Annotated in this window: 196 protein-coding genes, 2 tRNA genes, 3 pseudogenes and 1 other annotated feature (1 of these 202 cut by a window edge); of the genes and pseudogenes, 23 read left to right on the forward strand and 178 right to left on the reverse strand. The window is 40.1% G+C overall.

What is annotated here, in order from left to right; translation table 11 throughout:
- Window positions 1-148: 148 nt before the first annotated feature.
- Window positions 149-1,048: pseudogene (locus DXB15_RS17195) on the reverse strand (Cas9 endonuclease PAM-interacting domain-containing protein).
- A gap of 145 nt (window positions 1,049-1,193) precedes the next feature.
- Window positions 1,194-2,405 (reverse strand): helix-turn-helix domain-containing protein, encoded by a 1,212-nt coding sequence (locus tag DXB15_RS03565; protein WP_118702052.1) that lies wholly within the window; start codon window positions 2,403-2,405, stop codon window positions 1,194-1,196.
- 60 nt (window positions 2,406-2,465) lie between these two features.
- Here DXB15_RS03565 and DXB15_RS03570 point away from each other — a divergent pair, with 60 nt between their 5' ends.
- Complete coding sequence (locus tag DXB15_RS03570; protein WP_187119641.1) at window positions 2,466-2,720, forward strand: hypothetical protein; 255 nt, start codon at window positions 2,466-2,468, stop codon at window positions 2,718-2,720.
- Between the two features lie 171 nt (window positions 2,721-2,891).
- On the opposite strand, the gene DXB15_RS16880 is transcribed toward DXB15_RS03570, so the two are convergent.
- A complete protein-coding gene (locus DXB15_RS16880; RefSeq protein WP_158582184.1) occupies window positions 2,892-3,053 on the reverse strand; it encodes a hypothetical protein in 162 nt (53 codons plus the stop codon).
- Between the two features lie 264 nt (window positions 3,054-3,317).
- On the opposite strand from DXB15_RS16880, the gene DXB15_RS03575 reads away from it, so the two are divergent.
- Entirely contained in the window at window positions 3,318-4,367 is a 1,050-nt protein-coding gene (locus DXB15_RS03575; protein ID WP_118702053.1) for a hypothetical protein, read from the forward strand.
- A 142-nt stretch (window positions 4,368-4,509) separates the two neighbouring features.
- Here the strand turns inward: DXB15_RS03575 and DXB15_RS03580 are convergent, their stop codons facing one another.
- The 32 genes from DXB15_RS03580 to DXB15_RS03735 all read right to left on the reverse strand — a co-directional run bounded on the left by DXB15_RS03580 (window position 4,510) and on the right by DXB15_RS03735 (window position 58,204).
- Entirely contained in the window at window positions 4,510-7,938 is a 3,429-nt protein-coding gene (locus tag DXB15_RS03580; RefSeq protein ID WP_147404756.1) for a hypothetical protein, read from the reverse strand.
- Window positions 7,939-8,007: 69 nt separating this feature from the next.
- The gene (locus DXB15_RS03585; protein ID WP_118702055.1) at window positions 8,008-21,480 is read right to left on the reverse strand and encodes an immunoglobulin domain-containing protein; all 13,473 of its coding nucleotides are present in this window, start codon (window positions 21,478-21,480) and stop codon (window positions 8,008-8,010) included.
- A gap of 18 nt (window positions 21,481-21,498) precedes the next feature.
- Window positions 21,499-22,575: a hypothetical protein gene (locus tag DXB15_RS03590; protein WP_118702056.1), complete on the reverse strand. Its 1,077-nt coding sequence runs from the start codon at window positions 22,573-22,575 to the stop codon at window positions 21,499-21,501.
- A 19-nt stretch (window positions 22,576-22,594) separates the two neighbouring features.
- Window positions 22,595-26,242, reverse strand: coding sequence for a bacterial Ig-like domain-containing protein (locus DXB15_RS03595; RefSeq protein ID WP_158582185.1), 3,648 nt, complete (start codon window positions 26,240-26,242; stop codon window positions 22,595-22,597).
- Between the two features lie 294 nt (window positions 26,243-26,536).
- Window positions 26,537-27,082 (reverse strand): hypothetical protein, encoded by a 546-nt coding sequence (locus DXB15_RS03600; RefSeq protein WP_118702058.1) that lies wholly within the window; start codon window positions 27,080-27,082, stop codon window positions 26,537-26,539.
- A gap of 33 nt (window positions 27,083-27,115) precedes the next feature.
- Window positions 27,116-33,142 carry a hypothetical protein gene (locus tag DXB15_RS03605; protein WP_118702059.1) on the reverse strand — a complete coding sequence of 2,009 codons (6,027 nt, stop codon included), beginning with the start codon at window positions 33,140-33,142 and terminating at the stop codon, window positions 27,116-27,118.
- Window positions 33,143-33,314: 172 nt separating this feature from the next.
- The gene (locus tag DXB15_RS03610) at window positions 33,315-33,515 is read right to left on the reverse strand and encodes a hypothetical protein (protein WP_118702060.1); all 201 of its coding nucleotides are present in this window, start codon (window positions 33,513-33,515) and stop codon (window positions 33,315-33,317) included.
- A 683-nt stretch (window positions 33,516-34,198) separates the two neighbouring features.
- The gene (locus DXB15_RS03615; RefSeq protein WP_118702061.1) at window positions 34,199-35,095 is read right to left on the reverse strand and encodes a hypothetical protein; all 897 of its coding nucleotides are present in this window, start codon (window positions 35,093-35,095) and stop codon (window positions 34,199-34,201) included.
- Window positions 35,096-35,110: 15 nt separating this feature from the next.
- Window positions 35,111-35,365: a hypothetical protein gene (locus tag DXB15_RS03620; RefSeq protein ID WP_118702062.1), complete on the reverse strand. Its 255-nt coding sequence runs from the start codon at window positions 35,363-35,365 to the stop codon at window positions 35,111-35,113.
- On the reverse strand, window positions 35,352-35,918 hold the full coding sequence (locus DXB15_RS03625) for a hypothetical protein (RefSeq protein ID WP_147404757.1): 567 nt from the start codon (window positions 35,916-35,918) through the stop codon (window positions 35,352-35,354). The genes DXB15_RS03620 and DXB15_RS03625 overlap by 14 nt, the downstream gene beginning before the upstream one ends.
- A gap of 146 nt (window positions 35,919-36,064) precedes the next feature.
- Entirely contained in the window at window positions 36,065-36,751 is a 687-nt protein-coding gene (locus DXB15_RS03630) for a hypothetical protein (protein WP_118702064.1), read from the reverse strand.
- A gap of 37 nt (window positions 36,752-36,788) precedes the next feature.
- Window positions 36,789-37,325 carry a hypothetical protein gene (locus tag DXB15_RS03635; protein WP_118702065.1) on the reverse strand — a complete coding sequence of 179 codons (537 nt, stop codon included), beginning with the start codon at window positions 37,323-37,325 and terminating at the stop codon, window positions 36,789-36,791.
- A 38-nt stretch (window positions 37,326-37,363) separates the two neighbouring features.
- On the reverse strand, window positions 37,364-37,876 hold the full coding sequence (locus tag DXB15_RS03640; RefSeq protein ID WP_118702066.1) for a hypothetical protein: 513 nt from the start codon (window positions 37,874-37,876) through the stop codon (window positions 37,364-37,366).
- Window positions 37,873-38,418 carry a hypothetical protein gene (locus DXB15_RS03645; RefSeq protein ID WP_118702067.1) on the reverse strand — a complete coding sequence of 182 codons (546 nt, stop codon included), beginning with the start codon at window positions 38,416-38,418 and terminating at the stop codon, window positions 37,873-37,875. The genes DXB15_RS03640 and DXB15_RS03645 overlap by 4 nt, the downstream gene beginning before the upstream one ends.
- Window positions 38,419-38,457: 39 nt before the next feature.
- Window positions 38,458-39,846 carry a hypothetical protein gene (locus tag DXB15_RS03650; RefSeq protein WP_118702068.1) on the reverse strand — a complete coding sequence of 463 codons (1,389 nt, stop codon included), beginning with the start codon at window positions 39,844-39,846 and terminating at the stop codon, window positions 38,458-38,460.
- Window positions 39,847-39,891: 45 nt separating this feature from the next.
- The gene (locus tag DXB15_RS03655) at window positions 39,892-41,016 is read right to left on the reverse strand and encodes a type IV pilus twitching motility protein PilT (protein ID WP_118702069.1); all 1,125 of its coding nucleotides are present in this window, start codon (window positions 41,014-41,016) and stop codon (window positions 39,892-39,894) included.
- Window positions 41,017-41,073: 57 nt separating this feature from the next.
- Complete coding sequence (locus DXB15_RS03660) at window positions 41,074-41,400, reverse strand: hypothetical protein (RefSeq protein WP_118702070.1); 327 nt, start codon at window positions 41,398-41,400, stop codon at window positions 41,074-41,076.
- A complete protein-coding gene (locus DXB15_RS03665) occupies window positions 41,397-42,659 on the reverse strand; it encodes a hypothetical protein (protein WP_147404758.1) in 1,263 nt (420 codons plus the stop codon). Before DXB15_RS03665 ends, DXB15_RS03660 begins: the two co-directional genes overlap by 4 nt.
- 242 nt (window positions 42,660-42,901) lie before the next feature.
- Window positions 42,902-43,330, reverse strand: coding sequence for a GtrA family protein (locus tag DXB15_RS03670; protein ID WP_118702072.1), 429 nt, complete (start codon window positions 43,328-43,330; stop codon window positions 42,902-42,904).
- On the reverse strand, window positions 43,309-43,794 hold the full coding sequence (locus DXB15_RS03675; protein WP_118702073.1) for a hypothetical protein: 486 nt from the start codon (window positions 43,792-43,794) through the stop codon (window positions 43,309-43,311). Before DXB15_RS03675 ends, DXB15_RS03670 begins: the two co-directional genes overlap by 22 nt.
- Before the next feature lie 432 nt (window positions 43,795-44,226).
- The gene (locus DXB15_RS03680; RefSeq protein ID WP_118702074.1) at window positions 44,227-44,994 is read right to left on the reverse strand and encodes a replication initiation protein; all 768 of its coding nucleotides are present in this window, start codon (window positions 44,992-44,994) and stop codon (window positions 44,227-44,229) included.
- Window positions 44,995-45,208: 214 nt separating this feature from the next.
- Complete coding sequence (locus DXB15_RS03685; protein WP_118702075.1) at window positions 45,209-46,156, reverse strand: glycosyltransferase family 2 protein; 948 nt, start codon at window positions 46,154-46,156, stop codon at window positions 45,209-45,211.
- Between the two features lie 288 nt (window positions 46,157-46,444).
- Window positions 46,445-46,960 (reverse strand): hypothetical protein, encoded by a 516-nt coding sequence (locus DXB15_RS03690; RefSeq protein ID WP_118702076.1) that lies wholly within the window; start codon window positions 46,958-46,960, stop codon window positions 46,445-46,447.
- A complete protein-coding gene (locus DXB15_RS03695; protein ID WP_118702077.1) occupies window positions 46,957-48,132 on the reverse strand; it encodes a hypothetical protein in 1,176 nt (391 codons plus the stop codon). Before DXB15_RS03695 ends, DXB15_RS03690 begins: the two co-directional genes overlap by 4 nt.
- Before the next feature lie 1,028 nt (window positions 48,133-49,160).
- Window positions 49,161-51,161 carry an ATP-dependent DNA helicase RecG gene (locus DXB15_RS03700; RefSeq protein WP_118702078.1) on the reverse strand — a complete coding sequence of 667 codons (2,001 nt, stop codon included), beginning with the start codon at window positions 51,159-51,161 and terminating at the stop codon, window positions 49,161-49,163.
- Between the two features lie 93 nt (window positions 51,162-51,254).
- The gene (locus DXB15_RS03705; protein WP_118702079.1) at window positions 51,255-52,160 is read right to left on the reverse strand and encodes a ParB/RepB/Spo0J family partition protein; all 906 of its coding nucleotides are present in this window, start codon (window positions 52,158-52,160) and stop codon (window positions 51,255-51,257) included.
- Window positions 52,150-52,935 (reverse strand): ParA family protein, encoded by a 786-nt coding sequence (locus tag DXB15_RS03710; protein WP_118702080.1) that lies wholly within the window; start codon window positions 52,933-52,935, stop codon window positions 52,150-52,152. Before DXB15_RS03710 ends, DXB15_RS03705 begins: the two co-directional genes overlap by 11 nt.
- Before the next feature lie 339 nt (window positions 52,936-53,274).
- Window positions 53,275-55,086 (reverse strand): ATP-dependent helicase, encoded by a 1,812-nt coding sequence (locus DXB15_RS03715; protein ID WP_118702081.1) that lies wholly within the window; start codon window positions 55,084-55,086, stop codon window positions 53,275-53,277.
- Window positions 55,087-55,208: 122 nt separating this feature from the next.
- Entirely contained in the window at window positions 55,209-55,907 is a 699-nt protein-coding gene (locus tag DXB15_RS03720; protein ID WP_147404759.1) for a DUF6100 family protein, read from the reverse strand.
- A gap of 68 nt (window positions 55,908-55,975) precedes the next feature.
- Window positions 55,976-56,515: a Cas9 inhibitor AcrIIA9 family protein gene (locus DXB15_RS03725; RefSeq protein ID WP_118702083.1), complete on the reverse strand. Its 540-nt coding sequence runs from the start codon at window positions 56,513-56,515 to the stop codon at window positions 55,976-55,978.
- Between the two features lie 59 nt (window positions 56,516-56,574).
- Window positions 56,575-57,609 (reverse strand): hypothetical protein, encoded by a 1,035-nt coding sequence (locus DXB15_RS03730; protein WP_118702084.1) that lies wholly within the window; start codon window positions 57,607-57,609, stop codon window positions 56,575-56,577.
- Window positions 57,610-57,775: 166 nt separating this feature from the next.
- Window positions 57,776-58,204, reverse strand: a complete 429-nt coding sequence (locus DXB15_RS03735) for a single-stranded DNA-binding protein (protein ID WP_118702085.1) — start codon at window positions 58,202-58,204, stop codon at window positions 57,776-57,778.
- A gap of 227 nt (window positions 58,205-58,431) precedes the next feature.
- Between DXB15_RS03735 and DXB15_RS03740 the strand changes: the two genes are divergently transcribed.
- Window positions 58,432-59,274, forward strand: a complete 843-nt coding sequence (locus DXB15_RS03740; protein WP_118702086.1) for a hypothetical protein — start codon at window positions 58,432-58,434, stop codon at window positions 59,272-59,274.
- Window positions 59,275-59,323: 49 nt separating this feature from the next.
- On the opposite strand, the gene DXB15_RS03745 is transcribed toward DXB15_RS03740, so the two are convergent.
- Entirely contained in the window at window positions 59,324-60,514 is a 1,191-nt protein-coding gene (locus DXB15_RS03745; protein WP_118702087.1) for a hypothetical protein, read from the reverse strand.
- Between the two features lie 310 nt (window positions 60,515-60,824).
- On the opposite strand from DXB15_RS03745, the gene DXB15_RS03750 reads away from it, so the two are divergent.
- Genes DXB15_RS03750 through DXB15_RS03765 form a run of 4 tightly spaced genes read left to right on the forward strand, consistent with a single transcriptional unit; the run spans window position 60,825 to window position 63,177 of the window.
- Window positions 60,825-61,685, forward strand: a complete 861-nt coding sequence (locus DXB15_RS03750; protein ID WP_330427459.1) for a ParM/StbA family protein — start codon at window positions 60,825-60,827, stop codon at window positions 61,683-61,685.
- Between the two features lie 20 nt (window positions 61,686-61,705).
- Complete coding sequence (locus DXB15_RS03755) at window positions 61,706-62,251, forward strand: hypothetical protein (RefSeq protein ID WP_118702089.1); 546 nt, start codon at window positions 61,706-61,708, stop codon at window positions 62,249-62,251.
- Window positions 62,252-62,254: 3 nt separating this feature from the next.
- Entirely contained in the window at window positions 62,255-62,899 is a 645-nt protein-coding gene (lepB, locus tag DXB15_RS03760) for a signal peptidase I (protein ID WP_118702090.1), read from the forward strand.
- On the forward strand, window positions 62,893-63,177 hold the full coding sequence (locus tag DXB15_RS03765; protein ID WP_118702091.1) for a hypothetical protein: 285 nt from the start codon (window positions 62,893-62,895) through the stop codon (window positions 63,175-63,177). Before lepB (DXB15_RS03760) ends, DXB15_RS03765 begins: the two co-directional genes overlap by 7 nt.
- Before the next feature lie 104 nt (window positions 63,178-63,281).
- Here the strand turns inward: DXB15_RS03765 and DXB15_RS03770 are convergent, their stop codons facing one another.
- From DXB15_RS03770 to DXB15_RS03780, 3 genes are read right to left on the reverse strand one after another with little or no spacing between them, the layout of a single operon-like run.
- Window positions 63,282-63,929, reverse strand: a complete 648-nt coding sequence (locus DXB15_RS03770; protein ID WP_118702092.1) for a hypothetical protein — start codon at window positions 63,927-63,929, stop codon at window positions 63,282-63,284.
- Between the two features lie 12 nt (window positions 63,930-63,941).
- Window positions 63,942-64,232, reverse strand: coding sequence for a hypothetical protein (locus DXB15_RS03775; protein WP_118702093.1), 291 nt, complete (start codon window positions 64,230-64,232; stop codon window positions 63,942-63,944).
- 24 nt (window positions 64,233-64,256) lie between these two features.
- Window positions 64,257-65,309: a tyrosine-type recombinase/integrase gene (locus DXB15_RS03780; protein ID WP_158582186.1), complete on the reverse strand. Its 1,053-nt coding sequence runs from the start codon at window positions 65,307-65,309 to the stop codon at window positions 64,257-64,259.
- Window positions 65,310-66,327: 1,018 nt separating this feature from the next.
- On the opposite strand from DXB15_RS03780, the gene DXB15_RS03785 reads away from it, so the two are divergent.
- Window positions 66,328-66,741, forward strand: coding sequence for a hypothetical protein (locus tag DXB15_RS03785; protein WP_118702095.1), 414 nt, complete (start codon window positions 66,328-66,330; stop codon window positions 66,739-66,741).
- A 92-nt stretch (window positions 66,742-66,833) separates the two neighbouring features.
- On the opposite strand, the gene DXB15_RS03790 is transcribed toward DXB15_RS03785, so the two are convergent.
- From DXB15_RS03790 to DXB15_RS04025, 49 genes are all read right to left on the reverse strand, one after another.
- Complete coding sequence (locus DXB15_RS03790; RefSeq protein ID WP_118702096.1) at window positions 66,834-67,769, reverse strand: 3'-5' exoribonuclease YhaM family protein; 936 nt, start codon at window positions 67,767-67,769, stop codon at window positions 66,834-66,836.
- A gap of 39 nt (window positions 67,770-67,808) precedes the next feature.
- Window positions 67,809-68,867 (reverse strand): YqaJ viral recombinase family nuclease, encoded by a 1,059-nt coding sequence (locus DXB15_RS03795; protein ID WP_118702097.1) that lies wholly within the window; start codon window positions 68,865-68,867, stop codon window positions 67,809-67,811.
- 140 nt (window positions 68,868-69,007) lie between these two features.
- Complete coding sequence (locus tag DXB15_RS03800; RefSeq protein WP_118702098.1) at window positions 69,008-69,352, reverse strand: hypothetical protein; 345 nt, start codon at window positions 69,350-69,352, stop codon at window positions 69,008-69,010.
- Window positions 69,342-70,070, reverse strand: coding sequence for a DUF5697 family protein (locus tag DXB15_RS03805; RefSeq protein ID WP_118702099.1), 729 nt, complete (start codon window positions 70,068-70,070; stop codon window positions 69,342-69,344). The genes DXB15_RS03800 and DXB15_RS03805 overlap by 11 nt, the downstream gene beginning before the upstream one ends.
- On the reverse strand, window positions 70,061-72,802 hold the full coding sequence (locus DXB15_RS03810) for a VirB4 family type IV secretion system protein (protein WP_118702100.1): 2,742 nt from the start codon (window positions 72,800-72,802) through the stop codon (window positions 70,061-70,063). The genes DXB15_RS03805 and DXB15_RS03810 overlap by 10 nt, the downstream gene beginning before the upstream one ends.
- On the reverse strand, window positions 72,768-73,214 hold the full coding sequence (locus tag DXB15_RS03815) for a hypothetical protein (protein WP_118702101.1): 447 nt from the start codon (window positions 73,212-73,214) through the stop codon (window positions 72,768-72,770). Before DXB15_RS03815 ends, DXB15_RS03810 begins: the two co-directional genes overlap by 35 nt.
- Before the next feature lie 138 nt (window positions 73,215-73,352).
- Entirely contained in the window at window positions 73,353-74,531 is a 1,179-nt protein-coding gene (locus DXB15_RS03820) for a hypothetical protein (RefSeq protein ID WP_118702102.1), read from the reverse strand.
- A 23-nt stretch (window positions 74,532-74,554) separates the two neighbouring features.
- The gene (locus tag DXB15_RS03825) at window positions 74,555-77,122 is read right to left on the reverse strand and encodes a phage tail tip lysozyme (RefSeq protein WP_118702103.1); all 2,568 of its coding nucleotides are present in this window, start codon (window positions 77,120-77,122) and stop codon (window positions 74,555-74,557) included.
- Between the two features lie 150 nt (window positions 77,123-77,272).
- Entirely contained in the window at window positions 77,273-80,230 is a 2,958-nt protein-coding gene (locus DXB15_RS03830; RefSeq protein WP_147404760.1) for a type IV secretion system protein, read from the reverse strand.
- Window positions 80,231-80,334: 104 nt separating this feature from the next.
- Window positions 80,335-80,733, reverse strand: coding sequence for a hypothetical protein (locus tag DXB15_RS03835; protein ID WP_118702105.1), 399 nt, complete (start codon window positions 80,731-80,733; stop codon window positions 80,335-80,337).
- A gap of 135 nt (window positions 80,734-80,868) precedes the next feature.
- A complete protein-coding gene (locus DXB15_RS03840) occupies window positions 80,869-81,822 on the reverse strand; it encodes a hypothetical protein (protein ID WP_118702106.1) in 954 nt (317 codons plus the stop codon).
- Window positions 81,823-82,088: 266 nt separating this feature from the next.
- Window positions 82,089-82,514, reverse strand: a complete 426-nt coding sequence (locus DXB15_RS03845) for a hypothetical protein (protein ID WP_118702107.1) — start codon at window positions 82,512-82,514, stop codon at window positions 82,089-82,091.
- A gap of 96 nt (window positions 82,515-82,610) precedes the next feature.
- The gene (locus tag DXB15_RS03850) at window positions 82,611-83,093 is read right to left on the reverse strand and encodes a JAB domain-containing protein (RefSeq protein ID WP_118702108.1); all 483 of its coding nucleotides are present in this window, start codon (window positions 83,091-83,093) and stop codon (window positions 82,611-82,613) included.
- A 15-nt stretch (window positions 83,094-83,108) separates the two neighbouring features.
- A complete protein-coding gene (locus DXB15_RS03855; protein ID WP_118702109.1) occupies window positions 83,109-83,600 on the reverse strand; it encodes a hypothetical protein in 492 nt (163 codons plus the stop codon).
- A gap of 42 nt (window positions 83,601-83,642) precedes the next feature.
- Complete coding sequence (locus DXB15_RS03860; protein ID WP_118702110.1) at window positions 83,643-83,870, reverse strand: hypothetical protein; 228 nt, start codon at window positions 83,868-83,870, stop codon at window positions 83,643-83,645.
- Window positions 83,871-83,938: 68 nt separating this feature from the next.
- Window positions 83,939-84,787 (reverse strand): hypothetical protein, encoded by an 849-nt coding sequence (locus tag DXB15_RS03865; RefSeq protein ID WP_118702111.1) that lies wholly within the window; start codon window positions 84,785-84,787, stop codon window positions 83,939-83,941.
- Between the two features lie 2 nt (window positions 84,788-84,789).
- Entirely contained in the window at window positions 84,790-86,973 is a 2,184-nt protein-coding gene (recD2, locus tag DXB15_RS03870; RefSeq protein ID WP_118702112.1) for an SF1B family DNA helicase RecD2, read from the reverse strand.
- Window positions 86,973-88,232 carry a hypothetical protein gene (locus DXB15_RS03875; protein WP_118702113.1) on the reverse strand — a complete coding sequence of 420 codons (1,260 nt, stop codon included), beginning with the start codon at window positions 88,230-88,232 and terminating at the stop codon, window positions 86,973-86,975. The genes recD2 and DXB15_RS03875 overlap by 1 nt, the downstream gene beginning before the upstream one ends.
- A 16-nt stretch (window positions 88,233-88,248) precedes the next feature.
- On the reverse strand, window positions 88,249-88,698 hold the full coding sequence (locus DXB15_RS03880; RefSeq protein ID WP_118702114.1) for a hypothetical protein: 450 nt from the start codon (window positions 88,696-88,698) through the stop codon (window positions 88,249-88,251).
- 3 nt (window positions 88,699-88,701) lie between these two features.
- Entirely contained in the window at window positions 88,702-89,745 is a 1,044-nt protein-coding gene (locus DXB15_RS03885; protein WP_158582187.1) for a DUF1351 domain-containing protein, read from the reverse strand.
- A 178-nt stretch (window positions 89,746-89,923) separates the two neighbouring features.
- Window positions 89,924-90,190 (reverse strand): hypothetical protein, encoded by a 267-nt coding sequence (locus tag DXB15_RS03890; protein WP_118702116.1) that lies wholly within the window; start codon window positions 90,188-90,190, stop codon window positions 89,924-89,926.
- A 175-nt stretch (window positions 90,191-90,365) separates the two neighbouring features.
- Window positions 90,366-90,557: a hypothetical protein gene (locus DXB15_RS03895; RefSeq protein WP_118702117.1), complete on the reverse strand. Its 192-nt coding sequence runs from the start codon at window positions 90,555-90,557 to the stop codon at window positions 90,366-90,368.
- A gap of 51 nt (window positions 90,558-90,608) precedes the next feature.
- Window positions 90,609-91,655 carry a hypothetical protein gene (locus DXB15_RS03900; RefSeq protein ID WP_147404761.1) on the reverse strand — a complete coding sequence of 349 codons (1,047 nt, stop codon included), beginning with the start codon at window positions 91,653-91,655 and terminating at the stop codon, window positions 90,609-90,611.
- 454 nt (window positions 91,656-92,109) lie between these two features.
- A complete protein-coding gene (locus DXB15_RS03905; protein ID WP_118702119.1) occupies window positions 92,110-93,063 on the reverse strand; it encodes a glycosyltransferase family 2 protein in 954 nt (317 codons plus the stop codon).
- A gap of 88 nt (window positions 93,064-93,151) precedes the next feature.
- Window positions 93,152-93,580, reverse strand: a complete 429-nt coding sequence (locus DXB15_RS17525; protein WP_158582188.1) for an HNH endonuclease domain-containing protein — start codon at window positions 93,578-93,580, stop codon at window positions 93,152-93,154.
- 430 nt (window positions 93,581-94,010) lie between these two features.
- On the reverse strand, window positions 94,011-94,592 hold the full coding sequence (locus DXB15_RS03915) for a hypothetical protein (protein ID WP_118702121.1): 582 nt from the start codon (window positions 94,590-94,592) through the stop codon (window positions 94,011-94,013).
- Window positions 94,593-94,612: 20 nt separating this feature from the next.
- The gene (locus DXB15_RS03920) at window positions 94,613-95,635 is read right to left on the reverse strand and encodes a ComEC/Rec2 family competence protein (RefSeq protein WP_118702122.1); all 1,023 of its coding nucleotides are present in this window, start codon (window positions 95,633-95,635) and stop codon (window positions 94,613-94,615) included.
- A complete protein-coding gene (locus DXB15_RS03925) occupies window positions 95,635-96,600 on the reverse strand; it encodes a hypothetical protein (RefSeq protein WP_147404762.1) in 966 nt (321 codons plus the stop codon). Before DXB15_RS03925 ends, DXB15_RS03920 begins: the two co-directional genes overlap by 1 nt.
- 44 nt (window positions 96,601-96,644) lie before the next feature.
- Window positions 96,645-98,576 (reverse strand): DNA topoisomerase, encoded by a 1,932-nt coding sequence (locus tag DXB15_RS03930; protein WP_118702124.1) that lies wholly within the window; start codon window positions 98,574-98,576, stop codon window positions 96,645-96,647.
- A 17-nt stretch (window positions 98,577-98,593) separates the two neighbouring features.
- Complete coding sequence (locus tag DXB15_RS03935; protein ID WP_118702125.1) at window positions 98,594-99,727, reverse strand: DUF4317 domain-containing protein; 1,134 nt, start codon at window positions 99,725-99,727, stop codon at window positions 98,594-98,596.
- Window positions 99,728-99,986: 259 nt separating this feature from the next.
- Window positions 99,987-101,189: an IS110 family transposase gene (locus DXB15_RS03940; protein WP_118702126.1), complete on the reverse strand. Its 1,203-nt coding sequence runs from the start codon at window positions 101,187-101,189 to the stop codon at window positions 99,987-99,989.
- Window positions 101,190-101,740: 551 nt separating this feature from the next.
- Complete coding sequence (locus DXB15_RS17670) at window positions 101,741-101,842, reverse strand: zinc ribbon domain-containing protein (protein WP_431733519.1); 102 nt, start codon at window positions 101,840-101,842, stop codon at window positions 101,741-101,743.
- Between the two features lie 417 nt (window positions 101,843-102,259).
- Window positions 102,260-103,558 (reverse strand): site-specific integrase, encoded by a 1,299-nt coding sequence (locus DXB15_RS03950; protein ID WP_118702127.1) that lies wholly within the window; start codon window positions 103,556-103,558, stop codon window positions 102,260-102,262.
- A 233-nt stretch (window positions 103,559-103,791) separates the two neighbouring features.
- Window positions 103,792-104,802, reverse strand: coding sequence for a GGGtGRT protein (locus tag DXB15_RS03955; protein WP_109215314.1), 1,011 nt, complete (start codon window positions 104,800-104,802; stop codon window positions 103,792-103,794).
- 6 nt (window positions 104,803-104,808) lie between these two features.
- Window positions 104,809-105,501 (reverse strand): iron-sulfur cluster assembly scaffold protein, encoded by a 693-nt coding sequence (locus DXB15_RS03960; RefSeq protein ID WP_109215315.1) that lies wholly within the window; start codon window positions 105,499-105,501, stop codon window positions 104,809-104,811.
- Between the two features lie 258 nt (window positions 105,502-105,759).
- Complete coding sequence (locus DXB15_RS03965) at window positions 105,760-106,425, reverse strand: UDP-N-acetylglucosamine pyrophosphorylase (RefSeq protein ID WP_109215316.1); 666 nt, start codon at window positions 106,423-106,425, stop codon at window positions 105,760-105,762.
- A gap of 399 nt (window positions 106,426-106,824) precedes the next feature.
- Window positions 106,825-108,843 (reverse strand): DNA topoisomerase, encoded by a 2,019-nt coding sequence (locus DXB15_RS03970; RefSeq protein ID WP_118702128.1) that lies wholly within the window; start codon window positions 108,841-108,843, stop codon window positions 106,825-106,827.
- A gap of 357 nt (window positions 108,844-109,200) precedes the next feature.
- Window positions 109,201-109,851: a YkgJ family cysteine cluster protein gene (locus DXB15_RS03975; protein WP_118702129.1), complete on the reverse strand. Its 651-nt coding sequence runs from the start codon at window positions 109,849-109,851 to the stop codon at window positions 109,201-109,203.
- A 208-nt stretch (window positions 109,852-110,059) separates the two neighbouring features.
- Window positions 110,060-110,413, reverse strand: a complete 354-nt coding sequence (locus DXB15_RS03980) for a DsrE family protein (RefSeq protein ID WP_109215318.1) — start codon at window positions 110,411-110,413, stop codon at window positions 110,060-110,062.
- Window positions 110,414-110,434: 21 nt separating this feature from the next.
- Window positions 110,435-112,672, reverse strand: a complete 2,238-nt coding sequence (locus DXB15_RS03985; RefSeq protein WP_118702130.1) for a beta-galactosidase — start codon at window positions 112,670-112,672, stop codon at window positions 110,435-110,437.
- A 688-nt stretch (window positions 112,673-113,360) separates the two neighbouring features.
- Complete coding sequence (locus DXB15_RS03990; protein ID WP_118702131.1) at window positions 113,361-114,368, reverse strand: response regulator transcription factor; 1,008 nt, start codon at window positions 114,366-114,368, stop codon at window positions 113,361-113,363.
- Between the two features lie 31 nt (window positions 114,369-114,399).
- Window positions 114,400-115,038, reverse strand: coding sequence for an NUDIX hydrolase N-terminal domain-containing protein (locus DXB15_RS03995; RefSeq protein WP_109215321.1), 639 nt, complete (start codon window positions 115,036-115,038; stop codon window positions 114,400-114,402).
- Between the two features lie 51 nt (window positions 115,039-115,089).
- Window positions 115,090-115,182 carry a DUF6219 family protein gene (locus tag DXB15_RS17200; RefSeq protein ID WP_022036558.1) on the reverse strand — a complete coding sequence of 31 codons (93 nt, stop codon included), beginning with the start codon at window positions 115,180-115,182 and terminating at the stop codon, window positions 115,090-115,092.
- 19 nt (window positions 115,183-115,201) lie between these two features.
- Entirely contained in the window at window positions 115,202-115,609 is a 408-nt protein-coding gene (locus DXB15_RS04000; protein ID WP_118702132.1) for an acyl-CoA thioesterase, read from the reverse strand.
- Window positions 115,609-116,136 (reverse strand): flavodoxin family protein, encoded by a 528-nt coding sequence (locus DXB15_RS04005; protein ID WP_109215323.1) that lies wholly within the window; start codon window positions 116,134-116,136, stop codon window positions 115,609-115,611. Before DXB15_RS04005 ends, DXB15_RS04000 begins: the two co-directional genes overlap by 1 nt.
- A 30-nt stretch (window positions 116,137-116,166) precedes the next feature.
- Complete coding sequence (locus DXB15_RS04010; RefSeq protein WP_118702133.1) at window positions 116,167-117,153, reverse strand: Gfo/Idh/MocA family protein; 987 nt, start codon at window positions 117,151-117,153, stop codon at window positions 116,167-116,169.
- A gap of 405 nt (window positions 117,154-117,558) precedes the next feature.
- Window positions 117,559-118,650 carry an aspartate-semialdehyde dehydrogenase gene (asd, locus tag DXB15_RS04015; RefSeq protein WP_118702134.1) on the reverse strand — a complete coding sequence of 364 codons (1,092 nt, stop codon included), beginning with the start codon at window positions 118,648-118,650 and terminating at the stop codon, window positions 117,559-117,561.
- Window positions 118,651-118,783: 133 nt separating this feature from the next.
- Window positions 118,784-120,199 carry an argininosuccinate lyase gene (gene argH, locus DXB15_RS04020; RefSeq protein ID WP_109216969.1) on the reverse strand — a complete coding sequence of 472 codons (1,416 nt, stop codon included), beginning with the start codon at window positions 120,197-120,199 and terminating at the stop codon, window positions 118,784-118,786.
- 101 nt (window positions 120,200-120,300) lie between these two features.
- Window positions 120,301-120,972, reverse strand: a complete 672-nt coding sequence (locus DXB15_RS04025) for an epoxyqueuosine reductase QueH (protein ID WP_109216968.1) — start codon at window positions 120,970-120,972, stop codon at window positions 120,301-120,303.
- Between the two features lie 461 nt (window positions 120,973-121,433).
- Between DXB15_RS04025 and DXB15_RS17840 the strand changes: the two are divergent.
- Window positions 121,434-121,890 (forward strand): annotated as a pseudogene (locus tag DXB15_RS17840) (ATP-binding cassette domain-containing protein); the annotation flags it as partial.
- 252 nt (window positions 121,891-122,142) lie between these two features.
- Window positions 122,143-122,940, forward strand: a complete 798-nt coding sequence (locus tag DXB15_RS04035) for an ABC transporter permease (protein WP_109216990.1) — start codon at window positions 122,143-122,145, stop codon at window positions 122,938-122,940.
- A 126-nt stretch (window positions 122,941-123,066) separates the two neighbouring features.
- On the opposite strand, the gene DXB15_RS04040 is transcribed toward DXB15_RS04035, so the two are convergent.
- From DXB15_RS04040 to DXB15_RS04065, 6 genes are all read right to left on the reverse strand, one after another.
- A complete protein-coding gene (locus tag DXB15_RS04040; protein WP_118702135.1) occupies window positions 123,067-124,152 on the reverse strand; it encodes a hypothetical protein in 1,086 nt (361 codons plus the stop codon).
- Entirely contained in the window at window positions 124,136-124,642 is a 507-nt protein-coding gene (locus DXB15_RS04045; protein WP_118702136.1) for an RNA polymerase sigma factor, read from the reverse strand. The genes DXB15_RS04040 and DXB15_RS04045 overlap by 17 nt, the downstream gene beginning before the upstream one ends.
- A gap of 147 nt (window positions 124,643-124,789) precedes the next feature.
- Window positions 124,790-125,716, reverse strand: a complete 927-nt coding sequence (locus tag DXB15_RS04050; RefSeq protein ID WP_118702137.1) for an acyltransferase domain-containing protein — start codon at window positions 125,714-125,716, stop codon at window positions 124,790-124,792.
- Window positions 125,688-126,140, reverse strand: a complete 453-nt coding sequence (locus tag DXB15_RS04055) for a phosphate-starvation-inducible PsiE family protein (RefSeq protein ID WP_109214284.1) — start codon at window positions 126,138-126,140, stop codon at window positions 125,688-125,690. Before DXB15_RS04055 ends, DXB15_RS04050 begins: the two co-directional genes overlap by 29 nt.
- A gap of 14 nt (window positions 126,141-126,154) precedes the next feature.
- Complete coding sequence (locus DXB15_RS04060) at window positions 126,155-126,598, reverse strand: VOC family protein (protein WP_118702138.1); 444 nt, start codon at window positions 126,596-126,598, stop codon at window positions 126,155-126,157.
- Between the two features lie 144 nt (window positions 126,599-126,742).
- Window positions 126,743-126,815 (reverse strand) — tRNA-Thr (locus DXB15_RS04065).
- Between the two features lie 333 nt (window positions 126,816-127,148).
- Between DXB15_RS04065 and DXB15_RS04070 the strand changes: the two genes are divergently transcribed.
- The gene (locus tag DXB15_RS04070; RefSeq protein WP_256385904.1) at window positions 127,149-128,048 is read left to right on the forward strand and encodes a DUF5688 family protein; all 900 of its coding nucleotides are present in this window, start codon (window positions 127,149-127,151) and stop codon (window positions 128,046-128,048) included.
- Window positions 128,049-128,702: 654 nt separating this feature from the next.
- Here DXB15_RS04070 and glgA read toward each other — a convergent pair.
- Window positions 128,703-130,136: pseudogene (gene glgA, locus DXB15_RS04075) on the reverse strand (glycogen synthase GlgA); the annotation flags it as partial.
- Window positions 130,137-130,241: 105 nt separating this feature from the next.
- A complete protein-coding gene (gene spo0A / locus DXB15_RS04080) occupies window positions 130,242-131,033 on the reverse strand; it encodes a sporulation transcription factor Spo0A (protein WP_109214288.1) in 792 nt (263 codons plus the stop codon).
- 260 nt (window positions 131,034-131,293) lie between these two features.
- Here spo0A and DXB15_RS04085 point away from each other — a divergent pair, with 260 nt between their 5' ends.
- The 4 genes from DXB15_RS04085 (at window position 131,294) to DXB15_RS04100 (ending at window position 135,872) form a co-directional block, all read left to right on the forward strand.
- Window positions 131,294-133,732, forward strand: coding sequence for a heavy metal translocating P-type ATPase (locus DXB15_RS04085; RefSeq protein ID WP_243115596.1), 2,439 nt, complete (start codon window positions 131,294-131,296; stop codon window positions 133,730-133,732).
- Between the two features lie 103 nt (window positions 133,733-133,835).
- Window positions 133,836-134,144, forward strand: coding sequence for an ArsR/SmtB family transcription factor (locus tag DXB15_RS04090; RefSeq protein ID WP_109214289.1), 309 nt, complete (start codon window positions 133,836-133,838; stop codon window positions 134,142-134,144).
- A 70-nt stretch (window positions 134,145-134,214) separates the two neighbouring features.
- The gene (locus DXB15_RS04095; protein WP_109214290.1) at window positions 134,215-135,156 is read left to right on the forward strand and encodes a DMT family transporter; all 942 of its coding nucleotides are present in this window, start codon (window positions 134,215-134,217) and stop codon (window positions 135,154-135,156) included.
- Window positions 135,157-135,296: 140 nt separating this feature from the next.
- Window positions 135,297-135,872: a sugar O-acetyltransferase gene (locus DXB15_RS04100; protein ID WP_330427460.1), complete on the forward strand. Its 576-nt coding sequence runs from the start codon at window positions 135,297-135,299 to the stop codon at window positions 135,870-135,872.
- A gap of 236 nt (window positions 135,873-136,108) precedes the next feature.
- Here the strand turns inward: DXB15_RS04100 and DXB15_RS04105 are convergent, their stop codons facing one another.
- The 3 genes from DXB15_RS04105 to selD all read right to left on the reverse strand — a co-directional run bounded on the left by DXB15_RS04105 (window position 136,109) and on the right by selD (window position 138,918).
- Window positions 136,109-137,026, reverse strand: coding sequence for an AEC family transporter (locus tag DXB15_RS04105; RefSeq protein WP_109214291.1), 918 nt, complete (start codon window positions 137,024-137,026; stop codon window positions 136,109-136,111).
- Window positions 137,027-137,115: 89 nt separating this feature from the next.
- Window positions 137,116-137,739: a sulfurtransferase-like selenium metabolism protein YedF gene (gene yedF / locus DXB15_RS04110; protein ID WP_109214292.1), complete on the reverse strand. Its 624-nt coding sequence runs from the start codon at window positions 137,737-137,739 to the stop codon at window positions 137,116-137,118.
- Window positions 137,740-137,889: 150 nt separating this feature from the next.
- Window positions 137,890-138,918 carry a selenide, water dikinase SelD gene (gene selD, locus DXB15_RS04115; protein ID WP_109214293.1) on the reverse strand — a complete coding sequence of 343 codons (1,029 nt, stop codon included), beginning with the start codon at window positions 138,916-138,918 and terminating at the stop codon, window positions 137,890-137,892.
- Window positions 138,919-139,193: 275 nt separating this feature from the next.
- On the opposite strand from selD, the gene DXB15_RS04120 reads away from it, so the two are divergent.
- Entirely contained in the window at window positions 139,194-140,555 is a 1,362-nt protein-coding gene (locus DXB15_RS04120; RefSeq protein ID WP_118702140.1) for an MATE family efflux transporter, read from the forward strand.
- Window positions 140,556-140,780: 225 nt separating this feature from the next.
- Here DXB15_RS04120 and spoIVB read toward each other — a convergent pair whose 3' ends face one another.
- From spoIVB to aroD, 31 genes are all read right to left on the reverse strand, one after another.
- A complete protein-coding gene (spoIVB, locus tag DXB15_RS04125) occupies window positions 140,781-142,010 on the reverse strand; it encodes a SpoIVB peptidase (RefSeq protein ID WP_118702141.1) in 1,230 nt (409 codons plus the stop codon).
- A gap of 189 nt (window positions 142,011-142,199) precedes the next feature.
- Window positions 142,200-143,876 (reverse strand): DNA repair protein RecN, encoded by a 1,677-nt coding sequence (gene recN / locus DXB15_RS04130; RefSeq protein WP_109214296.1) that lies wholly within the window; start codon window positions 143,874-143,876, stop codon window positions 142,200-142,202.
- A gap of 18 nt (window positions 143,877-143,894) precedes the next feature.
- Window positions 143,895-144,347 (reverse strand): arginine repressor, encoded by a 453-nt coding sequence (gene argR / locus DXB15_RS04135; protein WP_109214331.1) that lies wholly within the window; start codon window positions 144,345-144,347, stop codon window positions 143,895-143,897.
- 95 nt (window positions 144,348-144,442) lie between these two features.
- Window positions 144,443-145,303: an NAD(+)/NADH kinase gene (locus tag DXB15_RS04140; protein WP_118702216.1), complete on the reverse strand. Its 861-nt coding sequence runs from the start codon at window positions 145,301-145,303 to the stop codon at window positions 144,443-144,445.
- 4 nt (window positions 145,304-145,307) lie between these two features.
- Entirely contained in the window at window positions 145,308-146,111 is an 804-nt protein-coding gene (locus tag DXB15_RS04145) for a TlyA family RNA methyltransferase (protein WP_109214297.1), read from the reverse strand.
- A 37-nt stretch (window positions 146,112-146,148) separates the two neighbouring features.
- Window positions 146,149-148,014 (reverse strand): 1-deoxy-D-xylulose-5-phosphate synthase, encoded by a 1,866-nt coding sequence (dxs, locus tag DXB15_RS04150; protein WP_109214298.1) that lies wholly within the window; start codon window positions 148,012-148,014, stop codon window positions 146,149-146,151.
- Window positions 148,015-148,023: 9 nt separating this feature from the next.
- A complete protein-coding gene (locus tag DXB15_RS04155; RefSeq protein ID WP_109214299.1) occupies window positions 148,024-148,911 on the reverse strand; it encodes a polyprenyl synthetase family protein in 888 nt (295 codons plus the stop codon).
- A gap of 14 nt (window positions 148,912-148,925) precedes the next feature.
- Window positions 148,926-149,177 carry an exodeoxyribonuclease VII small subunit gene (gene xseB / locus DXB15_RS04160; protein WP_109214300.1) on the reverse strand — a complete coding sequence of 84 codons (252 nt, stop codon included), beginning with the start codon at window positions 149,175-149,177 and terminating at the stop codon, window positions 148,926-148,928.
- Between the two features lie 72 nt (window positions 149,178-149,249).
- Window positions 149,250-150,461: an exodeoxyribonuclease VII large subunit gene (gene xseA / locus DXB15_RS04165; RefSeq protein WP_109214301.1), complete on the reverse strand. Its 1,212-nt coding sequence runs from the start codon at window positions 150,459-150,461 to the stop codon at window positions 149,250-149,252.
- Entirely contained in the window at window positions 150,458-150,853 is a 396-nt protein-coding gene (gene nusB / locus DXB15_RS04170) for a transcription antitermination factor NusB (RefSeq protein WP_109214302.1), read from the reverse strand. Before nusB ends, xseA begins: the two co-directional genes overlap by 4 nt.
- 66 nt (window positions 150,854-150,919) lie before the next feature.
- On the reverse strand, window positions 150,920-151,303 hold the full coding sequence (locus tag DXB15_RS04175; protein ID WP_109214303.1) for an Asp23/Gls24 family envelope stress response protein: 384 nt from the start codon (window positions 151,301-151,303) through the stop codon (window positions 150,920-150,922).
- 82 nt (window positions 151,304-151,385) lie between these two features.
- Window positions 151,386-152,858 (reverse strand): chromate transporter, encoded by a 1,473-nt coding sequence (locus DXB15_RS04180; protein WP_118702142.1) that lies wholly within the window; start codon window positions 152,856-152,858, stop codon window positions 151,386-151,388.
- Between the two features lie 124 nt (window positions 152,859-152,982).
- On the reverse strand, window positions 152,983-154,995 hold the full coding sequence (gene ligA, locus DXB15_RS04185; protein WP_118702143.1) for an NAD-dependent DNA ligase LigA: 2,013 nt from the start codon (window positions 154,993-154,995) through the stop codon (window positions 152,983-152,985).
- A gap of 126 nt (window positions 154,996-155,121) precedes the next feature.
- Window positions 155,122-155,886: a pseudouridine synthase gene (locus DXB15_RS04190; protein ID WP_109214333.1), complete on the reverse strand. Its 765-nt coding sequence runs from the start codon at window positions 155,884-155,886 to the stop codon at window positions 155,122-155,124.
- A gap of 138 nt (window positions 155,887-156,024) precedes the next feature.
- Window positions 156,025-156,468, reverse strand: coding sequence for a hypothetical protein (locus DXB15_RS04195; RefSeq protein WP_109214306.1), 444 nt, complete (start codon window positions 156,466-156,468; stop codon window positions 156,025-156,027).
- A 184-nt stretch (window positions 156,469-156,652) separates the two neighbouring features.
- Entirely contained in the window at window positions 156,653-158,068 is a 1,416-nt protein-coding gene (locus tag DXB15_RS04200) for an SH3 domain-containing protein (protein ID WP_118702144.1), read from the reverse strand.
- A gap of 135 nt (window positions 158,069-158,203) precedes the next feature.
- A complete protein-coding gene (locus DXB15_RS04205; RefSeq protein WP_243115597.1) occupies window positions 158,204-159,274 on the reverse strand; it encodes a type IV pilus twitching motility protein PilT in 1,071 nt (356 codons plus the stop codon).
- A 114-nt stretch (window positions 159,275-159,388) separates the two neighbouring features.
- Complete coding sequence (locus tag DXB15_RS04210; RefSeq protein WP_330427461.1) at window positions 159,389-161,068, reverse strand: GspE/PulE family protein; 1,680 nt, start codon at window positions 161,066-161,068, stop codon at window positions 159,389-159,391.
- Window positions 161,069-161,839: a hypothetical protein gene (locus tag DXB15_RS04215; protein ID WP_118702146.1), complete on the reverse strand. Its 771-nt coding sequence runs from the start codon at window positions 161,837-161,839 to the stop codon at window positions 161,069-161,071.
- Window positions 161,839-163,263, reverse strand: a complete 1,425-nt coding sequence (locus tag DXB15_RS04220) for a hypothetical protein (RefSeq protein WP_118702147.1) — start codon at window positions 163,261-163,263, stop codon at window positions 161,839-161,841. The genes DXB15_RS04215 and DXB15_RS04220 overlap by 1 nt, the downstream gene beginning before the upstream one ends.
- 14 nt (window positions 163,264-163,277) lie before the next feature.
- Window positions 163,278-164,471: a type II secretion system F family protein gene (locus DXB15_RS04225; protein ID WP_118702148.1), complete on the reverse strand. Its 1,194-nt coding sequence runs from the start codon at window positions 164,469-164,471 to the stop codon at window positions 163,278-163,280.
- A gap of 41 nt (window positions 164,472-164,512) precedes the next feature.
- On the reverse strand, window positions 164,513-165,295 hold the full coding sequence (locus DXB15_RS04230; RefSeq protein WP_118702149.1) for a prepilin peptidase: 783 nt from the start codon (window positions 165,293-165,295) through the stop codon (window positions 164,513-164,515).
- Between the two features lies 1 nt (window position 165,296).
- The gene (locus DXB15_RS04235) at window positions 165,297-165,743 is read right to left on the reverse strand and encodes a hypothetical protein (RefSeq protein ID WP_118702150.1); all 447 of its coding nucleotides are present in this window, start codon (window positions 165,741-165,743) and stop codon (window positions 165,297-165,299) included.
- A gap of 21 nt (window positions 165,744-165,764) precedes the next feature.
- On the reverse strand, window positions 165,765-166,274 hold the full coding sequence (locus tag DXB15_RS04240; RefSeq protein WP_118702151.1) for a prepilin-type N-terminal cleavage/methylation domain-containing protein: 510 nt from the start codon (window positions 166,272-166,274) through the stop codon (window positions 165,765-165,767).
- 172 nt (window positions 166,275-166,446) lie between these two features.
- Window positions 166,447-167,178 (reverse strand): pilus assembly FimT family protein, encoded by a 732-nt coding sequence (locus tag DXB15_RS04245; RefSeq protein WP_118702152.1) that lies wholly within the window; start codon window positions 167,176-167,178, stop codon window positions 166,447-166,449.
- A complete protein-coding gene (locus DXB15_RS04250) occupies window positions 167,175-167,576 on the reverse strand; it encodes a PulJ/GspJ family protein (RefSeq protein ID WP_118702153.1) in 402 nt (133 codons plus the stop codon). The genes DXB15_RS04245 and DXB15_RS04250 overlap by 4 nt, the downstream gene beginning before the upstream one ends.
- Window positions 167,569-168,411, reverse strand: a complete 843-nt coding sequence (locus tag DXB15_RS04255; protein ID WP_109214317.1) for a hypothetical protein — start codon at window positions 168,409-168,411, stop codon at window positions 167,569-167,571. Before DXB15_RS04255 ends, DXB15_RS04250 begins: the two co-directional genes overlap by 8 nt.
- Before the next feature lie 30 nt (window positions 168,412-168,441).
- A complete protein-coding gene (locus DXB15_RS04260; RefSeq protein WP_118702154.1) occupies window positions 168,442-178,596 on the reverse strand; it encodes a type II secretion system protein in 10,155 nt (3,384 codons plus the stop codon).
- Between the two features lie 243 nt (window positions 178,597-178,839).
- Window positions 178,840-178,911: transfer RNA gene (locus DXB15_RS04265), tRNA-Arg, on the reverse strand.
- 279 nt (window positions 178,912-179,190) lie between these two features.
- Window positions 179,191-179,700 (reverse strand): shikimate kinase, encoded by a 510-nt coding sequence (locus tag DXB15_RS04270; protein WP_118702155.1) that lies wholly within the window; start codon window positions 179,698-179,700, stop codon window positions 179,191-179,193.
- A gap of 25 nt (window positions 179,701-179,725) precedes the next feature.
- A complete protein-coding gene (gene aroD / locus DXB15_RS04275; protein WP_158582189.1) occupies window positions 179,726-180,490 on the reverse strand; it encodes a type I 3-dehydroquinate dehydratase in 765 nt (254 codons plus the stop codon).
- A gap of 214 nt (window positions 180,491-180,704) precedes the next feature.
- Here aroD and aroE point away from each other — a divergent pair, with 214 nt between their 5' ends.
- Together aroE and DXB15_RS04285 are read left to right on the forward strand one after the other, a co-directional pair.
- Window positions 180,705-181,574 (forward strand): shikimate dehydrogenase, encoded by an 870-nt coding sequence (aroE, locus tag DXB15_RS04280; protein WP_118702157.1) that lies wholly within the window; start codon window positions 180,705-180,707, stop codon window positions 181,572-181,574.
- Between the two features lie 114 nt (window positions 181,575-181,688).
- On the forward strand, window positions 181,689-182,720 hold the full coding sequence (locus DXB15_RS04285; RefSeq protein WP_109214322.1) for a 3-deoxy-7-phosphoheptulonate synthase: 1,032 nt from the start codon (window positions 181,689-181,691) through the stop codon (window positions 182,718-182,720).
- 253 nt (window positions 182,721-182,973) lie between these two features.
- On the opposite strand, the gene DXB15_RS04290 is transcribed toward DXB15_RS04285, so the two are convergent.
- The 21 genes from DXB15_RS04290 to gpr form a co-directional block, all read right to left on the reverse strand.
- Window positions 182,974-183,600, reverse strand: a complete 627-nt coding sequence (locus DXB15_RS04290) for a hypothetical protein (protein ID WP_118702158.1) — start codon at window positions 183,598-183,600, stop codon at window positions 182,974-182,976.
- Between the two features lie 34 nt (window positions 183,601-183,634).
- A complete protein-coding gene (locus tag DXB15_RS04295) occupies window positions 183,635-184,174 on the reverse strand; it encodes an NUDIX hydrolase (RefSeq protein WP_109214324.1) in 540 nt (179 codons plus the stop codon).
- A 127-nt stretch (window positions 184,175-184,301) separates the two neighbouring features.
- Window positions 184,302-184,799 carry a preQ(1) synthase gene (queF, locus tag DXB15_RS04300; protein ID WP_109214325.1) on the reverse strand — a complete coding sequence of 166 codons (498 nt, stop codon included), beginning with the start codon at window positions 184,797-184,799 and terminating at the stop codon, window positions 184,302-184,304.
- Between the two features lie 125 nt (window positions 184,800-184,924).
- Window positions 184,925-185,611 (reverse strand): 7-cyano-7-deazaguanine synthase QueC, encoded by a 687-nt coding sequence (gene queC, locus DXB15_RS04305; RefSeq protein WP_118702159.1) that lies wholly within the window; start codon window positions 185,609-185,611, stop codon window positions 184,925-184,927.
- A gap of 86 nt (window positions 185,612-185,697) precedes the next feature.
- The gene (gene folE / locus DXB15_RS04310) at window positions 185,698-186,276 is read right to left on the reverse strand and encodes a GTP cyclohydrolase I FolE (RefSeq protein WP_109214327.1); all 579 of its coding nucleotides are present in this window, start codon (window positions 186,274-186,276) and stop codon (window positions 185,698-185,700) included.
- A gap of 42 nt (window positions 186,277-186,318) precedes the next feature.
- On the reverse strand, window positions 186,319-186,987 hold the full coding sequence (gene queE / locus DXB15_RS04315; protein WP_118702160.1) for a putative 7-carboxy-7-deazaguanine synthase QueE: 669 nt from the start codon (window positions 186,985-186,987) through the stop codon (window positions 186,319-186,321).
- Window positions 186,988-187,005: 18 nt separating this feature from the next.
- Window positions 187,006-187,428 (reverse strand): 6-pyruvoyl trahydropterin synthase family protein, encoded by a 423-nt coding sequence (locus tag DXB15_RS04320; RefSeq protein ID WP_118702161.1) that lies wholly within the window; start codon window positions 187,426-187,428, stop codon window positions 187,006-187,008.
- Between the two features lie 415 nt (window positions 187,429-187,843).
- Complete coding sequence (locus tag DXB15_RS04325; RefSeq protein ID WP_118702162.1) at window positions 187,844-188,845, reverse strand: SseB family protein; 1,002 nt, start codon at window positions 188,843-188,845, stop codon at window positions 187,844-187,846.
- A gap of 12 nt (window positions 188,846-188,857) precedes the next feature.
- Window positions 188,858-189,322, reverse strand: a complete 465-nt coding sequence (locus tag DXB15_RS04330; protein WP_109214336.1) for a hypothetical protein — start codon at window positions 189,320-189,322, stop codon at window positions 188,858-188,860.
- 122 nt (window positions 189,323-189,444) lie between these two features.
- Window positions 189,445-190,140, reverse strand: coding sequence for a S1 RNA-binding domain-containing protein (locus tag DXB15_RS04335; protein WP_109214337.1), 696 nt, complete (start codon window positions 190,138-190,140; stop codon window positions 189,445-189,447).
- Between the two features lie 38 nt (window positions 190,141-190,178).
- Window positions 190,179-190,808, reverse strand: a complete 630-nt coding sequence (gene lepB, locus DXB15_RS04340; RefSeq protein ID WP_109214338.1) for a signal peptidase I — start codon at window positions 190,806-190,808, stop codon at window positions 190,179-190,181.
- Window positions 190,809-190,817: 9 nt separating this feature from the next.
- Window positions 190,818-191,573, reverse strand: coding sequence for an exodeoxyribonuclease III (locus tag DXB15_RS04345; RefSeq protein WP_109214339.1), 756 nt, complete (start codon window positions 191,571-191,573; stop codon window positions 190,818-190,820).
- 276 nt (window positions 191,574-191,849) lie between these two features.
- On the reverse strand, window positions 191,850-193,046 hold the full coding sequence (locus DXB15_RS17530) for a GNAT family N-acetyltransferase (protein WP_330427462.1): 1,197 nt from the start codon (window positions 193,044-193,046) through the stop codon (window positions 191,850-191,852).
- An 81-nt stretch (window positions 193,047-193,127) separates the two neighbouring features.
- Window positions 193,128-193,781 (reverse strand): DUF1847 domain-containing protein, encoded by a 654-nt coding sequence (locus tag DXB15_RS04355; RefSeq protein WP_118702163.1) that lies wholly within the window; start codon window positions 193,779-193,781, stop codon window positions 193,128-193,130.
- 345 nt (window positions 193,782-194,126) lie between these two features.
- Window positions 194,127-195,200, reverse strand: a complete 1,074-nt coding sequence (prfA, locus tag DXB15_RS04360; RefSeq protein ID WP_109214341.1) for a peptide chain release factor 1 — start codon at window positions 195,198-195,200, stop codon at window positions 194,127-194,129.
- A gap of 3 nt (window positions 195,201-195,203) precedes the next feature.
- Window positions 195,204-196,040: a peptide chain release factor N(5)-glutamine methyltransferase gene (gene prmC, locus DXB15_RS04365; protein ID WP_118702164.1), complete on the reverse strand. Its 837-nt coding sequence runs from the start codon at window positions 196,038-196,040 to the stop codon at window positions 195,204-195,206.
- The gene (locus tag DXB15_RS04370; RefSeq protein WP_118702165.1) at window positions 196,037-197,035 is read right to left on the reverse strand and encodes a DUF1385 domain-containing protein; all 999 of its coding nucleotides are present in this window, start codon (window positions 197,033-197,035) and stop codon (window positions 196,037-196,039) included. Before DXB15_RS04370 ends, prmC begins: the two co-directional genes overlap by 4 nt.
- 107 nt (window positions 197,036-197,142) lie before the next feature.
- Window positions 197,143-197,343 (reverse strand): 50S ribosomal protein L31, encoded by a 201-nt coding sequence (gene rpmE / locus DXB15_RS04375; RefSeq protein ID WP_021739751.1) that lies wholly within the window; start codon window positions 197,341-197,343, stop codon window positions 197,143-197,145.
- Window positions 197,344-197,488: 145 nt separating this feature from the next.
- The gene (gene rho / locus DXB15_RS04380) at window positions 197,489-199,003 is read right to left on the reverse strand and encodes a transcription termination factor Rho (RefSeq protein ID WP_109214344.1); all 1,515 of its coding nucleotides are present in this window, start codon (window positions 199,001-199,003) and stop codon (window positions 197,489-197,491) included.
- Window positions 199,004-199,222: 219 nt separating this feature from the next.
- The gene (gene spoIIP, locus DXB15_RS04385) at window positions 199,223-200,425 is read right to left on the reverse strand and encodes a stage II sporulation protein P (protein WP_118702166.1); all 1,203 of its coding nucleotides are present in this window, start codon (window positions 200,423-200,425) and stop codon (window positions 199,223-199,225) included.
- Between the two features lie 60 nt (window positions 200,426-200,485).
- Entirely contained in the window at window positions 200,486-201,556 is a 1,071-nt protein-coding gene (gene gpr / locus DXB15_RS04390) for a GPR endopeptidase (protein ID WP_109214346.1), read from the reverse strand.
- Window positions 201,557-201,761: 205 nt separating this feature from the next.
- Here gpr and rpsT point away from each other — a divergent pair, with 205 nt between their 5' ends.
- Window positions 201,762-202,025 (forward strand): 30S ribosomal protein S20, encoded by a 264-nt coding sequence (rpsT, locus tag DXB15_RS04395; protein ID WP_109214347.1) that lies wholly within the window; start codon window positions 201,762-201,764, stop codon window positions 202,023-202,025.
- 136 nt (window positions 202,026-202,161) lie between these two features.
- Here rpsT and trpD read toward each other — a convergent pair whose 3' ends face one another.
- From trpD to DXB15_RS04480, 17 genes are all read right to left on the reverse strand, one after another.
- On the reverse strand, window positions 202,162-203,169 hold the full coding sequence (gene trpD, locus DXB15_RS04400; RefSeq protein ID WP_118702219.1) for an anthranilate phosphoribosyltransferase: 1,008 nt from the start codon (window positions 203,167-203,169) through the stop codon (window positions 202,162-202,164).
- A 149-nt stretch (window positions 203,170-203,318) separates the two neighbouring features.
- Window positions 203,319-204,107: a tryptophan synthase subunit alpha gene (gene trpA / locus DXB15_RS04405; protein ID WP_118702167.1), complete on the reverse strand. Its 789-nt coding sequence runs from the start codon at window positions 204,105-204,107 to the stop codon at window positions 203,319-203,321.
- 106 nt (window positions 204,108-204,213) lie between these two features.
- The gene (gene trpB, locus DXB15_RS04410) at window positions 204,214-205,404 is read right to left on the reverse strand and encodes a tryptophan synthase subunit beta (protein ID WP_118702168.1); all 1,191 of its coding nucleotides are present in this window, start codon (window positions 205,402-205,404) and stop codon (window positions 204,214-204,216) included.
- A 160-nt stretch (window positions 205,405-205,564) separates the two neighbouring features.
- Window positions 205,565-206,200 (reverse strand): phosphoribosylanthranilate isomerase, encoded by a 636-nt coding sequence (locus tag DXB15_RS04415; RefSeq protein WP_147404763.1) that lies wholly within the window; start codon window positions 206,198-206,200, stop codon window positions 205,565-205,567.
- A gap of 132 nt (window positions 206,201-206,332) precedes the next feature.
- Window positions 206,333-207,106 (reverse strand): indole-3-glycerol phosphate synthase TrpC, encoded by a 774-nt coding sequence (gene trpC / locus DXB15_RS04420; RefSeq protein ID WP_109217013.1) that lies wholly within the window; start codon window positions 207,104-207,106, stop codon window positions 206,333-206,335.
- 339 nt (window positions 207,107-207,445) lie between these two features.
- Complete coding sequence (locus DXB15_RS04425) at window positions 207,446-208,009, reverse strand: anthranilate synthase component II (protein WP_118702170.1); 564 nt, start codon at window positions 208,007-208,009, stop codon at window positions 207,446-207,448.
- Window positions 208,006-209,418, reverse strand: coding sequence for an anthranilate synthase component I (gene trpE, locus DXB15_RS04430; protein ID WP_187119643.1), 1,413 nt, complete (start codon window positions 209,416-209,418; stop codon window positions 208,006-208,008). Before trpE ends, DXB15_RS04425 begins: the two co-directional genes overlap by 4 nt.
- 335 nt (window positions 209,419-209,753) lie before the next feature.
- Window positions 209,754-210,031: a binding site (T-box leader), on the reverse strand.
- 195 nt (window positions 210,032-210,226) lie between these two features.
- A complete protein-coding gene (locus DXB15_RS04435; RefSeq protein WP_118702172.1) occupies window positions 210,227-211,570 on the reverse strand; it encodes a sodium:proton antiporter in 1,344 nt (447 codons plus the stop codon).
- A 115-nt stretch (window positions 211,571-211,685) separates the two neighbouring features.
- Window positions 211,686-212,321, reverse strand: a complete 636-nt coding sequence (locus DXB15_RS04440) for a hypothetical protein (RefSeq protein WP_147404764.1) — start codon at window positions 212,319-212,321, stop codon at window positions 211,686-211,688.
- 172 nt (window positions 212,322-212,493) lie between these two features.
- Complete coding sequence (locus DXB15_RS04445; protein WP_330427465.1) at window positions 212,494-213,261, reverse strand: ATP-binding cassette domain-containing protein; 768 nt, start codon at window positions 213,259-213,261, stop codon at window positions 212,494-212,496.
- Window positions 213,262-213,353: 92 nt separating this feature from the next.
- Complete coding sequence (locus DXB15_RS04450; protein ID WP_330427466.1) at window positions 213,354-213,596, reverse strand: hypothetical protein; 243 nt, start codon at window positions 213,594-213,596, stop codon at window positions 213,354-213,356.
- 154 nt (window positions 213,597-213,750) lie between these two features.
- Window positions 213,751-215,619: a hypothetical protein gene (locus DXB15_RS04455; RefSeq protein ID WP_118702175.1), complete on the reverse strand. Its 1,869-nt coding sequence runs from the start codon at window positions 215,617-215,619 to the stop codon at window positions 213,751-213,753.
- Between the two features lie 560 nt (window positions 215,620-216,179).
- Window positions 216,180-217,376: a site-specific integrase gene (locus tag DXB15_RS04460; RefSeq protein WP_158582190.1), complete on the reverse strand. Its 1,197-nt coding sequence runs from the start codon at window positions 217,374-217,376 to the stop codon at window positions 216,180-216,182.
- A gap of 89 nt (window positions 217,377-217,465) precedes the next feature.
- Window positions 217,466-217,654: an excisionase gene (locus tag DXB15_RS04465; RefSeq protein ID WP_109216538.1), complete on the reverse strand. Its 189-nt coding sequence runs from the start codon at window positions 217,652-217,654 to the stop codon at window positions 217,466-217,468.
- 71 nt (window positions 217,655-217,725) lie between these two features.
- Complete coding sequence (locus tag DXB15_RS04470) at window positions 217,726-218,382, reverse strand: hypothetical protein (protein WP_147404765.1); 657 nt, start codon at window positions 218,380-218,382, stop codon at window positions 217,726-217,728.
- A gap of 5 nt (window positions 218,383-218,387) precedes the next feature.
- Window positions 218,388-219,377 (reverse strand): RNA-binding protein, encoded by a 990-nt coding sequence (locus tag DXB15_RS04475; RefSeq protein ID WP_118702178.1) that lies wholly within the window; start codon window positions 219,375-219,377, stop codon window positions 218,388-218,390.
- Between the two features lie 80 nt (window positions 219,378-219,457).
- Entirely contained in the window at window positions 219,458-221,629 is a 2,172-nt protein-coding gene (locus tag DXB15_RS04480; protein WP_118702179.1) for a VirD4-like conjugal transfer protein, CD1115 family, read from the reverse strand.
- A 279-nt stretch (window positions 221,630-221,908) separates the two neighbouring features.
- Between DXB15_RS04480 and DXB15_RS04485 the strand changes: the two genes are divergently transcribed.
- The 3 genes from DXB15_RS04485 (at window position 221,909) to DXB15_RS04495 (ending at window position 223,983) form a co-directional block, all read left to right on the forward strand.
- Window positions 221,909-222,388 (forward strand): RNA polymerase sigma factor, encoded by a 480-nt coding sequence (locus DXB15_RS04485; protein ID WP_118702180.1) that lies wholly within the window; start codon window positions 221,909-221,911, stop codon window positions 222,386-222,388.
- Complete coding sequence (locus DXB15_RS04490) at window positions 222,378-223,238, forward strand: hypothetical protein (RefSeq protein ID WP_118702181.1); 861 nt, start codon at window positions 222,378-222,380, stop codon at window positions 223,236-223,238. Before DXB15_RS04485 ends, DXB15_RS04490 begins: the two co-directional genes overlap by 11 nt.
- Before the next feature lie 97 nt (window positions 223,239-223,335).
- Complete coding sequence (locus tag DXB15_RS04495) at window positions 223,336-223,983, forward strand: hypothetical protein (protein ID WP_021738858.1); 648 nt, start codon at window positions 223,336-223,338, stop codon at window positions 223,981-223,983.
- An 88-nt stretch (window positions 223,984-224,071) separates the two neighbouring features.
- On the opposite strand, the gene DXB15_RS04500 is transcribed toward DXB15_RS04495, so the two are convergent.
- From DXB15_RS04500 to DXB15_RS04515, 4 genes are all read right to left on the reverse strand, one after another.
- On the reverse strand, window positions 224,072-224,371 hold the full coding sequence (locus DXB15_RS04500) for a hypothetical protein (protein ID WP_109216533.1): 300 nt from the start codon (window positions 224,369-224,371) through the stop codon (window positions 224,072-224,074).
- A gap of 112 nt (window positions 224,372-224,483) precedes the next feature.
- Entirely contained in the window at window positions 224,484-224,702 is a 219-nt protein-coding gene (locus DXB15_RS04505) for a hypothetical protein (protein WP_109216532.1), read from the reverse strand.
- 94 nt (window positions 224,703-224,796) lie between these two features.
- Window positions 224,797-225,810 carry a hypothetical protein gene (locus DXB15_RS04510; RefSeq protein WP_118702183.1) on the reverse strand — a complete coding sequence of 338 codons (1,014 nt, stop codon included), beginning with the start codon at window positions 225,808-225,810 and terminating at the stop codon, window positions 224,797-224,799.
- A 236-nt stretch (window positions 225,811-226,046) separates the two neighbouring features.
- Window positions 226,047-226,727 (reverse strand): hypothetical protein, encoded by a 681-nt coding sequence (locus DXB15_RS04515; protein WP_118702184.1) that lies wholly within the window; start codon window positions 226,725-226,727, stop codon window positions 226,047-226,049.
- Between the two features lie 221 nt (window positions 226,728-226,948).
- Between DXB15_RS04515 and DXB15_RS04520 the strand changes: the two genes are divergently transcribed.
- Complete coding sequence (locus DXB15_RS04520) at window positions 226,949-227,266, forward strand: hypothetical protein (protein WP_109216529.1); 318 nt, start codon at window positions 226,949-226,951, stop codon at window positions 227,264-227,266.
- A 139-nt stretch (window positions 227,267-227,405) separates the two neighbouring features.
- Here the strand turns inward: DXB15_RS04520 and DXB15_RS04525 are convergent, their stop codons facing one another.
- The 6 genes from DXB15_RS04525 to lepB (DXB15_RS04550) all read right to left on the reverse strand — a co-directional run.
- Window positions 227,406-227,741 carry a nucleotidyltransferase domain-containing protein gene (locus tag DXB15_RS04525; protein ID WP_109216528.1) on the reverse strand — a complete coding sequence of 112 codons (336 nt, stop codon included), beginning with the start codon at window positions 227,739-227,741 and terminating at the stop codon, window positions 227,406-227,408.
- Window positions 227,742-227,818: 77 nt separating this feature from the next.
- On the reverse strand, window positions 227,819-228,097 hold the full coding sequence (locus DXB15_RS04530) for a hypothetical protein (RefSeq protein ID WP_118702185.1): 279 nt from the start codon (window positions 228,095-228,097) through the stop codon (window positions 227,819-227,821).
- The gene (locus DXB15_RS04535; protein ID WP_118702186.1) at window positions 228,075-228,977 is read right to left on the reverse strand and encodes a hypothetical protein; all 903 of its coding nucleotides are present in this window, start codon (window positions 228,975-228,977) and stop codon (window positions 228,075-228,077) included. Before DXB15_RS04535 ends, DXB15_RS04530 begins: the two co-directional genes overlap by 23 nt.
- 65 nt (window positions 228,978-229,042) lie before the next feature.
- Entirely contained in the window at window positions 229,043-229,726 is a 684-nt protein-coding gene (ssb, locus tag DXB15_RS04540; protein ID WP_118702187.1) for a single-stranded DNA-binding protein, read from the reverse strand.
- A gap of 211 nt (window positions 229,727-229,937) precedes the next feature.
- Window positions 229,938-230,255 carry a hypothetical protein gene (locus DXB15_RS04545; protein ID WP_147404766.1) on the reverse strand — a complete coding sequence of 106 codons (318 nt, stop codon included), beginning with the start codon at window positions 230,253-230,255 and terminating at the stop codon, window positions 229,938-229,940.
- A 3-nt stretch (window positions 230,256-230,258) separates the two neighbouring features.
- Window positions 230,259-230,686, reverse strand: the 3' portion of a protein-coding gene (lepB, locus tag DXB15_RS04550) for a signal peptidase I (RefSeq protein WP_118702189.1). 178 nt of this gene lie beyond the right edge of the window; the window shows 428 of its 606 coding nt (coding positions 179-606); the start codon falls outside the window, past its right edge; its stop codon occupies window positions 230,259-230,261.

The raw sequence follows: 230,686 nt of genomic DNA on the forward strand, positions 1-230,686 counted from the left end.
TAAAAGAAAAATGGTGCTGGATATAACACCCAACACCAAGTTTGTCTACAGTCTGAGAGTTCTCCAAAGGAGAACTTTCCTATAAAGTAAAAAATCCCTTTGTAATTCCAATGAACTACAAAGGGATCTATAATCCGATAGTATAAATTCAATTTACAGAAAAGATATCAAAGGTGTAGTATCTGATACAATAATCATACCACATCATCTTGTAAATACCGGTAACAGATTGCTCGATCAGTTCAAGTTCTTCTGCCGCATTAATTTTTTTACTCATCTTTATAATACCACTTCCGTTGCCCCCTCCGATCTTTGACAAATTTACTCCCGTACTTTTTCTAAAATCAAGAAAGATCTGCATCAATACAGCGCATTGAGCCTCTACCTCCAATTTTAAAAATCTGTCGCGTCCTTTAATAATACAACTTCCTATCGCACCGCCTTTTTTGCGGAAGATTGAATTTTCATATTTTGAAATGATCAGATTATACAGAGCTATATTTTTTTCTTTTGAAATAATCTGCACTCCATTCCTGTCCTTTTTCACCAAAATAATGGATGTCACATGCTTTTTCTATTTTTTTACATAATACATGTATTCGTCCGGTAAACATAATTGAACTGCGCTTCGCAAATAAATTGAATTTTCTGATTTTCCGCCAAGATAATAATAAAATCCATTATATTTGACCAAGGATCCGCTTGGAATCATCCGTCTGATGATCTTAAAATCGGATACTTCCTTTTTATTTTCAAGCTGAAGCCTTTTGGAAAAATATCCGATAATCTGTTCATCTGACAAAGTTTCACTCATACCAAGGTATACCGGCAATGCTTCCAGACTCTTTACCGTTTTTTCTCCTACTTTATATTCAAGCAATGTATATCCGGAAACAGCGATGGATGTGTATCCTCCATATCTGGTAACATCCAGTCTTTCATCATTCATCTTGACCGGAATATAAGACTCTGCTTTTCTCTTGGCAGCTTTTTGGGCACTACAAATAGTAACCTTGTTCATAATACTTGGGAATGTGGACGGACTCATCCAACTGGGCCAGCCTTCAGACTTCTCGACCTGTTATCCACAAATAATCTGAACGAAATGGATTTTGTTATTTCCAAATAAAGTTAAGCAAAGAAATAACCGCATCTCACAACTTGCCAATTGTGAGATGCGGTTATTCTTTTACTTATTTTACATCCTGATTATTATCATCAAAAATAGCTGCCAGCAGAATTGCTGCTTTTGCTTTTTCCATAGATTTTCTGATTAAGTTCACCTCATCATTAATCACACTATCTGGTGCGCCAATTTCTTCCAGTGCTTCAAATCTGGAAACTCTGCTTTCCAGATCCACAAAACATTCATCTTCGCCACACTGAGAAAAACGTCCTCTATTGATATAACTTACTGCCTGCTCATACAATTTTTTATATCCAGAAGATATATATGTTTTTCTTTCCCACAAGTCCCGATTCTCCCAGGCATCCCATTTCATTTGTTTCTCCCAGAGATCAGGAAACAGATTTAATCCTATGTCAGAAATTAATTCAGAGGACAATGGTGTGATATGGTAAGTGTTATCCTGAACCGATACAATGATTCTATTATCATAATCCTCATTAACTTCTGACATCCCAAAAGAAGTGCGATATGATTTATAATCATATACCTTAACATACTTTCCTTCTGCCAGCGACCAGCCAATGTAATTATTTGTCCCATCATATTTCATCAGGTGACTGATCAATACAATCGGTTTAGAAAAGTTACCACAATACATGTTTCTGATTTCATTCTGCAATTTTTCATTAATATCCATGAGTCTTTTGAACAAAGTCTCTGTGCTTTCCGGTTGATGTGTGAAAACAGGTATAAACCGTGTTAAGAACAGAAAATCACTTGCTTTTGGCTTGTACATGCCATAGTCTCTGATTCCGTACACTGTAAGGCTCATTGAATCAAATAAGATCAGATAACTATTGGATGTGCAAAATTCTTCATCTATCTGTTCTGTTTCCTCATATTTGATGCCTACAGCCTGATCCATCTCTTTGTTGAAATCATTCCATTCCTGTACCACTGCATCTAATCCAACAAACACCTCTGTTGGCGCAGCTTTTTCATCTTTTACATTCATGGCACTGAAAATTGCTTTTTTCGGATCTTTTACTGTCTCCATTGCCTTTACGTCTTCCCCAAGCAATGTGCTAATGTCAACATGTAATTCTCGTGATAATGCTTCCAACGCATCTGGTTTTGTAGGTCTTTTTCCTTTCTCCCATCTCTTCAATGTATCAATGCAAACATGAAGCTTCTCTGCCAGTGCTGCTCTGCTTAATCCCTGTTTTCTTCTAATACTCTGAATATTTTTTCCAATACGTTCGTCAATAGTGTTCATGGCTATTTTCTCCTCTCATTGATGATACCATAATCATACATTACTGAATTTATTTTTCCAATGAGCTATTTTGGCCCCCTAGCAGAAAAAATGCCGGTACCTGTTTCCTATAAAAGTAATGATGCTATTTTATGCCAGCTTGCAAGAAAAGGAAAGATTAATATAGATAATCTCGAAAATTATAGAAAAGATATACGGAGAATTACATATAGTAAAGAACAGGAAGATCATGCAACGATATTAGTTACAGAATTAGTTGATAATGAATTATTTGTAAAACTTGTTTCAGATAAAACTGTGCATATTATTTTTTAGATTAAGTGAGTGCTTGTAGAAATACAGGCGCTTTCTTATAAAATATCAGCAAGATACGACAGCTAATCATTTTTTGCAACAAAAAACATATTTCTTGCATAATTTTCTTTAAAATGATATATTATATAAAAAGAGGACACTACCGATAGACGTTATGCCCTTGTCAAATAGTTACTTACTTAAAAATAGCAGCCAACTTTGCAGGAGGCGTCTATTTTTTTGCACTTTTTTGTCTGCTTTAGAACCAATGTCTTTTCCAAGAACATATCCAGCTCTGAAACAGCCACAGCAAAGCGTCAGCAATGCAATGACTATTCCAAGCATTGTTTCCATGGGAATCCCCCCCCTCAATAAATAAGAGGAATCTTGCAAGCCCTCTTCTCTACATCAAGGGCAACCGCCTACCGTATGGTAGTATCCGTATTTACGGCATATCATATCTCATCAAAAATTGCATTCTTTTTCATTATTTTCCCCTGTATCAGCTCAATATATGATAAAATAAATATTTAAGAAAAATATTCCCTTTTTGTTACGAAATACACGCTTTAAGACGTATTAATAATAAGGAATATTTTTAGGGGAAAGGAGATTCTTATGAAAGCTAAATTTGTCAGACTTTTATTATTGATTACGATCACAGCAACAACCTTGTCAATGACATCCTGTGGGAAAAGATCACAGGAAATGACACCAGCAAGTTCCGTTTCTGCGGAAAAAGAAACGGTTAGCTATAATTTTACCAGTGAAGACGTAAAATCTCTTCTTGATGATCTTTCAGACGTATATACTCTGGTTGGCACTGTCCCGGATGCTTTTAATTTTCAGCAGTCCGTGGTACAGTCTGTTGTCTGGAAAGATACACCAGATGTATCAATAGAAGGTGATTTATCCGGCATGTTGACAGTAACGGTCGATCCAGTTGCTTTACAGGCCGTCTTAGATGGTAAAATGAATCTTTCAGATGAGACAAGCTATGTTTCTTCTGATGAAACATATACCATTGATTACCCGGTCACTCTGCATGTGGTAAATGAAGCAGATACCGAAGCTCTTTATGTTGCCGGCACTGCTGTATTCGGATATGTCCCGCCTACAGATACCGTAGAAGGTAATAATCCGTCCGATAACGTATCTTCTAATGACACACCAGCAACTGATGCATCAGGACAAAATAATGCCAATGAGGGTGCTTCTAACGTGCGGAATCAGCAGACTGTCTCTGGAACACAGAGCAACACACCTGCTCCATCTAAAAAGCCTGCCAACAATACAACGTCGGCACCAAGTAACAACAGTAATTCCGGTAATTCAAATTCTTCCGGATCTACTACCACTACGCCTCAACCGTCACAGCCGGCTCATACACACAACTGGGTAGCACATACAGCTACCAGAACCGTTGTCGACCAGGATGCTTATGATGAACCGATCAGAAAAGAGCAGTGGGTTTGTAATGGATGCGGTGCTAGTTTCGATTCTGCATCTGCAGGTGTAACACATTTATATGATGCACATCCAGATGCACAAGAATATGTATGTATACGCAATGATGTGGTGGTGGGTTATAAGCACCATGATGCCGTTACCCATACCGAATCATATACTGATTACTACTACTGTACTGGATGCAACGCCACAAAATAACATTCTTTCATCTCATTTCTTTTCAAACACACAAAACCCCAGAGTTTTTAAAATCTCTGGGGTTTTGTGCTGTATTATTTTGAATACATATTATCGTTTATGCCTTTTTCATTTTAGCAGATACGTTTTGTATTTGCAATCTTTATCTTCCGATACAGGTCGGACAGGAATCATAGTCTGGTGTCCGGTATGTCACGGTTATTATCTGGGCATTATCACTGTATGGGTTATCATGCAGTGTACTGTCTGTTTCAGCAAGTACATACTCCTGATACTTAAATGTGCTGGCAGCAGTGTTGTCATTTACTGCCACTCTCACCAGTGTAGGGCGAACTGAATTGGAACTGATCTCAAAATCCGGAATCTCAATTTCAGTAACTTCCCATGTACCATTTGCGATATTTATCGTCTGGTGATATACAGCATCCCATTTTGATGTCGTGTAATTCCATTTCTGGACACTGATTACCGGAGATAATACTTCATCCGGATCAGTATAATTACCTGCCATACTGGAAACAGTTACAGACAGTCCAAGGTCGGTTTTTCCCGTCACAGATTTTGTCGGCACATAAGAAACATCTTCTACTTTCAGATTGCTTTCTGCCTTAAAAGTCTGGCAGTATTCATCATTGCCATCCCGCTTGATATTGCTCAGGTTGGCATCATGTGCATCCACAATCCGTCCGCAAACGGTGATATTTCCGCTGTTTACCGTTACGTCATCCGATTTTACACGAACCTGTGGAACCATTCCCGTTGATGCATTATATCCACTGTACAAAATAGAATCTGCAACTCCTGTCAGGGTTTTTATGATCGCACTGTTACCTTCTGGTATCTGGTTATAAGAAGTGACCTTGGTTCCTGCCGGAAGCTTATCATTATCGATTACTTTGATATTCATGGTTGGATAAGGATTAAAAATACTTCCTCCAACAAACCAACTCTGCTCTTTTCCTACCCCATAATGTCCGATGGAGAATCCAAAGTTCAGGGTTTCTCCAATATGAGGAATAAAGGTACGTTCATTTCCTTTACTGTCATAGAGGCTGACAGATTTCTCTACCTGCATCTCTGCTACGGTACAGGATATGGTTGCTATATACGGCTTTTTGTTCTGAACCATATACCACCACGTATCATTGATGTCATTTTCCAAGTCTGTATAATGTCGGTCTGCTACTGCATACTCAATGTAGATTGCTTCGCATTGTGTAGACATGCTTTCAGAAGCATATACCGGGTTATAATCTGGCTTTTTATCATATTTCAGTGGAGTATCCGATGAAAGGGTTCCCTGTCTAATAATCACCGAGTTTCCATTTCCATCCAGGTATTTTGACACCGTACCATCTGCATTTCTCTGACCTCTGTATATGATCCTGTAAATAGTCGGTTTCGGGATATAGATATTCTCAAATACACTCTGTTCAATCTCATAACGGATCTCGAATGTTTTCTCCCGGTCATAATAGCCAACGGTATCATCGGAGTCTTTTTTATTTGAAGTAGAGGTAACATCAACTTTCAGTACATTTTCCATCCGGTCATAAAATGTTACTTTGTTAAGCTGCATATCTGCCGGACTTGCTTTGAAGTGGGCGGTAGCCGTATCATCCGCTGTGATCCAGTAGTTTTCTTTCGCCTGCGTATGTTTCTGGGAAATATTGGCGCTTACATTCAGATAATTGGTATTATCTAAGAATAATGTGCCACCCGGAAGAGATTTATCTTTCCAGGTTTCTTCGTATTTTACCACAACAGGCTGCCGGTATACTACAGGTGGCGAATTTACTGTCAGTGTCGTTCCAGTCGCAGTCAGCGTACCGGAATATACTTTATTACCACTCTTTACCTGTGAAGCAAGACTTGTGGAATATAAAGTTGTATCAATTGCCGGATCACTGATGCTGTCTTTTCCGGAAGACTGCTCATAAGCATAACAGATATAGAAAAGCTCATTTCTCTTATATTCTTTCAGTACATTTCCATTTGCATCTTCCATCCAGATACGGGTACTGTCCGCTGTATCGCCCTGTTTCCAAGGCTGTTTTTTCTCAGCATTATAATCAGTAAACTTCATATCCATTTGGTCTTCAATGTTAAAGTAAATCAACAACTCATCATCGCACAGCTCATAGTTATCACCATTTTCCTGATACAGATATGGTACTTGTAGACCTATTGCACCATAATCCTGTGCCTGTGAAATATCTATTAACAGTCTTCCTGCAAATTCTGTTGTTGTCCATTTATAAGCACTTAGATTACCCGAAGTAAATGCTTGATCAGCAGTTAAGTGTCTTGTATCACCATACACAGTAGATGTTGTTGTTGCTGATCTTGCAGATATGTTTGAATTACCATAATACATACTTGTGGTACATTGTTGTGATGTATCTCTGCAATAAGCTGAATTTGCTGGTGTAGCAGAAGTATATCCACTATTTTTTGTTGCATACTTAAAAGTATATTTTACATAATACTTCCGACCTCTGTACAAGGTAGCCTGTGGACTTCGAATTTCTGTATCTGCATACAGATAATTCCCGTTCTCAAGCTGAGTAGAGGCAACCAGTTCATCAGAGCCAAGATCATAAATGTAGATCTTATTTGCAATCACATTACTGTTCTGCTCCTGCGGAATGATATATGTTCGATAATAGCACCAGTTAGCCCATGTGAGTCGAAGCGATACACTACCATCATAGATATTTCCATCAATCTCAATATACTCATTCCAGTATTGCCATGCTGTCTCTCCGGTATATCCTTTCTGGATGGCATAATACCTATAGTTTGCTCCAACTGTAGTGGTATTAAACCAGGTATCAAAGGTTTTCTTTGCAATTTCTGCATTTAAGTTGTACTGCGTCTTATAACCATCCGTGACAACGCTATTGCCACCTACTCTATCCAGCCTGTCAATATTGGAAACTACCTGCGTACTGTCTCGGTCTGATGGGATTTTATATGTTTCCGGCATTTCTTTATGAGTTTTGATATCAATGAAATGATAGGTACTCATACCTTTCCCATTATAAGAACTTGCCTTGTGATTGTCCGAAAGGAAGAATGGGTTTGTTACTACATCGCCATAGGTCGTATATCCCAGATATCGGAACTCTACCATATTACCATCGGTCAGGATGAAATGTGCCTGCCATCTGGTGTTGATACTACTGTTACCGAATGCATCTTCGGAATGGTATTTGACAGAGTAAGGCGCAATACCTGATGTATTATAAAAGAAGCCTGCCGTACTCATGATATTACCAAGTTTCTGATTCCTGTTTGGGGCAAAATTAAACATCGCATTCTGCTTCTGCTCCGTGGATGCTGCACTGTTATACGGCAGCAGGACCGTAACCCTTTCATATGATCCTTTATAGTAAATATTTCCTTTAGAATCAGAGAATCTTGTACCGGCCGCATTTAATGACGTCATGGTTTCCGCATGAGCCACTTCTGTGTGAGTAAATAATGTAGCAGCGATCAGCAGCGACAGGATTACACACAGACGGATACAGTTCTTTATTAAATTTTCACTTTTTAATTTTACCATCATTTCTCCTCTCTCTTTCCTTTTGGAAAGACTTACGATGCAGTGCCCCTGCACCGTAAGCCTGCTATGCTGTTACTGAAGAATATGTGTATGGATGTCATTGTTTGCCAGAATGTTCAGTTCGAAGCTCATACATGCCTGTAAGGAACCATTGGAGCTTCCGCCTGTACTTCCATAGTGCTTGCTGGTGTAGCCTTTCACAAACTTGCCATAAGCATCTGTTCCAGCTTCCCAGTCATATCCATACCAGATTGGACTTGTGATTGTCACGATATAAGTATTCTCACCATTGGAATTGAACGCATTTTCTTTCGTGTAAACCTTTCTTTCCGGATTACCCTCATATACTTCACGTTCTCTCAGTTCAAACACTTTGGAAGAATTGTCCCAACGCTTCTCAAGAGTCATATCAGCAAGATCTTCATCTCCGCCATTTTCTTCTTTTGTGAGCAGACTGTTGGTTTTCTCCAGTGTGACAAACGTTTTATCTGTCGCATCAGAATCAAAGTTAACCTTTGCTCCTGTTGCTTTGTTTGTTGCTGTCAGATACAGGATATCCGGATTCTTGATCGGTGTTACAAGCGGATATACTGTACTGTAGGTATACTCAATCTCCCCTGTGGTATCATTTTTGTTCTCATGCTCCCAGATGTTGGAAGATAAGACGCTTTCAATATTACTTGCACGATTCGTGTAGTAATTTGTGTATACCTTCAGTTCGAATCCGTAACCTGCCTTGATGTCAACTTTCTTACGTTCATTTATGTTTTCGGTGACATCAACCCATCCATCCGTTTCCGGGGATGTATTTTCCGTATTGGTGGAACGGAAATAAAGTTTTTCAATCTTGTAAACTTCTTTGAAACTGATCCATCCATTATTGCCCGGATATTTGATCGTTACATTTTCGTCTACAGAGATTGGAACCTGTGCGCTGACCGTTACATCATTTTCCGTATATTCAACGGTTACAAATGTCTGGCCGCTTGTGATCGGTGAGCCTTTGATCACATAATCAGTTACAGTAGCCTCTTCACCGTTGTTATAAACCGCGGTTACTACCATTCCCTTTGTATCAAATACCTCTCCGATACCATATACCTTCTTATCTGGCTGTACATCAATTCTAAGAACTGCCAGTGTCGGTTTTGCTCCCGGTACCGTAAAGCCTGCACTCTTTCCTCTGTAGGTTGCTACAAAGTAATTGTCTGTAACAGAAGATGTTACTTTGGTGGAATCAACGCTTACTTCCGGATCATCTCCGGTGATTGTCTTTGTTGTTCCATTATTGTATGTCACATAGATACGGACATCGGAAACACTGTAATCAGATCCTTTCGGAACTGGTTTTCCAACATATTCTGCACTAATGGATGCAACCGATTTTTCGGTAACGGTAATCGTTTTTGTAATGGTCTCATGTGTCGTAGCACGTTCAGCTGTGATCACAATCTGTCCTGTATTTCCGTCAAAGGTTTCCAGTAACAGTTTGTTGTGCTCTGCATCAACGGTAAGCTTATTTTTCACTCCAGACGTTGTAAACTGTACATTTTTGCAGTCGTTGACATCCAGTGTAAGGGAATCACCCTCTGTTACGGTAGAACGTCCTGTGATGGCAAGTCCATCATAAACGACCAGTTTTATATCTGAACTGTAGACAGTTCCGGTATCATTCGTAACGGCGATCCGGTATTTGTTTCCATTCATCTTGGAGGAAACTTTACGCAGTGTTCCACGATAGCTGTGGGAACTTGTCTGGCTGCTGGCTGAAGCTCTGCTGCCCGGTGCAGCTGCCGATACATTATCTGTACCATACTCCACTTCATCCACAGTAACATCGTTCCAGTTTCCATTTACATTCTGTTGCAGTTTGTAAGTATAGGAATCTGCGTTGCCTGCTTCCGTAATTTCTGCCATAAATACGGCATCGCCACCATTTACAGCAGTTATTTCTGTATCTACAGACAGAACCGGCAAATATTTTACTGTCAATGTTCCGGTAGCACTCTCACTGGTTCCACCTGCATTGGTGATACGGCACTGGTACTGATAACCATCCATGTATTTGCTTACTTTTGCTGCTTTGTAATTCTTTGCCGTAGCACCATCAATGACACGCCATGGACTTCTTGCATTTACCCTGTAATACCACTGGTAGGAATATGTACCATCATCACCATCTAATGATAACTGGAATGTTGCATCATTTCCGGCCTTTACCGTTACATCATTAACAGTTCCTACTTTTGGAACAGTGTAAACGGTCATGGTACCAACTTTGGAGGTAACTTCACCTGCCCGGTTTGATACGACGCAATAGAAATTGCTTCCATTCATATCTTCCGTCACGTAATCAATCTCATACGTTTCGTTGGTTTCTCCTGAGAGGATCTTTCCGTCCCGATACCACTGATAAGAGTATGTCTGCGGATAGCCTTCTGATTTGATGCGTACTGTAAATTCTGCGCTGTCCCCTTCTTTTGCTGCTGTATTATAAGCACCTTCCAGCGTTGGAGTATGGTATACCACGATCCTTGCAGGAACGGAATATACGCTGCCGGCATCCGTACTAACTTCACACCGGTATTCTTTTAAATTATAGCTTCTGTCTACACCTTTCAGTGTCAGTTTGCTATAGGTTGCATCCTTTACAGCAGTCCAGGTTCCGTCATATCCATCTCTTTCATACCACTGATAACGGTATGATGATGGATTTCCATGTGTCACGATATCGACATTCATCTCAACCGTTGTACCACCTACCGGTATATCCTTTTCATACAGGTATACATCCCCACTTGATGTGATCACAGGTTTATAATCTACAGACACTTTTGCGGTCTTACTGTTTACAGTTCCCGCTTTATTTGTGACTGCCACGTAGAAGATTGCTTCGGCATAATCATTGGTTGCCGTAAACGTATAGGTATCACTGGTTGCGCCCTCGATCTTCTCCCAGGAAGAATATGCATTCTGCTTGATGAACCACTGGTAGGTATATTCAGCCGGATTACCGTCTTTTACGATAGCCGTCTTAAAGGTTGCCGTACCGTCTTTGTCAGCTTTTGCATCTTCCGGATCTTTGATCTCTGGCAGATAATACATGGACAGTTCTACTTCGTTAGATTTCACTGTTCCAGCTTTATTTGTTACCGTATAGTAATAGGTATCACCGATCATATCCCTTGTCGGATCTTCGATAACATATTCTGTTCCAGTTGCTCCTGAAATCGCTTTTCCATTTTTGTACCACTGATATGTGTACTCATCCGGATTTCCATCCTTTTTGATTGATACACTGAATGCATGTGATTCATGTTCAATCAGGGGTTCATTGACCAGTTTATCAAGTTCTGGCAGGTAATATACCGTAAGAGTTGCTTCATTTGTTGTTACGGAACCACTGTCATTTGATACTGTACAGGAATATTTGCTTCCATCATCAGATGCTTTTGCATTTGTTACCGTATAAGAATCAGACGTTGCACCAGAGATTGCTTCTCCATTTCTGTACCACTGATATGTATATTTTTCTGGTGATCCATGCTGTTTGATCTGTACTTTAAAGGTTGCATTTTCTCCCTGTTTCACTGTGATATCTTCCAGATCTTTCAAAACAGGTGTGGCATGTGCAACAAAAGTCGATGGATTTGTAACCACTGTACCTGCCTGGTTCGTTACCACACATCTGTACTGGTATCCGTTCATCTCTTTGGTTACCATATCAATATTTAAAGTTTTGGTAGTCATTCCGCTAATCTCTTCAAAATTAGCACCGCCATCCTTACTGATCTGCCACTGATACTGGTATTCTTTCGGATTACCCTCTTCTGTGATTTTTACATCCTCTTCAAACGGATAACCGATATGACCATCCATCTGTGCATTGAGTTGGGCACTCATTGGCCAGTATACATATAAGTATGCTTCATTCGTATAAGTGTCTCCTGCAAGGCTTGTTACACGGCAACGGTATCTGTTCTTATGCATTGTCCTGTCAACACCTGGCAGATACAGTACCGTTGAATCACTCTGAACATCTGTCACTTCATGCCATACATCCTGAGTTACTTCCTCTTCTGTCTGGTATAACCACTGATACAGATAGTGTTCTGGATTTCCTGGAACAGTTACTGCAGTTTCGAATATTGCACTCTCCCCTTCATATACATGCTGTATCGTGATCTCTTTGAGGCTAGGTACATAATATGCGGTAGCTGTTGCTATTCTTGAATCCACACTTCCGGCTGCATTGGTCACACGGCAGAAGAACTGATAACCGTGGATGTATTTTGTGATATTGTTTATGTCAAGGTTCTGTGTTGTTACACCTGTACTCTTCCATGACTCCTCTTCGTTTTCACGGTAGAACCATTCATAGGTGTACTCATTTGGGTTACCCGGTGTCATTACACTGCTTTCAATCGTCACGCTTGGGGCCTCTTTCTCCGGATCAATGGAAACATTGAAATCAGCCGGAAGGTTCGGATCTAATTCAGGCAGATAATACACGGTCAATGTCGCATGTCTGGATTCTACCGAACCTGCAGCATTTGTTACGATACAATAATAAGTGTACTGATCACGTTCTTTTGTGAGTTTTTCTATTGTATAGGAACTATTGGTTGCACCTTTGATTATTGCTCCTGTCTGTTCTCCCGCTTTCGCTTCGTACCACTGATAGCTGTACTCAGCCGGGTTTCCGGAAATACTAATGGATGTTTCAAAGGTTGCACTGTCTTTTCCGTCTACCAATTCTGTTGCAATGGCATCTTTTGGATAAGAGGAATCAAGAGTTGGCAGCCAGTGTACAGTAAGTTTTGCTTCTTTTGATCTTACAGATCCTACTTCATTACTTACTTTACAATAATAGTAACTCTCATGGTCCTCTCTGCTTACCTGATAAGTATATTCGGATGCTGTTGCCCCACTGATCTCTATCCAGTCATTGCTTCCGGAAGTTCTTCGATACCACTGGTATTCATACTTATCCGGATTTCCTTTTACAGAGATTGCCACATCAAAGACTGCTTTTTTGCCTTCGATCACAGTTGTATCCTGTGGTTTCGTGCTATCCAATACTGGAACATATTTTACGTCCAGCAATGCATGTCTGGATTCTACTGATCCACGTTTATTTGTCACTACACAATAGTAATATGTCTGGTCATCATCCTTGGTAACCGATTTCTTTGTGTAAGAACTGCTTTTTGCACCACTGATGGCAGTTCCTTTGGCTGTAGCATTTTCCGCTTTATACCACTGATAACTGTACTCGGCCGGATTTCCATGTTCGGAAATATGCACCTCATAGGTTGCATCATAACCTAAACGTAAGGTAACATCCATCGGATAGTCATCATGCAGGATTGGAACATAATCAACCGTCAGTGTTGCTTTTCTGGATGTAACGCTTCCTGCACCATTGCTTACTACACAATGGTATTTATACTGGTTCATTCCCGTCTTAACATCCTTGCCCGGAATAGTAAGGGTTGCATCGGTACTTCCACTCATGATTGCATCATTACAGTACCACTGGTAATTGTACTTCGCTGGATTTCCCGCTGTAGCAATATTTACCTTAAATGTTGCATCATTACCATCAAACACTTCAAGGTCTTTTGGATATGCAGTATCTAAAATTGGTTTATATTTTACGGTTAATGTTGCGGTTCTCGATATACTACTTCCTTCTCTGTTTGTTACCACACAGTAATACTGCGACTGATTTAATGCTGCATTCGTCTTTACTGAATAACTGCTTGCTGTTGCTTTATCAATCTTTCCTGCCATTGCAGAAGCACTTGCCTTTTTATACCACTGGTAAGTATAGCTTGCCGGATTTCCCGGGGAACTGATCTTTACAGTGAAAGTAGCAGTTTCCCCGTCAATTTTGGTAACATCCTGCGGATAAGACGCATCCAGTTCCGGACGGTAATATACCGTAAGTTTAGCAGCTCTTGATGTCACCTGATCCGAATATGATTTCGTTGCGACACCATTAAAGCCCTGTTTTGTGTAACCGACTACACAGTAATAATAAGTGTTATTCTGTGCTTTTTTCGCCGTAAATGTATAGGTTGCCTTTGTGGCTCCGTCAATCTTGGTTCCGTTTGTATTGGAATCATTCTTACTTGTGTACCACTGATACCAGTAATCTGCAGGGTTTCCTGCCGTACTGATAGATACATTGAAACTGATCTGTTTGTTCTGGTCCGTTGCCACATCCTGCGGATAATCTGCGTTCAGCACTGGGGTATAATATACCGTCAATTGTGCTTCACGGGATTTTACATCTCCGGCTACATTAGTAACGATACAGTAGTAACGGTAACCATTCATCGACCAATCTACATTTTCTTTTGTATATGAGCTTTGTACTGCTCCGGCAATGGCTTTTCCACCGCCTTCTGCAATTGTCTTCTCATACCACTGGTAGCTGTATTCAGCAGGGTTACCATTCTGACTTACAGAAATATCAAATTTTGCATTTTCTGTTTCACCAACAGAAACATCCTTCGGATAATCTGTATTCAGTTTTACTTTATACTGTACATTCAGTTTTGCAGCACGGCTGGTCGCTGAACCACCATTATTTGTTACAACACAGTAATAGTATGTGTTATTGATGCCTTCGGTAACCTGTTCTCCCGGAATTGTATAAGTAGCTTTCGTTGCTCCGGCAATGGCTGTTCCACTACTGTTTGCATTGGTAGTGTTCTTATACCACTGGTAAGTTGGGGTGGATGTACCTTCAATAAACAAAGTTACTTTAAATGTTGCATCATTTCCTGCAATTACCGTTACATCTTCTGGAGTATTCGGATCAATCTCTGCCGGATACAATACAGTAAGCACTGCATCTCTGGATGTAACAGAACCTGCGCTGTTTGTTACTACACAATGGTATCTGGAACCATCCAGTGTTTTTGTAGATGCATTAAATTTGTAGATTGCATTTGTTGCACCTGTTACAGCAATATCATCTTTATACCACTGGTACTGATAGCTGTTTGGATTACCTGCTGTAGAGATCTTCACTTCAAATGACGCTTCTTTTGTCACCTGTACTGTCAGATCCTTCGGATAGGTGCTGTCTAATACCGGTTTATAGTATACCGTAAGGGTTGCTTCCCTTGATGTAACCGTTCCTGCAATATTTGTTACTTCACATTTAAATTTTGCACTGTTCCATGCATTTCCAAGCTGTGCTGTAGTTGCAGATGCATTTGTCTGGCTGACCCATGTCGTCCAGTCTTTATCAGATGCTTTTTTGTAATACCACTGATAGCTGTATTCAGCCGGATTTCCTGCGGTGCTGATCTTTGTCTCAAAAGTAGCACTTTCTCCGGACTTAATGGTTACGTCTTTCGGATAATCCGTATTTAATGCCGGAACATACTGTACCGTTAATTTTGCTGCACGACTTGTTACCGTTCCTACAATATTTGTTACATTACAGTAATAATAAGTATTGTTCTGGTTCTTAGCTGCACTGCTGATCTTATAAGTAGCATCTGTTGCACCGGAAATTGCCGTACCATTACTGTTTGCATTTGTTGTGTTCTTATACCACTGATAGGTATATGATGCCGGGTTACCCGGTGAACTGATGGCAACTGTAAAGGATGCAGATGCATTTTCTTTTACAGTAACATCTTTTGGCATGGAATCATCCAATACCGGAGTACAGTTTACGGTCAGGAGTGCTTTTCTGGAAGCTACACTGCCTGCGCGGTTTGTAACTGTACAATAATAATATTTTGCATTATCTGTCTTTTCCAGAGTAGGTGTCACATAAGATGCACTGGTCTCTCCGGAAATTGCATTACCACCTGCTGTTGCAGATGATGTCTTATACCACTGATACTGGTAACTGTCTGGATTTCCGGCTGTTGTAATTTTTACATTAAAGGAAGCCTTATCTCCAACATTCTTTGTAACATCTGCCGGATTGCTACTATCTAAAGTCGGTTTCCAGTATACCGTGAGTTTTGCTGCTCTTGATGTCTTACTGCCGGCTTTATTTGTGATAATGCAATAATAATACGTATTATGACTGTCTCTTCGAACATTTGCCATTGAGTAGCTTGCACTCGTTGCACCGGAAACTGCTGATCCGCTTGTGTTATCATTTGCTGTATTCTTGTACCACTGGTAGGTATAGGTTGCCGGATTTCCTGCGGTACTGATACCAATCTCAAAAGAAGCATTCTGGCCCTCGTTGATCGCAACATCAGATGGTTTGGACGCATTTAAGACCGGTGTGTACAGTACCGTCAACTGTGCAGCTCTGGAACTTGTTATTCCTCCTGCATTTGTTACTTTACAGTAATAATAACTTCCATTCTGGAGAACGCTTGTCTGGTTAATTGTATAACTCTTTGCTGTTGCTCCATTAATAGCCACCCAGCTATCCGATGCACTGATCTTTGAATACCACTGATATGTATAAGTTGCTGGTACTCCATCTTTTGCAATCACGACATTGAACGTCGCACTCTGTCCCGCAACAACCGTTACATCGTTTGGTTTATTGCTATCCAGCACAGGTGGTATATATACGGTCAGTTTAGCAGATCGGCTTGTGACTGATCCGCCTGCATTTGTAACAGTACAGTAATAATACGAACCATTCATTGCCTCGGTGGTTGCGCCTGTCGTATATTTTGCACTATTGCTGTTGCTGATCGCACTTGCTGATGCAGATGCGTTTGCTTTGGAATACCACTGGTAAGAATAACTTGCCGGGTTACCTGCTGTTGAGATTTTCACCTCAAACATTGCTGTATTTCCAATTACTACAGAAGTATCCTGCGGATAAGTGGAATTTAATATTGCCGGGTACTGTACCGTAAGTGTTGCTGTACGGCTTGTTACTGTTCCACCTGCATTTGCAACGGTACAATAATAAGTATATCCGTTCATCACCTTTGTGGTTGCAGGTGTCGTATAGCTTGCAGATGTCGCACCATTTACTGCGGAGCCGTTCTGATACCACTGGTAAGAATAGCTTGCCGGATTTCCCGCTGTGGAAATTTTTACTTCAAATGTTGCTTTCTTGCCACTCACTACGGATGCATTTTTCGGATAATTGCCATCTAAAACTGCCGGGTACTGTACTGTCAACGTTGCAGTACGACTTGTCACTGTTCCACCTGCATTACTTACCGTACAATAATATTTATATCCATTCATGCCTTTCGTGGTTGCTGCTGTTGTATAGCTTGTAGATGTCGCACTACTGATTGTGGAACCGTTCTGATACCACTGGCATGTATAGCTTGCCGGGTAACCGGCTGCTGAAATACACACTTCGAAAGTCGCCGTCTTTCCAACCACAACAGTCTTATCCTGGGGGTAAGATGCATTCAACTGAGGTTTATAATTAACCGTCAGTTTTGCGGCACGGCTTGTCACCGTTCCTGCTGTATTTGTAACGGTACAATAAATATAGGTACCATTATCACTGCTTGCAGTTGTTCTGTTATATGTGGATGCCGTTGCACTGGAGATTGCACTACCGCCACTGTTTGCATTCTTGGAATTGATATACCACTGGTAAGTATAGCTTGCCGGATTTCCTGCGGTTGAGATACTTACTGCAAAAGATGCTGTTCCACCTGCTGATACGGTTACATCCTGTGGATATGCTGAATTTAATATCGGTTTATAGTACACGGTCAGTTTCGCTGCTCTGGAATATACTGATCCTGCCGCATTGCTAACCTGTGCATAATAATAAGTGTTATTGATATCCTTTGTTACGGAAGATCCTGCAATTGTATAAGTAGCTGAATTTGCAGAAGAAATTGCACTTCCTCCACTATTCGCATTTTTACTGTTCTTATACCACTGATAGGTATATGATGCCGGGTTGCCTGCCGTAGAGATATTTACGGAAAAGCTTGCTGCATTTCCAGAGATAGCATTTACATCTTTCGGGTATGCACTGTTCAATACTGGAACGTACTGTACTGTTAATTTAGCTGCACGACTGGTTCTTGAAAAATCTGCCAGACTTCCAACTTTATTTGTTCTAACAATACAATAATAGTATGTTCCATTTAAGGATTTTGTAACGGAAGATGCTGCAATCGTATAAGATGAACCTGTTGCACCTGAGATTGCTGAACCATCGCTGTTGGAATTACTTGTATTTTTATACCACTGATAAGAGTAGCTTGCCGGATTTCCTGCGGTTGAGATACTTACTGCAAAACTTGCGGACACCCCAACATTTACCGTTACATCTTTCGGGTAAGATGCATTCAGTGTCGGCGCATAATATACCGTCAACGTAGCCTCTCTTGAGGTAACGGAGTTCGTATATGTTCCTGATGTTTTAGATGCACTTTGTGATACCGTACATTTAAACTTACTTTTATTCCAGGATGCTGGCATAGCAGATGTTGTCGCAGACGCAGATGTTGCTCCACTCCATTTCGTCCATGATGCCCCTGGCTGTGCATAATACCACTGGTATGTATAATTTGCCGGGTTTCCTGCGATCGAGATACTTACTGCAAAAGTTGCTGTTGATCCTTCATTGACAGCTGTATCTTTCGGATATGCACTGTTTAAGACTGGTGCATAATAAACAGTCATCGTTGCCTGGTTCGATGTAACAGTAATCAGATCTGCTTCTGTACTGGATGTTACATATGGAGTAATTACGCAATATACCTGATGTCCGTTCATACCACTGCTTGCTGTCACGGAATAGGTCTGACTCGCTGCACTCTGACCTGTTTTCGTGGAAACAGCAGATCCATTTCTGTACCACGTAATATTATAATAAGGATAATTTCCTTTATTTGTAATATTTACAGTAAATGATGCCGTATCTCCTGCCCCAACAGCTATATTAGACGGGCCAGAAAGTGTCGGCGGATAATATACCGTAAGGGTTCCTGCAGATGATGTCGTAGTAAGGTTTTCTGAACTCTGTTTTACAACCACGCGGAATTTATAGCCGGTAATATTTTTTGTACAGTTTGATACATTGATTGTATATGCACTGCTTGTCGTTGTTTTTGTGATCGTGCTTGAACCAAGTGTACTTCCCAGTGTATTCCATGTGGAACCACCATTAGAAGAATACTGCCATTCATAACTGTCTGGTGCCGGAACGCCTGCTGTCGATACCGTAACGCTGAATGTAGCTGTCTTGCCGGATTTCACTGCCTGATTGGAAGGTCCAGTCAATACCGGTCTGGTAGCTTTTACAGTTAAAGTAGCAACTCTTGATGTTCTATAACCTGTATATGCAAATCTGTAATCATTACTATAAAGGCTAACGGCACACATATATTTTTTACCGTTGAAATTTTTTGCTAACAGGTTTGAAATACTCAGTCTTGATGTTGTGGCTCCTGTATAATTTGATCCACTCACTGCCCGGTAAATATTTTTATCACTTCCAAGAACGATTCTGACACGTCCAGAAGTAAAATGTTTTCCGCATTTCGAACATAATACATAGGTCTGTGAGCAATCAGAACATGTATATGTATAATCAGATGCACTCTGGCCACACCAAGGACAGGTATAGGTTCCTGTGCTTGTCGCACTGGAAGGGAAACTGGAATGAACAGAATTGTCTTTCACAAGCCACTGATATTTATAACTGGTCGGATTTCCTGCGGTGCTGACACTTACAGAAAACGCTGCTGTTCCTCCAGATGCTACGGATGTATCCTGCGGATAACTGCTATTTAATACTGGAAGATATTGTACATCCAATTTTGCACTGGCACTCTGCACAGATCCTGCCGCATTTGATACAACACAATAATATTGATTTCCGTTATTGGCTTTAGTTATACTTCCCGCAGAAAGTTCAAGATAACTTGTTGTTGAAGATGTACTTGAATCTGTTTTCAGGACAGTGGAACTACCGGTTTTATACCACTTATAAGTGTAACTTGCCGGTGAACCCGCTGTTGAAATTTTTGTATAAAAACGTACGGTTGAGGAACTACCTGTTGAGCTGCCGGAAGATGTTGTATAAGTAAAGTAGCCTGGATATGTATTACCCTCCTTAATGTAAGCATAACCAGTTTTTGGATAATTGCTATCCAGAGCCATCGCAATTCCAATTTTGTAAGTCTTATTTGCATTTGTAAGTGCTGCTTCTACTCCGGAAGACGTATACACATACGCCTGTGAATAGTAATTTCCTACGGTGTTGCCGTGGCTTGATGTATACACTGTAAAAGCATTACTGCTCTGTTTGCCAGAACGAACTGCTGTTGATGATCCTCTGGAAACTGCATAGGTACTCAGATCATAGTTTGCAATACCTGTCGTACTGCTTGGATTAACCGTTACCTTTGCTGATGTACCAGTAACATTGCTGATTGATAATGAACCAGACGGTATCGGATATACCTGTATTGCTGCATTTCCAAGGTCATATGCAGGATCACTATAAGTTCCTCCAGGTCCAATATTATAAGCTGTATAAGCAACCCTGTATTTATTGACACCGACTGTAGACGAGGACAATCCCGATAATGTCAATGTTTTAGAATTAGCGCCAGACACCGTACATCCCAATGCGCTAAAATATCCATTTGACAGGTTTCCTATATTAGACCATGGATTATTACCATATCTCCATTGTATCGTCTGTGTACATTTATCTGGAACAGAACCCAATACAGTGCTGAATACTGCGTTTTTACTATTCCATGTATAATAGTCCTGGATTTGGCTCGTAGTAGGTTTCCATGGTTTAATATTTATGTATCGTCTTGTAGACTCCGTATATACGCCATTCCCGTTTGAATTAAAATACCATACACAACAAGAAATAATCGTTCCATCACGATAATAGTATATATATGGATCTCCTGTAGTTACCGAAGATGATCCATAGCATACCGAACCTACACTTCCTGTTTGTTTGGATGTCCATTCCCACCAGTTTCCACCATAAAGGCTATTCTCCTTAATCCACCATCTATAATTAAGTCCACTTACTTTTCTATAATTAGATACAGAAGTAGTAAATGATGCTCTTGTTCCATTATCTACTGTCTGATCTCCTGTGATTGAAACGGAAGGAGCCTCTGTAGTTGTATACAAATCTTTATACGCAGTACCATCAATTTTATAATCTGAACCAGCAGTATATGTTTTACCATTATTACCTTTAAACGATTCCAATCGAAATCCATATAAACATTGTCTTTGTGCTGTGGTTCTTCCCCATACACGGTTTTTGGAACCGGAACTTCCACTATAATCAACCCAACTTTCTCCATTTCCTGTATATGATCCGGCAATCCAAACTCCAACCTTTGTATTACTACTTGCCCATACACTAACAGATCCAGTATCAACCCATACACATGCAGCTTTATTATTATGCTGGCCCCAGTCAAGATATGCTACACAAGAATTATTGTTGTAAACAAAAGCTTTTGCTTCCACCGAATTGAATTTCACTCCAATAAAAATGAAAAAAGCAAATCCACATAAGATTAACAGTTTTTTGTATTTGTAATATAATTTTAAAACATTTTCAACTTTCATTACTCATCACTCTCCCTGCTAATCTCGAATATCATATCCACTGCATACAGATTCCAAATCAAGCTCTCCATTGTATCCCATAATATCTAACACGACATATCCATGCCCTGTATCAATACTGGCCAAGGCATAATGCCTAATCAGATCCTTATCGGAATCCAGTGTCAGCGAAATATAATTTACTTTGTAACCGTCTTTATTCACAAATGAATCTTCTTTATAGTCGGAATACTCGTCTGTTATCCATGAAACGCGTTCCTTAATATCAATTTTTTCTTTTGAAGGAATGATATTTATTCCATACTGGTCATAGTAAATAGTCTCATATTCCCCCATATTCTGATAACCATTAATATTATAGACAACATCTTTAGAGATCGTACAGTCATAATCATTTATGGTAAACTGATACGAAGAATCGGATACTTTCTGAAAAAACTCTTCATTTTTGTATACACTATACGCTTTATCATTTAAGATAAGTGTGTCCAGAATATCCAGATAATCATCTGTTGTTTCTGCATCTTTCACGATCATTACGATATAGACCATATCCTTCTCTTTGTCAAAATGAAGAAATGTCTCAAAATCAAAATTCTGATCGAATTGTTTTGTTGAAACATCCTTGGTAATATACCGATACCATACTCCATTATCGTTTTCATATTCTGATTCCGAAGATGTATCAATATCGATTTCCTTATATTTAGACAAAGCAGCTATTACAGACTCTTTATCGGTACCCATATTTACATCTTCTGTCTTTCCTGCAATAAAGGAATACATACATAAGGCATCGTTATCCTGAACAAAATACTCTACATTATTTGTATTTGATGTAAACTGGTCAATCTGTAAAATATCATGTTTTGAATTGATCTCGATATAACCGCCATTTTGAAAATAACCTTTGTACTTATCATTAATGGTGAGGTTTTCATCATTAAATACAAAACCATTTTTCTCAACCTCGGAAACGGAGCTTCCATCGGATGATTTCTTCTCATTTTTTCCACAGCTACTACAGCCACATAATCCGATCATGCAACAGAGGAGCAGCATCAAATATAAAATTTTTCTAGTTTTTCTTTTCACAAATCTGCCCTTCCTTTCTTTATTTCTTTACAAACCGGAACTCAATACCTGTAATAACACTTCCGTTATATCCCGCTGTTGTTCCTTCGTCATACCATTTTGTACTTGCATATTTGTCTGAAAATACCCGGTATTGGATTTTCTTATCCGTTTTACCGGATAGCGAAAATCTTACCGTAGTAGGATTTTTCAATGTAGTTGCTGTAGTCAGGTTATTGTAGGTTACCCCATTAATAACTGCGTTCAGCTCAATACTGCTGTTTCCAATTAGTCCGACTTTCATCTGCGTAAATTCTTTTCCACCAATGGAAAGGATTTCATCACTATGGTACCAGGAAGACCATTCATCCATGCCACCACCGATTGCTTTGACCTGAACATCAAAATCCATTGCATCCGGTGATTCTGTACCTTTTCTAATATATCCGATCTTATATTCATCAACATAGTAGTAATCCTCTACGCTTCTTGTTTCCTTGATGGTAAAGAACTCTTTCCAGTCCGCATACGAATACAACGCATCCAGCGTTTCGTGTGGCTGGTTATCTCCACTGACTGCCATAGGAACACGCATAGTACAGGATAATCCTCTATAATTTACTGTTATCTGCTGATTGGTACTCGTGATGATCATTGTGGAATAAGTAACACCTTCTTTATTACCACTGATAATTTCTGTTTTCCCATCTGTATAGAGAAGTGTTATCTCAACCAGAGACGAATCAAATGCGGAACCTTTTTGTACTGCATCACCCAGATACAAAGCCGTCATACTATTTAAGTTAGCATCAGATACCGTAATTGGTGTAGAGGTTGTCCTGATCCTGCCATTTTCCGTATAACGGAAGGAAACACTTGTTTGTCCCAGTTTCAGGTTTGTTCCATTTTCAATGATACATTGATCTGTAACAACTGCTACTGAACCATCCGTATAGACTGCAGTTATGCTTAGACCAGTAGAATCAAAGTTTTCTCCCGGATAGTAAGCTGTTTTGTTTGGTTCCCTGCTGACCTCAATGTGATCTAACTGCCGTGGCCGGACTTTGATATCCACCACTGCCGTAACAGTTACATCTTTTTCTGTATAACTCAGTGTTACATTCGTCTGTCCGTCTTTTAGTGGATCACCACCTATGATTTTATAATCTGTCTCAGAAAGAGTTCTCTTTGCCCCAGAAGAATAAACTGCTTTGACGATCAATCCAGCCGGATCAAAAGTATCACCTGGATCGTAAATTTTTGTTTTCAGATCACCAGTTACTTCCAGTGCTTCCAATTGTCCTGCTTCTACAAATATCTCAACTTTTGTGGTGCAGGTAATATCATCCAGGGTATAAGAAATCGTTACATAATTCTGACCTGCTTTTAAATTTGTTCCGTCCAGTATCTCATACTGTCCATCCAAAAGCTGTCCTTCGGTATAATCCGAAAACGTTGCCATGATGATCATACCTTTCGGATCAAAATCATCGCCCTCGTTATAAAAGATGGTATCTGGCAGGCGCAATGGATAGATAGATGTTAATACTGCCTTGATACCCTCTACTTCAAAAGTATCCTGACACGACTGGACTTTTGCGGTATAGGTGTTTTTTCCAATTTTTGAAACGGTAAGTCCGGCATCCCCGGATTTTCCTGCTTCATTTATCAATGTTACATTATTGCTATATCCTTTCAGATATCCAACAGTGCCATTTTCATAATGTGCACTGATAATAACATTCGCTGGTGAATAAGTAAGTCCTTTTGTAACCTTTGGACCAACATATTCTGCTTCGATGGAAACGATTGGTGATTCATAAGCAGAAATAACAAACGTTGCATATACGGTCTTTCCATTTTCCGCAAAAGATATCAGCCATTCGTTATCTCCGATATAATAAACGCGATAATCATCAATCATACCATCCGCATAATCCAGATCTATGTTATCACTCTCATCATCTGCAAGCCGTTCGTGTGAATACATATGCATCTCATATCCATTAGAATATCCACTTATGATCACACCGGTTAAATCTTTTTTCGGATTATAAGAAGTAAGTCCTCCAGACAAAACAATCTTGGAACCGTTATCATATGAAACAACACAATCAACATCAGCCGGATCAAATTCCGTTCCGACCATTACGGTATTTGTGTCATTTTCTTTACTGTTATGATATTCAGCTTTCATGCTGACCGGAGTTTTTTTATAAACTTTCAGATATGTTTTGCATGATTTTGTCTGTTCATTACTTACAATCGCACCATTAGAATAAGATTCTCCGGTATAAGTAACACTTACATTAAGCTCCATCAATCTTGGATTATCAGGATTATTCGTTGGCAGGCTTCTCCATTCCGCAGTGATAAATGAGCTGTCATTTGTACTTGTTGACCTGTCTGTACCGTAAATCAGCGACGAAGTACTGTTCTTTACATATGCTTTCGGATTCGTTGTTTTCCGTTGGTTATTGCCAGCCGACATCCATGTTTCCGAAATAGCATCTGGATTATTTAGTGTAAATGCCTGAGACGTTCCATTCGTATATTTACAGGTAATCTGAATCACGCTGCTTGAAATAGATGTTACTTCATTCAATCCGGTTGAGGATGCTTTGATATTTCCACTGTCAATTACCTGTGCAGAAATGGATTCTAAAGCTCTGTGATATCCTGCCACGCTACAAGAACCAGAAAGTGTAATCGAAGACCTTCCTTCATAGGTAACACCTACCTGAACTGTGTTATGACTGGTGTTATATCCACACCATACACTGTCGTTTGTCAGTGACACCTTATATTTACTGTTCACTGTATTTGCGTAAATAATCTCTGATGTACTGTTTGCTACGTTTCCATAATCAAAATATACCTTGATCTGAATCTTATCCTTTGGAACTGTTGATCCTTCTACCAATGGCGTGCCTACATACTGAACCTCTATTTTTGTCATGTTCTTTTCCGCCCATGTAACAGACATCTGAGCCGACAAGCCATTGTATGTTACGGTAACATTCCTTGTTCCTACAGCTGTACTATAGCTGCCAAGCGTTCCAGAAACATTTTGTGCCGAATATTGCCAGGCCCCATAATTCGTTGTGATTTTACCACTGGCATAGGTTTTTACCGTTTTTGATCGGGATGGTGTCGTTAGCGTTGTTGTATAATTTGTAATTGTCTGCCCTTCTACCAATGTTCCACCGTTATGCGTGGCTGATAACGTCTTATTTCCATACTCGGTACTTGTATTCGTATTAATTACCGTATCGACAACCTTTACTGTAATATAGGAAGACTTAATGGTTTTAGAAATGAATGATTTCCCACTGGTCGGACTCGTGTTATATGATACTGTAATCGTCACACTACCAGTATGTGTTCCAACACTGGAAACCGAACATTTATAAGTCCATGAAATATCACATCCGGTACCATGTTTTGAGCCGGAAGCTGTTACTGTACTTTTGCTAGAACTATAAGTAACTGTTCCAAAATCATGTGACAGACTGACGCTTCCTCCTAAATGATTAGCAGAAGTAGTATATGAATTTCCAGAACCACCTCCAGAAACCATGCTATGTAAATCACCTACAATCTTTCCATCATCCCTGATAGAAATGTTCTCATAATAATATGTATTATTGGCTGCCAATGCATCTGTTGGTTTAAAAATGAGAAGCATAAAGAAACATCCTATAAATAATGTCAGGAATGTTATTATCTTTTTGATACTCGCCTCTTCTCTCATAATCTCCATCTTTCTCACTCCCTTGTGTCTAGTCATCCTGAATCTATATGTTCTGTGGAGATCACCAAAAATGTCCCAACAGAAATATCCTTATACATATCTACTAAAAACTTTAATAACTTCGCAATCCAAGATAATAAAAAAATTTTGAAGTAAAAAGGAAGCCTCTCCCTATTACTCTAATGAGTAATTGGGAAAGACTTCCTTTTATTTGCGCTTTCAGTTTTTCTAACGTCCGCTTCTCAGCATACAAAACAGTAATTCTGTCATTGATCTGCTTCTTGAACCGCAATGGCATGGTAAAACGATTTCCAGTTTCCAGTGTTTTGTACTATCTAATGGTGTCGGATTTTCAAATTCATCTACCGCCTTCTGATAATAAGGTACAGCAACCATGATGCCATAATGACTGGAAGATTCAGGGAAACATTCTTTCAAATGATTGACAAATTTCCCACCTCTTATATCCGGCAGAATTTCTTTATAACATTCCATTGTAGTGACCATATAATTTTTTTCACCAAGGAAATTCAGACCATTCCCGCTGTAAACATCTTCTTTGCAGCTTTTTATTTCGTAGCAGGTAAAGGTTCCTTTTTCAATGCCAGACACCGACGTCTGGTTTTCTGGCTCAAAAAGCATATAATCTACACGCTTTCCTCTATTGCTCCACGGATCAACACTCACCTCACTGGCCCAGTGTTTTCCAAAACCATTCAGGTACTGCCTCACAAGCAGATCACCCAGAAATTTTGTTGTTTCTGATCTTGTCATGTCCTGTTCGCCTCCCATCGTTCAGGCATGTCATTAATTCGTGTCATTGTGGCACAGATTTTTATTTGTCTTTCTTTTCTTTCCAGTGATGATAATCGCAGCACCGGATAATACAACACTTGCCCACGCCCATACCGGTACTTCCATATCATCCGTTTTTGGAGCAGGTGTAAAAGTCTGCTGTGAAGTTGTTATCATCTCTTCTACAGAAGGTGTCACATTATTTTTTGTATTTCCTGTTTTATCATCTGCTTTTGGAGCAGGTGTATCGTCTGGTTTCTTGTCATGGGTGTTTTCACTGTATTCTGCCTCTTTATAGGCAAATGCATAAGTTGAAAACTTGTCACTGTAGAAGGAAGCATATCCATCCTTGTTTTCCAACTTGATCAGTTCCACATCCCCATCATGGTAACGGATTACATAGAACGTTCTGCCCTCTTTTAAGTATTTCTTTGGAATCTTGAGGGAAAGTTTCAGCGGATTTTCCAACTCCGTCACATTTCCGATTGGTGTACCATTGACAGTAAGTAATACTGAAATATCCAGGAATGAGATACGTCCCATTTTTTCAGAATTAATCTTATCCTGTAATATTTTCAATGCATCTTCACTTAGATCCGTTGCTTTTACTTCAGTAGCTTTCACGACTGCCCGGATAGAGTCACCATTGTCCAATGCATCTTTTATCTTTGCCTGTGTGTCCTTAGAAACAGCATTTCCGCTATAGTTGCCTGCTGCCACCGCTTCGATAATGGATGTTATTTCATCATTCAACGCTTTTTCAGATTCGTTTTTCAGTTCATACATGTTCTGATCCTGTTTCTCTGTAATCTCTGATAAAGCCTGTTTTAACTCTTTACACCATGTATCAATGCTTTCCTGCTGCCGGATATCTAAATTGTGCTTGATATTACCAAGTACAGACTGTAAATGTTCGGTATTATCATAATTTGACAGATCCGCAGGAATCTTTTTCAGGACAGCATCCAGTTCTGTGTAATCTGCATCCAGATAGGTTAAGGACTGGATTGCATTGTCTAAAGCCAGTGTCCATGCATCTACTTCATCCTGTGCAATGATCTTTAAGGACCAGTCTACAGATGTCAGGATGTCCCTTACCTTTTTCACACTTTCATAGGTACATAAATTCAATACAGTTTCATCTGGGATCTGGCTGACGGTTTCCCGTAACGCTTTATAATCAGCATCCTTATATTCCAGTTTCGATACGGCCTCTTCCAGACGTTTTGCAAGGGAATCCACGATTTCCTGCTCCCTGATATTGAGCTTATGGTCTACTTCTTTCAGTAATTCTTCAATCTCTGCTGTATCTTTGTATAAAGTAAGATCTGCCGGGATTTTTCCCAATACCTGATCCAGTTTTGTATAATCTGCAGATTTCAGTGTAATCTTGTCCAGTGCAGTTTTGACTGCTTCTGTCATAGCGTCTACTTCATCCTGCTGGGTGATATTTTTATCACGTACAACCATCTGTAATGCTTTTTCCAACTCTTCTGTATTATCGTAATCTGACAGAGAGGACGGTACCAAGAGCATGATTTCATCCAGTTTACTGTAATCTGCATCCCTGTATTCCAGTTTGTTTACGGCATTTCTGATGTTTTCCGCAAGAGTGTCTACTTTTTCCTGTTCACGGATTGATAAGTTTCGATCCACTTCCTTCAGAAGTTTCTCTACCTCACGGGATTCTTTATAAACGGAAAAATCTTTCGGAACCGTCGTTAAGACTTCATCCAGTTTACTGTAGTCTGCCGGCTTAATACTGATTTTTGCAAGTCCGCTTCTTACTGCTGCCGCCATAGCATCTACTTCATCCTGCTGGGTAATGTTTTTGCCCCTTACAATACTGTCAATGGCTTTATACAGATCCTGCGTATTATCATAAAGGTTAAGATCCTTCGGCACTGCCTGCAAGATTTTATCCAGTTCACTGTAATCTGCATCTTTATACACCAGGGAACGGATTGCTTCATCCAGTTTTTCTGCATAGCCGTTTACTACTTCCTGAGAAAGAATATCAAGGTTTTCCGGTATACTATTGATCACATCCTGCACTGCTTTTACGGAATCTTCTGTATAGAGTTCATCCATATTAGCCGGAAGTGAATCAATCATATTCTTAATCATTCCATAATCTGCTTCTTTCAGTTCCAGTTCTGAAAGTGCTTTTTTAAGGTCTGCTGTCACAGCATCTACTTTTTCCTGATGTGTAATCTCAAGATTATATTCCACATTTTCCAAAGCCGCTTTTAATGCTGATACATCTTTGTAGATGCTAAGGTCAGACGGTACACTGGCGATGACTTTCTCAAGTTCGGAATAATCAGCAGGTTTGTATTGAAGGGAACGGATGGCAGCAGTCAGTTTTTCGACATAAACATCTATCTCTCCCTGTTTTGTAATATCAAGATCCCAGTTTATAGAAGCAAGTGTGTTTTTTACTTCACTGACCGTACTTTCTGTATACCAATCCTCATAATCTGTCGGGATAGTATCAATCACTTCCTGCAGTCTGGTGTAATCCGCAGCTTTTAAGGTCAATTTTTCCACTTCTGTACGAATATTATCTGTAAGTGCATCCACTTCACTTTGCTGAGTGATATTTTTATCATATGATACAGATGCCAGCAGTTCCTTCAAATGATCTGTATTCAAATAGATGGATAAATCAGCCGGTACGGTTTCAAGTACTTTTTTGAGTTCTGTATAGTCTGCGTCTTTATAAGACAGCTCTTTCAGCATCGTTTTGAGTTTGGCCGTTGATTCCGAAACCATATCCTGATTGAAAATATCCAGTGTATAGTCCATGGAATCCATGAGCTGTTTGATCTCATTTCCATTTTTGTAAAGGGATAAGTCATCCGGAACCTGTGTCACAAGCTGATTCCATTCACTATAATCAGCTTTCTTTACGGTAAGCTGATTCATTACTTCGCGAAGTTCTGCCGTAATCTGGTCAACCTGTTCCTGTTTATCCGCTCCAAGGGAATAATCAATCTTGGCAATCACATCTTTTACGGCATCTGCCCCATCATAATATTTTTCATATTCTTCTGGAAGTGTAGCCAGCAATTTCTTCATATCTGTGTAGTCAGCACCTTTCATAACAAGGTTTTGAATTGCACTTAAAAGACTTGCATTCCAATCATCAATCGTTGCCTGTTGTGTAATATTTAATCCATCTTCAATCTCAGACAGAATCTGTTTCAGCGCATTCACAGATTCTTCCGTATAAAGGTTTTCAAATCCTTCCGGAACAAGTGTCATGGTATGTTTCAATTCTGTATAGTCAGCCGGCAGATATTCTAACTGGTTGATACTGTCTAAAACAACGATTGTCATGGCATCAATTTCATCCTGTTGACTGATATCCAGTCCTCTGATGATAGAATTGATCGCCTCGTACACCTTCTGAATGGAATCAGCGGTATACCATCTTTCCATGTCATTTGGGACTCTGGCCAGGACATCATCAAGTCCGGAATAATCTCCGTCTTTATATTCCAGTTTTTGTAATTCCTGCGTCAACAGATCTGTCCAGTAATCGATCTTAGCCTGCTGTGATACATTCAGTCCATAATCAATTTCATCAAGGATCTTCTGGATTTCTTTCCCATTTTTATATAAATTAAGATTCTCCGGTACGTCTTCCAGGATTGCATTCAATGCATCATAATTTGCTTTCTGTACCTGCAATGCAGCAATCGCATCCTTTATGGCCTGCGCAGTATTGTCTACCTGTTCCTGATAGTCAATCGTAAGTCCATAGGTGATATTAGCAAGAAGATCCTGTAACTGGAATACACTTTCTTCGGAATATCCTGACAAGTCTTCCGGTACCATTGCAATCGCTTCCTGGATTCCTGAATAATCTGCCTGTTTCAAAACCAGTTTTTCTGTTGCGGTTCTGATCTTATCTGCAAGTGCATCTACCTCTGCCTGATGTGTAATATCCAGATTTCTGTCTATGGAAAGTAACAACTGCAGCAGTTCTTCGTTATTATCAAACCAGTCAAGATAACGTGGCGGAACATTTTCAAGAGCCTGATCCACAAGGGTAAAATCTGCTTTTCGATACTGTAATGCATCCAATTTTTCCTGTATGCCATCCACATAGGCATCAATTATATCCTGCTCCTCCGGTAAAAGGCTACGGTCAATATTCGCAATATAATCCATAAGGTCAAGTACAGATTCATCGGAATACATACTTAGATCAGCCGGAATACTGTTGATTTTCTCGTCAACTCTTGAGTAATCACCATATGAGATCTTTTCAATACAGTTTTTTACGATTTTGACATAATCCTGCATGACCGCTTCCTCTGTGACATCCTCATAATCACTTACACTGGAAAGAACATAGTCAATTTCCTCAATCATTGCATCAGATAAGATCTCTTTATAATTGGTTGGGATTTTTTTCAAAAGTTCATCCAGTTCCGTCGAATCTGCCCGAAGTAAAAGCTGGCTGATAAGATTTTTCAGGTTTTCTACATAACCGTCGATTTCCTCCTGCTGGTCGGAACGTAACTGATAGATGTCATTCAACGCATTCAATGCATCTTTCAGATTTTCCCTGGATGTTTTGGTATAATTTTCCAGGTCACTTGGTACGGTTGTTATTGTTTTATCCAACTCGGTAAAATCTGCATCGGTAACTTCTACCAGTTCATCCATGATTTTTTCTACATCAATTGCATAGGCATCAATCTGAGCCTGATTTTCACTTGTCAGATTCCACTTAATGGCTTCCATATAATTTCTCAGACGGTCAAATGATATGGATGTATAATTATTTGGATCAAGGCTCTCATACTGGCTTTTTAACTCATTTAAACGGGTATAATCCCCCATCGTGATACCTTCCGGAAGTTTTACCAGACGCTTTATGGCATCATTAAGTTCTCCTGCTAATGTATCAATTTCATCCTGCCGCCAATCTGGAAGATTGAGTGTGACCTGATCCAGATATTTTTTCACTTCCTCTCTGCTTTCAGCTGTATATTTATATTCAAGATCCGCCGGAACAAGATCCAAAGCTTTATATAATGCCTCATAATCTGCAAGCAGTCCAATCCCATAAGCATCTCCAATCTGGAAACGTACCTCATATTCCATGACTGCCATATAATCTTCATTGCAGACTGTACGATCCAGCCCATCCAGGTATATTCTCAGTGTCTGTGCTGTTTCCTCTGACATGAGAGAATAATCAATATGTGCAATAAGAGCATCAATATAACTGTAATCTGCTTTATGAGACAATGCTTCATTTACTGCTGCCTGCAATGCTTTCGCATACCCGTCTACCGTATCCTGGTCCTTAACTGTCAGATCCCATTGAATATTCCCCATCACCTGATAAATATTCATCTGATCTTCGTTACGGAATTTCTGCATACGGTCACTTGTCAGGTAATCTTTTAACTGCTCTAACTTGCTGTAATCTGCTTTTTCCAAAGCCACATCATAAGTAACAACAAGGTAAGATGGTAATGACTGTATCTCCATAGATGGATTATTTGCATTGATCGTAGAGATTTTATATCCATTCATCGGATCAAAAAATGCTACCTGAATGCTTTTACCCGCACTGGTATCATTCAAAGTCAATCTGGCATTTTTCATTTTTCCAATCAATGCCGGATCTTCCAATTTAAAAGCAGCAAAGTATTTATTATCTGGAATATTCAGATTTGATAAGATATTTTTTGCATCACTTTCTGATAATTCTCTAAAAATCTGTTCAAACTCTTCCTGTGTTCCTGTAAAATTTGCCGTTAAGGTGACAAATCCATAATCTATTGTCATCTCCGGTCCAACAGGTTCTTCCTCTACACTGCCTGGTCCATCTCCTGTTCCCGGTTCAATTTCACCAATATCACCATCCCCGGCTTCCTGTAACACGATACCATCATTACCAGCAGTTTCACTTTCAACTACTGATGCTGCATGTGCCGTTACAGCCGGTGCTGCTACGGTCGCTGTACCCAAAGTTGTCATCAACGCTATCAGCTTCAAACGTCTTGCTTTCATTTTTTGGCATTCCTCCTTAATTTCCTATATATTTAAGTACGAATTTTCACTGCTATTCCGCAACATATTTTTGAAAAATTCTTTTTCCTCCATAGATAATTTTTCAACGACAAAAAAGCTGTTTTCAGAAATGAGAACAGCTTTTTTGAAACACTTTTTAGGATTCACATACTTAGTTGTGAGCGCCCCAGTTACCCGGGTTAGCACCGTTGTTACCGATGTTGTTTGCAGCGTTGTTAATGAATGTAGAAATATTGTCACGAAGGATGAATAATGCTACAGCAATTACCAGAACAACTGCGATCCATACGATAATCTCCATGTTGGAAGAACCCTGCTCACCTTTTAATGCTTTTACGATTCTATTGTGCATTGGTTTGATCTCCTTTCTCTGTTTTATATTATAGTTATTGAAATTTGTAATCCGCTTGGTTTACATTTTTTTACTTTTTATAAAAAAATAAAAATCTGTGCCACCGTGACACAGATTTTTGCATATATTCTGTTTTTATATAAACTTTTTCAATGTCATATCTTTTACAAATGACAGCGAAATTACTACCGAATCACTTTTTCCAGTATGATTCTTATCCATCGGTGTTACGAGAATGTCCGTGTCCCATCTTCCATCTTTTTTTTATCAATAATGATATCATCGACTCTGCCATATATGATAGAATTGTCTTTTAGACATAACTCCACAAAACTGCCTCTTTTTACCCACATATCTGTTATTACCTTTCTTACTCCGCCACAAACTCATTAATATCTTTCTTCACAATGCAAGATACCCCGAGTGAAATTAACACATGACAGAATAAGCGATATTGCGCATACTATAAAGGCTATCCGGTACATCCTAGAAGGCACATATGGTCTACAGAACAAATGTAGCGCCGCAATAGCAATCATACTAAACAATGCACCAGTTACCCCAATAACCATTCTGTTATGGCTGTTACAAAAACTTGCAATCAACGATACAATACAATAAAGAAAAATTGATACAAAAATTGCCACAAAAATTTTTAACATATTTGATTCATCCTTTCTTTTTTATTCCTGTACCAGCTGTTCTGTCTGTGCTGGTTCTGTCTGCACGGGTTCTTCTGTCTGATCACTTGCTCCTGCCTCTGTTACAGGAGATTCCTGCGCCTGACCTTCCGTATTTTCTTCAATCTGGGCATCATTTGCAGTAGTATCCTCAGATGGTGTATCCATTGCACCGTCTGCATTGGAATTTTGGATATCTTCGAGGCTTTCCTGTCCCTCATAAAGCTGTGATGTAGAGAAAAGGTCAACCGGGAGTGGCCCCTTCTGAATACATATCAGGAAAAGATCTAACAGGTTTCCAAATCCGGCTGTATATAACTCATTTGAAATTACATCAATGACCTGTGTTTCATTTACCTGCTCTCCATTTAAACAATAGACAAGGACAGGATTCTCTTTTGATGTTGCTTCTGATAATCTGGCTGCTCCTGCTTCTTTGAATTTGAAATGAAGATATCCGGTATCCTGGTAATCATAAATTTCCACACTTTCTACGTCCTCCGGTGTAATCAGGACATTTCCATCCGTGTCTGTGATTTTAAAATCGTTTTTACAGAATGCGGACGGGAATAATGTCGTATCTGCTTTTTCTGTGAAAGTTACATGGATCATTTTTTCCTTATAATCCTTTTTCAGCTTTACATATCTATCCTGATCCAGTGCTTTTAAACGTTCTTCTATCATGTCGCACATCGCATTGTAATCTTTTTCTGAAAGATCATCTTTGTAAAAGAAATCATAAGATCCGCCTTTTGACTGTGTTTCCGGTTCAGTCTGTGCTTCTGCTGCCGCACTGCTGCTAAAGGATGCCTCGTTTTTTCCACATCCGGCAAAGGTACACACACTGGTACTAGATACCAGTGCAAGGATAAGTAATTTTGTGATAAGTTTTCTTTTCATATGCTTTTCCTCTCTTTATTCATTCCTGTTTGTTCCAAGGACACCCATGACCATTTTCGCAATCGGATCATCGGAAAGTGTCCTGCCGGCTGTTTCAGCCGAAATCATTTCTGTTTCACTGTTTGTTACTGTACCTGATTCCCCAACGGCAGCACAGAAGATCATCGGAATCTTATGTTCCATACATATCATCTTCAGTTCTATTATTTTGGGGAATATTTCTTTTTTATAAACATCTGATACGTCATAGGTATTTTCATTCTGTTGCATAATCATTTCCTCCATAAGCCAGATCCAGCATCTGGTCAAACTGCATTGTTGATGAGATTTCATTTGTAAACGCAAGTTTTACTGTGTGGTCTTCCACAAACAGAAAACACGGCATATATTTGATGTTTAATACTTTCTCCAGTTCTGACTTAATTGCCGGCTGTATTTTCACATCTTTTTCATTTTCTGCAAGCCATTGTTCGATATCCACCGGATCATCCTGAAAAGAATAGATTTCCACCGGATAACTGTTTTCCAGCTTGCTGTATTCTTCAATGTAATACATGCTCCTCTGACAATGTTCACAATCGATACTCATAAATTCCAGTATATATCGTCCATCAGGTTCTTCACGCTCTCCAATAGAAAAATCATTTAAATAAACATTTTTGCCGATCATTGAGATGTCATATTCTCTCATTTCAATATTTTCAATATAGTTTTCAAGAAAATATCGTATATCCTGACTGATTATATTCGGCTCTTTCCCAGATTCAGCATTACTGCTTTCAGCAATTTCACTTTCGCCTTGTTCTTCTGATATTCCTTTCATATCCTGCTGCACAATCTGGTCATTTTCTTTCCTGTTATCCAGGTCCTCTCTCCAAACATTCGTCCTCATAAAAATTAATAATATAGCCATGAGTATGGCAATCATAACAAATTTTATGATGATTGCTTTCCTGCCATTTTTATTTTTCAACTTTCAGCCTCTCTTTTCCGTACTTCCTTTTTAAACTCTGATTCAAATAAATAATAGTGATGTAAAAATTCATTCTTTTGGCTGTCGGCTAACGATTCATGCAAAAAATCAACCGAAAGCGTGAAATGATGATAACAAAGCGTATAAAGTTTGTACTTTTTTAAAAATGTATGTATTTTTTTCTTTGAAAACAGCTCATACAACTGATCGATGCTCTCATAACTCAACCGTGTCCGAATAAGATGGTTAAGGCATATACATACCCGTTCCCGCCCCGCTTGGCGGTCAAAATAGATATCCGGAAAATTCTGGTGTTTGCTCTCAAGTAATTTTTCATAATATTTGGCCACACATTCAGCAAAATCAAACGGATAGATTTCTGGATAGAAACAGTTCAACAGATAGGCCAGCTTTTTATCTTTTACTTCCGGCGGATAAGAAATCTTTTTCAGAAGTTTCGTTAATCTTAGTGCTTCCAGACGTTCTTCTGTTAATCCATCTTTCAATTCGTCCATTTTCAATCCACTGTATGTTCGTATCGCATACCGACAAATCTCAAATACATTTTCTTCCGTCTCTTTCTTATTCCGAAAATAAAAATATGATTCCTGCTTATTAAAAGACGATGCTTTCCCAATGATATATTCATCGAAAGCATAATGTAATAACTTTTTATCCTGCATTTCTTATTGTCGTTCCCCCTATTTTCCTGTAGTATCCTCAAACTGGATGCTTTCTGCCTTCCTTTGTCAGCATATATGGTGTAAATACTCTGCATATTCCGCCTTTGACCTTATCTGGAGCAACATACATCAAAAGCAGTGGTAATCCAAGATTCAAGTTCTCATGTCTTGCGCTAAACCATCCTTTCCACTCCTGCTGTTTTATTGACTCAAATATTACATTTGATACACCCGGGGTATCCATGTCAGCTTCAATTTTCTTGACATAGCCATCTAAAACCTGAAATTCACCGTTTTCAATTACTGTCACATCTTTGATAATCTGTTTCTCGTATCTGATAGCTGCAAAAGCACCAAGGAAACATACAACTCCTATCACCAATGCGAAAATACCGGCACTGCTGCTTGCCAGAATCATTACAATTCCAAAAATCCCCAAAAATACACTGCATTTTGTACAGGTTTTTTCCCGTAATCCATAATAATATTTCATGTATTCCGATATCTCACTGATTTCCTTTTCTGTTGGCTGGCGCAGTCCGGACATTTCCTCTATATTTCCTGTTTTTTTCATAAGCTTTCTGTAATTCCTCCTCCTTGATAGTCCTGCAGTTATATTGGGAAAAAAATATGTATATCCAGCAGCAGGACAAACATGATTGCCAGGCAGCAGCCTGTATGTATAGCATACTGTTTTTTCTTTTTCTGTATCTGAACATTCATTCTCTCGATTTCCTTTGCCTCATAGAAATCCCTACAGTCTACCGGATCTGTTTGCCTTACATATAAGCTATATGTTTTTCCAATGCTACATTTGGGTTGACGGATATCTTTTGTTCTTACAAATGTATACGTTTTTCCATTCACCTGTCCAATAAAATATGGTCTTGATACATCATGGCGTACCCACGTATTACCACCATATCCATCCGGTCCATTGCTGTAATTTTGGTTCATTACTTTCTGGTCTATATCAGTACATATTACCCGGATTGGAATGGTGTATTGTTTTGCAATCTTCCGACATAGTTTTGCTGTTTCACCATAGAGTAAAAAGTAACAGATCACACATGCAAGTAAAGAACATATATCTACAGCTAATAGTATGATAATAACACTTTTCATCCTTTCAACCTCTCTTTTACATCGTCGTTTTTCCGCATCAGTTCATACCACAGTTCGTCCCACAGGATATCGTAATTTTCAGCAAGGTCACCCACTGTGGCGTTTTTTTTATCACCTTCAAAAATGATCATCTGCGCATCATTTCCTCTTTCAATTTTGCTGATGGCATCTTTATTAATCCGCATTTTCACATGGAATGGACGGCAGATCACCATATCTTTGAAACTCACATCTATACGGCATCTTTTACAAAGCACTTCTGCAGTGAGTCCAATGCCACTAAAAACGATTGCAAATATGATATGTCCTATGGAAACGGTCGGATTATGCTGAATAAATGGAATCAGAAAAAAAATAAACAGGATCAGCCAGAAGACGAACACTATATTACACATGATATAAAACGCATGTGGAGGCTGCACGGTATAGGTTTCCTGCACCGTAAATTTACTTGTTTTTGTGCGGGATTTATTTGTCAATAACAGAATTACGATACTAACTGCACTCAGTACGATTATGTAGATTATGTATTTTCTTAACATGCAAGCATCACTCCTTTTCATGGATTATTTTGAGAAAATTTATTTGACCTGAATACTATCCGCTGTATCAGAAATGATCTGGTGTATATCTATGCAGGCTGGTAATCCCTGTGAAACTGCGTTCGTGATATTCTCATACAGGTAAATCCCGTCTTTTAACTCAATAAACGCATGTGCAACATGGTAGCTGGCACCGTCTGCTGCATAATGTACTACTACATAGTTTACTTCTTTCCCATCCTTGGAGGTAAAGGTAACCTTATCATCAGCAGTCACATCAAAAAATCCGGCATCATCTTTCATGGTATCTATGCTGTCCTGGATATTCTTCTGGATATATTGGTCAGCATCTTCTTTTCCCATTGTTTCTGAGTAATCATAGATTTCCATATACACATCTGCATATTCAGTGGTGTCAGTGCATGTTAAATTAATGCTTGATCCATAATAACGGTTAATATCTGGTGCAAGTCCCTGAATTTCATTGACAGTCACTTTATTTCCGTTTCCATCTTCAATGGAAAAAGGATACTCCAGTGTTTCATCCTCTCCCCCGATGTCACCTGTCGTATAATCGCTTTCAGAATAGGTATTTTCTATTCCTGTTGAAACTTCTTTCTCAACACTGTTATCCAGTACGTCTGCAGGTATGGATACATCAATCTTTTCGTATGAAAAATCAACCGTATAAGTGGCTGTAGTCAGGATGAGTGGGGATGCATCTTCTGCATGTTCCTCTGAAACATTATCCTTAAAATCCATTTGAAGGCTCACTGGGCGCATCTGCTTGTCATAATAGCTGTCCATGCTATATTCAGTGACGCCATATTCCGTGATGTAATCTGCTATATCAAGATCAGCGGTAAATATATTTGCCATCTTGGATGATATCTCTGAAGATACATGATATGTATATTCCTGACTGCTGCTGCCGTCATTTTTATTTTCTGAAGCATCCATATCGTTTTTGTCTGCATACTTGGCTAATTTTTCAATATAGTCATACATGTAAAACTCAGGATTCGACTTTTCCTGTTTTATCTTGAACCATTCTTCCTCTTCGCTGTTCCCAGATGTATACTCATAAGTTAAAAGGTTCCCGTCTTTATCTTTTTCGGAATCCCTGTACGATGTGGACTGATATCCATATGCGATCCCATCTAACTGGTAATCCACGTTTGACTCCGTAATCCCAATATCCTTTTTAGCATCATAGGTTGTTGTACGAACCACATGGATATCTACTGTCTGCTCATTTTGCACACCCTTAACCGTAAATTCTTCTTTTTTTGTTACATAATTTGCTTTTTCATATGCCTGTGATGCATTTGCCAGAAGAATCTTTTCGGAAATCGGAACATGGTTTTTACATCCACACAATCCTGCTGTCATTGCCAGTGTCAGAACCAAGGCTATTCTTTTTTTCATTGTATGTTCCTCCATTTTTCTCCAACTCTTTAAAGTTATTCCAATCTACGCCTGTCCGATTCTGTATTCATCAGCTTTTCCACTATTTCTCAACATATCAATGACTTTCATCTGTGTTTCAGACCAGCTTCTATATTCCGGATCGGCATATTCTGTCACAACCTCTCTGCTAAATTTTCCATCCCGATATGCATAGAGAAGTTTTGCTTCCATGGAGCAAGGCAGAAGATCCGGATTGGAATGCTGAACATTTTTAAGCTGTCTTATCTTCCGGTCACGTATCAGATTGCTGATTGCAGTAATATTTTCGACTGTTTCAAACACAACCGTTCCATGTTCCCCAATCCGATCTATTAATTTCTGATAGATGATCACCCTTAACGTATTTGCAAGCTGCATACTCACAGATTCTGCATGGTTTGCCGGAAAATTCTGAAGGATTCTGCTTAAAGTATCTGTTGCCCCCTTGGTATGCAGGGTTGCTATCACAAGCATTCCGGATTCTGCTGCCTTCAATGCAGCTTCGGTTGCCTTCTGTCCACGTAGTTCCCCGATAAAGATAATATTCGGACGTTCCCGCAGGCAGGATGCGATCGCTGTCTCATAATCCGCAACATCCGTATAAATATCACGCTGAGAAATCACGCATTTATCCGCTTTCATACGATACTCCACCGGATCTTCCAATGTGATGATATGTTTTTTGTGATTCCTGTTATTATGTTCCAACATGGCAGCAGCCGTTGTGGTCTTTCCAGATCCCGGACTTCCACTGATCAAGATCAATCCGCTGGATAATTCCGAATACTTGATGATTTTTTCCGGGATACTCTGGCTGATTGTCTCAAGCATGTTGTCCTGAACGCATCTTAAAACGGCAGCAGGATTGCCTAATGTGCGAAATGCATTTACCCTGAATCTCACTTTTTCATTCAGTTGTACAATAAAATCATCATCTTTTTTTCCACTCATCAGGTTTTCAACGTCTCTGCTGGCCTTGCGATATACTTCTTTTACCAACGCTGCCACTTCATCGTCTGGTATAAATTCGATATAGGTCCGTAAAAATCCGTTTACCTGAAAGGAAACCGGTGATCCTGGTACCAGCAGGATATCGGATGCATTACATTTTACGCATTCTTCCATAATTTCTTCTATGTTCATAAACATATCGGTACTTCTCTCCTTTTTTGTCTTGTATTAATCTGTGCCACAATGGCACGCATTTTATTTCTTTTGTATCAGATACCATCTGCGCAGCATGTTCTCCAATTTGCAGTAATAAAGCACATAGCAGGCAAATAAGATGGATAAGCCAAGAAATAGTGTTCCACATAACGGATGTGGAATCTGCCAGTATAGAATAATAGAAAGCACATATCCAATACCGGTACCGAATGTCACGATCAAATGGACCAGACGTTCATGCTGTACCCATGCGATCATATGAAGATGTTTTTCATATTCTTCCTCATTCAGTTCTTCCTTATCTTTTAAAAATCCCTCATATTCTTTGATGAAATCCCTTTTTGCTTTTTTATCCTCTCCTGTCATCGTATTTCCTCTTTTCCCATTAACTGCTGATACATACGGTATCCATCTCCGTCCACGACTTTTGTGTAGTCCTTTGACTTCTGTAAATAAAGATCTAATGGAGTGCCTTCATCTTCAATCAGGTATTCAAAGTCGTACTTGGAAAGGAAATCTTCTATCGTTTGGATATCCTTTGCATAAAGAACGTCTGAATACTCTTTATAATAATCAAATTTCTGGTTTATGGATTTAAAATATAATTCCGGTCTGGCTTCCATGTAGATATGATAACCATTCCAAAGTAGGTAAGCTCCTGTATTAAATCCTGTATACAAACGGGAATCCTTGCTTACATCATGTTCCTTTAGATAACTGACTGCTGCCTGCGGTGCCATGATATAGTCTTTTTCTTCTGGTCTTACTGAAACGGTACAAACCATAAGAAAACCTGTAAAAATACAAATGATGGTTGCTATCCGATTGCACCACACCTTATTTTCCATGGAGCTTAGTGATATTCTGTGATTATCAAGACAATCTGCCCCAAGAAACATCATTGCACAAGCAAGCATTGGCACGTTTTTATACTGCATCATTGCCATTAAAATGCCACCAAGGACGAAATATAACGTGTGTCTGAAAATAATCTTTTTGTTCCATGCAAATCCTGCTGCCAGACATATGATGACCAGAAAGATTCCCGCAACACTTTTCACCTGCGGTGGCTCCAGTTCCGTGATATATCCGTTATTGAGCATCCGGTTATAAGAATCGAAAAGGTATGTGATTCCTTTTATTCCATATGGATTTACAAACAGTGTGCCAGTCATTATGATTACCGGTAAGATCAGCCATTTGCGCCATCTTTGGTTTTCGTCAGATCTTGTATGCCTGTCGATGATCTTTAATGGTCCCTTATCCGGCATCAGGTATGGCAAAAGAAAGATCATATGCATGATCCACATGGATGCATGGATGTTTATTTCAACCAGCATCAACACCGGAAGGAGAAACAATAACGATTTTTTCCCTTTTCGTTTTACATCCTCAACAACAATGCATTGTGTGATCAGCAGTACAAATGTAAATACAGCCGGTCTTGACGTAAATACATACATCATAGGGATCATGCTGACTACGGACAGTAAAAAGGATTCCTTCTTTTCCACTCCTCTCTTACGCATATATGCATACGTAACCAAGAGCATCAACATATATCCCAGATACGCAACTGCCTTGACACCACTCATACCGCATAACTGATAGAGTTTATATAGCATGACTGAATAAAGCCACTGTTGAACCACTGTTTTTAAACCACTTAAAATAAAATGGGTATTCTCATACGGTATTCCATCTGTAAGGATATCCCTCCCATTTGTGAGTATAAAATAGCAGTCTGGATCAACGACTCTATTCTGGATATAGAGCCAGATGATACTGACAAAGAGAATACTTAGTGGCACGGTAAGGGCCAATATGTTTTTTACTGTCCTTGTCTTTCCTGTGTTTTCTTCTTTTTTCAATTTTCAAAGTCCTTTCGGTTTGTTTTCTTCCTGAATATAAAACATTTACTGAAGATATAATTCAAAGCCACTACCACTACCGTTATCCAGATTTTTGGCAGCAGTCCCTCAACTCCTAATATATCCCTGTCAATTCCAAGTCTTACTAACAGCGGGACTCCTACCAGTTCAATGACACCAGTGAATAACCGGGCCATTAAAAAACGGAGAAACTCTGGCACCAAAACATCCAGTTTCCATTCTGTTTCCGTAAATACCCACTTTTTGTTTGTAAAAAAACAGAATAAGATGGTGAGTACCCACGATAATATATTTGACAAACTGACCTTTCCGGTAACAGCAAATAAGATCATATAGCTGATCCAACTCACCAGGGTTGACAAAATCCCCCAGACTAAATAATTCATGATTTGTTTTTTATCCATGCTTTGTCTCCATGTACCGATTCTAAAAACTGACCACTGTTTACCAAGCAAACTGCTGTATGCAGACGTTTCTCATAACTTTCCTGCGTATATGAGTATGTTTTTACCGCCCTCTCCTGATCCATTATGCTGAAAAAATAATTATCCAGGTCACTTTCCGGAAGATCTACACCAAACGCTTTTGCTTTACGCATATAATCCTGTACAAACAGCAAAGTATCTTTGGATTCGCTCAATGGCTCTGCAATTGCTTTAATATGATGTAGCCTGCACATATAATTTGAAAATTCCGTATGGAATGCTTTCACTTTCTTCTGTTCTTTCTGAAATAGCCGGATATCTTTTTTATTCCCCACATAAAATATTGCAGCATTGATCTTATCCGTATGTAGTTCCGCTATTGTATGTCCCAATCCAAGCGTCTGTATTACATAACATTTAAGTTCTTCCCTATTTTCTTCCATACGTTCTTTAATCTCTCCTATTTCCTCTGTGTTGTAATTACGATTTTTACCCTGTTTTTCGCAATCAGAATACTGAAAAATGCAAATTTTGTGTGCATAGCAAAAGTTATCAACAATTTATGCCAATTTGTTGATAACTTTGTTGACATCCTGTTGATAACTATAAAAAGCTGCCTTTTAAAACAGTATCAAAATGTAGCATTTAGCTATTTTTCAAAAATTCGAAAGTATCAAAATGTAGCTTTAACAGTATCAAAATGTAGCTTTTTAGGTATCAATATGTAGCTTTTCAATTTCAGAAAAAATACCCGCAACCCCTTGGTTTTACTGGATTTCTTGAAAAAAACCAATTTTTTTCTTCCTATTAAGTAATAAAGTATATAAAAGTATGATTATATATATACATCCATCATCAGTATCAAAATGTAGCTTTTACCAGAGATTGTATTTCATGTTTACATAAAATATAATTCCTGTAATACTTCGACCAGACTTTTCATAACTGAAATCTATCGAATAAAATGTTTTTTTATTAATTTCTTTTACGGATGACTCTATCACCCTTGCCCTGAAATTGCTGAACTTAGCATACGATTCATTATCTTCACACCCAAGGCATTCTTTTATATATTGTACAGAAAGTTTTACAATCAGCCCATCTTTTGGAATCACCTTTTCATGAATCTGTTCCAGTATTAATTCAAACATCCGGATAGAATAAACGGATCTCATAGAAAATATATTGTTATACTGATACTGCGTATACTGACTTTTCAATCTTAAAAGGTATGGCTGCAATTCATCATTTAATTTGATGATCAGCCCACCATCTTTATCATATTCGCAGCTGGAAACCCATTGGATCATTTTCCATTTGCCTTTATCATCATCACGGATAAAAATAGGATTCGATCCAATATCCTTCACGATATCCTGCATATCACGATACAGATTGTTTGCTGGAATATTTAATAAGCCAGCTAACTGCCGAATGGTAATTTTATATGGATGCAATTTTTCATCTTCCGGTTTTATCTGCATGATTACAGCTCTGATGATTTTTGTACTTGCCAGTCGAAGCTTCTGCTTACTGCTGATTATTTTATTAGCCTGCACCACTTGGTATTCACTTCGTGATGTAAAATCTAACAGTAATTGACCTTCAATCTGTTCATCGACTTTACTTCTTTTTCTTCCCATTATTTCCTCCTGGTAGTGGACAGATAAATGTCCATCTTATCGGGTAGTATCAAAATGTAGCTTTTAAATTTCAAGAAAAATTCTTATATGGTATTTCTGCTATAGTAATCTCACTATTTTTGATCGTATTTGCTTATTTCTTATTGAATATGCATAAAATCAGCCAATCTAATCCATGCATTTTTAATTAGTATCAAAATGTAGCTTTTAACGGTCATTGAAAACTGTTTTTCAACATCTTGTTCATATAATCGCAGACTACCAGTGAGGTTTCATATGACATCTTATTTTTTTTCTCTATTGTTTCCAATATCATTCCTGCAAACCATGACATCATCCCTGCCATGATCATAAATGATCCAACAATCAATGTCGGAAATCTTGGAACCAGATGCGTTGCCATAAATTCTGCGATTACAGGTATCACAAATACGGCACCTGTTGCCATCATACATCCACCCAGCAATCCAAAGAATCTTAACGGACGGTATGTTTCATACAGATTACAGATTGTAAATAGTACTTTTGCACCATCATATATCGTATTGAGTTTCGATTCACTCCCTGCCGGTCGGTCACGGTATGTTACCGGTATACATTCAACACGCATATTTTTATCGACGGCATGAATTGTCATTTCTGTTTCAATTTCAAACCCTTTCGATAAAACTGGGAATGATTTGACAAACAGATAACTAAATGCCCGATACCCGGTCATGATATCTGCAATATCTGTTTTGAAAATCTGATTGATACTCTGCTGCACCAATTTATTTCCAAAATTATGAAATGGTCGTTTATTCTCCTCATAGTATGTGGATGATAACCTGTCACCCACGATCATTTCAGCGTGTCCTTCCAAAATTCTTTTTGCCATTGCCCTAGCTGCTTCTGCCGGATAGGTATCGTCGGCATCAACCATAATGTAGCATTCCGCATCAATGTCCCGAAACATCCTGCGAATTACATTTCCTTTTCCCTGATTATATTCATTCCTTACAATCGCTCCTGCTTCGCTTGCTTCGTGGGCGCTACCATCGGTAGAGTTGTTGTCATACACATATACCGTAGCATCTGGAAGGACAGTTTTAAAATCCGTTACAACCTTACGGATTGTAGCAGCTTCGTTATAGCATGGGATTAAAACAGCTATTTTGTCCATGTCTCATCCTCCTTGTCATAATTCTGACCGATACCATAGAATAGAAAACGCATATCGTGGAATAACATGAACTTGTTTTTCCATACATCCTCTCCGTTCCTAAACCTATGTATAAATCATAATTACTAATCGACCGCCTCTTTCTGCAATGGGTGGTCTAGTTCCCCTTACTACTAATACGGTTTAATCCTTGAGATTTGCAACACTGCTCAAGCAATAAATAAAGCAAGTATCAGTCAAAAATATTGACCAGTACCTGCTTTTTATATGTTACATTCCTATTTCACATCACAAAGAATACGAAATTGTATCACTTCCAGGGAATTGGATCAGATAATAACCATGACAATCATTCTCTTTTAACCTTGCCTTTATCTCATCCGCTGTTTCTTCCTGTTCTTTCCGCTTCGCAATCCATTCCGGATTTTCAAGATCATTCCATCCTGTTCCTTCTGATGATACAATCTTGATATATATTGTCTGCGATATAGACTCATCTTTTATAATTTCATTTCCTGTTTTTCCACTAAAATCATTCGTTGTCTGATTAAAATCTACATGTATAGCATCTATCTTCGCCTCACCATCCAACAGTTCCATTAAATAATTAATATAGTCATCGACTTGTTTATTTGAAATGGATTTCGGATTCTTTGCCATTTTCTCCACTTCATTCTTCAGGGTTTCTACATTTCCGTTATATGTATTCACACCAACAATGCAGACAATCACTAATGCAATTATCCACAGCACAGCCTGCTGCACCAATGATTTGAACCGTTCTTTTTCTTCTTTTATTTTCATTGCATTTCACCCTGTCGTTTCTGTTTTATGTAGGCATAATAATCAGCAAGTATCGTTTGCTGCGATATAACAGCCATCTTATTTTCGGTCTGGATGTTTTCAAACATTTCCTGATAATATTCCAGTTCTTCTTCGAGACAGACAATATCTCTTCCCGGATTTATACCCATACTAAGGTTATAGATCAATTTAAGGTTCCCCGGCAGCAGGAAAAGAGGAACCGTGTTTAATTGTTCAAAACGGTTGCTCCTGCCATAATAACGAAAGAAATTTGATTGCAGTATCCCAAACCTTAAATAAAACCTTCCGATACTTGAAGTCGGGATGTAATAGGTATTGATATCCCCGATGCGAAAATACTTAAAATCATTTTTATTTGTGCTTTTTGATGCATAGCGGACATACTGCTCATAATGATATTCATTCTGCAGCAGCAGATTTAATTCAGAATAATCCCGCCCGAATACAATCCTTTCTACCGACTCAATCCCTTCACTTTTTGAAGCGATACCATAAAACAGGTCGTAAACTTTTTTCTCAACACTTTCCACTACACTACTATTTTTCGTATCAAGCGCATATAAAAGGTAGATGGTTCTATACATTTTAAGAAAGCCACAGATTTTTGAACCTCTCATTTGCTCTTCAAACAGTCCTTTAAATTCTCTGGCACTATAATAAACAATAGGTCCAAGTGATTTTTGAAAAACATAATTTCCATAATAATCTTCATACGGGACTTCCGGCTTTTCGTGTGGCAACATAGGAATACCACACCGCAACATATTTACTGTTACCCGGTTTATTTCCCCTTGTCTCCTGAAATTTCTCTTATCTAACCGGAAGACAATATCACTTGGCAGTTGGAACATACTGGATATATAATCTACCCCTTTCGCAGTCAGCTTATATGCCTTAACCGGTTTTTCCGTATTTTTCTTTTTACTGACTTTCCCAACGGGGATATACTCAATATATTTTTTTCCAACCAGTATATGACGCACCCGGTTATAGTAATTAGTACGGTCATTTTTCCAAATTTGATAATTACAGATCGCATCCATAAAATTATGTTGTGTAATGATTCCTCCACTTAGATACATGGTAAGAAGTATCACAGAGGTATCGCTATATTTCTGCCCATTCCTTATTTTCTTTTCTCCTGCTGGCATTTCTTTTCCTTTCCCTGTCTCTGTTCAGCATTTTCTTATAAGCGTTATGTTTTCTCTGTGTCCGGCGGCCTGTTATCGCACATATCTACATACTCACACGTCAAAAATTTGTCTGTGCGAAGTCTGTATTACCGTACGGCCGCCTACACCTCACAGCCAAATTTTGAACCAAACCCGCTATTTTAAAGGTTTTTCAAGATTTTTCTTTTGTACTTATTTTGACCTTTTAATTTTTCCTAAAAACGTACAAAAGAACTAAGCAAATCTTTTTGTACGTTTTTTGCTCCATATTACTTACTGTTACCAGTATTATTTTTGCAATCTGGCAGGTTTGATATTTCTGTTTTACAGGGAGAAATTTACGGGTTCTTCACATATTACTTTCCATATCAATACGCTTTAAGACAGCTTAATACGCAGCTTTAAAAGGACATAAGAGCTTTTTATATACAAAATTACTCTCTCAAAACAATATGGCAATGCTATTCAGAGCTGTTTTGAGAGCAAGTCTGCACTATAGAAGAGAAAAGCTCCTTATTGATATTCTTTACGTCATAAAGTGTCTTATCACGCTAATATATGTATTAATCTGCTCCATAGCGTCTTAATACTCTCTAATATGCTTTCACCATAGATTCAGTCAAACTGTTTATTATTCTACAGATTATGATGTATCTGGAACTGCCGAAAACTCTATCCTTACATTAATCGAAAGGTATTGTTAAGGTGTATTAAGCCGTTTTAATATACTTAATGATGTATTTAGAAGTATATACACATTTATAGATGTCTTGGGATTTTCTAAGGCGTATTATTACTTTTTGATATGCTTTAACAACAATAATGCCAAGTGTAAAAACATTTTGTAAAGTTAGACGTATTAGGATGTTTTAATATTTCTATACAGATCATAAGACAGCATATTACGCATAATTATGTCCTGTAACGTTTTATCATGCCTTAACACAATACATATAAAAATAACGGTTCCTTATCTTTATTTGCCTAAGATAAAGGACCGTTATTTTTTAAGAAAAAGATTCACTGCTTTCCATACGTTTCAAATATTCGGTAGCAAGGTCATGTTCTTCTAACCAGTCTGCCGCAGCGGTTACTTTTTTATATCCAGTTTGATTCGTGAGAATTAATTCTATATATTTATTTTTTCCTGATTGTCGAATGCCACGCAATAAGTCTCCAGGTTCTCTCATTTCAAGATCTTTCTGAGCAATTTCAAATCCATCATTTGTGGTGGAAATGATCTTCAGTCTTTCATTCTCCAGATTATTTGAAAAGAAAGCACAATATGCCTGATCAGATCCTCTTCCCACACGACCTCTTAACTGATGAAGTGCAGCTAAGCCGAATCTTTCTGAGTTATGAATAACAATAAGCGTTGCATTCGGAACATTTACACCAACTTCGATCACTGACGTAGCTATCAATAATTGAATCTTGTTATTTTTAAAATCTTCAACAGCCTCCTCAATTTCACTTTTTTTCATCTTTCCATGTAAAACCGCAGTTTTAAATCCAAAAGGTTCCAGAAAATTATTATAGTATTGAAACAGTTCTTCTGCGGACAGAACACCTTTTACCTTTTTGTTTTTTTCAATCATTGGGCATACTACATAAGCCTGATGCCCTTTCTGCAATTCTTTTTTCATAAACCTGAATGTTGCAGGAAAGTTATTTGTAACAGTATTTAATACACGTTTTCTTCCATTCGGCATACTATGAATACTGTATAATTCCATTGATTTATTGTATATTGTCTTCGCCATTGTCCTTGGAATAGGTGTGGCACTCATTAGTAAAGTATGAATCCCTTTTTTCCCTTTTTGAGCCAGAGCTTCCCGCTGCACAACACCAAATTTGTGTTCTTCGTCCACAATCGTCAGTGCGAGGTGCTGATACTTTATACTATCTCCTATCAGTGAAGTGGTTCCGACAATTATATCAATCTCACCATTACTCAACCGTTTTAAGATGTCTTTCCTTTGTGACGCTTTCATTTTAGAAGAATCCGCATAGAACTCTATAGATAATCCATACTCCCCCACCAGTTTACATAATTCTGTATAATGCTGTTGAGCCAGTACCTTATTAGGAGTCATAATAGCTGTTTGATATCCATTGTCTGCCATCAACACTGCAAGCAGAAAACAAACAATAGATTTTCCACACGATACATCTCCCTGTATCAGCCCATTTACTCTTTTTCCTGTTCTCATGCGCTCTAAAATATTCATTAAAATCTGATTCTGATCTTCTGTCAGATTGTATGGAAGATCATTTATAATAGCGGAAAACATATCTGTTTTAATGACTTTGAAAGGAGATTCTGATATGGTATCTGCGGTTAATTGCCTGTCTAACAGTGTAAAATAAAGCATATCATCAAACATTAAACGTTCCATTGATTGTGAAATCTGATGCATATTTTCCGGACAATGCTGCGCAAATAACGCTTCTTGTAGAGGCATGAGTCCAAATTTGCGTACAAATACATCATCATAGAAGTCCCTCAAATCCAGATAAGATAATCCTTCATGAATCACAGACCACATTTTTGACTGGCTTATGTTTGCTATTTTTGAATAAACCGGTGTTACTTTCATCGCAGAATCAATCGCATCCGTACATAATACCGGATTTACAAACCCAGTTTTTCCGTAATATCGATTAAACTGCATTTTACCGGCAACTACAATCTGTTTTCTGGATATTACCATTAAATGTTCATATACATAAGGTACATTAATCCACACCAGCGGGTATACGTCGTTTTCGTTCCCATTGTTAAAAAAATCTGCCTGAATAATCTGATTTTTATTATTGATGTACCTGATATTTTTTAATATACCAACAAGTACAGATATCTGATCTGGTGGTAATACACCTGTAATTTGAGAATAATCATTATAATGAAGTGGAAGAAAACGAATCAGCTTTTCCACGTTTTCTAATCCTTTGTTTTTCAATGAGGCAATTTGCTTTATGTTCAGATCTAAATATTCTAACTCCATCAGAAACCTCCGGTTATATTTTGGCACCCCTACCAGTATTAACTGTGGAGTGCCAGATTTTTGTGTTTCAATAATAATTGATATATTTTTAGGTTACAGCATGTCCTGTTCCTGTTTCCATTTTTCCAAGAGACTTTCAATTACCTGTTCCATATCCTTAGATGTATATGTAGGCGGAAAGTATTTTGATAATTTTTTTTCATTCATGGAAACTTTTCTGGCTGTTTTCTTTTCTGGAATACTGCCATTTAAGATATCCATTATCTGTGTAGAATTTAACTCACTTGCCTTTTCAAGTTCTCTCAAAGCAGTGATTTGTTCCGGTCTGATCATACCTTTTTCACAGATGTACTTATAAACATATGTCTGTGTCTCTTTCGACAAATATGATATATTAACTCCCATTGTAAAATTAATTCTTTTCAGATCTACCATGTCTAACAGTTCCGGAATAAGTTCTGTTAGTCGAATGTATCTCTGGATATTACGGGCGCTTTCACCAACCTGCTCAGAAAGCTCTTCATCTGACCGTAAATTCGTGCCATCCTGACACGTATTTTTTTTCGGTCTTCCTGCCTGTCTCTTCATAGCTTCCAAAAGCATTTTATATGCATATGCCTTTTCACTTGGAAGAATTTCCTCCCTCTGAACGTTTGCATTTACCATCATTTTAATAGCTTCATCATCATCCATTTCACGAATGATAGCCGGTATCTCTTCCATCTGTAATAGAGAAGCTGCGTGCATTCTACGATGTCCGGAAACCATTTCAAACCGATCATCCTCAGACGGTCTGACAAGAACCGGTGTTAAGATTCCGTTTTCACGAATGCTTTCCACCAATTCCTGCATTTTTTCATCATCCTTTACTTTAAATGGATGTCCTTTAAAGCTCTGGATCTGATCAAGACGAATCTCAGATGTTGACTCCTGATTGGAATCTCCCCATAAATCTTCCACATTTTTTAATGCGATTTTCTTCACGCTCTTACTCGACATTGTTCAAAACCTCCTGCGTAAATCCTTCATATGCAAGTGCTACTTTATTTTTAGGACAATGTTTATATACGCTGATACCCTCTGCACTTGCCTCAACCGCTTTGATTGAAGAAGGAATTGTATTTTCAAAAATTTTGATTCTGGAACCATAAGTATCATGCAAAAGAGTTGAAATATCTTTCGCAAAGTTTGTTCTGAAATTAACCATCGTAAGAAGGATTCCCATAACACCAAGATTCCGATTTAATCTCTTTTTTACCATCCGGATGGTCTTTAATAACTGTTCCAGACCTTTTACCGGAAGGTATTCTGCTTCAACCGGAATAATCACAGTATTGGCAGCAACAAGTACATTAATTGTCATGATTCCAAGGCTTGGCATACAATCAATCAGGATATAATCGTATTTATCCTTAACCAGATTTATATACTCTTTTAAAATCATTTCTCGACTCATTACATTACCAAGTGTCACTTCCAGCGCGGATAATTCGATATTTCCTGGTAATACATCCACATTTTCTTTATGATGTAAAATACCATTTGAAACATCAATATTCTCCTCATTTACAACATCCATCATTACGGTTGCAAGAGATATTTCCAAATCATCCGGCTGTTCAAACCCAAGACTGGCCGTGAGACTTCCCTGTGGATCGGCATCAATCAAAAGCACTTTCTTACCTGCCCTTGCCAATCCTATGCCCAGATTTACAGTAGATGTTGTCTTGCCGACTCCACCCTTTTGATTTGTAATCGCAATTACTTCACACATTCTCTTTTCCTCCATATTCATTTAGTGATAAAGATAATTCTTCTTTATCCTTATAATTAAATACGAATTAAGCTATCTATTTCGCAACAAAAAAGACGGTCATTTCTCTGACCGCCTTAAATTTATTTTTTACATCTTTTGCAGACGTTCGGCATGTCTGCCGTCACATCCGTACCCTCCAGGTTATGCGAACCTGGATAGCTATACATACAGCCGGAGCATCCATTTGTTACAGCACCGGTGTAGCACTCTCACAGCTCACTTCTGATGTGAGCTTATATTTGCTCATTTCTAATTTTTTCATGTTTTTATTCATCCTCTGAATTTTTCCCTAATCAGTTACTTTTTCAACAATCCAATCTCATATAAATACGGAGTTGGATTTGTTTTCGTGCCACATATATGGCATTCATTTTTTGCTCTTGTCATTCCGACATAAAACAATCGCCTTTCTTCCTCCTGATCTTCCAATGATCGTGCCTTTTTATACGGATACATTTCACTAGATGCGCCAATAATAATAACACATGGCCACTCTAGTCCTTTTGATGAATGCAAGGTAGATAAACAGATTCCGTCTTTCTTTTGTGATTCATTGATCTGTTCGCTATAATAAGAAGCATATTGCTCCCAGTCATCCATGCTGGAAAATGATCTTGCCTCTTCCCGAAGATTTTCCAGTAATTCCATCTGTGCAGTTTCATCTTTTTGACACCACCTGCTGTTCTGAATAACCGCCTGTTCATAATCCATGTGAAATATCAGAAAATCCATAAATTCTTTTGGATTACGACTTTCTAATATGGACAGATCATGAAATAATTTCATAATATTATCAATGCTATTACTTGACAAATCGTTTTCTCTGGCAATGCGAAGGATTTCTTGCCGATCAACGGAACAATTCTCGAACAGACTTTTTCTCAGAAAACGGTTAGGATGATTCAAAATCTGCATAAGATCTTTATTTGTCCCGGAATGATTAGCTATATGCCAGTATGCCATAATATCCCGAAAAATCACATCCTTATGATAATCCACAATGGGATCTGTAGTATAAAAAGGAATATTATACTTCATTAATTTTCCTGCCAGTACTTGATTTTGAGAATTAACCCTGTACAGAATTGCTATATCTTCAAATTGATACCCGTGTTTTCTTAGATTTTGTATCAGCTGAATCGTATAATTTGTAGATTCTGTATCTGTCAAATGTGCAAGAACTTTTCCCATTTTCGTGGAACTGACATTAAATTTCTTTTCATACCTTTTCTGATTATTTTCGATCAAATTCTTTGCTGCTTTAACAATCTTGACACAGCTCCGATAGTTTGTGCTCAGATAAAATACCTTTGCATCAGGATAATGCTTAGGGAAGTCCAAAAATACTGTACTATCTGCACCCCGGAAACGATAACAGCTCTGATCATCATCACCAACCACGCAAATATTACCGTTATCTCCGGCAAGCATATAAAATATATCCGCTTGTACTTTGTTGATATCCTGATACTCATCAATAAGTATATACGGATATTGGTCTTTCCAGACCTGCAATATCTCAGGTTTCATTCGGAAACTGTTCCGGCACATCCAAAGCATATCATCATAATCTACTTTTTGATGAGCTTTTTTATACTCTACATACTTTTCAAATACTGTACAAAAATCTGCTGGATTTATACTGTCCGGTTTATGGGATTTGTAATTAATGGCACTATTCCGCACAAAAGAGATTTCAGCCAGCATATTTCTGGAATATTCCAATCTGTTTCCAACCTGTATTTTTTGCTTGTTCAAAATCTCTAAAACTACTTTTTCAGCATCATTTTGTGAAATAATGTTTTCCGAATTCAATCCATAACTTGAATGAAGTACCTTGTAACATAAAGAATGTATAGTACCAAACATCACCGATGCAGGACCATACTTTTCATAATACCTTTCCTTCATTTGTCGCGCAGCTTCCTTTGTAAAAGTAACAACCAGAATATTCGATGGATCAATATTGCTACTGATCATATGGTATACCCGTTCAATAATAAGCGTTGTTTTTCCGCTTCCCGGACAACTGATCACTGCCAATTGCCCTTCGATTGTATCAACAACCGTCTGTTGTTCTTTACTTAAATTTACATGTTCCTTTTTCATTTTTCTGTATTCCTCCTAAAAAATAAGAGACATCCGAAGATGCCTCACACGCTCTGTCGAGCTATATAATATATTTATAAACTGTCATTTAATAAATACCAAAAAAAGGATTGATTTTGCAATTACTGTTCATTCATCATTATTTTTTTGTACCAGTCAATAAACTTGGAAGGAGACATAACATAAATATGTGTCACTGCTTTTTCTTCCATTTCCTTACAAGTACACTGCATAATAGAACAGTGATCTCCTCTATCACTCAGATTATATTGCCGACTGATTTCATCAATGACATGCTTAATATTTACATTGTCATTGTCTCTCATTAAATTTGCCCTGGAATAGACATGCTGAATGACAACCACCCAGGCATCTGATAACTGCCGCACAATTCGCATATGCTGCTCTTCATCAGCACGATTAAAACGTTCCAAGGCAATATGCAAATTTTCCTTAAATTCATTCGTTGCTGTCTTATTCCTTTTCGGAAGAGACATAGGAATCGTTACTTCTAAAACATCATCCTCATAACTGACATCATAACCTTGCAGCTCTTTTACCTGATCAAATAGATGATCTGCAAAAATAAATCTTTGAGCCATCGGAGAAATATGTGCCTCTGGATTGCTTTCATAAGGACTGACCATCAAATCTAAATATATATCACGAATATTGGAAGTCATTTCCTCCATTTTTTGAAGTGCAGAGGAAACCATGTCCAATGCATTCCCTGTCAATTTATTGGCATCATTTTGATTTTTTTCCCAATATTCTTCGATTATTTCTTGGTTAATTTTCTGATCATTTATGTTATTTTCCATTATATTTATCCTGTAATCAAAAAGGAACCGCATATAACGGCTCCTTATGAAATTTTCCTTTCCCTAGCTTAAAAAAACGACATTTGCCCCTGTATAACTGCTTTCTTTTTGTGCTTTGCGGCACTTGGTTTTGGAATCGCCGGTTTTGGTACCGAAGTTGCATTTTCACCGGCAGCAGGCGGTGGAACAGCTTTTTTGTCTTTTTCAGCCTGTTTCTTTTCCTTCTCCAGACGAATTTCTTTCTCTACCTGCTCCTTATCATCGAGAGCATAATATTCTCTTATATAGCGCATGACTTCCTCATCATCACCTTCCATCGAAGTGCAGGTGCTGCACCCCATCTTTAATTCATTGACAGTGATTTTTTTCTTAATCTTGTCATAAACATATTTCATGCACCGTTTCCAAGATTTCCAAGACTGGAGCATTTGCTGATTGAATGCCTCGTCATTTTTACATGCATCAATCAAAATCGGGTTCCTCTGCGTAAGACACAGGAAAATCCCGCCAGCAAAATAATCTTCTGTCTTTTGCGGTGTAAAATTCTTGAGCTCTTCCTGAACTTTTTCATACCCATATTTAATTGTTCCTTTTTCTTTTTCACTCATATTCTCTTTTCTCCTTTTTATTTCGTGACATTATGGCACGAATTATTGTTAAATATTTATTATTTATAATACCTATAAACCATATCTGCTCCACTTGCTAAGAGTGGATACGTCTCTTTCATTAAGGTAGACATTTTCAGTAGCCAGTTTAAATCTCCGGCTTCAGCAATGTCCCTTAACTCCTGGTTGGCATATTTACCAAAATTCGGCTTTAAATGAAAGGCATTATCTAGGGATAACTCATTCGGATCTGTACCTTCATTTATCTCAAATGAAATAACCTGAACATCTGATTTTTGTTCAAAATCAAACGTTTCTTTTTCTTCTGGTTTTTCAGCCGGTAAATTCTGAGGAGTATTATCATATGCTTCCATAAATTGTTCTAAATCTGGATTCGTATTTACAAATTTAGGTGCATCTGAAATTATCGGTTCGTCATAGATACTGGAACTATCCACAGGCAAATCATAACCCAACTGTGAAATTGCCCGTCCTGTAGCGGCTGTCTCAGCCCAATCTACAAAATATTCTCCACCATTTTCATTATGGCAGTATGTTTTACTGGCATGTGCAGTGGCAAGCAGTTTACCATTGTCAAATAATTCCACTTTTACAAGCGCTGTATTATTCGATAATGATAGTAACTCTTTCTTTATATAAATGCTTGGAATATCTCTTCGTATCCAAGCCAATCTCCACATCACATTAAGATATGGGTTGCCATCTAAATCTATCATTCGTGATAATGGATCAATGCCCTCATTTAATTCATAAGAGCATAGATTGTATCCAGCATTCGCAAGAGCTCTGGAAATTGCTCCTGTTTCCGCTGTTTCAACAAAGTTTACAGTATTCATGTCATACCATCGCATACAATATGCTTCTGATAGTGGTCTACTATCTGGATCAGAATCCGGATATACATAGGCTTTAAATACAGCCATTGAATTAGCTTTAAATTCGATGGCCTCTGTCGAAAATCTTCCAGTAGGATGCTCTTTTTTAAAATCATCCATCCGGTATTTTGCCGGATAAAATTCTCGTCCGTCCTCCATAACCATAATTCTGGACGAAGATATATCTTTCCTTTTCAATACCTTGCCTCCTCTCATTTCTGAAACCTACAAATGCATCATCCAATACGAATAATTGCACCATCTACAGATTTTATTGTGATTTTTTCACAAGTTACATTCGTTGATTCTCCTTTCTATTAAGAAGAGAGAACCAGCTTATTCCCGGTTCTCTCCTTTACATAACTTAATTAAATGGTAACTCTTCATCAATTCCATCTGGAATATTCATGAAGCCATCATTGCTCTGTGCTGGGGTATCTGCTGGTGTAATATTTCCTGCATGTTCGGATGCAGCTTTACTTTCTGCAAATTCCAGTTCCTCTACCACAACATCCGTTGTATAGATTTTTTGACCTTCACGATTGGTATAGCTACCAGTCTGTATACGGCCTATAAGCGCAATCTTTGTTCCTTTACGCAAATATTTTTCTGCGAACTCTGCCTGACGTCCAAACGCTACACAGCCAATGAAATCTGCTGTTTGTTCACCTTCTCGATGAAATCTTCGATCTACAGCAACTGTAAATCGTGATATAGCTGTAGGATTTTCACCTTGACTATATCGAACTTCAGGATCACGCGTTAAACGTCCCATCATTATTACTTTATTCATTTTCCTCCTTCTGCCTTTTCTGGCATTTCCCTAAAAAAATAAACAGCTTATAAATAAGCTGTTCAAACCTTCTCAGGAAATATTAAATGGTTTATATATTTACACTTGTTACTTACTAAAAATAAACAATAACTTGCAACCAATAATTATTATTTCAATAAAAATTGCAATTATATATATTTTTTTAGTATTTATAATTATGAAAACACTTTTTTAGGAGAAAACACATGAACACCAAATATGACAACCAGAAAATTATTGATTTGCTGGAAATATATAAAGAAATGTATATATCCGGCGAGAATACTAAAATAAAAATCATTTCGGAACAAATTCAGGAAAAATTTTCCCCTTTAATAATAAGTATTATTCACGAATACTTTTTACCATATGTGCAATCAAATAGCATAGAATTTGAAGAATTATATAATGAAGCTTCTTTTTTGATTTTTGAAAGCATTCCCACTTATAATAAGGAACTGAGTTGTCCTACGACATTTTTCTACAAGATAATAAAAACCGGCTTAACTTCATTTGTGAATAATTCTTTATCCATTTGCCCAAAGCACCAAAATAATAATTTCAAAAAAGCTGTAAGTGCGAAACATAATTCTGATCAATGGGATACGATTGAAATTTCTGTTATAACAGGAATGTCACCAGAAATAGTGGCAAATACCTGGACCAATCAATTAATGATCCTGTCAGATTATGAATCTGCAGATACGAATTATACAAACTCGACTTCCGATTGGGAAGCTGATCCAGCTCAAATCTTTGAGAAAACGTATACAGAAGAACTTATCAAAGATGCTGTAGCTGATCTTCCCCAAATATATAGTTACATCATAACATCCATTTTTGGTATCGGTTCTACTCCAAAAGTAGATTTCTCTGTTGTAGCGCAAAATTTAAAAATAACCATTCGGCAAGTTCAACAACTTTTAACGGAAGCTATCCATATTTTGAAAAATGATTATAGATTAAGAGAATTATATAAGGGAAAAAAACGACAATGTTCTCAAAACTGGCATAAGGAAATTCCGGAATGTCAATCTCAATCAGCATAATATCCCTATGGTTTCTATAGCAAAAAATCGCCCTTTCGGGCGGTTTTTTTTAATATATAAAAATTTGTAAACCATCTGTATCACTATGATCTATTTTCACAGAAAATGTTGCAAATTGCAGTGTATCTTGAGAAGGAACGGCGTATGTATCTCCATACCTAAGAATCAGCTCGTTCAGAGTATCATATAAAGTATTCCCATCTTCTCCAAGACATGCTATAAAAGCACTTTTTGTCAGAGTTGACATTTCATTATACAGATTTTCACTTTCAGAATTTACCTGACCTGGTATGTACCAAGAATTAATGCCAAAATACATCCACACTGGATTTCCGTTTGCATCCTGCATTTCTCTACTTACATTAATATATCCCCAATAATTCATGGATTTTTGATTAAAAGTTGAATTTTTGGCACATTGTCCGGTTCTATATATATTCTCTATATCCTGGAATACTAAAACAGATTTCTTATCTCCTTGAATAGTAGTAGTTGATTCCAGTTCAGTTCTTTTTTTCAGTTCTTCCTGCTGATCAGCTGTTGGCTCCTGATCTGTCAGATATTCGGATCGAATATAACCTGACTGACCATTATAATCCACACCTGACCAATCGCCTTTTTCCGAAGTAACAATTACACAGTCATATTGCTCAATCACATCTATTATCTGCGCTAATGCAGAAGCCGCATCACGCATGTAAATATCCGTTCTTACATATTTTTTCTCAGTTGAATCCAGCTTTTTTTCTTCTACATTATCATTTTTTTCTTGCTGTTTCTGCTCTGAATTTTTTATAGCAACAGCATATGTAAAATTATTATCTTCGTCTACAGACACAGACAGCGAATAACCTATAATTTCTGATAAAGTTCGAATATCACTGTATAGTAATCCATCTTTCATCTGATTAGTTTCATTTAGTGTATAATCAACACCGTCATAACTAACCACGTTTTGACTGATAGGAATATAAAGTTCCTGCCCATTATACGAAAGAATCCACGCATGATCTCCTTTATCTTCGATTTTGGCTCCGTATGTATCGGCAAGTAATGTAACCGGAGCTATCACGATGCCTTTATCTGACATTTGCATATCTGATATGTCCATTTCCTTAAACTCTTCCTGATCAGAAGATTCAATTTTGACCTCATCATTTTTATTTGCACAGCCGCCTATTATCATAGAACAGCCCATCATAAAACTAAATATAAATAATAAAATTTTTTTATTTTTCATTTTCCACCTCTACAGACAATATATATATTAAATTACAAATTTCTGATATGTTAATGCAATTATTAATATTTATTTCAGTTATTTTTCTTTTTTTGTTGCAAAATGAGGTGTTCACTTCGTATCTATATTATAGAGCCTATACATGCTAATACGTCTTAGCAGACAATAAGACGTATTAGCACATGATATTGCTCTAAATAAACACTAAAGGAGACTTCTTATGCAGATAGCAGTAGACACAGGTAACAAGCAGATCAAAACAAAACATTTTACATTTGTATCCGGAATCACGTCGCAGGATACAGCGCCCATGATGGGTTCACCGGAACTTTTTATGAGATTTGATGGAAAGTATTACATCCTGACAAACAAAAGAATCCCCTATCAGCGTGATAAATCTGAAACACCTGCATTTTTCACATTAACCATTATGGGGATTGTTAAAGAATTGGATTACATGTGCAGACATGAGCAGCTTGCCTATGAGAAAAACAAAGTATATCCGATTACTTTACTTGCAGGATTGCCTCCAGCTCATTTACAGGATATTAACGTCTGCAAAAATTTTAAACGATATTTTCGCACTCCAGAACCAATTGACATTGTCTATATGGGAAAGAAGTGGAATATCAAAATCACTAAGGTAAAGATTTTCCCTCAATGTTATGCTGCGATGATGACTAACATGGGTGATATCAATAATAGAAATCGTGTATTGGGTATTGATATTGGAGGATTTACAGCAGACTATATCATGCTGCGTAAAGGCGAATTAGATATTGAATATACAGATTCTCTGGAAAATGGTGTAATCACATTATATCAGCAAATCAAAAAGATTTGTCAGGCACGTTACGGAACCAGAGTTGAAGAATTGGATGTCGATGATATTTTAAAAGGTGATTACAGTAACTTTGATGAAGAAATCTGTCAGGCGGTAATATCCATAACCAAGGAATTTGTTCATAAACTTCTTTATTCCTTTAAGGAAATGGATATTGATCTGAAAACAGCCTATGTTGTATTTATGGGTGGCGGATCTGTTTTGTTAAAACAATTTATTTCAGAAAGCGATCTGTTGCGAAACTTCACTTTTATTGATGATATTAATGCAAATGTCACCGGCTATGAATTACTCAATTATGTTCAGAAAAAAGGATCTCAGCATTAATTACACGGAGGTAATATCTTATGGTAAATAAAAAAGAACCTATGTCATTTACAATCCGGTTTAATCCCATGATTAAAACACATGTCAAGGCAGCATGTCTCTTAAATAATGTTGGAAGAAATAAAGCACATATTATTGCAGAAGCTATTGATTTATATATCAAAAGAGGTATGATTGAACTTGACGAATCAGCGTATGAAGATTTTCCAAAAGACATGACTATTTCCGACAAAGCAACAGATATTAAATCTAGTCCAAACAGCACAACAGGTTTATCTGCCAAACATACACCAAAGGATATGGAGGAAGATGTTTCGAATGTAGTTCCAATCACGGAAGAATTTTCATCAGATTCCGTTGCCAAAGTTGTAGAAAATCATGAGCATATGGCTGATCCTATCTCTAATCAGAATAATGACACCGCGGATGACGATTTCGAAGAAGTATCTGAAAATAATTCATTCCAAGATTCTAACATGGGGGATAATGAAATTGCAAAAATACTTGCATCCATGAGTTCATTTAATTTTGCTGGCGAGCCAGGGGAAGACGAGGACGAGGAATAATATATGATTTTTCAAATTTTCTCTTTTAACAAAAAAAAGCGTGAGCAGGCCAAAAAAGATATTGATGCTTTAAAGGTAAAAGTTAAAAATATGACACATTCCATGAAAAAGGGATTTAAAAATCAGGTAAAATCTATTCAGGAATCAAAAATGGAAGATGCTGATCTTGATAAGGTAAACAAACTTAAAGACCTGGTCACTCTGGCATCCACCATTATGCTCACTATAACAATTGCAGGTTTTGTTTTAGGATTTATTCATTTCGGAACAGTTAATGGTAATTCTATGAATGATACTCTGTATAATGGTGATAATACACTGTCAATCAAAGAAAATGATATAAAACGAAATGATATTGTAATCATTGACACTTCATCCAATCCTAAATTCCAATGTGAATATATTGTGAAACGGGTAATTGGTGTTCCTGGTGATACAATAGAAATAAAAAACAATAAAATTTACATTAATGACACTGTATACGATGATATATATGCAAAAGGAATTACTGAGAATATGTCAAAAAAAACATTATCAGACAATGAAGTGTTTGCTCTTGGTGATAATCGGGAACATTCCAAGGATTCCATTGATGTAGGAGCGTTTCAAGTCGATGATATTGAATGGAAGGTGGTGAAATCATGGTAAGACCTATGATTTTCAGAATCATATTTATTTTATTCTGTATTTTTAGTATTTCAGCCACGATAGCGGATAAGCGTGCTGAAAAAGTCGGTTTGCTTTATCGTTGTTTGGCAATCAGTTTATTTTTGGGATTTGTTTTTATAGCAGCAGCCAGTGTACTAACAGGAGATCTTGGCAAGCTCATGAGTATTTTCTATAACAATTATATCTTTTTAATTCTTGCTATTGTAAGCTACATTCTCTCTCAACGAGAACAGATACGTCGGAAAAATAAATCATAACACACTCTTTAACATAAAGAAGCGTCAGAATCAACATTTGTTGTAACTGACGCTTCTTTATTCGTGCCATAATGTCACGAATTTTTCTTGTTCAATTTTTCGAATTACTCCTGAGACATGTAATCCTTTGGATTAGATACTTTAACACCTTTTTTCTGTAAATCTGAAAGCATCTTTTTGGCACCATGCGAAGTAAGACCATATCCTTTTAACATTTTAATTGCCTGATCTAACTCCATTTCTTTTCCATTACTTTTGATTTTCTGACCAGATGTAAAACTGGCAGCAGAATCTAAAGCATCAGAAAATAATTGCTTTTCATATTTTATATTTTCCAGTTTTTTGTGTAATTTTTTAACATTGTACTTTTGAGTTTTTTCCAAGTAATCCTGAAACAATACATCATTAGATTGTTCCGAATCGATATATCCTTCTGCCAAAATATAATATGAATCTCCATAGTTGACTAAAAATGCACTATATTTCATACCTTCCATATATTCCGATAACTGAACATCCGAAAATACTGCGTTTCTCAACTCAGCAGTAGCAGTACCATTTTTGATTTCAGGTGGATATGATGTTTCTGATATTTTAAAATATGCTAAATCACCGGCTTTTTCAATAACTCCATCTACCGGCATATATCTATAACCGTCTTCATTTTCTATTACCAATGTAATCATCTCCTGAACGTATCCACCATGAATGATACTTAACATTTCCTTTATACCATCTTTTTTAGCTATCATGTGTTCCTCCTGTTATTTATTTGTCTCCTCATATTCAACCATAAGGATATCATCACCATAAAGGCTGGCCATTTGTAACCACCATTTTCCCGTGATTTTAGGGATTTCTTCCATTTTTTCGAGCAATCTTAAACATATCAGTAAATCTTTGAATCCAACCAGAAAAATATTATCACCTTGTTTCATTTGAAAATAATATTGATCTCTCTTAGGAATGAATCCACCGCCTAACTTAAATACTTCATCATCTTGTATAGCTACTCCAGTAGAGATAGCAATTTTATTATCTAGGCATTTTTCCATTTAATAAATTTCTCCTGTATTCTCTTAACTATCTTTCTTGCGATCATTTTCAGTATTTTGACGAAGAATTTCTATATTTCCAGCATATTTTCTTTTTTCGTCTGGAACAGCAGCATATAATTTTGTGGTATTAACACTTTCATGACCTAATACATTACTGACAAGGTATAAATCATGTTCCTTGTTATACAGATTCTGGCCATAAGTAGATCTAAGCTTATGTGGTGAAATTTTCTTTGATCCCACAATTGATGCCGGTGTATACTTTTTGACAAGATTTCTAACCGCATCATCACTTATTCTTTTATGATGCTGACTGATAAACAATGCGTCTTCATGTCCTGGCTTAATATTTTTCATTTCTTTTCTTTCTAACAAATACAAATACAATGCCGATTGAACGGAATCTGAAAAATATATGTTCATCTCTTTCATACCTTTTCTGTAAACATTGATGGAATGATTATTCAGATCCACATCTTTTACATCCAATCCAACACATTCTGATACACGAATGCCGGTTCCAAGCATCAAAGCCAAGATTGCTACATCTCTGTTTTTCAGGTTACTATGAAATTTTAATTCTCTGTCCGTGAGAGTAGTACCTTTTTCAGCATTATCCATTACCTTTTCAATTTCATCCGGATCGAGAGCAATCACAGATTCCTTTTTGGGTAATTTAGGATATTGAATTGATAAAAAATCCGGATTATTAAATTCTGATTCCGTTTCCCTTAAAAATGTAAATATCTTTTTTATTGCTGATATTTTTCTGGACTCTGCACGCGGATCTTGTCTAGTACGCAAATCGTGCAAATACTCGTTATAATCCTTGAGCTTTAAGCTATTCAGGTCAGCAAGCGTAATATTTTGGATCTGGTTGGAGAGATGAGCCTTGTTTACCAGATAATTTAGGAAATCATTCAAATCTGATAAATATGCGTACATCGTTTTTGGCAAAATAGCAGTCTCATATGTCAGATAAAAATCTCTGACATAAAACGGCATGGTTTGCAATAAGTTGTCGGAAAGGTTTTTGAATTTTAGATTTTCCTGTTGATAGGATTTCTTCGACATTTTTATATACCTCCTCATAATAAATACGAATCGGAGAATCATTTTTGCAACAAAATTTCTCAGTTTTCGCATAAGAAGGGCTTCTAAATATCAAAGTTTATTATCACGTATAAAGACTACATTTTAACCGATATATTTTCTACCAAAAACGATTTTCTGCAGTAGCATATTTTTCAATATATCGTAAATCCTGTGGTTTAGATGTAGAGAGTGTCCAACAATCAAATTTATAAAATGTATCACATTAATATCGTTTAAAATCCATTATCTGAAACATAGATACATTCATACATAATATTTAAGATGCTCTGTAACAATTATTCATTTCATTATAATAGAATCTATAGGTATGGCAATCTTATAAAAATTCAATGGAACTAAGCAATCCTATATGCAGGGGATATAGGGGGGATATCTGACAACCAATAATTCAAATCGCAGCTACGGAGTTTTTGAGTAGATATATTAAGACATGAAAATAGATGGTTTCATCTGGTTATTATAGAAGAAATTGTTTATTGACCAAAATAAAAGCGCATTTTGAGGATACAACTCTCAAAATAGTTTAAATATCGGTTAAATTGATATTTAACCGATATATTTATACATTACTCTCTTCCACTATAAACGCACAATTTACCACAAAACAACAAATTGTAGCGAAAAAATCATTACCAAAACTACGCAGGGCCATGAAAAATATTTTAATTCAGATTTTATATTCCGTGAAAAACGCGTTCTTTTTAAAATGAATACTCCACAGCTTATTAAACCAAAAAGTGTAACTGCATTCCAACAAATAAGAATGATTGCTGAACTAAGATTGGAACATAATATATCTTCAATATCGTAACCCCAAAAGTAAAAATATGACTGAATCATAAGACACCCCCTCGTATTGTATAAAGCATATCATATATTTCCAAAATCTACAATTTTCATAAATAGATTGCAGGTTCTATAATTAATTTAGTAAATATTAACATAAAACATTATAAATTTTGGGAGACATAAATCAATGAATTTATTTAAGAAAAAAAATACTGCATCTGCACCACCTAATAGTTCTGTTCCAAAACAAGAAAAATACAACCGAATATGTTTAGAATGTCGAGAACCATTAAAGCCACATTTTAAATATTGTCCTGGATGTGGTCTAAAATTAAATGGTGAGTCTGCTAATACTCAACCAAGCAGCACTCTTCTGGATAATTACGCAGAAAACTCCAGTGATCCAAACATTCAAAAAATAATGAGTGATTTTATCCAGTATGAGGATATTCATGAAGATACCAATATGGACAGTATCGAATTCCCTGATTTAAATACAATACGACAGGTTACAAAAGATCTGGAAAAATTTGATTGTAATGAATTGGAAAATATTTCAGAAGACGATTATTTAGATGAAGAATTAGATGAAAATTGGTAACTTAATAAATCCTTGCCATCGCTTTTTCCTATAAAAACACCCTCAGAATTTGAATCTGAGGGTGTTTTTAATATTGTTCATTTTTGATACTACTACTCCACTTCTGGCGATCTATGCACAAAGATATTACCCAACATGAAGTTACGCGAATCAGAGATTAATCCTGCATCCAGTTTCGTAATCTCCTCTTCAAAAGCCATGACTCTAGCATCAATCATATCAATCTGTGACACTAAAAAAGCTTCCAGCGAAGCCGGTTTAACTACCGCTCCCCATTCCGGTTCTCCATGATGCGACAAAATAATGTGTTCCAGCTCTTTCAGTACTGGTTCTGGTGTCTGCAATTTTTTTCCATAATCGCGAACCAAGATTGCTCCCATCATCAGATGCCCGAACATATTGCCATCTAATGTATAACTTGCATTTCCTAATTGATCCGTTGCCAATTCCTGTAATTTCCCGATATCATGCAAAATACACCCCGCAATGACAAAATGCTTATTTGCACTGGAATAAATCTTGCAAAGTGCATCTGCTGACTGAGCCATTCTGTATGTATGGTAAATCAATCCACCAAGCATATTATGATGCATAGATTTTGCCGCCGACCAATACAAAAATTGATCTTTATGGTCTTCTAAAATTGCAAAAACCAGTGTTTTGAGTGATTCTGGCATTGCAAATACATACTGCAGCAGATCCGTATACATATATTCTGGATTTCCCGGACACTTTTTTACAAATTCTCCGATATCTACCAGATCTGTAACATTTCTCATTGTTTCTACAACATAATCTGGCTGCCCGTTAAATGTACCTACTGTTACAGAACACTCTAATACTGTACCTGCATTATATGGAAAATCCTTCTTTTCCATATCCCATTTTTTGGCGTTAATGTCATCACATCCATCTGTCAGAGTGAGTATTAAGAAGGCACTACCTTTTTTGGTAGTACGCTCATTGATTTCCTTCAACAATAAAGTGATAGATTCCTTACCCTGCTGCATTTCTTTAATTTTTTTCATAATTTATATTTCCTCTGTTATTATTTTTTACAATTTTATCTAAATAACTTCATCCCATTTATCTGCCTTTTTTTCGACAGTCCAATAGCCACTTTCATTATAAGATACATACTTCATGTATAAATCATGATCTTCTATCATCATTTTTTGCAAATCATCTGATTTAATGCTTGAAGAAGATCTTGTTTTTTCACTAATAAAATATGAGCTTTGACCATCGGACAGATAACCATTGGCACCCTGTAGATAGTTTAAAATCGGGTAGAGCAAATGTTCTTTCCTTTTTTTCAGATTCTCTCTTTTTCTGTTTAATTCCTTCATTTCAGCGTCAATTTGAAGAATCTCATCTAATTGATTCTGAAATTTTAAAGGTAAAGGAACGTCTGCGTCGTTTTTTCCGTATCTATTCTTTATCTTCCGAATGATACGAGCAACATCAGCAGACGGAGAAAGAGATGGATCAATCCGCTTATTTACATGATTTATCCAAAAATCCATTTCCTCTTTGACAAGAATCTTTTCCTTTTCTAAATCACGCATTATCAGACGTACACGAAAATCTGACTGCATATCACCGCCTAGAGCCAAACACGCATACAATACACCGTCAAACTGGTTCATAACAGCCATATAGTGCCGTCCTTGAAATTCATAGTCCAAAGGAACAACCATACTATTTTTAGGTCCCCAGTCTTGTAAAGCACGTTGATTACATGTTTTACATTCCATGATATACTGCTTGCCTGTCGGCTTATGGATAGCGATTGCATCTAAATCCGCTATCATCCATGGTAAACTACCGTGTTGATACATACGATGATCCCGTATTACTTTCCAATCCGGATATAGATGCTCAAATACCTCTATAACCACATTTTCAAGAATCTGACCAACACGTTTGTTCACCCAGCGATCATCATCAGAATATTTTTCATGTGGGATATTCAGTTTATCCCAATACACTTCTAATGGACTGCTGAATTTAGAAAATCCAAGAATTTTAGGGCAATCCGAGCCACCTATTCCCTTTCTTCTCATAGCAAGCCATTCTGACCGGGATAATTCTGTAATATCCCTTACTAATACATTCGGCTTCATTACACCGATACCTCCTTTCAAAATAGATAATAAAAAAGGCAGGCTCTAAGCCTGCCAAACCTCTTCCGAGGAAAGAAAATGAAAAGTAATAATGTTTACATATATAAATTACAAAATAATACATAAAATCTGCAATCTCATTAACTGTAACAATTAATAAAAAATTTGTATGCCTGATTTTTACATTCACACACGACAAGTGAATTTGTTTTACGTAAACCAGTAATAATACATTTATTATCTACAATCTGAGACTCCAACGTGTTATCTTCCGGCACTACGCGCCAACTGTAATCGTCCTTTTCTGATTTAGGAACACATAAAACAACCTTTTCGCCTTCTGTAATATCCACTTCATCATACATGGATTTCATAAGATTTTTTTCTCTTTTCAAAGCATTATTGTACATAGATAAAAAGAGACTTGCAAAACAGTATGAAAGCATTGGACGTTCTTTCTTCTTTCGTAATAAATTATTTTTCATTATTGTCACCCTTTCCACAATTTTGATTTTTTATATAATGTACAGAGCCATTTTTCTTGTTTAAGATAGCATAAAAGCGTATACCTTTGACATTATACTCTTCTATCTCCGGTATTTGCTGCTTCATATCTATCATAGCTATTCTGTAATGATTTTTTCTTTCCTTTTCTGTCTCATACCGTTCAGTAACACTGAGCATTGTCAGATTATTTTCACTTCCCTTATCAATTTTCATAATCTCAAAAACCTGATCATTTACTGTAAAGGCCAAGCACAGAAAAGTAAACGCATTGTCTGAAAACATAATAGGATCATGGGCATTAAATTTAGATTTAAAATCAAGAAATACCCAAAACGCATAATAGTTATTTTCCAACATACGCATTTTTTCATGATACTGGGTACTGTCTTTATAATAATCCTGATCATAGAGATGTTCACTCGTATAATACCTGTTATCTAAAGTTCCCTGTACCTTCTCATTTTCTTTTACAAAAAGTTTTCCTTCTTCTACCATTTTCTTCAGACAGAAACTGACAATCTGATCATCATGCTCTGCTTCAAAATATTTCCAGATTTGTTCTTTCGATGCCACATCAATTTTCAAAAACAGTTCTGATAATTCAGCACATATAACACGCATTTCATGAAGATTGTCATCACTACCGGTTTCGTCAGGAATATTCACAATTTTCCCATCACTATTGATTAATTCCATAATCGTTTATCAACCTCCAAATTCATTTTCTGGAAGAATCCACTCTCATAAAGTGCTTCCAACTCTCCCCGGTCTGTTGTAATCAAGGCATTTTCCAACCAACTGGATCTAAAATGTACTGGAATATTATTTCCGTTCGAAGAAAGCAGTGCATGTCCTTTGTCAAATTTAAGGACTTTTTTATATTCTGCCTCTGATAGTCCCAAAACATCCCGGACAGAATCAGCTTCCTCTTTCTCCAGGTTCAGAATAATTTTTGTCTTACAGTTATTGATAATGCCTCGTCCATATTTACCATCTTCCAGAGCATAGAAGTCAGCCAGGTTCTGTGTTGCACAAATTGCAGATCCACCGTATCCTCGAATAATCTTAAATATCTCCAGTACATATTCTGCTGCCTTTACATTTTTACTGATCAGTTCCCATGTTTCATCAATAATGATGCATTTTTTCTTGGTACGGTTTTCTTTCGCCTTGGAATATACAAAATCTAAAGCAAGGAACATACCTGCTGCCATAAGATCTGCATCCTGAGAAAGATTCGTTAAGTCAAGCACACATAATAAATTATCTAAATTCACATTCGTATGCCCATTAAACAGTGTTGCAGAACCATCTACATAACGTTTCATAAGCATGACAAGATGATTTGCTGCTGGCATTGTCTGCAATTCTTCATACACATCAGATAAAATCGGCATTTCCTTATATTGATCCGGATTTTCTGGATCAATCAGGCTTTCATTATCATGGGTGATTCCTTTTTTCGCATATGCAGTCATCAGTGCTTCATCCAAAAACTGTTCCTCTTCTACTGAAATTGTTGGAATCAGTAACTTAAAGAAAATATGAACCGTCTGCAATTTCATTACCAATTCAGACAGTACCACGTCATCTCCATCCAAAGCCTTTGTAGCAGCATCATCTTTCTTACGAATATCCAGAATATTGATAAAATGTGATCCTCCAGGTGAAATCTGAATATACTGGCCATCAATAAAATCACAAGAACGTTTAAACTCATATCCCTTATCCGGTGCCAAAATAAATGTCTGTATTCCTTTTTTTCTCATACGGGTTGCGATAAGCTGCAGAGTATAACTTTTTCCAGCTCCAGTGGTTCCCAAAAGAGCGATATTGGCATTTTTATATGTTCGCGTATTAAAAATATCGGTAATACATGGAGAATAGTTATCTTCATTCATGCCAAGAAATATTCCATTTTCATCAAACATTTCATAGGAAAGGAATGGATAAAAAGCTGCTAAATCACTTGTAAGGATATTACGTTTAGATCTTCTGAACAATTTATTATTCATTCTACCTAACGGCATATCACTCACCATCGCATTTTTCATTTCATAATCACAATCCTGTGTTTGAATATCTACAGAAGACAGATATTTTTTGATCTCGTTGGCGGTTGCTTTCATTTTTTCTAAGGAATTTGCCGTGATTGTAATCAATAAACCAACATAATATACATCATTTCTGTTAGCACTCAGTCCATTTTTAAGATAATAACCTGCTTGTGTTGCATCGCTGACATCATCAAAATCAGTCGTGGATGCATTCAGATTTTTAATCTTAGCTGTGTTCCAACGGATTCTACGACCTATGTTTGCAAGCATTTTTTCCCTGTTCTGCTTCATGGTATACACATTCAGATCAACGCCTTCGCCGGCATTAATAATCAATGCTAACCATCCTTTAAATACCTCACTAGGATATCCTTCTGATGTTACATATAAATAGGTATAATAGGTATCATCCATTTTGATATACTCATGGTGAAGCATATTTAATGTTTTTGGTGTAAAATATTCCGTAATAGGGATCATATTCATGGCTTTGGCACCATAATTTGAGCTGTAGTACATTTTTACTTCACGAACTCGTTCTGCAAAATCCGCTGTACTGTTTTTCGTCCTATTGAAGTAGTCAAACAAAATCCGGACCGTTTCATCTGTATTATTCCGCATTTCAATAATTGTGTTTCCACATTTACGCAGATAATTAATAGCGGTTCCTTTCATCCCGTTAAGTGCATACTCAATTTCATCTTCTGTCAGCATTGATCCGGCTGGTTTTTTCATATCAAAAATCAGGAAAAAACGTCTGGATACCGATTGTGTACTCCCAAGCTCCTGCAACAATTCTTTACCATCCTGTAAAAGCATTTTACATCTTTCACTGGATTCGGCCGCTATATCACGATCTATCTGTTCAATATATCTGGTTAAATCAGTCCTTTTAGAAATACATTTAAACTGCATATTCTCCGGTGCAATTCTCAGAAACTGCTCAAAATCATCTATAATGGACTCCTGATCAACATCACTTTTTAAAAGGAAATTCAATGGCATAATTTCTATGATTTTTACATACCTGTTATCTTCCGTATAAACAGTACCTTTTACGATTTTCTTAATAGGTATCATATCAATTGCCAGCGTTGTTGGAAGAGGTGTTTCCATTAATACCTCATCCTCTTTATTACTAACATCAATCTCTACTTTTTCATCCTTGTTATTAGAAGAGTTTTTAAGCATAGCCAGCCTATCCTTCATACTAAGACCGGATAGATCATTGGCATTTTCATCATCTTCATCTATATACACGTTATTTTGAGATGCCTCTTTTCTGAGTCTCTCCATCTCTTTATGCAATGATTTTTCAGATAATTTATTGTCCGAATCATTCTTCAGATTTTTTCTTCTTAAATTTGCCACGCTGTTCTTCTCCTTCTTGTTTCTTTTGGTTTCTTCTGGCCGCACGTGCTTCTTTTTCCTGCATCCGGATTTCTTTATGTTTTTTCCGAATCAGATTTTTTTCACGAACAATTTTATCTTTATTTGTAGGTGTACTGAAAACTCTACGATTTCTCACAGTTTCAATAAGGTTCCTAACAAATTCCGTAAAGCTTAAACCCTTGATTCCTCTAAAAGTCAAAATTAAAAGCGGAATTAATACGATAACCGTAACATATATCTTTGGTCTCACAGGTAATGGTACAAATTTGATAAACGGAACTCCAATTACCAAAAATACAAATAAACATTCAATCAGGTTTCGTATTCTGATGTTCCCATATATATATCCGTCCTTTGCAAAGTTTGTAGGTACAAAATATCGTTTGGACATTTTTATGTTGCTCCTCTCTTCGTTGATTATAAATAGTTACTAAAAAGCCAACGTCTTTTGCAAATGGCAAACTTTATTAAAAATAAAAAACTGGTGGTCTTCTCAATCGAATGACCACCAGTTTTTCAACCGGATTATTTATTTTCTTTTTCTTTTCACTAAAATAGATACGGATATTACTGCAATCACAATTATAATAACCAGAACTATATTAGGTATGGAAATGCTTTTTTTAGCTGCAACCGTTTTTTGTGGTGTTACTTCCGGCGCCGCAACAGAAGATTCTTCCTCTTGAACCTCTACCGGAGCAACAATTTTATTTCCAGGTTCACCTGCCGGTATATCTCCATCATATACAGTAAATAATGGAGATTCACCTTTATATACATTGAACTGTTCATTAGGCATGTCAAAATATGTGTCCATCTTAGAAGCTTCCTTCAAAACATATCCATCTGCTTTTATTGTCGAAAGCTGTTCATCTGTAAGTTCTGAAGAATCCTTAAAAACGTAAATAAACTGCTTATTGATCTTACCATCATATGACATACTTCTGTCTAATGTAAAATAATTTGGATCATAATAAACATTTAACGGATTTTTTTCTTCATCATACACATTTATATTACTGATACATACATCTCCTGCAGTTAATACATTTTCAAATTTAGAGGGATTATTCTGTGATACATGGAAAATCTGAATACGCTGTACGTAATCCGTATCCTGATCCATATCATCTTTTTCCTGCTGTGTAAATTCTGTATCAGTTTTATTATAGTATGTCATATTTAAAAATCCGGAAAATCCTTTTCCATCATTTACCGTAACTTCATTTTGAATATTTACTGTTTCGGTCTGTGTGTAGTCAACATTTATCCAGATATTATCAGGATATCCATCTTCCGTAACGGTAAACTCCTCCGGATCACATAAATAAGTCATATTAATGACAGGATCACTAAATTCCACATAAGCAAGCTGATACGTTCCTACCGGCATAAGTTTTTCATACTTATACTCCTCCGTAAAATCAGTAAAGTCATATTCCACATAATAATGCTTATTGACTTCATAAAAACCGGCTGTCATAAAAAGGTTGGAATAAAATGATTTATGAACAGCTAAGCGAAAATTAACATTCCCTGCTTTATAGTCTCCTATTTGAACAGCTTCTTTAATCTCATCCTCTAAGAGCGTATCATATTCTGGAATTTCATATGCATATGCCTTACTGTAAGGAATAAACAGTGAAAAAACAGAAACAACCATAATCAAAAAGACTATTTTTGCTCTTGATTTCAATAATTTGTACATACCGTATCCTTTCTCCATCAAAATTATTGTTTAATCGGTCTCAAGATAGCTTTGCATGATTTGTCATATCCAGATAGGCTTTTTATATTAATACCTGTACTTTTACTACCGGCATGGCACATCTGATTATTTCCAATATAAATACCGGTATGACCGCTGAACAGCAAAATATCTCCCGGTTGTGCATCAGCATAATTTGTGCCAATATAAGTTGCATATCCATTATTAATATATGACATCATGCTAGACGTTGAATTATAAGGAACAGATTCATTCCAAACACCTGCATCAATCAATACTTTACGCACAAAATGGCTACAATCAATGCCAACACGGTCTGACCAGTTGCTACAGTATGAATTTCCACCCCATACATAGTGCTGTCCAACATGTGACACTGCGACGGAAACAACATCTCCATTACCAAGCAGAGAAGAAAAATCTTCCGAATACTGTATAAATGTGGATGCATAATTCGTTGCAAGTCGTACCCTCTTACCTAACGCCTGATAGGTTTTTCCTACCATTTTTGGGCGCATCGTTCCCTCATAAACAGCATCTTCTCTTCCTGTTGCACCTATACACCCCTCGTATATAACTGCAAATTCATGAGTTGCCAGTTTCGCATCAGTGGCTGTTTTCAAATATTCATTTAGATCTGAATTACGTTGACCAAGTTCATAAACGATAAACTGTAACTGACCTGCAAGCGTTGTATAATCAAGGCCTTTATCATTGCAAAATTGGATCAGATTCGCCTGTCTGCCTTTATCCCACTGTGCTATACCATAATGTGAAGATCCCGAATTTGGGTTAAAAGAATCATTTTCGGTCTTAAGGTTTCCCAAAATAGCACAAGCTCCAGCATGTGAATACCCTTGCTGCCTGAAATATACATATATAGACTGCTCATCACCGTTACCGGTAAATGCACCGCCTTCTGCACCACCTAAAGTATTATTAGAATATATATACTTCCGGAACGAAAATTTTTTATTAAAAGAATGTGCAATATCTGCAAATTTATCTCTGACTTTATCTGCACTAACGCCAATTAATCCCAACGCAAAGTCCTTATAGTCCCCCTCTGTCAAACTCTGTAACAGATCCACGGCTTTCTGCATGGATGCTTCATCTTCTACTTTTTGGAAATCCTGGTTTTGCGTCACTGATTTTGTCTCAAAAATTTGTGGACTTAATATGATATCATAGTTTTCATCTACATCGGTCAAAGAATAATCATAAGTCGGAATATATTCAAAATTATCATTGGCAACCGTTTTTGTCAATTCCCGGTCAACTGTTTTTGTCTCATTTTCCTCATACTCTACCGTCTTTTTTATATAGTTTCCTTTTTCATCTTTTTTCTTCTTACCATTCTCATCTAGTTCATACTCTTCTTTGGTCTTTTTTACCTTATATGTAACAGTAACCTTATAATTGATAGTAAGATCGTAAGAATATGGTGCCTTAACAGGTGCTTTAACAGTGATATTTCTGGCAGAATTTATATTTTCCGAATAATTATGTGCAAACCAGTTATAATCTTGTACCTGCTTACTCAAATACTCTGTAACATCATTTACGGAATCATAATTCTGATTTTCAATATTGGAAATAATATCTGTACTTCCCTTATTTTGTAGAATAATCGTAAAGCAATCTATATACGGTATTCTCTTGGAAGGATCATCACTTTCTCTATCATACCATGCAGAATCATAAGTAGCACCACCTCTCCAAAAGGAGCTTGCAAGATTTACATTGGTAACATTTTTCTGGTACTGCAAAAAAGATGATTGTGAAGCATTACTACGAAAAACATCATTATCTCCAGATAACTGACTGGTCAATGCAGATACATTTGAAGTATCTATGTTTTCCATCCTAATATCATCTATCTTCAAATCCGAAGTATTAAAGGAGACATCAGAAATGGAACAACTTAAAAATGTGCGATTTGCATCTGCATTTGCATACTCCTCTGCTTTTTTTCCTTCTTCAGTATTTACATCTTTCTGAAATGTATTTTGCTCTGCTGAAAGATTAATCCTTCGGTCTTTGGCAGCTCTGTCTTTGGCTAAAGATATACCTTTCCCGGTTTTATCATTCTGTATGTCAGTAGCAATTTCGTTTTGTAATGCAGATGATATGCTATCCACAGTACATTTTGTGTTCCCATTTTCTTCTACATTATTTATTACATTTTCATACTCAGTTGAAATTTGAGTTTCCTCTTCTCCCTCTTCTGCGTTCAACGCATCATCTATTGAACCACTATTAATAATACTGGTCCGTCCATTTTCTTCTTTTACAAAGAAAGTTGGAAGTCCAGCAATAACATTATCCGTTTCCACTGCATATTCCGTTGTGGCAAAGTCGTCCGCATCTGTAAAGCCAAGATCAGTAAAGATAATCTGAAAGATCAATGAAATGACAATAATTGCAAGTACAACAGCAAAAAATACAATCACTACTATTTTTGCAGGTAACGGTAATGTTGCAAAGATTTTACCAACACGATATATTATTTTACCTGTCGAAGCGACCTTGGCAACGTCTGGTTGTTTCTTTTTTTCTTCTTCACCCATACGTTTTAAATCTCCTTATTAAGAAATCTGTTGTTCTATTTTCAATTGTTTATATATAGACATAACAGACTATTCATATTTTAAGTTCTCGCTAAACAATAAACAAAACAGGGAGAGTTATCAACTCCCCCACATTTTGCTAAAATTCACCTATGCATTACCATTATTTTCACCCAATGTACTGCTGAACATGTCTTTGACTTTCAGTTTTCCGTTATCAACCGTATAAATAGAAGCCTTTCTCGTTGCAGAATCTGAACTACTTGCAACTTTGTAATGTTCATCACCTATGGTATAACATGCGGATGGATTTTTCTTATATTCATTTGCGTCCACATGGTAAAGATCGGTTCCAACCACTTTTCCATCAAGACCGGCTGTTACAACTTGAATCTCCCCATTGCCCGTCTGAACTACTTTCATATCAGTATAGGCAGGAATAGGGGAACGATACATACCACCAGAGATATTATTTCTATCATCTAAAGCCTGATAAAAACCTCCAGACTGTGCTAAATCACTGCTGTGAAGTTCCTGTGGTTTAGCAGTATAAACATCACACATATAATCACTTTGTCCGGTAACCTGACTAATCTTATCAACCGCATCTGAAGGATTATGGAAAACAGCTCCATTCATGGATGTATCCTCTTTCCATTCACCTGTTGCAGAATCATAACCGCTACCACTGGTGATCGTTGTATCCCAACTTCCAGTATTATTATTATACGTAGATTCAAACTGATAAGCAGATTCACCGGACCTGAATGATCCATAGGCAGTCTGAACACCACCTTTATTTTTAATAGCATGTGTTTCTAATGCAGTGTTCATTGCCATTCCATCATTACCGTTAATGTTAGATGCTCCAATCGGTGCTGTGTACCAGTTTGCATCATGATTTTCAATAGAATCTGCTACACCTGCACCGTTACCATGAACAACAGGGGCATCATTCGTTATTGTGCATTCATTGCCATCGATGCCTTTATTGGCTGCAATGGCCTGTGCTGCTTCAGCTGGTGATTGATATGTTTGAGCTGAAAAACTATCATCCGTAGACCATTTTCCCGTATTTTCGTCTAAAATTGAGCCGCCAACAATGCTTGTTTCCATCTGACCAGTATCCGGATTCTGTTTTGTTTCAAACTGATATTGTGAATTTCCAAAATCAATAGAACCACACATTGTCGGTTCATCCGTGTTCTGATATGGTTGTCCCTGGTATACATCTGCACTCATATCTTTTAATTGCTCATTATTTCCAATTACATTTGCAGCCTCTTCTGGGGATGAAAAAACTGGTCCGTCTGCACCGGAATATTTATTATCATCTTCCCATTTACCAGTATTTTCATTGAATTTCGAACCACCAAGGACTTTCGTATCCCAATTTCCGGTAGATGGATTGTATTTTGATTCTAACTGATACTTACCATTTGAAGCATTAATGGCACTATAACCAGTTTTCTGTCCAAGGGGACTTATAGCGGCATTTTCTTCAACTGCTTTGTTTAATTCACCTTTAGCAGCAGGGCTAATACCTGTTTGAGCCGTTGCAGCCGTATTATTGAGTTTACCGGAAATTGGATTAGCGGTAGCTGTATTGGCATTGTAACTTTTCTTTCCAAATGTAGCACCAGTATTTTTGTCATAATAATTTCCAGTCGCAGGATCTTTGGCAACATTGTATTGCTGACCACTATTTGACATGACAGCCATAGACGAATTTGCCTCATTTACAGGCTTTCCATTTTTAGAATAATCCTGCGGTTTCAGCATACCACCTACCATCTTCGTGTTCTTATCTACATCACCGGAAACGCTTGCTGCATTGATCATATCATTTGCTTTATCTGCCGCTGCTTTTCCAGGATTAGCAATATTTCTCAATGCTTTTACTGTCGGATCATGATTAGCCATCCACTGTCCTACAGCATTCCCGGCACTGGCAGCAGGCTGACCACGCATAACACCTCCGGCAGAAGCCATTGCATTAGCAGCTTTTGCCGATGCCTGTGACGCTGTTGCCATACCTGCACCAGATCCTTTCTTCGCCTGATTCATAAGTGCCGCGCCAGCACCTTTAGCCGCACCAGCTACACTTGATAACGCACTTCCCATGGCTGCCATTGAAAACATTCCACCCATCGCATTCAACATTGGAAGTGGTGCCTGTTTTGCAACATTTGTTAAGCCCAATGAATTAAGATATGTATCCAGCTTTAAGAACCACTGATACCATGCCAGAGTAAATCCGAACAGCATGAACTCACCCACCAGATATGTTCCGTCAGAAGTATCCCACATAATTGTTTTGACCATTAGGAATGTATATATATATGCTCCAAACGATGTCAAAAATAGAGATAGCACTGATGATGCAAACATCCGCAAATACGATGTTGTGATAGTTTTGGTAGAATTTGATGCTCCAGCTGAGAATCCCAATGGGGCAAAATAAAGTAACAAGTAAAACTGCAAATAACGTTCGACGTACAATAGCAGCATCTGTATTAATCGAATCAGTAATACCACGATAATAACAACTTCTATTGTTCCGAAAATGGCAGGTGCAAATACAGAACCAACGAGTACAGTACTCTGCGTTGCATATTCCGGCCAACTAAAAGAAGCTGCGTTATCTACAAAATTGAAATTTCCAGTAAGTGTTTGCACATAAGACGTTTTCTGTGCATTTTCAAGATAATGAAACGCAACCCCCATCACATAAAGAAATACACGAAGTATTTTAGTTGCATACATTACCAAAAACATACAGATTCCACTTCTAATCACTAACGGTACTGGTTCATCCACATCATTAGATGTCTTACTAAACATACTAATGTATAAATGATAGCATAAATTCCAAAGTAACAATCCAATTGCTAAAGGCATTATTGCATCTTTATAAATAGAATCTAACAAATTAGTCTGCCCTGTATCAAAATATGCATGAAAAAAATTAATGTTATCCGTCCATTTTAGTGTGTCTGGATCATATGATAATAAAAGAGAATTATTGAAAGAATTAATTACTACAACCAATATTCCCCAAATCAAATCTCTTATTAAATTTAATAACGTACTAAATAACCATGCCACTGCTTCACCCTCTTCCTTAATCTGGTTATCATTTACTATCAATATCTCTGTTTAGAAAAAAATCTGGCTCCACACATGGAGTCAGATTTTCTCCGTCAAATACATTAATTGATATTAATACCAGACTGATCGGTCGACAGATCCAAATGGTTGACAATAAATTTGAGAATAGAACTCATAAGCAGAATGGCAACCGCACAAACTGCAATACGTTTCAACCAGGAAATAGAGCTTTCCACTGTTCTCTGGTTTTTGGAAAACATCATCAGATACAGGCAAACTGCAGCAATACATCCTGCTGTTACGCAGGTGATTCCAACAATATCACTATATATCTTATTGAGCATTTTCTTACCCTTTTCGAAGATATCATCTGCTGCATAAATCTGTAATACCATACCCTGGCAAATTGATACACCAGTAACTACAGCGGCGCAGGCATTTCTATGACGCTCAACAATAGACTTTCCAAATGATTTTACTTTCAAAGCAATTTTGTTCATCGGTACTCTCCTCCCTTCTTATCATTTAAACTAAAAAAACTTATCGACGAGGATAAGCTTTTTAGTTATCAATTATTACACTTGATAATTACTAACAAAGAGGAAGTAATTGCAACCAAACTCCAAATATTTTTATTAAAAATTTCCTTTAAAATGATCTTTTAATGCTTCTAATATAATTTTTGGATTTTGAAGAATTTCTGAAAGTATACTTTCCTTTTCATCATTCTGAGCAGAATTTTTTTGAGATATAACTTCCTGCATCTGTATCTCTGGATAAATATATGGTGCAATACGGATATTTTCACCATTTTCAAAAACTTCCACACATTTTTCTTTCACATACTCAATAATATCGTGATGTAGCAGTCTCTTTGTGGCAGTTATCTGTAAGTCATAATTTGAAATGAATACCTGATCATAAACTTTATATCGAACAACTGGTATGGCATATCGTATACTCTTATGCTCTTCCATATATGCTGTTTTCACAAATTCCCGATACTTTCCTTGAAATGTCCTTACATGATCAAATAAAAAAGTTTCTGCAGATGTGAATATATCCTGATTTGTCTTTGTATTTAAAAATGCTATTTCTGGTAAAATATATCCAGGAACATAATATTGATAAATACTATCAGCATTAAGCATTTCTTCAATTTTTTCACTGATTTCATTTGAAATATACAATTTCTTCTTATCCGGATTTTCTAAACAATCAGAAGTTGGAACATATACTATAAAATACTCTATAGAAAGATCTATGTTCATTCGCCCATTCAAGAATTTATCATTAAGATCTTTTATCGACACTTGATTGATATAGTCAAACAGATTATTTAAGGTATGCTCCCTGCCATTCAACCACGAAATATAGTCCTGGTCGATTGTAATAATGCAGGTTTGCGCTAGTTCCAACGCAGATGAATTCATCTCCTTCCGTTCAAATAATCGCTCTATAATAAACTCGCTGACATTATTTGGTACATTAAATAGTTTCCATTCGTCATATCCATGATCAGGATATAATTTTTTCCAGGCATCATAAGTATATCTATTCATGCAGATAACATCATTTAAAAAATCCATAATCAAATTCTCCTCATCTTATTTGAACTATCCATAATCGGTAGTTCCTCTAAATAATAAGTACGTTATCTCCACCAGCAAATGCAACATTTCTGCTAAAAAAAAGAAAAAGCCATTAGCCTATTTAAAATAAGCTAATGGCTTTTCTGAAGTAAAAACCTGCTGCACGCCTTCCTCTAGTTTTCGTGTCAAATCATCTATTGTATTTTCTTTCATTTTTCTCGCTCCTTACTGTGGCATTTTATCTGAGATTCATATCTATTTTCCTATAGCATTACACCTAATTCATACAATTTCAAATCAATGAGATGTGTAATCGCACTACATTGATCTTGTTTTACCCTGTCATTTTCTTCCGTGAGAAAAAGTACGGTAAAATCTCTCAAATTTTGTAACTGGAGAGGATTCATTTCGCCTAGATGCAATTCTTCCTCTATCAGTTCTTTTTCTTCCGTTGATATTATTCCTTTTACCATAGGATGATATTTTCCCAATAGGTTTCTTAACATTTGAAAATTACTTTCCATAGACTTCATACGATCCATTTTCCGGTTTAGCATAAACATACTTTTTTCCAACTCTTGTAGGTAGCCATTTTTCAATGTCTTTTCTATCCCATGATCGGGATAAAGAAAATTTTGCTGATCGTATAAACACGATTTGTCCTTTTTGAATCTTTTTTCTTTTTCCATCTCTCCTCCTAAAAAAAGCCACCTAAAAAGGTGGCTACGGTCTCACGACCTAAATAAATTATTTATAATATGTTACATATATACTTACTAAAAGTTTTATTTTTCTGCAATACGCTCAATTTCTTTCGCAAAAGAATAGTGGCAACCATCTCCAATGACAAGGTTATCTACTAACGTAATCTGCATTAATTCTCCTGCTTTCTTCAATGAAGAGTATACTGCTATATCCTCTTTACTTGGTGTCGGATCACCACTTGGATGGTTATGCGCAACAATAATCATAGCAGCATTTATTAATAATGCTTTTTGAAATATTTCGCGCACTCCAATCAAAGATGTGGATACAGTCCCATGTGTTACTTCAAATACACCCAGAAGCTTGCACTTGGTATTAAAACAAAGTAGGTATACATATTCTTCTGATAATATATCCATTTTGTATACATCGCACAGCATTTTTACGATACTTTCATCATTATTTAATACTGTCTCATTTGTCTCATATTCTCTAATGTTTTCCTCTACAAGAAAGCATTGTCGATCATCATTCAGCAGTGTTTTGTATTTTGAAATTTTCATTTTTATTGTCCTTCCTTATTCATACACGTAGATTCTAACTGGATAGTCGTCATTTCCATAAGTCGTATCGAATAAAACTTTGTAGTGGTCTGACATAGTAGGCACCAATAAATATCGATTATTGTCACATCCCCATACTGGGAAGTTGCTTAAATACTCTTCCATAGCCCAACTACAACCTCTTGGAAAACGATTTTGTAACCATTCCACAATCTCGTCAACTCCATGGCAAGCAATCCTGTCGATTTTCGGATCATATTCCATCCACCTTCCATACCAACGTCCACGAAAGTAAAGACGATAATATCCCAGGTACCCTTTTTCTGCTTTCAATGATTTTGATTCTGTATCCGCTTCAAATCCAAGCATGATACGATTTTCATTGATATAGTTTTTCAAATCAATATGATCTAACTCCCTCGGGCATCTGAAAAGCTCCTGTTTTTTCTCGCCACGAAACTCTCCATAAATAATTGAACATATGCTTGTTTGAATTAATTCTTTCATATTCTTTTTCTCCTAGTTGATTCTTCATTTCTACATCTAAATTCAACGTCCGTCATCAGTTTTCCACTTCAGCGTAATACTAACAACTCCGTTGCCTTCGTATTGAGTCCAATGATCTACTTCCTCTCGTAAATAGCTTGGATGTACTTTTCCATTTACAAAATCACCATACTCAAATTGAGTATGCTCTTTTCCAACATTGTTATATATATTAATAGGGCAGACATTTTCTCCACATGTTATATTTTTTAATACGTCTTCTACTGTCATATTTATGTTCCTTTCTGGTTATGTTTTTTACTAATATGGCAGGGAAATCTATCCCTGCCATGGATTACTTATCTATATCCGCTAGGGCCACTGAATCCATTATAAGGTTGACGTTGCTGATTTCCTTGCTGATATCGGCTGTGATTGTCTTGCTGGGATCTGGCTCGCTGATTCGTCAGATGCGAACTTTGATTAGCCTGCTGATATCGGCTTTGCTGATTTACTGGCTGTGAACTTCGGCCATCTTGCTGGTATCGACTCTGCTGATTTACTGGCTGTAAACTTCGGCCATCTTGCTGGTATCGGCTCTGCTGACTTGTCATCTGTGAGCCTTGACTAGCCTGCTGAGTATCATTACCGGATTCGGAAGAAGAGTCATAATATTTATCCCTTTCTTCTGATCCATTCCAGAAGGCATCATACAACTTACCATAATAACTGTTTTTCATAACAGGAATTAACCCCATTACTAAGTAAAAACCAAAAGCCATCTCTTTCAGATCCTTAAAAGGTACTACAGTCATTTTTTGTACATTCTTAGTTTTATCTCGAATCTGGATACGACAACCTTTCTCACCGGCTCCAATATTCAAAATCAAAGAACCGTTCTGACCAGTTATGTAACTATAGGCAGAAGGGAACTGATTTTTCATATCTGCCTGAATTTTTCTTATTGCAGCAGATGCGTCACCTATAAATTCCTCACAAAGCTGGCGCATGTCCTGTATATCCAAGTAAAAATCCAGATGATCTTTTCCCGAAGTGCCTAATTTCACAATTGAAAACCGGCATTTGTCAATCGTTGGTACCGGATTAACCGAAACAAAATGTGTACTTCCATAGCTCACACAAACTGCTCCGTTACGATACTGTTCTTTCACAGTTTTATATTTTTCATTTCCATTATTTCTTTCCAATGTTATGCTCCTTTCTTTTGCATGATAGACTTTTCTTTATAAATACGATATCCAAGATATGTATTTCTAACAGTACCACCATTAGCTGCTGCATAAGCAACAGACTGTTCATTACCTACAATTGTTACTTTCGTTTTTGCTCTGGTCATCGCCGTATACAGCAAGTTTTTCTGCCGCATAGGTCCAAAAATATCAATAAACGGAATAATTACATATGGATATTCCGATCCCTGACTTTTGTGGATTGTAAGAGCAAAAGCATGATCCAGATCAAATAATTCAAATATAGAGTATTTTTTCTCTATATTTGTTTCAAAGAGAACCGTGATTGTTTTTGAAATTGGATCAATTTCTTTAATATGACCAACATCTCCATTTGAAACGGATTCTTCATTTGTCAGGTGAATTACTCTGTCTCCTTCACGGAAAATCCTTTTTCCATGACGAAGCTCTTTCTTCGTTGAACCTGGTGGATTTAAAATATCTTGAAGAGATTGATTCAGTCTTTTCGCACCCAAATCCGTTTTTTCTCTATACGGAGATAATATCTGGATTTGATCTTCCGTAAACCTCCCAGATTTCAATATCGTTTTTACTTCATTCACTACTTTTTCTAAAGTTTCCGCCTCCTTCATACTTCTGATCAGACTTGTGGAATCATCCCACGATAGAGGGCAATGGTTCTCATTCACACGTTCAGAATTAGTGATAATAGAGCTTCCCGCTGCTTGCCGGAATGTTTCATCTAAAACTGTAATTGGAATGCTCCTGCAACCAATCAGTTCTGAAAAAACTTTTCCCGGTCCTACACTTGGTAGCTGATCTTTATCACCGACTAAAATCAGTCTGGTTCCAGGTTTCATTCCTTTTAACAACGCACAAAATAACTCCATGTCTATCATAGAAGATTCATCAGAAATAATTACATCTGTATCTATTTCCGGAATTGCTGACAAATCAATGCCCCCTTGAGTAATTCCCAAAAGTTTGTGATATGTGGATGCTTCTCTGCCTGTTCCTTCTGCCATTCTTCTGGAAGCACGTCCCGTTGGCGCAATCAACGTAAATCTGCAGTCTTTATTAAGCAGTAATTCGCTTTCAATCAACAACTTTAAAACCGTTGTTTTTCCACGCCCCGGTCCTCCAGTCACAATCGTAACATTATTCTGCAAAGCCATTTTGACACCGGCACGCTGCCCTTTTCCAAGACGCATTCCAGAATCTTTTACGGCTTTGTTAATAGCATCTTCTACCTGCTTTTCTGTACGTGGTACCGGAAAATCCGCTTGCATAAGTTGGCAGATTTTCTTTGAAGCATACCTTTCGGCATAATGCATATTTTGCGAATATAAAACCCCGTATTCGTAAAACACTTTTGCCTCTTTTACCAATTGATTTGTCATTATCATAATTTCTTTTTTTAGTATCGTTTGATCGACACTATCAACATGACACAATTGCTTACAGACGGTTTCCACGAAATCATTTTTTTTCATGAAAACATGACCACACTTCTCATTTTGCTTTAGAACATATAGTATTCCAAAGCGGACACGATCCATGTGATACGGATTAAATGATTTTTCATTTTTAAAAAACTCATCTAAACCAGAAAAAGATACATCATTGCAGCAACACAGCAAGTATGGTCGTTTTTTTAAAATTTCATAACCATTTTCCACTTTTGAAAATTTCTTATAGATAGCCATGGTTTTTGAAGATGGTATATTGTAATAATTCGTTAATTCATACCATCTTCTCATGTCCTTTGTTTCCAAATATGACTCTGAAATCTTCTGTGCTTTCATCAATGATATATCTTTTATTTTTGATAATTCTGCCGCCTTTTCTAAAGCTGAAAAAGTATATGTTCCATACTTTCCTACAATTTTTTCGGCTGTTTCTTTATTCAAGCCATAGATACCGGAATACACTAGATACTCTATGATCTTGTCAGGATCTTTTGGGAGAATCTCCTCATAATAATCCGTTTGAAACTGTTCTCCATATTTATGATTGGAAACAATCCTGCCATATAAATAACAGTCACAATTCACACATAGTTTTTCACCTACCGCATGAAATTTTTTCCCGGATTCAAGATCCCTATAGCATACAACCATGAAATTCTCTGACTTTGCCAATGTAGCCAGCGGATGTGCCTTTTTCTTAATTACATTTTTCATCAGCTATTTTCTTTCAGCCTCCTTTCCAACAGGAAATCGTCAATACCTTTATACTGACCTTTCCAAATACGTTGTTCAAGGAACTGATCCCAATAGCTGTCCCAATACCAATGTAGGCACTGAACACCGCTTTCATGAATGACCTTTTTTAGATTTTCTACTGCTATTGCCAAGTGTTCAATCTTATTTGCCTTTTTCTGACATAATGGGCAATCATACGGATCTATGTAATCGAAACTTTTGTAACACCCGCTTCGGTAACACTCTTCGCATTTATCCTGCTCATACTGTTCGTCACAATACGGGTAAATACGTTTATCCATATCATATGCCTCAATTGCAATCTTATGGTGATGACTGTTTAGTAGTTCTGGTACATCACCTATCGCAGATACACCTGGAACACCTAAAACACTTATTTTTTTATCCAAAAAATGATATGTAATATAGGCTTTTAATGTACCTTCCACAATAAGCACCCTTTTAGAATTGGGATTGCCATAGAACGATGCTGGTGCGCCGGAACTTGTTCCATGATCCAGATATTCTTTTCCGGAAGAAAGCCATATATATTTTGCTGCTCCGGCAGGATGTTCTAACCGGATTTGCATACCGACTATTTTGCCTTCCCTATAAGCTGGGCAAAAATACCCACTACTGCCTTTCTTTAAAAATACTTCCCATTTTCCATATTTATTGAGGAAGAAACCCGGTACACCCTCTAAAGAGAGTCCGTCTTTATAACGTAATTTTTGTGCTATCCCAACGGTATCCTGTGGGATAGATTTAAAATTTCCCTCTTGTATTTCAGGATCAGTAAGCCCTCTTCTTTTCAGATCATTTCGATCTTCATCTTTTAACTGAAGATATGACAAAAATGCACGGTAAACCTGATCTAACACTTCAATCGGTGCTTTTTTGCATTTCGCTTTTGTTTCCTGCCGTACATATTCAGAATGTACTGGAGCATTTCCAACAACTGAAATCATTTCACGAAACAGTTCCTGTCGCTCTTCTTTCGAAAAAGGACCTTCATCACCATTCTTGCAATACGCATATAAGTCGACCATAGATCCCTTCAAATGGCAGGAAAAACAATTAAAGGTATTTATTTCCTTACCATCTTTCACGATTCTTACGCCGCAGGCAGTATCGCGGTTGCCACATTTAGGACAGACAATTCCAAAATCATTAGCGTCTCCACGTCGCAGACGCTCAATTCCGAAATAGTCCACAACATGACCGATATTGATTCTCATGTCTACGCTATTCCTTTCATTGTTCTTTTAAAATATGGACAAGAATTGCTCTTAAATAAGCATCATCTTCCGAATCTGCGATTCCACCATCAAAACACCAATATTTTGCTACATGATCATATGTAACAGAAAGTCCCAATTGTTCTGATTGTTTCTTCAACTCAGCTAACGGCAAAAGCACTATTTTCTGGATATCATTTAATACTTTTCCCATCTCATCCATTTTTTCCTGCAACTGACCTTTTGTATAATTAGCTGCATATAATCTGGATTCCAAATCATCCAGGTCACTTTGCAATGAACGCTTATCTCCTTGCAAAGTATTCACTCTCTGAGATGATTTTTTAATCTTATCCTCATACTCTGCTTTCAGATCCATGTTCTCATCGTGCAACAATTCAGCCTTTTTTCTGAATTGCTCCTTTTCCTCATACAATCTTACATATTCTTCCTTTTTTATTAACACTATTTATCCCTCCAATCCCATTTTATATCTTATATCGTTCATGAATAAAAACTGCTCAACTTTTTGAGCATCCTGCTTACGAACAGAAAAAGTTACCATTCCAGCTTCTTTTTTAGGAGATGCTGAATTATTCGGCATTACTGGCGATGCCGATTTCATTTCAGTTTTTGTTGTATGCTTCTCAAAATTTAAAGCACTCTGATTATCAGCCACCATTTTTTTCTTAATTTCAGCTTCACGTTTTCGGATTTCTTCCTCAATCCGTTTTTTCTGTTCAGCTTCCTTCTTTTTCAACTCAGCTTCGTACTGCGCCTTTGCTTTTGCTTCAGCCTCAATTCGAATGCGCTCCCGCTCTTGCCGATCTGATACTTTTTGCTTTATCAAAGCAATCGCATCGTCACACTTTTGTGTCTTCTGCAGACACAGAAGTGCTTCTGGAAAGAACTCTGGTTCATTCATAGACAGTAATATCTGTTTGCCTTCCAGATACTGGTTTACAGCACTCATTATTGCCGTTTTCCATGTCTTTTGTGGCACAGACATATTTTCCCATTTTTGATCATATATCTGCTTGAATAGCTGAGTTCTATATTCTACTTCATTAATCAAATCCGTAGTTTTCACGTACTCAACGTAAAACAGTTGAATTTTTTTTCGTGTTTCAGCTTTCAATTTTTCTTCCTCAACACGAATTTTCTCATTTAAATGATCGATGGGTTCCTGAACAAAAGTAATCAAATTTTTTACTTCCTGCTCAAACTCAGTCAATGGTTTCGTATACTGTTTCTTGATCTCCTTTCTTCTTTTTTCCACATCAGATACCAATTTATTTAAATCAGCTCTGTCTTTCTTCATTTTTTTAATAGCATCATCGCCTACATATGTTCGCATTTCATATTTAGCCATGTGTTGCTGAACGTACTGCTTCAGTTCGTCACCATTCGACCGAATGCTACCAGCTTGCACCGTTGCTTCAAACGCAAAGTTATTACTTGCGTTCAAATCCATAGCCATACTTCCAAGTGTCATTTGCTGCATGTCTTTCATTTTTTCCTCCTTAAAAAAGCGAACCAGTAATGGTTCGCAGTGCTTCATGTACCAGGTTTAAAACCTGTAGTCTTTCGACTAACTATATAAAATTTATAAAATATTACATCTCATAATTACTAAATTTTCCCGTGAAGATGCAATCACATCATTATTTTTTCTGAAAAACATAAAATATTTAGGTACTTACATTTTCCGTAACCTGATCCCACTGGCAGCATAAATTAAATGCTCGAAACTCAATGATTTCTACGGTTTTAGAGATAATTAAAATTCCATCCAGCTTGTAATTGTTATAACCTGCATACAATACATTTCCCGATACACAGATCATCCGATTCTTTAACAATTCTTTCCATGTGATCTTTAATCTTCCATGTTCAGAATATAATCCAGGTTCCCTCTCCTCATAATTTTGTTTCCTGATTAAATCTAATATCCGCATGATTTCCCCTACTCATCAATTACAAATCTGAAAATTACACATGCATTCATAAACTCAAAAAGAGTAGCACCGAAAAATCAGTGCTACTCCATGATAGAGAGTTAAAGATTGTTATGAATGTATCCCAATAGTTGCACTCATTGTATAGTTACTAAAATAGAATATATTTTTGCAACTATTTTTTTAATAATTCTACTACGACAGTATCATTTTTCCCATCTCCACAATAGGCTTTCTTTTCATCAGGAACAACGTAAATCTTTCCGCCTTTTACACCTGCTGCTTCTACCTTTTCCCTGATATTTTTTACGCTTAACTGGGTTTTATCAGTTGCTTCAATCAAAATATTTTCATACTTAATTGCCATATTTTTCCTTCTTTCTAATTCAGCTTGATTAATACATATCACGTTTAGTATTTACGGATTTACACCGGATTCTGCAATATCATCCGACTCTTTTTCATATAATGTGTACACCACGGAATCCCCATAATAGGAAAATTCATCTGTAACATAGCGCAGTTTGTATGTATACCATTCTTCATCTGGAACATAACTGGAATACTGTGGCTTTATCACATATTTAGGTGCTTCTTCCACATAATACTCTTCCATCTCTTTTTTATGATCTTCGTTCATTAATTCATGCCATGATTGACAGGCAAAATATTTTACTTCAGGGTGAAGATCATAATCCAAATAATTACCTGCGACATCTAAATCAGAATATAACATGATGCTGTTATATTCTGATTTTGGGATTAGATGAAGCACTTCCTCAAATTTTTCTTTCCGTATGGCATATTTTTGGTCTTCTGAATACACGGTAAAGATTTTTGAGAAAGATAAACTACTTACAATGCCGGTAAATAATACCCCATATCCGATCAACAGCCGGACAAATACTTTCTTCCACCTGCTATCACTGTTTACAAAGGCATTTCTCAATTCGATGATTGCAAAAAATAAAAAAGGCATATTAATTGCAAAATAATGGTAATAGGTCAGGTTATAAAAATATGCAATATGTGGAGTCAGTATACTAAGCCATAAGAAGTATTTTCCCCATTTTTTCTGTGGTATATAATTTACAAACATAGCAAGTCCACATAATATCGTCGGAAATGTAAAAAGCAAACTTTTTGCATGATTTGCGATGGTGCCTGATACTGTCTGCGTATATAGCAGATTAAAAATAAGTGTTCCATACCAAAAATCATAGGAACAGTGCTTTATGGCAAAATAAATGGAAAATGGAAGGATCAACACACCCATCCCTATAAAAAATACGATCACAGACTGCAGCAGGTTTTTCCAATTTCGATGTTTTGCTATGTAGGCCGCAATATAAATACAGCCACAAGCAACCCCAATGCAATTTGTTAGCCTTGTCATCAAAGCAAACGAACAGGTAAATCCAAACACAAATACATATAGTGGCGGTATTTCAACCTTTTCATCCATCTTTTTTGAATACTTGTATATTAAGTAATAAGAAAGCATCAAGAGTGGAAAGATATATTCTTCCGTCAAATTCCACTCTGAGAACAGCTTGTCAAATAGAAAGGGAAATGCAGCGGGAATAATAATACTGAATATTCCCATTTTATTTTCTTTTAACAGCATATATATCAGGCATTCAGAGACAAACAAAAAGATCATCTGAATATACATAATTCCATTAAGTTCTTTACTTGACAGGATAAATCCAAGCATATCAATAAAAAAGATCATAGGACCTTTGTGATCGAAAATATCTCGATACGGCACTTGGCCAGATAGCCATTGTTTTCCAATAAATGCGAACATACTTGAATCGGACGTATGTATTCCATAAAGCGGAGATGTGGAATAAGCCAGCAAATATATGGTCACTACTGATATAACTGCCAGAAGAACAATTATGAACAGTGATTTCCTATCTAATTTTTTTGATTTTATCATCGGAAACCTCCTTTGCGATATAGTGTGGACGTTTCTTAGATTCTGCATAGTTTTTTCCTACATATTGTCCCATAATTCCAATTGAAAATAAGTTAATTCCTCCCATAAACAAGATGATGCAGGCAGTTGAGGCCCACCCTTGCACCGGATCACCCATCAGTATTTTTTTCAAGAAAATTGCAATAATACTGATCAATGATAGTGCTGTAATAACAAGACCTGCATACGAGGTGATAGAAAGTGGAAATTGGGAAAAATTTACAATTCCATCAATGGAGTAATGGAAAAGTCCCCAGAAATTCCATTTTGTGCTACCGTTACATCGTTCAACATTCTCATATTCATACCAATATGTACGAAAACCAATCCATCCAAAAATACCTTTGGAAAATCGGTTATATTCATTCAATTCAATAATGGCATCCACCATACTCCGTTTCATCAAACGAAAATCCCTGGCTCCGTCTACAACATCTGCATCAGATATACGATTTATAATTTGGTAAAACAATTTTGCACAAAAAGATCGTAATTTTGGTTCCCCGGTACGGGTTACTCTTCTGGTTGCCACACTGTCATATTCCCCTTTTTCCAATATTTCTACCATGTCCGGCAACAGTGAGGGCGGATCTTGCATATCAGCATCCATTACTGCCACATAATCACCCTGAATATTGCAAAATCCAGCATACATGGCAGCTTCCTTTCCAAAATTTCTTGAAAAGGATATGTAACGTACATAACTGTGCTTCTGCTTTAATTTCTGAATGATGGATAATGTTGTATCTGTCGATCCATCATCTATATACATTACTTCAAATTCATATCGTTGTTTCAATTCTTTAATCACGTTCCCTAATGCTTCATCAAAAATATGCAAGCATTCTGCTTCGTTAAAGCATGGAATGATCAGACCTATTGTTTTCAATATTATCCCCCTTTGTAAATGAACATCTCAAGATATTCGCATCATGAACCTGAAATATTCAACTTCATTAAAAATCACTGTTTTTCTTCTATCCCAAATTAATATGCTGCTGCAAAACAGATATTTTCACTGAAATTTCCTGTATCCATATTGGAATGTAATACCCAAGCCATGTATATAGATGCAATCCATATCCACATAATTTTTTTATAATATTCTGAAACCAACTTTGGGAAACTAATATCCCCAAAATAGTAATGGCAATATACAGCCGCAACTGCCACCGCACAATCCATAACCAGGTAATGCGTCCTATTTTTCCACGGATTACCCAGACACCTGCATGATTTGATTTTTTAGAATTGCAGGAATAACATGCCGGCACCAGATTTTCAACCTGGTTTACATTGCTGATTCCCTGTCGTTTCAATTTTCTTCTATATTTTTCTTTGTGTTTTCCCTGTAATACCTTATCTACCGGGATCAGGTGATCTACGGTAACCTTTTTTCGGCTCACAATTTTTCCACAATATACGCATATATAAAATCGACCATTGTCAAACAGACCTTTGTTATGGTTTAAAAAGGCTTTTCGGTAATAGTCATTCCGTGAGTAGTTTTTTTCATATACAATCGCTTTTAATCCTTTACGCTTACAGAAACGTTGAATCGCTTTAGATTCTGCTTTTGTACAATCCTTTTCCCAATATCCATTTGCACTAGACGTTTCTATCCATAGAAACCCTTTTCTCTTTAATTTCCATTTGTATAATAACGTATTTTTCTTATCGTTTTTTATTGTTACCTTCATAAGACTTGAATTTAGATTATTACTTGCACATATTTCATCCAAAATTGAATTACCAAAATTTATAATAAAATTGCAACGTATCATCAACAAAAATCATCGAAAGAAAAAATGCGTGCCATTGTGGCGCGCATTATCATCACATATTATTACTTAGAAATTTATATAAACTTGGCTCCATATATTCATATATGACTTCCGAAACATTATCTGGTAATTTTTCTTCTACGATTCCGTCCTGTTCTTCATAATTTTCATAATAGTATGCTGTAATGTCAGCATAAAATTCCAATCTTCCAGAAGCAGGATCATATTTCAGGTTACGAATAGACGGTAAGGGTATTTTATATACAGACGCATCTCCAGTATGTCCAAACCCTTTTCCTTGAAAAAAATGATACATACATCCATCTTCTATCCATATACGTTCATCCGTATTTTCGCTGATATAGTCAGATGCATGACATCCCATGACATTCCAAACGATTACGGAGATCATAGCTGAAGCAATAAATAATACATTGTAAATTGTTTCTTTGTCCGATCCGCCAGAAACCATTGTCTTTATCCATAAAACTGCAAATACGATACCCAATATTAAAAAAATTGCACTCAAAAATACTGGAACGACATATGCTTTCTCATGGAAGATCCTTCTCTTTAATGCCTTTTTCTTTTGTTTCTTTGTTATAATAAACTCAATCTGTTCTTTCTTATCCAATTTTTATTTACCTTTTCTTCTTAATATATAGAACCTAATTCACTTCCAGACTTAAAATTAGTAGTCGGTTCTACATTCCATATGATATTTTTACCATCCGTAACAGATATGATACTTCCTTGCAGATCTGTCCGAAATGTGGAAACACCTAAATCTGATAATGTTTTCACTACTTCTCTATGAGGATGCCCATATTGATTTCCATATCCACATGAAATCACAGCATATTGTGCATCCGTATCTCTTAAAAATTCTTTAGAGTTTGATCCATCCTGCGCACTACCATGATGCATCATCTTTACAACATCTATGTCAGAAAAATCCATCCCTTCTGCTTTCACATCTAAATATTCATTTTCATCAGCATCACCTGTAAAAAGATAACTAATTTCTTCATATCCTACTTTTAGCATAATGGAATACTCATTTGAATCTTCATAACTATCCTTATTATTTTCGGCAGGTCCCATTACTGTAATATCTGCGTTTCCTAAATTATACGTATCTCCTGCTGCTGGGAATATGATTTCATCAACTTTTGATGGATATGTTTCTTTTAGATACTGTACACACTCCGTATCTTTATCCAGATCATTAGCACATAACAAGGTATCTACTTCATAGTCCTCTAAAATATCAGATGCACTCTGCATATGATCTGAATCCATGTGAGTTACTACAAAATATTCCAAGTGGTCAATGCCGTTTCCCAAAAGAACACTTTGCACATTATCATATGCTTCATACTTTCCAGTATCAATAAGCATAGCGGCATCACTTTTTTTTTCATAAACCAAGATGCAGTCTCCCTGTCCCACATCTATAAATTCCACCATAAGACCAGCATCTGCAGAATCCATTGGTATTTTGTCAGCAGTTACCTTCTTTTGGCTTTCAGATTGAATACTTTTAAATATTTTGTTTATCCATTCTTCACCAGAATAATGTACATATAGATTATACAACGCAGAAATCGTTGCTATAGTGGAAACAACTGCTGCAATCCTTCTCTTCCACTTTTTGATTTTTCTAATATTTTTCATCAACTTTTACTATCATCCCCTTCATATTTTTGAACAGATAAAAAGGAATCTGCCTTTGCCTTTCGTATAGCATCTGCCGGCAGCAGTCCACGTAACATCCATCTGACAGCATTTTCATACTCCTTGGTGTTACCGATTAACTGTTGGAGTTTTTCAGCTAAACCGTTATGTTCATTTACATACTGCTGTAACTCATTCACCGTATAATTAGAATAAATGTCTTTTCCATATGTTTTTAAAGCTGCATAATCTTCAAAAGACCTTTGTTCTTTTTCATAAAACCCACGTATAGCCTCTAAACACTCTGCATTTACGTTATTTCCGCAAGATGACTTAGGCAAACCAGATACATCTTTTTCTTGAAATTCGGCATTTAACCGTGGGTTTTTATACTTATATAAGGCATTTTTTGCATTTTTCAAAGTGACGTGTAACAGATTATCCACCTCATCACCAAACGCATCATCTGATGTGACTAAAACAAATTCAACATCAATATCATTCATACATTTTGAAATCAGTGAAAAATATCTTTTCGTCTCAGCTTTTTTTGGTTTCCATACTCCTTTGGCTATCAGAGAAGTGGAACTTAAATGATGAAATATGCGAATCCTTTTGCATTTTCTGTTAATTGCCTCAGAACACACCAGATATGTCGCATACATTTCTCCTACTGCATAAGCAGGAAACTTCTTACGATCAACACACCCAGATCTAATCCATATGTCTTTCCCATTTTGAAAATATGCTGAATAACTGCATAAATCCTGATCATAATATCCATCAACAAAGGCAACAAGTATATTTTCACCATTGATATCGGTTATTCCCTGCTGAGTACATTTACCTTTTGTTCGGTAGCAGGTCGGGTTCTGGTGTGCTCTGCACATGACATGTTCTATATCTGTACCTACTAAATTTGCACATAGATAACAGTCTGATCTTATTTTTAGTAGACTGGCCATGCTTATCCTCTCTTTCTGTTTGCTTCAAAAAATGTGTACTAACTTCATTCCGTAGCAATAATCTCAGCAATATCACTACTTTCCGTCGGAATTTCTTTTACACCATTTGTAAGTTTTATAATAAAATCCGATAATTTTTTCATATATTCATCTCTTGAAACAGTTCCATTTTCTACCCTGCTTAAACCAAGTTCCCAGCTTGCAGTCAGTCTTGGATTTAAAATCTGCGGCATACTATGATGCAAAGCATTATAGACCATTTCTCCAGCCGGTTTCGGAGTAAGAATCTGCGTTTTTTTATTAAGACCAATATAATTTATATCCTGTAATTTTTTTATAATACTTGCCCTGGTTGCAGATGTGCCGATACCAGATCCTTTCATCTGCTCTCTCAATTCTTCCTCTTCAATAAGATTACCTGCATTTTCCATTGCTAAAATCATAGAACCAGATGTGTATCGTTTTGGCGGTGTTGTTTTTTTCTCTGCCGGTTCTATTTTCCCAATATGTATGATATCCCCTTTTTTTAAACTGACAATATCAAGCATTGGTTTACCTGATTTTTCTACTGTATCCTTAGATTCATATATTCCAAGATATCCTTTCGATATAAGTGTCTTATTTTTATAAAAGAAAATCTCTTCTCCCAACCGAACCACCAACTGCAGCTTTGCATATTCCGCAACAGGGAAAAAGATAGCCAAAAAACGCTTTATGATCATATAATATACTGTTTTCTGAACGTCATTTAAGGCATCTTCTACGGGGACTTGTCCCGTAGGAATAATCGCATAGTGATCTGTAATCTTAGAATCATCAACATATTTTGTATGAATAATCCCATCACTATGTTTCCGGGCATATGCTGCTAATGCATTCATTTCTTCAATTTTTAACAGACCTTCAATGTTCTTGTTTATTTCTGTTGCAACTGCTGTTGATAAGACTCTTGCATCCGTTCTGGGATAAGTAACAAGTTTTTTCTCATACAGTGCCTGCACAACCGTTAATGTCTGGTCCGGACTGATTTTTAATTTTTTCGCACATTCATTTTGCAGCTCTGCCAAATTGTACAATAACGGTGCCTGTTTGCGTTCTTTTTTTTGTTCGATTGAATAAACTGTACCGGCAGCAGGTAATTTTCCTATCAAGCATTCCGCATCTGCTTTTTGCCTGAATCCATTATCAGAAAAAAGTAATGGTGATCCAAAATAAGGCGTTCCTTTTACAGCTTTCCAATCCAGGACAAAATCATTTCCCATACCTTCCGGAATTGCTTTTATTCCATAATAAGTGGTTTCAACAAAATTTTTTATTTCCCTTTCTCGCTCAACAATCATAGCAAGCACACAAGACATTACTCGTCCAACAGATACAACGAATTTTTGTGTATTAAGAGCCGTTTTTATATAATTGCCATACCTCAATGTGACAATACGGGAAAAATTGATTCCCATAAGATAATCTTCTATTGCACGCAAGAATCCTGCTTGTCCTAAATTATAATAGGAAGACATATCTTTTGCCTGTGCTATACCTCTTTTTATCTCTTCTTCCGTAGTCGAATCAATCCAAATTCTCTTTTGAACCTTATTTTTCAACTCCTTGTTACACATCAATATTAGTAACTCTTCGATATATTGTCCCTCTCTTCCAGAGTCACCAGCCCAATATATGGTTTTAATATCAGAACGTCCTAACAGTTTTTTGACAATTTTATACTGCTTAGATACGGACGGTATAACTTCATATTTGTAAGAAGCCGGAATGAATGGTAATGTTTCCTCACTCCATTTTTTTAACGCAACATCATATTTTTCAGGGTAACTCATGGTAATCAAATGTCCAATACACCAGGTAATGACTGTCGTATCTGATTCAAAATATCCATCTTTCCTGTTTCCTTTTAAATGTAACGCCCTAATATAATCTTGTGCTTGACTTGGTTTTTCCGTTATATATAAAATTTTTGACATACGAATACCTCTTAAAATCACTCATTTTCTTTCAATGAAATATCGACACCATTTACTGTCACTCTGCCATCAAGATATACCACCATACATTTTCGTCCATTATATTCTCCCATTTCTGTCAGATCAGTCCGATTTTTATTTACCTTAATGGAAATGTCTGCGGTTTTTATATCCAATGTTTTTGGATTTGTCACGTTAGAGATCATCACCTCATCCTGCTCTCCAAACCCATCAGCATATATTTCTGAAAAATTCTGCAACTGTTCAGAGTTTGCTCCACATTTTTCAAAAATCTTTTCCAACTCCTGCTTATCAACGGATGGTATCTCACCTTTCGCTTCATAATCTGCTTCCAGATCAGTCAGACAATCAGATATGCTACATACAGTTTCAAAATCGCAATGATCAGAAAACACTTCATGTATGACACTATTTAAGGATTTCTGCTGTTCCTGCGCTGTGTTTGGAATTTTACATTTCAGCAGACCATGTATCATATTAGGATCTAATATTTTTGCATTTTTTGAATAGTACAATATGTTATGAATATCCGCGCAGCGGTCATTAAAGGCCGGAAACAAAAAAGCCACTTCCGGTACGTTCATGATTCGATCACGAAATCTGTCCTTAATACACTCTTCTTTTACGGCATAACACAATCCCGGCTTTGATAAATGCATATTGCAAATACAACACAAAATGTAATTATACACATCCTCACCCGGTTCATCGGAGGTCAGTCCATCTGACGATTTACCAGGAACGTCATAACTGCCATAGATAAGATTGATATAATAATGATCCGGCTCATCATAAAGTTCGATGATTCGGTCATAAAATGCTGCTATTGCTTCTTGATTTTTCAATTCTGAATCTCTTAAATAGAGCAACTGTTGCTGAACCCCACCATTCTTCTCCTGTTCAGACGGGAACTCTAAATTAATAAGATTTTTCCCAATACTTCCAGACAAACTTTTTCGGAATATATCAAGGTACTTATGTATCTCTTCTTCTGGAAGTGATAAAAAGGCATTTTCCGACATGAACACTTTTTCTTTTTCACTATTAACATAACACCCGCATATTTTATGAATGCAAAATCGTTCTTTTGTAAAAAGCTTTTTTATCTCCAATACTTCTTTTTTATTCATAGCTGAATCTCCTTAGAATTTTTCTAAAGTATAATTACAAAAAGCGAATTATGTTTTGCAATTGTTCGGTTCATAAAACATTACATACAACTTTAAATTTTTGCCATATAGAAAAATATGTAAATTATGGCAAAAAAACCTGCTAACAAAAGTCAAGTACTTTGTGGCAGGTTTTAAAAATTATTTCATTAAAATATTTCTGTGTACAACAAAAAGACTGGCGTTGTTTCCAGCCTATATAATCACATAAGATTTTTCTTTATTGGTAAACTTCCATTACCCTTGCATAATAAATCCGCAGAAATTTATTCAAACCGGCAATCTTTGCATGCTTTTTACTTTTACCCTCTCTTTCCTTTTTTAAGATGTAGTTATAGACAGCATCGTCTTTAGGCGCAGGATGACTCTTTAAAACTCGCATCACTTCATATCCGACCTTCCTAAGCGTTGAAAATCCTCGCTTTGTTATCTTACGTTTTGATCCGATAAACTGTCCCGATTCATATGGTGGCGGGTCTATTCCAGCCCATGCTATGAGAGCCTTTGCGTTGTGCAGTCTTCTCACATCACCAATCTCTGCAATCAATTTTACTGCAAGAACATCTCCCACTCCACCCATTTCTCTAACCGTTGAATATTCAGGAAGGGACTTCGCAAGCACCTGCATTCGTGTTAAAATAAGAGACAGAGAGCTATCCACAGTTCTCAATGTTGAGACTGCTTCCTGTACTAACATTTTGGTCGATGGAGTACCGGATGACAGTGTAGGAATGCCACTTGAAGCTAATTCATAGACTGACTCAGCCTTGGATCTGCTTCGGTGGTATTTCTTTTCTTTTGCCCAGGCAATATATTTCTCTGTGAACTCTTCAAGGCTCATAGATGTAATTAGATCAAAGTGCCAGAATCTTTCCACAAAATCGCTAAGTTTATCCTTTCCATTCGTTTCATTCCAACTGTTAAATATCTTCTTGATACCTGGCATCACATAATCCAAGAGATGCGTCAATTCCTGCAAGGCTTTTACATGAAGCTCCATATAGTATCGGTATCTGCGACCTAGAAGCTTAAGTTCCGCATAGGTTTCTTCATCGCCCTCATATTTTTGTAATTTGAACCATTTCTCGATTCCATAGTTTGCAATCATCATGGAATCTAGTTTATCAGTTTTTGCCCCTCTGATATTGTTGTCCTTCGCATATTTTTTCATTGCATATGGATTAACAACAGATACGAAATATCCTTTGTCATGAAGGAATGTTAGGACAGGCAAATGGTAAATTCCAGTAGCCTCCATCACAATTCGTATCTCTCCATCCAATTTTTGAAGCAAACCATGAAATTCTTCCAAATCCTTTTCTACATGTTGCATTTCAAAAGGTCGGCACACTATTTCGCCATATGGTTTAAGTATGCAGATGGTACTTTTCTCCTTCGATATATCAATTCCTACGCTTATCATTTTGAACCTCCTATACTGTTTTTTGTAATTGTTCCAGCCACACTTATTACCATCCAGTTTAGTTGGTTACGCGGGAGCGAATCCCTACCTGCTTAATCGAATGCTTATAATAAGGGGTTGGTTAACGGTTTTTTTGACGGATGCAATGACCCAAATAAGCCCTCGTCAGACCAATTACTCCCTTTATTATAATAAAATAAGTGCAGATGTTAGAGTTAATTACTCTCTAACAACTACACTTTTATGGTACTAAATAAGCCAGCACATTATCTATGCCAACTCCGCTAACTACTTTTATTACAAATATCATTTTTAAAATATCGTTTCAAGAAAAAAAGATGCCAACTGGCACCACATATTTTACTGTATTAAGGCCATTTCTTACACCAATTAACTTATTTTATACCAATTTTTGAATGTGCGCTTACGTGTGAGACTAAAAAACGTTACCCATCGTCTAAAGCCAATGCCTGCTTCATAGACCTCGTAACCTACTATTTCCACAGGCGTTAATTCGGACAGTCTCTGCCCTAATTTTTATTTTTCTTATGCTATTGCCTTAATCCTTCTGCCAATATATTCTTTGCAACATTAATATCTCTGTCATGCTTTGATCCACAAACTGGACATACCCATTCCCATTTTATGTTCACTTGATAGCTTATACATCAGACATTCAGAAACAAACAAAAAGAACATCTGAATATATATGATTCCATTAAGTTCCTTACTTGACAGAATAAATCCAAGCATATCAATAAAAAAGTCATGGAATCTGTGTGATCGAAAATATCTCAATATGGCACTTGACCGGATAACCATTGTTTGTCAATAAATGCGAGTATACTTGAATCGGACGTATGTATTCCATAAAAAGGAGATATGGAATACGCCAGAATATATAGTCAATACTGATATAACAGCCAAAAGAGCCATTGCAGGCAGTGATTTCCTATTTATTTTTTTGATTTTATCATCTGCCCACTTTGCGATATAGTGTGGACGTCTCTTAGGTTCTGCAATGAAGGGTATATAAGATCCTATTTAAGATATTTTGTATACCCTATTTTTTACGATTTATAAATATTATTGAGTGTAATAGTTCCTTCTTTCCGTATGGTATCTGTTAGATGATTAGTATATATTTCCATCGTTGTTTTTAAATCTTTATGTCCTAAACGTCTTTGAATATATACATATTCTGCTCCGTTTTCAAGCAACATTGTACCATGAGTATGCCTCAAACTATGTGTATCATATTTTTCGATATGCAATTGTTTATGAATAACGTTTGATGTATGTTGCATAGTACGTGGCGATGTATAAGATCCATTTTCACGCCTGCAAATAAAATCAACAGGATACTTAGTTTTATTGTTTGTAATTTTATTTTCCAAAATATTATTATCTTTTTTTGAAAAACCCATTTTATGTTCAGCATAGTATCTATAATAATATTCATCATAATACCCTCTCGCTTTAAGTTGCTCATTTTTTTCCTTTTGTAGAGCAGCAAGAAGAAGATCATCTATCTCTATTGTTCTAAATGAATCATATTTTGGCGATGAAAAATACCAATATCCATCTGACTCAGAAGTTCCATTTGTTCTTTTTTTATCAATTTTAGATCGTGGTACTGGCATCCATTGTACCTGTCGATTGACAGATAAAGTTTTATTTTCAAAGTCTATATCTTCCCATACAAGTGCGAAAATTTCTCCAAGACGTAATCCTGTATGATATCCAATCATAATTGGGATATAAGCAGATGTACCCTCGGGGAAACGTTCAAAAATTTTTTCTATCATATCTTGCGTAATATAAATATGTTTCTTTACTCTAGTTTGCTTTTTTGGTGTCTTCTTTGTTGGAATAGTTAAATTTGCCGCTGGAGAAAATATGATATAATTTCTATCTACAGCAAAATTAAAAGATTTTGTCAATATTCCTTTAATAGAAGAAATCGTATTTCTGGAAAATCCGTCATCATACATTTTAGTAATAAAATCCTGTAAATTATTTTTTGTAATAGATTTAAGATAATATTCCCCTAAAGCTGGTTTTATATATAAACGAATCTTCTTTTGGTAGCCTTGTATCGTAGATGGTTTACATGTTAATTTACAATCCATATCAAGCCATTGATTAAGAAAGTCTGAATATGATAAATCGGCTATATCAACTACTCTTCCAACATATTCATATTCTTGTTGTGCTAATTTTCCGGCTTTTTTTGCTTCTGTCTTGGTTTTAAATCCAGATTTTGTTTTCCACTTCCTTTTACCATCTACAGAAGCAATTTCAAATCTGTATTCATATACAATTTTCCCACTAGCTAATGTCCTCGTCTTAATTAAAACATCCTTCATTGTATTGCTCCCTTTTATAGAACATGTGTTTGTTTTTTGCCTGTAAAAAATATGATATCACAATAAGTCCACGTGTTCAAGTACGATTATCAAGTCCACATTTCATTTTAATGTGGACTTGGCGTGGACTTAAGGGTGTGATATAAGTCCACACCCGAATATTTTTATTAAAAAAAGGACTCTTGGAAAAATATCCAAAAGTCCTCAAAGCCTTATAAAATCAAGGTTTTTTCTTAGAATTTACCAGCTTTTGCTGCTTCCTCAACAGAAACGGCAACTGCTACTGTAGCACCAACCATTGGGTTATTACCCATTCCGATAAGACCCATCATCTCTACGTGCGCCGGTACGGAAGAAGAACCTGCAAACTGTGCATCAGAATGCATACGTCCCATTGTATCTGTCATACCATAAGAAGCAGGACCTGCACCCATGTTGTCCGGGTGAAGTGTACGTCCTGTACCACCGCCGGATGCTACTGAGAAGTATTTTTTACCCTGCTCGATACACTCTTTTTTGTATGTACCTGCTACCGGATGCTGGAAACGTGTCGGGTTGGTGGAGTTACCTGTGATAGATACACCAACGTTCTCATGATGCATGATTGCAACACCTTCCTGAACATCATCAGCACCGTAACATTTTACAGAAGCACGAAGTCCTTTGGAGTATGCTTTCTCATATACAATGTTCAGTTTTGCTTCTTTGTAGTCATATTTTGTCTCTACAAATGTAAAGCCGTTGATACGGGAAATAATCTGAGCTGCATCTTTTCCAAGACCGTTGAGAATAACACGTAACGGTTTCTGACGTACTTTGTTTGCTTTCTCAGCGATACCAATGGCACCTTCTGCTGCTGCGAAGGACTCATGACCAGCTAAGAAGCAGAAGCACTCTGTCTCCTCTTCCAGAAGCATTTTACCAAGGTTACCATGTCCAAGACCTACTTTACGATGATCTGCTACAGAACCCGGGATACAGAAAGCCTGAAGACCTTCTCCGATTGCTGCAGCTGCCTCAGAAGCTTTGCGGCATCCTTTTTTGATTGCGATTGCTGCACCTACTGTATAAGCCCAGCATGCATTTTCAAAACAGATCGGCTGGATTTTCTTTACCTGATCGTACACATCCAGACCAGCATCTTTTGTAATTTTCTCTGCTTCTTCGATAGAAGCAATTCCATAACTATTTAAAACAGAATTGATCTGGTCAATTCTTCTTTCATATGATTCAAATAAAGCCATTGTCCATTACTCCTTTCTCGGATCGATGATTTTTGCTGCATCAGCTACACGGCCGTACTGACCTTTTGCTTTTTCCCATGCAGTATTCGGATCATCACCATTTTTGATAAAGTCAGTCATTTTGCCAAGGCTTACGAACTGATATCCGATTACCTCATTATCCTCATCCAGAGCAATGCCTGTTACATAGCCTTCTGCCATTTCCAGATAACGAACACCTTTTTCTTTTGTTGCGTACATTGTACCAACCTGAGAACGAAGTCCTTTACCAAGATCCTCAAGACCGGCACCGATTGCCAGACCATCATCAGAAAAAGCACTCTGAGTTCTACCATATACAATCTGTAAGAACAGCTCTCTCATTGCTGTATTGATCGCATCACAGACAAGGTCTGTATTTAATGCCTCTAAAATTGTTTTTCCCTGTAAAATCTCTGCTGCCATCGCTGCGGAATGAGTCATACCGGAACATCCGATTGTCTCGATCAAAGCCTCCTCGATGATACCGTCTTTTACATTCAGAGTCAGCTTACATGCACCCTGCTGTGGAGCACACCAGCCTACGCCGTGTGTAAAACCGGAAATATCTTCAATTTTTTTGGAGTGAACCCATTTTCCCTCTTCCGGGATTGGAGCAGGTTCATGTTTTGCGCCTTTTGCAACCGGGCACATCAATTCTACTTCTTTGGAATAAATCATTGTAAAACTCCTTTCTATGTATGAATGTTTTTTGAAAGAGATCCCATACCTTATACCTATCCTCTATTGCTTTTCGTAGAAAACATGATTTATTTTCTATCGTATTTCAACTGTGGTTTTATGCACAGGATTACTTTGTTATTTTTTTAACATCCTAATGTATTTTGACACATTTTTCTTCATTCGTAAAGTACTTTCTGACATTTTTTTTACAAAATTTCTCATGTATCGAAAATAGCACAAATGAGTTGTGGCTAATTACTGTTTTTCTACGATTTCATTGCGGTTTTTGTAAATAGAATGTGCCGGTACAACGCCACGAACTGCGGATAACGGATATACATTGCTCTCCGGACAAATCACAGTCCCCGGGTTTAACACGGAATTGCATCCTACTTCGACGTTATTGCCAAGCATCGCACCGAATTTCTTTCTGCCGGTAGCGATTTCTTCTTTGCCATCACGTACGACAACTAATGTTTTGTCGGATTTTACGTTTGAAGTGATGGAACCAGCACCCATATGTGCTTTGTATCCAAGGATGGAATCGCCTACATAATTGTAATGCGGAACCTGTACTTTGTTAAACAGAATCACGTTCTTTAATTCGGTAGAATTTCCTACAACTGCACCTTTTCCAACGATCGCTGAACCGCGGATAAATGCACAGTGGCGAACTTCTGCTTCCTCATCAATGATCAGCGGACTTCCAAGAAATGCAGTCGGTGCAACGTTTGCATTTTTTGCAACCCATACATCTTCGCCACGTTTCTCATATTTCTCCGGATCCAGAGTCGCACCCAGTTTTTTGATATAATCGGAAAGTCCGTCTAAAAGCTCCCACGGGTACTCTGCTGTCTCCATATATTCTTTTGCAATTGTTTCATTTAAATCATACATATTTGTGATCTTACACTGTTCCATTTTATATTCGTATTCCTTTCATACTATATTTTTCATCACTCTTATTGTGCCACGTTTTCCATTCTTTTTCCAGTCCTTTTTTCCTGAATTATCCGTGTTGGTAAAAATAGCTTTTTGCAACCCTGCCAATACAAATAGAACCCTGATCTGTGCAACATATCTGTCACATAAGTCAGAGTTCTCTTTTACTATTTAAAGTCGAACGCACGTGAGACTTGGTGCGTGATTCTGGTCAGCGTAAACTGACATATTCATCTCAGGATCACTACACCTCTACACTGTCTATTTTTTTATGAATCGATCTTTGCCTTTATTATAAATCCAAGTTGATCATATATCAGTTGTGGATAATCGTGATACACCTACACCTGTAATGATCTTTTTACTCACAAAACATTCTTAGCGCGATTTTTTATAGAATGGCGCCACCCGTTCAAAGGAATCCTTTATGATATACTGGTTTCGAAGTCCCAGTACACCACTTGTACGACTCTGAATAAAGTGTGTCAGTTTTGTCATATATTCCTCTGGGGTGATCGTACCTTCCGCCACATAATTCAGGCCTTTTTCCCAGCTTGCCGTCAGTTCGGGATTCAGCAATGACTTGATAGATGCCGATACGGTATCATAAATCAGCTCTCCCTGTAAGGTCGGTGTAATGATCTGTGTCTTTTTATTCAGACTGAGGTATTTGTTGTTCACCAATTTCTTCAAAATCTCCGCACGGGTCGCACTTGTGCCGATACCGGAACCTTTAATCTGAGCGCGTAACTCCTCATCTTCAATCAACTGTCCGGCATTTTCCATTGCAAGGATCATGGAACCGGAATTGTAACGTTTTGGCGGAGAAGTCTCTCCCTCCTTGATGGCATAACCATTTACAGGAAGTGTCATACCTTTTTTGATTTTTGCGATCTGCTCCAGTAAATGTGCATCTCCGCTCTTTTCATTGGAATCTGCATCATTTTGACTGGTTGTATCTTCTGTCTTTTTCTTTCGGAAGGAATATTCCATCACCTTCAGATACCCAGGATCAGCTAACACCTTAAAGGAAGCAAAAAAACGCTCTGTCTCCATCCCCATTGTCAGACTCACTTTTTTATAAATAGCCGGTTCGTAAAAAATTGCCAGGAAACGACGTACAATCGTCTCATATACTTTCAGTGAAACCGGATTTAAACCTCGCATAGCTCCAAGTCCCTGACCAGTCGGAATAATTGCATAATGGTCTGTGATCATTTTATCGTTGACATAACGTGTCTTCGCAATCTGTTTGTAGCTTTCTTTTTCAAGAATTTCTTCTGCAAACGGACGCACCATATTGATCCCTTTTAATCCGGAAATATTCTTTGAAATCTCCTTTGCCACAGCACTGGAAAGTACACGGGCATCGGTACGCGGATAGGTTACCATCTTTTTCTCATACAGTTCCTGCACTACGCGTAAAGTCTCATCCGGACTGATCTTAAACAGTTTTGAACAATCATTCTGAAGTTCTGCCAGATTGTACAGTAAAGGTGGATTTTTCTTTTCCTGTTTGCGCTCCACGGACATGACTGCTGCTTCCTGTGGTTCCAGGCTTTTCATCCAGTTGATCAATTCCTGTGCATCTTTCTTTTCCCGAAAACCGTTTTCCTTATAAAGTTTCGGTGTCCCAAAATATTTTGATCCGGGAACTGCGCGCCATTCGCCTTCAATGGTCAGGCCTTCAAATTCCATACTGTTTAATACACGATAAAACGGCGTTTTTACAAACTCACGGATTTCCCGTTCACGTCGCACTACCATGCCGAGCACACAGGTCATAACACGTCCGACGGAAATGACCGTATATTTCTGATTTAGAAAACCAGCCAATGTATTGCCATATTTTAATGTCAGCAATCTTGAAAAATTGATTCCCATCAGATAATCCTCTTTGGCTCGCAGATATGCAGATTCCGATAAATTATCATATTCTGACAAATCTTTTGCTTCATGGATCCCGCGTAAAATTTCTTCTTCCGTCTGAGAATCAATCCATACTCGACGGCGGTCTTTGCCTTTCACTCCTGCCATCTGTTCCACCAGACGGTAGATGTACTCTCCTTCCCGCCCGGAGTCAGTACAGACGTAAATGGTATCTACATCCGAACGGTTCAACAAGTTCGATACAATTTTAAACTGCTTACTCACCCCTGGAATCACTTCATATTTAAATGTTTCCGGAATAAACGGTAAGGTCGACAGACTCCATTTTTTGAATTTCATATCATAGGCTTCCGGATAACTCATAGTTACCAGATGTCCTACACACCAGGTAATGACTGCATTTTCTGATTCCTGATAGCCATCGAAGGTACGCATATCTTCCTTCAGTGCCCTGGCAAATTCACGGGCCACACTTGGTTTTTCTGCTATGTATAAAGATTTTCCCATTCAAACTCCTTATTAACGCTTGTTTTTACGATTCAAGTCGAACGCACGTGAGACTTGGTGCGTGATTCTGGTCAGCGAAAGCTGACATATTCTTCTCAGAATCACTGCACATCCTCGCGGAGCGTTTATCTCAGTCGGAGATTGTACTCCCACTGAGAAAGGCTTGTTATTACTCACCACTTGCAGAAGTGGGAGTCTTCTCGACTGAGATAAAGCGGACATTCGCAATCCGCTTCGCTACTTGCTCATGAACGCAGTCGCTTCGCGATCTGTCAGTGAGAGCTTTCAACTCCCACTGACATAAGCATCCCCCTCACCCGCCACTTAGTGCTCCGCGCACTTGAAGCGGGGGAATGCTTATCTGCGTTCAAACTGTTCATGCCGTTCGTAGAAACCATCATAAAAATTCTCCTGCTGTACAGGAGTAAAATAAAACATTTGAAGAAACAGCATATTTTTCCGTTTTGCTTCCTCTTCATCACAATTTTGCATGGTCTGACGAAGAGATTTGGTGAGCGCATGCCATTTTACTAAAAATCGCTCATAATCCTTCATTCCATCCATTTCAAGCCACTTACTTACTTTCATCTTTGATTTATTTTTTGCCGGACAGGCATCTGTCAGCAGAAAATAGCTCAGATTTTCCCCATCATAATTTCGCCCCAGAGGAAACAGACGGCAAATCCCCGGTCTAAATGCATGGATACTGCATCTGCCTTCTTCATTTAAAAAAGAACATTTTGGTCCTGTCGCGGATGATGCCATTTTCAGATTCGGAAGGATCAGACCATCTTCCACATGCAGATCGATCGCACCTGCAAGCAGTTGTTCAAAACTCTGTCCAAGGTTCCGTTCCAGACGCCAGACATCCATCGGATCCAGCAAAATCGATTCACCCATATCACAACAACAAGCGGAACAGCCATTGCAGTCATGACAGCCTACTTTTACCATATCGTTGCTGCTATATAACTTTCCATCTGATATATCTTTTAAATATTCTTCCATCTATTTCACCCGTCTTTCAAAAATCCAGTAGTTGCATTATAACAAAAATGCTGATGTTTTCCAAGGGGCAGATTTACAGACAAACGTCCCCTGCTCATTGCTTATCGCAATTCAGGCAGAGGACATTCTCTAAAAAGCAGGCAGATATCCACAATCCGCTCACGCTATATACTTTATAACAAAATAGCAGACATATCGCCAGGTATTGTCAGATCGTAAGAAGCGGTGCTCCTGATTTAATCAATTCCGTCAATGGTGGTCCCCATTTGTACAGATCCAGACCAATTTCTTTCATTTTATCTACCAGATTTAATTCTTCCGCACAGGCGATGCATCCGGTGAATTTCACGCCAAAGGATTCTGCACGTTTTAATTCTTCCTGTAATTCTTCATTTTCTGCCAGTAATTTTACGGTAGCACCCCATACAATGACCGTTACCTCTTTCCACCATCCATTTTTCATAGCATTTCTGGCATACATCATCACCATCAATTTTGCTGTAGTCACATCTGCATTTGTCCATAAAATATGCAGGTGTTCTTTATTATTTTGCTGTTCCATACAACATTTCTCCTTCAACTATTACAACTTTTCTTTATACTCATACACGCAACGGATATCCTTTAAACTGCAACATCTTCCATTTACATAATCCGGCTGCGTTTCCAGATATATCTTATCATCTTCCTCCAGTGGATACAACCGTAGTATCAATTCCGTTGGAAAATCAAATCGTTTCAGACTGACTTCCCAGGCATCACCAATGAAATACTGATCCGCAATTTTCTCGCCATTCAGATAAAGTTCTGCCTGATCTGCCTGGAAATCAATCTGAAGGAAGATATTTTCTTTTACTGCATCATATGCTTTGTCATAGGAAATTCGAATCACATATTCCTGATAATCTTTGCCAGTATCGTCAATCGCACATGCTTCTGCCTCGGAAAAATCTGTTTTTTCTGCTCTGTGAAAAACATTTTTTTCTTTCCGTATAATGCAGTTATTTACATCTGTATGTGTAAATGACGCGACAATCTGATTGTCTGCTGCCGTCAGATCATGACTCAGCACGCAAATTGTGGATGCATCACCTTCCACATGTAAGAAATCCGGAATGATATCTGATTTTTTCCACCCATTGTCAATCCACGTTTTAGCATCTTCCACAGTCGTATCCATGATTATCCAGCAGTTTTTCTGTGCACGATCACTGCGACAAATTACCTCTATCCCATTTTCTGTTTCCAAAATAGGTAACGCACTGAAAAACAATATATTTGGATATTTTTTCATGCGCCATGCATATTTTGCCCAGATTCGATCCATACTGATAAGCACTTGGCCAGACAGTTTTTCATCTGCCTCATACTGCATTTTTTCATTTCCATAGAAAAACCATAGTTTCCGGTTAATATTGCATAATGGTGTCTGATTAATCCAACGTAATGTCACGTCATCTGACAGCAGAAAATTAAACGGATAAAAGAAGTAAGCTCCATTTTTAATATCCTGTTTTGGGAAACTTATTTCTCCATCTGCTGTCTGAACACGCAACATCACATCTTTATGCTCTGCCATCTCATAACCACGCTGATAATTGTTTACAAACAGATAGCCACGATCACCGCTTCTGCGCGTAATCATGCGAAATTCAGATAAATCTTCTGCATCCTGAAAATCTCCGGTATGAACTGAAGTACTCTCACAGTCATCCCCCGCAAACTGTGGCTGCATATTGCAAAATGTCTCCCCATAATCATGTGCAAACATGGAAAGAAGTTTCAATTCTTTTGCTGTCTCTGAAATCTGACCATATTCCCGGATCGGTGCCTGAAAATCATAGGAAAGTTCAGGGACATCGCAAAAGGAACCCACCGCCGTCGATTCTTGTAAGCTACTGAGTTTTCCTTTCGGATTTATCCCGCCGTGATACATATAATAGCCCAACAGGTTACAACCGCTTCCAAGTTTGCATACTGACATCGCTCCGATATCTTCTGCTGTCACCCGTGGCCTGCGATGATGTGTCACCTGCACACCGCCACCAAGTTCTGCTGTCAGATACGGATACGCATCTTTATCAAATGACAATTCCATGCCCGGTGCATAATCACTGCCAATATTTCCATCATTTCGCACCGTTGAAAACAGATAATTTTTGTTTGGCGGAAGCTGTTTTAAAGAAGCATCCCATGGGGCATCACAATAACCGCCCATAACTGGTGTCAGATCACCAAGTACCGCACCGCCCCATCCGGTCGCTGTCCAATAAGGTGCTTCAAAACCAATCGTTTTTGCCAGTTTTGTTAGCGTACGCATATGTTGCTCCCCGGCAGCACCTCGTAAACCACCCACATGACCATATTCATTTTCAATCTGAATACCAAGGATACAATGTGTTCCTTCCACTTCTTTATAAATTTTCTTCCAGAAACGTTCCACCAAAGCCAGGTAATCCGGATCATCGCTGCGCAATTTATATCCTTTTTTCAGCAGCCAGTCCGGGAAACCGCCATTCCGTGCTTCTCCATGCGCCCACGGTCCAATACGAAGCCACACATGCATCTGCCATTTCTCGCACAATTTCAAAAAATAATGCAGATTGCGCTGTCCTGTAAAATCAAAGACACCTTCTTCTTCCTCATGATGAATCCAGAAAACATAGGTTGCTATGATATCCATGCCACAGGCTCTCATTTTCCTGATTTCTTCTTCCCATTCCGGTTCCGGGCATCTGGAAAAATGAAACTCCCCCATCATTGGAAAAATTGCTTTTTCATTTTTGAGTAAAGATACTCCGTTAATACTGTATTTTTCCATTCAAAATTCCTTTTCTCATATTTATTTTCATCAAGATTTGTAAACTGAGTAATTTGTTTTTTACTTTGTTTCTGTGTCTATTATATCATTTTAGTTCCATACTTCCTATTTATTTTTCATCCAAAAACTTGCTTTTCTTTTTTTAAAAATTGCTCCGCAACATATCATCTTGTTTTAACTATTTTGTTTCTGCTATAATTCAGTAATAAACCTGATATGATTTGGAAACGAAAAAAAGCCTTCTGCCATTTAGCAAAAGACTATGTTTCTTATAAGTAAAGCGGACATTTGCAATCCGCTTTCACTACTTGCTCAGGAACGCAGTCGCTTTGTGACCTGTCAGTGGGAGCTTTTAACTCCCACTGACATAAGCATCCCGCTTACCCACCACTTAGTGCTCTACACACTTCAATCGGGGGAATGCTTATTCTGCGTTCATATAAAGTATTTCTGATGACTGCTCATCTGTATCTGTTCGCAAGGTATATATCATTATATGTAAAAAATTATTACTGTTTTAGGTATTTTACTGAGCAGCCATCTCGTTGGTTATATTTTATCAAACTATTCGTTGTTTTTACATGCCCGTTTTGGCACAAAAAAGTGCCTATTTCAGCAAACATTGAAACAGGCATAAATTATTATCTTCTGTTTTCTGAAAATTGACACTTTATTCTTTGACTTTTCATTACTGATTTACAAATTCCTTGATCTTGTCACGCTTATCAATCTGTAATTTTTCCAGAATCGTAGAAACGTAATGTTTTACCGTATTGACTGAAAGTCCCATATGTTCTGCAATCTCCTGATTTGTCCAGTCACGGCAAGCAAGCATCGCGATAGAAAACTCCACCGGAGTCAACAGATCCGTCACTGCTTTTTGCATCTCCGGATTGTGAATTTTCATCCATCCACGGCTAAAAGCAATGACTCCATCCATCATTTTTTTATATACATACGGTTCCCGCTGTTTTACCCAGACTTCTAAAACTCCTTGCAGCAATCCATGATGCTCAATGAACGGCTCCAGAAGTTTATCCTGTCTTGCAATCTCCCATGCTCGAATCACAGACTCTCTGGCTCCTTCCTGATCTTTCTGATTGATCTGACACATGGCATTGACACAATTCAGATAAATAAATGGAATCGGATACATTTTTTCTGCCATCATCATTGCAGTTTGTGCCATGCCCTGTCCTTTTGCATATTCCTGATTCAGATAGGCACCATGCGCCAACAGATTCATAGCAAACAGACGCTGACCTTCTGGAAGATAACGCAAATAATCGCTTAACAACGGCATTTCTTTTTCCGGTGGAATATGAATCAGCACACTAATGACATATAATGCAAACAAACAAGATGCCTGTGTCTCCAGATCGATTTCGTCCTCGAATGCTTTTTTCAGGCAGATATGTACATCTTCCCGCGCCATCTGCGCTGCCATCGCATCACCCAGCGTCAGATTTGCAAATGTATAAAGCATATCCGCTGACATACGAAGGATCACATCCTCACTGTTCAGATATTTTTCTACAATTTTCACACAGGCTTCTGCCTGTGCTGAAAAAAAATAGGCTTCTGCCTGTGCAATTTCTGCCAGTTCTTCATCCTCAAATTCATTTAGCGTGTCTGCCAGTCTGCCAGGTTCAAATGCAGTTCCAAGTAATGGCAGAACCGTTCTTTTGCATTTCATGTCATTCCTCCAAGTTATCATAAATTACTTTTTAGTCAAACAAAACTTTCCAGTGTTTCGCTTCATACGCATCAAAACACATTAGTATCTGTTCTTTGGTTGTTTTTTCATTTGCCAGATTTTCCGGTATTTCGTCTTTTGCAAAATATTTTGTCTCTGTCGTTTCAATATTTGAAACAAAAGCCCCGTCAATTACAGAACACTGGATAAAAATCTTGACCACACCATAAACATATATCGGCAAATTATGTTTATTTCGATCCTGAACAGCGATCATACGGTCTGCTTTTACATGTAAACCAGCTTCTTCTAATGTCTCTTTGATCGTATTTTCCGCTACCGATTGGTTAACATCACACCAGCCGCCCGGTAACGACCAGGTTCCGTTTTTTTCATGCACTAATAAGATTTTTCCATCCTCGAAAATTGCTGCTCTGGTATCAACCTTAGGTGTCTGATAGCCAGTTTCATTACAGAATAAGTCTTTTATTTTTTCTACTGGAATATCTGTTTTGTAAGATAACATTTCTGCTGAAATTTCCCGTAAACGTTCATAACGCTCCATATCATATACGTCATGTCCATAGGTCAGCCCCGCTTGCGCCAGACTTTGGATTTCAATCGCCCAGTCCAACCATTTGTTCTTTTCATCATGTAAATTTAATGCCATATCCTTCTCCTCTTAAGATAGCATATCTCTAAATTATTCATTTTGATAAATTTACTTTGCCTTATGAATTATTTTATGACCTGAATAAATTGCCATGATCATACAAAATAATGCCGCAATGCTCCACCATTTATGTGCTTTCATCGATTCATCCCTCCATTTCTTACTCTGCCAGTTCACTCAATGCATGATAAAAGTTCGGATATTCTCTTTTTAACCGAATCAACTTGCCTTCCGGATTGATAAATGCATGTTCTGAATATCCCTGACATACAATTTCTCCCTGTTCATTTGTCATAGTATATTGCAATTTTAATTTTACTTCTTTGAATTCTTCTACTATGACGTCAATATCAATGACATCTCCAAAGGTTGTGCTCTTTTTATATTTGCAGTTTACTGCTGTAACCGGAGATATAATGCCTATTGACTCCAGTTTTGCATAGTCCCATCCAATCTGTCTGAGAAAATCAATTCTGGCTTCTTCCATCCAACGGATATAATTTGAATGATGTGTAATCCCCATTTTATCTGTTTCATAATACTGCACAATATGTCTGTATTTCTGCATTACAAAGACTCTCCCAATGCTTCTACCTCTGCCAGCTTCGGACAGGCACTCATGCTGCCTTTGCTTTCCATGTTTGGGACAGTAATGATTCCGCAGTCCTCCCACTTCACATAAGCAGCCGTTGCACGATACTGTTCGATTGCCGCATCAAATACATGATCTGCACCGGCATCTAACAACAACGCTGTTTTATGAAAATGAAATCCTGCCGTTGCCCCCACATACAAACGGTCGATGACTGCTTTTAACTGTGCAGTGATATCGAACCAGTAAATCGGAGATGCAAATACAACCATATCCGCATCTTTCAATTTTTCGTACACCTGTGTCATATCGTCTTTCTGTGCACATTCTCCATTATGAGAGAAACAGTACTCGCAAGCCATACATCCACGGATTTTCATGGTACCAACAGGTAAGTTGACTACTTCATGCCCTTTTTTCTCAGCACCTTTTGTAAATGCCTGCGTCATAATTTCTGTATTTCCACCTTTACGCGGACTTCCGTTTAATACTACGATTTTCATATTTATGTTATCTCCTTTTTCATTAAAAATCTAATCCCAGTTCTCTTCCGGATATTTCATGCCCCAGTCTCTCCGAAGTTTTGTCATAATGTCCATGACATCTTTGGTATATTCCAGATGCATTCCATTTGCATTACCGCTGCGCACTGCCTGCTCCATATCCAGCATTTCATAATACAGTGCATTGCCAGTCTCACCTTCTGTAATTTCTGTCCGTTCCCCGGTTTCGGCGTCCACGATAACTGCTTTATCAGCACGCGGATATTCCATAATTTCTATATATCCTTTTTCGCAGCTGATCATGGCGCGTTTTGGCTGTTTTGAATGCATGGATAATGCTACTGTTGCCATCTGTCCCTGTGAATTCTGCAGCAAAACAGTTGCCTGCTCGTCGGAACCTGTCGGAGATGGTTTCCACTGACTTAATATATTGGTTGGAGTCTCATCCATAAAACTACGGACAATCGAAAGTGCATAGACACCAATATCAAGCATTGCTCCTCCCGCCAGATTCAGATTGAAAAAGCGGTTCTTCATATCATATTCCTTAAAACTGCCAAAATTCATTGTTATGATCTGGACTTTTCCAAGTGCTCCTTCTTTTACGATGTTCCACAATTTTTTATAAATCGGCATATGCCAGATGGTCATGGCTTCAGCTAGAATTAAATTCTTTTCCTGTGCCAGTGCGATCATCTGATCCAGTTCTCTGCTGTTTAATGTAATGGATTTTTCCACTAAAAGATGCTTTCCATGCTGTAATGCTTTTTTCATAAAGGCATAATGCGTGTTATGTGGACTGGTAATGTAAATAATATCGACATTTTCATCCTCAAACATATCCTCGATCTGATCATATACTTTCTGCACACCATATTTTTCTGCAAAATCTACCGCCTTCTGATGAGTACGGTTTCCAACTGCATACAGAGATTTTCCCATTTTCTGCAGCGCCTGCGCCATTTCATTTGCAATCACACCGGTACCAAGTACCGCCCAGTTAAGGTTTTCTCTCATCTCTTTTGCCTCCTGAAATTTCTTTTGCTTATCTGCCACATATTTTCTCACAGATTCATTATTTTTTCTATGCTTTTTCTGTAAAAAACTTATTCAAGTCGAACGCTCGTGAGACTTGGTGCGTGATTCTGGTCAGCGAAAGCTGACATATTCTTCTCAGAATCACTGCACATCCTCGCGGAGCGTTTATCTCAGTCGGAGATTGTACTCCCACTGAAAAAGATTTGTTATTACTCATCACTTGCAGAAGTGGGAATCTTCTCGACTGAGATAAACTTGTATGGTTTTGTCATTATATTATTTCCATCCAGACTTTTATAAGTATAATTTCAAAAAAGATGAGCCTTCCAATTTCAGCGGAAAACTCATCCTTTTCTTAACTATGTATTTTTTATCAGCACATAATTATTTTTTTGTAATATATCCCTGTGCCTTCAGAAGTTCTGCACAGAGAACCGCTCCACCTGCAGCACCACGAACCGTATTGTGGGAAAGTCCTACGAACTTCCAATCATATACAGTGTCCTCACGCAGACGACCTACGTTGATACCCATACCGTTTTCATAATCAACATCAAGCTGAACCTGTGGACGGTCATCTTCCTGCATGTAACGGATAAACTGTTTTGGTGCACTCGGAAGATTTAACTCCTGCGGAACACCGCTGAACTGCTCTAATTTCTCGATGAGCTGCTCTTTTGTCGGGTTCTTACGGAATTTTACGAAAACTGCTGCTGTATGTCCGTTTAATACCGGAACACGGATACACTGGCATGTGATTACCGGTGAAGTTGCAGGAACAATCTCGCCTTTCTCCTCATCGATCTCACCCCAGAGACGCAGCGGCTCTTTCTCAGATTTTTCTTCCTCACCACCGATGTATGGGATAATGTTTTCTACCATCTCCGGCCAGTCTTTGAATGTTTTACCAGCTCCGGAAATTGCCTGATAAGTTGTTGCAACAACCTCATACGGCTCGAACTCTTTCCAAGCTGTCAGTACCGGTGCATAAGACTGAATGGAGCAGTTTGGTTTTACTGCGATAAATCCACGCTTTGTACCAAGACGTTTTTTCTGATATTTGATAACGTCCATGTGCTGTGGGTTGATCTCCGGAACTACCATCGGTACATCCGGTGTCCAACGATGTGCGCTGTTGTTTGAAACAACCGGTGTCTCAGTTTTTGCATATGCTTCCTCGATAGCTCTGATCTCGTCTTTTGACATATCAACTGCACTGAATACGAAATCTACTTCAGAAGCAACTTTCTCTACTTCGTTAACGTTCATTACAACGATGTCTTTTACCGCTTCCGGCATCGGAGTTGTCATTTTCCAACGATCGCCAATGGCGTCCTCATATCTCTTTCCAGCTGAACGCGGGCTTGCTGCGATGGTTGTTACCTCAAACCACGGATGGTTCTCCAGCAGAGAGATAAATCTCTGACCTACCATTCCTGTTCCGCCTAATATTCCGACTTTTAATTTTTCACTCATTTTTACATCCTCCATTGCGATCGTATTTAGATATACATCTTTTCTCATTTGTCCGTTTACCGCGAACAGATGTCTTTTTCTTGTGCTATATTATAACAATTTCCGGAAAAATGCAAGTCTTTCTTTTATTTCTTTACTTGGTTTCCTGTAAAATCTCGATATCTTCCAGCCAGTCATGTGCCAGATATTCTTTTTCAATCGCAATCACCTGAGTCATGGCCTCTTTGCTCGGCGCACCAATGGTCAGACGTTTGTTGACACAGGTATCCATGGAAATTGCATCGTAAATATCCTCTTCAAATACCGGACTGATGGCTTTTAACTCTTCCAGAGACATGTCATCAATGGCAATACCTTTATCGATGCAATACAGTACAATACGTCCTACGATTCCATGTGCATCACGGAACGGAACTCCGTGATTTACCAGATAATCAGCGGCATCTGTCGCATTGGTAAATCCATGACGGGCACTCTTGCTCATCACTTCTTTGTTAAATTTCATGGTTGCGATCATTCCGGTGAACAGAGCCAGACAGCCTTTGACTGTATCAATCGCATCAAATGTCAGTTCTTTATCTTCCTGCATATCTTTGTTATATGCCAGCGGAATGCCTTTCATCGTTGTCAGAATAGACATCAACGCGCCGTAAACACGACCTGTTTTTCCACGTACCAGCTCAGCGATATCCGGATTTTTCTTCTGTGGCATGATGCTGCTTCCGGTGCTGTATGCGTCATCGATTTCCACGAACTGATATTCGTTAGAATTCCAGATGATGATTTCCTCGCAGAAACGGCTCAGATGCATCATGATCGTAGATAATGCGGATAAAAATTCAATGACATAATCACGGTCAGATACGGAATCCATGCTGTTTAAGGTCGGACCTGCAAAACCAAGTAAGGATGCGGTATATTCTCTGTCTAACGGATAAGTCGTTCCTGCCAGTGCACCTGCTCCTAACGGGCAGTAATTCATACGCTCATAAATGTCATGCAGACGGCTTCTGTCACGTTTGAACATCTCAAAATATGCGCCAACATGATGTGCTAAAGTAACCGGCTGTGCTTTCTGGAGATGTGTAAATCCCGGCATAATGGTCTCGGTATTCTCCTCCATGATTTTTAACAGTTCCTGCAACAGATCTCGTACCAATTCATCTGTGTAGAGTACTTCCAGACGTGTATACAGACGCATATCTAATGCAACCTGATCATTTCTGCTTCGTCCGGTATGTAATTTTTTACCGGTATCTCCCAGGCGGTCGATCAGATTTGCCTCCACAAAACTGTGAATATCCTCATATTCGTCAGTGATTTTCAGTTTTCCGGATTCTACATCTTTGCAGATCTCATCCAGTGTTTTTACGATATCCTGCATCTCCTGTTTGGTCAGAATGCCCTGTTTTCCAAGCATGCAGACGTGTGCGATGCTGCCCTGAATATCCTGTTTGTAAAATTTCTGATCAAACGAAATTGATGCGTTAAAATTATAAACCAGTTTGTCCGTTTCCTTTGTGAAACGACCTCCCCATAATTGTGCCATCTCGTTGTTCCTCCTTCATTTTCCTTATCTTGCACACAGGATTTCTCCATCTCGTAGGTTCTCAATGAGAATATTATTTCAGACTGAGATTTTGTGAAATATTATTTCGCTGCATGTTCAGCTTCTTCCTGTGCTTTTGCTCTTTTTTCCTGTTCCCGCTGCAGTTTGGAATACACGCAGCCACAGTAATCCTGCCGGTACAGACCATAGATTTCCGACAATTCCACGGATCGCTTATATCCGTTTTTCTTCTTAAAGTCAGAATTCAAAAAAACAGTCGTTCCATGACAGTATTCCGCTGCCGCCGCTTCTCCCGCCTCATTGAGCAGTGCTGCATTTTTCAACGGACTGATAGTCAGTGACGTGGTAAAATAATCGAATGCCTTTTCCTGTGCCAGCTTTGCAGTCTCTGACAGACGCAGCGCAAAACATTTTTCACAACGTGCACCGCCTTCTGGAACCTGCTCCAGACCTTTTACTTCTGCCACAAACCGCTCCGGTTCATAAGCACCCTCAATAAAGGACACCGGATATTTCACCGGAAGTTCCCGAATCAAGCGTTTTTCTTCTTCCACACGTTTGTGGTATTCTGCTGCCTCCGTAATATTCGGATTGTAGAAAAATACTGTGATGTGGAAATATTCTGCCAGATACTCCAGTACATAACTGCTGCAAGGTGCACAGCAGGCGTGTAATAACAGCGTTGGTACTTTTTGCTCTGTCTGCAGTTTTTGAATTTTCTTTTCCAGTTCTTTTTGGTAATTCTGCTTCATAACTTACTTATTTTATACGATTCGCGGCGGTTTTACAATAGCAACCACCGTTATTTTTACATACTCTATACTATATCCAGTTTATCTCAATCTTCGACTGAAAGAAACATTTTACGAAAATATACCATGATTCTGAGAATTTTTCACTAACTTGCACTGATCAGAATCACACATAAAGTCTCACATATTTGACTTGCATTATTTCAAGAATGCTCCGGCATTCTTGTTGCGAGGTGCGCGTCATGCAATTGCATGACATACTTCAACTGCGCACCTCTGTAATCCTGCCGGAGGCTATATCAGATGGGGGATTGGCTCCCACCACTGATACTAGCTTGTTTCTCACCACCTATAGAGGTGGGAGTCATCTCCCATCTGATATAGGCTCATTAAAACTGATAAGGAGGACTCTCATGCATTCGTTGTTTGAAATTCAACATCTGTCTTATGCATATCATACGATGCAGGGGGAAACCCCTGCTTTATCTGATATTACGTTTACCGTCAATTCCGGTGATTTTGTTGCCATCGTCGGTCCCAGCGGATGTGGCAAATCCACACTTTTAAATCTGCTGGCAGGCATGCTCACACCAGAATCCGGCACATTGCTTTTGAATGGTACGCCGCTGACCGCGGACAGCCGGCGCCACATCGGATATATGCTGCAGCAGGATTATCTGCTGGAATGGCGCAGCATCTGGAAAAATGTACTGCTTGGTCTGGAAATCCGCCATGAACTGACCGAAGAAAGCCGTGCTTATGCAAAGCAGCTTCTGAAACAATATGGTCTGGAAAAATTCTCCCAGTCGAAGCCAAGCCAGCTCTCCGGCGGTATGCGGCAACGCGCCGCTCTGGTTCGCACCCTTGTATTAAAACCGGAATTACTGCTTTTAGACGAACCGTTTTCCGCACTGGATTATCAGACACGCCTGTCAGTCAGCAACGATATTGGTTCCATTATCCGCAAGGAGAAAAAGACTGCCATTCTGGTCACACATGATCTGGCAGAAGCTGTCAGTATGGCGGATCGCGTCATCATCCTTACTGCCCGTCCCGGACGCATCCAAAGGATCGTATCTGTCGCATTTCCTACGGATCTGACACCGATGGAACGCCGGGATCATGATGATTTTAAAACCTATTTCAATCTTATCTGGAAGGAGCTGCACCATGAAACGTCCTGAAACCACGCAGGAAACCTTCCTGTATCAACAACAGCAATACAAACGAAAAATACACTTTTTACGCATTTTTATTTTTGTACTGTTTCTCGTTCTCTGGGAGCTGGCAGCAGATCTGTCCTGGATCAATGACTTTATTTTCAGTTCCCCGAAACGTCTTGTCACCTGTTTTATTCAAATGCTGATGGAAGGAACCATCTGGCAGCATGTCAGCATCACACTGTTGGAAACCATGATCAGTTTTGTACTGGTCATTCTTTTTACCATTCTGATTGCAGTTTTGCTCTGGGCAAAAAAATCGGTCTCCGATGTGTCGGAACCATATATGGTTGTGCTGAACAGTCTGCCAAAATCTGCCCTTGCACCACTGCTGATCGTATGGTTAGGTGGCAATTATAAAACCATCATCGTCACTGGAATGTCTGTAGCAATTTTTGGTTCGATTTTAAGTCTTTATCAGGGATTTTTAACCGTTGATCCCAATCAGATGAAACTGATTGAGACATTGGGCGGAAACCGGCAAGCTGTTTTAACAAAAGTCGTATTTCCGTCCAACATTCCAAATCTGTTTTCCATTATGAAAGTGGATATCGGACTTTGTCTGGTCGGTGTTGTCATCGGTGAATTTATCTCTTCCCGTCGCGGTTTGGGATATATGATCATTTATGGCAGTCAGATCATGAAACTGGACTGGGTAATTCTCGGGATTGTGATACTCTGTCTGATTGCTATGGGATTGTACCAGCTGATTGTGTGGTTGGAGAAATGGTATCTGAAGAAGATGTAGTTTAAACTATCTCAAAATCGCTATATTGGCAAACGTGAAAACGCTGTATCCAGATACTGTTCCGGATACAGCGTTTTACTGTCTTTTACTGTTCTTTACTGTTGTGCCGGACTAACTGTCAGTTTTTTATTTCATGATTTCCTGTCCATCAAGTGTCACCGAAACAATGTCATCAACATTGATAAAATCCGGGAATCTCATCAACCAGTCGCTCTGATTATTATCATTATCTATCATAATAGATCCACTAAAGATTTTTGTGACGCCCTCTTCTTCTGCATAGTATGCCTGTTCTTCTTTCTCCATGGTATGCTCCCCGTCTTTCATCCATGCAGAATCTGGCTTCTGATAACGATAGATCATGCCGTCTTTCATGGTAACCTCCACTTTTGAAAATGGAAGCGGTTCCAAAGAATCTGTTGACACATCATCTGTAGCATCCGTGTTCCAGCAAATTTTCAGATAGCCGCCAGTAATCTGAACCGTATCACATGCCGTATTTTTTTCTACATTCAGATCAACCACTTTGATATCTCCGGTTGGCTCCAGTTTAAATGTACCAAGCACGCCTGTCTTATTATTTCCACGAATCACCAGCTGATCGGATGCATTTTTTCTTCCATTCATATCAGTAATAATCGCATAATAATGGAACGTGTGACCGTTTTCTATCATAATCGCATCATTCCCTGTATTGGCAGAAGAACCAGAATCAACACCAAAATCTCCTACTATCATTGATCTTAAAATTTCATCATCTGTATCTTCACCTTTTGCTCTGTAAACATCCATTTCGTCCTTAGTATAAAAATCAGAACCATCGATTGTAGAAAACGTCACATTCGATATGATAATGCCTTTTTCCTTATCATAAAGATAAGAATCCAATATAATCCGTACATTTCCATCCGTCAAGCTCTGATCACTATCTACAAAACCATCTGCGACCTGATAAACGGCTTCCACAGAAGCATGCTGAAACATCATTGCAAAAAAGTGAATTGGATCTGTTCCTGTCTGTGCATAACAGATTCCGGTTCCTGCTCCTCCTGCCAACACCAGACAAATGATAGCCGCTGCCACCTGTGACGTAATTTTTTTCTTTCTACGCAATCGTTTAACCTTTGCATTTGATAATAATTCCATACCGATACGATCATCTAATGTGATATTTGAAAATGCTTTCTCATAGGATTCATGATTCAGTTTCATAGGATACTCCTTTCTCTGTCAGCGATCTGCGGATTTTCTCTCTTCCGCGCTGAAGCTGTGTCTGTACGGCAGATTCCTTTCTCTGAAGAATCTCTGCGATTTCCCGCACAGAATATTCTTCATAATAATACAGGTGGATCGGTAACCGGTATTTTTCCGGAAGCGCCAGCACCGCCTGACGAAGCAGTTCATATTCCGGTTCTTCGGAAACTTTTTCCGGCGTCATATAATCCTCATACTGTACACGCTCTTTATTCCATTTCAGCTTCAACACATTTTTACATGCATTGATCGTTACCCGGATAAACCATGCTTTTTCATGATATTCGTCCGAAAAATCCGGCGCTTTCTGCATAAATTTTTCAAATACATCCTGAAAAACATCCTCTGCCTGCGTCACGCTTTTGCAATACGAATATGCCAGCTTGAAAACAGTGTCCTTATACTTCTGGTAACATTCCAGTACACGATTCTCATTTATTTCTTTCATCTGCACTCCCCACTTACTTCTGTTTATCTGTTTGTTCCAGAGATATCTCTTTCACTAATAAAACAATCGCGCACACTGAAATATCACAAAAACTGGAAAAGCTGGCGAAAAATTCACCAGCTATCACAATATCCTATTTTGGATATATCACATTTCCTTTTCATATCGATACACGCCCCATGATTGCCCTGCCATATGACCACTCAGCAGCCATTTTTTATATGCCCGCTCCAATCCGGTATTCTCTGGCAGATTTTCAAAATCATTCTGCTCCGCGCCATAATAAATCCGCCACAGATCATTATTGTTTTCTCTGGTACGATACACGTCATAATCTGACAAAAATCTGCGAATGTTGGACTGTTCCGGTAAAATTTCTTTATTTGCCGGGAACAATAACCATGATTCACATACAAACACCAACGGATGCTCCATAAATTCTGTACGATAAAACTCAGCAGCTTTTTCATAGGATTTTTGAACTTCTGTGTAATCCAATTTTCCACAAGATGGAATGTGCACATTTATCACCGGACTGTCTTTATGTAATATCAGACCATCTTTCTCATACTCGTCATCAAATTTAATCAATTCAAATTGAAGCCTTCCCAGTGCAAAACGTTTTAACTGGAACCACCATGGAAACCAATGCATCACAAACGTTCCCCAAATGTCATACATTTGATGACACTCCAACAACTTCCAGTGCATATCTGCCATAGAATCATGAAAAATCTCCCTGCTGATTCCCCGCTTCTGATAAAGTTCCCATGTTCGTCTGCTGATTCCGATCATAAATAATAAATCAAAAGTATATTTCGAAATACCTTCTTCTCCATCAAAATCTTCTAATATTTTCTGAAGTAACACATAATCCAAATCAGGATTTTCCCAGTATTTTTGTTCCCATTCAGTAAACACATGATACAAATGTTCATTTTTGATAATCAATTCTAATGAATTTGAAAGTAATTCTACCGCTTCCGCTGGGAATTCATGTTCTTTTGAGAATGCTATTAAATTTTCCTGCCAATCGTGACAGATTTCAGTTTTGTCTGTTTTGTAATTGTTCATTATACCCTCTTACTCTTTCAGACTCATCCTCCGAAACCGTTTTCAACTTCTCTTTTTTCGGTTCTTTCAGGAATTTTTTAATTGCAAAAATAATCGCCATACCGACAATGGTCAGCAGATTTTCCACCGAGCTTGTTTCAAGTACCACCATATGACGGACAATGACAAACATTACAACTTCCAGAACGGTATCCACATCCGGTTTGCAAAGCATCTTGAAAAACTCAATACCGATCAGAACGTTTAACACATATCCTAAAAAATCCAAAAAAGCATGTGCAGATTCGCGGTTCTGCACAAATTCCATAAACGGTTTCCACAGGGAAATAACCGCCACGATTACTGCAATAATAATGATAATATTGACTGCCAGCTCCAGAAGCTCACTTGCCCGGTCAATCATTCTTCTGATTTTTGATCCCATAGTTTCACGCATCCTTACTGCTGATTTTTATGCTGATTAAATACCACGTCACCGGATTCCTCAAAAATCTCGATCAGGTTTCCTGTATTGTCACGGATAAACACGCCATAGGTGTCATCTACTTCCGCTACCATAGCGATCTCCACGCTCATCGCTTCCAGTTCTTCCTTCGCTTTTCTTCCGTCCGGAACACCAAAAGACATATGTTTGTTTCCGTGTGTCATCAGATCTCTGTTCGGTACTCTGCGGTCCTCTGGCAATGGATTTGCTCCAGGAGCCTCAAATACCTCCAGCAAAAATCCTACACCCTGTAAATGCGCTACTTTGATTCCTGCTCCCGGAATTTCAGATCGATTGACTACGGTAAATCCAAATACGTCTGAATACCACTGAATCGTCTCCTCAATATCTGCAACACTGATCGCACAGTGATTGATTCCATTAATTTTTACTGCCATTTTTTGCTTCCTCCCTCTTTATAAATCCCTGTCCTGCATCACTTACTGTTTTCAGTATATAGAAAAACACAAGTCCGCGCAAGTACCATTCATACCGGAATCTATCAAACAAAAAATCCCGGTTGAAAAACCGGGATTTTCACAAGCTTCGAAAGGGACTCGAACCCTCGACCCACGCATTACGAATGCGTTGCTCTACCAACTGAGCCATCGAAGCATGCACAAAGAATTATATTAGATTTTCAATTTCATTGCAAGCCTTTTTTCATATTTTTATAAACTTTTTGAGAATTTTTTTGAGAAATTCTGTTCTTCTGTCACACTTCATGCCATTTCGAATTTTTTCTAATTTTTCAAAAAATCCCATTTTTGTACAAATGTGCCAATCGACTTTTTCCCGTAGTTACGCAGTTTCTGCCATTTTAGGGAATTTTTAACGGTCTGTGGACACCCTGTATTTTGGCAGATATGCCATCTTGCCTTTTAGAAAAAGCTGTGTTATCTTTAGCCCACAGTAAACATCTGATCGTCTTTTCTTTTTCAACTTAATATGCAATATAACACTTTTCAGACAGTCATCATGGAGCGTTTGGAGCACGATATTCCCGATCCAAAACGCATCTCGATCCAGCAGGTTTCCAAAAATAATGGCATTGTCCTTGACGGACTTACGATTATGGAAAACGACTGTAATATTTCACCGACACTTTATCTGAATTATTACTATGATTCTTATAACCACGGCATCAGTTTTAATGATGTTTATCAGTCCCTGCTCAGCGATTATCACCGACATAAGCCTTCCCAAAAGATTGATCCGTCTTTTTTCACGGATTTTGACAATATCCGGGACAAAATTGCCATGAAGCTGATCCATTATGAGCGAAACAAAGAACTTTTGGAAAAGGTTCCTCATATCCGTTTTCTGGATTTGGCAATTGTATTTTATTGTCTGATCTCCATGGATTTTACGACCGGCAATGCAACAATCCTGATCCATCATTCCCATTTAAAGAACTGGAATATCACAACGACAGAATTGTTTCAGATCGCCAAAGACAATACTCAGAAGATTTTGCCGGAAAAACTGTATGATATGAATGATGTCATTTATGAATTATCCGGACGGCTCACGCATCCTGATCCAACCGTGTCCAGACCATCTCCCTATCCAATGTTCGTACTCACAAACGAAACGAACCTGTTTGGTGCTACATGTCTGCTCTACAAAGATCTGTTAAAGCATTTTTCTGAAGAATCACAGACTGATTTCTATATTCTCCCAAGCAGTATCCATGAGGTCATTCTTGTTCCGACGCTGGAGAATGACTGCTACGGAGAACTGTCTGATATGGTGCGCGAAGTGAATGATTCTCAACTTATGGACGATGAAATTCTCTCCACACATGCTTACTACTACTCCCGCCGCAAGAACGAAATAACGATGTAATCTATGATCCATCTTTCCATTTTATAACATCATAGTTGTAAGTGGATTTTCCAACTCACATAATCATAATATACACAATCCGGCGGAACAGGAAAATTCAAGAATCCATTAACATTCTTGTTGCAGGATACGCCTCATGCAACGCATGACATATTTTTCTGCGTATTTTTATAAGCTTTCATTTCCTGACTCCGCCGAATGTGTAAAAAATTCATTTACAGCAGAATATTGCAAAAATTACTTTTTGCTGGTTTTCTGCGTTGTTGTTTTCTTTGCAGATGATGTTGTTCCTGTTTTTGTTGTCTTTGCAGACTGTTTTTTTGATGCAGAAGTTTTCTTTTTGCCAGTCTGCTTTTCTGCTGCTTCTTTCTCAGCAGTTTTCAGTGTGGCTTCCTGCTCTGTCTCCTTTGAAGCAGCTTTCTGTGCAACTTTTTTCTCTCCCTCTTTTGATGCAGCTTTCTGTGCAGCTTCTTTCTCTGCCTCTTTTAATGCAGCTTCCTCTTCTGCTTTTTTGAGTGCAGCTTCACGCTCTGCCAGTTCAGCTTCCATCATTAATTTTACACGAAGTTCTGCCTCCAGACGTTTCTGCTCACGTTCTTCATACTCCTGCTGCCATTTGTGATCGCGCTGACGGTCTTCTTCACTCCGTTTATAAAGTCCCTCATAGATTTCAGCATACTTGCTTGCAGAAGCACTCCAGGAATAATCCATTGCCATGCCACGCTTGATGATTTCTTCCCACTCTTTTGGATAACCAAAATAGATTTTTGCGGCATAACGGATCATATACAGCATTTCATGTGCATTATAATTATGGAAACTGAATCCATTTCCGGTATGTTCAAACTCATTATATGCCTCTACGGTATCTTTCAGACCGCCGGTTTCACGAACCATCGGTACTGTTCCGTAACGCATGCTCATCAGCTGACTGAGTCCGCACGGTTCAAACAGTGACGGCATCAGAAATGCATCGCAACCTGCATAAATACGGTGTGCAAAATCTTCTGAATAGCAGATATTTGCAGAAACCCGTCCCGGATATTTCTGTGCAAAATAGCGGAACATATCTTCATATCGCTGCTCTCCGGTTCCAAGTACTATGATCTGGATACGCTCGTCCCCAAGGATCTCATCCATCATGTAATCCACCAGATCAAAGCCCTTCTGATCTGTCAGACGTGAAACCATTCCGATCAGGAATTTATCATTTGTCTGCTCCAGACCGACCTCTTTTTGCAGCGCAAGTTTGTTTGCTTTCTTATAAGAAGTAACATTTCCTTTGTAATGCTGTGCGATCGCCGGATCTGTCTTCGGATCAAAAACTTTGTAATCCAGTCCGTTTACAATACCAGAGAGTACAAAAGATTTTGCCCGCATCAGTCCATCCAGTCCCTCGCCGCCTTCGGTAGACTGAATCTCCTTGGCATAAGTCTCACTGACGGTTGTAATATAATCAGAATACACAACACCGCCTTTTAACAGATTGGCATTTCCATAACTTTCCAGCTTGTCCATGGTAAAGTAAGAACTGTCCAGTCCGGTCACATCGCGGATGGCATCCACATACCAGCGTCCCTGAAACTTCATATTATGAATGGTGTATACTGTACGCATGTAGCGGTAAAACTCATTCTGTCGAAACTGTGCCTCTAAAAATACCGGGATCAGACCGGTCTGCCAGTCGTGACAATGAATAATATCCGGCTGGAAACCGATTTCCGGCAGGATCGTCAGTACTGCCTTGGAAAAATATCCGAATTTCTCCGCATCCTGATAAATCTGACCGTATGGTGCAGGTCCTGCAAAATAATACTCATTATCAATAAAATAAAAAGTAACGCCGTCCTCCTGCAGTTCATACACACCCGCATACTGTGTACGCCAGTTTAACTGAACCTGACATTCTGTAACAAGTTTCATTTTTTCGGTATACTTCGTGTCCATACACATGTATTTTGGAACCACGACACGCACATCATACTCTTTCTTTGGAAAATATTTTGGCAAAGATCCTACGACATCAGCAAGACCGCCGGTTTTGATAAACGGTACCGCCTCTGATGATGCAAATAATATTTTTTTCATCCTGTTCCCCCAATCCTCATTGTAGGTCATATTTTAAAAACATTATAGCACACTTACCGGACCTCACCAACCAATTTTATCGGTTTTTCCCGTTTCCGTCTCTTTTTAACTGTTTTCCAGACGAATTTTGTCAGCGATCAATGCAATAAACTCTGAATTTGTCGGTTTTCCTTTGCCATTGTTGATCGTATATCCAAACAGCGCATCAATGGTATCCATTTTTCCACGGCTCCAGGACACTTCAATGGCGTGTCGAATCGCACGCTCCACTCTGCTGGCTGTGGTCTGATATTTCTTAGCGATTGTTGGATACAAAATCTTTGTAATGGAATTTAACATTTCGATATCATTTACAGACATAATGATCGCGTCGCGTAAATACTGATATCCTTTTATATGTGCTGGAATGCCGATCTCATGAATCATATCCGTAACCAGGCTTTCCAGATTTCGTTTCATCAGTTGTTCCTGACTTTCATAAGGAACTGCTTTTCGTATCTGAAAACTTTTCCGCTTCTCACGATGTTTGATCATTTTTATTCTGTTTACGACCACATCTTTCGCGAAAGGTTTCATTATGTAGTAAGATGCTCCCATCTGAAACGCATCTTCTGTGATACCCTCTTTTCCGATCGCGCTTATCATGATAAACTCAGGGCTCTTTTTGATGGTTTTATCTCTTTTGATCTTGTCCATAACAGCAAGCCCGTCCATTTCTGGCATAATGATATCCAATAATACCACATCCGGCTGTTTTGTTTTTATCATCTGATATGCTTCTTCTCCATTCCGCGCAGTTCCAACCACTCGCAATTCTTCATCCTGTGCCACAATATCTGACAGCAGACTTACAATCAGTTCATTATCATCTGCAATTCCGACATTTAGCTTTTCCATACTTACCTCCTAATGATATTTTTTGCGAACAAATACATTATAAAGATTAGATACGACATTTTTTTGTCGAGAATTGTCAATACAAGACAGATTCCAAATCATCTTATATAATATAATTATATATGTTACTATAGGAATAATTTCTTTGCAATTTTTACATTGTATAAATCCATTTCACTATTGACAAGTAGTAGTTCATATGATTTAATACTCATATGAATAAATAATCACATGTTCAACAATAATTTAGGGAGGTTCTTATGAAAGATACATTACATGACGATATGAATGAACTCGAAAATACTGCATCTGTTCATGAGCATGAGGATGACTGTGATTGCGGTTGCTGCGAACACGAACACGATCATGAAGAACACGAACATCATCATGAGCATGAGGAGCATGAGCACCATCATCATCACCATGAACACCATCATCACCACCATCACGATGACGATCATTGTGACTGTGACTGCTGTGACGATGACGATGATGACTGCGATTGCGGCTGTCATGACCATGATCACCATCACCACCATGAAGAAGTACATCATGTGGAGCGTGTTCATACCGGAAACAGCAAAATCTACATCCTGCAGAATCTTGGCTGCGCGCACTGTGCCGCTAAAATGGAGGAAAAAATTAACAATCTTCCGGGTGTAACTGCTGCTACCATTACTTATACAACCAAACAGTTACGTCTTTCAGCAAAAGATCCGGACAATTTTTTACCGGAAGTTCAGAAAATCTGCGCTTCTATTGAATCAGAAGTAAAAGTTGTTGCCCGTGATGAACTGGAAAAAGCGAAAAAACAGGCTTCTGCCGAAAGTCATTCCCATGAGGAAGAAGGCGATGACAAAAAAGAACTTGGCTGCATTATTTCAGGTGCGATTCTTTTTGCCATCGGTGTTATTTTAAACCACACTATTGACAACACATTAGCTACCTTTATTGTTTTTGCGATTGCATATGTAATCCTTGGTGGAGAAATTCTGGTAAAAGCTGCAAAAAACATTTCCCACGGTCAGGTATTTGACGAAAACTTCCTGATGGGTGTTGCAACACTTGCTGCTTTTGCAATCCGCGATTTCCCGGAGGCAGTTGGTGTTATGCTCTTCTATCGTATCGGTGAATTTTTTGAGGATAAAGCTGTTGAGCGCAGCCGTGGACAAATCATGGATGCCGTTGATATGCGTCCGGAAGTTGTAAACCTTGTATCCGGCAATGACACAACTGTCATTCCTGCCGAAGATGCAAACGTTGGTGATATCCTGCTGATCCGTCCAGGTGACAGAATCCCGTTGGACGGTGTCGTCATTGAAGGAGAAAGCCGTCTGGATACCTCTCCGATCACCGGTGAGCCGGTTCCGGTTGGTGTATCTGCTGGTGATGAGATCACTTCCGGTTGTGTCAATACTTCCGGTCAGTTAAAAATGCGTGTAGAAAAACCGTTATCTGAGTCTATGGTTTCCCGTATTCTGGAATCTATGGAGAACGCTGCCGCAAGCAAACCGAAACTTGACCGTTTTATTACCAGATTTGCAAAAGTATACACTCCTTGCGTCGTTATTGCCGCTGTACTTGTTGCCGTAATCCCGTCCCTAGTAAGTGGAAACTGGAATTACTGGATTTACACCGCAATTTCCTTCTTAGTAATGAGTTGTCCTTGTGCTCTGGTATTAAGTGTACCGCTGGCATTCTTCTCCGGTATCGGCGCCGGTTCCAAAAAAGGCATCCTGTTCAAAGGTGGTCTTTCTATGGAATCCTTAAGCAAACTTGGCGCTGTTGTTATGGATAAAACAGGAACCATCACAGAAGGTAACTTTAAATTACAGAAAACCGTATCTGTCGGCGATCTGTCTGAAGATGAACTGCTTGCACTCTGTGCCGGATGCGAACATTATTCCACACATCCGATCGCAGTCAGCATTGTAACCGCTGCCAAAGAAAAAGGACTCAACATCGAAGAACCTGCAAAACTTTCTGAGATCGCAGGACACGGAATTGTTGCAAAAAACAGTCATGGCACTGTTTTATGCGGTAATCATAAATTAATGGCTAAATATCAGATTGCTATGCCGGATCTTTCCGATGCATCTTACGGTGCAGAAGTATTTATGGCAGTAAACGGTGTATTCGCCGGATATATGGTTATTTCCGATACGATCAAATCTGATGCTGTTTCCGCTATCGGTCAGTTGAAAAAACTCGGTCTGCACTCCGTAATGCTGACAGGAGATTCCCAGTCCGGTGCAGATGCAGTTGCTGCTGCTACCGGAATTGACGAAGTACATGCGAAACTTCTTCCGGAAGGAAAATTAAACGAACTTGGAAAAATCCGCAGCAAATATGGTTCCGTTATGTTTGTCGGTGATGGTATCAATGATGCTCCGGTTCTGGCAGGTGCCGATGTCGGAGCAGCAATGGGAAGTGGTGCTGACGCTGCCATCGAAGCAGCAGATGTCGTATTTATGACTTCATCTACGGAAGCAATTCCACAGTCCATCCTGATCTCCCGTGCAACCAACCGGATCGCAATCCAGAACGTTGTATTTGCACTGGTTATCAAGATTGCCGTTATGATCCTTGGTCTGACCGGACATGCAAACATGTGGATGGCAGTTTTCGCGGACACTGGTGTTGCTATGATCTGTGTACTGAACTCCATCCGTGCACTTTACATCAAGATTAAATCCTGATCATTACCGGATAAAATTACGGAATAAAATTTGACTTGTTTTTCATTTTCCGTTAGAATAAGAACAGTATGTTAAAATAATTTCAATTTGGAGGGAAGAAATAATGGGTATATCAAATATGGATGATTCCAGCAATGATGAAACGTTATATCAGCTTGCTGATCTGTTTAAAGTGTTTGGAGATCCAACCAGAATACGCATTCTGGCAATTCTCTCCAAGCAGGAATTATGTGTGCAGGACATTGCAGATTCGCTGTCCATGACACAGAGTGCGATTTCTCATCAGCTGCGGATTCTCAAGCAGTCCGCACTGGTAAAATTTCGCCGGGATGGAAAAACCATCTACTACTCTCTTGCCGATGATCATGTCGCAACGATCATGGCACAGGGACTGGAACATGTATGCGAATAAGTGTTATCCTGTAATGCATACAAAATATACGAAGTATGACAAAAACTGAAAATGAAGGGATTATGAGATTATGAAACCATTACAAAAACGTAATTCTCTCCTGCTGGTACTTGCAGCATTTATCTGGGGAATTGCTTTTGTCGCACAGAGCGAAGGTGGAAAATCAATCGGTCCTTATACATTCAACGGCATCCGCTTTCTGCTGGGTGCCGCTGTCTTATGTCCGGTGATTTTTCTTATGAATAAAAAAAATGCAACAAGTTCAAATGAGGCAAAACCGGCAAACCGCCACGCCCTGCTGATGGGAGGACTCTCCTGTGGATTTATTCTCGGTATCGCAAGTACACTGCAACAGCTGGCACTGTTTTACGGTTCCACTGCCGGAAAAGCGGGTTTTCTGACCACCTGCTATATCATTATCGTACCGTTACTCGGACTGTTTCTCGGGAAAAAATGTGGATGGAATATCTGGATTGGAACAGTTCTTACACTGATCGGACTGTATCTTTTATGTATGAATGGCTCTTTTACGTTAGAATTTCCAGATCTGCTCCTGCTGCTTTGTGCACTTGGTTTTTCCTTACATATCCTCTGTGTGGATCATTTTTCCCCGATGGTGGATGGAATCAAACTATCCTGCACACAGTTTCTGGTGGCAGGTATTGTTTCCCTGATCCCGGCATTTTTCGTGGATCTGCAGCATTCCTTTGCAAATGTTCCGGCGATGCTGGCACAATTTGCAGAACCGACGGCACTGATCGCACTTTTGTATACCGGTATTCTCTCCTCCGGAGTTGCCTATACCCTGCAGGTCATTGGTCAGAAAGGTCTGAACCCGACGGTTGCTTCTCTGCTGATGAGTCTGGAATCAGTATTTTCCGTTCTGGGCGGTTGGGTACTCCTGCATGAGCACTTAAGTGGAAGGGAATTACTTGGCTGCCTGTTGATTTTTGTTGCTGTCGTACTGGCTCAGATTCCGGTACAGTCACTTCGAAAACGCCGTGCAGACTAATGTTTTTCACATTACGGAATGTACTTGAATACGCAAATATGTCGTAAACAGATTTGAAATTTCTGCATGACAACGTTTTTTTTACATCAGAAAAACAATTTAAATACTATAACGCAAAATTTATAAAAAGGAGTCTTATCATGGAAATGAAAAAAGATAACCGTACAGAATTTGAAAAAATGGAAGCCGGTGAAATGTTCTGGAACAGTGACGAAAAGATCGGTGAACTGAAGAAACATGCCCGTCGGCTGGCAGACCGCTTTAATGTTACCACAGAGGATGAATCGGAGCTTCGTCTTTCTATTTTAAAAGAATTATTTGGTGACTGCGATGATGATATTTTTATCAAACCGCCTTTCCACTGTGACTACGGATTTCATATCCATGTCGGCAAGAACTTTTTTGCAAATTTCCAGTGTGTAATGCTGGATGCGGCTCCGATCACCATCGGCGATAACTGTCTGATGGGTCCACAGACCTGTCTGTATACCGTCAACCACCCGATGGATTCCAAGACCAGAGTTGCCAACTATGTCTATGGAAAACCGATCACCATCGGTGACAATGTTTGGTTTGGCGGAAACTGTGTCGTTCTTCCGGGTGTCACCATCGGTAATAACGTGGTTGTAGGTGCTGGCTCTGTTGTGACAAAGGATGTTCCGGACAACGCGGTTGTTGTTGGAAATCCGGCAAAGATTATCCGCTATACAGAATAACAATAACATTATAAAATAACATTTCGTATTTCAGGAGTTAAGATACACTATGTTCTTATCAGAGATTATTACAGATCTTTGTTAGCTTACGATTTACCAAAAACTAATACCTTTGTACAAAAAATCCCGTCTGTTCTGGAAATGAGCAAATTTTTATAGCTGCTCACTCTTCCAATCAGACGGGATTTCTTTATTTTTCTTTTTATTTCATGTTCACTTCTATGATCATACCCATTTTATAACCATACAAAATTTGCAAATCCAATGATCAGCGGTACTGCAAGAATCGACAACAACGTACTAAAGCAGATATTCTTCACTGCTTCGGTGTAATCCATACCATTTAACTGTGCAAAAATCGCCACATTGGTTCCAATCGGTGCGGATGCAGAGATCAGAATTGCCAGACGTACATCCTGAAAACTGGACGGGAACAGCGATAATACCGCAATCGTCAGCATCGGGATTACTACCAGACGAACAACCGTTGCCACATATACGATTTTTGTGGTAAAAAGCTCTGTCAGTTTTGTCTGTGCCAGATATACACCAAGTACGATCATGGCAACCGGCGCGTTCAGCACTGCAATTGAGCTGACTGCTGTCGTTGCGATCGGTGGAACCTGCACCGGAATTAAAAACAGGATAATTCCGATAACAACCGCAATAACGATCGGATTTGTCACAATTTTCTTCGGAGAAACGACACTTTTATCTCCGGTGATGATCATAACACCATACGTCCACTGTAATACAGTCAATAACGCAACAAAGATCGCGATATAAAAAACGGCTTCTTCTCCAAGTGCCATCTGTGTCAGCGGAATTCCGATAAAACCGGCATTGGAAAACGCTGCACAGAAGTTTTCCATCGGATGTTTTTTTCCAAAAATCAGTTTTGCAACCAGCATGGATAATGCCAGTGCTACGACTGCTATCACAAAAGATTTTCCAAGACCAACCAGCTTGTCGTAATCAAATTCTATCATAAACGGCTTGATGATCGCCATCGGCAAAATCACGTACAGTAACAGTGTTGCCAGTTCCTTACTTCCCTGCTTTGTGATCATCTTCTTTTTATAAAGAGTGAATCCAATCATCATATAGATGAACATCAGGAAAATCTGTTTAAAAAGTATCTGCATAATTTCCATAACAACTAATCCTCCCATTTCACAATGTTTTCAGTATAGCAGTTATGGAAACATTTGAACAGTAATTACTTTCGCGATACTAACTGTTTTTATGGTTTTACGATCAGATCTGCCTGTGTCATCTTCTCAGCGATCACATACATATTTGTGACTTCACCGACTTTCAATTTATCTGTTAAACCATAATGGTTCAGGCAAGTACCACAGGTAAGGATCTCCACGCCCTGTGCTTCTAAAGATTTCAGATCTTCCAGTGACGGAGATTCCTCACAGGAAATTTTGGCGCCGCCATTGTACATCAAAATAGTAGTCGGAAGTTCTTCCTGCTGGCTTAATGCATAGATAAATCCCTTCATTAAAATAGCACCCAGTTCATCATCTCCGTTTCCCATAGTAGATGATGATAATACAACTACGGTATTTTTCTTTCGTGCATCCGGATAGCAAACCGTTTTTTCCTCTGCTTCTTCTGTTGCCTGTGATGCTTCTCCGTCCACAGAAATTGTCATAATAACTTCATACTGACCTTCTCCCAGTTTCTGAGATCTGACACCATAGCCTTTCTGGTTTGCCATCTTGGTCAGATTCTGAACTGCGATCTCATTGTCTACCAGTGTCTGTACTTCTCCGCTGCCACCTAACTCTTTGATGGCATTTTTTGTTTTTACTACCGGGATCGGGCAGGTATCGCCCATTGCATCTACTTTGATCATTTCATTTTCCTCCTGATTTTCTTAAGCCTTTTTCTTTGACTCATTTTTCATAGGTTATTCTACACTATCTTTTCTTCTTTGTTTCACATATTTTCTATTCTGAGTTACAATTTTTCATTATTTTTCAGCTTCTGTTATTACAGGATACCCCTACATCGTCACAGTAATCTCTGTCTCGCTTTTTTCAAGCACTTCACCGACAATTGCCGCGGACAGACCTGCTTCCTGCAATTCCTGCTGCAGCGCCTCTGCCTGTTCACGGGAAACAGACACCAACAAGCCACCGGAAGTCTGCGGATCATATAAGACTTCTTCCATGGCAAACGGCACATTGACAAATTTCACATGTTCCTGAACATGATTTCGGTTCCGCTGTCCCGCTGCTGTCAGCAAAAATTCATCCGCATAGTCTAATGCTTCCGGAAATACCGGAACAGCACTTCCATCGATCCGGCAGCTTAATCTGCCATCCATCATCTCATGCAGATGTCCCAAAAAGCTGAATCCTGTGACATCTGTGCAGGCATGAATGTCATACTTCCGGCAGATCAGAGACGCATATTTATTTAAGGTTGTCATAGATTCGATTGCCGCTGCCATTGCATCTTCGGATGCCTCCTGTACACGATTAGCAGTACAGATGATGCCGACACCAAGTTTTTTGGTCAGGATCAGCTTATCTCCCGGATTGCCGCCGTTATTCGGATAAATCTTATCCGGATGCACCACTCCGGTTACAGACAGACCGTATTTCACATCCGTATCATTGATGGAATGTCCTCCTGCCAGCGTTCCACCGGCTTCGATCACTTTCTCAGAACCGCCGCGCATGATCTCTCCTAAAATATTCAGATCCATCTGTTCCGGGAAACAGACGATATTTAACGCCGTTTTTACTTCGCCGCCCATGGCATAAATGTCACTGAGGGCATTTGTCGCCGCAATTTTTCCAAAAGTATACGGATCTTCCACCATCGGCGGAAAAAAATCCAGGGTCTGTACAATCGCAATGTCATCACTGACTTTATAAACTGCCGCGTCATCCTTGCTGTCATATCCGATCAGAAGGTTCGGATCTTCCGGTCCCTTCGGCAGTCGCTCCAGCACCCGGCTTAAAATGCCCGCACCAAGCTTTGCCGTGCAGCCTCCACCCCGGCAAAACGTAATTTTTTCTCCCATATTACCATCCACTCCTTATCATAATTTCCGGATTTTGTTCCATAAAACAGTTGTTATGTTTATTATAACAAACATCCCCATTTTTGCACAAAAGTTTTTTCCTATCAATGCAAATTCTATATTGAAATTCTCAATAAATGCGATATAATAGGGGGCGGAATTTTTTAAGATTGCAAGAATACACTGATTTTTTCATAACATATATCTTGTAAAAAAGTATCATAGACATTTGGAAATTTACGACATACTATTTACTATATTAAGGAGATTTTGACATGCAATTAGATATGACAAAAGGACGACCACTCCCGGTCATTCTGAAATTTACCATTCCGCTGATCATTGGAAATGTGTTTCAGCAGCTTTACAACATGGTAGATACTATTATTGTTGGACGTTATGTCGGTGCCGATGCACTGGCTGCCGTTGGCTCTACCGGAACGATCATGTTCCTGCTCACCGGCTTTTCCCAGGGAATTACCGCCGGTTTTTCCATATTGATCTCGCAGCGATATGGTGCCAAAGACGAAAACGGTGTCAAACGTGCGGTTGCAAACGGCATATTTTTATCCATATTCTTTACGTTGCTGCTGACTTTTTCCTGCCTGTTTCTGATGAAGCTGCTGCTGACGGTTATGAACACGCCGAAAAATATTTTTGATGATGCTTATTCCTATATTATGATCATTACTGCCGGCATTGTGGCAAATATTTTTTACAACCTGCTGTCTGCGTATCTGCGGGCAGTCGGGAACAGTAAAGTACCGCTGTTTTTTCTGGTATTTTCTGCCTGCTTAAATGTTATTTTGGATCTGTTTTTCATCATCCGGCTCCATATGGGCGTGTCCGGTGCTGCATGGGCAACCAACTTAGCTCAGGCTATTTCTGCGTTACTTTGTGCAATCTACATCTGGTGTAAGATCCCGGATCTGAAGCCACAGCGTAACCAGTGGAAATTATCACGTATTGATACGAAAAATCAGCTGGCAGCAGGCATTCCGATGGCATTACAGTTTGCCATCACATCTTCCGGAACCATGATCATGCAGTCTGCCATCAACCTGTTTGGTTCCACAGCAGTTGCTGCTTTTACCGCTACCGGAAAACTGCAAAGTCTGCTGATGCAGGGAATGATCGCCATGGGACAGACCATGGCGACCTACAGTGGTCAAAACTTTGGCTACGGCGATATCAAACGAATCAAAGCAGGTGTAAAAACCGCACTCTGGATCGCGCTGATCTATGCCGTTGCAGTCGCTGCACTGATGTGTTCCCTGTTAAAACCATCCCTGCACCTGTTTTTCTCCGGTGATGTGGATATGGCAACAATGCTTCCGTGGGCGCAGACTTATGCGTACATGTGTTCTATGTTCTTTATTCCGCTGAGCACGATTTTCATTTTCCGCAATACCATGCAGGGCTGCGGTTACGGTTTTCTGCCGATGATGGGCGGTGTGGCAGAATTATTTGCACGACTGGTGGTTTCTGTCGCTGCCATGAAGATTTTAAATTTCCGTCTGGCATGTTTTGGTGATCCTGCCGCATGGATCGCTGCTGCCGTGTTCACCGGTGTTTCCTATCTGTTCGTTATGCGCAACATTGAGCGAAAACGAAACGGCAATATCGCTGCCAGCTAAAAATTTTACTACATATTGTCATCCCGCAAAGGGGAGTCTCAACTCAGACTGAGATGATCAGAAGTACACTTCCAAAGTTGATACATAGGCTTTGGAGTGGAAACTGATTTGTCACTTTTCGCACGCATTCCCCCTCTTCTATCTCATTCTGCCTTTTTTATTTTGCTTTCTCTTTTTTACCTTTGTGTTATTCATAAATTATTATATGGCTTTTTATTTCGTACCTTATTCACTGCTCCCCTGTTCCAGCATCGTTTCTATAAAAATGCCATACCCTTTCGTCGGATTATCGACAAAAACATGTGTCACTGCTCCGATCACTTTTCCATTTTGCAAAATCGGCGCACCGCTCATGCCCTGAATGATACCTCCGGTTTCCTCAATCAGCGCATCATCCGTCACCTGAAAGGCAATGCCTTTATTGGATTCCTGTGGATTCAGATCCACGTCTGTGATCGTGATATCATAAAGCTGGCGCGTATCTTCTAAGGTTACCAGAATCTGTGCCGGACCGGTTTCGATTTCTTGTTTGAATCCAATCTCCATGGCAGACGCTTCCTGCAAAACATCCGGCAAGCCTTCTAATCGACCGAAAATTCCATTTTTTGTATTTTTTGTAATTTCTCCAATCTCGTTGGCATGATTATAGTAAATCTGTCCCACCAGCTCTCCGGGAGAACCTTTCTCTCCGCGAATGATACTGAGAATCTGCGCCTGATAGGCGGTAGCTGACTGCATACTGACCAGATGCTCCACGTCAACATCCGTGATTCCATGCCCTAATGCACCGAATCTCCCTGCAGCCTCCACATAAGTCAGCGTCCCGATTCCTGCCAGATCATCCCTCACCCAGATACCAAGCTGATAATTTCCCGTATCATTTAATGCCGGACGCAGTTCACACTCCAGTGATTCGCCATCCCGCATTACAGAAAGGCACAAGACTTCCCCACCACTTTCTGCTACCGCCTGCTGCAATTCTTCTTTCTCCGATACCGTCGTTCCATTCACTGCCGTAATGTAATCACCCGATTTCAAAATATGCGCCGCCGGACTTTCCACTGTTATGCCATTTTGCACAATATCGCTGATATCCACCACCAGAACACCATCCGTGTGGATATAAATTCCAAACGGTGTCCCACAGGGAATCACCTGTGCTTCTTTTACAATGTGCACCGTCACGCACTTTACCGGAATAATCCCGAATAATCGGCAGGAAACCTCATAACTGCTGCCGTTTATGTTTCCGGAAGAAGTTATCGTACCGTCCGTAGTTTCAAGCTTCGTTGTCACCGGCAAACCTTCTGCCAGCGCCACTTCTTCCCCCTGTAAAATGGATATGGTATCCGGAATGGCATCCACCAGCCACAAATATGCCGAACAGATCAGTATCACACAGAAAAACAGGAAGCTTTTTCTTCTGTATTTTTGATATTTTTTTAGCACCTGCATGTCAACCCCCCATCTTTCTAAAGGAATTTTCTCTTATGTCCGAAATATTTAAAAATCAATTTTTTCTTGCTATGTTATCCATCACCTTTTCTTTTTCTCGCAATTATTACACGCATTCAAAAAAAGATACCCTTTTACAGGTATCTTTCTGTTTTTATTATATGAATTTTAAATGATTTCACACAGGTATTATCTTACCGCATCTGCCATTTCTTTCATCTCTTTCGCATTGGTCAACACCGCATCCGTAATCTTCACGCCGCCAAGCATTCGGGCAAGTTCCTGAATACTTTCCTCGCGGTCCAGACTTCGGATATTGGAAATGGTAACATCTGCACTGGAAGTTTTTTCAATTAAAAAATGATGATCTGCCATGGCAGCGATCTGTGGTAAATGGGTAATACAGATGATCTGATGATTCTTTCCGGTAAGCTTGATCTTCTCCGCTACCATCTGTGCCGTTCTGCCGCTGATTCCACTGTCAATTTCATCAAAGATCAGTGTCTCGATCTCATCATTTTCTGCCAGAACCGTCTTTAATGCCAACATGATTCGGGATAACTCACCACCGGAAGCAACGGCGTCCAGAGGCTTCAATGGTTCTCCCGGATTCGTGGAGATCATAAACCGTGTCTCATCCCATCCATTTGCGGTATAATGATCCAGTCTGCCAAATTCCATCTCAAACTGTACATCCAGGAAATTCAGATCCAGCAATGCCTGTCTGGTCTGGTCTGACAGCTCTTTTGCATATTTTTTTCGAATATCCGTTACTGTCTCACAGCAATGCTGTAATGTAGCTTCGCTGTTTCTTAATGTTCCCTCTAATTCGCTCCGATATTCTTCATAATGCTGTAATTGATCCAGTTTTTCCTCTTTTGTCTGCTTTTCCTGCAAAATACGTTCTATCGTTTTTCCATATTTTGCCTTTAAATGATTAATAAGATTCAGACGTTCTTCCACGCTCTGAAATGCTTCCTCGGAAAAATCCAGTTCCGACACATATCCTGCCAGATCTCGGTTAAAATCACTGAACAGACTTTCAATTTCTTCCAGCTGTTCTGAAAAAGCCGCAAAAGATTCGTCAAACTGAGAAACTGCGTGCAGTGCACGTACAGCACGTCCGATCTGATCTGCCGCATTATCGCTGCCTTCGGAACAAAGTTCCTGACATTCTGCCGCCGATTCCATGATCTTTCGTCCGTGGGACATCCGCCGGTAATCTTCTTCCAGCTCCTCATCCTCCCCGATTCGAAGATCTGCATTTTCGATTTCTTCTATCTCATACTGCAAAAAGGAAATCTCTCTTGCCTGCTGCTCCGCATCCAGAGAGGCTTCCTCCAGTTTTTTCCGAATCTCGGTATAATGTTCATATTCTTTTGTCAGTTCTGCTTTTGGTGCTTCCAGCTCCCGTTTTGCATAGGCATCCAGATACTTCATATGATTTCGCTTTGCCAGCAGTGATTCATGCTCATGCTGTCCGTGAATATCAATGAGCAGTGATGCCACTTTTCGCATCAGTGCCTGAGAAACCGTTTCTGAATTGATCCGGCAGACGCTGCGTCCGCTGGCATAGATTTTTCGGCTCATGATGATCTCGCCATCTTCCGGATATACCTCAAGCTCACGCAATGCCGCTTCCTGTACCTTATGCTCCACAGAAAAAATCAGCTCCACCAGCGCAAATTCTGCATTTTCCCGCAGCATGGACTTGGAGACCTTTCCACCCAGTGCCAGATTCACGGAACCGATAATAATGGATTTACCGGCTCCGGTCTCACCAGATAAAATATTGAGTCCCGATCCAAAGGTCACCTCTGATTCTTCGATCAGTGCAAGATTTTTCACATGCAGGTTTAATAACATACTCCTACTTCTCTCCTTCTACTCTCTCTGTAGTCCCCGAAGCCGCTGCATCAGTGCAGCTGTATCCTCCACCGTACGCACCGCGCACATAATGGTGTCATCCCCCGCAATACTGCCGACAATCTCATTACAGTCCATGGCATCTAAAGCAACCGCAACTGCCATCGCCATTCCGGAAACCGTCTTGATCACCAGAATATTTTGTGCCATATCCAGAGAAATCACACCGTCTTTGAAGACACGTCTGTATTTTTCCTCAAGATCCTGTCCCGCATCATAGAGGGAAGTATATTTCTGCTTTCCTCCTTTGATCGCTACCTTTGTCAGCTTTAATTCCCGGATATCACGGGATACCGTTGCCTGTGTCACCTTGTATCCTGCTTCATTAAGCCGGACACAGAGTTCCTCCTGCGTATCCACATCATATTTCCGTATAATTTCCAATATTTTTGCATGCCGTTTTGCTTTCACTTCTGGCACCTCCATAGCATGTCTCACATACCTAATCCCTATGTGTTACATCAAATAAATTCTGTCTTTCCATATTCACCCAGTCTTTGCCGTTTTTAATGAATCTCCTGCATTTTTTTTCGCAGGATCTGTAAGAAGCTTAACTGATTCAGCTTCAGAATCTTTGCAGATTCCGGCGCTTTTTTAATATGAATACTGTCTCCGACTTTCATATGCACAAAGCGGTCTCCATCGAAGCTGACCTCTGCCTCCTCGTCCTCCTCCTGGCGGCGTTTTGCCAGAATGACGTCAATCTCCGCATCTGATCCGACTACGATACTTTTTGCCAGTGCACTGTGCGGATTGATCGGCGTGATCAGCATCAGATCTGCTTTCGGATCGACGATCGGACCGCCCGCAGACATACTGTAACCGGTAGATCCTGTCGGTGTGGAAATAATGATACCATCGGCGCTGTAAGTTGCCAGATACTCTCCATTGACTGACACGATCAGATTGACGATCTGCGGCATGCCGCATCGATGGATCACAATATCGTTCAGGGCAAATGTTGTTTTACCCGTATCATCCTTGGAATCACTTCCCGCGATCAGCATGCGTTCTTCCAACTCATACTGATCGTTAAACAGCTTGTCAATGGCATCAAACACCGTGCTTCGCTCCAGCTCACACAGATAACCTAACGTTCCCATATTGACACCGATCAGCGGAATCCCAATACTTGCCATATCTCTGGCTGCCCGCACCAGTGTACCGTCACCGCCAAGCACAATGATACAATCCGCATCTATGTCGGACTGCTCAAAACGCCGAAGATTGCGCTCACTCCATCCGGTTTTTGTGCTAACATAATGGGTGCAGGTTCCACCTTTTGCAATAATATAATCGGAAATGGCATTGGTAACTGCCAGATTCATATCTTTATGTTCGTTTGTGATGATAAAAAACTTTTTCATAATATTACTTATCAAGCTCTGCATGTGCAGCTTCTACGACTGCCACCGGATCAACGCTTTCCTCCTTTGTCGCAGTTTCGCTTTTCTGGATGTGCACCAGATACTCAATATTTCCCTCCGGTCCTTTGATCGGAGAATAGGAAAGGTGCAGCACGGAAAATCCGTGTTCCAGCGCAAAGGATACAATGCGCTCTACCACTTCCAGATGTACTGCCTTGTCTCTGACCACGCCTTTTTTTCCGACTTTTTCACGTCCTGCCTCAAACTGTGGTTTGATAAGACAAACCATCTGTCCGCCGTCTCTTAAGAGATTTCTTGCAGGCTCTAAAATTTTCGTCAGTGAGATAAAGGAAACGTCCACCGATGCAAAATCTAGCACATCATCGATATCCTCCGGTGTCACGTAACGGATATTGGTTTTCTCCATGCAGACCACACGCGGATCCTGACGCAGCTTCCAGGCAAATTGTCCATATCCGACATCCACAGAATATACCTTTGTGGCACCGTTCTGTAACATGCAGTCCGTAAAACCACCGGTGGAAGCACCGATATCCATACAAATGTCACCCTCTAACGTCAGATCAAACTCATTCATGGCTTTCTCCAGTTTCAGACCGCCACGACTGACGTATTTTAACGTGTTTCCATGAATCTCAATCGGGACATTTTCATCAAAAGAGGAACCTGCTTTATCTTCCCGCTGATTGTTGACAAATACATTTCCTTCCATAATCATTGCTTTTGCCTTTTCTCTGGAAGGAGCCAGATTTCTTTTTACCAGTAATATATCCAGTCTTTCTTTCATCTTCGTTTTTTATATCCTTTAATCCTAATTTTTTATCCTAAATGGTTTTGTATGTCTCAATAATTTTCTCTGCCATGCTCTGTGCATCCAGACCGATCCGCTCATGTAACTGGGAAACCGTTCCATGCTGTACGAACTGATCGTCAATGCCGAAATGAAGTACTTTTGTATTCACATTTGACGCACTTAAGAAAGCTGCTGCTGCATAACCGAAACCACCACGCAAAACGTTTTCCTCCATGGTGACGATCAACAAATGCTCCTTTGCTGCTTTCAGAAGTGTTTCCTGATCCAGCGGTTTTACAAAACGGACATTAATCAGCGAACAGTCATAGCCTCTCTCATGAAGGATCTCATGTACCTTCACAGCTTCTTCTACCATGTTTCCAACGGCAAAGATCGCAATCTGCATTTCTTCACAGAGCCATTCACTCTTTCCATAACAGATCGGTGCACGGTGCTCTTTCAGACCGTCATAGGCAGTTCCACGCGGATACCGCACTGCCACCGGTCCATTCTGCCGGAATGCAAACCGAAGCATATCTGCAAGCTCCCATTTATTTTTCGGTGCAAGCACCGTCATATTCGGGATCATTCCCATATAGGACAGATCAAACACGCCCTGATGCGTCTCACCGTCTGCACCAACCAGACCTGCACGGTCAATGGCAAATACAACTGGGAGATTCTGCATACAGACATCATGTACAACCTGGTCAAATCCCCTCTGCAAAAAGGAAGAATACACCGCAAATACCGGATGCAGTCCCGCTGCCGCAAGTCCTGCTGCAAAAGTGACTGCATGTCCTTCCGCAATTCCCACATCAAAAAATCTGGCAGGATATTCCGAACGGAACCGTTTTAAACCGGTACCGTCTGCCATAGCAGCCGTAATTGCCACAACTTCATCATTTTTTGCAGCAATCTTACAGATTACCGTAGAAAACACATCGGTATAGGTTGCTTTTTCCTTTTTTGCCAAAGCTTTTCCAGTCGCAATATCAAACGGTCCTGTGCCATGGAAATGCGCCGGATGTTCTTCTGCCGGCAGATAGCCAAGTCCTTTCTCTGTCTGTACATGTACAACTACTGGTCCGTTGACCTTCTTTGCTTCCTGCAAAATCCGAACCATATCGTTCAGATTGTGTCCGTCCACCGGTCCCAGATACGTCACTCCCATATTTTCAAAGATCATACCCGGAATCAGAAGCTGTTTTAAACTGCTTTTTGTCTTGCGGATTCTGCGCACCACACGTTCACCATACGGCAGACGCTCCAGAGAACTGTGTACCCCGGACTTAAATTCCTGATATGCCTCTGCGGTTCGCAGAGAAGCAAGATGTTGGGAAAGTCCTCCCACATTTTCAGAAATAGACATCTTATTATCGTTTAATACAATGATCAGATTGGTATTCAGCTCTGCTGCATTGTTCAATGCCTCAAATGCCATACCACCGGTCAATGCACCGTCTCCGATCACAGAAACCACATTGTAGTCTTCCCCAAGCAAATCTCTGGCTCTTGCAAATCCAAGTCCTGCGGAAATGGATGTAGAGCTGTGTCCTGTATCAAAGCAGTCACAGTCACTTTCCGACCGTTTTGGAAAACCACTCATGCCATCTAACTGCCGCAGATGGTCAAACTCATTCTTCCGTCCGGTCAGGATCTTGTGTGTATAAGACTGATGTCCCACATCCCAGATCAGTTTATCCTCCGGAAAGTTCAACACCAGATGCAACGCCATCGTAAGCTCCACAGCACCCAGATTGGATGCCAGATGCCCTCCGGTTTTGGAAAGATGCTCGATCAGAAACTGCCGGATCTCTCCGGGCAATTCTTCCAACTGCGTCTCACTTAAATATTTTATATCATTTGGTTGATTAATTCGATCTAATACCGACATTTTTATCCTCTATTTTTTTCTGTGAATCAGGTATGCTACCAATTCATCCAGATAACCATTTTTTTCTTTCAGAGAGGCAAGGCCGTCCAATGCTCTCTGTGATATTTCTTCCACGTCCTTCTGTGCCTGTTCCAGTCCACGGATTGTCACATAAGTTGTCTTGTGGTTTTTCTCATCGCTTCCGATCGGTTTTCCCAGTGTCTCCATATCACTGGTGACATCTAAAATGTCATCCTGAATCTGAAATGCCAGACCGATATCTCCGGCAACCTGTAGGATCACATTCTGTGCTTCCTCATCAGCACCGGCAAGCACCGCTCCGATCAGCATAGAAGCCTCGATCAGTGCCCCGGTCTTCAGATCATAGATAAAATCCAGTTTTTCCCGCTCTAACGGTAATCCCTCAGATTCCACATCAGCGACCTGTCCGCCAAGCATGCCATAAATACCGGCTTTTTGTGCTAACAGCTGCATCGCTTTTGCCACATTCGGATTGCCCGGCTCCAACATCAACCCTTTGCACGCTGTCTCAAATGCAAAATTCAGCAATGCATCACCGGCAAGGATTCCCATTGCTTCTCCATATACGACATGTGTCGTTTTTCTTCCACGGCGATAATCATCATTATCCATTGCCGGAAGATCATCATGGATCAGGGAATACGTATGGATCATCTCAATTGCTGCCATAAATGGCTCAATCGCTTTGGAGCTGCCACCAAACAGACGATACGTTTCCAGCATCAGCATTGGGCGCAGACGTTTTCCGCCTGCCAGAAAACTGTAATTCATTGCCTCCATGACCGTCTTCTGATACCCCTCCTCTGCCGGAAGAAATTTTACAATAATATCTTCCACCTCTTTGGTATGCTCCATTATTTTTTCTTTGATTTCCATATTCCGTACCTCTCCTATGCAAAAGGAACTTCCGTTCCATCCTCTGCGATCACCATCATCTTTTTCTCTACCAGATCCAGCTTTTCATTACAGCTTCGAATGTCCTTCATCCCCTGCTCATACAGAGAGAACGCATCCTCCAGTGAAATATCCGGATCTTCCATATTGTTAAGAATCCCGTCCAGACGTGCAAACAGCTCCTCCAGAGATGGCTGACGCTCCTGTCCGGCTTCTGTATCTTTTTCTGATGCCTGATTTACTTCCATATTGTGCATTTCCTTTATACTGACTGCTCTCCATTTTCTGAGAACTTTCTTCGCAAAAAATGTCCGCAGATATTATTCTTTCTTCTTAATCTGGCGCACTTCGGCTTCAATCGTGCCATCCAGCATATGCGCTGTAAAATGGTCTCCCGGATGCAGCTTAGCTGCCTGCTGCAACGGCTTTCCATCCGAATCTGCCAGAAACGCATACGGTCCCTGCAATTTTTTTAATGGAGAAACACCTTCCAGTCTCGCCGCATACATTTCCAGTCTGTGCCGTTTCTGCCGCAGAATCTCCTGCATTTTACGTTCTAATGCTTCCTCCTGATCCGTAAGATACTGTCTTTTTTGCAGTAACTGATTTTTCGGATGCAGATTCTGCAAGCGCAACTGATATTCCCGCAGAAAACTTCTCTTTTTCTCAATCTGCTGCTGCAGACGCCGCATGAGCAGTTCTCGTCCGTTTTGAAGCATATCCAGTACCCGGTCAACCTCAAACACTGCCAGCTCTGCTGCTGCAGAAGGTGTCGGTGCCCGCAGATCTGCCACATAATCGGCAATGGTAAAATCCGTCTCATGTCCCACCGCGGAAATGATTGGAATCGGACATTCAAAAATAGCCCGTGCGACAATTTCTTCGTTAAATGCCCACAGGTCTTCCATTGAACCACCGCCCCTGCCAACAATGATCACATCCACATTTTTTGCTTCCAGCGCGTGAATGCCCTGCACGATAGATGCCGCAGCGTACTCGCCCTGCACCAGTGCCGGATACAAAATCATCTGTACGTAAGGGTTTCTCCGGTGTGAAATATTCTGAATATCGCGGACAGCAGCTCCGGTTGGTGCTGTCACAACACCTACCCGGGATACAAAACGTGGAATCGGCTGCTTGTACTCTTCCGCAAACATGCCCATTTCTTCCAGTTCCTTCTTTGTCTCCATAAATTTCTGATAAAGAAGTCCTGCGCCCTCCCGGGAAATTTCTTCCGCATAAAGCTGATATTTTCCGTCTCTCTCGTAAATCCGGATCGCTCCGATCACCACAACACGGTCGCCCTCTTTCATACGAAAAGGCAGTCCCCGTGCTGCCTGTGTCCGAAACATGATCGCTTTGAGCACACCGGTCTCATCTTTCAAAGTGAAATAAATGTGCCCGGAAGAATGATATTTGCAGTCAGACACTTCCCCACGTACCGCAACATGATTCATCATAAAATCCTGAGCAAACATATTGCGGATATACGTGTTTATCTGTCCGACGGAATAGACATTTCGTTGTTTCATACCATTCCTGATAAGATTCCGTTTACGAATGCCGGTCCATGATCTGATCCGTATAATTTTGCCAGTTCAACTGCCTCATTAATGGATACAGATACCGGAATATCATCCTCATACTTGATCTCATATGCAGCAAGACGCAGAATGGAAAGCTCTGCTTTCGCCATACGTGTCGTCTTCCAGTTTTTGGATGCCTGGTTGATCATTCCGTCGATCTCATCCATATGCTCCACAATACTGCGTACCTTTCCGGTCATATAGTCGGCATCTTTTTTGCGGATGTCTCCCAAATCCTCCATATATAATCCAATCTGTTCCTCCAGTTCATCTGCACTGTGAAACTCAACTCCAAACAGAATTTTAAAAATCTGTTCTCTCTGTTCTCTTCGGCTCATATTTTCCTCCACCGTTTTTCTATTTGTATTTCATGGCGCTCACCATACGCCCACGCGCAGATTTTCCTACTCAGCTGCGCCTTTCATATCAACATCTGCAATTCTTACATTGACACCAGATACTTCCAGTCCTGTCATATTCTCGATGGCGGATTTGATCTTCTCCTGTACGTTACGGGATACTTCCGGGATTGCATAACCATAAGCAATATTGATGGTTACATATACCTGAACTTTATCCTCCTCATCCACTTCGATGCGTACACCTTTGGAAAGATTTTTCATACCAAGACGGCTTACCAACTCTTTTGTAATGTTGCCGCCCATGGAGCAGACACCCTCAACTTCTGTAGCTGCCAGTCCTGCAATAATTGTAATTACTTCCTCTGCGATCTGAACTTCTCCAAGTCCATCCTCTTTGATCTTTAATCCTCGTCTATCTTCAGCCATGGAAAAAAACCTCCTTATCATAATCAGATTTTCAATATTATTTATTAGTATATCAAATTATTTGATGTTTGAAAACGTTTTTTTATGGGATCGATGCAAATACGTTGCACACAATCAGGGATGCCGCCGCCGAAAACAGTACCATCTGTAATGGGCGCACCACACCGCGCCGCCGCCAGAATACATTTAACAAAAAAATGCCAAAGGTCAGCAGTACCATAGATACCAGCGGCCAGAAATACCAGCAGGCAATACTCATGTTCTGATAGATCATGGAAGTGCACACTGTCAAAAGCAATCCTGCCACGATGGGGCGCATATACGTCTGCAGCACCTGAAAAATCTGCAGATTTTCAAATCGTTCATAAATATAGACTACTGCGGAAAATGTACCGCCGGATGCTGCAATACTGCAGGCAAACCCACATAATGCCACAAAAATGCCGCACCAGACACCGCCGGACTGACACCCCAATATGTATCCCACTCCTGCCAGGATCTTGCACAGGATCGAACCCGGCAGACCATTCGCTACAGAAGCAATCTTAAAATAGAAATCATCATATCCAATCATTCCCGTATTGACAAACATACCGTTTGCCACCGCCAGATAAGCATCTCCGCCGCCAAATGAAATAACTGCTGAGATCAATCCTCTGCCCGCAAATGCCAGTGTCTTTCCAAAACAGAGCAACGCCGGCAAAGACAGCAGAAAAAACATTGCCGCCCAACAGACTTCCTCCCGAATCAACCGCTTTAACGATTTCCATGAAAACGGAATCTTTCCTTCGATACCAGTACGCAGTCCATAAATTGACAGCACCACCATGGTAAGCCGGATGATTCCAAGCACCACTGTACTGCTGATCAGATGCATTTTTCCCACGCAGAGGCAATACAGCACCGTAATGATAATGGATACGATCACTCTGCCCCATCGAAAAACACCACCGGTATAAAAAATGATAAAAAATGCCGCGCACAACACGTCAATGGTTGAAATATCAAAGATCGGTGTCCGATTGATGCCAAATAACTGAAACAGTTCCTTTCCGGAAGTCAGGAAAAACACCAGAAACATAAAAAACATACCACTTTTTGCCGTTCCACTCTCCCGACATTCCCGCCAGGTCCCTTTTGCATACATGATCAGCATATAAATGATATAGGCGGTGACACCTGCGGAAGCAAACAAAATCTGCTGCAACACCCGTATTCCCGAACTGTTGATCAGAATCAGCAGTAATACCGTCAGGAACGTTCCCGGCATTCCCATCAGAAGTGCGGAGAGCAGCATCCCCGGCATTCCGCAGACCTTCCTGCCAACTCCTGCTGCCACCTCCACCGGAAGGGCACCCGGGGTGATATTTGCCACGATCACGTCCTTTGTATATTCTTCCTTATCGATCAGCTTTTTTTCGTATACAACTTCGGATTCGATGACCGGCACCAGTGCCGTTCCGCCGCCAAATCCGATGCAGCCAATTTTGAACATCGTAGCAAGTAACTCTTTCATATTCCGTTTTTTTTCGTGTCTGCTGTCCTTTTTACTCATCTGTCACTATCCCAAATTTCCGTCAATCTAACAACCTGCAGGCAAATCGGATCAATCCGCTCATGCTGCCTACTTATACACAAATAACCCATACAGCCCTATCTATTTTCAATCCATTTTCTGCCTATGCATCCTTCTGGATCATATGCAGAAATTCTTCTTCTGTAATTACCGGGATTCCAAGCTGCTCCGCTTTCGTCAGCTTGCTTCCGGCATTTTCACCTGCCAGCACATAACTGGTCTTTTTCGAAACACTGCCGGCAGCTTTTCCACCGTTCTTTTCAATCAGCTCCTGTGCCTCTTTTCTGCCAAGGTTTAGCAGCGTACCTGTCACAACAATGGTCAGACCTGCCAGCAGATCACCGACCGTATCATCTTCCGCCAGTTCCATGGTAAGTCCATATTCCCGCAGGCGTTCCAAAATCTTCTGATTCTTTTCACTTGCGAAATAATCAAGAATACACTCTGCGCTGACTTCTCCGATATCGTTCACTTCCAGAAGCTGCTCTCTGTCTGCCTTTGCCAGGGCGTCAATGCTCTTGAACTGGCGCATAATTGCCTTTGCCGCTGCTTTTCCCACATTCTGGATTCCAAATCCTGTCAGCAGACGAAACGGCTCATTTTGTTTGGACTGTTCAATGGCATCCAGCAGCTTGTCTGTATTTTTCTCTTTTCCGATAATGCCCTGTTCGATCAGTTCCTCACGGTGATTTTTCAGAACGTAAATATCCGCAATATCATGAATGTAGCCAAGGCGTACCAGTTCTGTCACATAAACGGCACCAAAGCCCTTGATATCCATGGCATCACGTCCGACAAAATTAATGATATGCCGCTCTAACTGTGCCGGGCAATCCGGAGAAACGCATCGAATATCTGCCGTATCTTTTTCCCGGACCGTTTTTGCTCCACAGACCGGGCAGGTATCCGGAATCTGGAATCGCTGCCAGTCTGCCGGACGTTTTTCCTTGCGCACTTCTTTGATCTTTGGAATGATCTCACCGGATTTGTATACCACAATGGTATCCCCGATTCCCACATCCAGAGTATTGATAAAATCCTGGTTATGCAAAGTTGCACGGGAAACACTGGTTCCGCACAGACGGATCGGTTCAAAAATGGCAGTCGGCGTGATACGTCCTGTTCTGCCTACGGACAACTCGATATCCAGCAGCTTTGTCTCCTTCTCCTCTGGCGGATATTTATATGCGATTGCCCAACGCGGTACTTTAGAGGTTGCTCCAAGTTTTTGACGGTCAGCGATAGAATTTAATTTTACAACGGCGCCGTCAATATCATAAGACAGATTTCCTCTGTTCTCGCCAATCTTGCAAATGGCATCCCACACCTCATCCGCAGTATGACAGACACGGTAATCTTCGATCACCGGGACGCCCTGTTTTTTCAGATATTCATATCCTTCCACATGCGTTTTAAATTCATGTCCACGCACTTCCTGCACATTAAATACAAACATAGAAAGTTTTCGTTCTTTTGTGATCCGGCTGTCTAACTGACGCAGCGTGCCTGCCGCACAGTTTCGTGGATTTGCAAAGGTCTTTTTGCCAAGCATTTCCTGTGTTTCATTTACCTTTTCAAAATCTGCATTTTTCATATAAACTTCGCCGCGGATTTCGATATATGGCAGCGGCTGTTTCATTTTTTTCTTCACATCGGAAATCACTCTGGCATTTGCCGTCACATCCTCACCCTGAATGATACCGTCTCCACGGGTGACTGCCAGCTTCAATTCGCCTTCTTCATAACGAAGCGCCATGGAAAGTCCGTCAATCTTGTATTCTACGACAAACTCCGGATTTTCTAACTGTTCCTGCATCTCATGCACAAACTCATAGACTTCTTCCTTAGAAAATACATCCTGCAGGCTCAGCATCGGCACGTTATGACGCACTAACACGCCCGCGGTACGTTTTGCAGTTCCGCCGACTTTCTGTGTCGGAGAATCCGGTGTCACAAGCTCCGGATGCTCTTTCTCCAGCTTTTTTAACTCCTGCATCATCATATCATACTCATAATCGGTGATCTCCGGATCATCCATATTATAGTAACGATTGCTGTGATATTCTATTTGTTTTCGCAGTTCTTCTGCCCTTACTTTATAATTTTCCTGTTCCATTTTCATTTCTCCGTCTTTATACTTACGTCAATCTATATTCTGTAAAGAATAGGTCATTTTGTCACATGCCAAGTTCCACATGCATTCTATTTGATTTGATCTGCTCGATTTTTCAGTAGTCTTAACTTACTTTCTGGCTGTCCCTTTTTTACCAGATTTTGGTGCACTGTAAGAATGTGCCGTCAGTTTCTTCAACTCCTGCAATTCCTCTCTGGTCAGATCCCGATACGTTCCGACTTCCAGATCTCCAAGCAAAATATTCATAATCCTTGTACGCACCAGCTTTCGCACACGGTAGCCACAGGCTTCACACATTCTTCGGATCTGGCGGTTGTATCCCTGTGTCAGAATGATCTGAAAGGTTCGCGCACTGACTTTTTTCACTTTGCACGGTCTCGTATGTACATCCAGTTCCTCCAGATACAGACCATTTCGCATCTGATTTAAGAAATCACCGGTAATATCTTTGTTGACCGTCACCACATACTCTTTTTCGTGATAATTGCCTGCCCGCATCATCTTATTCACCAGTTCGCCCTGATTGGTCAGCAGGATCAGACCCTCAGAATCCTTATCCAGTCGTCCCACCGGATAAATCCGCTTCGGATAACCGATGTAATCAATGATATTATTTTTTTCCCGTTTCTCTGCCGTACACACGATTCCCACCGGCTTGTGAAACGCGATCAGAATCTCCTCATCCTCAGGAGAAACTTCTTTTCCGCAAAACGTCACTTTCATTCCCGGCAGGATCCGGTCACCGGTCACTGCCTTTCGACCATCAATCCATACGTTTCCCTTTTCAATTTCACGATCCGCAGCGCGCCGGGAGCAAACCCCGGCTTCGCTGAGATATTTATTAATGCGGATTCCCGCCTGTTTTTCTTCCATATCCCGCTCCATTTTCCTTATCGTAATTTTGCCATTCGACTTAACTACCACGGTTTAACGATTATCATATTTGTGACAGCTTTCATCGTAATCTTTCAAACATTGTAATTTTCCTATGCTTCTTCGATTGTTTTCCATTCATTCCTCATCCAGATAAGAACGCATCTTTTGAAGATTCTCCTCCTCAAAATCTATCATTTCCTTTGCCAGCTCTGTGGCATAAATTCCGGCATCTTTATATTTGTGGATCGCATGTTTTAATTCCCTGACTCCACGGTCATTTCCCTTATACATCAGATCTGCCATATCTCCAGTCTTATTCTGCACCATTGTTTTCATACGGATCGCCGTTTTCAGCATCGCCGTAGAGATTGGTTTCGGTTCTGCCGGTTCTTCTCCGTTCTCCCGCAGCCGCATTCCTGCCTTTCTGCCAAACTGCTGCATTTTATCTGCCTGCACATTTAATTCATATGCAAACTCCTCATCATAAATATCCTTTAGTACTTCGTGAATCGCTTCCACACCCATGCTGGCATTTCTGCATATCTCATGTAACAGATCGTCTTCGTCTTTTTGTGTCATGACAATACCTCCGTTTTTGGTTAGTATTGCCACTCCCGTTTAAAATATGTATCTCATTATACACCAGAACAAATGTTCTGTCTATTTTATTTTTATCGAAGCCGCACACCCCAGACAGACATCAAAAGGGAACAGACTGGCTGTCCCCTTTTTCTTATCTTTATACGCCGCTTGCGTCTTCCTTTTACGGATGCTGTGTCGTTACATATTCTGTTTTCACATATCCAACGATATCACCGGTCTTAACCTTGCTCCATCCATCCGAAGTAACGGCAAGCTGTCTCAGCTCAGACCCCTGCAATGCAGATGCCAGTACCGCAGACTGCTCATTCGGCTCCTGACGGATGTTCATTGTTTCGGTTGCATAAACCCATGCTTTCTGCTCTGTCTCCGTCGGTGTCTGCTGCTGATCCTGCTGTTGCTGTTGATCTGCTGCCTGCTGCTGGTCTTGCTGCTGTTGATCTGCGGCTACCTGATTTGCAGCTTCCTGTGTTTTCTGCTGTGCCTGCTGATCCTGTGCAGTTTTCCATTCGTTGATTGCATTGACAATCGTTGTTTCGATCATATTTTTCAAATCCGCATCCTGTGCAATTGCTTCCTCATAACGTGTCTGAACGTTTGCCTGTAATGCAGTTACGTCCTCACCCGCCTCATAGTCGTTGATCAGCTGACGGATCGTATCATCCAGCGGATTTTCCTGATAGCTCAAATTGAAAGAACTGTAAGTATTATCAATGTATACCTGTCCTTTGTCATTGGTACGGACATAGAAGAAATCCAGTCCCGGTGCCGCTGTCTCTACATTTTTGTATTTCAGATCATAAGCAACGGAAACAATGTAGGAATTCTCATCTGCTCCGGTTTTTGTATAACAAATAATATTGTCAAACTTCTCAATATACTGGCTATACATGGAAATGTAACTTTTTTCCATGTCCGTAATCGGATTTGCATAGCCAACCATTTCTTCGGTATCACCAGCTGCATATGCTTTATAGTAATTTGCAAATAGCTCATTGATCTCTGCATGTCCGTCTTTTTCATATTCCTGTGTGGACAGCGTCTGATTTTTCTCTGCCGCCGCTTTCTTTGCTTTCATGCTCTTTACGCCGATCACGATCGCACAGATCGCCACAACGACCACAAGACAGGCAATGCCGACAAATGCTATATTTCTACGCATGAATGCCACGGATTTTTCCTTTTTTGCCTCCATCTCGTCCACGCTGCGTCGCAGGGTTTTCTTTTTGGAAACAAATTCATGGGAGATTGGTTTTCCCTCTGCCATACGGGACTTATCCTTTACGGATTCCTCAGAGATAAACTCAAGATCTTCCATAATATCATCCTGTGCGGCTTTCTTACTATGCTTTTTATTTTTCATTTCAAATGTATGTTTTTTATTCTCTTTGTTATGTTTTTCTTTATTATTTTCCGAATTGGTCTGCTTCATTGGTTTCACTCTTTTTTCTTTTTTTATTTTCGGTTCTTTTGCTTCTTTATGTTCGCTTCCTCCGGTCACGATGTCCGGGATCTCATAAATTTCATCTGTATCTGTATCGTTTTTTATATTTGGTTTCTTCTTATCAAAATCTGACATTTTCTACCTCCGATATTTCGCCTAACATCATACCACAGCAAAGAAAATACGTCTAGGTATTTCCCAAAAAGTTTATGAAATGCTTAGAATTCATAAGATTTTCATAACTCTTTTCAAACCCAGACGTATTTTGTTTTATCGCAAAGTCGCTTCCAGCTCTGCTTTATTATTCGTATAAATTGCTGCATCTTCTCTGGTAATATATCCCTGCTGCATCAACCGTACCAGATCCATATTCAGAGTATGCATGCCAAGTGCTGTTCCCGACTGCATCATATTGGAAATCTGATGTGTCTTTCCTTCCCGGATCAGGTTCAGGATCGCATCCGTTGCTACCAGAAGTTCCGTACCTGCCACACGGGTCACACCGCCGCCACACGGGATCAGGCACTGACTGACAATGCCTTTTAACGTACCTGCAAGCTGGACTCTGACCTGATTTTGACCTCCCGTCGGGCAGGCATCGATCACTCGCTCTACCGTCTGTGCCGCGCCTGTTGTATGCAGAGTAGACAGTACCAGATGTCCTGTTTCCGCCGCAAGTAAAGCTGCCTGAATCGTTTCATAGTCACGCATCTCACCCACTAAGATCACATCCGGATCTTCACGCAGGGCACTTCGCAGAGCCGATGCAAAATCTCCCACATCTTCGCCAACTTCCCGCTGGTGGATCAACGACTTTTTGGTTTCATACACATACTCGATCGGATCTTCAATCGTAATGATGTGGCGGTCACTGTTCTGGTTCATATATTCGATCATCACCGCCAGTGTGGTTGATTTTCCACTTCCCGTCGGCCCGGTAACAAGGATCAGACCACGGGGTGCTTTTGCCATCTCATAGAGCACCGTCGGCATCTTCAGTTCTTCCAGTGTCGGAATGGATGCATTCAGCAGACGGATCGTGCCTGCCATCTTTTTTTGCTGGCGGAACACATTTACCCTCTGGCGATGTCCATCGGAAGTCTGAAAGGAAAAATCTGCATCAAATCCTTTTTCAAATTTTTCGGCATGACGCTTCGGCATGATCGCATACAGCATACCGCGAATCTCCTTCGCCGACATCTGTGTCTGTGCCGGAAGCAGACGTCCGTTGACACGATACCAAATCGGCATCCCTTCTGAAATATGAATATCTGATGCTTTTCGCTCACGGGCTTCCCGGATGATCGCATCCGCCGCCTGTCTTAACGCTTCTTCTGCCACTTTGTCAGACCTCTCTTTCTGCCTGAAACACCTTGACATTTCCTTGCCAAAATATTTCTCTTTTCTTCCTGTTTCTTTTCAAAATTTGTTTGTCAGATTTAGTTTTTCCAAAACTTATTCATAACTGATCTTTAACAATTCTTCCGGTGTTGTCTTTCCCTCTTTTACAAGAATCAAACCGCTTTCTTTTAAGGTACGCATATGCTGATGCTCTCTGGCATACGCTGAGATTTCTTCCACCGGACTGTGATTGATGATCATTCTGCGGATCTGATTATCGATTGCCACGATTTCATGCACCGCGATTCGTCCACTGTAACCGGTATGATTACAACGTGAACAGCCTGCGCCACGACGTATTGTCTTGATATCTTCTCCCAGAAAATTACGCTCCTGCTCCGTCGTTGGCATTTCTGTACTGCAATTCGGACACACTTTACGCATCAGACGCTGTGCCACCAGTCCCACCAGAGAATTGGCAACCAGATACGTCTCAACGCCCATATCTTCCAGACGGACAATACTGGAAACCGCATCATTTGTATGTAATGTACTCAAAACCACATGACCGGTAATCGCCGCACGTACCGAAGTACCGGCAGTCTCGCCGTCACGGGTCTCTCCAACCATGATAATATCCGGATCCTGACGCATCAGGGCACGCAGTCCCACATCAAAAGTCAGACCCGCAACCGGATTTACCTGCGTCTGATTGATTCCCGGAAGATTCTTCTCCACCGGATCTTCAATGGTAGAAATATTGACATTTCTGCCGGAGAGATAATCCAACACCATATACAGCGTGGTCGATTTTCCACTTCCGGTCGGTCCGGTAATATAAATAATTCCATTCGGATGGTTCAGCATCGGTGCAAACTGGTTATAACTGTAGTCATCCATACCAAAATGATCCGCATGATCCATATGCGTGGTTGCTGCCATAATACGCAGAACCGCCTTTTCACCAAATACTGTTGGCAAAATAGATACACGGATATTGACACTTCCGCCCTCTAACGTAACACGAAAATGTCCGTCCTGTGGAATACGTTTTTCCGCAATATCCAGATTAGACAAAATCTTGATACGTGCAATCAGCGGTGCATGAATGTTTCTCTGGATCGTAACATACTCCATGATCACACCATCAATACGCATTCGTACTTTTGTTTCCGTCTCAAATGGTTCGATATGAATATCACTGGCTTCCGTTTTGATGGCTCGTTCAATCAGACTGTTCAACAATCTGATGATCGGTGCTTCATCATCCCCGGATTCCAGATCTTCGATTTCGATTTCATCCTGCGCTGCTACTGCAAAATCCACATTCGCCTGTGTTGCTGCCTTCCGCGCACTGACCTCCGCAAAATAATAAGAAATAGCTTTTCGCAGTGGTTTTTCTTCGCTCAGGGAGATCTCAAGCTGGCAACCGGTCTGCTGTCTTACTTCCTCCAGGGCAAAATAGTTCAGCGGATCATTAGTCACGATCTCCATATTGTGTCCCTGAAGACTCACCGGAAGGATCAGATTCTTTTCACAGACTTCTCTGCTGACCTTGCCTACCGCCTGCAAATCTACAGAAAGCTGAGCCACATCTACAATATTCAGATGCAGTCTGCTGGCAAGAGCATCCAGCACCTGTGACTCTGACACAAATCCCAACTCCATCAGGATCTGTCCGACACGTTTATCCCTGTGCTCTTTCTGCCAGGCAAGTGCCTGATTCATCTGATCCGGGGTAACATATCCCTTTTCAACCAGAATATCTCCAATTCTCAGATTTGTTGTTTTCACTTAATTACTCGCTCCTTCAGTCTGTGCAGTCTGTTGCTCTCCGCAGACATATACTGCCAGCGTGCAGCTACAACTCATCTCGGAAACAGTCTGCATTGTTGTATTCACATAATCATTTTCCTGCATATTAAATGTACGTACCTGAATACCAGGATAATTTCTTGCAATATCATCCAGAAAGCCCTTAATCTCAGACTCACTTCCACGGATTGTCACATCCACAGAAGTCGTGTTTACATATGGTATGGGAACAGCTATGCGGCTTTCTGCCGCGGAATCCTCTGAATCACTGCTGTCTGTACTGTCAGCAGCAGCGGAATCTTGTGTTGCATCCGTCGAAGTATCTGCAACACTGTCTGTCGTTGAAGTACTGCCCGTCGCTGCCTGTGGGGCATACAAATAAGCTTCCGGAACACCCGCTGTCGTATCTGTAATATTCAGATAAACCGGAAACAGGTTGTGATTTAACACGATTCCGGTGATCAGTTCATCCACCTCCCGGTTTTCCAACAGGTCATAATAGCCCTCCTGCGCACTTTTTAACGAAGACTGCTGATTTGCAATAATGGCATCAAATGTATCCTTTCGGTCGATCAGTGCCTGCATATCTTCCTGTTCTGCCACGACTTCATCCCGCTGATCTACCAGATCCATATGTTTTTCAATTCCCGGGAAGATCAGAAAACGGATCATCACAAACGCGATCAGTACACATCCCAGTACCTTTAAGAGTACAATATCCTTCGGTTTTAAATCCATCTCCAATTTCATTACTGATCACCTCCGGTCTCTGCTGCCTTCAACACACAGGTCAGCATCAGGGAATACTCATTATCTTCAAAATTATATCCGCTGTAATTTACGGATTCAAACAATCCGGTATCATCCAGTTTCTGAATATAAGTTGGAATATCAATAACTTTATAACTTACTGCATGAAACGTCAGTGTTCCGGTTCCCATATCCAGAGATTCAATGCGGACAGACATATCGTTTCCACCGACATCCTCAATCTTTGCGATCATATCTTCCGTCAGATCCGGATAAGTTGCCAGATTTTCTTTCATCTGATTTACCTGATTCAGATCAAAACTCAGCTGACTGCTCTGCTTCTGCTTCGCCTGCGCCTGACTATAATCTTCCTGCACCTGCGGATCATTGATCCAGTCCTCAATCTCAGATACTTTGTGGGATTCCGCCATATTCCAGACCATCACACCGGCATAGATCACTGCACAGATTCCAAGCACCGCTGCCGGATACAGAATCTGTTTTACCATACTTTTGGATTTTACCATACCGGTCTCATTATTTTCACTCCAACTGCGGTACAGATTGATCTCCTTTAATTTTTCCTTCGTCAGTGCACCAATGCAGGCAAGCCAATCCTCCGCTCTCTCTGCCGCATGGAAAGACAGGTCGATCTTTAACGGCTGTGCTTCAAGCTGCATTGCATGAATTCCTTCCATACTGACCTCGAAATCATCCGGATCACATGCCGCATAATAAACATCCGTGATCGGTGTTTCTGAATTCGTTGTCGTATAGAACTGTAAAATACCGGAAATGTGCCGCACGATCTCTGTTCCAAAATCCAGTGTACCATGCTCGCTGAAAATACGGCTTTTCGTGGAATACAGATACACACCGTTTCGATATAACAGACTTGTAACACTGTTTTCCTCAAAGATCAGATAGATTGCCGTTTTCTGGCTCAGTGCTTTCTGGTGTGCGATGACACGCAGATAACTCTCCACATAGACACTGATCTCCTTCACATCCAGACCGATTTCCTGGCAAAATCCCATAATCTTGGAAATATCCGCTTCTTCCGCACTTCCACAGCAAAGTGTAATTCCCTGTTTTCGGTTCGCAGAGATCACACCATAATCTGCCAACGCATTACTACCGGCTTCCTCCATTACTTTCTCTGCCATCTGAACCAGTTCTTTTCCTGTTGCATATGGGATCTGCGTCACACGACCAGATGCATAAGCAGAAGGAAGTACCAGCTTCACCGGTCCCAGATCATGCGTTTTCGTATATTCAGTCAGTGCTTCTTTCCAAAGTTCGATTGGATCGCCAAAACCATTTAACGGGATCCGCTCTACTTTCTGTACTTTCGGTGGTCTGCCCGCTTTGCCGACAGCGACCAGAATGCACTCATCCTGTACTACTATTACTGTATCACTCATTTACGTTTACTCCTTTAAGAATTCTCAATCGATGCATAGGATTGATAAATCGGTAACATAACTGCAATCATAATAAATCCAACAATCACTGCCATAAAAACGATCAGAATCGGCTCCAGCAGCGTTACGATCCGCTTGGTTGCCTGTTCTGCCTCATCCTCCAGAGAAGATGCGATAGAATCCAGCATCAGATCCAGACGACCACTTTCCTCACCGATCTGAACCGTACTTGCCAGTTTTTTCTGAAATCCGTCCACACCGTGCAGTGCCTGAGATAACGGCACACCGCTTCGTACCTGAGTTACCACTTCTTCAAACTGTTCCTCAATGTAGCGGTTTCCAATGGTATTTCCCGCTGTTGCAATAGCAGTCGCAATCGGCATACCACTACTGTACAGACTGCTTAACGTACGCGCAAACCGCGCTGTATAGATTACTTTAAATAAATTCCCAAATACCGGCATCCGCACTTTGCCACGATCCAGCGTTCTTCGCACACCCGGAATACCCGCGATCAGTTTTACTACCACAACGATCGCAAATACGACCATCAGTGCAACGTACCAACGCTGCGTTATAAAATTCGAACACGCGATCAGAATGGTCGTCGGCACCGGAAGAGAATCCATCTGGTCAAACAGTGACTGAAACTGCGGTAAAATAAAGGTTACGATCAAAATCACGATCGCCACACACAATATCAGCAGGATCATCGGGTAAGTCATCGCTGACTTCACCTGCTGTGTCAGCTTATAATCCTTCTCATACTGTGTTGCCAGACGTCCGGTCACCTGATCGATATTACCGCTTCCCTCGCCGGAACGAAGCATTCCAATCATCAGCTCCGGAAAACATTTTTTTGACTCCATCGCCTCAGACAACGGAATACCTTTTTTCAGATCCTGTAAAACATCCTGATATACTTCACGTTCCGAATCCGGAATTCCCTCCTGATTCGAAATAATATCCAACGCACGTACCAGACTGACACCGGATGCCAACAACGTTGATAATTCCCGGCAAAACACAGCAAGCTGCTTTGCTTTCAGCTTCTGATACCCATGTGTATCCGTCAGATTTTTTGCACTGATCAGAAAAAGTCCTTCTTCCCGCAATTGCTGCTGCAACACATTTTCAGCTGTAGCTTCCAACGTGCCTTTATGTCTCTTTCCCTTCATGTCCTTCGCAACATATCGAAAACGTGCCATCCTCTGATTTCCTTTCTGTCTATATTCCTACTGTCTGTTCTCTATAACATTCCCAGATACCATTCCGCGATCCGGTCTCCTGCAAACACGGCAACTGCCAGTCCAAATGCCAGAAACGGACCAAACGCAAAATGATCTTTCCGGTCTAATTTCTTACTTATCAGCATATATGCTCCGTAACCGCCTCCGGTCACCAGACCGATAAACATGGCGCATACAGTAGGCGCTGCTCCCAAAAACAAGCCTGATACTGCCATCAGCTTGATATCTCCGCCGCCAAAAGCTCCCGGAATCAGCAGACTGATCACCAGCATCGGTACTGCGATCACAACTGCCCCAAGCAGACGACTTCTGATCCCATGCTCCGGGAATAACCAGATTGCGGCTATCGCCAGCGCCAGAATCATTACATGAAATCTATCATATATCATCTGTGTATCCTGATCGATCAGGGCTACTACAAGTAATATTCCTAAATACGCAAAAATTACTGCGCCTCTCAGAGAAATAATCCCCGAATTGCCGCAGCCAAAATAAGTTCCACAGCCAATAAATGCTGCTCCTCCAATTATTTCTACTATAAAATCTCTCGGCGGTATCTTTACACCGCAAGTTTTACATTTTCCTCCAAGACAGATATAACTGATGCATGGAACCAATTCCAATGCAGTCAATTCTCTGCCGCATCTTGTACAATGACTTCTTCCCTTCACGACACTTTCCTGTCGCGGTAATCGGTCTATGACTACATTTAAAAAACTGAAAATACACGCTCCGAAAAAGAACTGTATTACTTTAATGATTATCTCTATTGCTACTAACATCTCAGTCTCCGGTGTGAATGATATTATCTTCATGATATACAAGGTACTTCGCATCGGCATCCGCATCATACCATACGGTATATTCATTTTCCCGGTAAACAAATTGGCGTACGGTATAACCGTCGTCTTCCATCTGAAGAATCCAGAAATCTCCGGGTGCTTCACTTAACTGTAAAATTTCCTCATATAAGCCATCTGCGATGCCTCCCTCCCGGGTAGCATCGCAGAAAGCATTATCCCCGCCATACTGTTGTGTTGCAATTACCTGGGTTGCCATCCGCACCGATTTGGCATTCCCCAGAGCTACCTGGGAGTCTGCCCGGTAGATTAACCGGAGCACCCCAGGAACTACTAAAACAATAGCAAGCAGGATTATGATCAGCAGGTAAATTGTCAACCTGATCCAACGATATTTAGTTTTTGTTTTCGCGGATGCTGTGACTGACATTGGGTTACCTCATGTTACTTATTATTTTACAGTATATGTACCTTTGCTTGTGAGGTCATATCCATCAGTATCATTGCCCTCTAACTGATATGTACACTGTTTACCATCATTCTCGTAAACAACTTTAGTGATTTTTCCATCTTTACCTGTAACAGTTTTAATATTTTCTGCTGATACTTCTGCAAGCTCTGCAATATCTTTTGCTGTAATTGTAATTGTTGAACTTGTTTCCTTATCATCTGTTGTGCCTGTTTTATCACCTAATGTAATTGTTACAGAACCAGCTCCTTTTAATGAAATTGTACCATACTGCTCATCAGCAATTGTCTGTGCAGCCATAACAACCTGACGTGTCTCAGCTACGATAGATTTTTCTTTTGCTTTCTTAATATATCCTGTCAGTGCCGGGATTAAAAGTGCTGCTAAAATAGCAAGGATTACAAGAACTACGATCAGCTCTACCAGAGTAAATCCTTTCTTCTTGTTGTCTTTGAGTTTTTTGTTTCTTAATTCGAATAATTTTGCGAACATTTCTCATACTCTCCTTAGTAAAAATATTTGTTATTGGTTTGTATTATATCAACGCTTCGGTGCAGCGTTCATACCTGAAATAATAGATAACAGAGATACACAGAAGGCACACTACATGATGTGCATCTCGCAGCAAGAATGATGATAACATTCTTGCCTTTTTCTGCAGGAGCTACTCTCCTGCATCTGACCCAACTGTAGCTGTCACCGTATCCTTTCGCATCAGACTATGTCGAAGCTGTATCACCTCGGAATCTGTTGCAACCAGATCCGTTCGATCTTTGTCACGATACAATGATGCCGTAACGGTAATCTGATCTGTCGTATCACCTGCATTGACACTATCCGGAAATGCCCATTGAACTTCCAGATAATTGCCCATGTAAAACCCTTTGCCAAATACCGTTGCTACAGCTCTGGCTGCCGGTTCATCGTTCCAGGTGTATTGATACGTTCCATTATTGTAAAAATAGTATCTGGTCAATAGCTGTCCTTCGTCCACCGCATCTGCTTCACCGGACTCCTGTCGACCGATAAAAAGCTGCGTTTTTTCGCAACCATCCGCGGAAATCAGTACAGCATAACCGTCTCCATTAATAAATTCTAATATATTTCCCGAATTATTTCCAGTCTTATCTGTAATTTTTTGATTTTTTTTGCGTTCAACGTCATAAATTTTAATGTATCCGTCTGCATTTTCGACAATTCCGCGCAATTCTGTCATAGTTGTATCCAAAATCGACTGTGCGTACTGTAATCTCTGTTCCCGGACAAACATTTTTGCAGCGGAACTTAATGCCGTAGCTGCCATGGCAAACATAATGCTGATCAGCAGCATGGTTACAATGGTTTCCACCAGTGTCGTGCCATCCTTCTTATTTAATAGCCGTCTTATTTTTTTCATGGAGTATCTCCTCCTTCAGACGGTGTCACTGACGCATCCGCAGAAACATCATACAGGGAAAACACAATATTTTTGCTTTGCCCATTTGTATCCTGATACGTTACCGTTTTGGTGGCCAGAGTGAACGGCACTCGAAATACAACGGAACCTTTCTTATCCATCTCTGAGGTTGTTGCAATAAAGGATAACGTTTTACTTTCTCCATCTACTTTCTGTGCAGAAGCAAGCCCCTGAATGATCTGTGTATTTTCCTCTCGGATCTGTTTATTCTTCTGCATAGATGCATGACTGTAAGAAACAGCTCCCTGAAGAATTCCAAACAGAATCAGGAAAATGAACATGCTTGCTAACACTTCCACCAGTGTCTCGCCTGATTTTTCTCTCAGTTTTTTAATCATCACCTGCTGTTCCTCCTCCCGCTGTCTCAGTATACACATTTTCCTTGAACACACAGGATGTAGTTGTATTTAAAAATTCATACTGGATGTTCTGTGATGTATCCGGTGTATAAACCTCACCGCTGGTATTACCTACTCTCCAGCAGGAATTTGTATCATCCCACACGATTACTTTTCCATTATGCGTAAACTTAACGTCATATTTTTCCTCACGGCTGTATTCAGTTGTATAGGTATACGTTGCATCTTCATAGGAAGCAGTTACTGCCACAGAAAAATTGTAGTCACGAACGGTAATATTTCGTATACGGTCAATTTCCGTCTTATAATTGGCAGCATTGTTTGCAGCTGTATGGATCTCTCCGGTTTTCAGACTGTCCGAATCCTCTGATGCATTTTTTTCTTTTGTCAATGCAATTCTGATATTTCCATATCCTTCCGGAAGGGAATCCGCCTTTGACAGATCCGACAGATCCGTGTCTGAAACCAGAAAATTGTATTTTGTTGCATCCGGATAATCTTCACTGTAATCCAGATACTGAGAATCATCCAAAAATTTGTTGACAAAGGTATAAAAACTGTCGCTTCCTGCCTCTGTCGTATCCTTATTGGTATATTTTTGAAGTTCCTGATCCAATACATCTGCCGCTGATTTTGCAAGCTGGCTGCACCGCTCCTGTTTCAGACGCAGATTAGACTGCGCCGTCAACATTCCCGCGGTATAGAGGATTGCCGCCGCGAAAGCAACAAAGAAAGCTGACACACAGAGTACCACAGCCATTGATATTCCATTTTTCTTCTGCTGCCGCAACTGCTGCCAACCTTTCTTTATCATAAAACTTCCTCCATTGTAACTTTTACATCATTAGTTATTCCATTTGATCTCGCAAGGATCAGATGCCGCATAAGCACTGCTTGGTGTAGCCTCCAGGTTTTTCTGAACATTTGCAATAAACACTGCCATATTTGTAATTGTGAAATCGGTATGTGTTACTGTGCTGCCATCTGCCGCTGTCATCTGTTCCACATCCGGCAGTTTCAACGTGTAATGCATGCTGCCATCTGCCTGAAGCTGTGCTTCCACCTGTGCCGTCAGCGTCAAGGTGTAGTAATTTGGATTACCACTTTCCGCTGTGTAGCTGGATGAAATCGGCACACTGTAAGTACTGATGTCCCAGGTATGTACTTTATCGGTCTCCGGTGTGTTTGCCGGATAGCTTGTCGGGTTTTCTGCAATGGACTCCCATGCATATCCCCATTGTGCCGGCTGTGTTCCAGTTGCCTCTTTTATAATTTTCCATACATATTGCTGTACGCTTGCCTTTTTTGTTCCGGAAGCATCCGTTGTCTCCAGCACACGAATCTGTGGCTGTAACGCTTTCATTCCATTTGCCGCTGTCAGATCTGTCACCTGACCGGTCAGATTAATGCTGTACATATCTGCACAGTCCACGCTGTTCCATTCCAGAACAGTGTGTCTTGCATTCCAGATCTGTACACTTCCCGGTACGTTCGGTGTCGTCTGTACCGTCGCTTCCAGACTGTAAGATTTTGTATCGGATGTCACACCAGGCTGTGCCAGTTTTACATATGGGAGCTGATATGCCACCGTTGATCTCGTCCAAAGCGAACTTACGCTTCCGGCACCGGAAGAAATACGCGCATAAAATACCACCCATTTTCCGGCATATTTAATGGACAGATTGTCAAATAAATGATAATAATTCTGTGCATTTGACACATCCATCTGTACCGGTACATTTCCGGTCGGATATACCGTCGTATAATTACCCGGATCGGATGCTGTTGCCTGATTTGCATCACTCAGACTGTTATATACATAAGCACGTAGTAAGTATGCACTGCCTCCAGGTGGAATACTTGAACTATCTGCTCTAAGTCCGACACGAAGTCCTCCTGACAGGAAGTCTGCACTTTCCATCGGCTGATTTGTATCATACGTCCAGTTCACATTCCATGTTACCTTCGGTGACGCGATACGCGCCGGAACCTGAATCTCGCTGGTTACTCCGACAGCACTGTCTATAAATACCGCACTGTTGCTGGATTCTGCCACCAGATAAACAACAATTCGCTTTCCGGCATATTTTTCCAGATTTACAATCTGTGAATAAGTTGCCGCGCCGGTTGCTTTTTCTAAAGTCCCTGCTTTTTCTGCTGTTCCAAGACTACCTGTTGCACTGTACTCCCGAACATAGATCTGATAGCCCTGGCAATAGCTTTCATCAGAAATACCGGACCAGACAACATTGTAATTCAATTCATTGTCGTCGATATTTGTCACGGAAGGCTGTCCCGGTTTTTCCAGTCTCTGTGCAACATAATAGGTTGCGGTTGTGGAAAGACCGATCTTCTTCTGGGAAGCGTCGCCGATACGTGTTACTTTCAGGCGTACCTGGGTATAGTTCCAGTCTTCTCCATCGATGGTCATGCTTCGACCACCCGTATAACTGCTGCTGGTATCAATGGTGACTTCTCTGCCATTTGCATCAATACCGGTCATGGAAACTTCATATTTTGGATCATCCGTAGTAGAAACATTCTTGTCCCAGGAGAACGTATACTGCATCCGGTTGTCGCTGTCGTAAGTCGGCGTTAATGTACTTCCGTCTGTCTGATCCATTTTTGGAGCAGGTAACCAGCTAAATAACTGACTGGATTCATCCCTGTATGCATTAAAATCTTTCCACTCATTTCGAATCGGCCAGCTGTAACAATATCCCCATGTCTCATTTCCGTTTTCGTCCACATTCAAAAGTTCGCTGACGTTCGCATCCGAAGCATTATCTGCCTCATGATACAGATATACCGGTCCCAGACCTGTCTGTGCATACCACAATCTGACATGGAGATTTGTCGCATCTTTCAGATATTCCGGTAAATTGCTAAACTGCGCCGTTGCAACACCCTTGGATACGGTCATAATATCTGTTTTGGCAAATACAACATCCTTTTTACTTCCCCAGTTACCAATTAATTCTGCCCGATAAATCGGTGCAACTTCCAGGATTTCACTGGCATTGCTGTTATCAATCGACACATTTACATTTAAGGTATCCAGCGTGTCACCGGAAATGGTATAGCTTGTAGTTGCACGGTTTGTCACAGTATCTGTTCCAGGGGAATTTGCCGGATTCAAACTGATAAATGCCTGATAATATGGCATATATGCCGCCGTAGAAATCACCGGCGAACTCTCATATTTACCTGTCGTTGCAGTCGCCTGCGAAATGATCTGATAGGTATTATTCCTGTCATTCCGTTTCTGTTGACCCCGATCACCAAGATCCAGATCTGTCATCACTGCTGTCGGATGATCGGCATCCAGAACCACATTTATATCTTTGCCATATGCATTGATATAGATTGTCACTTTCCAGTCATCGTATTCGCTGTAAGCCTCCAGATTATTCAGGCTAAAGGAATAGCGATAATCTGTTCTCCATCCGCTGATCTTGTTCTGTACGGTTAACTCTGCACGGACATCCGGACTTGGAAGAACAGCACCACTCTGTACGACATCTGCATTATATTCCGTAGAATCTAATACATCCGAGAACATACTTTTTGCACGAACCGAAACTTTTATGTTTCCAGATATACCTTTCGGGATTTCAAAGCTTCCGGTTTCAGAATAGATTGTTTTTTCTACTGTGGTTCCATCACTTCCAACAATTTTTACCACATAGGCAAACGGATCACATAACTGAGAATTATCCGTTGGAAGTGTTCCGGGCGTAACAGCAATGTCAATCATTCCATCTGCCACTTTGGCTTTTGCATATACTGGCGCCTGAAGCTGGTTTTTATCATTTACTGTTATAATTCCTTCCAGACGTCGATAGCTCTCACGGGAATTGTAATAAATAGCATTATTTTTTCCATCAGGATCCAACAGTCCTTTTTCTGTACATTTATAATACAAATTATCATGATCTTTGTGATCCTCGTCCCATGTATAGAACAGGATCTGACCGATTCTTGTTGTTTTATCCGCTTTTACTTTTACAATATAGCCATTTGCGTCTACAAAGCAATCGCTCCCGATCGTATTACATCCGCTGTAAATTTCTGCATAGGCATACCGATATCCACTGGCAGTCTTTTCTACTGCAACCGCATGAATATTACTGATATAGTTATTCCATGTCGCATTTGTTCTTCTGGTAACCCCTACATTTGTTTCTCCAGTTCCGTACGATTGTACACTTCCATCAGCATTCAGTCTTCCAAGAACAAATTTATTAAAGTAATAGCCATAGTCTGAACCATACTTTCTAGCCTCTCTACCATTGATAAAGAAATTATTTTTTCGATCCTCCGCATTCGCAATATTCGCTACGCTGCCTTCATGGTTATTTCCGGTGGAATAAATCGGACTCCCCTCCGGAGTATAATGCTTGTCTTTTTCAGCACTACCTGTCGCCAGATCCGCAGAATAGCAATCTTTTACAATCGTATTACTCCAACCGGTTACAGAATACCGGGCACCAAAGATACCACCGCAGAAAGATCTGCCGCGCAGTACGTTTGCAAAATTTCGACACCGTTCAACATCAATTTTTACCTTGCAGGTAGATTTTTGTATTGCACCTACACTTGCATTATCGCAGGACAGGTAACCGAAAATACCGGCTCCCATAGAAGCTGAATACAGTTTCACACCCGGTCCGTTGACACAATCCAGAATTCGAATGGTGAAGTTCTGTGCCCGGTCAGCATTATCAACCTTATAAGTAGTCACATTACCAAGAATTCCCGCACTATCGTTCGCGCCATGCGAATCACCAGACAGACTTGCGCCATCACGCATGTAAATATTTCCATGGTTTTCACAACTGATGATATTGTATTCATTGTCCTCATAAGCATGATACAACTGTGCTACAATACCGCCGGAGGCACCTTTCCAGTCACACTGATAGGTCGTCTGAAGACTTCCAAAGTTCCGGCAATCTTTGATCGTACCGCCAGATGCTGTCCACTGACCAATAATTCCTCCGGAATAGTGAGTACGATAGCAATATACCGTACCGAAATTGATACAGTTTTCGATTGTCCACTCATTTCCGGTAGAAGTATTCTGATTACCGATGATACCACCCGCAAAACGGTCTGTCTGTCCCTGTTCATAATCTTTACCATTAATGTTTTTTGCAGATACCTGACGTCCCACAAAAGCTCCATTGACCAGACAGGTCAGATCATTTTCTGATTCATTCATGCCAATGATTCCACCGGTACCAACACCAATTGCCTCGGATCGGTTCAGCAGGAACCAGTTTCCTGATACACAGCGATTTACCAAACCTTCGGTGCTGTTAAATGCAGTAATGCCTCCCACATTACCGTTGTCTGTCATTTTCAGATTCAGACGGTTGGCAGAAATCTTTGTATTTGTATTTTGATAAGTTGCATTTTCCAGCAAAAATCCATTGTTATATGACCAGTTGACCGGATTACTGTCTGCCGACAGATTGCCCTTGTTTTTATCCACTGCTGCGTCCGTTAGTGTAACGGAATCTTTTATACTATCCGTTGTCATAATGCTTGCAGTAATACTACTTCCGGACATCTGGATCGTACCTTTATTAAATCCGGTTACTCCACCTAACATGCCAAATTTTGCCTGAAGAACACTTCGACTGTTATCGGTTAACGTACAACCATCAATCAGTGCATTGATTTCATTTTTTCCAACGATTCCTCCGGCATGACTTGCCATTGCCTCTTTCTGCGCTGTGGTACTTGTACTGGTTGCCGTGTATACACCCTGAATATTCATCGTAATCTGATCAACGGTATTGTTCTTCAACTCATCATAGTTAATACCTGCAATACCACCGTAGCAGTTTCCGGCTGCACCGGCATTTACCTTTTCTGTCATGATTCCGGTAAATTTACAGTTTGTTACACTGATCTGTGCACCGGCATTTTGCGGATTCTGGTTTACTGTCACACCATTCGTACCAACAATTCCTCCCAGATACTTGTAACCACTGAAATTTTCAAAGCACAGATTGCTTGCCACAATGCCGGATACGACACCTGTATTGGAGCCAACTGCACCACCAACGGTCAGACCGTTCTTATCTGATTTGATCTGTGGCATATAACTCAGATTATAAGCACTGGTTCCTGCTGCATTTAAAGCTGCAGATGTTACTTTACCGGTATTTTCCCCGACAATTCCTCCATAAACAGTTGCATTACCGCGCAATATTACCGTTGCTCCCGGAAGACAATCTGTGATCGTACCACTGTTTGTTGCAGCAATCGCACCACTGGCATTCACACCAAGGCTATAGATTTCTACACTGTTTGAAGAACCAGGACTCTGTACACGACAATACTGGATCATACCGGCATTTGTTGCCACGATACCACCGGCATACCCGTCACTGCTTCTGACATTTCCATAGTTATTGCAGTTTTTGATGATTGCAGTTTTATTTGTATTTTCCGCCACGATACCGCCTGCATTGCCTGCATCGGCACTGACACTCTCGCATCGGTTCACGGCATAATGAATATCACCATCTGTCACACCGACCACTCCACCAGCGGTTCCGTGGGACGCCTGCACTTTCTTTGCCTGTGCTGTAATATAGGCTGGACTTCCGGAATGACTAAATTTGCCATGATTGATGCCGACGATTCCGCCGACCTGCTCATATCCCTGTACCGTTACTTTATTAGAAACAACAATAATTTCTCCACTGGTGCCACCTGTTCCGGTTACCTGAATCTGACCGTCAGATTCATTGATACCAACCAGTCCACCAACGCCGGCACCTTTCGCGCCTGATACCGAACGGCTTTTTGTAGAGCTGTCCTTCTGTAAAACAATCGTGCCACTGTTCTGACCGGCAATTCCACCAACGGCTGCATAATCGGAGTTATCTTTTCCGGATGCATTGACAGTTGCATAATTCTCATTTCCAGTCAAAGTACCGCCTTTCAGATTCCATCCTGTGATGCCACCCAGATGATTATTTCCGGAAATGGTCTTGCCCGCATCCGTAGTACACTTGGAAATCGTTCCACCATTGCTGTTGATGCCGACAATTCCACCGACATATTCCAATGCCACATTTCCAAAATGTTCACTGAGCTCACAGTTTTTGACGGTTCCTGCATTCAAGCCAACCACACCACCAATTCCGGTAAATCCGGACAGAGATCCGGTATTGGCACAATGCGTAATGGTCTCATTCTGTAAATTCACACCGGTGATTCCACCAATAAAATGCATTTCCAATTCGGAAGCATCCTTGGTAAGAAGTTCCGGAATTTCTCCACTGGCAGCATACTTGCCCAGTTTAATTCCTCCAGTACTATCTTTTTCCAGCAAATCAGAAGCAAATGTAATGCTTCCGGTATTTTTACAGTTCTTAATCTCAATCTTTGAGCCTTTGTCACAATAGCCAAGTACGCCACCGGAATACATTACCGTCTGGATTTGAATATTGTTTGTATTGACCGTCAGGGAATCATCCGTATTGCCTTCTGTACTGATCGTCAGTGTATAGGAATTCTTGGATGTCATAACAGCTGTTGGTATATTATTTTCGTTCATTCCCGGCAACAGTCTGTCAGAACTGCTGGTACTATTCTGCGCCGCCTCTACTGCCGCACGGATTCCATCTTCATTTGTATCTAATTTATAGTTTAACTGATCAGCATCATAGGTTCTCTGATAGCCGATCACGCCGCCAGTGAATGCTTCTCCGGTAATGGTTCCCAAAGTATTTTCTGCACGCAAACCGGAAATTGTTGTATTTTTGTCAATAGCCAGGACATTTGCACCCATGACACCGCCGACAAAATATTTTCCCTGTACACTTCGTGGTTTTACAGTCAGAGACTGCCTTGCTGCATTTTCCGATGCGTTAAATCCAAATGCGCCACCGGCACAGGTCTCATAAGCATAAATCTGTCCACCGATCAGGGTATAATTTACATCTAATGTTGCCTGTACATCATTGAATCCGGCAATTCCTCCGACATAATTATTTCCGACTACAATACTGGATACAGATTTGACCGTGATTGCCTCACTGTCTTTTGTAAATTCAATAAATCCATTATTATATCCGGCAATTCCTCCGACATAATCACTTTTGGCATCCCAGTCATTGACGATCATATTGAAAATAGAGCTGCCATAATCGGACAGATAACTTGCACAGTTATGGATGGTCGCACCATTTGCATTGTATCCCACGATACCTCCGACATAACGACCGCCATCTCCGTTATCTTTTTGGGTTCCTGCTACCACACCGTTATTGATACAGTTAGATAACATAACACCAGCTGTATTATGTCCGACAATTCCGCCGACACATTCGTTTCCAACGACATAGCTTCGGTTCGTCGTAACCGATACACTCTCCTGCTGGTGTGCCTGAATTGCCTCATTTATATTTCCGCCCAGTCCACCGGCAATTCCTCCGACGTATTTGGAGCCAAGGATATAACCGTTGCTTTCGGTTCCACAGTTTGCCATCAGGCTGTGATTGCCATATCCGACAATTCCACCAACGTACTGTCCTTTCAGTAAGTCCTTCTTATCCTTATTATATGTAAACCCGGAAGTTCGACCGGACGCACTGGTAGAGTTGTAGATCAATGTCTGATAAGCATAACCGGCAATTCCGCCAAAATAATTTCCAACGACAGTCGCTGGCGTATCTTCCGTACAGAGGATCAGTCCGGTATTGGAGCTGTCTTTGATCGCAGCGTCATTTTTCCAGGTTGTCTGGTCAAACTTCGTTGCCGTGCCATCAATCTTACCGGCGATTCCACCTGTCATATAATTGCCAGACACACCCGCATGGTTTTCACAGGAAATAATAACGCTCTTTTCTCCGCCTGCGCTCTCAATGTTCGCATATCCTACGATTCCGCCGATTCCAAGCGCATAATTTTTCAATGTATCATTTTCAGAAGAAATATCTGCTGTCACAGATACATTCGGAAGCTGCACTTTTACAGCGCCTTCCATGGTAACGTTCTCCAGTTTCCCAGAAGTCAGTGTGGTCAGATTGCCGGATTCATCCGTATCTGCCAAAATACCAACAACACCGCCTACTGCTGCTGCCTGTTGCGTTCTGTTGGCAGAAACTGCTGTAGAAGACAGTGAAACCTCTACATTTTTTTCTGCCTGATCAGAAGATGAATCTTCTGTCGAAGTAAGAGATGTATCCTTAATGCTTCCCGCATTGCGGCCTGCTAAAATACCGATTCCTTTCAGGGAAGCATACGTGCCCCTGCTGTCTGCTGTGTTGGAATCTCCATCCTTGGAAGAAACACCAAAGGACAAATGTGCATCCTGAAGTGTCACATTATCAATGGTTCCCTCTATTTCGCCAAACAAGCCCAGATATTCCGTTGGATTTAATTGTACACTCGCTCTTGTTCTGGATTCTGACGCTGCCTGTGTCAGATTGTTAATTGTCTCATCATCAACAATGGAAGCTTCTCCTAATTTCAAATGAGACACCAGCGTACGTTTTCCTTTCCCTGTCAATGTCTGCTTTTTCGGCAGATTTGCAATGGTTGGAAAATCGACCGTCTTGCTGGTGCTGTTTTCTTTCCATGCAAGCTTCTGCAATGTATTCGATCCACTCTGTTCTTCGGTCAGATCATACACACCGGTTCCTACTGATGCCCAGTCCATATTTTTGTCCGTCAGCGTAAAAGCAGCTTCCTTCGTATCGTCATAATATCTCATATTCGACAGGTGGCGGAATACTGCGATCCGAACATCATTTCCATCCGTTTTATCCGCATACATACTGTTTGCCGTATTAGAAGTTGCCGCATCACTGGCACTGTATTCTTTTGAAACGACCACATGACTGTCCGTTCCGGCATAGGACATTGCCTCTACTGTCGCATAGATATCCTGCGGTGTAGCAAGCGCCTGATCCTCCGTCATTCCTGCCAGACGGCAGATGCTTGTGCTTAACGTTCTTAATAACGCATTTTCACTGTCTGTTCCGGTACGGGAAGTCAGCAATGCCTGTGTTTTGGCAGACATCATCGCATCCAGCACCAGAGAATATTTATTATCACTATAAGTCAGTGGAAAACTCCATTTTCCCTGATCTTTACCTGATCCATCCAGAAGTGTTACACTGGCAAATGCATAGGTACTGCTCTCATCCTTGCCAGACCATCCTTCCGTACGGACATCAAAAGGAGACAGCACCATGGAAAATAACGGTGTGCCGTCTTTTTTGTACATTGCGATCTTATAGCTGACATCCAGACTTTCTCCTGCATTCGAAGACCAGTTCAGTGTCAATTTCTCACTGTTCTGCAGACTGATAGTTGTGATACGAAGCTTCGTTGGCTTCAAGGATACCACATTTACCGTATCTTCCGTAGAATAATAACCAAGCAAGCGTTTCTTTCTGCTGTCATAATCACGCTTCTGCATGGTCAGATAATCATCTTTATCCTCAGATTCATACGTCAGTCCTTTGCATCTGGAACCATAAAATGCAGAATACACTTCGCCGGATTCAATATCGATCTCCACCGCTATCGATGCATTCAGCATATCTTTGTCGTAAATATAGTCATCAATCAACTGCAAAAGCAGATTATTTTTCTGATCCGCATCTGATGCATTTTTATACAGTCGTAATGTATAAATACGTCCATTTAACTGTACGGCATTTTCCTGATCAGGAGGAAATACCGCTTCTTCTACGGTTCTGTTTTCATCACTTTTCTCCTGATCCTTTTCTGCCTGTTTTTTGATCTGTTTTTGAAAGCTGTCCCATTGACCGGAAGAACGGTAATATGTGAGTTTCGATTCAGCTGCCAGATACACCGTCCTGGCATTTTCCTCATTCTTTCGAAACTCTGCATTTCTCCAGTAATTCGTAAACAACGGAACTGCGATCGCGGCAATAATGCCCATAATTACAAGTACAACAATTAATTCCGTCAGCGTAAATCCTTTTTTGCCTGTCTTCCTCATTCAATTCTCACCTAATTTATCTATCGTAATTAATATATTTGTTAATTTTTCATACTCAGAATTAGCATAGCATATTTTGGCAAATTTTCAAGTTTTTTATCATATGCCAGTTCTCTATGAATATCATATTCAACTTTTTCTATACCTGCTTTTTATTGCTGCACATCATTTTATATTCCATGCCGACAGCACTTTTATCGTACTATCTGAAAAAAAATCCCGGTCTCAAACCGGGAATCAGAGTGCAGCCGGCGGGAATCGAACCCACATTGCAGGAGTCGGAGTCCTGTGTTCTATCCGTTAGACTACGGCTGCATAAAAATATATTGTTAAATCAACAAAGATTATAATACCACAGGATTGTAAAAAAAGCAAAGCCTTTTTCGTGAAAGTTAAAAAGCATAATAATTATAACGGACGAAAAATAGGAGAATTTTGTCTCCGTCGCTAACAATCGCTCCTCGAGAAAAAATTCTCCTATTTTTCTGTTCATTGATAAAATATACGTTGATTTTTCACACTCTTCATTTAATCAAGTATCTTTTCCATAAATTCAATATGGTTAAATCTTTAAAATCCGCATCTTAAAAATAATTAGTTTTGACTAATTTTCAAGATTTCTTCCGCGATTTCCTGCGGTGTCTTTCTGTCTGTTGCCACTTTAATGTCACATGCATTCACATACAGTTCCCGGCGTTTTTCCATCAGCTTCGCAATATGTTCCACATTCATATTTCCATTTAACAAAGGACGGTCTGTACTGTCTTTGACACGCTCATATACCGTCTCCGGTGTCGCTGTCAAAAGCACGATCTTTCCGGTCTCCTTCATCATCTGTGTATTCTGGTCACGGAGTACTGCGCCTCCGCCACAGGACACGATTGCCGGTTCCGTCTGTGAAATCTCCCGAACTGCATCGGTCTCCCGGTCACGAAAATAGGTCTCACCATATTTTTCAAACATATCGTTGATGGACATCTCATTTTTCTCTACGATCCATGCATCCATATCTACTTCGTTGGCGCCGGTCAGCTCCTGTAATTTATGTGATATCGTTGTTTTTCCAGTTCCCATAAAACCGATCAGATAAATGTGCTGTGTCATACTTTTTTACTTCTCCTTTTACTATTTAACATAATCCCTGATGGATCACGCTCAGAATATCCTCTAATTTGTCAGCTGCGATCTGTCCCGGTGCGGAAGTCTCTCCCACGGCACCGAACGTAATACAGGAACCAAAAATTTCTCCTGCCATACGGCTGACAACACCAAGTGCACCCATGGACATGGTTACTACCGGCAAAGTCGGATATTTCTGCTTCATATCGTTTGTCAGTTTTAACAGACGAACCACATCATCCGCACTCTGCGGCATCACTGCCAGTTTTGCCACGTCTGCGCCGCCCTGCTGCATCTGCTCCATCAGCATTCGCAAAATACAATCATCCGGTGTTGCATCAAAATCATGGTGGGAAGCAATCACCCGAACGCCCATCCGCTGAAACCGGCGGATCTCTTTTTCCGGTTTTGTTGCTTCAAAAAATTCCAGATCAATCATATCCGCACAACCGCTTTTTGCAGCTGTCTCATTCAGTTTCAGGATCTTCCATTCTTCCATTCTCCGGCTTCCACCCTGCTGCTTTGTCCGGAACGTAAACAGGAAAATCGTCTCTGTGAGGAACGGTTTTACAGTGTCCAGTACTGCTCTGACTGCCGCCACATCATCTGCCTCACGAAAACAGTCCACTCTCCATTCGATCATCTGCACTTTTTGTTCTGTCAGTGATTTGATCGTTTCAATAATTGTTTCTCTTTCCGGTGCAACTACCGGCACACAGATCACCGGCTTGCCATCTCCGATTCGGATTCCTTTTATTTCAAATGCGTTCTGCATACTTACCTCCATTCCGCAATGCGCTTAACGGTTTTTATTGTACCATATTTTTGCAGATTGAGGAACCTTAAAAGCCGACAGACATTGACTTTTTTTGAAAAAACACCTATCATAGTACCATATATATTTGCAGACGAACTATTTTGTATTTCCCCATGGCATTCACATGGGGCAGAACACAATAATCTGATTATTAATAAGGTAGGGAAGAAGAATGGAAATCACTGGAAAAACCAAATTAACAGGACTCATTGGCACTCCTGTTGCGCATAGCGTATCTCCTCAAATGCATAATGAAGCATTTCGCCAGTTAAACCTTGACTATGTATATCTGGCTTTTGATCTGGCGAACACAGATCTTGGTACTGCCGTACACGGACTTCAGGCAATCGGTGCAAAAGGTTTTAATGTAACCATGCCATACAAAGTACAGATTCTTGAATACATGGATGAGCTGACTCCGGCTGCCACCATCGCACAGGCATGCAATACTGTTATTGCAAAAGATGGCAAACTGATCGGTCACACAACCGACGGTATCGGCTTTATGGAATCTGTTGCAGATGCCGGACACAATATTATCGGAAAGAAAATGACCGTCCTTGGCGCTGGCGGCGCTGCCACTGCGATCTGCACACAGGCAGCTTTAGACGGTGTCTCCGACATCGATATGTTCCAGCTAAAAGAATTTACGGAAGAATATGAACGTGCACTGGGATTTGCAGACCGTGTCCGCGAGCATACTTCCTGCAATATCAATGTCTATGATTTTGCAGACACCGATCAGATGAGAAAAAGTATCTCTGAGAGCGCAATCCTGACAAACGCAACCAACATCGGCATGGCACCTCACGAAGACGGATGCCCGATCCCGGATGCATCTATGCTGTTCCCGGGACTGATCGTATGTGACATCATCTACAACCCGCGTAAGACAAAATTATATCAGATGGCAGAAGCTGCCGGTTGTCACGTATTTAACGGAATGTACATGCTGCTCTTCCAGGGCGCTGCTTCTTTCGAACGCTGGACAGGCGAAAAAATGCCGATTGAAGTTGTTCGGCAGAAATATTTTCAGCCATAAGTACCACTGCACGCTACACCTCTGAACAAAATACTTAAAATACAAAATGTCCCGCTCTTATATTTATTAATGTAAGAATCCAAAAGCAATATCGGGACAGAATGGAGTAACACAATGAGTTTTTCATATTTAAAACAATTACCGACACCGGAAGAAATCAAACAGACTTACCCGTTAAGCGAAGCCTGCCAGAAGATCAAACAGAAACGTGATGCAGAGATTGCCCGTGTTCTGCGCGGAGAATCCGATAAATTCCTTGTGATCATCGGACCGTGTTCTGCCGACAAGGAAGAACCTGTCATGGATTATATTCACAGACTTGCAAAAGTCAATGAGCAGACCAAAGACAAACTGATCATCATTCCGCGTATCTACACAAACAAACCGCGTACTACCGGCGAAGGATACAAAGGAATTGCCACACAGCCGGACCCGGAAGCAAAACCGGATATGGTTGCAGGACTGATCGCTGTTCGTAAACTGCATCTGCGCGCCATCGAAGAAACTGGTCTGTCTGCAGCAGATGAGATGCTTTACCCGGAAAACTGGGATTACATCAATGATTTACTCTCCTATGTAGCCATCGGCGCCCGTTCTGTTGAAGATCAGCAGCATCGTCTGACCGTCAGTGGTTTTGATGTAGCCAGCGGTATGAAGAATCCGACCAGTGGTGACTTCTCTGTTATGCTGAATTCTGTATACGCTGCACAGCATCCGCATCATTTTGTACATCGCGGATGGGAAGTTGACACGACCGGCAACCCACTCTCCCACGTTATTTTGCGTGGTGCAGTAAACAAACGCGGCGTTGCCATCCCGAATTATCATTACGAAGATCTGATCCGTCTGAATGAGATGTACGAAAAAATGGATCTGGTCAATCCGGCTTGTATCGTAGATGCCAACCATTCTAACTCAAACAAAAAATATGCAGAGCAGGTTCGTATCGTCAAAGAAGTAATGCACAACCGCAAAGAATCTGACATCATCCACAAACTGGTAAAAGGTGTTATGATCGAAAGTTATATCTGCCCGGGTAACCAGAAGATCGGTGAACATATTTACGGAAAATCCATTACCGATCCGTGTCTTGGATGGGAAGAATCCGAACAGTTACTTTATGCTATTGCTGATTCTGTAAAATAGTTTTACCTGTATCATTAAATCAGTAATAGAAAAATCAAAAATAATAAACATCAAAATAAAAAAGATATCCTTTTCTTATTTTTAAGATCAGGGTATCTTTTTTTGTTCAAGCATCCTATCGTATTTGATCATTTTGGGGCTTATAGTCAAAGTACTAATCTTTCCTTTTCATCAGCTACACTTCTATCACAAGATACAATTCTATCACACAACATATCTCAACGCAAAATCAGGAATCGTTCCTACTTTTCTGTCATCCAACGACAGCTGTATGTAATAAAATCCACGGATTTACCCAATACTCCAACCAGATTCCGGCTCCATAAATTCCCGTATCCAATAAAAATAGTACGATCAATAATGCCTGTGCTTTTAGATCTGGTTTATTTTTCAACAGGTGTGCATTTCTTCGCTCCTGTCTGACACGTTTTCCAGCTTCCATCAGAACTAATAAAAAAATGTACGCTGCCGCATAAGCAGCGACTTGTGGAAATCCAAGGATTCCCATCTGCCCGATCCCGGAAAATCCATACCGCCCAAGCAGCGCCGCAAACACAAAACCACCGGAAAGTCCAAGCCATCCAAACCAGATAGCACAAACGGCGCATCCAAAACGAAAGCACAATGCAATCAATAATATCATCCATGGAAGTCCACGCTGCAAAAGAATGGTTTTTAATAATGCTTCTGCATGTTCCACATCCTCTGCACCCGCAAACTGCCGCACCTGATTTTCATGCAGAAATCCGATCCACAATGCTTCATCATGAAGTGAAAAATTTGCCAGAAATACACCCAAAAAGAAACAACCAAGAAAAAGCAGCATGCATTTTTGCAGCATTGTTACTTTTCCCGGTTGTCGTAAAGTTCCTGTGATCATCTATTTCGGTAACCCTGCTAATCCTTTTTTTCATCTATATGCAGTATTTACCGTAATATGCCATAATTGCAGCAACAGTCTTGGAATCCTGAATTTTCTGTGTCAGAACCATATCTTTCAATTCCTCAATGGTATAACTCTCCACTTCCACAAATTCGTCCTCATCCAGATGCTGCTGTGTTTTCGTCAGATCTGTCGCCAGATACACGTCGATGGTTTCATTGCAAAATGCCACGGTGGTGGAAACCGTGATCAAAAGTTCCAAATGAGCCGCTTTATAACCGGTCTCTTCCTCCAGTTCTCTGGCAGCACAAACAGAAGTCGGCTCCTCCACACTGTCTCTGGAGCCGGCTGGAATTTCCAGCGTCTCACGATCCAGTGCATTGCGATACTGGCGCACCATCAGGATTTTGCCGTCTTCCGTTACCGGAAGCACTGCTGCTGCGCCTTTCCGGTGCGCAACATAATCCCAGTGTGCAATATTTCCGCTTGGGGACTGCATAACATCATCATACACGTCCACAATGGCACCTTTATATTTCAGCACACGGTCAATTCGTTTCATTTCGTCCATGTTTTTCTTCCTCCCATCCAGGAATGTCATTCACATTCTTACTGTGAAATGTGCATCACACAACACATGATCTATTCTTCCGCACATCCCTACATCCTACAGGTCATTTTCACACTTCTACGTTCTATTAACGATTATCTACTTTCTCCGGATATAAGTCATGATTTGCCATCCGGTTCCATGCAACGTCTTCCCACTTTGTACCCGGTTTACCATAATTACAGTACGGATCAATGGAAATACCGCCTCTCGGAGTAAATTTTCCCCACACTTCAATGTATTTCGGATTCATCAGTTTGATAAGGTCTTTCATAATGACATTGACGCAATCCTCATGGAAATCTCCATGATTGCGGAAGCTGAACAGATACAGCTTCAGGGATTTGCTCTCAACCATCCGTTCCCCCGGAACATAGGAAATCGTAATGGTCGCAAAATCCGGTTGTCCTGTGATCGGACACAGACTGGTAAATTCCGGACAGTTAAATTTTACAAAATAATCATTTCCCGGATGTTTATTCACAAAAGTTTCCAATACTTCCGGCGCATAATTGTCCGGATAACGGACATTCTGATTTCCAAGCAAGGATACGCCTGCGGTTTCTTCTTTACTTCTTCCTGACATTTATTTTTTCCTCATTTCTCGCATTCTACGTTTACATACTGTCATACATCTGCTCATTTCAAATTCGACTTGAATCTGCCTTCTTTTCAGAAATTCAGACAGCATATTTCTCTTATTCCAGCACTTTAGTCCAGTGCCGGATCTTTCACGCCATTTTTCTCAAAAGCTGCTGCACGGTCGATACAGGTACCGCATTTTCCACATGGCTTCTCGCCACCTTCATAGCAGCTCCAGGTCAGTTCATACGGCACTTTCAACTGTAACCCTTTTTTGACAACATCTGCCTTTGTCCAGTTGACAAACGGTGCTTCAATAGTCACCTGTTTTCCGCTTCCCAGATAAATAGCATCCTTCATAGCATTATTGAAAGCATCGGAGCAATCCGGATAGGCGCTGCCTGCTGCATCATCACTGTGTGCGCCATAGTAGATCACGCTACACTCTTTGGACAGGGCAATGCTTGCTGCAGAGGATAAAAACAGTCCGTTTCGGAACGGCACATAAGTAGACACCGGTTTTCCATCTGTCTTGCTGAGCTGCTCGGCATATGCCTCCTCCGGAATCTCATCAGTAGAATGACTGAGCAGAGAACAGTTACTATACTGAAAAATCTCGCCCAGATCCAAATACAAATGTTCTACACCATAATATTCTGCAATTTTTCTGGATGCTTCAATCTCTTTTTCATGCTTCTGTCCGTATGAAACAGACAGTGCAATGACATTTTCTTTTCCATAACGGTCAATCGCAAGTCCCAGACAGGTGGTGGAATCCACGCCGCCGCTGAATAATACTAATGCTTTTTCACTCATGTTTTTTCCTCCAGATTCTCTATCTATTTTCTATGTTTACACTTCATCCTACATTTTGTATTTCAATGGTTCGTATTTTACACATTTTACCGGTTCAGGCGCATCTGCAGCAGCATATCGGTCTGGAACCGTCCACGCAAAGTAGTCGTATAGGTCTTTGCATCGGTTTTCTTGATTCCCCGGGCAGTCATGCAGCTATGGCAACCTTCAATCAGAACTGCCACATCTTCTGATCCGGTAATTTCCTGCATGATCTCCGCAATATCCGTTCCAATGCGCTCCTGGAGCTGCAGACGTTTGGAAACCATATCTGCGATCCGGGCAATTTTGCTCAGTCCGATGACTTTTCCATTTGGCACATATGCCACAGTCACTTTCATATCATACATTAATGCCATATGATGCTCACAGTAGCTGAAAATATCAATGTCTTTTACAATGACAAAATCACTGTTTTCAGACGAAAATGTCAGATCTTCTTCAAAGGTCTTGTCAAACATCTGTGCAATTTCGTGATTGGTATAATTCATTCCCTCGAACACTTCTTCGTACATCCGTGCCACACGATCCGGGGTATCTTTGAGTCCCTCACGATCCGGATCATCTCCCAGAGCGATCAGCAGTCCACGGACATGCTCACGCACTGCGTCTTTGTCTATTGCCATAACTTACGACTCCTTTCTGTCATCACGTCGATTCCTGATATCCTACACGCCACGCATTTCGCTGTCCCAGATGATCTTGTGCATCTGAAGCTGCATGTTAACATCGTTCATGCGGTTATCTTTCATAAAGTTTACGATATCTTCCAATTCAATCTGTCCATATACCGGGCTTAAGTATACATGACATTTTTCTGTCAGATCATATTCCCGGATCACATCCCGCGCCCGGCACAGATCTGTATAATCTTTCACCACAAATTTTACCGTATCACCCGCGCCAAGCAGGACAAAATTTTCGGTACGCATCTGCGCTTCCATTCCGCTTCCCGGCAGTTTATAGTCCATAGTAAAGGACGGTCCGTTCGGAATTTCTGTAAACGGTGTCAGATCCACGCTTCCGTTTGTCTCAATCTCCACACGCAATGTTTTTTCCTGCGCCAGTGTCTCTAACAGTTCTAAAATATTTTCCTGAAGCAGCGGCTCTCCGCCTGTAATGGTTACATTTTTGATCTCCATCGTGCGGAGCAGTTCCACAATTTCCTCTGTGGATGTCCAACGAAACCGCGCATCTGCCTCGTTCGCCCATTTCGTATCACAATAGGCACAATTCAGATTACACCCCTGCATACGAATGAACACTGCAAGCTGTCCTGCCCGGGTGCCCTCTCCGTTGATGCTGCTGAATATTTCTACCACTTTATAATTTGCCATATAATTCTGTTCTCCATCTTAATTTTCTGAATAGATCGCACAGTTGTTCGGTGTCTCATACACCGCAATTTCCTGCACGTCATATCCTTTTTCTGTCATCTTTTCATAAAAGAATTTGGAAAAATTCTCTGCCGTCGGACGAAACGGTACTTCGATCAGACGGAAGTGTTCTTCCTGTAATGCCTGAACGGTCAACGGTTTTAACGTACCACTCTCATAAATGAATGCATGGTCATAGCTATCTGCCAGTTCTTTTAAATCTCTGCGGATGTCTCCAAAATCCGTAACCATGCCACGTAACTGTCCGTCTTCATGCAGCGTTTCTGCTTTGGCTTCCATCACGATCCGCCAGCGGTGTCCATGCAAATTGCTGCATTTTCCTTCGTATCCGGCAAGAAAATGTGCCGAATCAAAACTTTCTTCTATTCGAATTTTATACATAAATCCCCTGTTCCTTTCCCGTCTGCACCTTTCACCTGATTCCATACCTTTTATTCTCTATTCCAGAGCTCACTTTTACGCTTCACAATTTTTCTTCACCCAAAATTCAGCGCAACTTCTTTTTTCCTGGAAGTGTGCTATCACCAAAAAAGAGCCGTGGCTTTCTCTCACCACGGCTCGAATAAACACAGATTGTCTGATCTAGCCCTGGTTTTATTTTACGACAGGATGGTACAAACGAACTGTCTATTCTGTTTTCTAAACACAATTATTTATTATAGCAATTATTTCAAAATAATCAATACCGTTATTCTGATATAGCCTCCGGCAGGATTACAGAGGTGCGCAGTTGAAGTATGTCATGCAATTGCATGACGCGCACCTCGCAACAAGAATGCCGGAGCATTCTTGAATACTATTCTGCCTGTGCATCTTCGCGATCCTCACGCACCAGTTCCAGTACGGCAGAAATCTCACTTCCGGTTGGCGGAGCAGTCTGAAGCTCCTCACGTTTTCCGGCAGCATCTACACTGCAAAGTACGTTGTCTTCGTTCGGCATTCCCTGCTCAATTGTGAAATAACGCATTTCGTTGTTCTGCGGATTCCATACAATGTACATAGAATGTGCCATCTGTGGTGCCATATTCTGTTTTGGGAGCTCAATGCTTGCCACACAGGTCTCCTCGTCAATATCAAGAATCATAATCTCAAAATCTTTTTCAGAATACGGACACGGAAGTTTATCACCGTATGGCTGACGGTACAGCGTTGCCATAAATTTGCCCTGCTTCTCTTCCAGTTTTTTCATAAACTCTGCATTTTCATTGTATACAACTCGCGGAATAATTCCCCATTCACAGGTTCTGCGGGCAAACAATTCAAACTGCGCACGACTCATCTTAAGTTCTTTCACCTCAGGTTTGCCCTGTGGTGCAGTTCCCTGTTTCTGCGCTGCTTTCAGCTGTTTCATCGCATCGATAAATTTCGGATGCAGGATCATTTTATCGGTATCTGGATTGACAATGATTCCTTTCAACTTCAGTGACGGATTAGAACCGATACGTAACAATTCGTCTATCGTCACATTCAGAATTGCCGGATATTTTCCTTTTTCTGCCATCTGTTTGGAAGATGTGTATGCCGGTGCAAAATGTTCCCCCTGTGGGTTCTGAACAATAATCGGAAGCATACGTGGTGCTGTTTTCACATCAATCTTCTCCCCACGTTTTGCTTTTTCGATCACCTGCTTTTTAATATCTGGTGGAAAATCTGCCGGTACCAGAAATCTTGTATCTCTCATCGCCTGCATCAGATTTGCCATATTTTCATTTGATTTTTCATCCAGGAATTGTTTGATTGCCTTTTCAACCTCTTCGTTTGTAAATTCCGGCATCGCCATATTTTTCTCGTTCTCCATTGCTTTACCCTCTCAACTCTCCATCATTCCACAGATCATAAACTGGTTCAGATTATAGTCTTTGCTGTTTTCGTGTATACGAATGATATTTTCACCCACAAACATAATTTTTGCATGAAAAAATCCCGGACTGGCTTCAAACAACCGTGTCTGATGCACATGGATATCACAGCGTTTATCCAGAAAATAGGTAAACGGATTCACACTGTCATCCCACTCGCGCACTACCAGCTCCTGCTCTTTTTTCAATTTACGTTCATTCATTTTGACTTCCACGATATGTTTAACATACGCTTTTGCCACCAGTCCCGTTTTATCCCGGAACTGAAACAATATATAATCGCGTCCGGAAGAAATAATTCCTACCCGGGCATAACCGACATCCTGTCCCACCATTGTAATGGTACACCATTTTCCATGCATGGAGGTACAGTCAAAATATTTTCCCGGCTCATGTACAATCTTATTTGCTGCCATGATACTCCTCCGATTTTTATTTTTTTGAAAAGAGGACTATATTCCCCTTCTGATATAAAGAAGTCCCCATTGCTTCTTATTTTACACAACTGAAACAATGGGCTTTCTTAAATTTAAGTTAACTAAAATTTGAATTTTTTCAACAGATCACCCATGGATGTTCCGATCTCTTCTGCTTCCGGAATCTCCACATGCACTTCTTCTTCCTGCTCTTTTTCCTGAAGCAGTGCTTTCATGCTGAGACTGATCTTGCCATCTTTATTTCCAATGACTTTTACCTGTACTTCCTGTCCTTCTTTCAGAACAACAGACGGATGTTTGATACGATCCAGAGAAATCTGAGAAATATGTACCAGACCGGATACACCATCGCCCAGATCTACAAATGCGCCGTAATCTTTGATAGTTTCTACTTTACCAGTCAGCACTTCGCCTTCTTTGATCTCAGCTACTTTTAATTTTTTCTCTGCATCGCGCTGCTCTTTTAAAATCTCTCTTGCAGATAATACCAGTTTGTCATTCTCAGCGTCTGCTGTGATAATGCGGACTTTCAGCTCTCTGCCAAGCCATGGATTTAAATCGTCCACATGACTTAAACTCAGTCTGGATGCAGGAATAAATCCACGTACACCCTCTACCAGTGCGATGACACCTTTATTTACGATACCGGATACGGTTACATCCAGTGTCTCCTGATTCTCATATAACTCTTTGATTTTCTCCCATGCCAGTAAAGTGTCGGTATCTTTTTCACCGTCTCCCATTACTTTATAGGATTCTTCCAGTTCTTTTTCAAAGTCTTTCATTGATTCTGCCATTTTTGTTTCCTCCATGTGCATATGCTGTCGCTTATTTATTATTTATTGGTCAATATCGCGAATTTTGAATAATATTTAAAAATCGCTTTGCCCTTGATCTCATCTTTTTTCACGTAACTGTACGGTTCTGCTTCTTCCGGTGTCGAAGCTTTTCCCTCGTTTAACGCGATCTGTGCCCAAAAACGACCGTCTTCCGAATCGTTTCGGTTATCACCCAGTACAAAATAACATCCCTCTGGTACTTTAAACGTATAACCGTCATTTTCCCAGGTCCATGTTTCCTTCAAGTAATCTTCTTCCAGCGGTTCTGACGATCCATCGATATAAATTTTGCCATCCCGGATCTCAACGGTCTCACCCGGCAGTCCGATCACACGCTTAATGTAAGTCTGCTTCTCATCCACCGGATAGGAAAACAGGATAATATCTCCACGCTGCGGCTCATCAAACCAGTAAGAAAAACGGAAGCCAATCAGACGATCCTTGGTCATGATCGTATTTTCCATGGATCCGGACGGTACTCTGACATTGATAATGACAAACTGCGTCAACACGAAAACCACCGCGATCACGATCACGAACATCCGAACCCAGCTAACCACTTCTTTTCGCATATCACCTTTTTTTTCTTCTGTCTTATTGTTTTCTGTTTCTTGTTCTTTCTTCATGCCAAACTCCTAAATTTCAATATCCAATTCCACCGGACAGTGATCCGATCCAAACACTTCCGTATGGATCTTCGCATCCTGCAACCGGTCTTTTAATGACTCTGACACAACAAAATAATCAATTCTCCATCCAGCATTTTTCTCCCGGGCTTTAAACCGGTAAGACCACCAGGAATAAATGCCCGTCTGCTCCGGATAAAAATAACGGTAGGTATCGATCATGCCGCTTGCCAGAACGTTGGAAAATTTGCCACGCTCCTCATCGGTAAAACCGGCATTTTTGCGGTTTGTCTTCGGGTTTTTCAGATCGATCTCCTGATGTGCCACATTTAAGTCTCCGGCATAGATCACCGGTTTTGTCTCTTCCAGAGATTTAATATAAGCAAGGAAATCATCTTCCCACTTCATACGATAATCCAGACGTGCCAATTCACTCTGGGAATTCGGCGTATATACTGTCACAAAGAAAAAGTCCTCATATTCCAGTGTGATCACACGACCTTCATGGTCATGCTCTTCGATCCCGATTCCATAGCGTACGGACAACGGTGTCTGCTTCGTAAATACTGAGGTACCGGAATAACCTTTTTTCTCCGCATAGTTCCAATATTGTTCATATCCTTCCAGGTCAAGCTGAATCTGCCCTTCCTGAAGTTTTGTCTCCTGAACACAAAAAATATCTGCGTCCGCCTCGTGAAAGAAATCCAGAAATCCTTTCTGTACACAGGCACGCAAACCATTGACATTCCATGAAATTAATTTCATTCCAAACTTCCTTTTCCAGTTGCTTTCTCCCATGTATTTTGACAGTCATCCTGTTTTTCTGCGGATTTCTGTGAATACACAGTGATAATAATTGTAGCTATTTTTCATACTGGATTAGTATAGCATATCAGGCGGCAGACAGCAAGATTTATTCCAATTCTATATTGTTCCGACCCTGTGTTTATTCCAGTTTTATCCCAATCCTGCTCTCATTCCGATTCCGTGTTTATTCTAATGTTATCCCAATTCTGTTATTGCTCCGATCCTGTGCCTACTCTAATCCACCGGTTCCGTTTTTGCATTCTTTTTTCTCAGTCTGGAAAACCAGATCATCGGCTCTGGATGCTGCGGACGCTCACACAGGCTTTTCTCCATCCATACCATATTGTACCAGTGATCAAATTTATAGGCGCACTGATGAAATTTTCCCACCATTTTGTAACCCTGATGAGCATGGAAGTCCACACTGTCTTTGGTCAGATAAACATCCTTTTCCTGATCTGGATAAGCGATGCAGGCATTTACACAGACTATGTGTTGTCTGAGCAGCGCCTCTTCCAACGCTACATATAATTTTTTCCCAATTCCCTGTCCTTTTGCGTCCATTTTCACATAGATTGATGTCTCCACTGCCCAGTCATAAGCCGCACGCTCATGCAGCGGACCTGCATAGGCATACCCGACGATTCTTCCGTCCTGCTCTGCCACCAAATACGGATATTTCACCAATGTCTGTTCGATTCTCCGGGTAAATGCCTCCAGCGTTGGTACTTCGTATTCAAAAGTAATCGCTGTCTGCAAAATATAAGGCGCATATATGTCTAAAATTTCTTTTGCATCCAAAGGTGTTGCAATTCGGATCTGAAGCTTCGTATTTACTTCTGAGGATGTCACTGTATGTGCTATCTCTGTTGCATCTATTATATCGGATTCTTTTAAATCTTTCTCTTCCATATGGGGATTTTGTGCGATTTTCTTTTCATCTTCTTCCTTAGATGTTTTTTCAAACGCAACTCTCGGGCTTCCATCATCTACATAAATAATGCCACATTTTTCAAACCCGTTTTTCAGGATCAGATGCTGCATCACTTTGTTATTCTCATGGGTATCAATACGTAAATGCTGGATTTTTTCCCACGCAAATGCAAGTACCTGCTCCATGATACCATGGGCTTCCGATGCAGAAGCGATCCGATGAATCGTTCCATAAAGAGTCGTATCTTTCCAACTGCCCTGCTCAATATTCTGATAAGTCGGATCCTCTCCTATGATCAGGGCAAATACTCCCTGAAGCCGATCCCGCTCCTCTATCACATATAATTGTTCTTTTTCAATATCTTTTCGTAACGTTTCTTCCGTTGGACGTGTCTGTCCCCACTGGGTTGGATTGCCATGTTCTGCCATAAATTTGCGGGCATACACATAGATTTCCTGTATGTTATCCAAATCCTTTTCCTTTGCCAAACGAATCACTGTGTTTCAACCTCTTTTCCAAATGATTTTTTATCAAATCTTAGTTTTGCCAATTCTGGTTTTTATTAATCCCAGTTTTGGCTAATCCTGTGGACATAATTTGTTGTGATAATATCCATCCGCTGCATACAATGCTGCCACCGGATTATGACCAAGCACGCGGTCTTTTACCACCAGTGTCGTTGTTAGTCCTTCGGCATATTTGTAAAACATACTGTCATGTCCCACGCAAAGTCCCATCACAATATTCAGATCCGTGTGCTCTGCATTCAGCATCTTTGCCTGTATAATAGGATTGCACATGTTCACACCGGTGTTTTCACAGGTTTTTGGAATCCCAACTTCTGTTTTACGCACCGTACCTGCTTTACAGGCGACACCGTACACCTCAAATCCATGACTGCGTAAAATTTTGGTCAGTGTACGTGTCTCACGGATCAGTCCCACACAGGTAGCAATACCGATTTTCTTTGCACCGATCCGTTTTGCAAATTCAATGGTTTCCTCCACGCGGCACATCTGACAATAATAATCACTCTCCACACCTGCCGCTGCAAGTGTTACTTTTTTATTCTCCTCGTCATCATATAAGCGGATCACTTCGCCTAACAGTGTCTCATCCATAGCTGTTGTCAGGCAGAAGTCCGGATAATACTTGTCCATTTTATTGCAATTTGTTACACCACAGTCGACACAACTGTGGAGCACTTTCTTACATTCACTATTCTCGCCCATTATGTAATTCCTCCAAATTTTTGATATATTGTATTTATTATACACTATTTTCTTATCGCACTCACTTTCATTTTTGAACGCAAAAAATAAGATACCCCACACTTAATTTGTGAAGTATAATAAGTATATAACACCTCCTCTATTTTTCAAAGAAAAACTATTTTACATAAAAAGTGTTAAAATCAGCAAGTCACATAAAACTCCCAATCAGATACAAAAAACCTTGGGGAACTGTTTTTTTACAATTCCTCAAGGTTATTCTTAGTTTTTTACTTGATGTCTGTTTTTCTCACAGGCTAAAACTTTTGCCCTAAAACTGGATAATCGCTTTTGCCCTGTGACAAATTAATTTTCATTCATCTTCGCAAGTTTTGCTGCCTGATCAGCTGCGATCAGTGCATCAATGATCTCCTGAATATCACCATTCATAATGGACTCCAGACGATACAGTGTCAGTTTAATACGATGATCTGTCACACGTCCCTGTGGGAAGTTGTAAGTACGGATCTTCTCGGAACGGTCTCCGGTTCCGACCTGACTTCTTCTTGCCTCTGCCTCAGCATCATGTGCTTTCTGGCATTCCATATCATACAGTTTTGCACGAAGTACTTTTAAGGCTTTATCTTTGTTTTTCAACTGAGATTTCTCATCCTGACAGGAAATTACGATACCTGTCGGGATATGTGTCAGTCGAACAGCAGAGTCAGTTGTGTTGACACACTGTCCACCGTTTCCGGATGCACGGAATACATCGAATTTACAGTCGTTCATATCAATCTGTACATCTACTTCCTCTGCCTCTGGCATGATTGCAACAGTGATGGTGGAAGTATGGATACGTCCGCCGGACTCTGTCTCCGGTACACGCTGTACACGGTGCACACCACTCTCATATTTCAGTAAAGAATAAGCACCCTGACCGGTTACCATGAAGCTGACATACTTCATACCGCCGATACCGATTTCCTCCACGTCCATGGTCTCAACTTTCCATCGTTTGCTCTCTGCATAGTGTACATACATACGGTAGATTTCTGCTGCAAACAGTGCTGCCTCGTCTCCACCGGCACCTGCACGGATCTCCACGATAACGTTTTTGTCATCGTTCGGATCTTTCGGAAGCAGAAGGATTTTTAATTTCTGCTCTAATTCTTCTACTTTTTCTTTGGATTCTGCCAGTTCTTCTTTTGCAAGCTCGCGAAGTTCCTCATCGCTCTCCTCCTGCAACATGGCAAGACTGTCCTCGATGTTCTGTTTATTTTCTTTATACTCTTTGTATGCTTCTACGATCGGAGCCAGATCTGCCTGCTCCTTCATCAGTTTCTGGAAACGTTTCGGGTCATTTGCCACATCCGGCTCACTCAGCATACTGAGTAACTCTTCAAAACGCACCAGTGTATCTTCCAGTCTGTCAAACATAGTTTATCTCCTTCCTCTCACAACCCGGTCAAGTCCCGCCAGATCGCGAATCACTTTTATATCATTAAATCCATGTTCTTTCATAAATCCGCTGACTGCTTCTGCCTGATCATGACCGATCTCATACAGCAGATAGCCGCCGTCATTCAGATGAGCAACGCTTTCTTCCGTAATCCTCCGGTAAAAATAAAGCCCGTCCGCTTTTCCGTCCAACGCTCCCATCGGTTCATGGTCACGCACTTCCGGCATCAGCGTATCGATCACGTTACTCGGAATGTAAGGCGGATTCGATACAATCATATCAAATCTGCCGGAAATTTCCGAAAACAAATCACTGTGAACCAAGCTCACCGGCACCTGATTCTGCAATGCATTGTGCTTTGCCACCTGCAATGCTTCTTTCGAAATATCTGCCCCGGTCACTTTTGTATCTGGACAAAAGGACTGAATACTGATTCCAATGCATCCAGAACCAGTACACAAATCCAAAACTTCCGCATCCGGCATCTTATTTTTTAAGATCTGAATGGCTTCTTCCACCAGCACTTCCGTATCCTGACGCGGAATCAGGACATGTTCATTGACCGCAAAGGGCAGTCCCATAAATTCCTGTTCTCCGGTCAGATACTGCAACGGCATCCGCTGACAGCGTTTTTCCGTCAGGTCCAGATAAGCCTTTTCCTGTTCCGGATTCATCTCATCCCGCTCATGCAGCAGATAAAAACTGCGGCTGATCTGGCAGACTGCTTCTATAAGAAACCAGCTTTCTGCCGCCTCATTTTCCACACCTGCAGCTTTCAGCAGCGCTGCTGCCTGCATTCTTGCTTCCCGGTATGTCATGGCTTTTTCTCCTGCACTTTCTGCTCAGCATCTTCAGATTTTGTATCAGCATTGACTGCCTCTGAAATACCTTCTTCCGCACGGATCTCTGCAATATAGCTTCTCCAGTCAAACACAGCTTCCACAGAAGCAATGCCGACCTCGATCATGTCGTCATCCGGCTCCTTTGTGGTCAGTCCCTGCATCCACAAACCCGGTTTACTGATCAGATTGATCACCGGATTATCGCTACGGCCTGCTGCACGCAGCAGCTCATAGGAAACGCCCGCGATCACCGGCACCAGCGCTAAGCGAAGCACCAGACGCAATGCATGAGAATCCACACGGATAAACAGAAACAAGATTACGCTGATGATCACGACAAACATCAGAAAACTTGTGCCACAGCGTTTGTGCTCCTTGGAGCTCTTCCGCACATTTTCCACATTCAGTTCCAATCCATGTTCGATGCAGTTGATGCATTTATGCTCCGCACCATGATACATGAACACACGCTGAATCTCTTTCATCTTTGAGATCAGCAATATATATCCGATAAAAATTGCAAGACGAAGGATTCCTTCGATCACTGCTACAACCATATCGCTCGCAATAAACCGGGAACACAGTACCGACAGATAATAAGGCAGGATCATGAAAATAGCGACTGCCAGTATAATAGACAACGCTACCGTTCCGCCCATCATGGCATTTTCCTTTGCCTTTTTCTTCTCTGCGGTATCCTGCTTCTTCTCCTTTGATTCTTCTTCATCCTCAAAAAAAGAAGCGGAATACATCAGCGTGGACATTCCAAGCACCAGAGAGTCAATAAAACTCAACACGCCGCGCACCAGCGGAATCTTCTGCCACACTTCTCCCGGAACAATTCCTTTATATTCTTTTGTCATGACTTCAATTTCCTGATCCGGTTTACGGACTGCCACTGCATACCGTTCCTTATTTTTCATCATGACACCTTCCATGACGGCCTGACCGCCAATTCCAGAATATCGCATAGAAATTCCTCTCCGTTTCGTCAAACTCAGAAAACATAAAATTTCCTGCTTAACAAAACAGGTTGAGATTTTGCAACCTCAACCTGATTTTCACACATATCTTACTATTATTTTAAGCCGTATTTCTTGTTGAACTTATCAATACGTCCACGTGCCTGAGCTGCTTTCTGCTGTCCTGTATAGAATGGATGGCATTTAGAACAAATCTCTACGTGAATATCGCTCTTTGTAGAACCTGTTACGAATGTGTTTCCGCAGTTACAGGTTACAGTTGCCTGATAATAATCCGGATGGATTCCTTCTCTCATTAATTTCACCTCGCATACCAAATTTCTTTGTAATTCTACTTACGTCTATGAAAAACAATAAACTTGTTAATCTTTCTGTACCGCGCGCTCACGGTACACAGCTTTCATATTATAGCATGCACTTTTTTCTATTGCAAGCAGTTTTTTAGAAAAATTTCCGTTTTTTTACAAGTTCCACGAACTCATGATTATTTTTGGTACGAACAAACATATTCAGTATATTTTCTACTGCTTCGTCGGACTTCATGCCGTTGAATGCTTTTCTCATAATATAAGTAGCTTCCTGTTCTTCTTTATCTAAAAGAAGATCTTCTCTACGTGTTCCAGACTTCACAATGTCGATGGCCGGGAAGATACGTTTTTCGGACAGACGGCGATCCAGAACAAGCTCCATGTTACCGGTTCCTTTGAATTCTTCATAAACAACATCATCCATCTTGCTTCCTGTCTCAACCAGAGCGGTTGCAAGAATTGTCAGGCTGCCGCCCTCACGCATGTTTCTGGCTGCACCAAAGAATCGTTTCGGCATATGTAATGCCGCTGGATCCAGACCACCGGATAACGTACGTCCACTTGGCGGAACGACTAAGTTGTACGCTCTTGCCAGACGGGTGATACTGTCCAGAAGAATCATGACATCCTGACCATGCTCTACCAGACGTTTTGCACGCTCAATTACCATTTCGGATACACGTTTGTGGTGCTCCGGAAGTTCGTCGAAAGTAGAATAAATAACTTCTACGTTATCGCCTTCGATAGCCTCTTTGATATCTGTTACCTCCTCCGGGCGCTCATCAATCAGCAGAATGATCATATGCATGTCCGGATTATTGGTCTTTACAGCGGTTGCTACTTTTTTCAATAAAGTTGTCTTTCCTGCTTTTGGCGGAGAAACGATCATACCACGCTGTCCTTTACCAACTGGGGAAATCAAATCCATAATTCGCATAGCTGTCTCATTTGGCTTTGTTTCCAGACGCAGACGCTCATTCGGGAAGATTGGTGTCAGATCTTCAAACGGTTTACGGTTCATTGCCTCATACGGCGGATATCCGTTTACGGTGCTAACATACAGCAGGGCGCTGAATTTCTCACCCTGGGATTTGATACGTTTGTTTCCGCACACAATATCGCCTGTTTTTAAATTGAAGCGGCGGATCTGGGACGGTGCCACATACACGTCATTGTCACCCGGCAGATAATTTTCACAACGGATAAATCCGTAACCGTCCGGCATAACTTCCAGAATACCGTTCGCCTGTTCTCCACTGTCTAGAGATGCCTCATCCTTTCGGATCTGCTCTAATTCTTCCTCTGTCTTCTTTTCTTCTGAATGGTCAGAAGTATCCCTGTCCTCACGGCGCGTATTTGTTCTGGTGCTGTAACGTCCCGGTTTGCGCTCTCTGACATAGGTTCTGCCTGCAGGTTTTGCTGCTTCCTCTGCATTATCTTTTGACTCTGTCTTTTCTTCTGTCTTCTTCTCTTCTGTTGCCTTTTCTTCTGCTGCTTTTGCCTTTTCCACTGCTACTTCTTTCTCATCTTCCTGCAGCATACGTTCAATGAGATCTGCCTTCTTTAAAGCAGATACTCCTTTTAATCCTCTTGTCTTGGCAAGGTCTTTTAAAACAGCAAGCGATAAGCTCTCGTACTTTTCTCTCATTTAAAATATACCCTCCAGTAAACTATCTGATGTAATTCATTTGGTTCCTGTAATATGAATGGACCTCTGTCCCGATCAAACTGAAACAAAAACATTTTTAAATACATTATAAAAAATGATTCATCCTTGGAATTTCTGTCAGAACCGACACGAATACTTATTAATTTAGTATTATACACTAATTTTAGTTAAATAGGAAGTGTTTTTTATCATTCTTAACTATTTCCCACTCAGCACCCGATCCAGCACCTGTGCCAGCGGATCCATGGCATTGACTGCCTCCTGCAGAGTGTTTGTCTGGGCACCCACTTCGATCAATAATGATTTTGGACAAAGATGCATATTGTAACGATAACTTTTCAGATAAATTTTCCTTGTAAAACCCGGATACAGTTCTGTGGCGGCAAGCTGCATTTTCAGAGACATTGCCAGATTATCTTCGATATAAGGGTTGCGCAGATAATCAATATCTCCAGTAGCGGTTGTTTTACTCAATCCGTTAAAAAACATCACCTGCGCCATATCCACGCCATTGATATTTGCTGCCAGACGCGTGGTATCTGCCACACCGTCACGATGCAGATCGATCACCACTTCAATGGACGGATGATCCTGTAAAATTTTCTGGATCACAGGTGCTGCCACATTGTAGGCATGATCCCGATCCGTGTCATAAATTCCTGTATCATGTAAAACGTGATAGCCATATGTATCCTGCAAAAGCTGCGTCAGTCGGTTTCCCACAGCAATCACGGAAGTATTTGGATCTCCCGGTGTGGAATCCGCATAACCTTCGGAACCGTGGGTATGATAGATCAGAATCTGCGGCACATCTTCTGTTGTTTTCTGAATCGTACAATCTTTATTTAGCAGATTTTGCACCACAAGTTGAGAGCTATTAATCGTGGTGGACTTATCCACGGTATAATAATGTTGAATCAGATAATCAAAATCATTTAATTTTTCCAGAGATACTGCATTTCCACCTGCCGACACAGCTGTCGTAGCCACGTCACCCGATGATGCATCAGCTTCATTTGATTGTGTATTCTCAGGATCTGTTTGATTTGCATCGGTATCACTATTTCCAGCAGAAGCATCCACCGTCTGTGTCTCCTGTGGATCTTTTTTTACCAAAATCTGATCATAAGACAGCTGACTTTCTGACTGCATATCATACATCGTCGTATCGTCTTCTATCTGATAAGCAGTCTGATCCCCATCTCCTGCGGTCAGCACCGGCGCATACTGCTTCAGCATCAGATAACAGATCTGATATTGCAGACGATTCCACAGACTGGTATTACGGACTCCTAATATACAGATCCACAGAAACAGACTGCTGCCAATCAACAGTACACCTGCTGTGATCATACGTTTTCTTCTTTCTTTTCGCCTTCTTTTTTTCGTTATTTTCAACATGTCACATTCCTTTTCCCCGTATATAAGTATATGAAGAAATCCTGTTCTTATGACATGTTTTTAGCCGCAAAATGCCTGATTGATTGCTTCGGAAATCGTATAACTCATACGCTTGATCTCCGCATCAATGTCCTTTGGTGTCACAAACATATGATTTAACTGCGGAGATAACAGTTCCCGGATCAGATTCCGATGCTCTGCTTCCGTCAATTTCCCCCAGGATCTTTTTAACGGCTGCAGACTTTCCGCATGTGCCAGTTCATCAATTAATGTTGACATGGAATCATAAACAATCGTTGCTGCTTCCACTACCGTCGGAATACCGATGGCAATCACCGGAATTCCCGTTGTTTCTTTTGTAATGCTATAGCGATGATTGCCAACACCGGAGCCGGGATAAATTCCCGTATCTGTGATCTGGATCGTGCGCCCTAAACGGCGAACGCTTCGCGCTGCCAGTGCATCCACCACAATCAGATAATCCGGCTGTACTTCATGGATAATTCCGGCTATGATCTCCTGACTTTCCATACCGGTCTGCGCCATAACGCCAGGTACAATGGCACTGATAGGCTGCACCTGTTCATTTTCATAGGCCCGTCTGCCAAATTCTTTTATAATGTGCCGGGTAATATACAGATTGTCTGCCACCTGTGGACCTAATGCATCCGGTGTTACCAGACGGTTACCTAGTCCTGCCACCAGAATTGATGTGCCGATTTCTTCTTTTTTATCAATATTTTGATTGACTTCAGCAAAATGTGTACTGCTCTTTCTTTCTATATTTTCTGAATCCTCTCGACTTTGTGATCCAACTCCCCTCTGTACACCTCTTTTTCCACTATCTTCCACCGGAATCAGTTCTTTCAGGATTTCTGCCAACCGCTTTGAAATTTCTCTGTGGTAATCCTCATCATCCTCGATCATTTCCGCCGCTTCTAATGTAATATAGGTTCCTTTCGGTTTTCCCATCTGCTTTGCCCCATTCTCCGTCGTAATCCGCACGGTTGTAATGTGAATCTGCTCCTCTTCAAAATCTTCTTCTGTAACAGTGATCCCTTTTGCCTCTTCCTGTGCCTTTGTAATCCGTTCATTTTCCTCTACCGCAAGGTCTGTTCTGACTTCAAACATACAAAAAATACCCCAACTTTTCTAAATAATCCTAGTATTTCAAAAAATACAAACAATTATACCAATTTTTTCATTTTTTTCGGTTTTTCTATTGACAATTCCAATTTCCAACCTTATAATACATGAGTATGTTTACATTAGTTCGTCCGTGTCCGGCTTTAATGTAACAATCATTTAAGAATTCTCAGCATGGGAGGTGTACAGATTGGCTAACATTAAATCAGCAAAGAAAAGAATCTTAGTTGCGCAGACAAAGACAGAAAGAAATAAATCTATCCGTTCTTCAGTGAAAACAGCTATTAAAAAAGTAGAGGCAGCTGTTGCAGCAAACGATAAAGAAGCAGCTACTGCAGCATTAGTATCCGCTACTTCCGTTATCAGCAAAGCTGAATCCAAAGGTGTTTATCACAAAAACAATGCTTCCAGAAAAGTTGCTCGTTTAGCAAAATTAGTGAACAGCATTGCGTAACAAGTGCGAATAAATACGAATTAATAAAGAACAATTGGTGCCGTCATACCAGTTGTTCTTTTTATTTTATAAGTTCTTATGAATATATTTATAGTTAATATTCCTACAACCGGTAAGGATTTATCCATCTTATTGCTTATTTTGTATAATTTACCAGATTTCCAAGCACTTCTGCTGCTTTTCCAGAATCAATCGCTTCTTTTGCCAGAATGATTCCATCTGCAATACTGTCTGCTTTTCCGCCAATGTAAAGAGCTGCTCCTGCATTCAGCAGCACGATCTCACGTTTTGCCCCCTGCTCTTTTCCAGAAAGGATCGCACGTGTAATCTCTGCATTTTCTGCAGCAGTTCCACCCTGCAGTTCTGCCAGATCTACGGTCTTAAATCCAAAATCTTCCGGTGCAATTTCATATGTTTTTACAGCTCCATCTTTTAATTCTGATACAACCGTCTTTGTGCTCAATGTAATTTCATCCATATGATCTCTGCCGCTGACTACCAGTGCACGTTTTACACCAAGCTGTCCCATAACATTTGCAATAGTTTCCGTCAGAGCCGGATCATACACACCGACTACCACACCTTTTGCTCCAGATGGGTTTGCCAGAGGACCAAGAATGTTAAACACGGTACGGACGCCCATCTCGCTTCGCGCCTGTCCTACAAACCGCATGGATTTATTAAAAGTCTGCGCAAACATAAATCCAATACCGACATCATCCACACAAGCCTCTACTTTTTCCGGCTCCATCATAATATTTACACCAAGCTGCTCTAATACGTCACCCGCTCCACTCTTACTTGAAATGGATCGATTGCCGTGTTTTGCCACTGGCACTCCAGCTGCTGCCGTTACAATAGCAGATGTCGTAGAAATATTGAAGGAATAGGTGCAGTCTCCGCCGGTTCCTACCAGATCGATAAAATTGTCAGAATGTGGATGAATGTGCTCTGCTTTATCTGCCAGCACAGATGCCAGACCAACGATCTCATCAATGGTCTCACCTTTCATACGCAGTCCGGTCAAAAATGCTCCGATCTGCGCCTGTGTGGCTGCGCCAGTCAGAAGAAGCTCCATTACTTCTTCTGCCTCTGCACGGGTCAGATCCTGTCTGTCTGCTACTCTCTGAATTGCCTGCTTCATATCCATGATACTAATTCTCCTTTTTTACAACCAACTGCTCATAAATCTGTTCTTGCACATATAAAAAGCTGTTTTTCCTCTATTCCTCTTTCTAAATTCGTACATATGCAGAATTTATGATCTTAAAATATTTTTCTACTTTATCTCATTTACTTCAGCTCTGACTTAAAAGTCTGAATGTATTCTTTTGCCACATCCAGATCATACTGATTTTCTTCCATCAGATTGATGAAATGGGAACCAACAATTGCTCCATCAATAATGTCTTTCATCGGCTCTACATCTGCCACGGTGCGAATACCAAATCCCATCATGATTGGAATCTGTGCCTGCTCTTTTACAGATTTCAGATAAGAAATTACTTCTTTATGGAAGTTTGCACCCTGACCGGTGACACCCATGGAGGATACACAATATACAAATCCTCTTGCATCTTTCAAAATCTCCGGGATACGTTTGTCAGATACCGGCGCTACCAACTGGATCAGGATGGTTGCATTCTGTTTTGCCAGTGCATCTTTTAACGGTTGCTGCTCTTCCAGCGGAAGATCCGGAATGATCAGTCCGTCTACGCCAACCTCTGCGCATTTTTCTGCAAATGCTTCTAATCCATAATGAAGCACGGTATTGTAATACATCATAAATACGATCGGCAGCTCGCATCCGTCTTTGCGGACACCGTCTACCAGTTCAAAACACTTGCGCAGGTTGGTTCCTTTTAAAATAGAACGGTAGGACGCATCCTGAATAACCGGACCATCTGCTGCCGGATCAGAAAACGGAATACCAAGTTCCAGAATATCCAGTCCTGCTTCTTCCTGTGCACGGATCAGTTTTGCACAATGCTCCATATCCGGAAGTCCTGCAGTAATATATGTAATAAATGCTTTTTCGTTTTTTTCCTGTAATGTCTGTAATTTTTTCTCTATACGGTTCATAGTCTTCTACTCCAAATTTAATTTTCCATAATTGCTTAATTTACTAATTCATGCTGTTTGTTTTAAATAGTTTTTTTATTTCGTCATCTATCTGGTCAATGATTCATTAATTCAGATAACCTTTTCCTGCCAGATAGTTTGCAATAGTATTAACATCTTTGTCACCACGTCCGGACAGACACACGATCATGGACTGCTCCGGTGTCATTTCTTTCGCTTTTTTGAAAGCATAAGCCATTGCGTGTGCACTCTCGATGGCTGGAATGATTCCTTCTAATTCACAAAGCTCCATCAGCGCATCCATTGCCTCTGTATCTGTGATGGATACGTACTGTGCTCTGCCGCTGTCACGCAGATATGCATGCTCCGGTCCAACGCCCGGGTAATCCAGTCCGGCAGAAATAGAATGTGCCAGCTGAATGTTTCCATCCTCATCCTGAAGCAGATATGAACGCATGCCGTGCAGGGTTCCAGGCTCGCCAAGTGCCATAGCTGCCGCATGTTTTCCGGTCTCTACACCAAGTCCGGCTGCTTCCACACCAATCAGCTGTACATCTTTTTCGTCAATAAATTCTGCAAACATTCCGATGGAGTTGGAACCGCCGCCCACGCAGGCCATAACCACGTCAGGAAGTTTTCCTTCTGCTTCGTAATGCTGCGCTTTTGCTTCTTTACTGATGACGCGCTGGAACTCTTTGACCATCTTCGGATACGGATACGGACCTACGGCAGAACCGATAACATAGAAGGTATCTTCTGCTGTTTTTGCCCATGTACGAATTGCTTCGTTTGTGGCGTCTTTTAAGGTGTTGCTGCCTGACTCTACGCTGACAACTTTTGCACCAAGCATTTCCATACGCATTACATTCAATGCCTGACGCTCAATATCTTCTTTTCCCATGTAAACGGTGCATTCCATGTCAAACAGTGCTGCGCCAGTTGCTGTTGCCACGCCATGCTGACCTGCTCCGGTCTCTGCGATGACTTTCTTTTTACCCATACGTTTTGCCAGAAGGATCTGACCGATAACGTTGTTGATCTTGTGTGCACCGGTATGATTTAAATCTTCACGTTTCAGATAGATTTTTGTACCGTATTTTTTGCTGAGACGTTCTGCATAATATAATGGTGTCTCACGTCCGACATACTGTTTCAGATAATAGTTATACTGATCGATAAACTCCGGATCTTTGATGGCTGCCTCAAAAGCCTCATCCAGTTCCTCTAATGTATTCATTAATGACTCGGACACGTACTGTCCACCAAATTCTCCATAATATGTATTTTTCTTGTTCATGTTTTTTACCTTTCTGCCTCTATCAAATGTTACTTTGTATTTTTCGAATCGAATTTTTATAAGTTATATCATGAGCTAAAACAGCTCATAATCAACACTCGTCACTTGCCAATCATATCAGCATGCTGACTCGTTTACACTCATTATACCTTGCGGCTTCTTAGCAGTGCTTTGCGGCTGAGATAAATTTCCGAATCAAAGCTGCATCTTTGACTCCGTCCCGTTCCACACCACTGCTGACATCTACCACGTCCGGGTGCAGCATATGGATTCCGGTTTGCACGTTTTCTATATTCAGACCGCCTGCTAAAATAAACTGCCGGTTCTGTATTTTCAATTTTTCCGGAAATACAAATGTTTTTTCTTCTGCTTCCCATCCGAAAGTTTTACCGGATCCATATTCCGCTCCGTCTACCACATAACCTTGGATGTTCGGTGACTGTATAAACAGCTCATCTGCATCTACCTCTGTACTTCCTGCGATATTTACCGCCTGCCACAGTGCCAGACCGCCATCTGACTGGCAGTCCGCTGGGATGGTTCCATGAATCTGGATCAGATCAAATCCCAGATTCTGCATCCGTTTCACTTCATCCTTTGATGGGCTGACACACACCGCAACAGACTGGATATTCGGATTTTTTTTCAATTCTTTTAATAACATCTCTGCTTTTTCATAGCTGATATTTCGTTTGCTTTTTTCAAAAAAGACAAATCCTGCATAATCAGCGCCATATGTATTGACTGCTTCGATGTCCTCCGGTCTGCTCAGACCGCATATCTTTACTTTTGTCATGTCTTTCACACCTGCACAAATTATTTTTTGAAGAATACTTCTTGTACTTTTTTCAAGAAGAATATAGAAATCATACTTATACGAATGACTCACTCTTTATCCTCAAACAATCATTTTCATTTCTTCTGTTCCTTACAGTGCTTTCCAGTGTTTTGCCAGTTCCTGTGGATTGGCAGATTCCATAAATGCCCGTCCGATCAGGAAGGCATCCACGCGGCATTCTTTCAGGAATTTTACGTCTTCATCTGATACAATTCCGCTCTCTGCCACAAAAATGCGGTCATCCGGAACCAGCTTGCTCAGGCGTTTTGTGGTGTCCAGTTTAATTGAAAAATCTCTGAGATCACGATTGTTGACACCTACGATTTTTGCTCCACAGTTCAGTGCCCGATCCATCTGCTCCTCAGTGTGAGCTTCAAACAATGCATCCAGTCCCAGTTCTGTAGTCAACTGATAAAAATCACGCATCTGAACATCATCTAAAATTCCGGTGATCAGAAGGATTGCATTTGCTCCGATCACTTTTGCCTCATAAAACTGATATTCATCGATCATGAAGTCTTTCCGTAAAATCGGAAGTGGTGAAATCTCCCGGATTTCTTTCAGATAATGCACATTTCCAAGAAAATGATCTTCTTCTGTCAGGCAGGAAATGCAATCTACCGATGCATTGTATTCATCAATTCGCTTTGTCAGGTCGATCTGACTGGTGATGTTTCCAAGGCTTGGAGAAGCTTTTTTGAATTCTCCGATAATGGAAATTCCCGGTTTTGCAAGCCCTTCGTAAAAACTTGCCGGATGCGCCTCGCAGGCTTCTGCCAGCTTTCGCATCTCCGCCGGTGAAATACGGGATTTGTGCTCCACCAGACGTACTTTTTTGTCTTCCACGATTTTATCTAATATCATATTTTTTCCTCTCATTCAAGTCGAACGCACGTGAGACTTGGTGCGTGATTCTGGTCAGCGAAAGCTGACATATTCTTCTCAGAATCACTGCACATCCCCGCGGAGCGTTTATCGCGGTCGGAGATTGTTCTCCCACTGAGAAAGACTTGTTATTACTCACCACTTGCAGAAGTGGGAGTCTTCTCGACTGAGATAAACAATTTGTGTCATTCACTTTTTACGTCATCTATTTGTGTTATTTATTTTTATCTTTCAATCATACGTTTCGTATTTTCAAATCAATTAAAAATCACTTTATTTTATCATCCAAAAATTGCTTTATTTTTATGAGCTTTTATTTTATAGAGATAAGAAGTTTTCCATCATGCGTTTTCCGTGTTCGGTGTACACCGATTCCGGATGAAACTGTAATCCGATCACCGGATATTTCTTATGCTGCATCGCCATGATCTCGCCATCCTCAGTGGTTGCCAACACTTCCAGACAATCCGGTAAATCCTCTGCGGATACCGCCAGGGAATGATATCTGGCTACCCGAATTGGTGATTCGATGCCATCGAAAATTCCGGTTCCGGTGTGATGGATCAGTGACTGTTTTCCATGATACAGCTCTTTTGCGTAAGTAACAGTTCCTCCAAGTGCTTCGCCGATGGTCTGATGTCCCAGGCAGATACCAAGAATCGGGATTTTATCGTAAAACTCTTTTACCACATCCAGACAAATACCGGCTTCTTTCGGGCTTTTCGGTCCCGGAGAAAGCACGATTTTTTCCGGTGCCATCTGGCGGATCTCCTCGATGGTGATCTTGTCGTTTCGCACCACCTCAATATCCTCCCGGAAGATTCCCATATATTGATATAAGTTGTAGGTAAATGAATCGTAATTATCAATCAGTAACATCATAATGCTTCCTCCGCTACCAGTGTTTTTGCCAGTGCCATTGCTTTGTTGCAACACTCCTGATATTCTTTTTCCGGAACGGAATCTGCTACAATTCCGGCTCCCGCCTGCAGGTAAACTTTTTCGCCTTTTTTGATCATCGTTCGGATCGTGATACAAAAATCCATGTCTCCAGAGAAGTCCACATATCCGGTTGCTCCACCATACAGGCCTCTGCGTACCGTTTCCAGTTCATCAATGATCTCCATGGCACGGATCTTCGGTGCTCCGCTTAAGGTTCCTGCCGGAAGGAAGGATGATACCAAATCAAATGGATGATATTTTCCTTTTTTTCGTCCCTCTACCAGAGATACGATGTGCATAACGTGGGAATAATATTGGATTTTCATGAAATCGGTTACTTTTACACTTCCAAACTCGCTGACCCGTCCCATATCGTTTCGCGCCAGATCCACCAGCATGACATGTTCTGCTTTTTCTTTTTCATCTGCCAGAAGTTCTTCTGTCAGACGTTTGTCTTCTTTTTCATTTTTTCCTCTCGGTCTTGTTCCGGCGATCGGACAGGTGTAAACGCGTTTGCCCTGCTGTTTTACGATCATTTCTGGAGAACTTCCGATGACTTCAAACGTTCCGAAATTGAAATAATACAGATACGGGGATGGATTTAATTCTCTCAGTTCCCGGTACAGATCAAAACCGGTCTGTTTTGTTTCCAGTGTCCATCTCTTGGATAAGACCGTCTGGAAAATATGTCCTTCACGAATGTAATGTTTGATTTTTTCTACCTTTTCGCTGTATTCTTCCAAGCTGTCGGACTGATGAATGATTTTTCCGTCCCGATGGAACTGAAATTCACTGGCCTGTCCTCTGTTTTTTCTGGCTTCCTGAATCATCACATCCGCTTCTTTTAATGCCCGTGCCTTTCCGTCTGCATCATCGGCTTCCAGAATCACGGCAGTCATGGTCTCTGCCACATGATCGATCATCAGAAACTTTGTCATCAGCATCATCTGAATGGTTTCGATGCCAATTTCGTCCGGATTGTTGTCTGGTAAGACTTCGCTGTAGCGAATAAAATCGTAACCAAGCTGACCAACCAGTCCACCGGAGAAATTCAGTTCCGCATGATCATTTTTTATCTCAAATTCGCTGTAATATTCTTTTAACAGATCCAGCGGATTTCCGTTTCGCACTTCTCTGCTGCCATCGGCTTTCGTGATCACCAGAGATTGTCCCACGGAAGAAATCAGCTCCTCCGGCTCCACTCCCATAAACGTATAACGGTCATAATTCTTGTCGTAACTTTCCAACAGGAATCCTACTTTGTCTCCCACCAGGTTCTGATACATGCCGATTGCTGTCTCATTTACGATACTGACGGTCTTTTTGTAAACTCTCAATGTACGTTTCATCTTATTTTCCAGTCCTTTCTATCCTGTAACACTCCGTGGATTCTAAGGTTAGGCTTTTATCAAGTCACATGTTTCCGGGACTTGGTGCGCGATTCTGAACCGTTTTTTAATAGTTTCTTCTTAGAATCGCTGTACATAACAAGAAAGTGTGCCATCACCCACTTACGCGAATAACATTATTAATAGCACATCTTTCTTGCCCGCGCCGAACACGATTGCGAAGCAATGATTTCTTCTCGTGTGAGTGTGCATCGTCTGCACGAAGTGCTTTTATTTGATAGGAAATCCTTATAATTTCCTATCAAATAAAAAATCCCTGACCGTGAACTTTCACAGTCAGGGACGAATATACGTTTCGTGGTGCCACCCTTTATTCATTGTGCTTTTCTGCAACGATTCTATTGCTACACAACCTCAATCCGATACGGAATCTCTTCGATATCTTTCCTCTGTAACGTGAGGACACGGCATCCGCTACTTGCACACTTACTATTTGCTTTCGCTTTGCATCTCACAAATCCATTCCCTTTATACTTACCTGCCGGAATCTCACCACCACCGGCTCTCTGTAAAGCAGTGCCATAAAGGTACTCCTTTTGTTCATTGATTTTCGTTCATGTCATTTATTTTTTGTTATAGTAGCACTTTACTGTAGTGATGTCAACACTTTTCCGAAAATCAATTCCTACTTTTTCACTCTGTAATCACAATCAACCTTTAAGATTTTCGTCAAAAAATATGTCCTGCATGTTCTCAGATTCTTTTTCAAAAACTTATCAGAATCTATAACATACAGGACATTTAATTTTTACAGGAAGAATATTAACATATCAACCACAAATACCGGGATCAAAAATCGCAACGACCAGGTCATATATCCAAAGAAGGACGGCATACGGATACCATTCTCTTCCGCAATGGATTTTACCATAAAGTTCGGTGCGTTACCGATGTACGTATTTGCTCCCATGAATACCGCTCCACAGGAGATTGCCTCCAGCATAACCTGCGGTACGATACCGACACTGGTCTGCAGACCTGTGGTCGCTCCCAGAGTTCCTGCAGTGGTAAGGAATACCAGATAGGTCGGTGTGTTATCCAGGAAACTGGACATTGCACCGGTTACCCAGAACATCTGCCACGGCTGGGTTAATCCAAGCTCTGCACCTTTTGCTTTCAGGATCAGAAGCGCCGGAATCATAGTAATAAAGATACCAATGAAAAGCACTGCAACTTCCTGAATGGCTCCCCAGGAAAAATGGTTGTCTTCACGTACGCTTTTATTTGTTGTCTTGAAGGAAAGGAACGCTGCCACCAGAATAATGATAACCTCGATCAGAGCTGCATAGGTAAGCTCTACCTCTCCATAAATGTGGATTCCACCGCTGAATGCCTTTGTGGACGGAAGTACACCACTCAAAATAACTGCTACTACGATTGCTGCAAGGAAAATAATATTGTGTGCTCCTACGACACGGATTGCTGCTTTATCGCCGCTCTGAACTTCCGGTGTGATACCATCTGCCAGATCTTTACGATATGCTCTGGAATCCAGAATGTAAAAGATCACAAGTAAAATTGCAACATTTAAAATCATGATCGGGATCAGGCGCAGGCTCCAGAAGAACGGAACGTTACGCATAAAGCCCATCAGCAATGGCGGATCTCCTACCGGTGTCAGACATCCACCGATATTGGATACCAGAAAAATAAAGAACACTACAACCTGTGTCTTTCTGGAACGCCATTTGTTTGCACGGATCAGAGGACGAATCATAACCATGCTGGCACCTGTGGTACCGATCCAGCTAGATAACAACGTACCGATCAGAAGCATGATCACATTTACCTTCGGTGATCCGCTGAGTTCACCTTCTATGGTGATATTTCCTGCTACGCAGAAAAGTCCAAATAACAATACGATAAAGGTGAAATAATCACCTACAATTACTTCCAGTAACTGCTCACCCATTACGCCAAAACCGTAACGGATTGCAAACGGGATCAGAAACAGCAGTGACCATGCGATAACCGCATACTTCTGATTTCTCTCCCACCAAGCCGGTTTTACCAGCGGGAAAACCGCGATACTAAGCAGCATTCCAAGAAACGGAATGCAAAATAACAATGAAATTGAATTGCCTAAGTCCATTTGTGATACCTCCAGTCATATCTTTAAAATCTAATTCACCACAATTTAATCAGTCAATCCCCCATCCTATCTGATATCGATCGGCAGTTTTGCCACTCATCCCCAAATGAATCTCTTATATCAGATAAAAATTGTCATTGTATCTGCTTATATGGTCTCCGGAAGGTTCCAGATTTTCCTTCAACGGATATCCTTTTTTCATATTCTTATTTATAATGTAACCGGTGTGTAGCATCGTCACATTTTCGGTGTCCGAAATACGAACCATTTTATTCTGCCCGATATCCGCTTCTGCATACCAGACCTGATACTCGTCCGCCCGGGGCAGACACGCATCCATGTCCTCATCATCCAGACAGATCACATGATTTAATTCCATCTCCGGCATGCCAAGCAATGCCCGATCCCGCGCGATCTGCCGTGTAACATCTATGTTTTTATGTTCTGCTCTCTCCTGCTGTGAAAAGGATGTTGTATCCTCCATATTTTCAAATCCGTATGTATGGCGGATATTCTGCACCTGACTTGCCGCCAGATTGCCTCTATCCTTTTCATTCCGTTCTTCTTTTTCATCCAGTACTTCACATTCCCATGCCATATCTTCCATGCTGTAGGCCTTTAGATTCCATGCACGGTACAATGCCTGAGTCGAAGCACGCACTCCACTGATTGTAATCCCCAGAATCAGTGGCACAAGCAAGAAAAGACAGATCAGTTTTTGCATTCTATTACTATTATATTTTTGCTTCATACTCAACTTCCGCCTTTTTCCGTACAATTATAATACAAAAAAAGTGAAAAGAACAGATAAAATTTGCCTTTTTCAATACATATTCTATCCAATTCATGCAAAAACGTGACTTTCCGCATAAAATCGACATCTGGTATTATATCATGCCAGCACGTTGACACTCTTGCACTCATTATATTTCAATAATGCGTCCCATCTCCGCTGATGTTCTGTGTGAAATAGAGATAACGGTACGATTTTGAGATACCCGTTTTAACGCCTGTAAAATTTCAAGTTCTGTTTCCGCATCCAGATTTGCCGTAATCTCATCCAGCAGCAATAATTCCGGTTCTGTTACTGCTTTCACCTGCTGGTCTGAGATCCTCGGATCATATAATGTAATCTGATCCCGCACCGTTCCCGGAACCATGTGAAATGTCTGCTCCACATAACCGTATATGTTTCTTCGATCTTCTTCCTGAATCTGTGTCACAGGAACTCCCCGAAGCAGAATTTCTCCACTCTGTGGTTCATACAGCCCCAGAAGCAGTTTCATGATCGTACTTTTTCCTGCACCGGTACGGCCGGATAAAGTCACCCGTTCTCCTGTTTTTACCTGAAAATTCAGATGATCCCGTACTACATGTTCATCATATCCAAAGGTTACATTTCGAAATTCTACAAATGGCAACTCTGCTACATTCTGCATATTTTGATCTGTATTCTGATTCAAAGCATCTTTCTCGAAATCTTCTATCACATCTGACGTTTTTTCATTTGAAACCACATGATCTGATACAGATTTATCTAATAAGAATTCACCATTTTTCATCCTAGAAGATATCTGCTTTTCATCCAGGGCAAAAAATTCATTGATTCTATGAATTCCCGCTGCTGCTGACTGAATCGTCTGAATCTCCATACCAAGGCTTTCCTCCGGTGTAAAAATCTGGAAATTCAAGAATGCTCCGGCATTCTTGTTGCGAGGTGCGCGTCATGCAATTGCATGACATACTTCAACTGCGCACCTCTGTAATCCTGCCGGAGGCTATATCAGATGGGGGATTGGCTCCCACCACTGATACTAGCTTGTTTCTCACCACCTATAGAGGTGGGAGTCATCTCCCATCTGATATAATTCATGATCGCCACTGCGGTTCCGGCAGACATTCCAAATAACGTCAAAACCTGATGATTTCCAGTTGCCGAAAGAAGCATTACAACTGCAACTACAATTGCATTCAGGATCAAAATCACCGGAGAATATATAGCATCGTAAAAATTCGTTTTCTCCATTGCCTGATAAAATACCCCTTACAAACAGTGATTATATCACCATTCATAAGGGGTATTAATCATTTCAAAAATTTTACATAAAATACATACTATGCATCAGTGTTGCAACTTACAGATCACATTTTAATCCAATTACAAAACTCTGTGATCACATTTATCTGTTATACTTTTTGTTTCTTCTTACAACTGATGTACCAATTGCTGCGCCACCGCCTGCAAACAACAGGGCAATCCATAAAGTGAAATTGCCGACATCATCCGTCTTTGGGCTCTTAGTAAGATTACTTGTATTGCCGGTCTTTGGATTCTGAGCAGCTGTGCTTGTCTTTGTATTAACAGACTTTTTCTCAAGAGACGCAATTGCGTCCTCAATGGCTTTCGCCATTTTGTCTACTTCAGACTGCGCTGTAATATTTTTACCACGAACAACAGATTTTATCGCATTTTCCACCGCTGTAAAGTTCTTATAATCATCCTTATTCAAAGCATTTGCCTTTGTAATCGCTTCGTCAACTTTGCTGTAATCAGCATCCTTGTATTGCAGGGCAGCAATTGCATCTTCGATAGCCTTTGCCATTGCATCAACTTCGCTCTGTTCAGTGATATTCTTGTCACGGACAACAGCATTGACGGCAGCTTCTACCGCAGTGAAGTCTTTGTACTCATCCTTGTTCAGAGCGTTTACCTTGGCGATGGCTGCATCAACCTTGGTGTAATCGGCGTCTTTGTAAACAAGGGCACCCATTGCATCCTCAATAGCCTTTGCCATTGCATCCACCTCTGTCTGTTCTGCCAGTGTCTTCCCTTGAACCACCGATTTGATTGCAGTCTCCACAGCTGAAAAATCTTTGTAAGCATCCTTGTTCAAAGCATTTGCCTTGGCAACAGCCGCATCGACTTCACTGTAGTCTGCTGGACCGTTTATCCTCGGATAACCGCCAAGCTGTGCAAATGATTCTCCCAGTAATTTTGCCACAGTGCCATTTTCAAATTCTTCTTCTGTCTTTTCGCTGGCCGTACCAGCATTTTTTGTCGTTCCACAAGCCCCAAAGAAACAGTTTGTATCAACGATGCTACTGCCACCCCACAGGTTACCCGCAAAAATACCGGTTCCTTTGATTCCAGGCACAGCAGTTCCTTCGGTAGAAAGGGTAGCCTGATAAACATAGCAATTTTGAATGGTTAACGCAGAATCCGTCATCTCACCAACAAAACCGCCCGCAAAACTCACGCCCTGAACCTCATCGGTTTTCGAAGTTACAGAACAGTTTGCAACATAGCAATTCGTAAATATAGATTTACCAGCTCCATATGCTGGATCATCATCTGTTTCGCCAACAAAACCGCCACCATAAGCCATAGTTTTTACTTGATTGTTTTCAGCAGCACACTTTTCAAAAGTTCCACCGGTGGAATAACCTACAATACTTCCCGCACAGTTATTATTGTTGTTGCGCTTACTCTCTAAGGAAGAATTCACAACCGAACAGTTTTTAATGGATGCCCCATAGCACACACCTGCAATACCGCCCACATAACTATAATTTTTCTGACCGGTTGCCACAAAGTTTGCGTTTTTCACATGCAGATTTTCAACCGAACCAAAAGCAACCCATCCAAAAATGCCCGCTGTAGCGTAACCATCTGGGTCAACTTTTCCGGCAGAAACCGCATTCGTGATGCTGTGATCGCCACCATCATAGTTTCCTGCGAAATAATAACTTCCAGAATAACCAATTGGTTCCCATGCAACTCCTGTCAAATCAATATCAGCAGTTTGCTTAAAATAGTAGCCATAACAGTTCCCAATACCTGCTTTTTCAGCATCAAGTTCCTCTGCATTACCTGAATTCAGGAACTCTGCCAAAGCAATTATATCCTTCTGCGAAGCAATCAGCCATGGGTCTTCCTCTGTACCTGTTCCACCGCTGAATGACGGTGCTTCCGCTGCAAACGCTGTCATTGGCACAAGTGCCACGATAAGACACAACGCAAGCAGAAAACTTAAAATTTTCTTTTTCATTCTCATCCCTCCAAAATATCTTCTATCTGTCATTTGAGCTCTCCGACAACAGATTTGTTGTAAAAATACACAACCTCTCTTACCCTTGTACACATAACAATATAGCAGATTTTTCCAAAAATCACAATAAATTTTCAGAATATTTTCATTTGATATTTCACAGGGTTCGATAAAAGTAACCCTTCCAGACAGTATCACCGCCATTTGAAAGGGTTATTGGGCATTTCAAAAATTTGTAAAGTTGAGGCATAAAATGTTACTCGACATTCTCAATCGGCTCTACCATGTTCATCTTTGCAATAGATCGCAACAGAATTCGCTTTGCTACTTGCTCATAACAAAAATGAGATTGCAAAGCAATCCCATTTTCGTTAAATTCTTATGAAAACTGTTCAATTATGCGTTCATCTGTTTTGCGAAGTATTTTCGCAATCCCTTGTATTTCAAGGCTTTACACGACCTAACTTTTTTACTGTACGCAACTTTTTATAATTGCGTCAATCTTTTGGTATACGATTAGATATATTTAGTTGACGCACTTTTTTCTGTACGCAATTTCGCTATTCAAGAAAATTTCCAACCTTCGCGATTTCTTGATTGCGATGCTCCTCCAACATGTGAGTATAGGACATTGTAGTAGCATAATTAGCGTGACCCATAATACTCTGTACAAATAGCGGATCAAGTCCTTTGTCAAAACAACGCGTCGCAAATGTATGTCGAAAAGCATGTGGATACAAATGTTCAAAAAACACCGGCTCTCTATGTTCTCTATAAGCCTTTGTAATTTCTTTCATATTAATATTATCTACCACTTTTCTCATATCATGCGCAATCACATATCGTGTAACTGGTGATCCTACTGTGCTCGTAAAAACTAAATCCCCAAACTCTGGATTTGCTCTCCATCGATCTCCTAATTTTTTCTTATACATATCCTGCTTTTCTTTCCAATCCCGAAAACACTTTTCTGTTTCCCCGAAAAAAGGAATGGAACGATATGAGTTTGAAGTTTTAGGAGTTGTAAGTTCTTCAATTTTTTTGCCATCTATATATGCAGTCTGCATAGAACGGTTAATATGAACTACTTTATTTTCAAAATCAACATCTCTCCACTGCAGTCCAGAAAATTCACCAATTCTCATACCTGTTAACAAGAGAATCTTATAGGCTTCATAATAATATTTATTCTGAACCTCATCCAAAAAAATTTTCTGTTCTTTTGGTGTCAGTACTCGACGTTCTTGACTAATATTCGCATCTTTAATTTTAATACCAATGCATGGATTAACTGGTATAATCCGATTTACGATTGCGATTTCACAACACTCTTTCAAAATTCCAAGTGCCTCTTTTACAGTTCTATATGTATACCCTTCTTCTACAAGCTGTGATGTTGCTTCCTGTATATTGATCTGTAACACATTTGCAATCCGCTTATCTCCTAAAAGCCTACAATATGTATTGCGAATCCTTCTATCATATGTCTTTCTGCTAACATCATTTTTCAACTGAGGGGCTTTACATCTGTCAAACCATTCCCGATACCACTCATTCAAAGTAATTGTGGAACACCTTCCACTTGAATTCTGCTGTAACATAGCTTTTTTTACTTCGAATGTTCTTTTCAGCGTTTTCAAATCCTTGTCATATATATCTATTTTTTCGCCGCAAATTACGGCTCTTGCTTCGTATCTACCATCCTTTCTCTGACTAAATCCTTTTCCTAAATCTCGTCCTTTTAGATCTTTACCCATAATCAATATTCCTTTCGTCCTATTGACCATAAAGCAATTTCATATGTATATATTACTCCATTTTCTGCACTTATACAATTGCAAACTTATCAGATGGGAATATTATATTTTGCGCATTGCTCTAAATAGTCATCAAACTTTTTTTTATTTACATATAAACGATTTCCTAAGATAACCGTAAATTTACTAGTTGGACGTTTAAGTATCTCTCGAACCTTTGTTTCTCCCCAACCAGTATATTCACATACTTCCTTTAAACTCATTAAAATTTTTTCCATTTAATATGCATCTCCTTCTTAATGAATAAAGGCAGACATTTGCCTGCCTCCTTAGTTTTGCCACCACCATATTACATAAAAAACATTTGGATTATAATTATTCCTCCCAATGTGACACAGGGAATGATTTTTGACCACTTACCCGTTCTAACAGATGCTGCCCATTCTTTCTCCACCAAAGCAATATCAATATCTTTGACACTTTTTGCATATGGAATGATTCTCTGAAATATTACTAAAAACTCCTGCTGCTTATAATTTCCGCCTCTCACTTCAAATAGATTTTCTTCTACCAGCACCGAATTAACACAGATCTCACTTTTCCGCTTCGGATCTTCTGTGATCTGAATCAAAAAAGCCTGTTTCTTCTTATTAAATATAACGTCCGTAATATCCGAAAAATGTATCCAGCAGGACTCATATACATTTCCAACTGCCTGATAGCATTTCAAGGTCTCCTCTTCAATGGAAATCAAACTGTTTGCTACTTCTGTCACCTGCTCCTCGTATATGCTCCGTTTCTTCCATAATAAGATAGCGGTCCAAAAGAAACTGCCTGCTGCCACACACCAACCTATATAGCAGGCATGTATTCCAAATATGACTGGAAGAAACATGCATAGGATGCCTGCTAAAAGATAGACCAACATGAAGATCAGACAATTTAATGCCCGCTCATACGCGGTTATTTCCGCCCCCTGCTCTGGGTAAATGCATATTTTTTCCATATACGTTACCTCGCAGACCGGATGACACGTGAAATGATACCGATTGCTACTTCCTTTTCTTCATCCATTCTCGTGCATATAAAATATACGTCATCCTTTTTGCGTGGCAGTAGCTGACGGTCTTCCACGGAATGAGCAATCGCATTCGTCCCAACCTGCAGGCGGATAAAAATCAAACCATCATGGATTCCCGTTACTGTTCCGATATATTTTCCCTGCTTTTTGCATGCGTAACATGTGGTATGGTCTAATGATTTTCCTTCCACCGTAATACTCAGTTTTCCACCTGCTTCCTGAATCTTGTGAATCCGCACCAGCGTCGTATCTCCTACGCGGTAATGTTCCCTGGCATCTGCCATCCACGCCTGTGCTAACTCAAACACTCTTGAAAAACACTCCAGGCCAAAGCACTCCAAACGGAGCAGATGTTCTGTAACCGCCAGGATTCTCGCTTCCACAACACTCCCTTCCTGGATCAGCGGTGCTTCATCTTCCACTTGTGGGCGGTAAAAGTTTTGCACTTTTTTCTCCATTGCCTTTTTTCGTGATGCGACCACCGAATGTGTCGCAGTATCCAGTTTTAATACGATGAAATCAATCTCACAACCAATCATGTTAGATGTGATACGGATCTTCTTGGTCATATCCCCCTCATCCTGTTCTGACAGAATGATGTTCATCTCTGTTACTGGGATCATCACACGATAGCCCTGGTAATCTGCCAAAGCCACATTCACAGTTTTTCCCTCTCCAATGGAGTGCCGCTCCATGGAGATCAGCATGCCTGTCAAAATCTTCTGCTTGAGCATGGAATTCTGTAATTCGTGCCAATTCAGATCATCGGTTTCATTGTCATTTTCATATACAGATGCTGCCAGACGATCTAACGTGATGATCTGATCCGTACCGGTCACCGGCTTGCTTACCGCTCCCAGTCCTTCTGTTTCGGAAGTTTCCTCCACCTGCAGCATCTTTTCTTCTTCTTTCAGTTCCACAATCTAGTCCTTTCTTATGATGCAGTTTATTTTTGTTGTTCCCATATTGTGTATATACTTCGATTTACCATATTCGGAAACTAGACGTTATTCTGATCCTGGAACAGCTTCTCAAAAAACGCATCCAGATTTGTGTCGGAATCCTGCTGCCCGTTGTCGCTTTCCCCTGCCATTACTTCCACTTCCAGATTTTTATCTTCTACAAACGGCTTTTGTGCCTCTTTTTCTTCTGCAGCCTGTACCAGATCTTCCTCTAGATCAACAAACTTCGGCTTCCATTCTTTTTCAAATACAGCCTGTCCATTTGGGAACCTGCCCTTTGTCGCATATTTTTCTTCCATTTTCTTTCGCTGTTCCAACAGCATGGTTCTCTGTTTCCCCCATCTCTCACTGTCTTTGACTACATAACGTTCCGGATCAGAAACGGCTTCGCGCAAAAGCTCGCCCCGACTTTTATATGCACAGCCTCTTCCACTGATATCATGTCCCTGTTCATACCTCCAGACCGGAAGAAATTCCTGTGGCATGATACGCCGCAGTTTCAATGCCTCCGGATGTTTATAAAATGGGAACTTTTTGAGTCGTATCATCTTCGTGCCCCGAACAAATAAAAGCATCTCATCGGTATCAAGCCGCATGATTTCGTCCGGTGTGTATACCGGTCTCTGACCAACACCCGAATTTCTTGCCATATCCGGCACATAGTCTGTCAGACGCACTGTTTTCAGATTTTTCCGGATGGTCTCCACCTCAATGGTTGACAGTCCGGTCAGTGCTGAAAAATATTCTGCTGTCGTGGATTCATTGCATCCTAAAAATAACCGGAAATCACAGCCGCCGATCAGTTCTTCCCATACACCATCCGGATAACGATTTTGGAACTGTGGAATGTTCTGAACCATCAAGACCATTCCAATATCCCGGCTTCGCGCCGTTGCCTCCTTCTGCTGGATGCTGTCAATGATTCCGATGTTGGGCATTTCATCAAGGATGAAATAGACCGGCACATCACATTTTCGTGCTGGCTGCCGGTCGGCATAAGCCATTATTTTGATAAACGCCATGGAGATCATAAGGGCATTGAGCATGTTATACGTTGTCGTTGTATCAGAAGCCATGCAGAATATCGCTGTTTTCTTCTGAGCCATCCGTTCCAGATTGATCTGCTGGTAACCTGTCATCCGCTTGATTGCTTCATCCTGAAAAATTTTCAGGCGGGAACCAAGTCCCAGAATCGCATTGCCTTTATTCTGCGGGGATTGGCAGAACAAGTTATAGGACTGTCTGGCAGGGTGCGTGACCGGAAGCGCAAAAAATTTTGCGTCCAGCGATGCTGCTGATTCCTGCAAAAGCATGTTATATGCTGTACTGAACTGATGCAGTTCCTGGGGCATGACTGTGACTACATATAGCACCAGGGCCTTGAGCAATACTTCCTCAATGTCGTTGAAAAATGCTTCGCTGTTAATACTTGTCGTATTCTGGATGATCGTGTGACAAATGATGTCTACATATTCCAGCTCCTCTTCTCCACTGATCTCCTGCAAAATATCCCATCCATCCGAATTCCAACGGTTTGACAGGTTCCACAGTCCAACTTCATATCCTTGGGAATACAGATAATACACCATGTCTCCGCACAGTTCCCCTTTGGGATCTGTGACACAGAAAGACTCTCCCCGTATCACGCATTGGATGATCATGTTTCTGGATATAGCAATTGATTTAAACGATCCTTGTGAACCCGCGATAAACAGATTCCGGTTATATGGCGAGTCACGAGGAATGGACACCACCTTTCCATCCATTGTAGTTCCCAGAATAATGCCATCCGTCTCCAACGCACTGTCTGTGATCGATAGATAATTTTTATACTCCTCTTCGGTTGCTATCCGGCTAGTCCCATAGGTTCCCTTGGCAGAATAGGAAAAATTTCGTTCATCCTCGTTATCCCTGGAACGTCCGACCACCTTAATGTACAGGATCAATGCCACGATCAGGATCAGGCTTGTGCCATAACCAATGTGCCCCTGCCTTGTAATTACTGCTACTTTTACTGCATGAAGAATGCCAAACGACAAATTCCCCTCTGGCTTCGCCAGGATTGCCAGGCATCCACCTGGATATAGGGCACCGCAGACAATACATAGCACTTTTACACGCGTATACATTGTATGTTCTTTCTTTGGAATTTTTCCCAACCACTGTGAGAATGTCTGCTGCATTTTTTCAATATAATAACGGTATCTCATATGCGCCTCCTTCTACTTTAGATATACGTCAATGAGATACCGTCAGAAACTAAACTTTCATCGAGTTGCATAAGTCAACTAGCATAAATCCACCGGCTATTCTATACTATAAGCAATAATGGAATATGCTTTGACACAATTCATTTTGCCAACTTACAAATGAATCGAATCAATTTCAACCCAAAAGTTTGTTCTGTAATAAATTTTTTAAACTTTTTTTCATTTGCATGAAAAATATTTACTTTGACAGTTGTATGTATAGTAACAGGAGTAAAAAATATGAATACTTATGATTACAACATTTCGGATATTGTAAATAAGTACAGCAGGCATGTTGCAATGCTATCGTACACTTATACCAAAAACATCGCTGATGCAGAGGATATTGCTCAAGATGTCTTTCTACAATTAGTAAAAAGCAATAAGAAATTTGAAAATGAAGAACATTTACGCGCATGGCTTTTTCGCATCGCTATTAATAAAAGCAAAAACCACTTAAAAAGTTTTTGGATTAGCCACCGCAGTGATTTTCCAACAGAAAATACTTCTATACACGAAAAAGATTATGATTTAATTCGCTCTGTTCTCGAATTAGAACCAAAGTACCGAATACCTATTCATCTTTTTTATTATGAAGGATATTCCATAAAAGAAATCAGTGCCATTCTTCATGAAAAGGAAGCTACTATCGGAACCAGGTTAGATCGTGCAAGGAAAAAATTAAAAGACAAATTAGAAAGTGATTACTATGGATTATAAAAATTATAAACATGCATTTCAGCAAATCCGTTTCTCTGAACATTTAGAAGAAGATATTCTTTCAAACCTTGAAAAACGGAATAATAAAAGAACTCATACTAAATTATTTTCACGTGTTATTTTTACAAGTGCTGCTGCCCTATGTGCACTCACATTAATTGTTACACTTAACAGATTGGATTCTCTGGATTGCGATTTGCTATCTGAAAATTCACTTGCAGAACTAGATAACATTTCAAATATATCAATCTGCCAGACGACTACTACTGAAAACCAGAAAGTCGAAATACCTGATCATGAAATGGTAATTCTTGATCCTGCCAGTGAAATTGAAAAAAATAAAATTGTTTCTTTTTCTGGTGAAACTAATCATGCAGATAGCAATTATGAAATTGGTTACATTTATAATGGAACGTACAATAAATTAGACGGATTAAACAATAACCCATCATTTGATGAAGCATTTTGTACCACAGATACAGGAAAATACTACATGTGCATTTCAAACTATTCTGCTCAAGAATTGTCCTTTGACACAAAACTAACAATAACTACGAATGATTTAATATACCATACTAACTCAGTATATTTATCAAAAGACAGTAGCATCACAATCCAAACTGATCTTATCAGTGAAAATTGTATTGCATATTACATTGAAAATTGTCAGACAAAAAAATTGACAAAAATTCAATCATCAACAAAAAAAGTAGCAATTAATGCAGATGGATCATACCGCATTTTTGGTATTACATCCCAAAATACTATTATTGATTTGAAAGATTGCCTTTCTATTGAGCACTCTGTTACCCAATCAGATAGTGACTCTATTATCCCATTATGTTATTGATACTGTCATATGTATGGACTATGTAAGGAGGTGAATTTATCAAGTATCCAATGACAGTTTAATCATTAAATATACACCAATACCAAGGAGGTCCTTTATGAAGAAAAAATTATTATCAACCCTGTTACTTGCAGGGACACTTTTAATAGGTTCTACAGTATCTGCTTACGCACAGGATGTTTCTTCCGATCCACTTCAGCCATATGAAGATCGGTTAGAAGAATTAAGCACTGAACTGGGTACTGACTTAGCAATCGTTGCTCCTGAAGATGGAACCATTGAAGATGCTATTGATTTTTATTCTAGCATGTCTATGGATGAATTTGACTCATATGTAAAAGATGCCTACGAAGAAGCGGAATCTTTAGATGTGGTTACAGAAGAATATGTATCTGAAGAGTCCTCGTCCTTGGACGTTGCACCTTTAGCCAGCATTGCTTATTATCAAAAATATTTTTACAACTCCGGAAACACCAATAACTATCTCTATGTTCGAGCATATGTAAACAGTGATACTTCAAAGTACACCGGAGAAGTATATGATATTGGCAGTGTTCAGAAATCATATCCATCATACAAATGCAAATCAGCAAGTTATAGTTTCTCCAGCAATAAAAAAACGATTACCTGCAATTACAGAGTAACGAAATATTTATCTAGCACACTAATAGAAACTACAACAAAAAATATCTCTTGCACATTTATAGCAAACGGTGGCAATATATCTGCATCTGGCAGCGTTTAATTATTTTGAAGAAAAGTGTTGAGAGCATCATGAGATGCCCCCACACTTTTCTTTTTTGGGGCAATCTTTTTCCAAATTAAGATCTATGTCATATCTTTTCAAAATCTATACTTATCAGTCCAATTTTTGCCGCCCAAAAACATGCATCCCGGATTCCCGCAATATAGGAAAGATCTGCATATCTGCCATCCAGTTTCTCTAACGTCTGGATATAAGCATCAATTTTGCTTCGTACCTCTTTTCCAAGCGGCAGATCCTCATACTCTCTTAACAGCTTCTCCAGTTTTTCCAGTTCCATCTTATAAACCGAATCTGTTTTTGCGTATTGATTCCGGGTAATATCAATCGCTTCTGCTACGGTTTTTTCCAATAATTCTTTACTTAGCATTTGTTCATTACTCCTTTTCGTTTACTCGAATATCTGTTCTATATATTTATATACGTTTTTTAAAGGAGTTTCATAACAAAAAAATCGCCACAATCGTGACGATTTACAAACTTTATTGTTTCATATTATCATTCTTTGGATTTAACTCTGAAAAGTCTGCTTCCTTTTCAACCGAAATAGCAATCACTGGATTTTTCAATCCCTTCCCATCCAAAAATGCAATCCGATCTGCAGAATAAAATTTCTGTTGTTCGAAACCTACTAAAACCATCTGCACCTCTGCTTCTGGTGGGAACTGCTCTAAATAGCGGATCAAATCCTCGTTCTGCACGTTCATCCCCCCCTTGCGCATTTCACATTCTACTTATCAAGTACCTGTTCGCAAGTATACCATATTCGGTCAGAAAACGCAAACGTACATTCGACTATTCTTTTTCCAATTTTTCCAGATATTGCTCCATGTCCTGTTTTTTCACACTAAATACCCGGATATTCTTGCCATCATTGAGCCAGTGTACAAACTGCTCCTGTTCCTCCAGACATAATATCCCTAACTGCTGCCGTTCCTGCATGATCTGCACACATGCGGGCAAATATAAGGGAAGCAATGAGACAACAGGAATCTGGAAGCGATCCCTTAACCTCTTCTTTAATCCATCCACAAGCTCTGGATGAAAAAACAGTCGCAAAAAAATTGTCCCGGCGTTTCCATTCGGGATATAATACATCCCCGCTTCCGGTGTTACGCGGTTATATGCCTGGTTTCGGTGAAACAGACGATACTCCTGTTCTTTGACATAATTTTCCATGATGATCTGCTCCATATCCGTCCCAAAGATGATCTGCCTTGCTGTTCCCATCTTCCCCCATAATTTAAACAACGTTGTCTGTGTATTTTCTTCCACCACTTTCATCCACTTGATATTGCGGTCTTCCATATTGTACAGTAGAATTGGCTCCTGCTGGAAGATCAGTATCCCGCACAGTTTGCTCCCCCTGTTTTCGTCGCTTTTCCCTTTGATCTCGTATGGCGCATAATAGACCGGAGCTGTGTCTGCCTGTTCCCGCTGGTTCGATAACGTTTCCTTCTTTTTGGGTTCATAGAACACCCCTGCCAGATACATATTATAGATTACCTGACTGATGGTTGCCCTCCGATATGACTTTTCCTCATTGACCGCCAACTGTCTTGCTTCATAACGCGCCATAATCCCAGGCACATCTTCCGCAATCTGCATGACACCATTCTTTTTAATGTGAAGGGTACGGGGACGACACCCAAATATGGTCTCTGCCTCACCTTTTTCCTTCATCTGCTGCATCATCTTTTTGTAATATGGTTTACTTCCACAAAGCTCCATGCAGATTTCCTTTTTGATTTCCCCGCCGGACATTGCCATGATGAGCAATATGCGACGTCGGATGGATTGTTCTGTCATTTATGTATTTCCTCAAAATATCAGGGTGGTTTACGGCGGCGGTGAAAGTTCTCCCTGTGGATAATTTCTCCCGTCAGGTGGTTCATCTTTTTGCAATTTCCGAACTACCGCCGCCTAACCTGGTTCGCTCCATTTCCTCACTGCTCAGTTAAATGCTGGTTTTCACACCTTTTTTAAGGGTATCTTTTCCAAAATAAATTTCTGACAAAAAGATACCCTACATTTCACAGGCAAAATCAATCCCAAAACCTTTGAATACATGCCTTTGGTGCCAAGTATAAACAGGTCTCATTTTTGTTTTGATCAGTATTGCAGGTCAGGAAAATATTTAGCTCAGTGCCCCGATCCGAATCAACATAGCCTAAAAAATGAAGCAGGTCGATTGCCTGTTTGAGTTCCACATTATCGGAATCACGCACCATATCCGCGGAACGATAAGAATGTTCAACGATCAGAACTGCCCCATCTTTCCAGTGTTCTTTCAAGTGGCTAAAACGTTTTGGATCTGCCACGGCATACTGATAAAGTGCCTGGCGGAGTGTATACATAAATACACATTCCGGCTTGGCTTTTCGGTGAGGTAGCAGTTCCGGAATCTGGATCTTGAGCATCTGATCCTTTTGTGTCACTGAAATATCCCACAGGTTCATCTCAAAGATATACTGTCTCGTCGCATACTGCTTGTTTACCTGACTGATGGCAGTATCTAAATTTCCGATCCCATTCGGGTTTTTCAAAAAACTCTGTCTCATACGGCAAGCCAGCGTCTCTACTTCTCTTAAACAGTATTCCATCTCTGCAAGTTCTGCTTCATTCTTTGATCCTGGCAAACACTTCTCTGTCTTGCCCGGATGCCGGCGTTCTTCCTGTACGGATATACCTTGTAATAACTGCTCCATAAATTCATTGTCATACATCGCGTTTCCTCCTGTTTTCTTCCTTATAATTACAGACCAATTACAAGATACTTGTTCTGTAATTAATGCGTTCTCTATTTTTGTCATACTTCGTATACATTAGATATACGGCGATTTTCTATTTTGGGAAACTAACAGAATCTAACAATCTCTTCTTGCTGAAATGCATATTATATTATACAATTAATGTAGTTGTTAATCTTTTAAGAAGGGAGAAGGGAATGGAATCAATCATCATTAAACCGGAGCGTGTGTTTCAAGAGGGGTATCGCTATTACATAAGCTACATCACGCATCCGGTAAAATGGAAATCCGCATTGCGGAAATGGTATTTTATTAAGTATGTCCGGGATTTGGATCTGTTCAGTTTTGAACGACAGCATTATCCTTACAACCTGGTATTTGTGTGCTGCAATCCACCAGAACAGGTTGCCGCCATACAAGCTGACTTTGAACACCGGTACTTTCAGTATATGAAAACCGGTGATATTGACGGGCTCATTGCTTTGCGGACAGAACGGCATGACTATCCCTGCTAGACTTTCGCCATTCCATACAGGCAAAAAAAAGACGGATGCCATAGGAATTTTCCTTCCTATAACAACCGTCTTTTTTCATGAATATATTTTATTTTTCTATCACATTTTCCATATGATAATTTGATAGATTCATCTTTCATCACTCACTTATGACAACACCTTCTTCCTTTATATTTTTATAAAAAGGTAAGGTGTCTACCCAATATTCATACTGCTGCTTTTCCTTAATGATAGGCGCAATATCAATACCGGTATCCATTTCTATTTCAAATGCAAGATCATAAATGCTGTTCTTTATCTGTCTGATTTCATCTTCTGACATCTTGACCAGAATCATAATATCAACATCTGAATTATCGTGGTATGTTCCTCTGGCATAAGAACCATACAGAACAACCCGAACCAGACGTTCGCCTAACATACGTTTTAATTCTCTGGAAAATTGGAATACTACATGATTTACTGCTTCTGGCATATTGTCATTCACATCCTTCCTGTTATGTTTTAATTATATCTTGCCATAACGCCAAAGTCATTACATGATATGAAAATTTACAGCGCATCATATCCAAAAACATCCCACAGGCTCTGCTGTTCCAATTTCATCCGCTTGCAGCGCTTTACGGTTGAGACGGAGCATCCACACTCTTTTGCAGTTTCTGTCACACTCCGTTCCTGTGCCGTCGCCCAGATGTCGATTTTGGAAGGATCTTTCTTCCAATATGGCATTTCCAATGCATGAAATGCCTCATTGACGCTATAACCCTTGAGAATCGCAAGGCATAGGGCATAATACCCTTCCTTGATTTTATCTTCCATAGCCCGGTTCATAGTTTTCACCTCCGCCAAAGCCCCCATTGCAATTCTCTGTATCATACTGTACGCGCGTATACACAGCGGTATTTCCTACCATAATAGGATTTTGCCCGCTATCCTGGCATGACATCATACCTGTCTGGCAATATGGTGCTGACAGTCCTGTTCCAAGTTCTGGCAGTGCTTCTGCTCCATCCTGCTGTGTATAACAGTCTGCACTTACAGGAGCTTCTGAATAATTGTCGTGTTCGTCCCATTCATGGCTCTCCTCTGGTGGCAGGTCATATCCGATCATACTCAGTGCCCTCGCGACTGCCGCTGTCTCTGCACTTTCCAAAAAGAAGTGCCCCGCCGCATGTGCATCACTCCATACGCGCATGGCATGAGCTGTTGCCAAAACTTCTCCTTCATTCTCGATTGTTGCCTTGACGATCGCCTGATACGGTGTCATAAGCAGTATTTCTTTTCGGATCAGCATCTGTGGCATTTCCCGTCTGGCCCATGCGATCCGAAAGCCCGCCTTGAGATAAAAACTGCCATCATCCAGCATGATCTTTCTCTTACATGGATCATCGCCCAGATCCTCACTGTAAACGCTGTAACCGGCATCTGACAACGCCCTTCCGATTGCGACTGTTTCCGCGCACTCGAAAAAAGAGGGCTCCTGTGGTTCACATCTCCGTTGGGAATAAGCTTCCGCAAGAAGTGTCGCATCATCACGATACACCTCTGCCTTTATCAATACGGACTCCACGAATCCAGGATTGTTATTCTGGCGGTCAAACCGCATCAGACTGGTACGGATCTTCCCTTTTGGATATTTCTGATAAAATTCCGAAATCCGGAATTTAACCGGCAGATACTGGGAGCCATCTTCCAATATAATTCTTCCCATCTTTCTTCCTTTCTTATTAAAAATAAGAAGCGGCTACATAATACAACCGCTTCTCTGACCATTTTCTATGAGTGATATGGTAAGGCTTCATCCATACCATTTGGGATTGGCATAAACCCGTTCCCATTTGGAATCATGATACCAGGCTCATTTGCATTTGGAGCCATCCCCTGGGCCTGGTTCTGTGTGTAGCCACCCTGGTTTCCACCATAATAGCTTCCCTGGTTTTGGTTTTGTGGCATATAGCCACTATTTGCGGGCATTCCGGCATTAGCTCCATAACCATTGTTTTGCATCGGGGCTGCACCTGCCATGCCATTTGGTGGCATCTGCATGTTATTTGGACCGGTCTGATAACCGTTTTGCTGCTGTGCATAAGCTCCATACCCCTGATTATTTGGCATCACATTCCCAGGCATTGTGTTCTCCTGCTTCGGACCGGCAAACGAGGTATCTTCTACCACGATCTCCGTTGTCGTGACCTTCTGGTTTTCATTGTTAACATAACTGCCTGTCTGCAGCCGCCCCGAAATACAGATCTGGGTTCCTTTGTGTAAATACCGCTCCGCAAATTCAGCACTTTTGCCAAAAACGACACAGCTAAAAAAATCTGCTGCCGCCTCTCCCTGCTTTTTGCTCTTTCGCGCCACTGCCAGACGATACCTTGCGATCGCCATCGCATTTCCATTCTTGGAATAACTGATCTTGGGATCTCCCACCAGTCTTCCCATCATTACAACCTTGTTCATTTTTTCCTCACTTTCTGCCTTACGGCTACATTTCTATTACAAAACCTGTATCTTCAGGATTTTGCCGAAAAATAAAAAAACAGCACAACACAGACCATTTCTGATCCATGCATGCTGTTTAACCATGCTTTCGCATTTTATATACTTGCCTAATTGGCATGTAAGACTTCTATATTATAATATATACGCCGTTTTTTCTCTGGCGGAAACTTCATATATGCTTCCGGTCATCACAGATGCAGCATATCATATTGATTACTGCCAGGATAAGGTACACCGGGCTTCCAAAGCAATCCGATAATGTCTTTAGATTCCCTACCATAAACCATATCCCGATCTGCATCAGGCACAAAAAAAACAGTATGATCCCGATGCAACGTACAAAAAGCAGCGTGTTTTTCCACTGTACAGACAGTGTTTTTCGGAAGCCTGCCAGCACTGGAACCATGCTGCAGCACAGATATGTAATGGTCAGTAGTTTCAGTACATTTTCCGATACCTGTATCATCTCAAGGTACGTCTGGATCATCACTTAGTGCACCACCTTTCCGATAATGTCCTCACAGCTCATACAGCCAAAACTTCTGGAGTCCATGGAATGCTCCCGGTTATCCCCAAGCAGGTATACCGATCCGTCCGGGACCGTCTGTGCCGGAATATCCGAGGTTTTTCCCACTGTATGATCGGATTCTGATATTTTCTGCCCGTTAACATATAACTGTCCATACTTACAGGACACCACATCTCCACCAATGGCAATGATCCGTTTGAGCAATGTGGTCTTTTCTTCTCCGGCACTATATTCCACACCTACCACATCGCCCCGGTTATATTCCTTCCCACGAAGGAGTAAGATAAACTGTCCATCCTGATAGGTTGGACGCATGGAAGCCCCCTGTACCTGACCGATCCACACATGCTGCATCAGCGCACAAAATACAAACAGTACAAGAAGGAGTT

The sequence above is a fragment of the Roseburia sp. OM02-15 genome (assembly GCF_003481835.1).
In the GTDB taxonomy this organism is placed as follows: domain Bacteria; phylum Bacillota; class Clostridia; order Lachnospirales; family Lachnospiraceae; genus Eubacterium_I; species Eubacterium_I ramulus_A.

Excerpts from the sequence above, each read along its gene's own strand:
- DXB15_RS03565 (WP_118702052.1), bottom strand. The coding sequence starts at position 2,405 with ATGAACACTATTGACGAACGTATTGGAAAAAATATTCAGAGTATTAGA.
- DXB15_RS03570 (WP_187119641.1), top strand. The coding sequence starts at position 2,466 with ATGAGCTATTTTGGCCCCCTAGCAGAAAAAATGCCGGTACCTGTTTCC.
- DXB15_RS16880 (WP_158582184.1), bottom strand. The coding sequence starts at position 3,053 with ATGGAAACAATGCTTGGAATAGTCATTGCATTGCTGACGCTTTGCTGT.
- DXB15_RS03575 (WP_118702053.1), top strand. The coding sequence starts at position 3,318 with ATGAAAGCTAAATTTGTCAGACTTTTATTATTGATTACGATCACAGCA.
- DXB15_RS03580 (WP_147404756.1), bottom strand. The coding sequence starts at position 7,938 with ATGATGGTAAAATTAAAAAGTGAAAATTTAATAAAGAACTGTATCCGT.
- DXB15_RS03585 (WP_118702055.1), bottom strand. The coding sequence starts at position 21,480 with ATGAAAGTTGAAAATGTTTTAAAATTATATTACAAATACAAAAAACTG.
- DXB15_RS03595 (WP_158582185.1), bottom strand. The coding sequence starts at position 26,242 with ATGCTTCTCATTTTTAAACCAACAGATGCATTGGCAGCCAATAATACA.
- DXB15_RS03600 (WP_118702058.1), bottom strand. The coding sequence starts at position 27,082 with ATGACAAGATCAGAAACAACAAAATTTCTGGGTGATCTGCTTGTGAGG.
- DXB15_RS03605 (WP_118702059.1), bottom strand. The coding sequence starts at position 33,142 with ATGAAAGCAAGACGTTTGAAGCTGATAGCGTTGATGACAACTTTGGGT.
- DXB15_RS03610 (WP_118702060.1), bottom strand. The coding sequence starts at position 33,515 with ATGCACAATAGAATCGTAAAAGCATTAAAAGGTGAGCAGGGTTCTTCC.
- DXB15_RS03615 (WP_118702061.1), bottom strand. The coding sequence starts at position 35,095 with ATGAAAAGAAAACTTATCACAAAATTACTTATCCTTGCACTGGTATCT.
- DXB15_RS03620 (WP_118702062.1), bottom strand. The coding sequence starts at position 35,365 with ATGCAACAGAATGAAAATACCTATGACGTATCAGATGTTTATAAAAAA.
- DXB15_RS03625 (WP_147404757.1), bottom strand. The coding sequence starts at position 35,918 with ATGAAAGGAATATCAGAAGAACAAGGCGAAAGTGAAATTGCTGAAAGC.
- DXB15_RS03630 (WP_118702064.1), bottom strand. The coding sequence starts at position 36,751 with ATGCAGGATAAAAAGTTATTACATTATGCTTTCGATGAATATATCATT.
- DXB15_RS03635 (WP_118702065.1), bottom strand. The coding sequence starts at position 37,325 with ATGAAAAAAACAGGAAATATAGAGGAAATGTCCGGACTGCGCCAGCCA.
- DXB15_RS03640 (WP_118702066.1), bottom strand. The coding sequence starts at position 37,876 with ATGAAAAGTGTTATTATCATACTATTAGCTGTAGATATATGTTCTTTA.
- DXB15_RS03645 (WP_118702067.1), bottom strand. The coding sequence starts at position 38,418 with ATGTTAAGAAAATACATAATCTACATAATCGTACTGAGTGCAGTTAGT.
- DXB15_RS03650 (WP_118702068.1), bottom strand. The coding sequence starts at position 39,846 with ATGAAAAAAAGAATAGCCTTGGTTCTGACACTGGCAATGACAGCAGGA.
- DXB15_RS03655 (WP_118702069.1), bottom strand. The coding sequence starts at position 41,016 with ATGTTTATGAACATAGAAGAAATTATGGAAGAATGCGTAAAATGTAAT.
- DXB15_RS03660 (WP_118702070.1), bottom strand. The coding sequence starts at position 41,400 with ATGACAGGAGAGGATAAAAAAGCAAAAAGGGATTTCATCAAAGAATAT.
- DXB15_RS03665 (WP_147404758.1), bottom strand. The coding sequence starts at position 42,659 with ATGCTATATAAACTCTATCAGTTATGCGGTATGAGTGGTGTCAAGGCA.
- DXB15_RS03670 (WP_118702072.1), bottom strand. The coding sequence starts at position 43,330 with ATGGATAAAAAACAAATCATGAATTATTTAGTCTGGGGGATTTTGTCA.
- DXB15_RS03675 (WP_118702073.1), bottom strand. The coding sequence starts at position 43,794 with ATGGAAGAAAATAGGGAAGAACTTAAATGTTATGTAATACAGACGCTT.
- DXB15_RS03680 (WP_118702074.1), bottom strand. The coding sequence starts at position 44,994 with ATGGGAAGAAAAAGAAGTAAAGTCGATGAACAGATTGAAGGTCAATTA.
- DXB15_RS03685 (WP_118702075.1), bottom strand. The coding sequence starts at position 46,156 with ATGGACAAAATAGCTGTTTTAATCCCATGCTATAACGAAGCTGCTACA.
- DXB15_RS03690 (WP_118702076.1), bottom strand. The coding sequence starts at position 46,960 with ATGAAAATAAAAGAAGAAAAAGAACGGTTCAAATCATTGGTGCAGCAG.
- DXB15_RS03695 (WP_118702077.1), bottom strand. The coding sequence starts at position 48,132 with ATGCCAGCAGGAGAAAAGAAAATAAGGAATGGGCAGAAATATAGCGAT.
- DXB15_RS03700 (WP_118702078.1), bottom strand. The coding sequence starts at position 51,161 with ATGGAGTTAGAATATTTAGATCTGAACATAAAGCAAATTGCCTCATTG.
- DXB15_RS03705 (WP_118702079.1), bottom strand. The coding sequence starts at position 52,160 with ATGTCGAGTAAGAGCGTGAAGAAAATCGCATTAAAAAATGTGGAAGAT.
- DXB15_RS03710 (WP_118702080.1), bottom strand. The coding sequence starts at position 52,935 with ATGTGTGAAGTAATTGCGATTACAAATCAAAAGGGTGGAGTCGGCAAG.
- DXB15_RS03715 (WP_118702081.1), bottom strand. The coding sequence starts at position 55,086 with ATGAAAAAGGAACATGTAAATTTAAGTAAAGAACAACAGACGGTTGTT.
- DXB15_RS03720 (WP_147404759.1), bottom strand. The coding sequence starts at position 55,907 with ATGGAAAATAACATAAATGATCAGAAAATTAACCAAGAAATAATCGAA.
- DXB15_RS03725 (WP_118702083.1), bottom strand. The coding sequence starts at position 56,515 with ATGAGTGAAAAAGAAAAAGGAACAATTAAATATGGGTATGAAAAAGTT.
- DXB15_RS03735 (WP_118702085.1), bottom strand. The coding sequence starts at position 58,204 with ATGAATAAAGTAATAATGATGGGACGTTTAACGCGTGATCCTGAAGTT.
- DXB15_RS03740 (WP_118702086.1), top strand. The coding sequence starts at position 58,432 with ATGAACACCAAATATGACAACCAGAAAATTATTGATTTGCTGGAAATA.
- DXB15_RS03745 (WP_118702087.1), bottom strand. The coding sequence starts at position 60,514 with ATGAAAAATAAAAAAATTTTATTATTTATATTTAGTTTTATGATGGGC.
- DXB15_RS03750 (WP_330427459.1), top strand. The coding sequence starts at position 60,825 with ATGATGGGTTCACCGGAACTTTTTATGAGATTTGATGGAAAGTATTAC.
- DXB15_RS03755 (WP_118702089.1), top strand. The coding sequence starts at position 61,706 with ATGGTAAATAAAAAAGAACCTATGTCATTTACAATCCGGTTTAATCCC.
- lepB (WP_118702090.1), top strand. The coding sequence starts at position 62,255 with ATGATTTTTCAAATTTTCTCTTTTAACAAAAAAAAGCGTGAGCAGGCC.
- DXB15_RS03765 (WP_118702091.1), top strand. The coding sequence starts at position 62,893 with ATGGTAAGACCTATGATTTTCAGAATCATATTTATTTTATTCTGTATT.
- DXB15_RS03770 (WP_118702092.1), bottom strand. The coding sequence starts at position 63,929 with ATGATAGCTAAAAAAGATGGTATAAAGGAAATGTTAAGTATCATTCAT.
- DXB15_RS03775 (WP_118702093.1), bottom strand. The coding sequence starts at position 64,232 with ATGGAAAAATGCCTAGATAATAAAATTGCTATCTCTACTGGAGTAGCT.
- DXB15_RS03780 (WP_158582186.1), bottom strand. The coding sequence starts at position 65,309 with ATGTCGAAGAAATCCTATCAACAGGAAAATCTAAAATTCAAAAACCTT.
- DXB15_RS03785 (WP_118702095.1), top strand. The coding sequence starts at position 66,328 with ATGAATTTATTTAAGAAAAAAAATACTGCATCTGCACCACCTAATAGT.
- DXB15_RS03790 (WP_118702096.1), bottom strand. The coding sequence starts at position 67,769 with ATGAAAAAAATTAAAGAAATGCAGCAGGGTAAGGAATCTATCACTTTA.
- DXB15_RS03795 (WP_118702097.1), bottom strand. The coding sequence starts at position 68,867 with ATGAAGCCGAATGTATTAGTAAGGGATATTACAGAATTATCCCGGTCA.
- DXB15_RS03800 (WP_118702098.1), bottom strand. The coding sequence starts at position 69,352 with ATGAAAAATAATTTATTACGAAAGAAGAAAGAACGTCCAATGCTTTCA.
- DXB15_RS03805 (WP_118702099.1), bottom strand. The coding sequence starts at position 70,070 with ATGGAATTAATCAATAGTGATGGGAAAATTGTGAATATTCCTGACGAA.
- DXB15_RS03815 (WP_118702101.1), bottom strand. The coding sequence starts at position 73,214 with ATGTCCAAACGATATTTTGTACCTACAAACTTTGCAAAGGACGGATAT.
- DXB15_RS03820 (WP_118702102.1), bottom strand. The coding sequence starts at position 74,531 with ATGTACAAATTATTGAAATCAAGAGCAAAAATAGTCTTTTTGATTATG.
- DXB15_RS03825 (WP_118702103.1), bottom strand. The coding sequence starts at position 77,122 with ATGGGTGAAGAAGAAAAAAAGAAACAACCAGACGTTGCCAAGGTCGCT.
- DXB15_RS03835 (WP_118702105.1), bottom strand. The coding sequence starts at position 80,733 with ATGAACAAAATTGCTTTGAAAGTAAAATCATTTGGAAAGTCTATTGTT.
- DXB15_RS03840 (WP_118702106.1), bottom strand. The coding sequence starts at position 81,822 with ATGGATTTTTTAAATGATGTTATCTGCATGAATAGATATACTTATGAT.
- DXB15_RS03845 (WP_118702107.1), bottom strand. The coding sequence starts at position 82,514 with ATGGAAAAAGAAAAAAGATTCAAAAAGGACAAATCGTGTTTATACGAT.
- DXB15_RS03850 (WP_118702108.1), bottom strand. The coding sequence starts at position 83,093 with ATGAAAATTTCAAAATACAAAACACTGCTGAATGATGATCGACAATGC.
- DXB15_RS03855 (WP_118702109.1), bottom strand. The coding sequence starts at position 83,600 with ATGAAAGAATTAATTCAAACAAGCATATGTTCAATTATTTATGGAGAG.
- DXB15_RS03860 (WP_118702110.1), bottom strand. The coding sequence starts at position 83,870 with ATGACAGTAGAAGACGTATTAAAAAATATAACATGTGGAGAAAATGTC.
- recD2 (WP_118702112.1), bottom strand. The coding sequence starts at position 86,973 with ATGAAAAATGTAATTAAGAAAAAGGCACATCCGCTGGCTACATTGGCA.
- DXB15_RS03875 (WP_118702113.1), bottom strand. The coding sequence starts at position 88,232 with ATGAGAATCAATATCGGTCATGTTGTGGACTATTTCGGAATTGAGCGT.
- DXB15_RS03885 (WP_158582187.1), bottom strand. The coding sequence starts at position 89,745 with ATGAAAGACATGCAGCAAATGACACTTGGAAGTATGGCTATGGATTTG.
- DXB15_RS03890 (WP_118702116.1), bottom strand. The coding sequence starts at position 90,190 with ATGCGGATATTAGATTTAATCAGGAAACAAAATTATGAGGAGAGGGAA.
- DXB15_RS03895 (WP_118702117.1), bottom strand. The coding sequence starts at position 90,557 with ATGGCAATTAAGTATGAAAATATTTTGATTGAAGCAACTGATAAAACC.
- DXB15_RS03900 (WP_147404761.1), bottom strand. The coding sequence starts at position 91,655 with ATGGATGAAAAGGTTGAAATACCGCCACTATATGTATTTGTGTTTGGA.
- DXB15_RS03920 (WP_118702122.1), bottom strand. The coding sequence starts at position 95,635 with ATGAAAAATATTAGAAAAATCAAAAAGTGGAAGAGAAGGATTGCAGCA.
- DXB15_RS03925 (WP_147404762.1), bottom strand. The coding sequence starts at position 96,600 with ATGGCCAGTCTACTAAAAATAAGATCAGACTGTTATCTATGTGCAAAT.
- DXB15_RS03930 (WP_118702124.1), bottom strand. The coding sequence starts at position 98,576 with ATGTCAAAAATTTTATATATAACGGAAAAACCAAGTCAAGCACAAGAT.
- DXB15_RS03935 (WP_118702125.1), bottom strand. The coding sequence starts at position 99,727 with ATGAATAAAAAAGAAGTATTGGAGATAAAAAAGCTTTTTACAAAAGAA.
- DXB15_RS03940 (WP_118702126.1), bottom strand. The coding sequence starts at position 101,189 with ATGATAAGCGTAGGAATTGATATATCGAAGGAGAAAAGTACCATCTGC.
- DXB15_RS03950 (WP_118702127.1), bottom strand. The coding sequence starts at position 103,558 with ATGAAGGATGTTTTAATTAAGACGAGGACATTAGCTAGTGGGAAAATT.
- DXB15_RS03955 (WP_109215314.1), bottom strand. The coding sequence starts at position 104,802 with ATGGCTTTATTTGAATCATATGAAAGAAGAATTGACCAGATCAATTCT.
- DXB15_RS03960 (WP_109215315.1), bottom strand. The coding sequence starts at position 105,501 with ATGATTTATTCCAAAGAAGTAGAATTGATGTGCCCGGTTGCAAAAGGC.
- DXB15_RS03965 (WP_109215316.1), bottom strand. The coding sequence starts at position 106,425 with ATGGAACAGTGTAAGATCACAAATATGTATGATTTAAATGAAACAATT.
- DXB15_RS03970 (WP_118702128.1), bottom strand. The coding sequence starts at position 108,843 with ATGGGAAAATCTTTATACATAGCAGAAAAACCAAGTGTGGCCCGTGAA.
- DXB15_RS03975 (WP_118702129.1), bottom strand. The coding sequence starts at position 109,851 with ATGGAAGAATATTTAAAAGATATATCAGATGGAAAGTTATATAGCAGC.
- DXB15_RS03980 (WP_109215318.1), bottom strand. The coding sequence starts at position 110,413 with ATGGAACAGCAAAATAATAAAGAACACCTGCATATTTTATGGACAAAT.
- DXB15_RS03985 (WP_118702130.1), bottom strand. The coding sequence starts at position 112,672 with ATGGAAAAATACAGTATTAACGGAGTATCTTTACTCAAAAATGAAAAA.
- DXB15_RS03990 (WP_118702131.1), bottom strand. The coding sequence starts at position 114,368 with ATGAAATGCAAAAGAACGGTTCTGCCATTACTTGGAACTGCATTTGAA.
- DXB15_RS03995 (WP_109215321.1), bottom strand. The coding sequence starts at position 115,038 with ATGGCATTAAATTTACATGATGAAAAGAACAAATGGTTGGACTGGGCG.
- DXB15_RS17200 (WP_022036558.1), bottom strand. The coding sequence starts at position 115,182 with ATGAAAGCACATAAATGGTGGAGCATTGCGGCATTATTTTGTATGATC.
- DXB15_RS04000 (WP_118702132.1), bottom strand. The coding sequence starts at position 115,609 with ATGCAGAAATACAGACATATTGTGCAGTATTATGAAACAGATAAAATG.
- DXB15_RS04005 (WP_109215323.1), bottom strand. The coding sequence starts at position 116,136 with ATGAAAATCGTAGTATTAAACGGAAGTCCGCGTAAAGGTGGAAATACA.
- DXB15_RS04010 (WP_118702133.1), bottom strand. The coding sequence starts at position 117,153 with ATGAGAGAAAACCTTAACTGGGCGGTACTTGGTACCGGTGTGATTGCA.
- asd (WP_118702134.1), bottom strand. The coding sequence starts at position 118,650 with ATGAGTGAAAAATTAAAAGTCGGAATATTAGGCGGAACAGGAATGGTA.
- argH (WP_109216969.1), bottom strand. The coding sequence starts at position 120,199 with ATGGCACAATTATGGGGAGGTCGTTTCACAAAGGAAACGGACAAACTG.
- DXB15_RS04025 (WP_109216968.1), bottom strand. The coding sequence starts at position 120,972 with ATGAAGCAGAATTACCAAAAAGAACTGGAAAAGAAAATTCAAAAACTG.
- DXB15_RS04035 (WP_109216990.1), top strand. The coding sequence starts at position 122,143 with ATGAAACGTCCTGAAACCACGCAGGAAACCTTCCTGTATCAACAACAG.
- DXB15_RS04040 (WP_118702135.1), bottom strand. The coding sequence starts at position 124,152 with ATGAAACTGAATCATGAATCCTATGAGAAAGCATTTTCAAATATCACA.
- DXB15_RS04045 (WP_118702136.1), bottom strand. The coding sequence starts at position 124,642 with ATGAAAGAAATAAATGAGAATCGTGTACTGGAATGTTACCAGAAGTAT.
- DXB15_RS04050 (WP_118702137.1), bottom strand. The coding sequence starts at position 125,716 with ATGAACAATTACAAAACAGACAAAACTGAAATCTGTCACGATTGGCAG.
- DXB15_RS04055 (WP_109214284.1), bottom strand. The coding sequence starts at position 126,140 with ATGGGATCAAAAATCAGAAGAATGATTGACCGGGCAAGTGAGCTTCTG.
- DXB15_RS04060 (WP_118702138.1), bottom strand. The coding sequence starts at position 126,598 with ATGGCAGTAAAAATTAATGGAATCAATCACTGTGCGATCAGTGTTGCA.
- DXB15_RS04070 (WP_256385904.1), top strand. The coding sequence starts at position 127,149 with ATGCAATATAACACTTTTCAGACAGTCATCATGGAGCGTTTGGAGCAC.
- spo0A (WP_109214288.1), bottom strand. The coding sequence starts at position 131,033 with ATGGAAAAGCTAAATGTCGGAATTGCAGATGATAATGAACTGATTGTA.
- DXB15_RS04085 (WP_243115596.1), top strand. The coding sequence starts at position 131,294 with ATGAAAGATACATTACATGACGATATGAATGAACTCGAAAATACTGCA.
- DXB15_RS04090 (WP_109214289.1), top strand. The coding sequence starts at position 133,836 with ATGGGTATATCAAATATGGATGATTCCAGCAATGATGAAACGTTATAT.
- DXB15_RS04095 (WP_109214290.1), top strand. The coding sequence starts at position 134,215 with ATGAAACCATTACAAAAACGTAATTCTCTCCTGCTGGTACTTGCAGCA.
- DXB15_RS04100 (WP_330427460.1), top strand. The coding sequence starts at position 135,297 with ATGGAAATGAAAAAAGATAACCGTACAGAATTTGAAAAAATGGAAGCC.
- DXB15_RS04105 (WP_109214291.1), bottom strand. The coding sequence starts at position 137,026 with ATGGAAATTATGCAGATACTTTTTAAACAGATTTTCCTGATGTTCATC.
- yedF (WP_109214292.1), bottom strand. The coding sequence starts at position 137,739 with ATGATCAAAGTAGATGCAATGGGCGATACCTGCCCGATCCCGGTAGTA.
- selD (WP_109214293.1), bottom strand. The coding sequence starts at position 138,918 with ATGGGAGAAAAAATTACGTTTTGCCGGGGTGGAGGCTGCACGGCAAAG.
- DXB15_RS04120 (WP_118702140.1), top strand. The coding sequence starts at position 139,194 with ATGCAATTAGATATGACAAAAGGACGACCACTCCCGGTCATTCTGAAA.
- spoIVB (WP_118702141.1), bottom strand. The coding sequence starts at position 142,010 with ATGCAGGTGCTAAAAAAATATCAAAAATACAGAAGAAAAAGCTTCCTG.
- recN (WP_109214296.1), bottom strand. The coding sequence starts at position 143,876 with ATGTTATTAAACCTGCATGTGAAAAATCTTGCACTGATCGAAGAATCA.
- DXB15_RS04140 (WP_118702216.1), bottom strand. The coding sequence starts at position 145,303 with ATGAAAAAGTTTTTTATCATCACAAACGAACATAAAGATATGAATCTG.
- DXB15_RS04145 (WP_109214297.1), bottom strand. The coding sequence starts at position 146,111 with ATGAAAGAAAGACTGGATATATTACTGGTAAAAAGAAATCTGGCTCCT.
- dxs (WP_109214298.1), bottom strand. The coding sequence starts at position 148,014 with ATGTCGGTATTAGATCGAATTAATCAACCAAATGATATAAAATATTTA.
- DXB15_RS04155 (WP_109214299.1), bottom strand. The coding sequence starts at position 148,911 with ATGGAAATCAAAGAAAAAATAATGGAGCATACCAAAGAGGTGGAAGAT.
- xseB (WP_109214300.1), bottom strand. The coding sequence starts at position 149,177 with ATGGAAGTAAATCAGGCATCAGAAAAAGATACAGAAGCCGGACAGGAG.
- xseA (WP_109214301.1), bottom strand. The coding sequence starts at position 150,461 with ATGAAACAACGAAATGTCTATTCCGTCGGACAGATAAACACGTATATC.
- nusB (WP_109214302.1), bottom strand. The coding sequence starts at position 150,853 with ATGAGCCGAAGAGAACAGAGAGAACAGATTTTTAAAATTCTGTTTGGA.
- DXB15_RS04175 (WP_109214303.1), bottom strand. The coding sequence starts at position 151,303 with ATGGCTGAAGATAGACGAGGATTAAAGATCAAAGAGGATGGACTTGGA.
- DXB15_RS04180 (WP_118702142.1), bottom strand. The coding sequence starts at position 152,858 with ATGAGTAAAAAGGACAGCAGACACGAAAAAAAACGGAATATGAAAGAG.
- ligA (WP_118702143.1), bottom strand. The coding sequence starts at position 154,995 with ATGGAACAGGAAAATTATAAAGTAAGGGCAGAAGAACTGCGAAAACAA.
- DXB15_RS04190 (WP_109214333.1), bottom strand. The coding sequence starts at position 155,886 with ATGGAAGAAAAACAGGCGGGAATCCGCATTAATAAATATCTCAGCGAA.
- DXB15_RS04195 (WP_109214306.1), bottom strand. The coding sequence starts at position 156,468 with ATGACACAAAAAGACGAAGACGATCTGTTACATGAGATATGCAGAAAT.
- DXB15_RS04200 (WP_118702144.1), bottom strand. The coding sequence starts at position 158,068 with ATGTCAGATTTTGATAAGAAGAAACCAAATATAAAAAACGATACAGAT.
- DXB15_RS04215 (WP_118702146.1), bottom strand. The coding sequence starts at position 161,839 with ATGAAATTGGAGATGGATTTAAAACCGAAGGATATTGTACTCTTAAAG.
- DXB15_RS04220 (WP_118702147.1), bottom strand. The coding sequence starts at position 163,263 with ATGAGTGATACAGTAATAGTAGTACAGGATGAGTGCATTCTGGTCGCT.
- DXB15_RS04225 (WP_118702148.1), bottom strand. The coding sequence starts at position 164,471 with ATGGCACGTTTTCGATATGTTGCGAAGGACATGAAGGGAAAGAGACAT.
- DXB15_RS04230 (WP_118702149.1), bottom strand. The coding sequence starts at position 165,295 with ATGTTAGTAGCAATAGAGATAATCATTAAAGTAATACAGTTCTTTTTC.
- DXB15_RS04235 (WP_118702150.1), bottom strand. The coding sequence starts at position 165,743 with ATGTCAGTCACAGCATCCGCGAAAACAAAAACTAAATATCGTTGGATC.
- DXB15_RS04240 (WP_118702151.1), bottom strand. The coding sequence starts at position 166,274 with ATGTTCGCAAAATTATTCGAATTAAGAAACAAAAAACTCAAAGACAAC.
- DXB15_RS04245 (WP_118702152.1), bottom strand. The coding sequence starts at position 167,178 with ATGAAAAAAATAAGACGGCTATTAAATAAGAAGGATGGCACGACACTG.
- DXB15_RS04250 (WP_118702153.1), bottom strand. The coding sequence starts at position 167,576 with ATGATTAAAAAACTGAGAGAAAAATCAGGCGAGACACTGGTGGAAGTG.
- DXB15_RS04255 (WP_109214317.1), bottom strand. The coding sequence starts at position 168,411 with ATGATAAAGAAAGGTTGGCAGCAGTTGCGGCAGCAGAAGAAAAATGGA.
- DXB15_RS04260 (WP_118702154.1), bottom strand. The coding sequence starts at position 178,596 with ATGAGGAAGACAGGCAAAAAAGGATTTACGCTGACGGAATTAATTGTT.
- DXB15_RS04270 (WP_118702155.1), bottom strand. The coding sequence starts at position 179,700 with ATGACACAGCACATTTATCTGATCGGTTTTATGGGAACTGGAAAAACA.
- aroD (WP_158582189.1), bottom strand. The coding sequence starts at position 180,490 with ATGCAGAACGCATTTGAAATAAAAGGAATCCGAATCGGAGATGGCAAG.
- aroE (WP_118702157.1), top strand. The coding sequence starts at position 180,705 with ATGGAAATCACTGGAAAAACCAAATTAACAGGACTCATTGGCACTCCT.
- DXB15_RS04285 (WP_109214322.1), top strand. The coding sequence starts at position 181,689 with ATGAGTTTTTCATATTTAAAACAATTACCGACACCGGAAGAAATCAAA.
- DXB15_RS04290 (WP_118702158.1), bottom strand. The coding sequence starts at position 183,600 with ATGATCACAGGAACTTTACGACAACCGGGAAAAGTAACAATGCTGCAA.
- DXB15_RS04295 (WP_109214324.1), bottom strand. The coding sequence starts at position 184,174 with ATGGACGAAATGAAACGAATTGACCGTGTGCTGAAATATAAAGGTGCC.
- queF (WP_109214325.1), bottom strand. The coding sequence starts at position 184,799 with ATGTCAGGAAGAAGTAAAGAAGAAACCGCAGGCGTATCCTTGCTTGGA.
- queC (WP_118702159.1), bottom strand. The coding sequence starts at position 185,611 with ATGAGTGAAAAAGCATTAGTATTATTCAGCGGCGGCGTGGATTCCACC.
- folE (WP_109214327.1), bottom strand. The coding sequence starts at position 186,276 with ATGGCAATAGACAAAGACGCAGTGCGTGAGCATGTCCGTGGACTGCTG.
- queE (WP_118702160.1), bottom strand. The coding sequence starts at position 186,987 with ATGGCAAATTATAAAGTGGTAGAAATATTCAGCAGCATCAACGGAGAG.
- DXB15_RS04320 (WP_118702161.1), bottom strand. The coding sequence starts at position 187,428 with ATGTATAAAATTCGAATAGAAGAAAGTTTTGATTCGGCACATTTTCTT.
- DXB15_RS04325 (WP_118702162.1), bottom strand. The coding sequence starts at position 188,845 with ATGGAGAACGAGAAAAATATGGCGATGCCGGAATTTACAAACGAAGAG.
- DXB15_RS04330 (WP_109214336.1), bottom strand. The coding sequence starts at position 189,322 with ATGGCAGCAAATAAGATTGTACATGAGCCGGGAAAATATTTTGACTGT.
- DXB15_RS04335 (WP_109214337.1), bottom strand. The coding sequence starts at position 190,140 with ATGGCAGAATCAATGAAAGACTTTGAAAAAGAACTGGAAGAATCCTAT.
- lepB (WP_109214338.1), bottom strand. The coding sequence starts at position 190,808 with ATGAAGAAAGAACAAGAAACAGAAAACAATAAGACAGAAGAAAAAAAA.
- DXB15_RS04345 (WP_109214339.1), bottom strand. The coding sequence starts at position 191,573 with ATGAAATTAATTTCATGGAATGTCAATGGTTTGCGTGCCTGTGTACAG.
- DXB15_RS04355 (WP_118702163.1), bottom strand. The coding sequence starts at position 193,781 with ATGGGCGAGAATAGTGAATGTAAGAAAGTGCTCCACAGTTGTGTCGAC.
- prfA (WP_109214341.1), bottom strand. The coding sequence starts at position 195,200 with ATGTTTGACAGACTGGAAGATACACTGGTGCGTTTTGAAGAGTTACTC.
- prmC (WP_118702164.1), bottom strand. The coding sequence starts at position 196,040 with ATGACATACCGGGAAGCAAGAATGCAGGCAGCAGCGCTGCTGAAAGCT.
- DXB15_RS04370 (WP_118702165.1), bottom strand. The coding sequence starts at position 197,035 with ATGCGATATTCTGGAATTGGCGGTCAGGCCGTCATGGAAGGTGTCATG.
- rpmE (WP_021739751.1), bottom strand. The coding sequence starts at position 197,343 with ATGAGAGAAGGAATCCATCCGGATTATTATCAGGCAACTGTAACCTGT.
- rho (WP_109214344.1), bottom strand. The coding sequence starts at position 199,003 with ATGAGAGAAAAGTACGAGAGCTTATCGCTTGCTGTTTTAAAAGACCTT.
- spoIIP (WP_118702166.1), bottom strand. The coding sequence starts at position 200,425 with ATGTTGAAAATAACGAAAAAAAGAAGGCGAAAAGAAAGAAGAAAACGT.
- gpr (WP_109214346.1), bottom strand. The coding sequence starts at position 201,556 with ATGTTTGAAGTCAGAACAGACCTTGCGGTAGAGGAAAATGAACGGATT.
- trpD (WP_118702219.1), bottom strand. The coding sequence starts at position 203,169 with ATGAAGCAGGCAATTCAGAGAGTAGCAGACAGACAGGATCTGACCCGT.
- trpA (WP_118702167.1), bottom strand. The coding sequence starts at position 204,107 with ATGAACCGTATAGAGAAAAAATTACAGACATTACAGGAAAAAAACGAA.
- trpB (WP_118702168.1), bottom strand. The coding sequence starts at position 205,404 with ATGAACAAGAAAAATACATATTATGGAGAATTTGGTGGACAGTACGTG.
- DXB15_RS04415 (WP_147404763.1), bottom strand. The coding sequence starts at position 206,200 with ATGACAAAAGTAAAGATATGCGGTCTGAGCAGACCGGAGGACATCGAA.
- trpC (WP_109217013.1), bottom strand. The coding sequence starts at position 207,106 with ATGATATTAGATAAAATCGTGGAAGACAAAAAAGTACGTCTGGTGGAG.
- DXB15_RS04425 (WP_118702170.1), bottom strand. The coding sequence starts at position 208,009 with ATGATGTTACTGATTGATAATTACGATTCATTTACCTACAACTTATAT.
- trpE (WP_187119643.1), bottom strand. The coding sequence starts at position 209,418 with ATGAAACGTACATTGAGAGTTTACAAAAAGACCGTCAGTATCGTAAAT.
- DXB15_RS04435 (WP_118702172.1), bottom strand. The coding sequence starts at position 211,570 with ATGGACTTAGGCAATTCAATTTCATTGTTATTTTGCATTCCGTTTCTT.
- DXB15_RS04440 (WP_147404764.1), bottom strand. The coding sequence starts at position 212,321 with ATGAAGCAAAAATATAATAGTAATAGAATGCAAAAACTGATCTGTCTT.
- DXB15_RS04450 (WP_330427466.1), bottom strand. The coding sequence starts at position 213,596 with ATGGAGAAAACGAATTTTTACGATGCTATATATTCTCCGGTGATTTTG.
- DXB15_RS04455 (WP_118702175.1), bottom strand. The coding sequence starts at position 215,619 with ATGAAAAAGAAAATTTTAAGTTTTCTGCTTGCGTTGTGTCTTATCGTG.
- DXB15_RS04460 (WP_158582190.1), bottom strand. The coding sequence starts at position 217,376 with ATGGGTAAAGATCTAAAAGGACGAGATTTAGGAAAAGGATTTAGTCAG.
- DXB15_RS04465 (WP_109216538.1), bottom strand. The coding sequence starts at position 217,654 with ATGGAAAAAATTTTAATGAGTTTAAAGGAAGTATGTGAATATACTGGT.
- DXB15_RS04470 (WP_147404765.1), bottom strand. The coding sequence starts at position 218,382 with ATGGAAAAAATATGCATTTACCCAGAGCAGGGGGCGGAAATAACCGCG.
- DXB15_RS04480 (WP_118702179.1), bottom strand. The coding sequence starts at position 221,629 with ATGAGATACCGTTATTATATTGAAAAAATGCAGCAGACATTCTCACAG.
- DXB15_RS04485 (WP_118702180.1), top strand. The coding sequence starts at position 221,909 with ATGAATACTTATGATTACAACATTTCGGATATTGTAAATAAGTACAGC.
- DXB15_RS04490 (WP_118702181.1), top strand. The coding sequence starts at position 222,378 with ATGGATTATAAAAATTATAAACATGCATTTCAGCAAATCCGTTTCTCT.
- DXB15_RS04495 (WP_021738858.1), top strand. The coding sequence starts at position 223,336 with ATGAAGAAAAAATTATTATCAACCCTGTTACTTGCAGGGACACTTTTA.
- DXB15_RS04500 (WP_109216533.1), bottom strand. The coding sequence starts at position 224,371 with ATGCTAAGTAAAGAATTATTGGAAAAAACCGTAGCAGAAGCGATTGAT.
- DXB15_RS04510 (WP_118702183.1), bottom strand. The coding sequence starts at position 225,810 with ATGACAGAACAATCCATCCGACGTCGCATATTGCTCATCATGGCAATG.
- DXB15_RS04515 (WP_118702184.1), bottom strand. The coding sequence starts at position 226,727 with ATGTATGACAATGAATTTATGGAGCAGTTATTACAAGGTATATCCGTA.
- DXB15_RS04520 (WP_109216529.1), top strand. The coding sequence starts at position 226,949 with ATGGAATCAATCATCATTAAACCGGAGCGTGTGTTTCAAGAGGGGTAT.
- DXB15_RS04525 (WP_109216528.1), bottom strand. The coding sequence starts at position 227,741 with ATGCCAGAAGCAGTAAATCATGTAGTATTCCAATTTTCCAGAGAATTA.
- DXB15_RS04530 (WP_118702185.1), bottom strand. The coding sequence starts at position 228,097 with ATGAACCGGGCTATGGAAGATAAAATCAAGGAAGGGTATTATGCCCTA.
- DXB15_RS04535 (WP_118702186.1), bottom strand. The coding sequence starts at position 228,977 with ATGGGAAGAATTATATTGGAAGATGGCTCCCAGTATCTGCCGGTTAAA.
- ssb (WP_118702187.1), bottom strand. The coding sequence starts at position 229,726 with ATGAACAAGGTTGTAATGATGGGAAGACTGGTGGGAGATCCCAAGATC.
- DXB15_RS04545 (WP_147404766.1), bottom strand. The coding sequence starts at position 230,255 with ATGATCCAGACGTACCTTGAGATGATACAGGTATCGGAAAATGTACTG.